Origin of the sequence: Paracoccus sanguinis, assembly GCF_012689545.1 — a bacterium.
GTDB lineage: Bacteria > Pseudomonadota > Alphaproteobacteria > Rhodobacterales > Rhodobacteraceae > Paracoccus > Paracoccus panacisoli.
This window is the reverse complement of sequence record NZ_CP051542.1, coordinates 1,233,609-1,430,000: the sequence shown is the minus strand read 5'-3', so window position 1 is coordinate 1,430,000 and position 196,392 is coordinate 1,233,609. Positions and strand designations below refer to the sequence as shown.

Annotated in this window: 168 protein-coding genes, 3 tRNA genes, 2 rRNA genes, 3 pseudogenes and 1 riboswitch (2 of these 177 running past the window's edge); of the genes and pseudogenes, 75 read left to right on the top strand and 101 right to left on the bottom strand. The window is 70.0% G+C overall.

What is annotated here, in order from left to right; translation table 11 throughout:
- From HGN31_RS06800 to HGN31_RS06790, 3 genes are all read left to right on the top strand, one after another.
- Positions 1–1,457: ribosomal RNA gene (locus tag HGN31_RS06800) — 23S ribosomal RNA — on the top strand (it extends 1,372 nt beyond the left edge of the window).
- Positions 1,458–1,563: 106 nt separating this feature from the next.
- Positions 1,564–1,678, top strand: a 5S ribosomal RNA gene (gene rrf / locus HGN31_RS06795).
- A 108-nt stretch (positions 1,679–1,786) separates the two neighbouring features.
- Positions 1,787–1,863 (top strand) — tRNA-Met (locus HGN31_RS06790).
- Positions 1,864–2,068: 205 nt separating this feature from the next.
- Here HGN31_RS06790 and HGN31_RS16770 read toward each other — a convergent pair.
- The 9 genes and pseudogenes from HGN31_RS16770 to HGN31_RS16310 all read right to left on the bottom strand — a co-directional run bounded on the left by HGN31_RS16770 (position 2,069) and on the right by HGN31_RS16310 (position 11,052).
- Positions 2,069–2,395 carry a DUF2290 domain-containing protein gene (locus HGN31_RS16770; protein WP_425325335.1) on the bottom strand — a complete coding sequence of 109 codons (327 nt, stop codon included), beginning with the start codon at positions 2,393–2,395 and terminating at the stop codon, positions 2,069–2,071.
- 385 nt (positions 2,396–2,780) lie between these two features.
- Positions 2,781–3,071: a peptidoglycan-binding domain-containing protein gene (locus HGN31_RS06780; protein WP_168782738.1), complete on the bottom strand. Its 291-nt coding sequence runs from the start codon at positions 3,069–3,071 to the stop codon at positions 2,781–2,783.
- A gap of 69 nt (positions 3,072–3,140) precedes the next feature.
- The gene (locus HGN31_RS06775; RefSeq protein ID WP_168782737.1) at positions 3,141–3,287 is read right to left on the bottom strand and encodes a hypothetical protein; all 147 of its coding nucleotides are present in this window, start codon (positions 3,285–3,287) and stop codon (positions 3,141–3,143) included.
- Between the two features lie 18 nt (positions 3,288–3,305).
- Entirely contained in the window at positions 3,306–3,671 is a 366-nt protein-coding gene (locus HGN31_RS16710) for a hypothetical protein (RefSeq protein WP_342355805.1), read from the bottom strand.
- Complete coding sequence (locus HGN31_RS06770) at positions 3,583–5,148, bottom strand: DUF2793 domain-containing protein (RefSeq protein WP_342355804.1); 1,566 nt, start codon at positions 5,146–5,148, stop codon at positions 3,583–3,585. The genes HGN31_RS16710 and HGN31_RS06770 overlap by 89 nt, the downstream gene beginning before the upstream one ends.
- A gap of 12 nt (positions 5,149–5,160) precedes the next feature.
- Positions 5,161–9,007, bottom strand: a pseudogene (locus tag HGN31_RS16765) (baseplate multidomain protein megatron); the annotation flags it as partial.
- Between the two features lie 38 nt (positions 9,008–9,045).
- Positions 9,046–10,190, bottom strand: a protein-coding gene (locus HGN31_RS06760) for an IS3 family transposase (protein ID WP_425325323.1) whose coding sequence is annotated in 2 segments (ribosomal slippage) — positions 9,046–9,929 and positions 9,929–10,190 — 1,146 coding nt in all. Because the reading frame shifts where the segments join, the coding sequence is not laid out codon by codon here.
- 229 nt (positions 10,191–10,419) lie between these two features.
- On the bottom strand, positions 10,420–10,617 hold the full coding sequence (locus HGN31_RS16315) for a hypothetical protein (RefSeq protein WP_211096350.1): 198 nt from the start codon (positions 10,615–10,617) through the stop codon (positions 10,420–10,422).
- A 51-nt stretch (positions 10,618–10,668) separates the two neighbouring features.
- A complete protein-coding gene (locus HGN31_RS16310; RefSeq protein WP_211096349.1) occupies positions 10,669–11,052 on the bottom strand; it encodes a type I restriction enzyme subunit R domain-containing protein in 384 nt (127 codons plus the stop codon).
- 331 nt (positions 11,053–11,383) lie between these two features.
- Between HGN31_RS16310 and HGN31_RS06750 the strand changes: the two genes are divergently transcribed.
- From HGN31_RS06750 to HGN31_RS06725, 6 genes are read left to right on the top strand one after another with little or no spacing between them, the layout of a single operon-like run.
- Positions 11,384–11,473, top strand: a complete 90-nt coding sequence (locus tag HGN31_RS06750; RefSeq protein WP_081962796.1) for a potassium-transporting ATPase subunit F — start codon at positions 11,384–11,386, stop codon at positions 11,471–11,473.
- 1 nt (position 11,474) lies between these two features.
- The gene (gene kdpA / locus HGN31_RS06745) at positions 11,475–13,160 is read left to right on the top strand and encodes a potassium-transporting ATPase subunit KdpA (protein ID WP_168782736.1); all 1,686 of its coding nucleotides are present in this window, start codon (positions 11,475–11,477) and stop codon (positions 13,158–13,160) included.
- A gap of 8 nt (positions 13,161–13,168) precedes the next feature.
- Entirely contained in the window at positions 13,169–15,208 is a 2,040-nt protein-coding gene (kdpB, locus tag HGN31_RS06740; protein WP_168782735.1) for a potassium-transporting ATPase subunit KdpB, read from the top strand.
- An 8-nt stretch (positions 15,209–15,216) separates the two neighbouring features.
- Positions 15,217–15,771 carry a potassium-transporting ATPase subunit KdpC gene (kdpC, locus tag HGN31_RS06735; protein WP_168782734.1) on the top strand — a complete coding sequence of 185 codons (555 nt, stop codon included), beginning with the start codon at positions 15,217–15,219 and terminating at the stop codon, positions 15,769–15,771.
- Positions 15,772–15,781: 10 nt separating this feature from the next.
- A complete protein-coding gene (locus tag HGN31_RS06730; RefSeq protein ID WP_168782733.1) occupies positions 15,782–18,541 on the top strand; it encodes a sensor histidine kinase in 2,760 nt (919 codons plus the stop codon).
- Positions 18,534–19,232 (top strand): response regulator, encoded by a 699-nt coding sequence (locus tag HGN31_RS06725; protein ID WP_168782732.1) that lies wholly within the window; start codon positions 18,534–18,536, stop codon positions 19,230–19,232. Before HGN31_RS06730 ends, HGN31_RS06725 begins: the two co-directional genes overlap by 8 nt.
- 27 nt (positions 19,233–19,259) lie before the next feature.
- Here the strand turns inward: HGN31_RS06725 and HGN31_RS06720 are convergent, their stop codons facing one another.
- The 10 genes from HGN31_RS06720 to fahA all read right to left on the bottom strand — a co-directional run bounded on the left by HGN31_RS06720 (position 19,260) and on the right by fahA (position 28,977).
- Entirely contained in the window at positions 19,260–20,705 is a 1,446-nt protein-coding gene (locus HGN31_RS06720; protein WP_168782731.1) for an aldehyde dehydrogenase, read from the bottom strand.
- A gap of 112 nt (positions 20,706–20,817) precedes the next feature.
- Positions 20,818–22,128, bottom strand: coding sequence for a TRAP transporter large permease (locus HGN31_RS06715; RefSeq protein ID WP_036710950.1), 1,311 nt, complete (start codon positions 22,126–22,128; stop codon positions 20,818–20,820).
- Positions 22,125–22,718, bottom strand: a complete 594-nt coding sequence (locus HGN31_RS06710) for a TRAP transporter small permease (RefSeq protein ID WP_081962732.1) — start codon at positions 22,716–22,718, stop codon at positions 22,125–22,127. Before HGN31_RS06710 ends, HGN31_RS06715 begins: the two co-directional genes overlap by 4 nt.
- Positions 22,715–23,719 (bottom strand): TRAP transporter substrate-binding protein, encoded by a 1,005-nt coding sequence (locus HGN31_RS06705; RefSeq protein WP_168782730.1) that lies wholly within the window; start codon positions 23,717–23,719, stop codon positions 22,715–22,717. The genes HGN31_RS06710 and HGN31_RS06705 overlap by 4 nt, the downstream gene beginning before the upstream one ends.
- A 21-nt stretch (positions 23,720–23,740) precedes the next feature.
- Entirely contained in the window at positions 23,741–24,397 is a 657-nt protein-coding gene (maiA, locus tag HGN31_RS06700) for a maleylacetoacetate isomerase (RefSeq protein ID WP_168782729.1), read from the bottom strand.
- Complete coding sequence (locus HGN31_RS06695) at positions 24,390–24,956, bottom strand: VOC family protein (RefSeq protein WP_036702738.1); 567 nt, start codon at positions 24,954–24,956, stop codon at positions 24,390–24,392. The genes maiA and HGN31_RS06695 overlap by 8 nt, the downstream gene beginning before the upstream one ends.
- 11 nt (positions 24,957–24,967) lie before the next feature.
- Positions 24,968–25,174 carry a DUF2783 domain-containing protein gene (locus HGN31_RS06690; protein ID WP_168782728.1) on the bottom strand — a complete coding sequence of 69 codons (207 nt, stop codon included), beginning with the start codon at positions 25,172–25,174 and terminating at the stop codon, positions 24,968–24,970.
- A gap of 1 nt (position 25,175) precedes the next feature.
- Positions 25,176–26,795, bottom strand: a complete 1,620-nt coding sequence (locus HGN31_RS06685; RefSeq protein ID WP_168782727.1) for an FAD-dependent oxidoreductase — start codon at positions 26,793–26,795, stop codon at positions 25,176–25,178.
- A gap of 30 nt (positions 26,796–26,825) precedes the next feature.
- Positions 26,826–27,776: an MBL fold metallo-hydrolase gene (locus HGN31_RS06680; protein WP_168782726.1), complete on the bottom strand. Its 951-nt coding sequence runs from the start codon at positions 27,774–27,776 to the stop codon at positions 26,826–26,828.
- Positions 27,777–27,780: 4 nt separating this feature from the next.
- Positions 27,781–28,977 (bottom strand): fumarylacetoacetase, encoded by a 1,197-nt coding sequence (gene fahA / locus HGN31_RS06675; protein WP_168782725.1) that lies wholly within the window; start codon positions 28,975–28,977, stop codon positions 27,781–27,783.
- Positions 28,978–29,192: 215 nt separating this feature from the next.
- Here fahA and HGN31_RS06670 point away from each other — a divergent pair, with 215 nt between their 5' ends.
- Positions 29,193–29,534: a zinc ribbon domain-containing protein YjdM gene (locus HGN31_RS06670; protein WP_168782724.1), complete on the top strand. Its 342-nt coding sequence runs from the start codon at positions 29,193–29,195 to the stop codon at positions 29,532–29,534.
- Positions 29,535–29,601: 67 nt separating this feature from the next.
- Here the strand turns inward: HGN31_RS06670 and HGN31_RS06665 are convergent, their stop codons facing one another.
- Entirely contained in the window at positions 29,602–30,663 is a 1,062-nt protein-coding gene (locus HGN31_RS06665) for an Mrp/NBP35 family ATP-binding protein (protein WP_168782723.1), read from the bottom strand.
- Between the two features lie 306 nt (positions 30,664–30,969).
- Between HGN31_RS06665 and HGN31_RS06660 the strand changes: the two genes are divergently transcribed.
- The 8 genes from HGN31_RS06660 to HGN31_RS06620 all read left to right on the top strand — a co-directional run bounded on the left by HGN31_RS06660 (position 30,970) and on the right by HGN31_RS06620 (position 40,920).
- Positions 30,970–31,368 carry a hypothetical protein gene (locus HGN31_RS06660; protein ID WP_168782722.1) on the top strand — a complete coding sequence of 133 codons (399 nt, stop codon included), beginning with the start codon at positions 30,970–30,972 and terminating at the stop codon, positions 31,366–31,368.
- 46 nt (positions 31,369–31,414) lie between these two features.
- Complete coding sequence (locus tag HGN31_RS16305) at positions 31,415–32,233, top strand: hypothetical protein (RefSeq protein ID WP_211096348.1); 819 nt, start codon at positions 31,415–31,417, stop codon at positions 32,231–32,233.
- A gap of 84 nt (positions 32,234–32,317) precedes the next feature.
- Complete coding sequence (locus HGN31_RS06645; RefSeq protein WP_168782721.1) at positions 32,318–34,414, top strand: c-type cytochrome; 2,097 nt, start codon at positions 32,318–32,320, stop codon at positions 34,412–34,414.
- 19 nt (positions 34,415–34,433) lie between these two features.
- Entirely contained in the window at positions 34,434–37,007 is a 2,574-nt protein-coding gene (locus HGN31_RS06640) for a molybdopterin-containing oxidoreductase family protein (RefSeq protein WP_197055247.1), read from the top strand.
- Between the two features lie 14 nt (positions 37,008–37,021).
- The gene (locus HGN31_RS06635) at positions 37,022–37,735 is read left to right on the top strand and encodes a 4Fe-4S dicluster domain-containing protein (RefSeq protein ID WP_081962799.1); all 714 of its coding nucleotides are present in this window, start codon (positions 37,022–37,024) and stop codon (positions 37,733–37,735) included.
- On the top strand, positions 37,728–38,558 hold the full coding sequence (locus HGN31_RS06630) for a TorD/DmsD family molecular chaperone (protein WP_168782720.1): 831 nt from the start codon (positions 37,728–37,730) through the stop codon (positions 38,556–38,558). Before HGN31_RS06635 ends, HGN31_RS06630 begins: the two co-directional genes overlap by 8 nt.
- Positions 38,552–39,610, top strand: a complete 1,059-nt coding sequence (locus HGN31_RS06625; RefSeq protein WP_168782719.1) for a 4Fe-4S binding protein — start codon at positions 38,552–38,554, stop codon at positions 39,608–39,610. The genes HGN31_RS06630 and HGN31_RS06625 overlap by 7 nt, the downstream gene beginning before the upstream one ends.
- Positions 39,607–40,920, top strand: coding sequence for a sigma-54-dependent transcriptional regulator (locus HGN31_RS06620; RefSeq protein WP_052175053.1), 1,314 nt, complete (start codon positions 39,607–39,609; stop codon positions 40,918–40,920). The genes HGN31_RS06625 and HGN31_RS06620 overlap by 4 nt, the downstream gene beginning before the upstream one ends.
- A 149-nt stretch (positions 40,921–41,069) precedes the next feature.
- On the opposite strand, the gene HGN31_RS06615 is transcribed toward HGN31_RS06620, so the two are convergent.
- The 6 genes from HGN31_RS06615 to msuE form a co-directional block, all read right to left on the bottom strand.
- Positions 41,070–41,840 carry an ABC transporter ATP-binding protein gene (locus HGN31_RS06615; RefSeq protein ID WP_168782718.1) on the bottom strand — a complete coding sequence of 257 codons (771 nt, stop codon included), beginning with the start codon at positions 41,838–41,840 and terminating at the stop codon, positions 41,070–41,072.
- Positions 41,837–42,823 (bottom strand): ABC transporter substrate-binding protein, encoded by a 987-nt coding sequence (locus HGN31_RS06610; protein ID WP_168782717.1) that lies wholly within the window; start codon positions 42,821–42,823, stop codon positions 41,837–41,839. The genes HGN31_RS06615 and HGN31_RS06610 overlap by 4 nt, the downstream gene beginning before the upstream one ends.
- 35 nt (positions 42,824–42,858) lie before the next feature.
- On the bottom strand, positions 42,859–43,701 hold the full coding sequence (locus tag HGN31_RS06605) for an ABC transporter permease (protein WP_043131866.1): 843 nt from the start codon (positions 43,699–43,701) through the stop codon (positions 42,859–42,861).
- A gap of 3 nt (positions 43,702–43,704) precedes the next feature.
- Positions 43,705–45,063, bottom strand: a complete 1,359-nt coding sequence (locus tag HGN31_RS06600) for an LLM class flavin-dependent oxidoreductase (protein ID WP_168782716.1) — start codon at positions 45,061–45,063, stop codon at positions 43,705–43,707.
- 22 nt (positions 45,064–45,085) lie between these two features.
- Positions 45,086–45,988 (bottom strand): TauD/TfdA dioxygenase family protein, encoded by a 903-nt coding sequence (locus HGN31_RS06595; protein ID WP_244961163.1) that lies wholly within the window; start codon positions 45,986–45,988, stop codon positions 45,086–45,088.
- A gap of 75 nt (positions 45,989–46,063) precedes the next feature.
- Positions 46,064–46,615: an FMN reductase gene (gene msuE, locus HGN31_RS06590; protein WP_168782715.1), complete on the bottom strand. Its 552-nt coding sequence runs from the start codon at positions 46,613–46,615 to the stop codon at positions 46,064–46,066.
- A gap of 383 nt (positions 46,616–46,998) precedes the next feature.
- Here msuE and HGN31_RS06585 point away from each other — a divergent pair, with 383 nt between their 5' ends.
- The 4 genes from HGN31_RS06585 to HGN31_RS06570 all read left to right on the top strand — a co-directional run bounded on the left by HGN31_RS06585 (position 46,999) and on the right by HGN31_RS06570 (position 49,523).
- Positions 46,999–47,151, top strand: coding sequence for a hypothetical protein (locus tag HGN31_RS06585; protein ID WP_168782714.1), 153 nt, complete (start codon positions 46,999–47,001; stop codon positions 47,149–47,151).
- Positions 47,152–47,156: 5 nt separating this feature from the next.
- Entirely contained in the window at positions 47,157–48,554 is a 1,398-nt protein-coding gene (locus HGN31_RS06580; RefSeq protein ID WP_168782713.1) for an FAD/NAD(P)-binding protein, read from the top strand.
- A 58-nt stretch (positions 48,555–48,612) separates the two neighbouring features.
- Entirely contained in the window at positions 48,613–49,128 is a 516-nt protein-coding gene (locus HGN31_RS06575) for an Lrp/AsnC family transcriptional regulator (RefSeq protein WP_168783845.1), read from the top strand.
- A gap of 137 nt (positions 49,129–49,265) precedes the next feature.
- On the top strand, positions 49,266–49,523 hold the full coding sequence (locus tag HGN31_RS06570) for a hypothetical protein (protein WP_168782712.1): 258 nt from the start codon (positions 49,266–49,268) through the stop codon (positions 49,521–49,523).
- Between the two features lie 272 nt (positions 49,524–49,795).
- On the opposite strand, the gene pqqE is transcribed toward HGN31_RS06570, so the two are convergent.
- The 12 genes from pqqE to HGN31_RS06510 all read right to left on the bottom strand — a co-directional run bounded on the left by pqqE (position 49,796) and on the right by HGN31_RS06510 (position 61,457).
- Positions 49,796–50,938: a pyrroloquinoline quinone biosynthesis protein PqqE gene (gene pqqE / locus HGN31_RS06565; protein WP_168782711.1), complete on the bottom strand. Its 1,143-nt coding sequence runs from the start codon at positions 50,936–50,938 to the stop codon at positions 49,796–49,798.
- A complete protein-coding gene (gene pqqD / locus HGN31_RS06560) occupies positions 50,935–51,309 on the bottom strand; it encodes a pyrroloquinoline quinone biosynthesis peptide chaperone PqqD (RefSeq protein WP_244961162.1) in 375 nt (124 codons plus the stop codon). Before pqqD ends, pqqE begins: the two co-directional genes overlap by 4 nt.
- On the bottom strand, positions 51,306–52,079 hold the full coding sequence (gene pqqC / locus HGN31_RS06555) for a pyrroloquinoline-quinone synthase PqqC (protein ID WP_168782710.1): 774 nt from the start codon (positions 52,077–52,079) through the stop codon (positions 51,306–51,308). Before pqqC ends, pqqD begins: the two co-directional genes overlap by 4 nt.
- On the bottom strand, positions 52,076–52,954 hold the full coding sequence (gene pqqB, locus HGN31_RS06550) for a pyrroloquinoline quinone biosynthesis protein PqqB (protein ID WP_168782709.1): 879 nt from the start codon (positions 52,952–52,954) through the stop codon (positions 52,076–52,078). The genes pqqC and pqqB overlap by 4 nt, the downstream gene beginning before the upstream one ends.
- 13 nt (positions 52,955–52,967) lie before the next feature.
- Entirely contained in the window at positions 52,968–53,069 is a 102-nt protein-coding gene (pqqA, locus tag HGN31_RS06545) for a pyrroloquinoline quinone precursor peptide PqqA (RefSeq protein WP_036701654.1), read from the bottom strand.
- Positions 53,070–53,599: 530 nt separating this feature from the next.
- Positions 53,600–55,372 (bottom strand): ABC transporter ATP-binding protein, encoded by a 1,773-nt coding sequence (locus HGN31_RS06540; RefSeq protein WP_168782708.1) that lies wholly within the window; start codon positions 55,370–55,372, stop codon positions 53,600–53,602.
- Positions 55,369–56,328 (bottom strand): acetamidase/formamidase family protein, encoded by a 960-nt coding sequence (locus tag HGN31_RS06535; protein WP_168782707.1) that lies wholly within the window; start codon positions 56,326–56,328, stop codon positions 55,369–55,371. The genes HGN31_RS06540 and HGN31_RS06535 overlap by 4 nt, the downstream gene beginning before the upstream one ends.
- A 1-nt stretch (position 56,329) precedes the next feature.
- Positions 56,330–57,958, bottom strand: coding sequence for an ABC transporter substrate-binding protein (locus HGN31_RS06530; RefSeq protein WP_168782706.1), 1,629 nt, complete (start codon positions 57,956–57,958; stop codon positions 56,330–56,332).
- Between the two features lie 28 nt (positions 57,959–57,986).
- Positions 57,987–58,907, bottom strand: coding sequence for an ABC transporter permease (locus HGN31_RS06525; RefSeq protein WP_168782705.1), 921 nt, complete (start codon positions 58,905–58,907; stop codon positions 57,987–57,989).
- Complete coding sequence (locus tag HGN31_RS06520) at positions 58,907–59,815, bottom strand: ABC transporter permease (protein ID WP_168782704.1); 909 nt, start codon at positions 59,813–59,815, stop codon at positions 58,907–58,909. Before HGN31_RS06520 ends, HGN31_RS06525 begins: the two co-directional genes overlap by 1 nt.
- Complete coding sequence (locus HGN31_RS06515; RefSeq protein ID WP_168782703.1) at positions 59,812–60,408, bottom strand: ANTAR domain-containing response regulator; 597 nt, start codon at positions 60,406–60,408, stop codon at positions 59,812–59,814. The genes HGN31_RS06520 and HGN31_RS06515 overlap by 4 nt, the downstream gene beginning before the upstream one ends.
- A complete protein-coding gene (locus tag HGN31_RS06510; RefSeq protein WP_168782702.1) occupies positions 60,405–61,457 on the bottom strand; it encodes a transporter substrate-binding protein in 1,053 nt (350 codons plus the stop codon). The genes HGN31_RS06515 and HGN31_RS06510 overlap by 4 nt, the downstream gene beginning before the upstream one ends.
- 597 nt (positions 61,458–62,054) lie before the next feature.
- Here HGN31_RS06510 and HGN31_RS06505 point away from each other — a divergent pair.
- The 4 genes from HGN31_RS06505 to HGN31_RS06490 all read left to right on the top strand — a co-directional run bounded on the left by HGN31_RS06505 (position 62,055) and on the right by HGN31_RS06490 (position 66,047).
- A complete protein-coding gene (locus tag HGN31_RS06505; RefSeq protein WP_168782701.1) occupies positions 62,055–63,242 on the top strand; it encodes a tyrosine-type recombinase/integrase in 1,188 nt (395 codons plus the stop codon).
- A gap of 197 nt (positions 63,243–63,439) precedes the next feature.
- Entirely contained in the window at positions 63,440–63,613 is a 174-nt protein-coding gene (locus HGN31_RS06500; protein ID WP_168782700.1) for a helix-turn-helix transcriptional regulator, read from the top strand.
- A 275-nt stretch (positions 63,614–63,888) separates the two neighbouring features.
- On the top strand, positions 63,889–64,773 hold the full coding sequence (locus HGN31_RS06495) for a DUF7146 domain-containing protein (protein WP_168782699.1): 885 nt from the start codon (positions 63,889–63,891) through the stop codon (positions 64,771–64,773).
- Positions 64,770–66,047, top strand: coding sequence for an AAA family ATPase (locus tag HGN31_RS06490; RefSeq protein ID WP_168782698.1), 1,278 nt, complete (start codon positions 64,770–64,772; stop codon positions 66,045–66,047). The genes HGN31_RS06495 and HGN31_RS06490 overlap by 4 nt, the downstream gene beginning before the upstream one ends.
- Before the next feature lie 402 nt (positions 66,048–66,449).
- Here HGN31_RS06490 and HGN31_RS06485 read toward each other — a convergent pair whose 3' ends face one another.
- Complete coding sequence (locus HGN31_RS06485) at positions 66,450–66,869, bottom strand: hypothetical protein (RefSeq protein ID WP_168782697.1); 420 nt, start codon at positions 66,867–66,869, stop codon at positions 66,450–66,452.
- A gap of 143 nt (positions 66,870–67,012) precedes the next feature.
- Complete coding sequence (locus HGN31_RS06480) at positions 67,013–68,710, bottom strand: RNA-binding domain-containing protein (protein WP_168782696.1); 1,698 nt, start codon at positions 68,708–68,710, stop codon at positions 67,013–67,015.
- A gap of 212 nt (positions 68,711–68,922) precedes the next feature.
- On the opposite strand from HGN31_RS06480, the gene tnpA (HGN31_RS06475) reads away from it, so the two are divergent.
- From tnpA (HGN31_RS06475) to tnpC (HGN31_RS06465), 3 genes are read left to right on the top strand one after another with little or no spacing between them, the layout of a single operon-like run.
- Positions 68,923–69,318 carry an IS66-like element accessory protein TnpA gene (gene tnpA / locus HGN31_RS06475; protein WP_036712921.1) on the top strand — a complete coding sequence of 132 codons (396 nt, stop codon included), beginning with the start codon at positions 68,923–68,925 and terminating at the stop codon, positions 69,316–69,318.
- The gene (gene tnpB, locus HGN31_RS06470; protein ID WP_168782219.1) at positions 69,315–69,662 is read left to right on the top strand and encodes an IS66 family insertion sequence element accessory protein TnpB; all 348 of its coding nucleotides are present in this window, start codon (positions 69,315–69,317) and stop codon (positions 69,660–69,662) included. The genes tnpA (HGN31_RS06475) and tnpB (HGN31_RS06470) overlap by 4 nt, the downstream gene beginning before the upstream one ends.
- 58 nt (positions 69,663–69,720) lie before the next feature.
- Entirely contained in the window at positions 69,721–71,220 is a 1,500-nt protein-coding gene (gene tnpC / locus HGN31_RS06465) for an IS66 family transposase (RefSeq protein WP_168781947.1), read from the top strand.
- Positions 71,221–71,473: 253 nt separating this feature from the next.
- Here the strand turns inward: tnpC (HGN31_RS06465) and HGN31_RS06460 are convergent, their stop codons facing one another.
- The 3 genes from HGN31_RS06460 to HGN31_RS06450 all read right to left on the bottom strand — a co-directional run bounded on the left by HGN31_RS06460 (position 71,474) and on the right by HGN31_RS06450 (position 72,532).
- Positions 71,474–71,755: a hypothetical protein gene (locus HGN31_RS06460; protein ID WP_168782695.1), complete on the bottom strand. Its 282-nt coding sequence runs from the start codon at positions 71,753–71,755 to the stop codon at positions 71,474–71,476.
- A 232-nt stretch (positions 71,756–71,987) separates the two neighbouring features.
- The gene (locus tag HGN31_RS06455; protein ID WP_168782694.1) at positions 71,988–72,284 is read right to left on the bottom strand and encodes a hypothetical protein; all 297 of its coding nucleotides are present in this window, start codon (positions 72,282–72,284) and stop codon (positions 71,988–71,990) included.
- Positions 72,285–72,456: 172 nt separating this feature from the next.
- Positions 72,457–72,532: transfer RNA gene (locus HGN31_RS06450), tRNA-Ala, on the bottom strand.
- Positions 72,533–72,826: 294 nt separating this feature from the next.
- Here HGN31_RS06450 and HGN31_RS06445 point away from each other — a divergent pair.
- The 10 genes from HGN31_RS06445 to HGN31_RS06400 all read left to right on the top strand — a co-directional run bounded on the left by HGN31_RS06445 (position 72,827) and on the right by HGN31_RS06400 (position 81,679).
- Entirely contained in the window at positions 72,827–73,552 is a 726-nt protein-coding gene (locus tag HGN31_RS06445) for a hypothetical protein (protein WP_211096347.1), read from the top strand.
- Entirely contained in the window at positions 73,549–73,881 is a 333-nt protein-coding gene (locus HGN31_RS06440) for a hypothetical protein (RefSeq protein WP_168782693.1), read from the top strand. Before HGN31_RS06445 ends, HGN31_RS06440 begins: the two co-directional genes overlap by 4 nt.
- Before the next feature lie 123 nt (positions 73,882–74,004).
- Complete coding sequence (locus HGN31_RS06435) at positions 74,005–74,787, top strand: SDR family oxidoreductase (protein ID WP_036701676.1); 783 nt, start codon at positions 74,005–74,007, stop codon at positions 74,785–74,787.
- A gap of 59 nt (positions 74,788–74,846) precedes the next feature.
- Positions 74,847–75,950, top strand: a complete 1,104-nt coding sequence (locus HGN31_RS06430) for an ABC transporter ATP-binding protein (RefSeq protein WP_231555285.1) — start codon at positions 74,847–74,849, stop codon at positions 75,948–75,950.
- Between the two features lie 59 nt (positions 75,951–76,009).
- Positions 76,010–76,243: a hypothetical protein gene (locus HGN31_RS06425; RefSeq protein ID WP_036707647.1), complete on the top strand. Its 234-nt coding sequence runs from the start codon at positions 76,010–76,012 to the stop codon at positions 76,241–76,243.
- A gap of 71 nt (positions 76,244–76,314) precedes the next feature.
- Positions 76,315–76,404: riboswitch (glycine riboswitch) on the top strand.
- A gap of 121 nt (positions 76,405–76,525) precedes the next feature.
- On the top strand, positions 76,526–77,626 hold the full coding sequence (gcvT, locus tag HGN31_RS06420; protein ID WP_168782692.1) for a glycine cleavage system aminomethyltransferase GcvT: 1,101 nt from the start codon (positions 76,526–76,528) through the stop codon (positions 77,624–77,626).
- Between the two features lie 13 nt (positions 77,627–77,639).
- Positions 77,640–77,996, top strand: coding sequence for a glycine cleavage system protein GcvH (gene gcvH, locus HGN31_RS06415; protein ID WP_036734159.1), 357 nt, complete (start codon positions 77,640–77,642; stop codon positions 77,994–77,996).
- 80 nt (positions 77,997–78,076) lie between these two features.
- Positions 78,077–78,424, top strand: coding sequence for a VOC family protein (locus HGN31_RS06410; protein ID WP_168782691.1), 348 nt, complete (start codon positions 78,077–78,079; stop codon positions 78,422–78,424).
- Between the two features lie 15 nt (positions 78,425–78,439).
- The gene (gcvP, locus tag HGN31_RS06405) at positions 78,440–81,292 is read left to right on the top strand and encodes an aminomethyl-transferring glycine dehydrogenase (protein WP_168782690.1); all 2,853 of its coding nucleotides are present in this window, start codon (positions 78,440–78,442) and stop codon (positions 81,290–81,292) included.
- Positions 81,293–81,373: 81 nt separating this feature from the next.
- The gene (locus HGN31_RS06400) at positions 81,374–81,679 is read left to right on the top strand and encodes an excalibur calcium-binding domain-containing protein (protein ID WP_052176442.1); all 306 of its coding nucleotides are present in this window, start codon (positions 81,374–81,376) and stop codon (positions 81,677–81,679) included.
- Positions 81,680–81,893: 214 nt separating this feature from the next.
- Here the strand turns inward: HGN31_RS06400 and HGN31_RS06395 are convergent, their stop codons facing one another.
- Genes HGN31_RS06395 through HGN31_RS06385 form a run of 3 tightly spaced genes read right to left on the bottom strand, consistent with a single transcriptional unit; the run spans position 81,894 to position 85,160 of the window.
- Positions 81,894–83,213, bottom strand: a complete 1,320-nt coding sequence (locus tag HGN31_RS06395; protein WP_081962528.1) for an ATP-binding response regulator — start codon at positions 83,211–83,213, stop codon at positions 81,894–81,896.
- Positions 83,213–84,376 (bottom strand): FIST N-terminal domain-containing protein, encoded by a 1,164-nt coding sequence (locus HGN31_RS06390; protein ID WP_168782689.1) that lies wholly within the window; start codon positions 84,374–84,376, stop codon positions 83,213–83,215. The genes HGN31_RS06395 and HGN31_RS06390 overlap by 1 nt, the downstream gene beginning before the upstream one ends.
- 31 nt (positions 84,377–84,407) lie before the next feature.
- Positions 84,408–85,160, bottom strand: coding sequence for a response regulator transcription factor (locus HGN31_RS06385; RefSeq protein ID WP_244961160.1), 753 nt, complete (start codon positions 85,158–85,160; stop codon positions 84,408–84,410).
- Between the two features lie 259 nt (positions 85,161–85,419).
- Between HGN31_RS06385 and HGN31_RS06380 the strand changes: the two genes are divergently transcribed.
- From HGN31_RS06380 to HGN31_RS06370, 3 genes are all read left to right on the top strand, one after another.
- Entirely contained in the window at positions 85,420–86,460 is a 1,041-nt protein-coding gene (locus HGN31_RS06380; protein ID WP_168782688.1) for an ABC transporter substrate-binding protein, read from the top strand.
- A 220-nt stretch (positions 86,461–86,680) separates the two neighbouring features.
- Positions 86,681–87,397, top strand: coding sequence for an ABC transporter permease (locus HGN31_RS06375; RefSeq protein WP_168782687.1), 717 nt, complete (start codon positions 86,681–86,683; stop codon positions 87,395–87,397).
- Positions 87,387–87,998 carry an ATP-binding cassette domain-containing protein gene (locus HGN31_RS06370; RefSeq protein WP_168782686.1) on the top strand — a complete coding sequence of 204 codons (612 nt, stop codon included), beginning with the start codon at positions 87,387–87,389 and terminating at the stop codon, positions 87,996–87,998. The genes HGN31_RS06375 and HGN31_RS06370 overlap by 11 nt, the downstream gene beginning before the upstream one ends.
- Here the strand turns inward: HGN31_RS06370 and HGN31_RS06365 are convergent.
- On the bottom strand, positions 87,979–88,224 hold the full coding sequence (locus tag HGN31_RS06365) for a hypothetical protein (RefSeq protein WP_168782685.1): 246 nt from the start codon (positions 88,222–88,224) through the stop codon (positions 87,979–87,981). The genes HGN31_RS06370 and HGN31_RS06365 overlap by 20 nt on opposite strands.
- A 101-nt stretch (positions 88,225–88,325) precedes the next feature.
- Between HGN31_RS06365 and HGN31_RS06360 the strand changes: the two genes are divergently transcribed.
- The gene (locus tag HGN31_RS06360) at positions 88,326–89,213 is read left to right on the top strand and encodes a LysR substrate-binding domain-containing protein (RefSeq protein WP_211096346.1); all 888 of its coding nucleotides are present in this window, start codon (positions 88,326–88,328) and stop codon (positions 89,211–89,213) included.
- A gap of 32 nt (positions 89,214–89,245) precedes the next feature.
- Here HGN31_RS06360 and HGN31_RS06355 read toward each other — a convergent pair whose 3' ends face one another.
- Both HGN31_RS06355 and HGN31_RS06350 read right to left on the bottom strand, forming a co-directional pair.
- Positions 89,246–90,040 (bottom strand): 3-hydroxybutyrate dehydrogenase, encoded by a 795-nt coding sequence (locus tag HGN31_RS06355; protein WP_168782684.1) that lies wholly within the window; start codon positions 90,038–90,040, stop codon positions 89,246–89,248.
- A gap of 68 nt (positions 90,041–90,108) precedes the next feature.
- The gene (locus HGN31_RS06350; protein ID WP_168782683.1) at positions 90,109–91,026 is read right to left on the bottom strand and encodes a LysR substrate-binding domain-containing protein; all 918 of its coding nucleotides are present in this window, start codon (positions 91,024–91,026) and stop codon (positions 90,109–90,111) included.
- A gap of 90 nt (positions 91,027–91,116) precedes the next feature.
- Here HGN31_RS06350 and HGN31_RS06345 point away from each other — a divergent pair, with 90 nt between their 5' ends.
- Genes HGN31_RS06345 through HGN31_RS06330 form a run of 4 tightly spaced genes read left to right on the top strand, consistent with a single transcriptional unit; the run spans position 91,117 to position 95,252 of the window.
- The gene (locus HGN31_RS06345; RefSeq protein WP_168782682.1) at positions 91,117–91,956 is read left to right on the top strand and encodes an HTD2 family dehydratase; all 840 of its coding nucleotides are present in this window, start codon (positions 91,117–91,119) and stop codon (positions 91,954–91,956) included.
- On the top strand, positions 91,953–93,119 hold the full coding sequence (locus HGN31_RS06340; protein ID WP_168782681.1) for an acyl-CoA dehydrogenase family protein: 1,167 nt from the start codon (positions 91,953–91,955) through the stop codon (positions 93,117–93,119). Before HGN31_RS06345 ends, HGN31_RS06340 begins: the two co-directional genes overlap by 4 nt.
- Positions 93,120–93,132: 13 nt before the next feature.
- The gene (locus HGN31_RS06335; protein WP_168782680.1) at positions 93,133–94,248 is read left to right on the top strand and encodes a CaiB/BaiF CoA transferase family protein; all 1,116 of its coding nucleotides are present in this window, start codon (positions 93,133–93,135) and stop codon (positions 94,246–94,248) included.
- On the top strand, positions 94,245–95,252 hold the full coding sequence (locus HGN31_RS06330) for a TRAP transporter substrate-binding protein (protein ID WP_168782679.1): 1,008 nt from the start codon (positions 94,245–94,247) through the stop codon (positions 95,250–95,252). The genes HGN31_RS06335 and HGN31_RS06330 overlap by 4 nt, the downstream gene beginning before the upstream one ends.
- A gap of 77 nt (positions 95,253–95,329) precedes the next feature.
- Here the strand turns inward: HGN31_RS06330 and HGN31_RS06325 are convergent, their stop codons facing one another.
- From HGN31_RS06325 to HGN31_RS06300, 6 genes are all read right to left on the bottom strand, one after another.
- Positions 95,330–95,638, bottom strand: coding sequence for a hypothetical protein (locus HGN31_RS06325; RefSeq protein WP_244961158.1), 309 nt, complete (start codon positions 95,636–95,638; stop codon positions 95,330–95,332).
- A gap of 40 nt (positions 95,639–95,678) precedes the next feature.
- A complete protein-coding gene (locus HGN31_RS06320) occupies positions 95,679–96,854 on the bottom strand; it encodes an OpgC domain-containing protein (RefSeq protein ID WP_168782678.1) in 1,176 nt (391 codons plus the stop codon).
- Complete coding sequence (mdoH, locus tag HGN31_RS06315; RefSeq protein ID WP_244961156.1) at positions 96,851–98,974, bottom strand: glucans biosynthesis glucosyltransferase MdoH; 2,124 nt, start codon at positions 98,972–98,974, stop codon at positions 96,851–96,853. The genes HGN31_RS06320 and mdoH overlap by 4 nt, the downstream gene beginning before the upstream one ends.
- Before the next feature lie 35 nt (positions 98,975–99,009).
- Entirely contained in the window at positions 99,010–100,560 is a 1,551-nt protein-coding gene (locus tag HGN31_RS06310) for an OpgD/OpgG family glucan biosynthesis protein (protein ID WP_244961154.1), read from the bottom strand.
- A 428-nt stretch (positions 100,561–100,988) separates the two neighbouring features.
- Positions 100,989–106,196 carry a translocation/assembly module TamB domain-containing protein gene (locus tag HGN31_RS06305; RefSeq protein ID WP_168782677.1) on the bottom strand — a complete coding sequence of 1,736 codons (5,208 nt, stop codon included), beginning with the start codon at positions 106,194–106,196 and terminating at the stop codon, positions 100,989–100,991.
- Positions 106,196–108,154: an autotransporter assembly complex protein TamA gene (locus HGN31_RS06300; protein ID WP_168782676.1), complete on the bottom strand. Its 1,959-nt coding sequence runs from the start codon at positions 108,152–108,154 to the stop codon at positions 106,196–106,198. The genes HGN31_RS06305 and HGN31_RS06300 overlap by 1 nt, the downstream gene beginning before the upstream one ends.
- A gap of 333 nt (positions 108,155–108,487) precedes the next feature.
- Here HGN31_RS06300 and HGN31_RS06295 point away from each other — a divergent pair, with 333 nt between their 5' ends.
- From HGN31_RS06295 to HGN31_RS06285, 3 genes are all read left to right on the top strand, one after another.
- Complete coding sequence (locus HGN31_RS06295) at positions 108,488–108,943, top strand: hypothetical protein (protein ID WP_036704003.1); 456 nt, start codon at positions 108,488–108,490, stop codon at positions 108,941–108,943.
- Between the two features lie 126 nt (positions 108,944–109,069).
- Positions 109,070–110,485 (top strand): adenosylhomocysteinase, encoded by a 1,416-nt coding sequence (gene ahcY, locus HGN31_RS06290; RefSeq protein ID WP_036704005.1) that lies wholly within the window; start codon positions 109,070–109,072, stop codon positions 110,483–110,485.
- A gap of 10 nt (positions 110,486–110,495) precedes the next feature.
- Positions 110,496–110,861, top strand: coding sequence for a YbaN family protein (locus HGN31_RS06285; RefSeq protein WP_211096345.1), 366 nt, complete (start codon positions 110,496–110,498; stop codon positions 110,859–110,861).
- Positions 110,862–110,909: 48 nt separating this feature from the next.
- Here the strand turns inward: HGN31_RS06285 and HGN31_RS06280 are convergent, their stop codons facing one another.
- Positions 110,910–111,536: an enoyl-CoA hydratase/isomerase family protein gene (locus tag HGN31_RS06280; RefSeq protein ID WP_168782675.1), complete on the bottom strand. Its 627-nt coding sequence runs from the start codon at positions 111,534–111,536 to the stop codon at positions 110,910–110,912.
- An 89-nt stretch (positions 111,537–111,625) separates the two neighbouring features.
- Here HGN31_RS06280 and HGN31_RS06275 point away from each other — a divergent pair, with 89 nt between their 5' ends.
- From HGN31_RS06275 to ferA, 4 genes are all read left to right on the top strand, one after another.
- A complete protein-coding gene (locus HGN31_RS06275) occupies positions 111,626–113,365 on the top strand; it encodes a DUF2125 domain-containing protein (protein ID WP_168782674.1) in 1,740 nt (579 codons plus the stop codon).
- Positions 113,366–113,438: 73 nt separating this feature from the next.
- Positions 113,439–114,803: a TldD/PmbA family protein gene (locus HGN31_RS06270; protein ID WP_168782673.1), complete on the top strand. Its 1,365-nt coding sequence runs from the start codon at positions 113,439–113,441 to the stop codon at positions 114,801–114,803.
- Entirely contained in the window at positions 114,790–115,665 is an 876-nt protein-coding gene (locus tag HGN31_RS06265) for a 3'(2'),5'-bisphosphate nucleotidase CysQ (RefSeq protein ID WP_342355798.1), read from the top strand. Before HGN31_RS06270 ends, HGN31_RS06265 begins: the two co-directional genes overlap by 14 nt.
- A complete protein-coding gene (gene ferA, locus HGN31_RS06260) occupies positions 115,662–116,222 on the top strand; it encodes a flavin reductase FerA (RefSeq protein WP_168782672.1) in 561 nt (186 codons plus the stop codon). Before HGN31_RS06265 ends, ferA begins: the two co-directional genes overlap by 4 nt.
- A gap of 1 nt (position 116,223) precedes the next feature.
- On the opposite strand, the gene HGN31_RS06255 is transcribed toward ferA, so the two are convergent.
- From HGN31_RS06255 to HGN31_RS06240, 4 genes are read right to left on the bottom strand one after another with little or no spacing between them, the layout of a single operon-like run.
- Positions 116,224–116,964 carry a PqiC family protein gene (locus tag HGN31_RS06255; protein ID WP_168782671.1) on the bottom strand — a complete coding sequence of 247 codons (741 nt, stop codon included), beginning with the start codon at positions 116,962–116,964 and terminating at the stop codon, positions 116,224–116,226.
- Between the two features lie 3 nt (positions 116,965–116,967).
- On the bottom strand, positions 116,968–119,379 hold the full coding sequence (locus HGN31_RS06250; RefSeq protein WP_168782670.1) for an MlaD family protein: 2,412 nt from the start codon (positions 119,377–119,379) through the stop codon (positions 116,968–116,970).
- Positions 119,376–120,128 (bottom strand): paraquat-inducible protein A, encoded by a 753-nt coding sequence (locus tag HGN31_RS06245; RefSeq protein WP_168782669.1) that lies wholly within the window; start codon positions 120,126–120,128, stop codon positions 119,376–119,378. The genes HGN31_RS06250 and HGN31_RS06245 overlap by 4 nt, the downstream gene beginning before the upstream one ends.
- Positions 120,128–120,943 (bottom strand): paraquat-inducible protein A, encoded by an 816-nt coding sequence (locus HGN31_RS06240; protein WP_168782668.1) that lies wholly within the window; start codon positions 120,941–120,943, stop codon positions 120,128–120,130. Before HGN31_RS06240 ends, HGN31_RS06245 begins: the two co-directional genes overlap by 1 nt.
- 258 nt (positions 120,944–121,201) lie before the next feature.
- Between HGN31_RS06240 and HGN31_RS06235 the strand changes: the two genes are divergently transcribed.
- The 6 genes from HGN31_RS06235 to HGN31_RS06210 all read left to right on the top strand — a co-directional run bounded on the left by HGN31_RS06235 (position 121,202) and on the right by HGN31_RS06210 (position 128,640).
- Complete coding sequence (locus tag HGN31_RS06235) at positions 121,202–122,794, top strand: GMC family oxidoreductase (RefSeq protein WP_168782667.1); 1,593 nt, start codon at positions 121,202–121,204, stop codon at positions 122,792–122,794.
- A gap of 66 nt (positions 122,795–122,860) precedes the next feature.
- On the top strand, positions 122,861–123,634 hold the full coding sequence (locus tag HGN31_RS06230) for a flagellar motor protein MotB (protein WP_168782666.1): 774 nt from the start codon (positions 122,861–122,863) through the stop codon (positions 123,632–123,634).
- Positions 123,635–123,718: 84 nt separating this feature from the next.
- Entirely contained in the window at positions 123,719–125,038 is a 1,320-nt protein-coding gene (locus HGN31_RS06225) for a flagellar hook protein FlgE (RefSeq protein WP_168782665.1), read from the top strand.
- A 40-nt stretch (positions 125,039–125,078) separates the two neighbouring features.
- Positions 125,079–126,536 carry a flagellar hook-associated protein FlgK gene (flgK, locus tag HGN31_RS06220; protein ID WP_168782664.1) on the top strand — a complete coding sequence of 486 codons (1,458 nt, stop codon included), beginning with the start codon at positions 125,079–125,081 and terminating at the stop codon, positions 126,534–126,536.
- Entirely contained in the window at positions 126,533–127,543 is a 1,011-nt protein-coding gene (locus tag HGN31_RS06215) for a flagellin N-terminal helical domain-containing protein (protein ID WP_168782663.1), read from the top strand. Before flgK ends, HGN31_RS06215 begins: the two co-directional genes overlap by 4 nt.
- A 17-nt stretch (positions 127,544–127,560) precedes the next feature.
- Entirely contained in the window at positions 127,561–128,640 is a 1,080-nt protein-coding gene (locus HGN31_RS06210) for a flagellar basal body P-ring protein FlgI (RefSeq protein ID WP_425325328.1), read from the top strand.
- An 892-nt stretch (positions 128,641–129,532) separates the two neighbouring features.
- Here the strand turns inward: HGN31_RS06210 and HGN31_RS06205 are convergent.
- A complete protein-coding gene (locus tag HGN31_RS06205) occupies positions 129,533–138,112 on the bottom strand; it encodes a glycoside hydrolase family 94 protein (protein WP_168782661.1) in 8,580 nt (2,859 codons plus the stop codon).
- 254 nt (positions 138,113–138,366) lie between these two features.
- Between HGN31_RS06205 and HGN31_RS06200 the strand changes: the two genes are divergently transcribed.
- Positions 138,367–140,007, top strand: coding sequence for an alpha-D-glucose phosphate-specific phosphoglucomutase (locus HGN31_RS06200; RefSeq protein ID WP_168782660.1), 1,641 nt, complete (start codon positions 138,367–138,369; stop codon positions 140,005–140,007).
- Positions 140,008–140,013: 6 nt separating this feature from the next.
- On the opposite strand, the gene HGN31_RS06195 is transcribed toward HGN31_RS06200, so the two are convergent.
- From HGN31_RS06195 to HGN31_RS06140, 12 genes are all read right to left on the bottom strand, one after another.
- A complete protein-coding gene (locus HGN31_RS06195) occupies positions 140,014–140,481 on the bottom strand; it encodes a zinc-binding dehydrogenase (RefSeq protein ID WP_168782659.1) in 468 nt (155 codons plus the stop codon).
- Positions 140,463–141,962, bottom strand: coding sequence for an IS66 family transposase (gene tnpC, locus HGN31_RS06190; RefSeq protein WP_168782658.1), 1,500 nt, complete (start codon positions 141,960–141,962; stop codon positions 140,463–140,465). The genes HGN31_RS06195 and tnpC (HGN31_RS06190) overlap by 19 nt, the downstream gene beginning before the upstream one ends.
- Positions 141,963–142,020: 58 nt before the next feature.
- Positions 142,021–142,368 carry an IS66 family insertion sequence element accessory protein TnpB gene (gene tnpB, locus HGN31_RS06185; protein ID WP_036705738.1) on the bottom strand — a complete coding sequence of 116 codons (348 nt, stop codon included), beginning with the start codon at positions 142,366–142,368 and terminating at the stop codon, positions 142,021–142,023.
- Complete coding sequence (tnpA, locus tag HGN31_RS06180) at positions 142,365–142,760, bottom strand: IS66-like element accessory protein TnpA (RefSeq protein WP_036712921.1); 396 nt, start codon at positions 142,758–142,760, stop codon at positions 142,365–142,367. Before tnpA (HGN31_RS06180) ends, tnpB (HGN31_RS06185) begins: the two co-directional genes overlap by 4 nt.
- 44 nt (positions 142,761–142,804) lie before the next feature.
- Positions 142,805–143,401: an alcohol dehydrogenase catalytic domain-containing protein gene (locus HGN31_RS06175; protein ID WP_168782657.1), complete on the bottom strand. Its 597-nt coding sequence runs from the start codon at positions 143,399–143,401 to the stop codon at positions 142,805–142,807.
- Positions 143,398–144,621, bottom strand: a complete 1,224-nt coding sequence (gene uxuA, locus HGN31_RS06170) for a mannonate dehydratase (protein WP_052176383.1) — start codon at positions 144,619–144,621, stop codon at positions 143,398–143,400. The genes HGN31_RS06175 and uxuA overlap by 4 nt, the downstream gene beginning before the upstream one ends.
- Positions 144,618–145,682 carry an L-idonate 5-dehydrogenase gene (locus HGN31_RS06165; RefSeq protein ID WP_036733624.1) on the bottom strand — a complete coding sequence of 355 codons (1,065 nt, stop codon included), beginning with the start codon at positions 145,680–145,682 and terminating at the stop codon, positions 144,618–144,620. The genes uxuA and HGN31_RS06165 overlap by 4 nt, the downstream gene beginning before the upstream one ends.
- Positions 145,679–147,085: a TRAP transporter large permease gene (locus tag HGN31_RS06160; RefSeq protein ID WP_168782656.1), complete on the bottom strand. Its 1,407-nt coding sequence runs from the start codon at positions 147,083–147,085 to the stop codon at positions 145,679–145,681. Before HGN31_RS06160 ends, HGN31_RS06165 begins: the two co-directional genes overlap by 4 nt.
- Positions 147,086–147,087: 2 nt before the next feature.
- Positions 147,088–147,711 carry a TRAP transporter small permease gene (locus HGN31_RS06155; protein WP_168782655.1) on the bottom strand — a complete coding sequence of 208 codons (624 nt, stop codon included), beginning with the start codon at positions 147,709–147,711 and terminating at the stop codon, positions 147,088–147,090.
- Between the two features lie 87 nt (positions 147,712–147,798).
- Positions 147,799–148,785 carry a sialic acid TRAP transporter substrate-binding protein SiaP gene (locus HGN31_RS06150; RefSeq protein ID WP_036734964.1) on the bottom strand — a complete coding sequence of 329 codons (987 nt, stop codon included), beginning with the start codon at positions 148,783–148,785 and terminating at the stop codon, positions 147,799–147,801.
- Positions 148,786–148,817: 32 nt separating this feature from the next.
- Entirely contained in the window at positions 148,818–149,591 is a 774-nt protein-coding gene (locus tag HGN31_RS06145; protein ID WP_168782654.1) for a FadR/GntR family transcriptional regulator, read from the bottom strand.
- Positions 149,592–149,749: 158 nt separating this feature from the next.
- Positions 149,750–150,811 carry an Ldh family oxidoreductase gene (locus HGN31_RS06140; protein ID WP_168782653.1) on the bottom strand — a complete coding sequence of 354 codons (1,062 nt, stop codon included), beginning with the start codon at positions 150,809–150,811 and terminating at the stop codon, positions 149,750–149,752.
- A gap of 169 nt (positions 150,812–150,980) precedes the next feature.
- Here HGN31_RS06140 and HGN31_RS06135 point away from each other — a divergent pair, with 169 nt between their 5' ends.
- From HGN31_RS06135 to HGN31_RS06125, 3 genes are read left to right on the top strand one after another with little or no spacing between them, the layout of a single operon-like run.
- Positions 150,981–152,195: an NAD-dependent epimerase/dehydratase family protein gene (locus tag HGN31_RS06135; RefSeq protein WP_036703662.1), complete on the top strand. Its 1,215-nt coding sequence runs from the start codon at positions 150,981–150,983 to the stop codon at positions 152,193–152,195.
- Between the two features lie 3 nt (positions 152,196–152,198).
- Positions 152,199–153,047 (top strand): glycosyltransferase, encoded by an 849-nt coding sequence (locus tag HGN31_RS06130; RefSeq protein WP_168783838.1) that lies wholly within the window; start codon positions 152,199–152,201, stop codon positions 153,045–153,047.
- Complete coding sequence (locus tag HGN31_RS06125; protein WP_168782652.1) at positions 153,044–153,868, top strand: NAD-dependent epimerase/dehydratase family protein; 825 nt, start codon at positions 153,044–153,046, stop codon at positions 153,866–153,868. The genes HGN31_RS06130 and HGN31_RS06125 overlap by 4 nt, the downstream gene beginning before the upstream one ends.
- Here HGN31_RS06125 and HGN31_RS06120 read toward each other — a convergent pair.
- From HGN31_RS06120 to HGN31_RS06090, 7 genes and pseudogenes are all read right to left on the bottom strand, one after another.
- On the bottom strand, positions 153,865–156,960 hold the full coding sequence (locus HGN31_RS06120) for an efflux RND transporter permease subunit (RefSeq protein ID WP_168782651.1): 3,096 nt from the start codon (positions 156,958–156,960) through the stop codon (positions 153,865–153,867). The genes HGN31_RS06125 and HGN31_RS06120 overlap by 4 nt on opposite strands.
- Complete coding sequence (locus tag HGN31_RS06115) at positions 156,957–158,153, bottom strand: efflux RND transporter periplasmic adaptor subunit (protein WP_168782650.1); 1,197 nt, start codon at positions 158,151–158,153, stop codon at positions 156,957–156,959. Before HGN31_RS06115 ends, HGN31_RS06120 begins: the two co-directional genes overlap by 4 nt.
- Positions 158,150–159,262: an efflux RND transporter periplasmic adaptor subunit gene (locus tag HGN31_RS06110; protein WP_074826556.1), complete on the bottom strand. Its 1,113-nt coding sequence runs from the start codon at positions 159,260–159,262 to the stop codon at positions 158,150–158,152. Before HGN31_RS06110 ends, HGN31_RS06115 begins: the two co-directional genes overlap by 4 nt.
- Positions 159,263–159,387: 125 nt before the next feature.
- Positions 159,388–160,575: a kynureninase gene (gene kynU / locus HGN31_RS06105; RefSeq protein ID WP_168782649.1), complete on the bottom strand. Its 1,188-nt coding sequence runs from the start codon at positions 160,573–160,575 to the stop codon at positions 159,388–159,390.
- Positions 160,576–160,674: 99 nt separating this feature from the next.
- Positions 160,675–162,864 carry a glycine--tRNA ligase subunit beta gene (gene glyS / locus HGN31_RS06100; RefSeq protein ID WP_168783837.1) on the bottom strand — a complete coding sequence of 730 codons (2,190 nt, stop codon included), beginning with the start codon at positions 162,862–162,864 and terminating at the stop codon, positions 160,675–160,677.
- Positions 162,861–163,343, bottom strand: a complete 483-nt coding sequence (locus tag HGN31_RS06095) for a DUF6446 family protein (protein ID WP_036708955.1) — start codon at positions 163,341–163,343, stop codon at positions 162,861–162,863. Before HGN31_RS06095 ends, glyS begins: the two co-directional genes overlap by 4 nt.
- 251 nt (positions 163,344–163,594) lie before the next feature.
- Positions 163,595–164,551, bottom strand: a pseudogene (locus HGN31_RS06090) (glycine--tRNA ligase subunit alpha); the annotation flags it as partial.
- A 95-nt stretch (positions 164,552–164,646) separates the two neighbouring features.
- Between HGN31_RS06090 and HGN31_RS06085 the strand changes: the two are divergent.
- A complete protein-coding gene (locus HGN31_RS06085) occupies positions 164,647–166,254 on the top strand; it encodes a peptidoglycan-binding domain-containing protein (RefSeq protein WP_168782648.1) in 1,608 nt (535 codons plus the stop codon).
- Here HGN31_RS06085 and HGN31_RS06080 read toward each other — a convergent pair whose 3' ends face one another.
- A complete protein-coding gene (locus HGN31_RS06080; RefSeq protein WP_036734907.1) occupies positions 166,255–167,703 on the bottom strand; it encodes a TrkH family potassium uptake protein in 1,449 nt (482 codons plus the stop codon).
- 149 nt (positions 167,704–167,852) lie between these two features.
- Here HGN31_RS06080 and HGN31_RS06075 point away from each other — a divergent pair.
- Positions 167,853–167,926: transfer RNA gene (locus HGN31_RS06075), tRNA-Gly, on the top strand.
- Between the two features lie 1,244 nt (positions 167,927–169,170).
- Here the strand turns inward: HGN31_RS06075 and HGN31_RS06070 are convergent.
- The 8 genes and pseudogenes from HGN31_RS06070 to HGN31_RS06035 form a co-directional block, all read right to left on the bottom strand.
- Positions 169,171–170,508, bottom strand: a complete 1,338-nt coding sequence (locus HGN31_RS06070) for an NAD(P)/FAD-dependent oxidoreductase (protein ID WP_244961151.1) — start codon at positions 170,506–170,508, stop codon at positions 169,171–169,173.
- A complete protein-coding gene (locus tag HGN31_RS06065; protein ID WP_168782647.1) occupies positions 170,505–172,007 on the bottom strand; it encodes an aldehyde dehydrogenase in 1,503 nt (500 codons plus the stop codon). The genes HGN31_RS06070 and HGN31_RS06065 overlap by 4 nt, the downstream gene beginning before the upstream one ends.
- Positions 172,004–174,325, bottom strand: coding sequence for a molybdopterin-dependent oxidoreductase (locus HGN31_RS06060; RefSeq protein ID WP_168782646.1), 2,322 nt, complete (start codon positions 174,323–174,325; stop codon positions 172,004–172,006). The genes HGN31_RS06065 and HGN31_RS06060 overlap by 4 nt, the downstream gene beginning before the upstream one ends.
- Positions 174,322–175,320, bottom strand: coding sequence for an ABC transporter ATP-binding protein (locus HGN31_RS06055; protein ID WP_168782645.1), 999 nt, complete (start codon positions 175,318–175,320; stop codon positions 174,322–174,324). The genes HGN31_RS06060 and HGN31_RS06055 overlap by 4 nt, the downstream gene beginning before the upstream one ends.
- Positions 175,317–176,288: an ABC transporter ATP-binding protein gene (locus HGN31_RS06050; RefSeq protein WP_168782644.1), complete on the bottom strand. Its 972-nt coding sequence runs from the start codon at positions 176,286–176,288 to the stop codon at positions 175,317–175,319. Before HGN31_RS06050 ends, HGN31_RS06055 begins: the two co-directional genes overlap by 4 nt.
- Positions 176,285–177,148 (bottom strand): ABC transporter permease, encoded by an 864-nt coding sequence (locus HGN31_RS06045; protein WP_244961150.1) that lies wholly within the window; start codon positions 177,146–177,148, stop codon positions 176,285–176,287. Before HGN31_RS06045 ends, HGN31_RS06050 begins: the two co-directional genes overlap by 4 nt.
- A complete protein-coding gene (locus HGN31_RS06040; protein ID WP_211096344.1) occupies positions 177,145–178,089 on the bottom strand; it encodes an ABC transporter permease in 945 nt (314 codons plus the stop codon). Before HGN31_RS06040 ends, HGN31_RS06045 begins: the two co-directional genes overlap by 4 nt.
- A 58-nt stretch (positions 178,090–178,147) precedes the next feature.
- A pseudogene (locus HGN31_RS06035) lies at positions 178,148–179,586 on the bottom strand (ABC transporter substrate-binding protein).
- Between the two features lie 230 nt (positions 179,587–179,816).
- Here HGN31_RS06035 and HGN31_RS06030 point away from each other — a divergent pair.
- Positions 179,817–180,740 carry a LysR substrate-binding domain-containing protein gene (locus tag HGN31_RS06030; protein ID WP_168782643.1) on the top strand — a complete coding sequence of 308 codons (924 nt, stop codon included), beginning with the start codon at positions 179,817–179,819 and terminating at the stop codon, positions 180,738–180,740.
- Positions 180,741–180,960: 220 nt separating this feature from the next.
- Here HGN31_RS06030 and gph read toward each other — a convergent pair whose 3' ends face one another.
- Entirely contained in the window at positions 180,961–181,614 is a 654-nt protein-coding gene (gene gph / locus HGN31_RS06025) for a phosphoglycolate phosphatase (protein WP_168782642.1), read from the bottom strand.
- A gap of 97 nt (positions 181,615–181,711) precedes the next feature.
- Positions 181,712–182,077 (bottom strand): winged helix-turn-helix domain-containing protein, encoded by a 366-nt coding sequence (locus HGN31_RS06020; protein ID WP_036734904.1) that lies wholly within the window; start codon positions 182,075–182,077, stop codon positions 181,712–181,714.
- 124 nt (positions 182,078–182,201) lie between these two features.
- Between HGN31_RS06020 and HGN31_RS16660 the strand changes: the two genes are divergently transcribed.
- The 3 genes from HGN31_RS16660 to truA are packed head-to-tail and all read left to right on the top strand — an operon-like array spanning position 182,202 to position 184,125.
- Positions 182,202–182,336: a hypothetical protein gene (locus HGN31_RS16660; RefSeq protein WP_269429093.1), complete on the top strand. Its 135-nt coding sequence runs from the start codon at positions 182,202–182,204 to the stop codon at positions 182,334–182,336.
- The gene (locus HGN31_RS06015) at positions 182,336–183,313 is read left to right on the top strand and encodes a 5-bromo-4-chloroindolyl phosphate hydrolysis family protein (RefSeq protein ID WP_168782641.1); all 978 of its coding nucleotides are present in this window, start codon (positions 182,336–182,338) and stop codon (positions 183,311–183,313) included. Before HGN31_RS16660 ends, HGN31_RS06015 begins: the two co-directional genes overlap by 1 nt.
- Positions 183,314–183,315: 2 nt before the next feature.
- Positions 183,316–184,125 carry a tRNA pseudouridine(38-40) synthase TruA gene (truA, locus tag HGN31_RS06010; protein ID WP_168782640.1) on the top strand — a complete coding sequence of 270 codons (810 nt, stop codon included), beginning with the start codon at positions 183,316–183,318 and terminating at the stop codon, positions 184,123–184,125.
- Here the strand turns inward: truA and HGN31_RS06005 are convergent.
- The gene (locus HGN31_RS06005) at positions 184,094–184,720 is read right to left on the bottom strand and encodes a sugar transferase (protein ID WP_168783833.1); all 627 of its coding nucleotides are present in this window, start codon (positions 184,718–184,720) and stop codon (positions 184,094–184,096) included. The two genes, truA and HGN31_RS06005, sit on opposite strands and share 32 nt — an antisense overlap.
- Before the next feature lie 295 nt (positions 184,721–185,015).
- On the opposite strand from HGN31_RS06005, the gene HGN31_RS06000 reads away from it, so the two are divergent.
- From HGN31_RS06000 to HGN31_RS05985, 4 genes are all read left to right on the top strand, one after another.
- Positions 185,016–185,471 carry a universal stress protein gene (locus tag HGN31_RS06000; RefSeq protein WP_036704707.1) on the top strand — a complete coding sequence of 152 codons (456 nt, stop codon included), beginning with the start codon at positions 185,016–185,018 and terminating at the stop codon, positions 185,469–185,471.
- 81 nt (positions 185,472–185,552) lie between these two features.
- Complete coding sequence (locus tag HGN31_RS05995; RefSeq protein WP_036734901.1) at positions 185,553–186,116, top strand: NifU family protein; 564 nt, start codon at positions 185,553–185,555, stop codon at positions 186,114–186,116.
- Positions 186,109–186,738, top strand: coding sequence for a tRNA (adenosine(37)-N6)-threonylcarbamoyltransferase complex dimerization subunit type 1 TsaB (gene tsaB / locus HGN31_RS05990; protein WP_168782639.1), 630 nt, complete (start codon positions 186,109–186,111; stop codon positions 186,736–186,738). The genes HGN31_RS05995 and tsaB overlap by 8 nt, the downstream gene beginning before the upstream one ends.
- Positions 186,739–187,020: 282 nt before the next feature.
- Positions 187,021–187,437 (top strand): GNAT family N-acetyltransferase, encoded by a 417-nt coding sequence (locus tag HGN31_RS05985; protein WP_168782638.1) that lies wholly within the window; start codon positions 187,021–187,023, stop codon positions 187,435–187,437.
- 297 nt (positions 187,438–187,734) lie between these two features.
- Here the strand turns inward: HGN31_RS05985 and HGN31_RS05980 are convergent, their stop codons facing one another.
- The 9 genes from HGN31_RS05980 to HGN31_RS05940 all read right to left on the bottom strand — a co-directional run bounded on the left by HGN31_RS05980 (position 187,735) and on the right by HGN31_RS05940 (position 195,244).
- Positions 187,735–188,058: a hypothetical protein gene (locus HGN31_RS05980; protein ID WP_168782637.1), complete on the bottom strand. Its 324-nt coding sequence runs from the start codon at positions 188,056–188,058 to the stop codon at positions 187,735–187,737.
- 364 nt (positions 188,059–188,422) lie between these two features.
- A complete protein-coding gene (gene flhB, locus HGN31_RS05975) occupies positions 188,423–189,517 on the bottom strand; it encodes a flagellar type III secretion system protein FlhB (RefSeq protein WP_168782636.1) in 1,095 nt (364 codons plus the stop codon).
- Entirely contained in the window at positions 189,514–190,254 is a 741-nt protein-coding gene (locus HGN31_RS05970) for a flagellar biosynthetic protein FliR (RefSeq protein ID WP_168782635.1), read from the bottom strand. Before HGN31_RS05970 ends, flhB begins: the two co-directional genes overlap by 4 nt.
- Positions 190,251–192,329 carry a flagellar biosynthesis protein FlhA gene (locus HGN31_RS05965; RefSeq protein ID WP_168782634.1) on the bottom strand — a complete coding sequence of 693 codons (2,079 nt, stop codon included), beginning with the start codon at positions 192,327–192,329 and terminating at the stop codon, positions 190,251–190,253. The genes HGN31_RS05970 and HGN31_RS05965 overlap by 4 nt, the downstream gene beginning before the upstream one ends.
- A complete protein-coding gene (locus HGN31_RS05960; protein WP_168782633.1) occupies positions 192,326–192,661 on the bottom strand; it encodes a hypothetical protein in 336 nt (111 codons plus the stop codon). The genes HGN31_RS05965 and HGN31_RS05960 overlap by 4 nt, the downstream gene beginning before the upstream one ends.
- A 368-nt stretch (positions 192,662–193,029) precedes the next feature.
- Entirely contained in the window at positions 193,030–193,896 is an 867-nt protein-coding gene (motA, locus tag HGN31_RS05955) for a flagellar motor stator protein MotA (protein WP_036704617.1), read from the bottom strand.
- 1 nt (position 193,897) lies between these two features.
- Complete coding sequence (locus HGN31_RS05950; protein ID WP_168782632.1) at positions 193,898–194,431, bottom strand: MotE family protein; 534 nt, start codon at positions 194,429–194,431, stop codon at positions 193,898–193,900.
- Positions 194,424–194,765 carry a hypothetical protein gene (locus HGN31_RS05945; protein ID WP_244961148.1) on the bottom strand — a complete coding sequence of 114 codons (342 nt, stop codon included), beginning with the start codon at positions 194,763–194,765 and terminating at the stop codon, positions 194,424–194,426. The genes HGN31_RS05950 and HGN31_RS05945 overlap by 8 nt, the downstream gene beginning before the upstream one ends.
- Positions 194,762–195,244 (bottom strand): flagellar basal body-associated FliL family protein, encoded by a 483-nt coding sequence (locus tag HGN31_RS05940; protein ID WP_168782631.1) that lies wholly within the window; start codon positions 195,242–195,244, stop codon positions 194,762–194,764. The genes HGN31_RS05945 and HGN31_RS05940 overlap by 4 nt, the downstream gene beginning before the upstream one ends.
- 117 nt (positions 195,245–195,361) lie before the next feature.
- On the opposite strand from HGN31_RS05940, the gene fliF reads away from it, so the two are divergent.
- Positions 195,362–196,392, top strand: partial view of a flagellar basal-body MS-ring/collar protein FliF gene (gene fliF, locus HGN31_RS05935; protein ID WP_168782630.1) — the 5' portion only. It continues 565 nt past the right edge of the window; the window shows 1,031 of its 1,596 coding nt (coding positions 1–1,031); the start codon lies at positions 195,362–195,364; the stop codon falls past the right edge of the window.

Here is a 196,392-nt window from a genome sequence, read left to right as displayed (position 1 = left end):
AAAGTCCAAGGGTTCCTGCTTAAAGCTAATCTGAGCAGGGTAAGCCGGCCCCTAAGGCGAGGCCGAAAGGCGTAGTCGATGGGAACCAGGTTAATATTCCTGGGCCAGGAGATGGTGACGGATCCTCAGGGTTGTTCGATCTTAACGGATTGATCGGGCAGCTGCGGGGTCCCTGGAAATAGCCCTCCATGAGACCGTACCCGAAACCGACACAGGTGGACTGGTAGAGAATACCAAGGCGCTTGAGAGAACCACGTTTAAGGAACTCGGCAAAATACCTCCGTAAGTTCGCGAGAAGGAGGCCCTGTTCGCAGGCAACTGTGGGCAGGGGGCACAAACCAGGGGGTGGCGACTGTTTACTTAAAACACAGGGCTGTGCGAAGCCGTAAGGCGACGTATACAGTCTGACGCCTGCCCGGTGCCGGAAGGTTAAAAGGAGGGGTGCAAGCTCCGAATTGAAGCCCCGGTAAACGGCGGCCGTAACTATAACGGTCCTAAGGTAGCGAAATTCCTTGTCGGGTAAGTTCCGACCTGCACGAATGGCGTAACGATCTCCCCGCTGTCTCAAACGTGGACTCAGCGAAATTGAATTGTCTGTGAAGATGCAGACTTCCCGCGGTTAGACGGAAAGACCCCATGCACCTTTACTATAGCTTCGCACTGGCATCAGGATTGTGATGTGCAGGATAGGTGGTAGGCGCTGAAACCGGGACGCCAGTTCCGGTGGAGCCATCCTTGAGATACCACCCTTCGCACTCTTGATGTCTAACCGCGGCCCGTTATCCGGGTCCGGGACCCTGCGTGGTGGGTAGTTTGACTGGGGCGGTCGCCTCCCAAAGAGTAACGGAGGCGCGCGAAGGTTGGCTCAGAGCGGTCGGAAATCGCTCGTTGAGTGCAATGGCAGAAGCCAGCCTGACTGCAAGACTGACACGTCGAGCAGAGTCGAAAGACGGCCATAGTGATCCGGTGGTCCCGAGTGGAAGGGCCATCGCTCAACGGATAAAAGGTACGCTGGGGATAACAGGCTGATGATGCCCAAGAGTCCATATCGACGGCATCGTTTGGCACCTCGATGTCGGCTCATCTCATCCTGGGGCTGGAGCAGGTCCCAAGGGTATGGCTGTTCGCCATTTAAAGAGGTACGTGAGCTGGGTTTAGAACGTCGTGAGACAGTTCGGTCCCTATCTGCCGTGGGTGTAGGATACTTGAGAGGAGTTGCCCCTAGTACGAGAGGACCGGGGTGAACGTTCCACTGGTGGACCAGTTGTCGTGCCAACGGCAGTGCTGGGTAGCTATGAACGGACAGGATAAACGCTGAAGGCATCTAAGCGTGAAGCCCCCCTCAAAACAAGGTATCCCTTGAGAGCCGTGGAAGACCACCACGTCGATAGGCCGGAGATGTACGCGCAGCAATGCGTTCAGTTGACCGGTACTAATGGCTCGATTGGCTTGATTTGATCCGGAAGAAGACAGACCACTGCCTTCTCCCATCAAAAGCAACTTGGACAATGCTTCGGACGCGGCCCACAGGTCGCCCCGGAACGCTGAGCGTTTCTTCCCCGGTCTGGTGGCCATAGCACGAGCGAAACACCCGATCCCATCCCGAACTCGGCCGTTAAGCGCCGTCGCGCCAATGGTACTGCGTCTCAAGACGTGGGAGAGTAGGTCACCGCCAGACCTGGAAAGAAACGCAAAACAATCTCTCAGAACGAAAACCATCCCCAATCGATCCAGCCTCACCGCAACGGATCCCACGGGGAAACCCCCGCCGCACACGCGGCACGGTCGCGGGGTAGAGCAGCCCGGTAGCTCGTCAGGCTCATAACCTGAAGGTCATAGGTTCAAATCCTATCCCCGCAACCAATTCTCCCCACAGTTCCGCACGCACAAAAGCCGCCCCAAGGGGCGGCTTTTGCGTTTGCAACGGCGGGTCAATAATAGGTCAACAAACGGACGAATTCCACGTGCGATTTCAGTGGGGTAGTGGCCACCCAGGATCAGGAACGCGCGAAAACCGCACCGGACAGAGGTCGACAGGATTTGTAGCCCATAGGGTAGCTGTGGTCGGCTAGGCAAGATGAAACTGTGCGAGTTCTTCAGCGGATATTCGATCCGCCGGAACCAGAATAGTTGATGCGCGACATGCCGAATAAATTTGATCCAAGCTGCGCTCGTCCCTACCAACAAGGCACCTAAAGTCAGGATTCCACGAGCTCCGATAGTAAAGCTTGATGACGAACATCCCAAAGGCTTCCGGGGACAATACCCTTGTAAACGCCCAGCGATTGTCTGAGTGAAAGCCGACGTGCATATGAGAAGCAGGATGCTGCAAATTGATGTAGTCATCGGGTGCCCACTCATACCGAAGGAGAGGCGCCTGAATTGCGGATCGCAGCTCCGACAGTCTATGTAGAAACTCTTCGATTGAGATTGCACCCTCTTTGACGTAATCGCGAAGTTCCGAAACTTCTGAGAGTGCGGCGTCGATGCGCCAAAAAACGGATTAGGATAATATGCTAACCGCCAACCGCTTAAGCTATGTGTGAACTGAAAGAATGAATGGTCCCGGAGCATTAGATTATAGTCGGAGTTTCTGAGAGCTGTGAGGTAGACGGCCTCGTAACTCGCCGAGCTATCGAAGATAACCGCTAAGAATTCGTCTGAGGCCTTTAGCGATGTCGGATTCGAAAATGTCTCTTCTAGCCCGATGAGAGACAGGAAGTCCCAGAAGCGCCGAATGCTTGCAATGAAATCTCTGTCATTCAAGGACGTCACCCGACTTAAGTTCTTCGTCGATCTCCTCCTCGGATAGCCCGGCTGCCCGCAGTTCGTCGATATAGCGCTTCCACGATCTCGTCCACCGGATAGCGCGCGCTGCCCTGGAAGATCATAGGCCCGGCTGGTACCGGCACCGCAGGCTTCAGGTTGCGGATCGCGCCGCCCTCGGCAGAAACGGCCTTCAAGGCGGCATCGGTGCGCGGGCCGAAGAGGCCATCGATCGCGCCGGTGTAATAGCCGAGGCGCGCCAGCGCCATTTGGAGCGCCTTCAGCGCATCGATCTGGTCGGTCATGGGTGTGGTCCTTTCGGGCAAAGAAAAACCCCGCCGGAAGGGCGGGGCGCGGAGCGGTTTTGGCGGGGTTCAACCGGCCTTGGGCGGGTCCGGTGGGGGGCTTTGCACCTCCCGAGCAGTGGCCAGTTCGGCGGCAAGAAGGGCGCAACGTTCGGAGAGGATCGCGATCTGCTGGCGCAGTTCGGCGACATAGGCGGATGAGGCGGCAGGGGACATGAGGGGCTCCTTTCAGGGTCAGAACTCGGTCTCGAGGTACAGGCCGGTGGATTCGAAGGCGACGGCCGCGGCTGTGGCGCCGTTATTCAGGAAGAGGCGCGGGGCGAGGAAGGTCGCAACTTGAGGCAGGTCGGTCGTGACTTCCTGTTCGAAGAGGGCGCACGTCAGCTCGTTCACCGCGCGTAGCCAGATCGAGCTGCCCGCGGCGGGGCACCAGATCGTCAGGGTGATCAGCCCGCCCGTCACAACCGGGAAGCCTGCACCGAGATCCACAAGTGTCGGCGCCCCGGCGGCGTCATTGCTGACCAGTTGCCAGTTCGTATGCGTGCCGCGTTGAAACCCGAGGCCGATCGCTTCCACGAGCGCGGAAAGCGCTGTGGTCACAGCGAGGGCTGCGATCGAGGATAGCAAGCCGAAGAAGCCCATTCCTGTCGCTTGCAGGGTGGTCAGGCTGATCCGGGCGACAACTGTGACGGCCGAGCGCTGATCGCAGGCGGAATCCACCACGGCGGCCGAGGTCACTCGCCAGCGCCGGGAACTGGACAGGAGCGACCCGACCGCCAAGGCGGGGGTGGCTGACGGTGCCGACGCTGGTCAGGGCGATGCCCTGGGCGGCGATCGTTGTCGCGGAGACCGGCGCCCAGGCCCCGATCCGGTTCAGGCCCATATGCGGCTGCAAGGGGAAGTCGCGCCCCGAAGGCCTGACGACTTCCAGCCAGGGCGCACCCGCGCGCTGACGGCCGTAGAGGGCAAGCCTGCCTGCCGAGGGCGATGCAGGCACGGCGGAGAGGCCCGGGATCACGATTGGCGCCGGGAACTCCGCCCGCCCGGTTGCCCGATCGATCACGAAGGCATCGAAGAACGTGGACCCATTGGGCGACACCTTGAGCGTTACGTCATCCGTGCCAAGCAGCCCAAAAAGCGCCCGCGCCGAAAACCCCGTCTTCAGGGCAAGGCTCGCGTCATTCCCAGCGGCGGCCTTGTTGATCGTCGCCTCATGCGACCCGCCCGCATTGTTCAGCAGCGTGGCGGCGGCATTGACGCTCAACCGGTTCGAAGCATCGGGCGAGGCGCCACCGAGGCCCAAGCCCAGAGCGGTGACATTCGCCGCGGCCGCGCCGATCGCGGTGACGCTGGAGGCAAAGGTTACCGTGGGCGTGTTGATGATCGTGCTGCCCAGCGCCCCAGCCGTGGTTGAACCGAGGTTGATCACGGTCGTCGATCCGGCCGCGCCGCCAGTGCCGAGGTTTATGGTCTTCGTGACCGCGGTCGTCGTGCCGCCAGTGCCGATGCCATAGGTTGCAGTGGTTGTGGCCGTGCCTATCGTCACTGCCGCATTCGAAAACGTCGTCGCCCCCGAGAAGGTCTGCGCCGCATTGCCGAGATGGGCGAGGGTCGCCGAGAGGTTCGGCAGGGTGAAGGTGCGGGTCGTGCCCGCCGATAGGCCCGAGAGATCGAAGGCCGCGAGCCGCGTCGGATCGGCATCATCGGCGAGGCGGAAGAGGTTGCCGGGAAACGGCAGCGCGGCCTGCCGCACCCATGCGCCGGTGAGAAAGGTCAGGGCGGCATCGGTCGCGCGATCCCAAACCGACCAGCCTTCCGCGGGCGGGTAGAATGCCCAGGCCCCATCCTGCCAGGCAGCAATCGCGAAGGCCTGACCCGCCCAGACACCCGTAGGGCTGGGGCTGACGACATAGCGGGCACCATCCAGCGGCGATCCGGGCGGAGTGTTCAGGCCGATGCTTTCGACGGCGGGCTGCACGAGGGCATCGAGGGCACGGAAGGCCTCGTTGACGGTGATGTGCTTCTGCGCCTGGTTCGCCTCGAGGAAGGTGAGGCGGATGTTCGGGGTGTCGGCCATGGGGCCTCCGGATCAAAGGGTGATGTCGAGGATGGCGCCCCGGCCCAGCGCGCCGGTCTGCGCGATGCGAAGCGCGAGAGGTCCGGTGATCGGGGCACCGAAATCGGCGGTTTGCATGGCGGCGGTGTAGGTGAAGGCGGGGGTGGCAAGACCCAAGGCGGTTCGAACGACAACCGCTCGATTCAGGATATCAATCTCGTAACCCTCGGCCGCCTCGCCGATTGGCACCTCCGTCAGGGCCCAGTTGTCGCCTGCAAAGGCCCGGGTGCGGCGGGTCCAGCTGAGGGCGATATCGCCGCCGGGCAGGTTCACCCTCCGGGCATGACAAGGCCGCCAGGGGCGTAAGCCGCGGGCAGAGGGCGCGAATGTGACCGCGAGGTTCGCTGGATCGCCTGCGGGTTTGCTCGAAGCCCCGATCCGCCAGTTCCAGGCCGCGCCATAATCGGCGCTGCCGATCGGCAGGGGTTTGACCCCGCCGTCCAGCACCACCACCCGCGCTCCAGCCGGGGCGGGATTGGCGATGGCGTCCTCGGTGCCGAGGAGCCCGCGCAGAAGCCGGGTCAGCTGCCAGCGCCCTGGCGATTGCAGGCTGGCAGTAGCGAAGCCGACGATTTCCCAGAGATCAGACGCGGTCTCGGTCGCCAGCCAGTTCGTGCCAGAAAACACCGCCGTATCGCTGACGCTGGCGAACTGGCCCGCGATCATGTCGACCCAAAGCTCGTTGCCGCGGTCGAAGCGGTTGGTCGGCCCTGCATAGAACGGGAAGGCCAAGGTGCCGAACCAGCCCGGCCGCGAAATGGTGGTCAGGACCGAGAAGCCGTCGGTCGCGGCCGATCGCCACACCGCCGCCGTGCCATACCACGGGGCAGCATGGGCGGCGGCATAAGGCTGCCAGTCTGGGAAATCCTCCGAGAGCTGCGGTAGGTTCATGAGGGCAACGAGGGGGGGGGGCCATAGACGGCCTTCGCGCCTGAAGTCGCGCCCCGATCGCTGCCAGGCGCCAGATCATAGATCGCGCGATCTGACCGGCGCGCTTCAACCCGTCGCCCAGCGCCGTCGGTGATCGAGGTCAGGGCGAATTCGATCAAGCGGTTGTCGTGATCCAGCAGGATCACATCGGCCGGGTCCAGCGCCAGGCGCGATGGTGGCAAGGTGAAACTCGCCTTCTCGCGGCCGAGCCAAGCCTCGAAGAGGGCGCGGCGCACCCCGCGTTCGGCCGCGCCACTGGTCGAGGCAATGGGCAGTTGCTCGGCCGAGACGCGGGCCGTGTCGACGGTGATCCGGCGCGCCTCGACCGTGATGCCTGCGAACTCCTCGTCGCGGGCCATCAGCCGCCATTTGAGGGCGAGGGGCAGTTCGGTCTCTTGCGCCCGGGTCAGTTCCAGATCCGCGGCCTCGCGGCTGGTAGCAACCAGCGTGTCGAGAGTGATGGTGGCGACGGGCCGCTGCCCCCGCATCCGAAACCTGATTTTGCCCTCTGCCTCGAAGGCGTCGAAGCCGAAGAGGCGGGTCAGGGTCTCGATCGAGGCGCGGGGGCTTTCGATCGCGTTCACGGCGAAACCTGGCACCGATCCCGCAAGGTCTGTGGCGTCGAGGTCAGCCGCGGCAAGCCCAGCGCGGGCGCAAAGTTCGGCCACGAGTTCGGCGAGGCCTGTCGCCCCGGCCCGGCCTGTGAGCCAGTGCCCCAGCCGCCAGTTCTCGGCATCGGACCAGACATCGCTTCGCGCGGGGAAGGCCGGAAGGGGCGGGCGTCCCATGTCCAAAGGGCGATCTCCGCCGTCTCGATCATCCGGCCGGAATAAAGGGACGCTGCCGGGTTGTTGGCCGGGTTGGCCCAGTAGCCGATCAAAGCCTCGGCATAGCGGCGCTGGATGAACTCGTCGGGCCAGCCCCGCGAGAAATACGGCAGCAGGGATTCGGAGGATTTTGGGTCGACAAAGACATTCGGCTGGTTCGTACCGCGATCGACGCAGGGCGCACCGGCCTCGGTGAAGCGGATCGGCTTTGATCCGGGCACCCAGGCCGTCGGCCCGCCGCTTTCCACGCCGCTCGGGCGGTTGATGTGTGGTTGGCCCCACCAGTTCCGCAGGTCCTTCGGGCGGAGCACCCAGGGCTTTCCGGCACCATCGGTGATCGGGGTGCGGATTTGCGCGAGGCGATCGGCCGAAGAGGCATAGAACCAGTCGAAGCCTTCGCCGCCCTCGATATTGGCTTGCAGGTAGGCCGTCTGCTGCGGCCCCTGCCATCCGGCCAGGGCGTCGAGGTGATCATCGCCATCGCGCCAGTCGGAGAGCGGCAGGTAGTTGTCGATGGCCACGAAATCCACATTCGGCGAAGCCCAGAGCGGATCGAGGTGGAAAAACACATCGCCCGAACCGTCGGCCGGTTGATGGCCGAAATACTCTGACCAGTCGGCGGCATAGCTGACCTTGGTGCCCGGCCCGAGGATGGCGCTGACATCGGCGGCCAGTTGCACGAAGGCGGTGACAGCCGGATAGGAGGAAGCGCCCGAGCGGATTTGCGTGAGGCCGCGCATCTCGGTGCCGATCAGGAAGGCATCGACGCCCCCGGCCGCGGCGCAGAGATGGGCATAGTGCAGGATCATCCGGCGCAGGCCCCAATCGCCGGGGCTCCCGGTGAAACTCACCGTCGTGCCTGACACCGCGAACTGCCCCAGGGCGGCCGAGCCGAAGAAGGCTGCAACCTGCGTCCCCGCCGCCGCCGTCTTGTCGACCGTACCCGCAAAGCCAGCCGCCGGGGCGCAGGTGATGCGGCCACGCCAGGGATAGACCGGCTGGCCCGGGGTGGTGCCGTTCGGCGAGTACGGGTTCGGCAGCGTATTGGCGGCCGCGATGTCCATCAGGATGAAAGGGTAAAAGGTGACGCGTTTGCCCCGCGCATTCAGTTCTTGGATGGCCTGCACCACGGCCGCATCAGTGGGCGTGCCGCCATAAGCCGGGCCGCCGCCGACGGTGGAGACCACATGCGCCGCGGCGCGGGTGACGCCATTGACACGCCAGACCATCGGCGTGGTGGTCTTGGTGGCGGATTCGACGCCCGGCTTGATCTGGCAGGTGCCTGCCCGAAGGTCTGTGCCGAACCAGGACACCACCAGCGACACCGTCTCGCATTCGGGCAGCGCGGCATCCAGCCGGTTCAGGGAGGCCACCAGATCGGGCAGGCCTTCGACGCTGTTCTCGTTCTCCGGGGTGGAGGTGCCATTGCCGCCTGAAGACCCCCAGAGGCCCGGGGCTGCCGTGGTGCGGGTGACAGTCTCGGTCGCATAGACGAACTCACCCGCGGAAGGGATCAGGTTCACGGCGCGGACAAGGCGTTCCATGGCGGCGGGATCGGGCGAGGGCCGGATCACCTCGAAGGACAGTTGGGGCAGACGGTTGCCGAAGGTCTCGAGCGCCAGATCCTCGAAGACAACATAGGCGACTCCGCGATAGGCCGGGGCCTGCCCAGCGCCCTCTTTGGCTTCGATGAACGGGTCGGGCATTTGGGTCTCGGACCCGAGATGCACCCGGATCACGGCGCCTGGCACATCGAAGGGCTTACCATCGGCCCAGACACGGCAGACCCCGCCGATCGGGCCCTCGCAAAGCGCCACGGCGAAAGAGGCGTAGTAGCGATAGCCTTCGGTGACGACTTTGGGCCCGCCGCCCTTGCCGCCACCTTGGGTCTGGCGGAACTGTTCCTCGCGAAAATCCGTCGCCCAGATGATGTTCCCGCCAAGCCGCATCGTGCCGTAGAGCCGCGGGATCACCGCGCCTTCGGTGGCCGAGGTCAGCCGCAGATCGTCAAGCTTCGCCCCTTCGATCCGCTGGTCCGGCGCAAGCGAGCCAATGATCAGGCTGAGCTACTCCCCATCGGTTGGACAGTTTAGGGAATGATTTAAGCTACTCTCTGCCCCTGCTGGTCGGTTTCGATCTGGTTGAAGTAGACCACGGCGGGCGGCTGTCCGCCATGGGCTGCATGGGGCCGCTGGTGATTGTAGAAGGTGATCCATCGGCCAACGCCGGCCTTGGCCTGCGAGCCGGTTTCCCATGCATGCAGGTAGACGCATTCATACTTCAGCGACCGCCAGAAGCGTTCGATGAAGATGTTGTCGAGGCAGCGCCCTTTCCCGTCCATCGATATCCGCGTGCCGATCCGCTTCAGCCGGTCCGTCCAGGCGAAGGACGTGAACTGCGAGCCCTGGTCGGTGTTCATGATCTCGGGCGGGCCGAAGCAGTGGACCGCCTCGTTCAGTGCCTCGACGCAGAAGTCCGCCTCAAGTGTGTTCGAGATGCGCCAGGCCAGCACCTTGCGGGTGAACCAGTCCATGATGGCCACCAGGTAGAGGAAGCCTCGTCGCATCGGCAGGTAGGTGATGTCGGCGCACCAGACCTGGTTGGGCCGATCGACCCGCAGCCCGCCCAGCAGGTAGGGATAGGTCTTGTGCCCCTTCGCGGGCTTGCTGGTGTTGGGCTTCTGGTAGATCGGCATCAGGCACATGAGCCGCATCAGCCGCCGGATGCGCTTCTGGTTCACAGGATGGCCCTCGTTCTGCAGGTGCCAGGTCATCTGCCGAACACCATAGAACGGGGTTTCCAGGAACCGCCGGTCGATCAGCCGCATCAGCGCGAGGTTCACCACGCTCTCGCCCCGCGGCGCGTAGTAGAACGACGACCGCGAGATCGACAGCAGGCGGCATTGCGCCCCGACCGACAGCTGGGGGTGATGGCGTTCGATCATCCCGCGCCTCACTTGCCGGTCCAGGGCTTGAGCTTTCGTGACAAAAAATCGTTGGCAACGGCCAGCTCTCCGATCTTGGCATGCAGCGACCGCACCGTATCTTCGTCGACCTCGGCCTTCTTCTTGCTGCCACGCTCGAAGATGTCAGGCGCCCCCTCGAGAAGGGCGCGCTTCCACTGGTTGATCATCGTCGGATGCACGCCATGTTCCGAGGCCAGTTCCGACACGGTGCGCTCGCCTTTCACGGCCTCGAGCGCCACACGGGCCTTGAAGCCCGCATCATGGTTCCTGCGCTTCGACATCTCTGGTCTCCTCGTTCTTGAAGACCAGCAGATGGCAGATCGTAGCTTACGTCACTGTCCGATTTTCGGGGGGTAGCTCATTCCGTTTGGCCCGATAGTCGCGGATGGTTTCCTCCAGCAGTTCCGAGAAACTGCGGTAGAAGGTCGGGTCCTCGTCCATCTTTTCGGTGATGGTCCGGCGCGTCGCACTGGCGATCCGGTCCGCCCTCGACGCCTCGGAGACGCCCGTCTACTCCACCACCGCTTTCAGCGCGTCCGGGTCGTTGATGTTGACCATCGCGATGATCGTCTCGGCCGGCATGGCAACCAAATGGTCGTCCAGCAGCTTCTGGATCTTTGGCTCGAACTCCTTGACGTCGACGGTCTCCTGGTAGCGAAGCTGGACCGAGCGCCGCAGCTCGGAGAACTGCTTCCAGTCCTTCTTCATGGCGTCGATCTTCGCCTCGTCGAAGACGTCGAAGAGCTTGTCCGACGACAGCTAGATATGGAGGCAGCGGCTGAACGCCTTCAGTCGTTCATAGAACTCCTGCCGGATCGCCTCATCGGCCAGGAACTGTTCGAACTGCTCCATGTCCTTCTTGTTCTTGACCGGCTTGAACAGGTCCCAGAGCTGATCGTAAGGCTGGGGCAACTTCCGGATTTCCTCGCGCACATGGTGGACCGTGCCGGCGAGATCGGCGGCGTCGAAGCCCTCGAAGGCGCTGTAGGTCGTCAGCGCAGTGTCGAGTTCTCCGAGCAGCCCCTCGTAGTCGATGATGAAGCCGAACTGCTTCTCGGTCGCGCCGTCTTCGTAGAGCCGGTTCACGCGGGCGATCGCCTGCAGCAGGTTATGTTCGCGCAGCGACTTGCACACATAGAGCACGGTATTGCGCGGGGTATCGGACCCGGTCAGCCGGTGGCTTCAGCCATCACCACAACTGTCAGCAAGCTGGCAACAGCAATCCAGTCTCGCGGGTGGCTAGCCAACGGTCACCCGCCACTCGCCCCCCCCAATCCCCGCCGATTTTACACCCCCGTTACGCCCACACCCCGATCCCATATCGCGGCGTTACGCCCCCCCAACCCATGTTCCCCGCCAGATAAACTGAGGGAGCATCGGATGCTGTCCGACATCATCTTCATCTGCGGCGGGCTCGCGGTCTTTGCGCTGGGCGGCCTCGCCGTGCGCGGCGCCGACCGGTTGTGAGGGCGCCATGACCATCGAACTCATGCTCGGCGGAGGCCTCGCGGCCGCGCTGCTGGTCTATTTCCTGATCGCGCTTCTCGCGCCCGAGAGGTTCTGAGATGAGCGCCGATCTTTCGTACTTCGCCCTGTTCCTGGCCGGCCTGACGGTCCTCGGGCTGGCGCTCGCGCCGTGGATGGCGCGGGTCTTCGACGGCCGGGTGACGGTGCTGGCGCCGGTCGAGCGCGTGCTCTACCGCGCCGCAGGCGTCACCGGCGCGGGCCAGCGCTGGACAGGCTATGCCACCGCCGTTCTGGCCTTCAACGCGGCGGGCTTTGTCCTGCTCTACCTGATCCTGCGGCTGCAGGGCTGGCTGCCGCTCAACCCGCAGGGCTTCGGCGCGATGAGCGCCGATCAGGCCTTCAACACCGCCGTCAGCTTCATGACCAACACCAACTGGCAGAGCTACGGCGGCGAGACGGCGCTGAGCCACTTCAGCCAGATGGCCGGGCTGACGGTGCAGAACTTCGTCTCGGCCGCGACCGGCATCGCCGTGGCGGTCGCGGTGATCCGCGGGCTCGCCGCCCGGTCGGCCGCCGATCTCGGGAACTTCTGGGTCGATCTGACGCGCGCCACGCTCTACCTGCTGCTGCCCGGCGCGATCCTCGTCGCCCTGCTGCTGCTGTGGCAGGGCGTACCGCAAAACCTCGCCGCGTCGGTCAACGTGACCACGCTCGAGGGCGCGCAGCAGGTCATCGCCCAGGGCCCGGTCGCGAGCCAGGAAGCGATCAAGCTGCTCGGCACCAACGGGGGCGGGTTCTTCAACGTGAACTCGGCGCATCCCTATGAGAACCCCACCGCGCTCTCGAACCTGATCGAGTGCCTGTCGATCCTCGCCATCCCGGCGGCCTTCCCGTTCCTTTTCGGCCGGATGGTCGGCGACCGCCGGCAGGGCTGGGCGATCTACGCCGCGATGGCCGCGCTGTTCGTGGGCGTGCTGCTCTGGGCGTACTTCGCCGAGGCCGCCGGCAACCCGCTGCACGCCGGGATCACCCAAGCCGGGGTCAGCATGGAGGGGAAGGAGACCCGCTTCGGCCTCGCCGGGACGGTGCTGTTCGAGGTCGTGACCACCGTCGCCTCGTGCGGGGCGGTCAACGCCATGCACGACAGCCTGATGGCGCTCGGCGGCATGATCCCGCTCTTCAACATGCTGCTGGGCGAGATCATCTTCGGCGGCGTCGGGGCAGGCTTTTACGGCATGGTCCTCTATGTCGTGCTGACGGTGTTCCTTGCCGGGTTGATGGTCGGGCGCACGCCCGAATGGCTTGGCAAGAAGATCGAGGCGCGCGAGATGAAGCTCGCGGCGCTGACGCTGCTGGTGATGCCGCTGGGCGTGCTGGTGCTGTCGGCGGCCTCGATCCTGACCGGCAACGCCCACAGCGCGGTGCAGGACGCCGGCCCCCACGGGCTCACCGAGCTGATCTACGCCTACACATCGGGGACGGCCAACAACGGCTCGGCCTTCGCGGGCTTCGGCGCCAACACCGTCTGGCACAACACGCTGATCGGGCTGGCGATGCTGCTCGGCCGCTGGGGCTACATAATCCCGGTGCTGGCCATCGCCGGCAGCCTGGCCGGCAAGACGCGCGCCGAGGCGACCGCCGGGACGTTCCCGACCCATGGCGTGGCCTTCACCGTGCTGCTGGTCGTGACGATCCTGATCGTCGGCGCCCTGACCTTCCTTCCCGTCCTCGCCCTGGGGCCGATCGCCGAGCACGTCTCGATCGCCGCCGGCCAGAGCTTCTGAGGTTCCTCATGTCGAAACACCCGAAATCCGAGATCGGCCTGTTCGCGCCCGAGATCCTGCGCCCGGCGGTCGGTGCGGCACTCCGCAAGCTCGACCCGCGCAAGCTGGCCCGCAACCCGGTGATCTTCGCCACCGCCCTGGTGGCACTGGTCACGACCATCCTCGTCCTGCTGCGCTGGGGCGAGGCGGGCAGCGCGGTCTCGTTGCAGATCGCGCTGTGGCTCTGGGCCACGGTCCTCTTCGCCAACTTCGCCGAGGCGATCGCCGAGGGCCGCGGCAAGGCCCGCGCCGACGCGTTCCGCGCCACCAAGTCCACCGCCCGCGCCAAGCTGCTGCTGAACGAGGGCAACCGCGAGCTCTACGAGCTCGAGGACGTGGAGAGCCTCGAGATCGGCGCGGTGATCCTTGTCGAGGCGGGCGACATCGTGCCGACCGATAGCGAGGTGATCGAGGGCGTGGCCTCGGTCGACGAAAGCGCCATCACCGGCGAATCCGCCCCGGTGATCCGCGAATCCGGCGGCGACCGCTCGTCGCTGACCGGCGGCACGCGGCTGGTGTCGGACTGGCTGGTGGTGCGCGTCACCGCGAAGCCCGGCGAGACCTTCCTCGACCGCATGATCGGGCTGGTTGAGGGCGCCAAACGCGCCAAGACCCCGAACGAGATCGCGCTCGACATCCTGCTGGCCGGGCTGTCGCTCGTGTTCCTGCTGGTGGTCGCCACGCTGCCGGTGTTCGCCGGCTGGTCGGGGACCGAGATCCCGGTCGTCTGGCTGGCGGCGCTGTTCGTGACGCTGATCCCGACGACCATCGGGGGCCTGCTGTCGGCCATCGGCATCGCCGGCATGGACCGGCTGGTCAAGGCCAACGTCATCGCCAAGTCGGGCCGCGCGGTCGAGGCCGCGGGCGACATCGACGTGCTGCTTCTGGACAAGACCGGCACCATCACCTTCGGCAACCGCATGGCCGACGCCTTCCTGCCGGTCCCCGGCGTGACCGAGGCCGAGGTGGCCGAGGCGGCCTTTGTCAGCAGCCTCGCCGACGACACGCCCGAGGGGAAATCGACCGTCGAGCTCGCCGCCCGCCGGCACGGCTTTGCCGAGGGCGCGCTGCGGCAGGGGGCCGATGTCGTCCCCTTCACCGCCCAGACCCGGATGAGCGGCATCGACCTCGCCGACGGCACCCAGATCCGCAAGGGCGCGTCCGACGCCATGGCACGCGCCTTTCCGCAGGGCGCCGCCGCGGCGGCCGAGCCGCTGGTGCGCGGGGTCGCCATGTCGGGCGGCACGCCGCTGGTCGTGGCGAAGGACGGTCGCGTGCTGGGCGTCATCCACCTCAAGGACGTGGTGAAGCCCGGCATCCGCGAGCGGTTTGCCGAGCTGCGCCGGATGGGAATCCGCACGGTGATGATCACCGGCGACAACCCCCTGACTGCCGCCGCCATCGCCGCCGAGGCCGGGGTCGACGACTTCCTGGCCGAGGCGACGCCGGAACGGAAGCTCGCCTATATCCGCGCCGAGCAGGCGGCCGGCAAGCTGGTCGCCATGTGCGGCGACGGCTCGAACGACGCCCCGGCGCTGGCGCAGGCGGATGTGGGCGTGGCGATGAACTCGGGCACTCCGGCCGCCAAGGAGGCCGGCAACCTCGTCGATCTGGACAGCGACCCGACGAAGCTGATCGAGATCGTGATGGTCGGCAAGCAGCTGCTGATCTCGCGCGGGGCGCTGACGACCTTCAGCATCGCCAACGACGTGGCCAAGTACTTCGCCATCCTGCCGGCGCTGTTCGTGGCCGCCTATCCGGGCCTCGCCGCGCTGGACGTGATGGGGCTCGGCTCGCCGCAGTCGGCGATCGTGTCGGCGATCATCTTCAACGCGCTGGTCATCGTGGCGCTGATCCCGCTGGCGCTGAAGGGGGTGAAGTACCGCCCCGCCTCGGCCGGGGCGCTGCTGTCGCGCAATCTTCTGGTCTACGGGCTGGGCGGCCTCGTCGCCCCGTTCATCGGCATCAAGCTGATCGACATGATCGTCGATCTGGCCCGTCTGGCATGAGGTCCGCCATGATTTCGCAACTCCGCCCCGCACTGGTGATGATCGGCGCCTTCACCGCCCTGCTGGGCCTCGCCTATCCGCTGGCCATGACCGGGCTCGCGCAGGTGGTCATGCCGGTGCAGGCCGGCGGCTCGCTCGTGTCCCGCGATGGCGTCGTGGTCGGCTCGAGCCTGATCGGGCAGGACTTCACCCGGCCCGAGTACCTGCACCCCCGCCCCTCGGCGACCGAGCCCGCCTATAACGCCGCCGCCTCCACCGGCTCGAACCTCGGGCCGTCGTCGGCGGCGCTGCGGGCGCAGGTCAGGGACCGGGCCGCGGCCTTCGGGCCCCTGCCGGTCCCGTCCGAGATGGCGACCGCCTCGGCCTCGGGGCTCGACCCGCACATCACGCTCGACGCCGCGCTGCGGCAGGTGGATCGCATCGCCGCGGCGCGGGGGCTGCCCGCCGACAGGGTGACGGCGGCGATCCGCAGCGCCACCACGCGGCCGGCCTTCGGCCTCGTCGGCGCGCCCATCGTGAACGTGCTGGGCGCCAACCTCGCGCTGGACGGCGCGGCGCGCTAGGGTCCGGGTCATGACCGACGCGCCCCGCCCCGACCCCGAGCGCTTCCTGGCCGAGGCCAACGCCGAGGCCGGGGTGACGACCGCGGCGGGGCGCGGCCGGCTCAAGATCTTTCTCGGCGCCTCGCCCGGGGTCGGCAAGACCTACGCGATGCTCGAGGAGGCCGGCGCCCGCGCCCGCGCCGGCACCGACGTGACCGTGGCCCTGGCCGAGACGCACGGCCGGGCCGAGACCGCGGCGTTGCTGGCGCGGCTCGACCAGATGCCGCGCCGGGTGGTCACCTACCGCGACCGCCAGCTGACCGAGATGGACCTGGACGCGCTCCTGGCCCGGCGCCCCGGCCTCGCGCTGATCGACGAGCTGGCCCATTCGAACGTCCCCGGCTCGCGCCACCCCAAGCGCTGGCAGGATGTCGAGGAGGTGCTGGCCGCCGGCATCGACGTCTACACCACGCTGAACATCCAGCACATCGAGAGCCTGAACGACCTCGTGGCCCGGATCACCGGGGTGCGGGTGCAGGAAACCGTGCCCGACGCGGTCCTGCAGATGGCCGACGAGATCAAGCTCATCGACCTGCCGCCCGAGGACCTGATCCAGCGGATGCGCGAGGGCAAAGTCTATATGCCGGCCGAGGCAGGGCGGGCGCTCGGCAACTTCTTCTCGAAACCCAACCTGACGGCGCTGCGCGAGCTGGCGCTGCGGACGGCGGCCAGCCGGGTCGATGCCGAGATGCTGGCCCTGACCCGCGGCACCGGCCGGGCCGCGCCGCAGGACCGGCTGATGGTCTGTCTCGACGATCCGGCGACGGCCAAGGGGCTGGTCCGCGCCGGGCGGCGGATGACCGACCGCGCCCGCATCCCGTGGGTGGTGGCGACCGTCGTGACCCCGGCGGTCGAGGCGCAGGGGCCGCAGGCCGCAGGCGCCATGACCGACGCGCTGCAACTGGCCGAGCGGCTGGGCGCGCAGGCCCGCACCCTGCGGTCCGAGGGCGACGTGGCGGCGGCCTTTCTGGACGCCGCGCGGCAGCTCAACGTCACCCGTCTGATCGTCGGCCGGGCCACCCGCGCGGGCTGGCGCGACCGCATCGCCGCGCTGATCCACCCGCCCCTGGCGCAGACGCTGCTGGCGCAGGCCGAGGGGTTCGAGGTCACGGTGCTGGACCCGGCGCCGGACCGCCCCGCCGCCTCCCAAGCCGCGCCCGGCCCCGCACTGGCCTCGGGGTCCGCCCCCCGCTGGCGCGAGACCGACTGGCGCGCCGGTCCCGGCCGGGACTGGGGCCGGATCGCCCTCGCGGCTGTGGGCGCGGCGGTGGCGGGGACGCTTGCCGCATGGCCGTTCTGGTCGATCCTGCCGGTCGCCTCGCTGGCGGTGATCTACCTCGTCGGCGTCCTCGCCGTCGGGATGCGGCTCGGCACCGCGGGCGCGGTCGCCGCGGCGGTGCTGAGCTTTCTCGCCTACAACTACTTCTTCACCGAGCCCTATTACTCGCTGCAGGTCTCGGCCGAGGAATCCGTGGTGGCGCTGCTCGTCTTCACCATCTCGGCGCTCTTTACCGGCACTCTCGCCGGTCGCCTGAAGCGGCAGGTCGAGTTCATGCGCGTCACCCAGTCCCGCACCGAGACGCTGTATGATTTCGCCCGCAAGATCGCCTCGGCCACGACCACCGACGACGTGTTGTGGGCCGCCGCGGCCCACATCGCCCGCACGCTCGAGTGTCACTCGCTGATCCTGATGCCCGACGCGACCGGCGCCCTGCAGCAGGTGCAGGGGTTCCCCTCGATCGAAGAGGGGCTGGACGCCCACGCCCTCGCCGCCGCGCGTTGGGCCTATGAGAAGGACCAGCCCGCCGGGCGCGACACCGACACCCTGCCCACGGCGGGGTGGATGTTCATTCCGCTCGCGACGCAAGGCGCGCCGCTGGGGGTGATCGGCCTGCGCTTCACCGATCCCGCCCGGCGCATGGACCCGGAAACCCGGCGCCTCCTGGTCGCCGTCGAGGATCAGGTCGCCGTCGCGGTCGAGCGGATGGCGGTCGAGGACGACCTCGAGCGCGCCCGCCTGACCTCGGAGACCGAAAAGCTGCGGGCGGCGCTGCTCAACAGCGTGAGCCATGACCTGCGCACCCCGCTGGTCACGGTGATCGGGGCGCTGTCGGCGGTCGAGGCCGGCGGCCTCTCCCCGGCGCAAGAGCGCGGGCTGGTGGTCGAGGCGCTGGACGAGGCGCGAAGGCTCGACCGATTCGTGGGCAACCTCTTGGGCATGACGCGGCTGGGGCACGGCGCGCTCGTCCCGCGGCGCGCGGCGGTGGCGGTGGCCGAGGTGATCGGCCGCGCCCGCGCCGACCTGTCCCGGGTGCTCGCGCGCTTCCGCGTCGCGGTCGAGATCGACCCGGCCACCCCGCCACTCGCCGTCGATCCGGTGCTGATCGGGCAGGCGCTGGTCAACCTGCTCGAGAACGCCTCGAAATACGCGCCCGAGGGCAGCACCATCCGGCTGATCGCCGCGCCGGTGCCCGAGGGCGTGGCGCTGACGGTCATCGACGAGGGGCCGGGCATCCCCGTGGCCGAGCGCGGCCGGGTCTTCGACCTCTTCCACCGGGCGGTGCAGGGGGACGGCCAGCCCGCCGGCACCGGGCTCGGGCTTGCCATCGTCAAGGGGATGGTCGAAGCCAACGGCGGCACGGTCGCCGTGATCGCGCCCCCCGACGGCCGCGGCGCCGCGATCCGCCTGCTGCTGCCCGCCGCGGCTGTTGCCGAGGACGCCGATGCCTGACGCCCCATCCGCCCCGCTGCGCCTGCTCGTCATCGAGGACGAGGCCCCGATCCGCCGCTTCCTGCGCATCGTGCTCGAAGGGGCGGGCCACGTCATGGACGAGGCCGCGCGCGGCCGCGAGGGGATCGAGCGCGCCGCCACCGGGGCGCCCTCTGCGGTGGTGCTGGACCTCGGGCTGCCGGACATGGACGGCAAGGCGGTGATCGCGGCCATCCGCGAATGGTCCGACGTGCCCATCGTGGTCGTCTCGGTGCGCTCGAACGAGGCCGAGATCATCGCCGCACTCGACGCGGGCGCCGACGACTACGTGACCAAGCCCTTCGCTCCGGCCGAGCTGCTGGCGCGGCTGCGGGCGCTGGTGCGGCGGCGGGGGACGCCCGACGAAGGCGCCGTCCTGACCGCGGGCGATCTGGTCGTCGACCTCGCCGCGCGCACGGTCACGCTGGCCGGGGCCCCGGTGCGCCTGACCCGCAAGGAGTTCGACGTGCTCGCGCTGCTGGCGCGCAACGCCGGCCGCCTGCTGACGCACGAGGCGCTGCTGCGCACCGTCTGGGGCCCGGCGCACGTCGGCGACAGCCACTACCTGCGGATCGCCATCGGCCGGTTGCGCGAGAAGCTGGGCGACGATGCCGCCGCGCCGCGCTGGATCTTCACCGAGCCGGGGATCGGCTACCGGCTCGGCAGCGGATAGGCGCAGGCGCCAGACCGGCGGGCGGCGTCAGAACGGGTAATGCTGTCCTGGGTCCTCGATCGTCACCCAGCGGGTGATGGTGAACTCGGCGATCGCCTCGGTGCCGCCGAAGCGGCCGTAGCCCGAGGCCTTCATCCCGCCGAACGGCATCTGCGGCTCGTCCGCGACCGTCGGGCCGTTGATGTGGCAGATCCCCGTCTCGAGCCGTTCGGCCACCCGCATCGCCCGCATCACGTCGCGCGAGAACACCGCCGAGGACAGCCCGTATTCCGTGTCGTTGGCGATCCGCACCGCGTCGTCGTCGTCCTTCGCGCGGATCACCGGCTTGACCGGGCCGAAGCTTTCCTCGCCGTAAAGCCGCATCTCGGGCGTCACGCCCTCGATCAGCGTCGCCTCGACCACCGCGCCGTCGCGGCCGCCGCCGGCGAGCTTGCGGCCCCCCTCGGCGAGCGCATCTTCGATCAGCGCCTCCATCTTCTCGGCCGACTCGGGCGAGACGAGGCTGCCCAGCACCACCTCGCCGGTCGGATCGCCGGCGGGCAGCGCCTTGGCGCGCGCGGCGAGCTTCTCGATGAAGGCGTCGGCGATGCTGTCGGCGACGATGATGCGCTCGGTCGACATGCAGATCTGGCCCTGGTTCATGAAGGCGCCAAAGATCGCCGCGTTCACCGCCCCGTCCAGATCGGCGTCGTCCAGCACGATCAGCGGCGCCTTGCCGCCGAGTTCGAGCAGCACCGGGATCAGTCGCTCGGCCGCCAGCCGGGCGATGATCCGCCCCACCTTGGTCGAGCCGGTGAAGTTGACGTGCCGCACGGCAGGTTCGGCGATCAGCGTCTCGACGATCTCGGCGGCGTCCGCGGGGTCGTTGGTGATGACGTTGACGACCCCCGGGGGGAAGCCCGCCTCGACGAAGACCTCGCCGATCAGCCGGTGGGTGGCGGGGCATTGCTCGGACGCCTTCAGCACCACCGTGTTGCCGCAGGCGAGCGGCATCGCCCCCGCCCGCGTCCCGAGGATCACCGGCGCGTTCCACGGCGCGATCCCCAGGCAGACGCCGTGCGGGCGCAGCATGGCCATGCTCGTGGTTTCCGGCTTGTTGGCCGGGATGATCCGGCCCGCGACCATCGTGACCATCGCGGCGGCCTCGCGCAGGCCGTCGGCGGCGACCTTGGCGTTGAAGCCGCCCCATTTCGCCGTGGCCCCGGTCTCGGCGGTCATCAGCGCGATGAACTCGTCGCGCCTGGCGTCCATGATCTCGGCCGCCTTGTTCAGAAGCGCCCGCCGCTCGCCGGGCGGGGTCGCGGCCCAGCCGGGAAACGCCGCGGCGGCAGCGGCCACCGCGGCGCGGGCGTCCTCGGGCGAGGCTGCGGCGGCGGTCGTCGCCACGCTGCCGTCGAAGGGATTCCTGCGGTCGTAGCTGCGCCCGCCCTCGGCCGGGCGAGTCGTGTCACCGATGAGAAGATCGAGGGTCATGCGCTGTCCTTTCGCGGTCGTGTCGAGAGACGATGACGGCCCAACGTCCCGACACCCCGATCCGTGCCCGGAAACCGGCCCGGGGCTTCGCGCCGGGCCGGCCCGAGGGGCGCTAGCGCAGCAGCGCCAGCGACAGCCACGGCACCGCGACGATCAGCGCCAGCCGGATGATGTCGGACGCCCAGAACACGTAGACCCCCCGGAAGATCGTCTTGAGCGGCACGTCCGGCAGGACCGAGCGCAGCACGAACACGTTCATCCCGATCGGCGGGGTGATCAGGCTGATCTCGGTCACCACCACGACGATGATCCCGAACCAGATCAGCACCGCGTCCGGGTCCGCGAGGATGTCGAGGCCGAAGTCGAGCCCCGAGATCACCGGATAGAACACCGGCACCGTCAGCAGGATCATCGACAGGCTTTCCAGAAAGCAGCCGAGGATCATGTAGATCACCACGATCACCAGCATCACCATCCACGGCGAGAGGCCCAGGTGCTCGACCAGGTCCGACAGCGTGTCGGGCAGCCCGGCGAAGGTGACGAAGTTGCCGAAGATCTCGGCCCCGATGATGATCGCGAAGATCATGGCCGAGGCCGTGGCGCTGTCCACCAGCGCCGTCCACAGGGTCGCGCGCGACAGGCCACCGGTCAGGGCGGCGATCACCAGCGACGCGGCGGCGCCCATGCCGGCGGCCTCGATCGGGGTGAAGAAGCCGCCGTAGATCCCGATCATGATGAAGGCGAAAAGCGCCAGCACCGCCACGACGCTGATCAGGTCGCGGCGGGTCAGCGGGTACGGCTCGCCGACCTCGGGGGCAAGCGACGGGTTCAGCCGGACCGCGACCATCACCGCCGCCAGATAGCCGAGGATGCCGACGATGCCCGGAATGATCCCGGCGAGGAACAGCTTGCCGATGTCGGCCTCGGTCAAGAGCCCGAAGATGATCATCACCACCGAGGGCGGGATCAGGATGCCCAGCGTCCCGCCTGCGGCGATGGCGCCGGTGGACAGGCTGTCGGCGTAGCCGAAGCGGCGCATCGAGGGCATGGCGACCTTGGACATGGTGGCCGCCGTGGCGAGCGACGAACCGCAGACCGCCGAGAAGCCGCCGCAGGACAGCACGGTCGCCATCGCCAGCCCGCCCCGCATCCGCCCGAAGATGCGGTCGGCGGCCGCGAACAGCCCCTGCGCGATGCCCGAGCCGGCCAGCACGTTGCCCATGAAGATGAACAGCGGCACCACCGACAGCGAATAGTTCAGCCCCGTCTCGAACACGGCGTTGCCGACCATGGCGCCCGCCGGCTCCCACCCGCGCATGAGGGCGAAGCCGACGCCGCCCACGATGGCCATGGCGAAGGCGATCGGCACCCGGACGAACACCATCGCAAGCAGGATGGCGAGGGCGATGAGCGAGATGGTCATTCCGGGGTCCTCAGTGCCATGACGACGGCAGAGACGGCGCAGCTTGCCGCGCCGAGGAAGGCCAGCGGGGCCATCGACAGCGCCAGCGAGGCGCTGCGCGTGCCCTCGGCCAGCTGCGCCATGCCGATGCGCGCGAGCCGCCAGGCGAAATAGGCAAGCGCGACGGCCGAGACGATGCCGGCAAGGCGCGCCATCCCGCGCTGCACCGGCGGCGGGAAGAGGTGCAGCGCCAGGTCCACCTCGACGTGGCCGCCATCGGTCGAGGTCAGGGGCAGCGCCGCAAAGACCAGCGCGGCGAGCAGCATCTGGGTCAGCTCATAGGCGCCGCCGAAGGGGCGGTTCATGAGGTAGCGCCCGAAGACGTCGATGCAGGTGACGGCGATCAGCGCGAGGATCAGCGCCCCCGCCGCCGCGGCGAGGGCGCGGTAGGGGCGCGAGTCCCGGTGCGGCACCCGCCCGGGGATGTGGTCGGGCACGTCCGCGGGCTGGTTCAGCGCCGCCGGGCCGTGGCCGCCGTGCGACCAGTGGTCGTCGGGCGTGACGCCGGGGGGCGCCGTCCGCCCCCCCCGGCTTTCAGGGCCGCCGCTCATTGCTGGGCGACACCGGTCATCTGCCGGAACTCGGCCAGCGCGGCGGCGCCGTCGCGGCCCTGCGGCAGGCTCGCGGCCCATTTCGCCTCAAGCTCGGTCGCCGCCTTGCGTAGCGCGTCCACGACCGCGGCGGGGGCCTCGTAGAAGTCCACCTTGTCGCCCACCACGTCGCGCGCGGCCGTGTCGGCGTCGTTCCAGGCCTTGCCGACGCGGTCCGCGAAGGCCATCCCCGAGATGCCGTCGATGGCCTTGCGATCCTCTTCGGACAGCGCGTTCCACTTGGCCTCGTTCATCACCAGGAACCAGGTGGTGTTGTAGATGCCGCCCGGCACGGTCATCGAATACTTGATGTGGTCGGTCAGGTTGAACGCGGTCATCGCCTCATAGGTGAAGGCCACCCCGTCGATCACCCCGCGCGACAGCTTCTCGTAGACCTCGGGCGAGGACATGAAGAGCGGCGAGGCCCCGAGCGCCGACACCAGGTCGCCCACATAGCCGCCCGGCACGCGGATCTTCAGCCCGGCCATGTCCTCGGGCTTCTCGATCTTGCGCTTGTTGTTGTGCAGAAGGCCCGGCCCATGCATGAAGAGCCCAAGCAGGTGGGTGCCCGCGTGCTCCTCCTCGGCGCCCAGCTTGTCGCGGTAGATGGTCCAGAACGCTTCCGAGTTCTTCACCGCGTCATCGCCCATGAAGCTGAACTGCCCCAGCCGCGCGCCGTTGAAGCGGTCGTCCTCGGTGAACGAGTGCAGCCCATAGGTGATGTCGGCGATGCCGTCGCGGGCCATGTCGAAATGCGCGGGCGGGCTGCCCAGCGGCTTGCCCATGATCCGCACGGTCACGCGGCCGTCGGTCACCTTGGCGACCTCGGCGGCCCACGGCTCCATCGCGTTGACCACGATCGGATGCTTGGGCGGCAGCCACGAGGACATGATCAGCTCTTCCGCGGCCAGCGGGGTGGCGGCGAGGATCAGGGCGGCGGCGGCGTAGTTGAGAGTCTGCATCGGGTCTCCTCCCAGAGAATGTCAGGCGGTTTTGGCTGAGGCGGGCTTGAAGTTGTCGGGGTGGGCGCTGGCGATCACGCCCAAGGTCGCGCAGGCCTGCGAGACCGCGGCGATGCGAGGCAGGTGGTCGAAGCGCACCTCCCACCGGCGGGCGTTGTAGAGCTGCGGGACCAGCACGCAGTCGGCGTAGCCCGGCGCGTCGCCGTGGCAGAAGCGGCCGGTCGCGGGGTGGTCGAGCAGCTTCTCGACCGCCGCCAGCCCGCGGCTGATGTTGTCGCGGTTCCAGGCGGCGCGCGCTTCGGGCGACGAGATCGCCTCGATGCGTTCGAGCACGGCGAGGTTCGACAGCGGGTGGATGTCGCAGGCGATGGCCAGCGCGATGGCCCGCACCCGCGCCCGCCCCGCCGCGTCGCGGGGCAGCAGCGGCACGGCGGCGCGGGTCTCGTCCAGATAGTCCAGCATCGCCAGCGACTGGGTCAGCATCAGCCCGTCGATGGCCAGCGCCGGGACGACCCCTTGCGGGTTCCGCGCCAGATGTTCGGGCGCGCGCTGCTCGCCCGCGACCAGATCGACCGGCACGCGGTCATAGGCGATGTCCTTGAGCTCCAGCGCCAGCCGGACGCGATAGGCCGCCGACGAGCGCCAGTAGTCATAGAGGATCGGGCGCCGGTCAGGCATGGATGCCGGTCGGCTTGACGTCCTTGCCACGCTCCTTGGCGTGCAGCCAGTCGGCGTGCCGCGGCGCGCGCTTGGTCCGGGACCACTCCTCCAGCATCTCCCATTTCACCGCGTCGAGGCGGGCGAGCATCGCCTCTTCCTCGGGGTCGGGGCAGGCGAGTTCGATCCGGTGCCCGTTCGGGTCGAAGAAATAGATCGAATGGAAAATGGCGTGATCCGTCACCCCCAGCACCTCGACCCCGTTCGCCTCGAGCCGCTCCTTGAAGGCCAAGAGCGTGTCGCGGTCGGCGACCTTGAAGGCGATGTGCTGGACCCATTTCGGGGTGTTCGGGTCGCGCCCCATCTCGGGCTTGGTGGGCAGCTCGAAGAACGCCAGCACGTTGCCGTTCCCGGCATCGAGGAACAGGTGCATGTAGGGGTCCGGCTCGTGGGTCGAGGGCACCTCGTCCTCGGCGATGGCGAGGATGAAGTCCATGTTCAGGTTCTTGACGTACCAGTCCACGGTCTCCTTCGCGTCCTTGCAGCGATAGGCGACGTGGTGGATCTGCTCGATCTTCAGCGTGGGCGCGGTCATGGCGTCTGCTCCGGTTTGAGGGCGGCGGCGGCGAGGGCCTGGCGCAGCACCTGCGGGTCACCGATGTGGTTGGCGAGGATCAGGATGAGCCGGGCGTTGAGCGCGTCCGACTGCGGCTTCGTCAGCCCCTCGTGGGCGGCGAGCAGGTCGGCATAGAGGTTGTCGCCGTCCGGCAGGTTGCGCGACAGGTTGAGGGCGGCCATCTCACGCCTCCTCGGGTTGGCCGGTCGCGCGCGACAGCGCGGCGGCGACGGCGGCGGGGTCGAAGGACGGCCAGCGGGCCGCGACGTGCTGGTCGGGGCGGATCAGATAGACCCCCTGCGGCGCGTCCCCGAGATAGCGCTCGGCCAGCGCGCCGGTGGCCGTCAGGTTCAGCGCGCGCGCCGGGATGCCGGCCGCCAGCACGTCCTGCGCCTCGGTGTTCAGCGCCAGCACAACGAACGCGCCGCAGCGCAGCTGGTCGAGCAGGAACCCGTCCCCCAGCGGCGCGTCGCTGCACGGGCTGCCAGGGCGCGACCGCGCCGGCGCCTCGGGCAGCGCGTCGGGGGTGTTCAGCGCCGGGCCGTCATAGGTGCAGGGCACCGACAGCCGGCCCGAGTTCACCAGCGGTCGCGGGAAGTCATAATGCTCGGCGAGATCCAGCACCGCGTCGCGGAACACCCGGCTGATCTCGGACTTCGGCGTGATGAAGTCGGTCGAGCGCGACGAGTTGAGGATGTTCTCGTCCGCGCCATGCGCCCGCTCGGCATCATAGCTGTCCAGCAGTGTCTCGGGCGCCTTGCCGTCGATCACCAGCGCCAGCTTCCAGCCGAGGTTGTCGGTGTCCTGCAGCCCGCTGTTGGCGCCGCGCGCGCCGAAGGGGCTGACCTGATGGGCCGCGTCGCCGGCGAAGATCACCCGCCCGTGCCGGAACTTCTGCATCCGGCGGCACTGGAAGGTGTAGATGCTCACCCACTCCAGCTCGAAATTGACGTCCTCGCCCAGCATTGCCCTGAGCCGGGGGATGACGTTCTCGGGTCGCTTCTCGGCCTCACGGTCGATGTCCCAGCCGAGTTGCAGGTCGATGCGCCACACGTCGTCGGGCTGCTTGTGAAGCAGCGCCGACTGGCCGCGGTTGAAGGGCGGGTCGAACCAGAACCAGCGCTCGGTCGGGAACTGGGCGTCCATCACCACGTCGGCGATCAGGAAGTTGTCCTGAAACACCCGGCCCACGAAATCGAGCCCCAGCATCCCGCGCACCGGGCTCGACGCCCCGTCGCAGGCGATGAGCCAGTCGGCCTCAAGCTGGTAGGGGCCGTCCGGCGTCTCGACCGTGACCCGCACCCCGTCCTCGCGCGGGGCCACCGCCGTCACCCGGCTGCCGCCGCGCAACTCGATGGGCGCGCCCTCGGCGCGGGCTGCCTGCACGCGGTTCAGCAGGTATTCCTCGAAGTAATACTGCTGCAGGTTGATGAACGCCGGTCGCCGGTGCCCGTCCTCGGGCAACAGGTTGAAATCATAGACCTTGCGCTCGTCGAAGAAGACCTTGCCGAGGTTCCAGACGATGCCCTTGTCCACCATCGGCTGACCGCAGCCGAGCCGGTCGAGGATTTCGAGCGGGCGCTTGGCAAAGCAGATCGCCCGGCTGCCGAAGCTGACCTTGTCATTGTCGTCGAGGATCAGCACCTCGACGCCCTTCAGCCCCAGTTCGAGCGCCGCGGCCATGCCGATGGGGCCGGCCCCGACCACGATGACCTTGTGGCGCGCCGGCTCGGCCGCGTCCTGATCGGCGGTGCGGGCATAGGGGTAAAGCGGCGTCTCGAAGATCTTCTGATGTTGCGTCATGGCTCCTCCCCAGGCAGCGACGCGGATGGCTCAGCCTTGCAGCGCGTCCCACATCTCGCGGTCGCGCTGGGCGGTCCAGACGCGCGGTGTGTCGATGCCGCGGGCCTCGTCATAGGCGCGCGCCACGTTGAACGGCAGGCAGTGCTCGTAGATGGCGAAGTCCTTGAACTTCGGGTCGCATTCCGCCCGCACCGCGTCCCACGCCTGCTTCAGCGAGCCGCCGCGGGCGACGATCCGGCGCACCGGGCGATAGGTCGACTGGACGAAATCGCGGGTGCTTTCGATGGCCGCCGTGACCGCTGCGCGGCCCACCAGCGCGTCGCCACGGCCCGGCGCGATCGCCTCGGGCTCGAAGCTCGCGATCATGTCGAGCGTGTCGCCCCAGTCCTCGAAATGCCCGTCGCCGCAGTAGCAGGCCGAGTGCTGCTCGACGATGTCGCCGGTGAACATCACGCCGGCGTCGGGCACCCAGACCACGATGTCGCCCGCGGTGTGGGCGCGGCCAAGCTGCATCAGCTCGACCCGGCGGTTGCCCAGGTCCACCGTCATCCGCCCGTCGAAGGTGATCGTGGGCCAGGTCAGCCCGGGGATCTCCTCATGCCCCTGGAAGAGGCGCGGGAAACGCGCGAACTCGCTGTCCCAGTCCTCCTGCCCGCGCTCGGCGACCATGGCGCGGGCGGTGTCGGACATGATGATGTTCTCGGCGCCATAGGCCGAGGCACCCAGCACCCGGACGGCGTGGTAATGGGTCAGCGCAAGGAACTTGATCGGCTTGTCGGTGACCTCGCGCACCCGCTCGATCACCATGCGGGCGAGGCGCGGGGTGGCCTGCGCCTCGACGATCATCACCGCGTCGTCGCCGATGATGACGCCGGTGTTGGGGTCGCCCTCGGCGGTGAAGGCCCAGAGGCCGGGGCCGATCTCGGTGAAGCTGATCCGCTTTTCGGCCATGTCGCCGGCGGATGCGAATTGCTTGCTCATGGGGTCACTCCTTCGCGGGCAGGATGGTGCCGGTGCAGGGGCCGAAGCCGATGCGGTAGCCGTCCCCCTGGGCGTGGGCGTAAAGCCCGATCTCGTCGCCGTCATCGATGAAGGTCCGCTCGGCGCCGTTCACCGTGACCGGGCGCTTGCCGCCCTCGGTCATTTCGAGCAGCGCTCCGGTCTGGTCGCGCGTCGGGCCCGAGATCGTCCCCGACCCCAGCAGGTCGCCGACCCGCATCGGGCAGCCGCTCTCGGTGTGATGGGCGAGCTGCTGGGCCGACGAGTAGTACATCTCGCGGTAGTTGGTCTCGGACATCCGCTGGCCGTTCATCGTCCAGCCGACGGTCAGGTCGTAGAACCCCGGCCGGCTTTCGCGCAGATAGGGCAGCAGCGGGTTGACCCGCGCGGCGCCCTCGGCGCGGAAGGGTTCCAGCGCCGCCTGCGTGACCACCCACGGGCTGATCGTGGTGCCGAGCGCCTTGGACTGGAACGGCCCGAGCGGCTGGTATTCCCACGCCTGCACGTCGCGGGCCGACCAGTCGTTGAGCAGCACATAGCCGAAGATCATCGCCTCGGCGTCCTCGACCGACACCCGCTCGCCCATGGTGCTGTCGGCGCCGACGATGGCGCCGAGTTCCAACTCGAGGTCCAGCCGCTGGCACGGCCCCCAGACCGGCCCGTCCTCGCCCTTGAGCTGCCCCATCGGGCGGCGGATCGGGGTGCCCGACACGACCACCGACGAGGCCCGGCCGTTGTAGCCGATGGGCATATGCGTCCATTGCGCGGGCAGCGCGTTCTCGGGCCCGCGGAACAGCACGCCGACGTTGAAGGCGTGGTTCTTCGAGGCGTAGAAGTCGGTGTATTCCGCCACCCGGATCGGCAGGTGCAGCGTGGCGTCGGCCATCGGCACCAGCGGCAGCGGGTCGGTCGCGCCTTCCGCGAGCAGCTCTGTCAGCCGCGCCCGCGTCGCGGCCCAGGCGTCGCGGCCGAGCGCCATGAAGTCGTTCAGCTGCGGCGCGGCGAACGTCCCCTGCGCGTCGATCAGCCCCTCCGCCTCGGCGGCGGCGAGGTCGAGGATCTGGTCCCCGATCGCGACCCCGCAGCGCGGCGCATCGCCGTTCACCGAGAACACGCCGTAGGGCAGGTTCTGAAGCGGGAAGTCGCAGCCCGGGGCGTTGGCGGTCTCGATCCGGCTTTTCATGGGGCGCTCGTCGTCCGTTGGCTCAGGGACAGGGGATCACGCGCAGCACCAGCACGCCGGAGGCCACGCAGCGGGGCAGGGTCGGGGGATGGGGTAAAGGTTGCATCGCCCCTCTCCCCCAAGGTCGTTGCATTTGAAACCATATACGGGGCCCGGATCGTGGCTGTCAAGCGGGGCTCTGGCCTCGCCCGGCCGCGGGGGCTATAGGCGCAGGCATGACCGACGCCCTGCCTCCGTGCCCCGAATGTGGATCGAGCTTCACCTACGCGCTCGACGCGGGGCTTGCCTGTCCTGAGTGCGGGCATGAGTGGCAGCCCGGGGCGGGCGACGCCGAGGCCCCCGAGGTGCGCGACAGCGTCGGCAACATGCTGCGCGACGGGGACACGGTGACGGTCATCAAGGACCTGAAGGTCAAGGGCTCGTCGGCGGTCGTCAAGGTCGGCACCAAGGTCAAGGGCATCCGGCTGGTCGAGGGCGACCACGACATCGACTGCCGCATCCCGGGGATCGGGCAGATGGGGCTCAAGTCCCAGTTCGTCCGCAAGGTGGCCGAGTAAGGTCCGGCGCTGCGGCGGTTGGCCACGCGCCGCCCGCTGAGCCGCGCCGCGGCCCGATACGCCCCGCTCAGACCGCGCCCAGCAGCACCGCGATCCGGTCCACGACCCGGCCCATCGCCCGCCCCGCCGGCCCGTCCTCGAGCACGAAGGGCGCGCCCGCGTCGCCGCCCTCGCACACCGCGCCGTCGAGCGGCAGCGCGCCGAGGAACTCGATCCCCGTCGCCTCGGCCAGCGCCGCCCCGCCGCCGGTCTTGAAGATCGCCTCTTCATGGCCGCAGGCGCTGCAAACATGGGTGCTCATGTTCTCGACCACGCCCAGCACCGGCACCTCGAGCCGGTCGAAGAGGTCGAGCGCCCGGCGCGTGTCGATCAGCGAGATGTCCTGCGGCGTGGTGACCACGATCGCCCCGGTCAGGTCGACCTGCTGGGCGAGCGTCAGCGCCACGTCGCCGGTCCCCGGCGGCAGGTCCACCACCAGCACGTCGAGCGCCGGCCAGGCCACGTCGAACAGCATCTGCCGCAGGGTGTTGACGAGGATCGGCCCGCGCCAGATCAGCGCCGAGTCCGGCGGGAAGAGCGAGCCGGCCGAGACCAGCGCCACCCCGTGCGCGCTGAGCGGGATCAGCGCGTCCTCGCGCGCCACGTTGCGGCCCGTCGCGCCCAGCATCCGGTGCGCCGAGGGGCCGAAGATGTCGGCGTCGAGCAGCCCCACCCGCAACCCGCGCTGGCCCAGCCCGACGGCAAGGTTGACCGCGACGCTCGACTTGCCGACCCCGCCCTTGCCGGCGCCGACGGCGATGACGTGACCGACGCCCGCCAGCTCGCGCGGGGCCGGGCGGGCCGCGCCGCCGAGGTCGGGCACGGCGGTCGCATGGGCGATCTCGACCGAGGCGAGGCCGGGCAGGGTGCCCGGCAGCGCCTGCAGCGCGGCCTCGAGCGTCGGGCGCTCGGCCTCGGGCAGGGTCGGCTCGACCACCAGCCGGGCGGTGGCGCCGGGGATCTCGGCCCCCCCGGCCGAGGCCCCGCCCGAGAGGCTGACGACGCGGATCAGGCCGCGGGCGACCCAGCGGCCCGGAGAGCCCGCCGCGTCCGGCAGCGCGTCGATGGCGGTTTCGATCTGGTCGCGCATGGGGCCTCCGATTCGGGGTCTGGGCGGTGAAACGCGGCCGAGGGTGCGGCCCGGCGGGGGCGCCGGCAAGCCGCGGCCGAGTGTGGCGTTATGTCGCAGACTGCCCGATCTGACACGGCCTGACAAACTGTCAGCGGGCGAGAAGTTACGGGTTTTGATGCGCTTCGGCCCGACCTGACAGAATGGCAGTCCGGTCGCGCCCGGCGCACGATTTTTCCTTTATCAACCCGATCACGAGACTGTTTACCCGAGCGCATCGTGTCGGGCAGGGTAACGTCAAGCCAACCACAGCGAAGGGTTGTCGTCATGCGCCAGCAGGCTCGCGCCGCCAGCACCACGATCCGAATTCTGTTTTTCGCGGCCACGCTGGCCGCCGGGGCGGCCGGGGTCGCCGCGGCGCAGACCGTGCCCGCGCCCGCCGCCGTGGCGCCACCGCCCGAGGTCGGGGCCGTCCAGCCGCTGCGCTACATCGCCGGGCTGGCGCCGGATCGCCGGCCGGCGGCGGTGCCCCACATCGTCGCGGTGCGCAAGTCCTCGGCCTGGTACGAGCGGGCGCTGCACGGGATCTCGAAGCCCTATCCGCCCTCGCTTCAATTCCTCGACGATGTCGGGATGTGGCATTTCTTCTTTGGCAATCCCGGCATGCCGGGGCCTTACGACATCCGCGGCTGGCACAGCGCGGACACGGATCGCCTCGCGCGATGACTGTCCCGGAGAACGGGACGACACTTAACCTCAAGGGAGACTGGAAATGAGCCTGGTGAAGAAGATCGCGATCGTGGCCCTGTGCACCGCCGCGTCGGCGGCGTCGGCGCAGTCGATGTCCGGCATGGGTGGCATGAGCGGCATGTCCGGCATGGGCGGCATGTCGGGGATGTCCGGCATGGGTGGCATGTCCGGGATGTCCGGGATGTCGGGCATGGCTGGCCACGACGGCTGGGCCTGTACCCAGTGGACCCTGCTGCCGACCGCTGCTGCCGCGATGGTCGGCATGGGTGGCATGGCCGGGATGTCGGGCATGGGCGGCATGTCCGGTATGGGCGGCATGTCGGGCATGGGTGGCATGTCGGGCATGGGTGGCATGAGCGGTATGTCGGGCATGGGCGGCATGGGTGGCATGTCGGGTATGGACGGCATGGGCGGCATGGGTGGCATGTCGGGTATGGACGGCATGGGCGGCATGGGTGGCATGTCCGGTATGGGCGGTATGAGCGGCATGTCCGGTATGGGCGGCATGAGCGGCGTGTCGGGCATGGGCGGCATGGGTGGCATGTCGGGCATGGACGGCATGGGCGGCATGTCCGGTATGGGTGGCATGAGCGGCATGTCGGGCATGGGCGGCATGGGTGGCATGTCGGGCATGGACGGCATGGGCGGCATGTCCGGCATGAGCGGCATGGGCGGCATGAGCGGCATGTCGGGCATGGGTGGCATGTCCGGGATGTCGGGCATGGGCGGCATGTCGGGGATGAGCGGCATGGGTGGCATGTCGGGCATGTCCGGCATGGCCGGCGAAGCTCCGGCCGGCATGACCTGGGCCTGCACCCAGTACACCACCGCCAAGAACTGACCCCAGCACGCATCGACCGGGCGGCGCACGCCGCCCGGTCACAGCACGAGGCAGGGCTGCGCCTGCCCAGCCAGGGACACCACGATGACACGCCAGCAGATCACGGCCAGCCGCATCTTTCCTATTCCCACCCGCCCCTCGACGGGCGCGGGGTTGCTGTTTCTGGGTGCGGCGGCGTTGCTGGCCCACCCCGCGCCGCTGGCCGCGCAGGACGGCGAGAAGCTGTTCAAGCTCTGCGCGACCTGCCACACCGTGACCAAGGACGGCGCCAAGAAGGTCGGCCCCAACCTCTGGGGCGTGGTCAACCGCCCTGCCGCCTCGGTCGAGGGCTTCAAGTATTCCAAGTCGATGCAGGAGCGGGCGGGCCAGCCGTGGACGCCGGAACTGCTCGAGGAGTATCTCGCCGCGCCCAAGACCATCGTGCCCGGCACGACGATGAGCTTTACCGGGATCAAGAAACCCGAAGAGCGCAAGGCGCTCGTGGCGTGGCTCGGCCAGCAGTCCGACAATCCGGTCGTGCCTGCCGCCGCCGACCCGCCCGCCGCCGCTGACGCCGCAGCGCCCGCTGCTGCCCCTGCTGCTGCCCCTGCGGCGACCGCAGCCACCGCGCCAGCCCCCGAGTCCGCGCCCGCAGCCGCAGCCGAGGCCGCACCTGCCGCGCCCGCCGTGGCCGACGCCGCGACCAATCCGGCCCCGGCCGCCGCCGTCGATCCGGCGCAGACCACGCCCGCCCCCGCGGATGCCGAGACCACCACCCCCGCGGCCAGCGTCGCGCCGGGCACCGCCCGGGCCGAGGTCGCCGTCGAGACCGCGCCGGGCACCGCCCCGCCGCTGGCCGAGAACCCGGCGCCCGAGACGCTCTCGCCCGGCGGCGAGACCCCGAACGCCGGCGTCGCCCGCCCCGAGGGTGCCCCCGAAGTCTCGGCGCTGCCGCAGGGCGAGATCGTGCAGGTCGAACACCGCGACCCGCCCGGCGAGACCGACGCCGAGATCGCCGCCATCGGCGAGAAGCTCGCCGCGCTCAAGGCGTCGCTGCCGGGCATGGACTATCAGCGCGCCCGCTATCACCCGATCCATTTCCAGCCCGCGATCGCCACGGCGACGGACTCGGAATGCCTCGCCTGTCACAAGGAAATCCTGAACCACAAGGTCGCCGTCGCCAGCCCCGCCGGGCTGCGGGCCGACAGCACCATCGCGTGGTACCAGACGCTCGACACCTACATGCAGGACCAGCAGGACTTCCACTGGCGCCACATGGAGAGCGACTTCGCCAAGGCGACGATGAAGCTCACCTGCAACTTCTGCCACAAGGGCAACGACCCGCGCGAGGAAAGCCCGGACATGATGCCCGGCCGGCACGCCTTCAGCTCGCCCGTGCAGCCCGAGTTCACCAACCGCAAGATGGTCAACCCGTCCGAGACCTGCCTGCGCTGCCACGGCCAGATGCCCGACCCGGTGAACATCATGGGCCTGGGCGGTCCCTGGCCCGAGGTCCGCGCGGACATGGAGGACCCCACCTCGGACGACCCGACGCTGGCCAACGGCTGCCTGTCCTGCCACGCCGAGACCTTCCGCACCAACCGCCACAACGTGACCTATCTCAACGCGGCGAGCATCGAGGATCTGGCGCAGGCCGGGTCGGACACCTGCTATGGCTGCCACGGCGGGCGGGCGTGGTTCCGCACCTCGTATCCCTATCCGCGGACCGCGTGGCCGGGGATGGACACCGAGACGGTACCCGACTGGGCGCTGGGCCGGCAAACCCGCAGCGACGTCGCCTGGCGGATGCCCGACTCGGACCCGACGCCCGGCTGGGACGAGGACGAGGGGCCGGCGGTCAACCCCGCCACCCTGCCGACCGACCCGATGGGCGAACAGGCCGCCGCCGCGCCGAGCGCCTCGGGCGTGCCGTCGGGCGGCCCGGCCGAGCCCGCGCCGGTGATGGGCGCGCAGCCGCCGACCGATCCGACGCTGCCCACCGCGCCCGATGCCGGCGTGGCGCCGCTCGACCCGCAGGCGGACGGCAGCCCGGTGACCGATGAGGCGCGGCTGCCGCCGAACAACCCGGGCACCTCGACGGGGGCGACCCCGCCCGACGCGCCGCCGGCGATGCCCGGTGCCGGCGCGCCGGCGCCCGCCTCGCCCGATGCGGCGGCGCCTGCCGCTGCCCCCGCCAACTGAGCCGAAAGGGGACCAACCCATGACCCGACCGATGCTGACCGCGCTGCTCGACCCCGCCGCCTGGGCGCGCGCGCTGACCCCGACCCGGCGCCAGTTCCTGCAGACCGCGACCGCCACCGCCGCCACCGCCCTCGTGCTGCCGTCCGTGCCGCGCCGGGCCGAGGCCTTCGCCTACGAGCCCTATCCCAAGGACGACGAGCTCGAGACGGTGGTGACGTCCTGCGCGCACAACTGCGGCAGCCGCCACATGCTCGTCGCGCACAAGAAGGGCGACGTGATCGTCCGCCTCTCGACCGACAACGGCACCTACCAGGGCGACGCCTACGGCACCGACACCGAGGAAAAGCCGCAGGTCCGTGCCTGCCTGCGCGGCCGCAGCTACCGCGCGCGCCTCTATTCGCCCGAGCGGTTGCTCTACCCGATGAAGCGCGTGGGCGCGCGGGGCGAGGCCAAGTTCAAGCGCATCTCGTGGGACCAGGCGCTGAGCGAGATCGCCGAGCGGATGGTGCACCTCAAGACCACCTACGGCCCGACCGCGCTGCTCGACCAGTCCTACGCGGGTGCGTCCTACGGGGTGCTGCACAAGTCCGACCAGATCGAGGGGCTGCTGGGCCGCTTCCTCGGGATGTTCGGCTGCCGCACCAACTCGTGGTCGGTGCCGTCCTACCAGGGGACGACGTTCTCGAGCCGGATGACCTTCGGCACCATCGAGGACGGCAACGAGGACGACGCCTACGCCCACTGCAAGCTGATCATCATGTGGGGGTGGAACCCGGCCTACACGTTCCACGGCGGCAACACGTTCTACTATATGCGGATGGCCAAGCAGCGCGGCTGCAAGTTCGTGCTGGTCGATCCGCAGTACACCGACTCGGCCGCCGCCTATGATGCGTGGTGGATCCCGATCAAGCCGAACACCGATGCGGCGATGATGGCGGGCATGGCCTACCACATCTTCGACATGGGCCTGCACGATCAGGAGTTCATCAACCGCTTCGTGCAGGGGATGGACGCAGGCACCATGCCGGTCTGGGCGCAGGGGCACGAGAACTTCCGCGACTATCTGCGCGGCGACTATGACGGCACGCCCAAGACGCCCGAATGGGCCGCCGAAATCTGCGGCGTCAGCGCCGACGACATCCGCAAGCTGGCCGAGATGTACGCCACGACCAAGCCCGCCGCGCTGAAGGCGAGCTGGGCACCGGGCCGCAACGCCTATGGCGAGCAATACAACCGCATGGCCGCCGCCCTTCAGGCGATGACCGGCAACATCGGCATCCTCGGCGGCTGTGCCGAGGGCGTGGGCAAGGCCTGGCACCCCGAGGCGGTGGCCTATCCCTATGACCAGAACGCCAACCTCTGGTGGGCCTCGATCAAGTCCGACCGCTGGGCGCATATCGTGCTCAACTATCCCAACGTGCGGCGCGAAGAGGCGGGGCTATGGCCGCGCAGCGACGAGCTGGACGGGGTGGTGCCGAACATCCGCGGCATCTTCTGGCAGGGTTCGGACTGGCTGAACCAGCTCACCAACATCAACAAGGAGATCGAGGCGATCCGCCGCCTCGACAGCTACGGCGAGGGCGAGAGCCTGCTCGTCTGCATGGACTCGACCATCACGCCGACCGGGATCTGGGCCGACTACCTGCTGCCCATCGCCACCCACTTCGAGCGGCACGACGTCGCCCTGCCGTGGTACAAGGGGCACTATTACATCCACCGCCCGGTGGTCATCCAGCCGATGGGCGAAAGCCGCACCGACTTTCAGGTGTTCACCGAGCTGGCCTATCGGCTGGGCTTCGGCGAGGCCTACAACCCCAAGGCCAACCGCAACTACTTCAACGACCCCGACGAGGTGGACGAAGCCTATCTGGTCGACTGGTGGCACAAGGTGCAGGAACACCAGCACGTCGACTGGAGCTGGGAGACGTTCAAGAAGCGCGGCGTCTACAAGTTCATCCTGCCCGAGCCGCATGTCGCCTTCCGCGCGCAGATCGAGCAGGGGGTGCCGTTCCAGACCGCCTCCGGCAAGATCGAGATCTTCTCGGGTCAGCTCGCGCAGATCACCGACTGGACGCGGACCCAGTACGGCTATCACATCCCGGCGATCCCGAAGTGGATCGAGCCGTGGGAAAGCCTGAACAGCCCCAAGACGGCCAAGTATCCGTTCCACCTCATCAGCCCGCACCCGCGCTGGCGCACGCACTCGATCTTCAACAACATCCCCTGGCTGCGCGAGACCTTCAGCCAGGAGACGACGATGAATGCCGCGGACGCCAAGCGCCTGGGCATCCAGACCGGCGACACGATCGAGGTCTGGAACGAGCGCGGAAAGGTGGTCACGCCGGTCTACGTCACCGAGCGCTGCATGCCCGGCGTCGCGGTGCTGCATGAGGGCGCGTGGATGGACCTCGATTCGAACGGCGTGGACCGGTCGGGCAACCCCGACTTCCTCACGCTCGACGAGCCGTCGCCCGCCGGAGCCTTTGCCTACAACACGGTTCTCGTGGATATTGCCAAGAGCGACCTGATCCACCGGCCGGGCTGGGACCAGCTGTCCACCGCCCGCAGCCACGTCTTCCGCCGCGATCTCTGAGGGGGGCTCGACCGATGGCAACGAACAGCGACGTCCGGGTTCACACCCCGCCCACCCCCGAAGAGCGCGCCGCCATCAAGGCGCGCATCAAGGAGAACGCCGCCCGGCGCAAGCGCGAGCGCTATGTGCCGGTCGTGCCCGAGATGCAGATGGGCTTCATCCACAACAACGTGGACTGCATCGGCTGCCGGGCGTGCGAGATCGCCTGCAAGGACAAGAACGGGCTGGACGCCGGGCCGCGCTTCCGCCGGGTGCAGTATGTGGAAGGCGGGATCTTCCCCAACGTCTTCGCCTTCAAGATCAACATGTCCTGCAACCATTGCGCCGAGCCCGCGTGCCTGCCGGCCTGCCCCACCGGGGCGATCTGGAAGCGCGCCGACAACGGCGTGGTGGACATCGACTCGACCCTCTGCATCGGCTGCCGGAAATGCGAGGCCGCCTGTCCCTTCGGCGCGCCACAGTACGACCCGCACCGCAACGTGGTCGCCAAGTGCAACATGTGCATCGACGAGCTCGAGGCCGGGCGGAAGCCCTATTGCGTCAGCGCCTGCATGATGCGGGTGCTGGACGTCGGCCCGATCGACCAACTCAGGGACGGCACCTATCAGACCAAGGCGCGCGGCCCGAACGATCAGGTGGTGAGCCAGGTCCGCGGGATGGCCGACCCCGACCTGACGAAGCCCTCGATCGTCTTCATCCCCCATTCCAAGGGCCGTGTGGATGGCTGAGACGACCAAGGCTGCGACCCACGACTGCGGCTGCGGGGCCGACCACCACCATCACGGCCCCGCCGACGAGAGCGCGCGCCCCGAACCCGCGAAGCTCTCGGCCGAGGGGCAGGCGGCGCTGACCGCGGCGGCCGAGGCGCTGGGCCTCATCATCCGCCTGCATGACCGCGAGCCGGACGCCGCGCTGGTCCGCGGCCTCAAGGAGGCCGAGGCCCCCGCGCTCTTCGCCGCGATCCTCGCCGGCGAGGACGGCCAGACCGCCGCCGCCGCGCTGGCCGAGGCGCTCGACGCGCTGCCCGACGACTCGACCGAGGCCGACATGGACCTCGTGGCCGCCGCCTGGGCCGAGGTGCACATCACCCACGGGCTGCGCGCCTCGCCCAACGGCTCGGTCTGGATGACCGTCGAAAGCCTCGAGCGGCAGGAACCGATGTTCGCGGTCCGCGACTGGTACGAGCACTACGGCCTCTCGACCCCCGACTGGCGGCGGCGCAGCGACGACAACATCGTCCACGAGTTGCAGTTCGTGCAGCATCTGCTGGGTCAGGGGACGCAGGTGGCGGCCGTCGATGCGGGCCGGTTCATGGACCTGCACGTGCTGCCCTGGGTGCCCGAGTGGGGCCGCCGCGTCGCCGCCCGCGCGGCCGAGCCGCTGGTCGCGGCCAGCGGGCTGCTGACCGCGACCTACCTCGAAGGGCTGCGCGAGCTGATCGCGCAGGTTTCGGGCGTGCGCCGCGGGCCGGTCGCGCCGCTGCCGCAGGCCCAGGCCGTGACCCCCGACGAGCCCGAGCGCTTCATCCCCGGGGTCGCCGAAAGTTGGTAGCCCCCCCGCGCGAGGCCGAACCGGGCGGGCCGGCGCCCGCCGGCTCTGCATCCGCCGCGGGGTCGGTTCCCGCGGTGCGCGAGGGGCGCTGCACCCATGCGAGGCTCGAGGAATCCTCGTGCCAGGCCTGCGAGGATGCCTGCCGCGAGGACGCCATCTTCCCCGCCGGCACCGAGATCTTCATCTTCGCCGAGGCCTGCACCGGCTGCGGGGCCTGCGTCGCCGCCTGCCCGCAGGAGGCGCTGGCGCTGGCGCCCCCGCCGCCCGAGGTGCTCATCCCTCTGGGCGGCACCGGCCCTGCGGTGGCGATGTGCCGCGAATGGCCGGGCGCCGCCCGCGCCGCGGTGGCGCGCTGCATCCACGGGCTGTCCGACGCGGTCCTCGCCGCCGGTCCGCACCGGATCGCGGTCGCCACGCCCGACTGCGCCGCCTGTCCGCTCTGCCCGCCCGAGACGCTGTTCGACCGGGTCGCGCGGCTGAATGCTCTGGCCGCCGACCGCGGCCGCGCGGGGATCGAGCTGCGCCCCGCCACCCCCGCCGAGGCCCGCGCCGCACTGGATGACCGCGCCGCCGTGGACCCCGCGCGGCGCCGGCTCTTTGCCCGCTTCGCCACCGCGGGCGAGGCCGCCGCCCCCGCCGACCCCGCCGCCGCGCTGCGCGAGCTGCAGGCACTGCCGGGCGCGGCGCCGCGGTTCCGGCACGTCCCCCGCATCGACCCCGCGCTCTGCATCGGCTGCGACGCCTGCCTGAGGATCTGCCCCGACGAGGTCTTGGCGCTTGACAGCGAGGGCGGAGTCTTGCGCTACACTGTGGCCGCAGAGCGGTGCACCGGCTGCGCGTTATGCGTGGACATGTGTGCCCCCGCCGCGATGAGAGTCGAGCCGATGGCCCAGGCAGCCGCACCGATCCCGCTTCACGATTTCCGCTGCCGGATGTGCGGCGTCTCGGTCCACGAGCCGGTGACGGCGGCGACCGAGGCGGCGGCGCCTGACCTCTGCCGCATCTGCCGCGCGGCCCCGCACGGCAAGCGCCTGCACCAGGTGATTGCGTGACCCCTGCGGCCCCCGATCTCGTGGTCGTCGGTGGTGCGCGCCTCGACGCGGCCGCCGCGACCCTGGCCGAGGCGGGCTATCCCGTGCGCCGCGGCGCCGACGGCCCCGCGCTCGAGCGGCTGATCGACGAGGCGATCCCGGCCGCGATCCTGCTCGACGCCGGGCTGCCCGACCTGCCGGCGCTGCTGGCCGAGCTGTCGCCCGGCTGCGGGGTGATCGTGCTGACCGCCGAGCCGTCGGTGGACGAGGCGCTTGAGGCGATCCGCGCCGGGGCGGCCGACTATCTGCCGGCCGGCGCGCCGCTGCCGATCCTCGCCCGCGCGCTCGACCGCATCTGCACCGTGCGCCGGCTGCAGGACGATGTGGAGTTCTGGCGCAGCCGCGCCGCGCCCGGACAGAACGCGATGCTGGGCCAGAGCCCGGTGATGGGCGCGCTGCGCCGCACCATCGAGCTGGTGGCCCACGCCGCCGCCCCGATCCTGATCACCGGCGAGGGCGGCACCGGCAAATCCGCCATCGCCCAGGTGATCCACGCGACCAGCGGCCGCGCCAGTCGCCAGCTCGTCGCGGTGGACTGCGATTCGACCCTGACGCCCGCCGACCTCTTCGGCAGCGAGGGGCAGGGCCATGTCGGCCGCGGCATCCTCGCCCAGGCGCAGGGCGGCACGCTGCTGCTGAACGACATCGAGCGCCTGCCCGAGACGATCTATGCGCCGCTGCTGCGGCTGCTCGAACAGGGGCGGGTGCGCCGGATCGGCGGGACGCAGTTCATCGGCCAGGACATCCGGGTGATCGCCACGACCTCGGCCGACCTCAAGGCGCGGGTGGCCGAGGGCACGTTCCGCGACGAGCTGTTCTACCGGCTCTCGACGCTCGAGGTCCACGCGCCGGCGCTGCGCGACCGCCCCGAGGACATCCCCGCGGTCGCCCACCACCTGCTCGAGACGCGCAGCTTCCAGCGCGACGTGGACAAGCGCTTCGCCCCCGAGGCGATCGACGCGCTGGTGCGCCACCACTGGCCGGGGAACCTGCGCGAGCTGCACAATGCGGTGGACCGCGGCGTGATCATGTCCGCCGACGCGCCCGAGATCACCTCGGCCGACCTCGGCCTGCGCCCCGCACCGGGCGCGCGACCGGCCCCGGGCGGCGTGGTGCTGAGCTTCGACCACCTGCCCACCGCCGAGGAGCTGCGCGCCCGCTACATCGACCTGCTGCTCGATCGCTACGGCGGCAACCGCCAGAAGGTGGCGCAGGTGCTGGGCATCAGCGAGCGGACGACCTACCGGATCATCCGCAAGGCGGCTGAATAAGGGCGGAGTCGACCTTCGCGTCGATCCCAACTTCCGAGCATCGTGATCCCCGGCGGGCGGCGCACGCTCGTCCCGGCAGCGTGGCGCTCGTCTCACCGGCAGGGGGCCGGGACGGGCGCTGGTCACTCGCACGATCCCGGCCTGACCCGTCAATGCAGCCCGAACTCGGCCATCAGGCGGCGGCGCATCTCGACGAAGCGGGGTTCGCTGCGGTCGCGTGGGCGTGCGAGGTCGACGTCGATCAACCGCGGCACCGCGCCCTTCCCTTTCGGCAGGACCAGCACCCGGTCGGCGAGATAGATCGCCTCCTCGAGGTCATGGGTGACGAGGATCAGGGTCACGCCTTCCTCGCGCCAGATGCGGGCAAGCTCTTCCTGCATGGTCAGCTTGGTCATCGCATCGAGCGCGCCAAGCGGTTCGTCCAGCAGCAGGATTTCCGGCTGCACGGTAAGCGCGCGGGCGATGCCCACCCGCTGCGCCATGCCGCCCGACAGCTGGCGGGGATAGGCGTCCGCGAACTCGGCCAGGCCCACGAGCTGGATGTAACGGCGGGCGCGCGCTTCGGCCTCGGCCCGGGGCACGCCGCGGACCGTCAGGCCGAAGGAGACGTTGCCCAGAACCGTCAGCCAGGGCAGCAGGCGCGGCTCTTGGAAGATGATCGACCGTTCGGTGCCGACACCCCTGACCTCTTGCCCGTCGATCAGCACCCCGCCGCTGTCGGGCGTCTCCAGCCCCGCCAGCACGCGCAGCAGCGTGGTCTTGCCGCAGCCCGAGGGGCCGACGATGGCCAGCGCCTCTCCCCCCCGGATGTCGAGCGAGAGGTTGCGCAGCACGTTCAGGCGCTGGCCGTTCAGCGCGAAGGATTTGGAGAGGGCACGAACCTTGACCTCTCCGCGGCGGATGGATGCGTCCACAGTCATGACTTTGCCTCAGTTTGGGGTCGGGCGTCGCCCGTCACGTAAAGGATGTCCTTGGCCTTGAGCTGGCCGGGCTTCACGGCGCCCTCGCGTTCCAGCACGTCGATCCAGAACTGGATGTCGTGGTCGACCGCCAACCCGCCCTTGCGCACGCCGTAGCCGGCAAAGTACTGCGCCACGTCGGCATTCTCGCCGCGTTCGGCCAGGACGCGGGCGAAGATCTGGCGCGTTTCCGCGATGTGGTCGCGGGCGTAGTCCAGCGCCCGGGCGGATTGCTCGACGAAGATCCGGGCCTCTTCGGGATGCGCCGCGATCCAGTCGCGCCGCAGGACGACGAAGCCGCCCGCGATCTCGCCCAGGATGTCGGTATCGTCGAACACCGCGCGCAGGCCGCCGTTCCGCAGGGCCGCCCCGGTGAACGTCGTCTGCCAGTAGCCGAAGGCCGAGACATCGACCTGGCCAGAGCGCAGGACCTGTTCCAGTTGCGGTCCCGGCACGACGATCAGGTTGGCGCTGTCTTCGGGCAGCCCCTTCTGGTGCAGCGCCTCGCGCACGACATAGTCGAGATGCGCGCCGAGCGTGTTGACCGCGATGGTCTTGCCGACGATGTCCGCGACGCTTTTGATCGGGCTGTCATCGCGCACGTAGAACACCGACTGCGCCTCGTCGTTGATCCCGTTCGAGGGATAGGCGGCGACGAAATCGTTGCCTGCGGCGATGGAGTTCAGGACGGCCGCCGTCGCGGCCGAGCCGATTTCCACGCTGCCCCCGGCCAGCGCCACCAGCGATGCCGGGCCGCCCTGGGCGTAGCCGACATTCTCGAAGGTGATGCCGGTGCCGTCGAAGTAGCCAAGCTCGTCGGCCAGCTCGAAGGCCGACAGGCCGCCCTGGCTGGAGAGGTAGCGGAGGTTCACATCGGCCCAGGCGGGCGAGAGGGTGAGGGCCAGCGCGGTCGAAGCCGCGAGGATGCGGAGGGTGGTGATCATGGAGGTGGTCCTTTCGTCGAGAGGGGAGGAGGGGGTCAGTTCGTCACGTCGGCCCAGCGGCAGAGCCGCCGTTGCAGCGCGACGAGGGCCGCGTTGGCCGACAGGCCGAGCAGCGCGAGCAGCAGGATCGCCGCGAACATCTGCGGGATCTGGAAGTTGTACTGGGCATTCATCACCTGGAACCCGAGGCCCTTGTTCGCGCCGATCATCTCGGCCGCGATGAGCAGCAGCAGCGCCGTCGTCGCCGACAGGCGCAGCCCGACGAAGATCGCCGGCACGGCGGCGGGCAGGACGACCCGGCGGAACGTCGTCAGGCGCGAGGCGCCGAAGGTGGCCGCCATCTCGATCAGCTTGCGGTCCACCTCCTTGACCCCGCCGATGGTCGCCAGGAGCAGCGGGAACAGCGTCGCCCAGAAGATCACGAAGATCTTGGACGTCTCGCCCAGCCCCAGAAGCAGGATGAACACCGGATAGAGCGCGAGCGCCGAGGTCTGGCGGAAGAACTGCAGGATCGGGTCCAGCGCCTCTTCGAGGGCGCGGATCTGGCCCATGAACAGGCCAAGCGGGACGGCGACGGCGACGGCGGCGGCAAAGGCGATGCCCGACCGCTGCACGCTGATCGCGATGTCGTCGAGAAGCGCCCCGCCGACCACGCCGGTCCAGGTGGCGGCGATGATCCTGTCGAGCGGCGGGAAGATCGTCGGATTGATCCAGCCGTGGGTCGAGCCGACCTGCCAGAGGGCGAGAAAGGCGGCGACCAGCCCGAACCGGCGAACCGCGACGGCGGCACCGGCCGCCCCGCGGCGCAGCAAGGCCGCGCCGGGGGTGGCCGACCCAGAGGCCGGGAGGGCGGAGTCATCGAGGCTTTGGTAGGTCATGGCTTACTCCGCGGCATGGGTGGTGCGGCGCAGGGCCGCCCAGCGGGTTTCGGGGAACGGCAGGCCGAGGTTCTCGCGCAGGGTCCGCCCTTCGTAGGCGGTGCGGAACAGGCCGCGGCGCTGCAACTCGGGGATCACGAGGTCCACGAAATCGGTCAGCCCGGTCGGCAGCCACGGCGGCAGGATGTTGAAGCCGTCGGCGCCTTCGTTCGTGAACCACGTCTCCAGCGTATCGACGATCTGCGTCGGCGTGCCGACCACGGTGAAATGCCCCCGGGCGCTCGCAACCCACTGATAGAGCTGGCGGATGGAGAAGTCGTTCTCGTCCGCGATCTGCCGGATCAGGGCCTGGCGCGACTTCATGCCCTCGGTCGGAGGCACCGGCGGCAGGGGCCCGTCGAGGTCCACCCCCGTCAGGTCGAGCGTGCCGCCCGTCAGCCCCCTGATCAACGCGATGCCGTCCTCTTCCAGGATCAGGCTGGTGAGGCGCTCGTATTTCTCGCGCGCCTCGGCTTCCGTCCGGCCGACGAAGGGCGAGACGCCGGGCATGATCAGGATGTGGTCGGGGTTGCGCCCGAGGCCCCGGGCCCGGGCCTTGATGTCGCGATAGAACTCCTGCGCGGTCTCGAGCTTCTGGTGGGCGGTGAAGATCACCTCGGCCGTCGCCGCCGCGAGCCCGCGGCCGTCCTCGGACTGCCCGGCCTGCACGATGACCGGATGGCCCTGGGGCGACCGGCTGACGTTCAGCGGCCCCTTCACCTTGAAATGCGTGCCCTTGTGGTCGGTCGCGTGCACCTTGTCGGGGTCGAAGAACCGGCCCGACGCCTTGTTGCGGATGAAGGCGTCATCCTCGAAACTGTCCCACAGTTTCTTGACGACATCGACATGCTCGGCTGCGCGGGCATAGCGGAAGGCGTGCGGGTGCTGCTGGTCGAGGTTGAAGTTATGCGCAGCCCCCTCCGTCGCAGTCGTCACCACGTTCCATCCGGCGCGGCCATCGCTGATCAGGTCCAGCGAGGCGAACTTGCGCGCGAGGTTGTAGGGCTCTTCGTAGGTGGTCGATGCGGTGGCGATGAAGCCGAGGTTCTTGGTCAGGGGGGCCAGCGCCGAGAACAGCGTCACCGGCTCGAACCCGGCGATCTTGGCATTGCCGCCCTCGACCCCGGCGCCGAACGCGATGGCGAGCCCGTCGGCCAGGAAATAGGCGTCGAACAGGCCGCGTTCGGCCTCTTGCGCCAGCTTGACGTGGAAGTCGAAGCTGGTCGCCCCGTCGACGGGGCTGTCAGGGTGGCGCCAGGCGGCGATGTGCTGGCCGCCACCGGGAAGGAAGGCGCCAAGGCGGATCTTGCGGGTCTGGGTCATGGTAGGGGTCCTTTCGGGAGGATCAGTTGGTGGTTCGGGGGGTGCTGGCGCGGCCATCGGGGCCGACCGGCACATCGCCGGCCAGCGTCACCCGCCGCACGACGCGGTGTGCGTCGCCGTAATCGTTGACCGCGACATGCTGGGTCGCGCGGTTGTCCCAGATCACCACGTCGCCCGCCTGCCAGCGCCAGCGGACGGTGTTTTCGGGGGCGGTGACGCGGGCCTGCAGCAGGTCGTAGACCCTGGCCGAATCCTCGCGCGACAGGCCGGTGAAGCGCTGCAGGAAGCTGCCCAGCAGCAGGCTGCGCTCGCCGGTTTCGGGGTGGACGCGGACCACCGGATGCTCGGTCTCGAACACCGCCGAGGCAAAGACCTCGGCATGGTATGTCACGTCGATCGCGCGCGCCGCGGGCCTGTCGGCGGCATAGTCGTAGGCGTTGGAATGGATCGCGCGAAGGCTGTCAGCCAGGGCCTTGAGCGGCGCGGGCAGGTCCGCATAGGCGCTCACCGTATTGGCCCAGATCGTGTCGCCGCCATGGTCGGGGATGACGACGCCCCGCAGGACCGACGCCTTGGGATAGGCCGCGACGAAGGTGACATCGGTGTGCCACCGGTCCGCCCGCCCGCCGCCCCGGCTCGAGTCGAGTTCGAGGATCGACGTCGAGCCCTCCACGACGGGCTGGGTGGGATGGGGGTCAAGCTCGCCGAGACGCAGGGCGAAAGCCTCTTGCGCGGCGTCGTCCAGATGAGACTGGCCGCGAAAGAACAGCACCTTGTGGCGCAGAAGCGCCTGCCACAGGGCATCGATCACCGGCTGCGGCAGGTCGGCCGACAGGCGGAGGTCGCGGATTTCGGCCCCGATACGGGGGGTCACGGGCAGGATGTTTCCCGCGCGCAGCGCGTCGAACGTCTGATGCAGGGTCACGGTCGGGGTCCTTTCGGGCAAGCCGATGCCGGTCACGCCAAGGGCGTGCTGGCAACATCGGGAATGTGAGGGATGTCAGGCGGCGTTGGCGGTGACGGGTCGCCTCAGCCAAGGGGTGAACTGCGCCACGGCCCGGTCGATCCGGGCGAGCAGCGGCAGCGCGGCAGGCTGGCCCTCGGTGAAATCGGCGGTCGAGGCATAGACGCCGGTGGGCAGCGTCACCGCCTCGAAGAAGCCGAAGAGGGGACGCAACTGATGCTCGATCACCAGCGCGTGCTTGTCCCCGCCCCCGGTCGCCGTCAGCAGCACAGGCTTTCCGGCGAGTGCGGCAGGTTCGAGCAGGTCGAAGAGATGCTTGAACAGGCCGGTATAACTGCCCTTGTAGACCGGGCTGCCGACGATCAGGGCATCGGCGGCGATCACCCGATCGACCAGCGCCCGCGCCTCGGGCGCCAGATCGGCCAGGCTGCGGGCCTGACCGAGCGAGGGCCCGAAAGCGTCAAGGTCATGCAGGGTGGTCGCGGTGCCGAACTGGGCCGAGACCCGTGCCGCGACCGCCCCCACCAGGGCGTGGGTCTTGGAGGGGCGCCCAAGACTTCCCGAGATTCCAATGAGTTGTTGCGGCATCGTGGTGTCCTAAATATCGATCTATGTTGTCGTGTATAATGTTGGATGAGGCCCCGTCTGACCATTCCAAAGATGCGGCCGAAAAGAGGTTGAAACTTCTGCCGCGGGTGGCGCGGACAGCGGAGGTTTGCCGAAACGGCACCTCGGGGGCTGCCTGCGGGCGTGGCCTGCCAGGGGGCGCAATCTTCCCGTCATGGTCGATTCCACGGCATCCGGACCGAGGATGCGGCAGGGTTGGCGAGGGCGGCGCGAAGAACACGCTTTCTCTGCGAGGCCCCAAAAGAGAATTGTTTACACGACCAAGTTGGTCGATATTTAAAGGTAAGGAGCGGTCCGAATCCTGACCACGTCTGCCGGACGCCGATCCTCAGAAGGAGAACACCATGCTTGACGGACGTTTCCCTTCGGAAATCTACCGCACGCGTGCCGCGGGACAGGTCTCGGCCAGCGAGCGGACCGACGATCAGGTCGCTCCGCGGATCTGGATGTCGGTCGCGGGCTTGGTCGGGATGATCTGCCTCGTGTCGCTGGCATGACGGAGATGCGCCCCTTTCCTGATCAGGATGCCGGTGCGTGCCACTCGCGCGGGCCGCATGTGCTGATCATCGGCGGCGGTGCGAGCGGGGTGATGATGGCCGCGCATCTCTTGTCGCGGCCGGACACGGGGTTTCGCGTCACCATCGTCGAGGGGCGCCACATGCTGGGCTGCGGGGTCGCCTATTCGACCACCGACCCCGACCACCTGCTGAACACCCGCGTCCACAACATGAGCGGGTTTGCCGACCGCCCGCACCATTTCCTCGACTGGCTGCGCGGCCGACCCGAGGGGGCGGGCGTGACCGAGCAATGCTTCGTCGGTCGGACCACCTATGGCGCCTACATGGCAAGCCTGCTCGAGCCCTGGTCGGGTGACGGCCCGGACGGCCGCCTGCGCTGCGTGCGCAAGACCTGCGTGCGCCTGCACGAAGTGGCGGGCGGCGTCGCCGCGACGCTGGACGATGGTCAGGTGCTGAGCGGCGACATGGCGGTGCTGGCCACCGGTCATGTCCAGCCCGCCCCGGATCCCCAAGGCGCGCTCAGCGGCCCCTGGTCAGACCCCCGGCCGGTGGACCCCGACGACCGCATCGTCATCGTCGGCAGCGGGCTGACCATGGTCGACTGCGTCCTGTCGATGCTGAAGTCAGGGCATCGGGGCCTGATCCTGTCGATCTCGCGCCGGGGCCTTCTGCCCCGCGACCATGCCCCGACGCGACCGCTGCCCGTCGATCCGGCCGACCTGCCGCTGGGTGCGCCGATGTCCGCCCTGACGCAGTGGCTGCGCCGTCGTGCGCGGGCGGCGGAACGCATGGGAGGAACCTGGCGCGATGCCGTCGATGGCGTGCGGCCGCATGTCCGCCACCTCTGGCGCGCCTTGCCGCCCGCCGAGCGTGCACGCTTCCTGCGCCATGCGGCCACCTGGTGGGACGTCCACCGCCACCGCATTCCCCCCGCCTCGGCCGCCGTGGTGGACGGCGCGCTGCAGTCGGGCCAGCTGGTTCTGCAACGCGGGCATTTCCTGACGGCCGAGGTCGACGCCGAGGGCCGTCGCTGCGTCACCTTTCGCCCGCGTGGGGGCGACGGCACAACCCGGATCTCGGCCGCCCGCATCATCGACTGCCGCGGCATCAGGCGCGACCCGGAACGGAACGCGACGCCGCTGCTCGCCGATCTGCTGGCCTCGGGTCAGGGGCGGATCGATCCCTTGCGGATCAGCCTGGACGTCACCGCAGAGTGCGAGGTGATTGCCCGGAACGGCGCCCCCTCGCGCCGGATCTACGCTATCGGCCCCGCCTCGCGCGCGGCATTCTGGGAAATCACCGCCATTCCCGACATCCGCGACCAGGTTGCGAGGCTGGCCGACGCGATGGCGGCCGGAACGACGAGCACGGTGCCCGGATGATATGTTCTTCAAACCGGATGCGGGGCGTCGCCCCGGCCCCCGAACGCCGCATGTCCGGATGCCTGTCGAAGAATCGGAGCCGCAAGTGAATACTGGCAAGTCCTCGGCGCTCGACCGGATCGACCGCAAGATCCTGCATGAACTGATGATGGACGCGACACTGCCCGTCGCGCAACTCGCCGACCGTGTCGGCCTATCCCAGACCCCCTGCTGGAAGCGCGTCCAGAAGCTCGAGGCTGCAGGCGTGATCGACCGCCGGGTCGCCATCGTGCCACCGGAACGGATCGGCCTTGGTCTGACGGTGTTCGTCGAGATCGTCGCAGCGGATCACAGCCAGGACTGGCGCGACGCCTTCGCGGCGCTCGTGGCCGAGTATCGCGAGATCGTCGAGGTCCACCGGATGGCGGGGGAGGTCGACTACCTGCTGAAGGTCGTGGTCGAGGACACCGCGGCGTACGACAGTTTCTATCTGGACTTCACGCGCCGCTTGCCGTGCCGGAATGTGACGTCGAAGTTTTCGATGGAGCGGATCAAGGCGACGACGGCACTTCCCATTGATACTACGGAGCCGTGAGATATGAGGCTGGGCGGAGGCGGGTGAGGCGGGCACTAGCGTCAGTTGCGCAGATTACGTTGGGCCGGACGGCTTAACCTCCTGCAACGTAGCGCCAGGCGCGGCACCCATTTTTGCTTCACCGGAATGGGATAACGGTGGATCAGGGCGATTACCGTTCCGGAGACAGATGGTTCGGCCACGGTTCGGCGCTGGTGATCGTCCGAAATCATGTAGGAAGCCCTGCGAAGTTAGAACCGCTCTTTGGCCGTATCACAGCCGCCCGCGTGGCAGAACGCCAGCTGTTCGGTCCGCCCGACACGGTTGGGTTCAACGAGGGCATCGCCTTTGATGCGTTCGGCAATTTTTGGGGCACCCATGTTATGTCCGACCCGATCTTCGCTCTGACGCCCTAGGGCGAAGTCTAAGTCGAGGGTCATGACCCGGACACTTCGGCCGCGTTCAACGCCCCGCTTGCCCGCGACGCGGTGACCGCTGCGCTGATGCTGGCCTGCAGGGGGACGCTGGCGCCGTGGTTTGCCTAGGTAACAGTCGCCAGGCCAAATTTGCGGCGGGTCCATAGCGGGCCGCTGCGGGGGACGACGATCCCCTTTTTGAGGCGCCGGTGGCCGGGCTGCCGATGGCCCATTGGGCCTAGCGCCCTCCGTACCCCGCCCCCCACCCCGCCCTAGCTGCGGCCCATGCGGCGATAGACGAAATCGGGGACGGGGGAGGCGGCGTCTTGGGCGATGATCCGGTCCAGCGTGGCGCGGTGGGGCGAATGGCGGCAGACCGGGTCGATCGCGCGGGGATCGCCGGCGATCGCCATCGCCTGGCAGCGGCAGCCGCCGAAATCGACGTCTTTCCGCGGGCAGCTTTGGCAGGTCTCGGGCAGCCAGTCGGTGCCACGAAACGCCTGAAACGAAGAGCCGTTGAACCAGATCTCGGCCAACCGCGCCTCGCGGATGGTCTGGAATTGCAGCTCGGGGATGGTTTCGGCGGCGTGGCAGGGCAGCACCTTGCCCTCGGGCGTGACGTTGAACCCGGTCGACCCCCAGCCATTCATGCACGGCTTTGGAAAATCCGAGAAATAATCGGGCGGCACAAAGTCGATCACCATGCGCCCGGCATAATGCGCCCGCGCCTCGGCCACGACGCGCTTGGCGGTCTCGACCTGGGCGCGGGAGGGTTGCAGTGCGGCGCGGTTTTGCAGCGCCCAGCCCTGGAACTGCACACAGGCGACCTCGACCCGCCGCGCGCCCAGCCGGTCGGCCAGCGCGATCGTCTCGGCCAGATCGGGCAGGTTCAGCCGGTGCATGACCGCGTTGACGGTCAGCGGAAAGCCGATCCGGGCGATCTCGGCCGCGACCTGCATCTTGCGGTCGAACCCGCCGCGATAGCCGCCGACATGATCGGCAATCTCGGCCCGGACGCCCTGGATCGACAGTTGCACATGGTCCAGACCGGCCGCGTCCAGCTCGTCCAGCCGCCGTGCGGTCAGCCCGATCCCGGAGGTGATGAGGTTGGTGTAAAGGCCCGCCGCCCGCGCGGCCGCGACGATCTGGACGAGGTCGGTACGCGCGGCCGGCTCGCCGCCCGACAGATGCAGTTGCAGCACCCCCAGCGCGGCGGCCTGGGCAAACAGATCGGCCCACTCCACGGTGGTCAGCTCGTCCGCCCGGTCGGTCAGCGCGAGCGGGTTCGAGCAATAGGGGCAGGCCAGCGGGCAGCGATGGGTCAGCTCAGCCAACATCGCCAGAGGCGGGGGCACGGCGTTGGCGCGACGCGCCGGATGGGGGTCGGGTTGCGGCGGGGGGGCGGGGGCGTTCATGCGCGGTCCACCAGCCGGCGCCCGGCCATGTCGGCCACAAACTCGACGATGTCGGGCAAGACCTCTTCCAGCGGGGCGCCGTAGCGGACGGCCAGGGCGGCGCCGATCTCGGCCACGTCACGCCGGCCGTCGATTTCGGCGATGATCGCGGCGCCGATCTCGTCCAGCATCAGCGCGGTTTCGGGGCCCAGCAGCACCTTGGTGCCGCGAACCCGGTCGTCATGGAGCCGCACCCTGCGCGGCAGAACCGGTCGGTCGGTGACCCCCATGCCCGGCCCCGCGGCGGGCGGCTGGGCCTGGGCGGGGCTGGCCGTGCGGGGGTCGGCCCGCCCTGCCGCCGCGCGCCGGTCATCGGTCAGGACGGCGGTCATACCAGCCCCTCGCCGGGCTGCCAGGCGCCGGGCGGGATGCGGCCGGGGGCGACATAGGCGCTGTGCAGCGCGTCAAGCTGCGCCCAGAGCACGTCGGTCTTGTACACCAGCGCGGCGGCGGCCACGTCCTGGTCCTGTGCGGTGCGGGCGTGGTCCAGAACCCAGCCGAGGCCAAAGGCCACATCCTTGGGCGCCTCGGTCAGGCGGTGCTGGAAATAGGCGATGGTCTGAGGGTTGGCGAAATCATAATGCGCCAAAAGCCCGGCGATCCGCTGCTGGTGGATGGCGGGCGCGAACAGTTCCGTCAACGACGAGGCGACCGCGGCCAGCAGCGGCTCGTCGCGCACAAAGCGGACATAGGCGTCGACCGCAAACCGCGTCGCCGGCAGCACGCCCCGGGCTGAGGCGACATAATCGGGGTCCAGCCCCACCCCTTCGGCTAGCCGAAGCCAGCGCCAGATGCCGCCGGGCTGGTCGTCGGTACCGTCGTGATCCTCGATCCGCGAGCGCCAGGCGCGGCGCAGATCCGGGTCCGTGACGCGCGACATGAAGGCTGCGTCCTTCATCGGGATGCGCGACTGGTAGTAATAGCGGTTGATGACCCAGGCGCGCACTTGGTCGATGGTGCAGCCGCCCGAATGCAAATGCTCGTGGAACGGGTGCTTGTCGTGATAGCGCTCGGCGCCGATCTGGCGCAGCCGGGCCTCGAATTCGGCCGGGCTGGCAGGCTGGGGCGGGGCCGCGGTGGGGGTCGGGGACTGCGCGTTCATGGGGTGATCTCCATCCCGTCAAAGCCGATCTCCCAACCGGCGGCGGCCGCCTCGGCACGCTCGGCGCTGTCGGGTTGCAGGACGGGGTTGGTGTTGTTGATGTGGACAAAGACGCGGCGGGCGGTCATCCCCTTCAGCCGGGCCATGCTGCCCTCGGGACCGGCCATCGCCATGTGACCCATCCGCGCGCCGGTCTTGGTGCCGGTGCCGGTGCGGTCCATCTCGTCATCCTGCCAGACCGTGCCGTCGAACAGGATCAGGTCAGCCGCCGCCATTTCGGCCAACAGCCCATCCGGGACCGTCGCGCAGCCGGGGATATACAGCAGCCGCCGCCCGCCCGATTCAAGCCGCAGCCCGACGGTCTGTTCGCCCATCAGCTGCGTATCCGGCTCGCCGTCCTCGAGGTACAGCGCCACCTTGCCGGGCACCGCAAAGGCGGTGACGCGCAGGCCGGGCACGGGCTCAAAGGGCTGATCCAGTGCGATCGGCACGCGGGTGACGTAGTCGGGGTTCAGGACCCGAAAGATCGGCTGATCGAGGATCGCCAGCGTGGCCCGGGTCGCGTGGATCGCAAAGGCCGAGGATTCCCGCAGGCTGAGAAGACCGGCCAGGTGATCGACATCGCCATTGGTCAGCACCACCGCCGCGAACGGGCTGCCGCGCAGCCCCTCGGGCGCCATGCCGCAGGCGGAAAGCTGGGCGCGAATGTCGGGCGAGGCATTCAGTACGACGGTGTGCCCGTCAACGGTGACCGCCACCGAGGATTGGGTCATCCCTGCAATCCTGCCCGCGCGGGCGTCGCAGCAGTTCCGGCAGCCGCAGTTCCATTGGGGCAGCCCACCTCCGGCAGCTGCCCCAAGAATCGTCACTTTCATCCAATGGGCCGGATCAGATCACGTCGCGGGCGTCGCGATCATCCTCGGCGGGACCGTACATGTTGATTTCCATCCCGCAGCGGATCTCGCGGGCTTTCGGCTTCGACCAGCGCATACAATACCTCCGCTTTTGTATGTCGGTTCGAGTGTTCGCGTCCCGCGGGCAGCTGTCAACTGCGCCGCCCGGCATCTGCGATGAAAGGTGCAGACGGAGGCCGGGCGAGTCAGTGAAAATCTCACGAAGGCGGGCTGATGCGGACATCGCAGGGAAGAGCCTAGCCCTGGCGGGCATCGGGTGGGAGATCCCGTCGGCGCGCGACATGGGCGGGGCCAGCCCCTCGTCGCAAAGCCACAGCACCGCGCTACGGTCGGCCTGATGCGTGGCGACTAGGTGGATCATCCTTTCGCCGCACTTGATCTGGCCGTTGACCTCGATCAGTCGGGCGGTGTTGGTGACCTTGCGGAAAGCCTCGAACACCATGGGCCAGATGACCAGTTTGGCGTTCCCCGTCGCGTCCTCGACCGTAATAAAGCACATACCCTTGATGCCAAACATACGGGGACGGGTGCAATTTGGTTTTGAGTGCCGCCCTTCGTTGTTCTGGCTTCATCTTGCTCCACAAGCGTAACGTTATTCGTTATCCGTTATCCGTTATCCGTTATCCTGTATCCGTTATCCGCGCCCGACGCGACGAGATGCCCGCCCCCGACATTGGCCAGCCGGACCGTGACTGGTCCCTGACCCACGGGCCAGACCGGGCTGGGAACCTCGGTGGCCATGCGCGGCATAGGCGGGCGGACGTGGGCCGGATCGGGCACGGGGACCGCCTCGATCAGGCGTCGCGTATAGGCATGGCGCGGGTTGCCGAAGATCTGGGCACGGCTGCCGGTCTCGACGATCTGCCCCATGTACATGACGGCGATCCGGTCGCTGATGTTCTCGACCACCGCCATGTCGTGGCTGATGAACAGATAGCTGACGCCCAGCTCGGCCTTCAGCTCTGCCAGCAGGGTGAGCACCCGTGCCTGGACCGAGACGTCCAGCGCGCTGACGCTTTCATCCGCGATGATCAGCTTCGGCCGCAGCGCGAGCGCGCGGGCGATGCAGATGCGCTGCCTCTGCCCGCCCGAGAATTCATGGGGATAGCGGTTGATCTGATCTCTGGACAGGCCGACGCGCTCGAACAGTTCGGCCACGCGGGCGCGCCGCTCGGCGGCATCGCCGATGCCGTGGATCACCAGCGGCTCGGCCACCAGGTCGCCGACGCGCTTGCGCGGGTTCAGCGCCGCGGCCGGGTCCTGGAACACCATCTGGACATCGCGGCGCAGCGCCCGACCCATGCTGGCGCCGTCCTGCGGCACGACGCGGCCGGCGATCTCGATCCGGCCCTTGTGCGGGACAAGCCCCGTCAGCGCGCGCGCGATGGTGGACTTGCCGCAGCCGGACTCGCCGACCAGCGAGAAGGTTTCGCCGATGGCGATCTCGAAGCTGACACGCTCGACGGCGTGCACGCGGTGGGTGACGCGGCCCAGCATCCCGCCGCCTATGTCGTAACCGACCGAGACATCGGTCAGCCGGACCAGGGGCTGGGAGCGATCGGCGGGCGGGGGCCCGAGGTCGGACGGGCCGCCGTCGCCCATACGCGGAACCGCCGCCAGCAGCGCCTGCGTATAGGCCTCGGCCGGGCGGTCGAAGATGCGGGCGACGGGTCCGGTCTCGACCATCCGCCCGGCCTGCATGACGATCACGCGGTCGGCCATTTCGGCGACCACGCCCATGTCATGTGTGATGAGGATGATCGCCGTCCGGGTTTCCCGTTGCAGGTCGCGCAGCAGGTCCAGCACCTCGCGCTGCACCGTCACGTCCAGCGCGGTCGTCGGCTCGTCCGCGATCAGCACCGCGGGGCGCAGGGCCAGCGCCATCGCGATCATCACCCGCTGGCGCATCCCGCCGGACAGCTCATGGGGATATTGCCGCACCCGCCGTTCGGGCTGGGACAGCCGGACCGACCGCAGCGCCTGCAGCGCGACAGTCTCTGCATCGGCGGACGGATCGTGGCTGCGGATCGCCTCGGCCAGTTGCGTGCCGATGGTCAGGACCGGGTTCAGCGAGGTCATCGGCTCCTGGAAGATCATTGCGATCCGGTCGCCGCGCAGACGCCGCATCCGGCGCTCGGGCAGGGTCGTCAGCTCCTGTCCCTCGAGGCTGATCCGTCCCGCCACGTGACGAACCCCGGGCGGCAGCAGCCCCATCGCCGCCAGCGAGGTCAGCGACTTGCCCGACCCGCTTTCCCCGGCGATGCACAGCGTCTCGCCGGGGAAGAGGTCGAACGACAGGTCGTCCACCAGCGGCCGGCCCCCGGCCGACAGGGTCAGGCCGCTGACCGACAGGACCGGGGTACGACCGGGTTCGCTCATTCGAAAACCGCCCGCGGGAAGTAGAAGCTGACCACCCAGTTCGGCATGTCCACGATTTCCGAGATCCTCAGGTCGCCGCAGGTCGAGACCAGCATATAGGCGTCGACGGCTGCCATCCCGCGCTGGGCGCACAGCAGGTCGATCATCCCCGCCACCGCTTCGCGCGACGCCTGCATCAGGTCCGGCCCGATCCCGGTCGTCACCTCGTACCCCTTGGCGTCCAGATGCCGGGTCACCGGGCCGGGCGTGGTGAAGCGCGGGGTCTTCAGCCGCGCGTCCTTGACCAGTTCGAACCGCAGCGAGACGTCCATCGGGCTTTCGATGGCCGTGCCGCAGACCTCGCCATCGCCCTGCGCGGCGTGGGTGTCGCCGACGCTGAACAGCGCGCCCTCGACCTCGACCGGCAGATAGAGCACCGTTCCGGCCGCGAGGTCGCGGATGTCGAGGTTGCCGCCCACCCGCCGGGGCGGGACGACCGTGTGACTGCCGGGTTCGGCCAGCGCGCAGCCGATGGTGCCGGCGAAGGGTTTCAGCGGCACCTTGCCCTCGGACCCGAACAGCGCCGCCTGCGGGTTGGCGGCGTCGTATTTCCAGATTGTGAGCGCGGGGTCGGTGAACTGGTCGGCCAGCAGCCCGAAGCCGGGGATGTTCGCCGTCCAGCCCCAGGCGGTGCCCTCGGCCACCTGCGGGGTGAAGCCGTCGATGGTGATCTTCAGCGCGTCGCCGGGCATCGCGCCCTCGACCCAAACCGGGCCGGTGACGGGGTTGATCTTGCCGAAATCCAGCGCCGCCACGTCGGCGACGGTGGACGACGGGCCAAGCTGGCCCGCCGAGGAATCGAGGCATTCGAAATGGACCGACTGGCCCGGCTCGATGCGCAAGGCGGGCGGCAGACTGTTGTCCCAGCCATAGTGGTGCCGCGCGCGGTGAATGGTGTGGTCGCAGTTGATGCACATTTTACGGGTTCACATACACGTAGTCATAGTTGACGGGGATCGAGACGGGATCGACATAGAGCGCATCCGCGCCGCCCATGCGGGGCGACTTCATGGTGAACCGCTGCTCGTTGAACACCGGCGCCCAGGGCGCGTCCTCCATCACCTTCATGTAGATGTCGGACCAGGCCTTCAGCCGGGCATCCGCTTCGCCCTCGCCGACCATGCTGTCGGCCTTGGCCGCGGCGGCATCGAGATCGGCGTTGCAGTATTTGGACCAGTTCCAGCCGCCGGCCTCGGCCCCGCCACAACCGAGGATCGGGCCGTAGAAGTTCGAGGGGTCGGGGAAGTCGGCGATCCACGCCATGCCGCCCGACCAGATCATCGGCGCGCTGCCGTTGCCGCCGGCCTCGATCACGTTGGCCTGCGCCAGCGCCTTGATCTCGGCCCGGATCCCGATCGCCGCCAGATCCTGCTGGATGGCCTGCGCGATGCGCGGGTTCGGGTCGGTGTTCATCACGAACAGCTCGGTGTCGACGCCGTCAGCCAGCCCGGCATCCGCCATCAGCTTCTTGGCCCCCTCGACGTCGAACGCATAGCCCTTGTAGTCGGCGGTATACCCCGGCATCGACGGCGGCAGCGGCTGGTTGGCCGGCACCGCGCGATTGTTGATCATCTGCACGATCCGGTCCTTGTTCAGCGCCATGTTCACGGCGCGCCGCACCTCGGGCTTGTCGAAGGGCGGCTTGGTCACGTTCATCGTGACATAGCCGGTCTGCAACTGGCCGCCTTCGACGACACGCGCCTTCTGCCCGGGATCGGCCATCACCTCCTGGAACTTGGCCGGCGGGATGCCGTCGCCGGGCACGTCGACCTCGCCCTTCTGCAGGCGCAGCAGGGCCACAACGGGTTCCTGCCCGATCTCGAAGGTGATGCGGTCCAGATAGGGGATGCCGGGGGTCCAGAAATCGGGGTTCTTCTCAAGCACCAGACGCTGACCGATGGTCCATTCCGCCATGCGGAACGCGCCTGTGCCGACCGGGTGCTTGCCGAAGTCGGCGCCATGCTCCTCGACGGCCTCTTTCGGCACGACGGAGCTGAAGTTCAGCGCCATGACGTGCAGGAAGGTCGCGTCGGGGCGCGACAGCTCGATCTTGACCGTCTTCGGATCGACGACCGTGACGCCGGCCAGGCCCTTCGCCGCGCCCGAGGTCGTCTCGTCATACCCCTTGATCGAGGCGAAGAAGCCCGCGCCGGGCGACTGGGTGGCCGGGTCGGTCACCCGGTCCAGCGAGTATTTCACGTCGTCCGCGGTCATCTCGCGGCCGTTGTGGAACTTGACGCCCGACCGCAGATGGAAGGTGTAGGTCAGCCCGTCATCCGACATCTCGTAGCTTTCGGCGAGGCCGGGGCGCAGTTCGGTGGTGCCGGGGACGTAGTCCATCAGCCCGTCGAAGATCGACTTGATCATCGACCAGTTCTGCCAGTCGTAACCGATCGCGGGGTCGAGGGTCGCCACGTCGTCCTTGTAGGTGATGACGATGTCGCCGCCGGGCTTGGCGTTCGGGTCGGGCGCGTACTCGGCGGTGGCCGGCAGGGCGGTCGCGGCCAGCGACAGCGCCAGGGCGGTGGACATGAGCCAGGTTTTCATCGTCGTTTGCTCCTCTGTTGGTGTTCTGTCAGCGCAGCTTGATGCGGGGGTCGATGAACGGGGCGATCAGGTCGGCCAGCAGGTTGCCCAGCACGATGGCCACGGCCGAGGTGAGGGTGACCCCCATGATGATCGGGATGTCCACGCGCTGGATCGCTTGCCATGCCAGCTGACCGATGCCCGGCCAGCCGAAGACGCTTTCGACGACGACCACGCCGCCCATGAAGATGCCGATGTCCATGCCGATCATGGCGACGATCGGCAGGATCGCGTTGGGCAAGGCATGGCGCAGGATCACGCGCGGCCGCGACAGGCCCTTGGCGCGCGCCGTGCGGATATAGTCGGCGCGCATCACATCCAGCATCGAGGATCGCATCATCCGCGAATACCAGCCCGCCCCCATGATCCCCAGCGTGACCGAAGGGAGGACAAGGTGCGCCAAGGTGCCGTAGCCGCCGATCGGGAACCACCCCAGCTTGACCGCAAAGACGTACAGGAGCAGCAAAGCTACGACGAACTGCGGCGCCGACACGGCGACGAACGACGTCACCATAAGCCCGGTGTCCAGCGGCCGGCCCCGATTCAGCGCCGCAACGATGCCGAGCGTCAGGCCGATTACCAGCTCGGCCAGGATCGCGCCGACCATCAGCTGCAGTGTCGCGGGCAGGCGCGCGGCGATCAGCGAGGCGACGTCGGTCCGCTGCAGGTAGCTGCGGCCCATGTCGCCATGCAGCAGCCCCCAGAGATAGCGGCCGTACTGCACCCATATCGGCTGGTCGAGGCCAAGCTGGCGGCGGATGTTCTCGACCACCTCGGGCGTTGCGGACCTTCCGGCGATCTGGCGCACCGGGTCTGCGGGCAGGATATACAGCAGCCAGAAGGTGATGAGGCTGACCCCCAGCAGGATGAGCGCTGCCTGCACCAGGCGCCGCAGCAGATAGACGGCCATCAGCGGATCCCCCTCTGCGTCGGGTCCAGCACCTCGCGCAGCGCGTCGCCGACCAGGTTGAAGGCGAGCGCGAGGATCAGGATCGCGGCGCCGGGGATGAAGACCAGCCAGGGGGCGGACTGGAAATAGGTCTGGTTCTCGAAGATGATGTTGCCCCAGCTTGGCGTGGGCGGCTGCACGCCGACGCCAAGATAGGACAGCGTCGCCTCGAGCAGCACGGTGGTCGAGATGCCCAGCGTCGCCCAGACGATGATCGTGGGCACCAGATGCGGCAGGATGTGGTGCCACAGGATGCGCGCACCGGAAGCGCCCAGGGTGCGCTCGGCAGCAACGAAGTCGCGTTCGGCCAGGGCGGTCGTCTCGGTATAGATCACGCGGGCGGTCTGCACCCAGTTCACCAGCGCGATGACCAGGGCGACGATCCACAGCGAGGGGCGGAAGATCGCGGCAAGGCAGATCGCCAGCAGCAGGGCCGGGAACGCCATCATCAGGTCGGTCAGCCGCATCAGGATCGTGCCGACCCATCCGCGCATCCAGCCCGCGGTCAGCCCGACCGCGGTGCCCAGTGCGACCGCGATCCCGTTGGCGATGACCCCGATCAGCAACGAGGTCCGCGCCCCGTAAAGCAGGCGCGACCACAGGTCCCGCCCCAGCAGGTCGGTGCCCATCAGCCACGGCCCGCCGGGCGGCATTGGCGCGCCTTCCAACGTCAGGCCGTCGAAGTTCTGCTGGTCGGGCGGATAGGTGGTCAGCCAGGGCGCGAAAATCGCCGCGGCGACCACCAGCACGATCAGCAGGATGCCCAGCAACGCCAGCGGCCGGCGCAGCAGCCGCGCCAGCGCACCGCGCTCGGCGCGAAGACCGGCAGCGTCGTTAGGTGCCGCAGCAGGTGTGACGGACGCAGTCATGAACGGCCCCTTTGCACGGGCGGAGGCGAGACACGGGCCAGCACCCGTTCCGCTGCGGCCTCGAAACTCTCGCGGCGGTCGGTGGCGAGCCGGCGCAGCCGCGCGAACGCTTCCTCGTCGGTCAGTCCCTGCGCGACCAGCGCCATCACTGCGCGCACGACCGTTTCGCGCCCGGCCAGTCGATCCCGCAGTCCGCCGATTTCAGCCGACAACCGCTCCTGGGCGGCGAAGGTCGCCCTTGCGATCAGCAGGGCGGAATACACCCCGTTGTCGCCAACCGGCTTCAGGAGCTGCGCGTGCGCCCCACGGGCCAAAGACCATTCGATCCGTCCCGGCGCCTCCGAGCCGATCAGGGCGATCAGGGGCATCGGGCTTTGCCCTGCGGGCCAGGGAAACTGCGCGTCGAACCCCATGTCGACGTCGAAAAAGAGGAAATGAGGGGTCTCGCCTGCAGTGAGGTCAGGCCAGCAGGCGCGGGCGGACAGGCCGATGGCGGCTAACTGCCGTTCAAGGGCCGCGACCGTGGGGTGCGGCCGGTGCAGGATCACCGCATGGGCGCCGACCAGATCGAGAATGTTAATTGCGCGGTTCATGGCACAAGCCGCAGTTGCGGACGCGCGGCCGCCCGGCTGTCGCGCCGCGCAAGATAGGGGTCGCCCGGTACGGGGGGCAGTCGGCGCAATACGTGAAAGGCGCCACCTCGAACCTCGGCAATCAACACCGGCAGGGCGGTGTGGTGGGTTTCCGGATCGATCGGACCCGCCCTCCGATCCAGAGCTAGTAACTGCGATAGCGGAAGGTCTTCGCCGCCGGTGTGACGATGGAAAAGACGGGCCATCTCGGTCACGGCGGCATAAGACGCGGCTGCGTGCGCGTTGGCGAATCTGGTGCCGTCTTCTGCAAAATAAGGCCCGGCAGCGATGAGGCCGTCTGCGGCCTCGCCCATCAGCGGAAGCTCACATTCCGTGAGGTTGCAGGACAAAACGGGCAGACGCGGCATGACAGCACGCAGCGCCGTCACGAAGGCGTACTGGGTCGTCCCCACAAGCGAGTTGAGCACGAAATCGGGGCGAAGATCGGCGATCTCCTCCACCATGTGCGCGACATCTGTTTCTCCCATCGCGAGGTGGCGCTCGGCCGTGATCGACCCGCCCCCGCGGGCGACGACCTCGCGCGCCAGCCGGTTGATTTCCCACCCCCAGATGTAGTTTGAGCCGAGCAGATGTACCCGAGAGCCGAACCGTGGGAGCGCCCAGTCCAGCAGCGGCAACAGATGCTGGTTAGGGCAGGCGTGCATGTAGACGACGTGATCTGACGCCTCGAAGCCCTCGTATGGCAGCGCATACCACAGCGTGGCGCCCTGCCGTTCGATCACCGGCAGCACCTCCTTGCGGCTGGACGAGGTGACACAGCCGATGATGTGCCGGGCACGGCTGGTGGTCAGGATGTCGCGGCAAAGCGGCGCATAGAGGTCAACATGACCTTGGGGATCGCGCAGCACTGGCACAAATTCCATCGAATAACCGGTGGATGCGTTGACGTTAGAGATCCCGGCCAGCGCGCCTGCGCGGCTCGCAGCCGCTATTGCGCTGTAGTCGCCCGATGTGGATTGCAGGATTCCGATCTCGACCCGCCGTCTCACTCTGACCTCTTCAATGAAAAAGCCCCACCCCTGCAGACAGGTGTGGGGCGTTCATGCCATGCGCGGTGCGCTATTTGTGAACACACTGCGGGTGCGCAGGTCGGTGGGTCAAGGTAGAATTTCTGATCCTGACTATGGACGGTATCAGGCTTGGGAACCTGCAAACGAAGGAGGCACCATGGACTGTTGCCGCGCAGAGTTAACAGGTCGCCAAAGGCAGCGGCTGCGACGAGCATCCACCGAGACCCTGTTGCTGCTTTTCAGGTTGCAGGCAGGCAATCCTACGGTGCCGCCACCCTGCCCGATGTCCAGGAACTGTCCGCTGTTGTCCGTGGAAACCCGCGGGAAGGTGGGTGACAAGATGGAGGGCCACACCAGCAGCGCAGCATGCAAATTTCAGAGATAACTCGATATTTTTGTTATCTGGTGGAGCCGAGGTCTACCGAACTCCCGCTCCTCACCATATCGATCTGTCCCATAACCTCTCGGAATCCTTGATAGACCGCGGCCTCTCTCGTATCAATCTGTTTCATGCGGTTTCGATCTATCCCGCCAATAGTGGTGGGAAGATTGGCGGGAAGGAAGCGGGGCGCAGGGATGAAGCTGACAGCAAAGGGTGTGGCCAACCTTCGAGAGCCGGGGATGCACTCGGACGACGACACGCCGGGGCTTTACCTCTGCATCAGTAAGATCGGCGGGAAGTCGTGGATCTTGCGCACGCTTGTCCGCGGCAAGCGCACGGAGATTGGCTTGGGGTCCGCGCAGGTGGTCAGCCTCGCTGAGGCGCGGGAGCTCGCACGTGAGCAGCGCAAGCTGGCGCGGCAGGGTGGCGACCCATTGGCCGAGAGGCGGCGCGCGAAGGCAGTCCCGACCTTCAGGGAGGCCGCCCAGACCGTTCACGCCGCCCTGCTGCCGACTTGGCGCAACCGGAAGCATGCCGAGACTTGGCTTGCGACGGTCGAGGCCTATGCGTTCCCGCACATTGGCCCGCGGCCGATCAAGACCATCACCAGCGGAGACATCCTCGATGTCCTCTCCCCGATCTGGACCGACAAGCCCGAGACGGCGAAGCGCCTCAAGCAGCGCCTCGGAGTGATCTTCGATTGGGCGAAGGGCAAGGGACACCTGCCGGCCGGGAACCCTGTCACCGGCATCGAGCGCGCCTTACCGCAGGTGAAGCGCTCCAAGGTTCACATGGCCGCGCTGCCGTGGCCCGACCTTCCCGCCTTCATGGAGGATCTGGAGGAGCGGGAGGGCATCTCTGCCCGCTGCCTCGAGTTCATCATCCTGACGGCGGCCCGATCCGGCGAGGCGCGAGGCGCCCGCTGGGACGAGATCGACATGAAGGCGAAGGTCTGGACCGTTCCGGCCGAGCGGATGAAGCGCGGCAAGGAGCATCGCGTCCCGCTGTCAGAGGCGGCGCTGGGCGCGCTTGAGCGCGTTCGGGGGCTGGACCCCGTGCTATGCTTCCCCTCGCCCCAGCGCAGCAAGGCAGCGACCGGGAAGCCAATGTCCGACATGGTGTTCAAGGCGCTGTTCGCCCGCATGGAGCGCGAGGGCTTCACGACCCATGGCTTCCGCTCCACCTTCCGCGATTGGGCCAGCGAGAGCGCCCACGCCCAGCGCGAGGTCGCCGAGGCTTGCCTGAGCCATGCCACCGGGAACGAGGTCGAGCGTTCCTATGCCCGGAGCGACCTGCTCGAGCGCCGCCGCAGCCTGATGGAGGCATGGGGCCGTTACGCTTCCAGCGCGTCGGGTGATGTGGTGGAGTTGGTGCGGGCGTAGTCCCACCTCTTACTAATTGAAGTGGCGCAACTCATGACCGCTATTCGACCGAGGTCGTGGCGCGATCAATGACGTTGATTTTAAACATTTTTTCACCTGATCCCGACGACACCAACTCGCTCAGACATTGGCGTGCATACGGCTAATCGAGCGGAAGCGGTAGCATTCTAGGCAATCTGATCGCTTGGAGTGACCCAATGGCCGAACCGCAACTCTTAACCGCTCGCGACGTCTCCGCCCTTCTGAACATCGGCGTGTCGTCGGTCTGGCGCAAAGTGAAAGAGGGCAACCTGCCCCAGCCCGTCAAGATCGGTGGCTCGACCCGCTGGCGGCGTGCGGACATTGAAGCCCTTTACGCCACAACCGAATGAAAAACCCCGCCGGTTAGGGCGGGGCGCATCTCGGTGCTGACAATGCGAGAGATAGCGCGAACGCTGCCGGCCCACAAGTCCGAGGCCGCATATGGGCATTCACAACACATTCGCGCGAAAGGCGCACCCTTGGGTGAGCCTCAGCGCACGACCTTATGCCGACTGCCGCGATAAAGGCGGCATGATGGTTCTTCGCATATCCATCCTCTGCCACCGCTTGGGCATCGACGCCGACCGCGCCGCAATGCTAGCCGCTTTCGTATGGGGAGGGGGGCATGAGTGACGCCCGCACCCTGACCTCCGCCCTGTGCGGCAAATGGCATGGCCGCTACGGGCTCGCCTGCTGCCCCGCGCATGGCGACCGGCGGCCCAGCCTGACCCTAGCCGATGCCTCGGACGGGCGGCTGCTTCTCGACTGCAAGGCCGGATGCAGCTTCCTGGACGTGCTGACGGCCCTGCGCCTCCGGGGGCTGGTGGATCGGCAGGCCCGACCCCAGCCGCCGGACCTGTGCGAGATGGCCCGCCGCCGGGCCGAGGATGAAGCCGAGGCCGTGAAACGGGAAAAGCAGGCGCTGTCCGTCTGGCGCGAGTCCATTCCCGTTCACGGCACCATAGCGGAAACCTACCTGCGAGGGCGGGGCATCACCTGTCCACTGCCGGACGCCCTGCGCTTTCATCCCGTCTGCTGGCACGCATCCGCCCAGCGCCTGCCCGCGCTGGTGGCGCGGGTGGACGGCTTGCCGCGTCTCGCCGTGCATCGGACCTATCTGCGCACGGACGGGACGGGCAAGGCGGACGTGGACCCGCCCAAGGCAATGCTGGGCGCGGCCATGGGCGGTGCGGTGCGCCTCTCCGAAGCCGATGGACCGCTCGTCGTGGCCGAGGGCATAGAGACCGCCCTGAGCCTGGCCAGTGGCCTCTTGCGCGGTCCTGCCACGGTGTGGGCGGCCCTCTCTGCGCCTGGTGTCGTCGGGCTACGCCTTCCTGCGGGATCTCGAGGCCGACTAACCATTGCGCCCGATGGCGACCAGGCGGGCCGCGAGGCTGCGCAGAAGCTGGCCGGACGGGCGTATGCGCTGGGCTGGGCCGTCAGCCTTCTGCCTGCCCCTCAGGGACGCGATTGGAATGACATCCTCACGATGAAGGAGGGCGCCACGTGAACGTGCCAGAGCCCATCCCTTTCACCCCGGCAGCACCGGAGCGCACGTCTCGGTTCTACAATGCCACTGAACTCGACGGCCGTCCTGTGCCTGCCCGGCAGTGGCTGGTGAACGGCTTGGTGCCGATGAAAACCGTGACCCTCTTCGGGGGCGACGGGGGCACCGGCAAGTCGCTGCTGGCGCTGCAGCTGGCAGTGAGCGCGGCCACGGGGCGGGCATGGCTGAACGTGCCAGTGTCGAAGGGGCGGGCGCTCTTCCTCTCCGCCGAGGACGACGATGACGAGTTGCACATGCGGCTCGCCGACATCTGCCGGGCCACGCGGCTAAGGCTGTCTGATCTGGACGGGCTCACCTTGCGCTCTCTCGCGGGCGAGGATGCGCTGCTGGCGACGGAGATGAAATCCGGCTCCGTGCAGACCGGCCTAAGGCAGACGGCACTGTTCGATGAGATCGAGGCGCTGGCCGAGGAGGAGCAGCCCTCGGTAATCGTGCTGGACACGCTGGCTGACATGTTCCCCGCCAACGAGAATGACCGCGCAGCGGTGCGGCAGTTCATCAGCATTCTGCGCGGACTGGCGCTGCGTCAGAAATGCGCTGTGATTCTGCTGTCGCATCCCTCACTGTCCGGCCTCAACAGCGGCAGCGGCACCAGCGGCAGCACTGCCTGGAACAACAGCGTTCGATCGAGGCTCTACCTGGAGCGCATCATCGAGAAGGGCAGCAACTACGAGGCAGACCCCGACAAGCGCATCCTGACGACGATGAAGGCCAACTATGGCCGCATCGGTGGCGAGATCGGCATGACCTGGAAAGAGGGCGTGTTCGTCCGCGATGAGCAGCCGCAAGGGCTTGATGCGCTGGCGATCGGGGCGAAGGCGGAGCGGGTGTTCTTGTCGTTGTTGGACACGTTCACCAGCGAGGGGCGGTTCGTATCTGCGAGCCCCGGTCCGACCTATGCGCCTTCCATGTTCGCGGCCCATCCCAAGGCCGAGATGGTTACCAAGCGGGCGTTCAAGGCCGCCATGGATAACCTCTTCGGCCGCGAGATGATCGAGATCGGCACTCACGGCAGCGGTGCGAAAGCCCGAAATCACCTGCAGAGGAGAGGGTGCAACCCCCGGTGCAACGATGGGTGCAACGAGAGCGCAACCCCCGTTCAACCCCCCGTTCAACCCCCGTTCAACGAAGGTGCGACATATACCCCTTATACCCCATGCGTTGCACCCGCCCTGAGCGGCGGGTCGCACGCCTTCCAAGAGGATGACGAGCAGTGACTTGCGAGCATTCTAAAGGCGAGAGGCCGGGGCCTTTCGCTGAACTGCCACCTTCACGATGCGGAGAAGCTGCAGTAATGTGCTGCCGCCCTCGAGCAACACCACTTTTCCTCTCTCCTCTGCGCTGGGCAACGGGGGCTTTCCCTAGCTGATGCAGGGCCGCTGGAGGGTCGAGGGGAGGGGCTGACCGGTTAGGAGGTGGCCCACTCCTGGCGCGCTGGTGGCCCTTCTTCCCCCGCTGCGCGGGCAGTGCTTCCCCTTCTACACTCTTAGGTGCTTCTCCCAATGCCTCAGTGGAGACTCTGAGCGAGGCACAGAGCGGCGGTAGCTTGGTTCGGCAGTCAGGCACCGGAAAAGGCGCCAGGGGCGCTGGGCGCCCATTCTGGCAGCGCGTCGGCCGCCTCAACCGTCGATGGTCACGACACGGGCGCCAGGCCGCACATACTCATAGCCAGGAGAGCCGGTGCGGGCATCCACGTTGACGGCAACCGTGGGGCCCTTCCCATCGGACATGAGCAGCTCGATTAGCTTGAGCTTCACCCGCTCATCCTTGGTGGTGGCGAGCATCTCCCCTGCGACCTCGCACGCGCGCGCGCGCAGGAAGGCTCGCTGACTGGCCACCTCCGCCACGAACCGCTCCTGTGTCTCGGCAAGGAGGGCAGCGACCTCGGGGCGCTTGAGCGCCTTGGCGAAGCCGTTGCGCGACATGCCGGCCGCCTGCGCGGCAGCGTCGATGGATGAGCCCTTGCGCACGCGATGGTCGATCGCGGCACGGACCTTGGACGAAATGCGCGCAGGGCGCGGGTCGGGGATGCTGTTCATAGGCTCTTTGTGCACGAACCTTGATCACCGACGAAGGCACGGCCTCTCAGCACACCTACGAACCTGACAGGCCCCGCCCAGTGCGGGGCCTTCGTAATCCTATCCCTTCCGGCTAAATGCAACGCAGCAGGCCTCATCTTATATTATTTCTTTTTCCGCTTAGACGGGAATTTTGGGCCGGGCCCCCACTCCACCCTCGGCCCTCGCTGCTGACTTGACGTTCGCTGCAAAATTTTTCGCGCCGACAGGTCAGCGATAATGTCACGGGCCTTAAAAACACCTACGTCGAAGAAGTTCTGAAGGGTTCTATTAGTGATTTTCCCATACTCATTTATGTGCTCGATAACCTTTCGGTCAATATCATCAGTAGTGCGACGCTGGTAGCTGACCGCACTACCTAAAGCCTTCAATGGTCCACTTCTAAATCGATAGGCAGCATTCGACCTTGAAGCGGTCGATCGAGTGCGTTCGATTATTCCCACGTCTTCACCCGCAAGGCGCTTTAGAACCTGCTCAGCTTCGTCAACTGATTTCTGAAGAAGGTTTGCTGCAGTTTCAAGTTTCAGCGTCTTAGATGCGCACAGCGCATGGATAACCAACATAGTGTCGGTATCGTCTCTCTCTTGGTCGGGCAAAGTGGCGATGAATCGAGCAACTTGGGTGTTCGGCGCTCCTCCGACGAACCTCACTATTACCCTATCATAATGGTTTTCGATTCTCGGAGCATCTCTGCCAGCGCGGATCAACTCGCGATACATCCTATCAACACCTCGTCCAAGCTCCTCAGCCAAGCCCAGATGACGTGCCATCTTCGCAAGTGTAGGATTGCGGGGACGCGATGCAGTCGTAATGATATTTTCTGGGGTAACTCCGGACACAAGAGGTCCTGGAGAAAGGACGCTAAAGACGTTGGGCGAGTGCTCGATATGCACGGCACCCGCGAGATGATAATCTCGATGGCAGATTGCATTCGCAACAGCTTCCCTGATTGCAAGGGAAGGAAAGTCCTCAATCATTATCTGCTGCCCAGTTGGAAGAGTGATTTGCGTTCCACTCTGCCGCGCCGACGCCGTCTCGATGACTTTGGTCATCGCCACAAGGAGAGGCGCCTCCAGCCGAAGAACAAGCTTTGGCTCTCCGCCTGGGGTTTCCCTATGAATATAGACGACTTCAAACGATTCCCCCTCATCAGGAGGGCAGAACATAAGTGCCCCCGCTCTGTTAAGAAATCCGCTTGAAGTGAGGGCGCCCAAGCCGCGCAGCAAATCTGCTGTCGATGCCGTTCCTAGTGCTCTACGTTCATCACTGAAGGCGCGAAGCAAAGTTTTGGCCGTTGCAACGGCATCTTCACTTACGTCTGAAATGCCTCGAGTGCTGGGTGAATATGACCAGTCAACTCCGCCCTTTTCTTCTCGCACCCTAACTTGATCGCTCGGCGACATGGGCAGGCAGTCTTTGTTGATCCTCAGAGTTGCGCGTCCTTGCGGATCTGCATGAATAGCAGCGCTTTGAGGGACCTGAATCAACAGAACATTGCTGAATTTTTGGTGTCGCCTGACCTCGACATTTAGGGGTGGCGTAGTGAGCTGATAGATCCGCTCTTTGACTTCGGCAGGCTCCAAGCTAGTTCCCAGAATGGCTTCTTCGCCTCGAACCTTGTCGGCAACTCCCAGAACGATGCTGCCTCCAGACGAGTTCGCGAAGCAGATAGCCGCCTCACTGAGCATCTTAAACGTCTCTTTTGGCGTCGACTTGTCTTGCTTGAAGTCTAGTGTTTCGCCCTCTAGGTCGTCGGCGCATAGACCACCAACTATTTGATTTATAGCATAATCTGGGTTCATGGACACGGTGCCTGATGCCTGAGTTTGATGCGCAGTTTGATGTTTCGTGCAAACTGTAGGTGAACATCAAACTAAGATCAAACTCTTGATGCAGGGACATCCGCGGCAAGCCTCACGATCCGAGGGCTGACGGCAGATAGATGTGAGCAGACGGCCCGCGGGCTGTAAGCGTCCGTCCTGGCCGCCCTGCCGCGGGGTGAGAGGGGCGGATAGTGTCCACCATCGATAGTGGACACTATGGTGATGTCGTGGCGCGTCGGACGAAGCGGCTCTGGACGGACGAGGAGAAGCGGTCGATCTGCTTCCAGACGGCTGCGCCGGGTGTTTCCGTGGCCCAGGTTGCCCGGCGCTACGCGGTAAACGCGAACCTGATCTTCAAGTGGCTGCGCGATCCCCGTTATGCGCCGGACCCCGCCTCGGCTCCGCCCCTGCCAGAACAGGCGCGCTTTCTGCCGGTAGAGATTGTCGCGGAGCCCAGGTCTGCCCCGGCAGGACCTGCCGCCGACAGTTGCATCGAGATCGAGCTCGCGGGCGGGCATCGGATGCGCATCAGTGGCAACTACGATCCTGGGGCGCTCGCGCGGCTGATCCGGGGGCTCACGGTATGATCCCGGTTCCGGCGAACACGCGGGTCTGGTTGGCCGCCGGGGTGACGGACATGCGCAAGGGCTTTGCAGCCTTGGCGGCGCAGGCCGAGGCTGTGCTGAAGCAGAACCCATTCGGCGGGCATCTTTTTGTCTTCCGGGGCCGCCGGGGTGATCTGGTCAAGGTCATCTGGTGGGACGGCCAAGGGGCCTGCATGTTCATGAAGCGGCTGGAGAAGGGCCGGTTCGTCTGGCCCTCGGCCAAGGAGGGGAAGGTGGCACTGACGCCTGCGCAGTTGTCGATGCTGCTGGAGGGGATTGACTGGCGGGCCCCGGAACGGACGTGGCGGCCTCTGGCGGCGGGATAGTCCACAGGACCTGTAATCAATGATTCCCACAAGGAATCCCGTGGGATAAACTTCCCGCATGCTCGATCAGACCCTGGCCCTGCCGGAAGACCCAGAGGAGCTGCGCAGCTTCACCGCGCGGCTCTTGGCCGAGGTGAAGGCCCAGGCGATCCTGATCGAGAAGCTGCGGCACCAGTTGGCAGGGCACCGCGCCCACCGGTTCGGGGCATCGTCGGAGACGGCAGAACAGCTTCAACTGGCGCTGGAGAGCAGCGAGATCGCTGCTGCCGCGATGACCGCCCGGATGCGACTGCCGGACATCGAGGAGAAGGACAAACCCAAGCGCCGCCCGATCCCGGATCATATCCCACGGATGGAGGTCGAACTCGGCCCCGGTGCCGAGGCTTGCGCCGATTGCGGAGGCCGTCTGCGCCGGATCGGGGAGGATGTCACCGAGGAGTTGGAGTATGTTCCCAGCCGGTTTATCGTGAACCGGATCGTCCGGCCGCGCCTGACCTGCACCTGCTGCGAACGGTTCGTCCAGGCCCCGCTGCCCTCTCGCCCCATCGAGCGTGGCCGCCCGGGGCCGGGTCTGCTGGCCCATGTGCTGGTCAGCAAGTATGCAGATCACTTGCCGCTCTATCGCCAGAGCCAGATCTTCGATCGTGAGGGGCTCGATCTGGATCGCTCGACGCTGGCCGACTGGGTCGGCAAATCCACTGCCTTGCTTGAACCCCTCGCTGACGCCATCGGTCGCCATGTCCTGTCGGCCGAGGCGATCTTCGCCGACGACACGCCGGTCAGCATGCTCGCCCCGGGCACCGGCAAGACCCGCACCGCCCGGCTCTGGACTTATGCCCGTGACGAACGCCCTTGGGGCGGCTCCGCGCCGCCCGCTGCCTGGTATCGCTTCTCGGGCGACCGCAAAGGCCAGCACCCCAAGGATCACCTCGCCCGCTATCGCGGCTGGATGCACGCCGACGGCTATGCCGGGTTTGAAGACCTCTACCGCTCAGGCGCCATCCGCGAGGTCGCCTGCATGGCCCATGTCCGGCGCAAGTTCGTCGACATCCACCGATCCCAGGGCTCTCCGATAGCCCAAGAGGCCATAACTCGGATCGCCCGGCTCTATGCCGTGGAGAAGGAGGCCCGTGGCGCTCCGCCTGATCGCCGTGCCGAACTGCGACAGGCCCATGCCGCCCCCGTCTTCGACGAGCTGGAGGCGTGGCTGGCGATGCAACTCACCACGATCTCAGGCAAATCCCCGCTAGCCGCCGCCATCCGCTACGCCCTGACCCGCATGCAGCGTCTGCGCCCCTACCTCGACCACGGCATTCTCGAACTCGACAACAACGCCGCCGAACGCGGCATGCGCGCCGTTGCCCTCGGCCGCAAGAACTACCTCTTCGTCGGCTCGGAAGCAGGCGGAAAGGCCGCCGCCATCGCCTACACCCTCATCGGGACAGCCAAGCTCAACGCCGTCGATCCACTCGCCTGGCTCGCTGATACCCTGGCCCGCATCCCCGACTACAAGATCACAAAGGTCGACGATCTGCTCCCATGGCGATGGAACGGGTAGCGGTCAGGCCGGACGCTTACCGCGGGCTCGATGACACCTCGGAAGAGCCGATCCGGTGTTGGCAGCAAACGCGGGGGTTGAGGCGGTGATGCAGTAGGCGGCAAGGCAGGTCAGCATGGCAGGCTCCGAGAGGTTTCGTCAGGGACGACGGCCAAATCCACGCCTGTCCGGCGCACGTCCCCGCCCAGCGAGTGCTTGGCCGAGCGAAACCCTGTCGGGCGAGGGCAGGTTCAGGGTCAGAGTGGTCACGCGGCTACAGAAGGCGGCCAAAGGGGGCGTCTCGCCTCATGAGTTGCTCGACCTCGTGGCGCATGCTCTCGTTCATCTGCTTGGTGTGCAACCAGACGCCGCCAAAGACTGCCACACCGGCCAACACAATGCCCCACCAGGCAATGGTAGCGATCCCCCAGACTTGGAGCGCGGAGAAGCCTGTCATCGCAAAGAACGTCGGGGCAACAGCAGCATGGACCGGATCGACGTGGCACTTCCGACTGCGCTGTCGTTCAACCACCGCTTGGGCTTCATCCTCTCGCATCGAATTCTCCCTGCATGAGCAGCATTTGCCCGAAATCACGGTACTGGCCCGGTGTCGACTGTGCATCGGTTTCCCTCGCTATGAGAAAAAATTTGCAGGGTGCCGCGCGGGCAGGAGACGAGTAGAGGATCTGGCGCGCGGGATTTTCCCCCCACCCCCCTCGATCGAGACCCCACCCCCTACGGTGTGCACCCCCCCTCTGGGGGAGGGGAGGGCACGGCAGTTGATTGCCTCAGGCAGCGAGCGCGGTCGGCCAGGTCGGGATGCCGAGGACAGCATGAGCCATGCGGGCGAGCTTCACATCGTGCGGGTTGTCGGCCGGCGGCAGGCCGGACGTTCCCGGCAGTGTCCGGTCGGAGCAGATCAGGACCAAGGCGGCCATCTCCTCTGCCGTCTCGGGCTTCATCCGGAGTGCCCTTCCTTCGATCTCAACGAGGCGAGCGAACTTCGGATTGCCCTCGGCGCCTTCGGCGTCCAGCTCCTCGGTTAAAGCGCGCCACTCGGCGAAGATTTCCATGATGGTTGCCATGATCTTTTCCTTTGCGTTCCTTGGAATGCCTGCAGCCCGCGTTGGTGCGAGGCAGGGAGGGGCACGGGAAAAGATCGACCGGCTTCTGAAAACCTGCTGGCGGGATTTCTGGCGGGAAGGCGAAAAGCCTCGCCAAATTTCCTAGCAAGTTCAATCACGTAGTCGGGAGATTTGGTGGAGCCGAGGGGAATCGAACCCCTGGCCTCATCATTGCGAACGATGCGCTCTACCAACTGAGCTACGGCCCCACAGGCGGGCTATCTCGCGCAGGCGCGGGCGGTTGTCAAGCGCGTCTCGTTGGCCGCGTATACCGCGTCCGGAATCGGCATCGGGCCGGCGTGTGAACTGTCCTCCGGCTCCCGCGCCGACGCTGCCAACCGCGCCGCCGCCCCCGCTGGGTGGCGGCGCATCGCCGGAGGAGCACAGCATAGAGCCCGAGCCCAATCCCCCGACATGGTCCCTTGGGACGAGCCGCGCGGGCAGGGGGTTGGCAAGCGGGCGCGGCCCCGGCACCTTCGCTCGGGTCGAGCGAGGAGTCCGAGATGTCAGCCCTTCCCCCCCTCTCCCCCCGCCATCGGCGCCACGGGCCGTTGCGGCGGGTTGCCGCGGCGCTGGCGCTCGGGCTGGTGCTGGCCGCGCCGATCGGTGGGGCGGCCGGGGCGTCCGAGGCGGGCGATCTGGTCTTTGCCGAGCGCGGCCCCTGGTCGCTGGGCGACAAGGTGCTCAGCTGGGCGGTGACGCGCGAGGGGCCGGCGCGGCCCGACCTGCCGCCCATGGGGGCGGGAACGCTCAGCCTCTCGCAGACCGTCGATGCCTCGGACGGCAAGCCGGTCCTGCAACTGACCCAGACCTGGGCGGGTGGGGCAGCGCCCGAGCGGCGGATCGGGCCGTTCCCGGTCTCGGGCGGCGACCCGGCGGTGATCTATTTCCTCGAAAGCACCACCCGCGACATGGCGACGCTCAGCGGCGGCAGCCCGGATTACATCCGCAACCGCCTGAAGGACGCGCTGTGCCGCGGCGGGCACGTCAGCCGCGCGGACGGGCGCACGACCGTCGAACTCGCGCCGTTCGCCGATGACCCGAACCGGGCGCGGATGCACGGGTTCGACACGCTGACGCTGCGCTTCGTGCTGGGCGACGACCCCAAGGCCCCGATCCGCGAGATGGTCGCCGCGACCGCCGGCCCCGTCGCCGCCGAGCTGCCGCGCGAGATGGCCGGACAGACGGCCGCGCCCACGGCCTATCGCCACGCGCTGGTGCTGCAATGAGGGCGCTGGCGGTCCTCGCCCTGCTGTTGCCTGCCGCGGCGTTGGCGCAGACGGTGAACGACTACCCCACCACCGCGCGGGTGGAATACGTCATGGCCTGCATGGCCACGAACGGCGAGACGCCGACCGCGCTGCAACGCTGCTCCTGCGCCATCGACGCCATCGCCGGAATCCTGCCCTACGAGGCCTATGTCGATGCCGAGACGGTGCTGCGGATGCGCCAGACCTCGGGCGAGCGGTCGGCGATGTTCCGCTCGGGCGCGGCGGTGGACGGGCCGATGGCCGACCTGCGTCGGGCCGAGGCCGAGGCCGAGATCCTCTGCTTCTGACGCGGCTTCTGACGCAGCGCGGGCGGCGCCGGCGGACGGGTATTCGGGCCGGCAAGAACCCGGGTTGACCCGGCGGCCCGCGCGGCGTTCCCTGCGGGCGAACGCAGGGGAAGGAGCGGTGGCATGGATCTGGGCATCAAGGGCAAGACGGCGCTCGTCTGCGCGGCCTCGAAGGGGCTGGGGCGGGGTTGTGCCGAGGCGCTGGCGGCCGAGGGCGTGAACCTCGTCATCAACGCGCGCGGCGAGGCGGCGCTGATCCAGACGGCCTACGCCATCGCCGAGCGCCACCAGGTCACGGTCGAGCCGGTCGCCGCCGACATCACCACCGCGGACGGGCGTGCCCGGGTGCTGGACGCGCTAGGGGGCAAGGCCGACATCCTGGTGACCAACGCCGGCGGCCCGCCGCCCGGGCACTGGACCGACTGGGACCGCGACGACTTCATCCGCGCCATCGACGGCAACATGCTGTCGGCCATCGCGCTGATGCAGGCGCTGGTGCCGGGGATGATGGAGCGGGGCTGGGGCCGGGTGGTCAACATCACCTCGGCCGCGGTGCGCGCGCCCATTGCGCAGCTCGGGCTGTCGAACACGGCGCGCACGGGGCTGACCGGCTTCGTCGCCGGCATGGCCCGGCAGGTCGCGGACAAGGGCGTCTGCGTCAACAACCTGCTGCCCGGCATCCACGACACCGATCGGGCGACGGCGCTGGATGCGGGTGTCTCGGCCGCACAGGGGATCTCGGCCGACGAGGCGCGCGCGCGGCGCGAGGCGACGATCCCGACCCGCAGCTACGGCCGGGCCGAGGACTTCGGCGCCGCCTGCGCGTTCCTGTGTTCCCAGCAGGCGCGGTTCATCGTCGGCCAGAACCTCATGCTGGACGGCGGTGCGCTGAACGTGACCGTGTGAAACTTTACCCTCGCGCCCCGGACTGGTAACGGCTTCCCGACAGGAACCCTCGGATTGCCGTGCCCCATACCCTGACACCCGAGACCCAGGCCCCTCCGCGGCTCGAGGTCGAGCATCTGGTCCGCAGCTTCGGGGGCCGACCGGTGGTGGACGACGTGTCGTTCTCGGTCCCCGCGGGACAGGTCGCCTGCCTGCTCGGCCCGTCGGGCTGCGGCAAGTCCACGACGCTGCGGATCGTGGCGGGCGTGGACATGCAGGACAGCGGCCGGATCCTCGTGGACGGCAAGCTCGTCTGCGACACGGTCTTCCGCATCCCGCCCGAGCGCCGGGCAATCGGCATGATGTTCCAGGACTTCGCGCTGTTCCCGCATCTGTCGGTGGCCGAGAACGTGGCCTTCGGCCTAAAGGGCGGGGCAGGGGCGAACCGGGCGCGGGTGGGCGAGCTGCTCGAACGGGTGCAGATGAGCCGCCATGCCGACAGCTATCCGCACGCGCTGTCGGGGGGAGAGCAGCAGCGCGTGGCGCTGGCCCGGGCGCTGGCGCCGAACCCGCGCATCCTGCTGATGGACGAGCCGTTCTCGGGCCTCGACGAGCGGCTGCGCGACGGCATCCGCGACGAAACCCTCGCGCTGCTGAAGGAAGAGGGCACGGCCGTCCTGCTGGTCACCCACGAGCCGCATGAGGCGATGCGGATGGCCGACCAGATCCTGCTGATGCGCAACGGCAAGGTCGTGCAGCGCGGGGCGCCCTACAACCTCTACAACGCGCCGGTGGACCGGGCGGCGGCGGCGTTCTTTTCCGACGTCAACGTGCTGGAAGGGGTGGTGCAGGGGGCGCTGACCGACACGCCCTTCGGCGATTTCCTCACCCCCGGCGTGCCGGACGGGACGGCGGTGGACATCGTGATCCGGCCCCAGCACCTCAGGATCGACTTCGACCGCGCCGGCCGCCCCCCGGCGCCGACGCCCGAGAACGGCACCGCCGCGCATGGGGTTGTGCAGCGGGCCCGCTTCCTCGGGCGCGAATCGCTGGTCGAGTTCCGCATGGACCACGACGGCTCGATCCTGCGCGCCACGGTGCCCGCGGTGTTCCTGCCCGACCCGGGCACGCCCATGTGGTTGATGCTGCGCCGCGACCGCGCCTTCGTCTTTCCCCGCCGCTGACGGCCGGAACCCCGGCTCCGACCCGCGGTTGACCCCGAGGATCAGCACAGGAGGTCGCCATGCCGCGCGGGGACAAGGACGCCTACACCGACAAGCAGAAACGCAAGGCCGCCCATATCGCCGAGGGCTACGAAGAGCGCGGCATGAGCGAGTCCCGCGCCGAGGAGATCGCCTGGGCCACCGTCAACAAGCAGGACGGCGGCGGCAACGAATCCGGCTCGGGGCGCGAAACCAGCCGGTCCGAGGCCGCCCGCAAGGGGTGGGAGACGCGGCGCAAGAACGGCAACGCCTGACGGCGCAGCGCCCGCGTCACCCAGCGCCCAACAAAGCTCTTGCCAGCCCGCCCCCCGCCCCGCTACCAAAGTCGTGGATACCGGGAGACGCTGGCGCTTTCCCAGGGCCGAAGGAGCAGCCGCCCCGGCAAACTCTCAGGCAAAAGGACCGGGTCCCGCATCGAACTCTGAAGAGTGGCCGCGACCCGGCCCGCCGAAGGATCACGATCTCAGGCGCCCGTTCGCGGGCAGGGACAGAGGGGGCATCGTTGACCAGCGGCCTGCGGGCCGGGGAGGATGCCTATGGATGCGCTGAAACGCACCCCGCTTTACGATCTGCACGTGGCGCTCGGCGCGCGCATGGTGCCCTTTGCCGGATGGGAGATGCCGGTCCAGTATCCGCTCGGCGTGCTGGGCGAGCATCTGCACACCCGCAAGGCGGCGGGGCTTTTCGACGTGAGCCACATGGGGCAGGTGATCCTCGGCGCCCGTGACGCGGCCGCGCGGCTTGAGGCGCTGGTGCCGGCCGATCTCGTGGGGCTGCCCGAGGGGCGGCAGCGCTACGGGCTGTTCACCGCCGAGAGCGGCGGGATCCTCGACGACCTGATGATCGCCAACAAGGGTGACCACCTGCTGCTGGTCGTGAACGCCGCGCGGGCGGCCGAGGACATCGCCCATCTCGAGGCAGCGGGCCTTGCGCCCGAGGTCGTGACCGACCGCGCCCTGCTGGCGTTGCAGGGCCCGGCGGCCGAGGCGGCGCTGGCGCGGCTGATGCCCGAGGTGGCGGCGATGCGCTTCATGGACGTCCGCGACCTCGGGTGGGAGGGCGAGACCCTGTGGGTCAGCCGCTCGGGCTATACCGGCGAGGACGGGTTCGAGATTTCGGTCCCCGCAGCCCGCGCCGAGGCTTTCGCGCGCGCCCTGCTGGACCAGCCCGAGGTCGAGGCCATCGGCCTTGGGGCGCGCGATTCGCTGCGGCTCGAGGCCGGGCTGCCGCTTTACGGGCACGACATGGATGAAGGCGTGACCCCGGCCCGCGCCGGCTTGGGCTGGTCGATCCCCAAGGTCCGCCGCGCGGGCGGCGAGCGCGCGGGCGGCTTCCCCGGCGCCGAGGCGGTGCTGGCCGAACTCGGCCGCGCCCCCACCACCCGCCGCGGGCTGCGCCCCGAGGGCCGCGCCCCGATCCGCGAGGGGGTGGAGCTTTACGCCGACGCCGAGGGCGGCGCGCCGATCGGGCGCGTGACCTCGGGCGGGTTCGGCCCCTCGCTCGGCGCGCCGGTGGCGATGGCGAGCCTGCCCGCGGACCTGCCTGAGGGCGCGACGGTCTTTGCCGAGTTGCGCGGGCGTCGCATCCCGGCCACCCTCGTGCCGATGCCCTTCGTTTCCCCCACCTACAAGCGCTGAAAGGCCGCCCATGCTGAAATATACCGAAGACCACGAATGGCTGCGCGCCGAGGGCGAGCAGATCGTCGTCGGCATCACCCGCCACGCCAGCGAGCAGCTGGGCGACGTGGTGTTCATCGAACTGCCCGAGGTCGGCCGCGAGGTCGAGGCGGGCGAGGAGGTCGTGGTGATCGAGTCGGTCAAGGCCGCGTCCGACATCGTGGCCCCGGTCGCGGGCACCATCACCGCGGTGAACGCGCCGCTGGCCGATGCGCCCGGCGATGTGAACGCCGACCCGATGATGGCGTGGTTCTTCGCCATCACGCCGAAGGACGGCATCGACCTCGACGGGTTCATGGACGAGGATGCCTACAAGGCGTTGATCGGCTGACCGCCGCCGCAGGGGGGCTTTGCGCCCCCCATGACCCTGCCGGGTCATGCCCCCCGCAGGATATTTGGGTCAAAGAGAAGATGACGGTCATGCGGATCATCCCGAACCTGACGGCGCCCGACCCGGCGGCGCTGGCGCGGTTCTGGGCCGAGGTGCTGGGCTTGGCGCCGGTCATGGATCACGGCTGGATCGTGACCCTCGCCGGCGGGACGCAAAGCGCGCAGCTCAGCCTCGCCGCCGAGGGCGGGGCGGGGACGCCGGTCCCGGCGGTGTCGATCGAGGTCGATGACCTCGACGCCTGCCATGCCCGGGCGCTCGCCGCCGGCGGCACCGTCACCCACGGCCCCGTCGCCGAGGACTGGGGCGTGCGCCGGTTCTTCCTGCGCGATCCCGCCGGCAATCTCGTCAATCTTCTCAGCCACCGCTGACGTGAGGCACTTCCGATGACCCGCTGGACCCCGACCGACTACAACCCCGACGATTTCGCCAACCGCCGCCACATCGGCCCCTCGCCCGCCGAGATGGAGGAGATGCTGGCCACGCTGGGCTGCGGCAGCCTTGACGAGCTGATCGACCAGACCGTGCCGCGCTCGATCCGGCAGGAGGGGGCGCTGGACTGGCCGGCGCTGTCCGAGCGCGAGCTGCTGGCGAAGATGCGCGAGGTGGCGGGGCGGAACCGGGTGATGACCTCGCTGATCGGGCAGGGCTATCACGGCACCGTCACGCCGCCGGCGATCCAGCGGAACATCCTTGAAAATCCCGCCTGGTACACCGCCTACACCCCCTATCAGCCCGAGATCGCGCAGGGGCGGCTCGAGGCGCTGTTGAACTATCAGACCATGGTCGCGGACCTGACCGGGCTGCCGGTGGCGAACGCCTCGCTGCTGGACGAGGCGACGGCGGCGGCCGAGGCGATGGCGATGGCCCAGCGGGTGGCGAAGTCGAAGGCCGGGGCGTTCTTCGTCAGCGAGAACCTGCACCCCCAGACCATCGCGGTGATCGAGACGCGCGCCGCGCCGCTGGGGATCGAGATCATCCGCGGCGCCCCCGAGGACTGCGACCCGACCCGCGTGTTCGGCGCGATCTTCCAGTATCCGGGCACCTTCGGCCACATCCGCGACCTGACCGCCGAGTGTGCCGCGCTGCAAAAGGCGGGCGCGGTGGCGGTGGTGGCGACCGACCTGCTGGCCCTGACGCTGCTGAAAGAGCCGGGCGCGATGGGGGCCGACATCTGCGTGGGGTCGAGCCAGCGCTTCGGGGTGCCGATGGGCTACGGCGGGCCGCACGCCGCCTTCATGTCCTGCCGTGACGAGATGAAGCGGGCGATGCCGGGACGGATCGTCGGCGTGTCGGTGGATGCCGCGGGCCGGCCGGCCTATCGGCTCGCGCTGCAGACGCGCGAGCAGCATATTCGCCGCGAAAAGGCCACCAGCAACGTCTGCACCGCGCAGGCGCTGCTGGCGGTGATGGCCTCGTTCTACGGCGTGTTCCACGGTCCGGTGGGCCTCAAGGCCATCGCCCAGCGGGTGCACCTGCACGCCGTTACCCTGGCCAATGCCCTGCGCGCCGCGGGGGCCGAGGTCGAGCCCGAGGCGTTCTTCGACACGCTGACCGTGCGGGTGGGCGTGGGGCAGGCGGGCATCGTCGCCGCGGCCGAGCAGCGCGGGATCAACCTGCGCCGCGTGGGGCGCGACCGGGTCGGCATCTCGCTGGACGAGACGACCGACGCGGGCGTCATCGCGCGGGTGCTGGATGCCTTCGGCCTCACCGATCCGGCCGAGCCCGCGACGGCGCCGGCCATCCCCGAGGCGCTCCTGCGCGAGAGCGACTTCATGACCCACCCGGTCTTCCACATGAACCGGGCGGAATCCGAGATGATGCGCTACATGCGCCGCCTCTCGGACCGCGACCTCGCGCTCGACCGGGCGATGATCCCGCTCGGGTCCTGCACGATGAAGCTGAATGCCGCGGCCGAGATGATGCCGCTGACCTGGCCCGAGTTCGGCGCCCTGCACCCCTTCGCCCCCGAGGCGCAGGCGGCGGGGTATCACGAGATGTTCGCGGACCTTACCGAGAAGCTCTGCGAGATCACCGGCTATGACGCGTTCTCACTGCAGCCCAACTCGGGCGCGCAGGGGGAATATGCGGGGCTGTTGACCATCGCCGCCTATCACCGGGCCAATGGTGACGATCAGCGCGACGTCTGCCTGATCCCGACCAGCGCGCATGGTACCAACCCGGCCAGCGCGCAGATGGCGGGGATGCGCGTCGTGGTGGTCAAGTCGGCGCCGAACGGCGACATCGACCTTGAGGATTTCGCCGACAAGGCGACCGCGGCGGGCGACCGTCTGGCGGCGGTGATGATCACTTATCCCTCGACCCACGGCGTCTTCGAGGACACGGTGCGCGAGGTCTGCCGCATCACCCATGAGCACGGCGGGCAGGTCTATATCGACGGCGCGAACATGAACGCGCTCGTCGGCCTCGTGAAGCCCGGCGAGATCGGCGGCGACGTGAGCCACCTCAACCTGCACAAGACCTTTGCCATCCCGCATGGCGGCGGCGGGCCGGGGATGGGTCCGATCGGGGTCAAGGCGCATCTGGCGCCGCATCTGCCGGACGACCCGCGCTCGGGCGCGGGCGACATCGGCGGCGCGGTGTCGGCCGCGCCCTGGGGGTCGGCGTCGATCCTGCTGATTTCCTGGGCCTATATCCTCATGATGGGCGGCGCCGGGCTGACCCAGGCGACGCGGGTGGCGATTCTCAACGCCAACTATATCGCCGCCCGGTTAAGCGGCGGTTACCCGATCCTGTTCATGGGCAACCGCGGCCGCGTGGCGCATGAGTGCATCGTCGACACCCGCGTCTTCGCGGCCCACGGCGTGACCGTGGACGACATCGCCAAGCGCCTGATCGACAACGGTTTCCACGCCCCCACCATGAGCTGGCCGGTGGCCGGCACGCTGATGGTGGAACCGACGGAATCCGAGACCAAGGCCGAACTCGACCGCTTCATCACCGCGATGATGGCGATCCGCGACGAGATCACCGAGGTCGCCGAGGGCCGGATCGAGGCCGCGCAGAGCCCCCTGCGCCACGCCCCGCACACGGTCGAGGATCTGGTCGTGGACGACTGGGACCGGCCCTATTCCCGCCAGCAGGGGTGCTTCCCGCCCGGCGCCTTCCGGGTGGACAAGTACTGGCCGCCGGTCGGCCGGGTCGACAACGTGCACGGAGACCGCAACCTGATCTGCACCTGCCCGCCGGTCGAGAGCTACGCCGAGGCTGCCGAATAGGACAACTCGCCCCACGCCCTCCCCTCGCGTTAAGCTTCGTTAACGGTTTGTTAACGATTCGCTGGTGCAGGGAGGGCGGGGATGCTGCGCTCTGCGGTTTTACTGCTGCTTCTGGGCCTGCCGGGGCCTGTGTTCGCGCATGGCGGCGGGCTTGATGCCGACGGCTGCCACACCAACCGGAAGACCGGGGACTATCACTGTCATCGTGGCGGAAAGTCGCGCCGGGCGGCGCCGGCCGCGCCGCTGATGCTGATCGATGCCCCGTCGGGCGGCGCCTATCGCAACTGCACCGCGGCGCGCCGGGCCGGGGCTGCGCCGGTGCGCCGGGGCGAGCCGGGCTATGGGCCGCATCTCGACCGCGACAACGACGGGGTGGGGTGCGAGTAGCCGCGCCCGGCGCGCTCTCCCGATCCTTTCGCATCGGCGGGAACCGGCCGCCGTGCCATACGTTGCCGGTTCAGCTTCAACAGAAAGGATAGTCATATGAAGGGCATCGTCGCCTGGCTGCTCGGGGTTCCGGTCATCGTCATCATCGGCCTCTACCTGACCGGGATCTTCTGATCCCCGCTGCCGTGCGGTCCGCCGCACGGCACACCCCCGCTCACCCGGCCACCCGCGTGAGCACCGCGGCGAGTTCATCCGCCCGCACCGGCTTTTCGATCAGCGGCACCCCCTCGGACGCGCAGGCGCGGGCAATCCCCGGATCGCGCTGCGCCGTGACCATGACCGCCGGCACGACCTGCCCCGCCGCCGCCCGCAAGGCCCGGATCGCCGCGATCCCCGTATCCCCGTTGTCGAGATTGTAGTCCGCCAGGATCACGTCCGGCGGATCGTCCTGCCCCATCTCGGCCAGCGCCTCGGCGGTGCCGCCCGTCGCCCGCACCACCATCCCGAGCGTCCGGCCGAGCATCAGCTCATAGGCGCGCCGCATCGCCGGGTCGTTCTCGACCACCAGCGCCACGCGCGACCTCAGCCCCCGCCCCGCGGGGGCAAAGGCCACCGCCGCCTCGGCCGGGCCGACCGGCGGCAGGCCCACCCGGAACACCGTCCCACGGCCCGGCGTGCTCAGCACCTCGAGCGGATGGCCGAGCTTGGTGCAGGCCCGCCGCACGATCGAGAGGCCGAGCCCCATGCCCTGCGGGCCGCCCTCGCGCACCGCGCGCTGGAACTCGTCGAAGATGCGGGCCCGGTCGGCCTCGCTGATCCCCGGGCCGGAGTCGTGGACCTCGAGCCAGACCCGCTTGCCGCGCCGCCGGACGCCCACGACCACCCCCCCGGCCTCAGTGTATTTCAGCGCGTTCGAGACGAGGTTCTGCGCGATGCGGCGCAGGAAGGTCGGGTCGCTGTCCACCACCGCCGAGGTCGGCACGAAGCTGAGCCGCAGCCCCGCCGCCTCGGCCACCGGCGCGTATTCGATCGCCAGCCGCTGGAACAGCTCGTCCAGCGCCACCGGGCGGCGGTGAAACTCGATCCGTTGGCTGTCCAGCCGGCTGATGTCGAGGACGGCGTGCATCAGCTCCTCGACCGACTCGAAGGCGCCGGCGAGGCGCGTCGTCAGCTCGCGCTGCACGGGGTCGAGGTCGCTGTCGGCCAGCGCCGACAGATACAGCCGCGCGGCCGCCAGCGGTTGCAGCAGGTCATGGCTCGCCGCGCGCAGGAACCGGGTCTTCGAGCGGTTCGCCTCATCCGCCGCCGCGCGCGCCACGGCGAGGTCGCGGTTGCGCTGCGACAGGTCCGCAAGCGCCGCCTCGAGGTCGCGGGTGCGGGCCAGCGCCTCCTGCTCCAGCGCGACGGCGGCCTGAAAGGTGGACCAGGCCGAGCCGCGCGTCTCCTCCAGCCGGTCCACGCGGTGGATCAGCGCCTCGACGATGCGAGCGAGCTTGTCGGCGCGGCGCGCGGGGTCGGGGTCGTCGGGCAGCATCACGGCACCTCGGCGGGTGGCATCAGCGCCAGGCCGACGAAGGTCTGGTTGACGTGCATCCCGCCGTGCTGCTCGCCGTAGGTGTTGAACCCGGCGACGCGGTAGCGCGCGAACAGCGCCGCCATCTGCCCGGTCATGCCCGCCCGCTCGACCGCGAGGCGGCGCAGGATGCAGTCGAAGCCCAGCACCATCAGCGGCTGCCGCGGCAGCGCCTCGAGCGCCTCGGCGAAGCCCTGCGTCACGTCGCCCGCCTGGCCGAGCGTCAGCACCGTGCCCGGCTCGATCGCCGACATGAGCCGCAGGGCGCCGCCCTCGCCCACGCCCGAGATGGCGCGGACATGGTGGCGCCGCCCGGTGCGCCAGAGCAGCGGGTGGCGGGCGAAGTCGGTGCGGTCCATCCGCGCCGCATCGAGCCCCGCGAGGCGGGCGTATTCCTGCGCCGCGGGCTCGGCGTTCAGCTCGAAGATCTCGCGCGCGGCGGGGTCGGCGCGGGTCACCACGGCGCGCTGGGCGGTGGGGGTGAAATGGGCAAAGCTCACCTCGGACACGGCGAGCGTCGTCTCGACCAGCACGAACACCGCCGCGCCGGGCACCGGCCGCCCGCCCGCGATCTGCACGCTGGCGCCGAAGTCGAGCCCGTCGCCCGCCGAGCCCCCCACCACCGGCACCCCCGGCAGGGCGGCGTCGAGCGCGGCCACGAGCACATCCTCGTGCCGGGCCATGCCGTCGGCCAGCAGGATGCCGAAAAGCTGCGCCCCGGCCCGGTCGGGGAACCCGGCCCTGAGCCGCCGCAGCCGGGCGAGCCACGCCGAGACCGGGATCGACGCCTGATCCTCGAGCGCCACGACCTCGGCGCGGAAGGCGGCGCGCGGAAAGCCGATCGCCACGATGGTGCCGCGCTGATAGCCCGCGGCACCGATCTCGCCCGCCGACGAGCAGCCGGCGATCTCGGCCCCGGGCAGCGCCGCGGCCAGCGCCTCGGCTACCGGCGCCAGCGTCTCGCGCGGCGAGCCGAAAAGCAGCACCAGCGCCGGGTCGGCAGGCTCGAGCCCCGCCGCCAGCCGCGCCGCGGCATCCGCCGCGTCGGCCGCCACGCTGAGGCTGACCGGCGCGCCCGGTGGGGCGCCTGCGCCGCTGTCCAAGGCCGCTTCCGCGCTGGTCATCGCCTGTTGTCCGCCCGCGCCGGTCCCGCGCTCAGCCCGGCTCGAACAGCCGCGCGCTGTTGGCGAGCAGCACCGCCTGGGTGCGGCGGCGGGCGTTGATCTTGGACATGATCGCGGTGATGTGGGTCTTGACCGTCGCCTCGGCGATCGACAGCTCGTAGCTGATCTCCTTGTTGGCCTTGCCGAGGCAGATCAGCCGCAGGATCTTCATCTGCTGCGGGGTCAGGGTGGCAAAGCGGCGCGCCAGCTCGGCACGCGCCTCGTCCTCGGTCCCCGCCGCCTCGGGCTCGTAGCCGTCGGGGGTGACGCGCTCGCCCTCCCACATCCGGCGCAGGCTGTCGACCAGTGCCTCGCGGCCAAGGGATTTCGAGATGTAGCCCTGCGCCCCCGCGGCCATCGCCGCCGAGATCATCGCGTTCTCGAGGTCGGCCGAGATCATCGTGATCGGCACGTCCGGCAGCTGTCGGCGCAGGGTCACGATCCCCTCGGCCCCGCGGGCGTCGGGCAGGTTGAGGTCCAGGATCACCGCGTCCGGCGCCCCGTGGCTGCGGATCTGTTCCACCGCGGCGGCCAGGCTGCGGGCGGTCCGCACGGTCTTGCGCCCGAAGCTGATCTTGAGCGTCAGGGCGAGCGCGTCGCACATCAGCGGGTGGTCGTCGACGATCAGGATGTCGTTCACCCGGTCGGCCGAGCGCCGGCCGGCGGGCGCGGGAACCGCGGGCGAGTCGGGGTCGGTGGCCGGTCGGCCGTCAGCCAGCGGACCGGGCGTGGTGGACATGGGCATGGTGTCTGTTCTCCCTGCACCGGACGGATTCTCGTGGGGCGCAGCGATCCTCCGACGCCGCGCCGGTCCGTGCCGGCTGCCCTCAGTCTAGAACCCGCGGGCCGCAGCGCAAGGCTTTGCCGCGCCCCCGACTGCCGAACCTTCCCGGCCCGGCCGGGTGCTTTCGCCGGCGCGCGGCGGCTTTGGTCGGATTGCCTGTCCCTGCGGCGCGTGCCAGCCTTCCGCCGACATCTGCACCCACCCGCGCGAGGTTTCGCCCATGATCCCGATCCGCCATCCCATCCGCCACCTCGCCCGGGCGGCGCTGGCCTCGCTGGCGCTGGCCCTGCCCGCCGGGGCCCAGACGGCCGCCCCGGCTGCGGCCCCCACCGCCGCCCCTTCCGCCGAGCAGCCGGTGCTGAAGGTCGGCACGCTCGAGAACGGGACCGTCAGCTGGGAGCTCGAGACGATCAAGGCGCGCGGGCTCGACACCGCCAACGGCTTCAAGCTGGAAACCCTGCCGCTGGCCGGCAACCCCGCGACGCAGGTGGCGATGCAGGGGGGCGAGGTGGACAGCATCGTCTCGGACCTGCTGTGGGTCGCCCAGCAGCGCGGTGCGGGGTCGGATTTCGTGTTCCTGCCCTACTCGACCTCGGTCGGCGGGCTGATGGTCGCCAAGGACAGCCCGGTCCAGACGCTCGCCGATCTCAAGGGCAAGCAGGTCGGGATCGCCGGCGGGCCGGTGGACAAGAGCTGGCTGATCCTGCGCGCCTGGTCGATGCGGCCGGACAGCCCGACGGGCGGCGAGGACATCGGCAAGGCCACCACCCAGGTGTTCGGCGCCCCGCCGATGATCATGAACGCGCTCGAGACCGGAGAGGTCGCGGCGGCGCTGAACTTCTGGCATTTTCAGGCCAAGATGATGGCGGGCGGGGCGCGCCAGATCCTCGACGTGAACGACGCGGCGAAGGATCTCGGGCTCGACCCGGCGACCCCGCTGCTCGGCTACGTGCTGCGCGAAAGCTGGATCAAGGACCACCCCGACGCGGCGAAGGGGCTGGCCAAGGCGTCGGCCGAGGCCAAACGCATCCTCACCACCGACGATGCGGCGTGGGAGGCGCTGCGCCCGATCATGAACGCCAAGGACGACGCCCAGTTCGCGGCGCTGCGCGACGGCTGGCGGGCGGGGATCCCCAAGTCGCAGAAGGTGGATGCGGCGGCCGCGCAGAAGATGTTCGGCGTCATGGCCGAGCTGGGCGGCGACGAGCTGACCGGCGGCCTCAAGGAGTTGCCGGCGGGTCTGTTCTGGTCGGGTGAGTAAACCCGCCGCCGCCCTGACGCCCCCGCCCGGCGGGGGCCCTGTGCCTCAGGATGCCCCGCCCCCCGGCGGGGCTGTCGCGGTTGATGCGACCGGTCCGGCCGTTGCAGCTCCGGCCGTTGCAGCGGTTGTTCCAACCACCGCTCCGCATGGGGGCGGGCGATCCGCCACCCCCCGCACGCGACGCTGGCCCGGCTTCGTCCCCGGCCTCGTCTCGCTCGCCTTGCTGCTCGCCGTCTGGGGCATCGCCGCGGCGCTGGGCGACGATCCGCAACGGCTGCCGTCCCCGGCGCTGGTGCTGACCCGGCTGGTCGAGCTGGCCGCCTCGGGCGAGCTGTGGCTGCATCTCGGCATGACGCTGGGCCGCGTCGGCGCCGCCTTCGCCGCGGCGATGCTGATCGGCGGGGCGCTCGGGCTGTGGATGGGGCGGGTGCCGGCGGCGGACCGCTGGCTCAACCCCTCGCTTCTGGTGCTGCTCAACATCCCGGCGCTGGTAGTGATCGTGCTCTGCTACATCTGGATCGGGCTGAACGAGACCGCCGCGGTCCTCGCCGTCGCCCTGAACAAGATCCCGGTCGTCGCGGTGCTGCTGCGCGAGCAGGCGCGGGCGCTGCGCCCGGACCTCGACGACATGGGGCGGGTGTTCGGCATGGGGCCGGTGGCCCGGCTGCGCCACATCGTCCTGCCGCAGCTCGCGCCCGCGATCGCCGCCGCCGCCCGTTCGGGTGTCGCGCTGATCTGGAAGATCGTGCTGGTGGTCGAGTTCCTCGGCCGCTCGAACGGCGTCGGCTTCAAGATCCACCTCGCGTTTTCCAACTTCGACGTGCCGCGGCTGCTGGCCTGGTCGCTCGCCTTCGTCGCGGTGATGCTGGCGCTCGACCTCATGGTGCTGCGCCCGTGGCAGGCCCGCGCCAACCGGTGGAGGGACGATGCGGCTTGAGATCGACGGCCGCGCCTTCGGCGAACGGCAGGTGCTGGGGCGGGTCTCGCTCAGCCTCGCGCGGGGCGAGCGGGTGGCGCTGCTCGGCCCATCGGGGATCGGCAAGACCACGCTGATGCGGATCGTCGCCGGGCTCGACCGGGGCTTTCAGGGCCGCCGCGAGGTGCCCGAGCGGCTGGCGATGGTGTTTCAGGAGCCGACCCTGCTGCCTTGGCGCAGCGCCGCCGCCAACCTGACCCTGCCGACGGGGGCGAGCGCGGCCGAGGCCGCGCGCCTCATGGCCGCGGTGGGGCTCGCCGGGCGCGAGGCCGCCTATCCGCGGCAGCTCTCGCTCGGCCAGCAGCGGCGGCTGGCGCTGGCGCGGGCCTTTGCCGCGCGGCCGGACATTCTGCTGATGGACGAGCCCTTCGCCTCGCTGGATGCCGAGACCGCGGGGCGGATGCTCGACCTGACCGACCGGCTGCTCGGCGACAGCGGGGCGGGGCTGATCCTCGTCACCCACGATCCAGCACATGCCGCGCGGCTGGGCGCGCGGGCGCTGACCCTCTCGGGCGCGCCCGCGACGCTCGCCGCGGCGCCCGTCACCAGTGCCAGCCGCTGAGGGTGCTGTCGGGGCGGCCGTAGCTGACGAACACCCGCCCGCCGTTCTCATGCCGGGCGAGCGGCAGACCGCCGTCCACCCCCACATCCGCGCGCAGGTCCGCAGGCAGTTCGGCCAGCGTCTCGCGGCAGGCGGTCCGGGCCTGCCAGTGGCTCACGCGCGCCGCCCAGTCGGACAGCCGCCATCCGCGCACGGCCGGGGCCGCGGCGCAATCGATCGTGCTCATGGTGTTGATCCTTCAAGCAAGGCTTGATGCCTGTACCGAAGATGCTAGCTTTCACCGCGCAATACCAACGAAACGCCGGGATGGGGGCATAAGCCGGGCTGATGGACGAACTGCCGCCTCTCGCCGCCATCCGGGTCTTCGACGCGGTCGCGCGGCGGATGTCGTTCACCGCCGCCGCGGGCGATCTGGGGATGACCCAGGCCGGGGTCAGCTACCAGATCCGCCTGCTCGAGGATCGGCTCGGGGCCGCGCTCTTCCTGCGCAAGCCGCGCGGGATCGAGCTGACGGCGCTGGGCGCGCGGCTGGCGCGGCCCACGCACGAGGCGTTCGACACCCTGCGCGGCGCCTTCGGCCCGCAGAGCGAGACCGAGACGCTGTCGATCTCGGCCCTGCCGACGATGGCGGGGAACTGGCTCTCGCAGCGGCTGGGGCGGTTCCAGATCGAGAACCCGGGGCTGGCCGTCCGGCTCGACAGCTCGGCCCACTTGGTCGATTTCGCGCGCGAGGACATGGACGTGGCGATCCGCTGCGGGGCGGGCGACTGGCCCGGCCTGATCGCGCACCGCCTGTTCGAGGTGGACTTCGCCCCCATGCTGTCGCCGGCGATGGCCGCGGCCCACGGACCCTTCACCGATCCCGCCCAGATCATGCCGCTGCCCTGGGTCAGCCCGCGCGATCCGACCTGGGACCTTTGGCTCGCCGCCGCGGGGATCGAGCGAAACTGCGAGCCCTGTGCCGCGCGCACCGCGCTCGAGCTGAACGTGCAGCTGCACGAGGCCCGCGCGGCGATGGCGGGCGAGGGGGTGGCGCTGCTCACCCCGCGGTTCTTCCGCTTCGAGCTGGCGACCGGGGCGCTGGTCCAGCCCTTCGAGACGCTGGGCACCAACGGCCGGGCGTATTTTCTCGTCTATCCTCCGGCGCGGCGGAACCGCCCGGCGATCCGCGCCCTGCGCCGGTTCCTGATGGCCGAGGTCGCCGCGGACGCCTGACGCCCGGGCCACGGACGCGTGAGCGGGGAGGCTTACATCGCCGTCCAGCCGCCATCGACCGAGATCGTCGTCCCGGTGATCTGCGCCGCCGCGTTCGAGCACAGGAACACCGCCGTGCCGCCCATCTGCTCCACGGTGGCGAACTCGCCCGAGGGCTGGCGCGACAGCATGACCTTGGCGATCACGTCCTCGCGGCTCATCTTGTGGGTCTTCATCTGGTCGGGGATCTGCGCCTCGACGATCGGGGTCAGCACGTAGCCCGGGCAGATGGCGTTGCAGGTGATGCCCTCGCCCGCGGTCTCGAGCGCGGTGACCTTGGTCAGCCCGACGATCCCGTGCTTGGCCGCGACATAGGCGGATTTGTAGGGCGAGGCGGTCAGCCCGTGCGCCGAGGCGATGTTGACGACCCGCCCCCAGCCCTTGTCCCGCATCAGCGGCAGCGCCGCGGCGGTGGTGTGGAACGCCGACGAGAGGTTGATCGCCAGGATCGCGTCCCATTTCTCGGTCGGGAACTCGGGGATCGGGGCGACATGCTGGATGCCCGCGTTGTTCACGACGATGTCGCAGCCGCCGAGCTTTTCGGCCGCCTGCGTCACCAGCGCCCGGCAGTCGTCGGGCTTGCTCATGTCGCCGGCCAGATAGATCACCTCGACCCCGTGCTTCCGGGCGAGGTCGCGGGCCATCGCGTGATCCTCGTCCCGGTCGGTGAAGCTGTTGATGGCGAGCTTCGCGCCCGCCGCGGCCAGCGCCTCGGCCACACCCAGACCGATGCCGCTGTTCGACCCGGTGACGACGGCGACCTTGCCCGCCAGACTCTTCTCGACCATGACCCGCGCTCCCTGATGCTGCGGGTGCAGAATATGCCGATGTGGGGCAGAGTAAAGCGCGGGGCCGGTCAGGCGCCTGCGGCGCGTTCGACGCCGCCCGCGCGCATCGCCATCAGCGCCTCGACCAGCGCGCGGGCCGGGCGGGGCAGGGGGCTGCCCGCGCGCCAGACCACGCAGCGGTCGCGCAGGGCCCAGTCCTCGGTCAGCCCGACCAGCGCGATCCGCATCGTCTGCGCGTGCCGGCGCCCGGCCGACTCGGGGACCACGCCGATCCCGACCCCGCCCTCGACCATCCGGCACATCGCCTCGAAGCTGCGGACCTTGACGCGCAGCGCCCGGTCATAGCCGTGCCGCGCCATCAGCCCGCGCAGGAACGCGAGCAGCGTCGAGCCTTCGTGCAGGCCGATATGGGCAAAGCCCAGCGTCTCGGCAAAGCCGATCGGTCCCCCGGCGGCGAGCGGGTGCCCCAGCGGCGCCGCCAGCACCAGCCGGTCGGTCGAGAACACCGCCCGCTCGAGCCCCGACCAGTCGAGGTCGCCCGAGACGATCCCGAGGTCCGCGGCCCCGTCGCGCACCCCGCCCAGGATGTCGTCGGTCAGCCGCTCTTGCAGGTCCACCGTGACCCGTGGGCGGGTGACGAGGAAGCGCGCCAGCACCTCGGGCATGAACTCGGTCACCGCGGTGGTGTTGGCCAGCACCCGCAGGTGCCCCGCCTCGGCCGCGCCCTCGCCGGCCAACTCGTCGCGCATCGCCTCGACCTGGCGCAGCACGATCCGGGCGTGGCGCAGCATCACCGTCCCCGCCTCGGTCAGGGTGACGCCGCGGTTGCCGCGCACCAGCAGCGGCTGCGGCAGCCCCGCCTCGAGCGCCCGGATGCGGGCCGAGGCGGCGGGCGGCGACAGGAACGCGGCGCGCGCGCCCTGGGTGAGGTTGCCGGCCTCGGCCACCGCCACGAACAGCCGCAGGTCGTCCAGATCGACGCGCATCCCGTATTCCACCCAGCCGAACGCGAGCTTAGTGAAATGCGAATTGGCCGAACGCGCAACCCCTGCCATAACCGGGGGCGGAGGCACCTGATGACCCGACTGACCGACTGGATCGGCCGCACCGAGACGGCGACCGAGACCCTGCGCCCGTTCCCCGCCGACGCGCTGGCCGCGACGCTCGACCGCGACGAGCGCTACCCCGAGGGCGCGGCGCTGCCCGATCTGTGGCATTGGCTCTATTTCCTGCCGCTGCACAAGCTGTCCGAGAGCGGCCGTGACGGCCACGCCGCGCGGGGCGGGTTCCTGCCCCCGGTGCCCCTGCCGCGGCGGATGTGGGCCGGCTCGCGCTTCCGTTTTCACGCCCCGCTCAGGGTGGGGGCGCAGGCGTTGAGGCGCTCGACCATCCTCAAGGTCGAGGAAAAGCAGGGGCGCAGCGGGCCGTTGTGCTTCGTGACCGTGGGCCATGAGCTGATCGACGGCGACAGGCTGTGCATCGCCGAGGAACACGACATCGTCTACCGCGAGGACCCCGCCCCCGGCGCCCCCGTCCCGACGCCGCAGCCCGCGCCCGAGGGGTCGGCGTTCCACCGCGTCATCACCCCCGACCCGGTGCTGCTGTTCCGCTATTCGGCGCTGACCTTCAACGTCCACCGCATCCACTATGACCAGCCCTACGCCACGGGCGTCGAGGGCTACCCCGGTCTCGTCGTCCACGGCCCGCTGCTGGCGACGCTGCTCATGGACCTGTTGCGGCGTCAGGACCTGGGCCGCGTGACGGGCTTTGCCTTCCGGGCGCTCGCCACCATCACCGACACCGCCGATTTCGCGGTCCAGGGCGCGCCCCAGCCGGACGGATCGGTGCGCCTCTGGGCGCGCCGGGCCGACGGGGCGCTGGCCATGGACGCCACCGCCACGCTGGAGACCTCATGACCGCCCCCTCGCCGCACGACCCCTATCAGGACATCCGCGACGGCGTCCGCGCGCTCTGCGCCGAGTTCCCGGCCGAATATCATCGCCGCATCGACGCCGAACGCGGCTACCCCGAGGCGTTCGTCGACGCCCTCACCCGCGCCGGCTGGATGGCGGCGCTGATCCCCGAGGCCTACGGCGGCGCCGGGCTGGGTCTCGCCGAGGCCAGCGTCATCATGGAGGAGATCAACCGCGCCGGCGGCAACTCGGGTGCCTGCCACGGGCAGATGTACAACATGACCACGCTGGTCCGGCACGGGTCCGAGGAGCAGCGCCAGCGCTATCTGCCGCGCATCGCGTCGGGCGAGCTGCGGTTGCAGTCGATGGGGGTGACCGAACCCACCACCGGTACCGACACGACCAAGATCCGCACCACCGCCGTCCGCCGCGGCGACCGCTACGTGATCAACGGCCAGAAGGTCTGGATCAGCCGGGTCCAGCACTCGGACCTGATGATCCTGCTGGCGCGGACGACTCCGCTGGCCGAGGTGACGAAGAAATCCGAGGGGATGTCGATCTTCCTCGTCGACATCGCGGACGCGATGGCCGGCGGGATGGAGGTCAAGCCGATCGCCAACATGGTCAACCACGAGACCAACGAGCTGTTCTTCGACAACCTCGAAATCCCGGTCGAGAACCTGATCGGCGAGGAGGGCAAGGGCTTCAAGTACATCCTCACCGGGCTCAACGCCGAGCGCACGCTGATCGCGGCCGAAGGCATCGGCGACGGCTACTGGTTCACCGACAAGGTGGTGGCCTACGCCAAGGAGCGGACGGTCTTCGGCCGCCCCATCGGCCAGAACCAGGGCGTCCAGTTCCCCATCGCCGAGGCCTATATCGAGATCGAGGCCGCCAACCTCATGCGGTGGGAGGCCTGCCGGCTCTACGACGCGGGCCAGCCCTGCGGGGCGCAGGCGAACATGGCCAAGTATCTCGCCGCCAAGGCGAGTTGGGAGGCCGCGAACGCCTGCATCCAGTTCCACGGCGGCTTCGGCTTCGCCGACGAATACGACGTCGAGCGCAAGTTCCGCGAGACGCGGCTTTACCAAGTGGCGCCGATTTCGACCAACCTGATCCTCAGCCACATCGCCGAGCACGTGCTCGGCCTGCCCCGGTCTTTTTGATGGGGGCGGTCTGATGCGGGTGCTCGAGGGGCTGACGGTCGTGGCGGTCGAGCAGGCGGTGGCGGCGCCCTTCGCCACCGCGCGGCTCGCCGACGCAGGCGCCCGGGTCATCAAGATCGAGCGCCCCGAGGGCGACTTTGCCCGCGGCTACGACGACGCGGCGAATGGCCTGTCGAGCTATTTCGTCTGGCTCAACCGCGGCAAGGAATCGGTGGCGCTGGACCTGACCTCGGACGCGGGCAAGGCGGCGCTGACGCAGCTCATCGACGGCGCGGACGTGCTGGTCCAGAACCTCAAGCCCGGCGCGCTGGCGCGGCTGGGGTTTCCGCCCGAGCGGCTGGCGCGCGACTGGCCGCGGCTCATCACCTGCTCGATCTCGGGCTATGGCGAGGACGGGCCGATGGCCGCGCGCAAGGCCTATGACCTGCTCATTCAGGCGGAATCGGGGCTCTCGTCGATCACCGGCGGGCCGGACGGCCCGGCGCGGGTGGGCGTTTCGATCGTCGACATCGCCACCGGTGCCACGGCCCACGCGGCCATCCTCGAGGCGCTGATCGGGCGCGGGATCACCGGGCGCGGGACGGCGATCTCGGTCTCGATGTTCGACGTCATGGCCGACTGGCTGACCGTGCCGCTGATGAACCACGAGGCCGGGCGCAGCCCGCAGCGGCTGGGCCTCGCCCACCCCTCCATCGCGCCCTACGGGGTGTTCACCACCGCCGACGGGGTGGCGATCCTCATGTCGATCCAGTCCGACCGCGAGTTCGCGAGCCTCGCCCGCGGGTTCCTGGACGACCCCGGCCTGGCCGCCGACCCGCGCTTTGCCACCAACGTCGCCCGCGTCCGCCACCGCGCCGAGACGGACGCCGCCGTCGCCGCCGCCTTCGCCCGCCGCACGGGGGCCGAGGCGGTCGCGGCGCTCACCGCCGCCGACGTGGCCTTTGCCGCGGTGAACGACATGGCGGCGCTTGCGGCCCACCCGCAGCTGCGCCGCATCACCGTCGAGACGCCCGTGGGCCCGGTCCGCTATCCGGCCCCCGCGGCCCGCTTCGCCGGCGCGGACCGCCGCTATGGCCCGGTCCCCGGACTGCCCCAAACATCCGAAAAATCAGGGAGGATGAACGGATGACACTGACCACACTGACCCGCCGCGCGCTGATCGCCGCCGGCGCCGCCGCGCTGGCGCTGACCGGCCTGCCGGCGCTCGCGCAAGAGCCGATCGTCATCAAGTTCAGCCATGTCGTCGCCCCGAACACCCCCAAGGGCAAGGGCGCCGAAAAGTTCAAGGAGCTGGCCGAGCAATACACCAACGGCCGGGTGAAGGTCGAAATCTACCCCAACAGCCAGCTCTACAAGGACAAGGAAGAGCTTGAGGCGCTGCAGCTCGGCTCGGTCCAGATGCTCGCGCCGTCGCTGGCCAAGTTCGGGCCGCTCGGCGTCAGCGCCTTCGAGGTCTTCGACCTGCCCTACATCTTCAAGGACACCGCCGCGCTGCGGAAGGTGACCGAGGGCGAGGTGGGCGAGAAGATGCTGGCGCTGCTCGAGCCCAAGGGGATCAAGGGCCTCGCCTACTGGGACAACGGCTTCAAGATCATGACCGCGAACCGGCCGATGATCATGCCCGACGACTTCCTGGGGCTGAAGATGCGGATCCAGTCGTCCAAGGTGCTCGAGGCGCAGTTCGCCGCACTCGGCGCGGTGCCGCAGGTGATGGCGTTCTCGGAGGTCTATCAGGCCATGCAGACGGGCGTGGTGGACGGGTCCGAGAACACGCCCTCGAACGTCTATACGCAGAAGATGCACGAGGTGCAGAAGCACGCCACGCACTCGAACCACGGCTACATCGGCTACGCGGTGATCGTGAACAAGGCGTTCTGGGACGGGCTGCCCGAGGATATCCGGGCCGAGCTGGACAAGGCGATGGACGAGGCCACGACCTACGCCAACGGCGTGTCCGAGGCCGACAACGCCGCCGCCCTGCAGGCGATCCGCGACGCCGGGACGACCGAGATCCACGAGCAGACCGAGGCAGAGCGCGCGGCCTGGGTCGAGGCGCTGCAGCCGGTCTATCAGCAGATGGAAAGCCGGATCGGCAAGGACACCATCGACATGGTCCGCGCCGCCGCGCAGTGACGGCGGCATCGCGTAAAAAATCGCCCGCCGCGGGTTCCGCGGCGGGCGTTGTCGTCAGGCGCCGGTGAGGGCGGAGGTCAGAGCTTGGCGGGGACGACCACGGTGGTCCCGGCGGGCACGGTCGTGGCCGCGGTGCCGGTGCCCTCGCCGCGCATCACGCGGTAGCCTTCCTGCCGGCAGATCGCGTCGGCATTGGCGACGCTCATGCTGTTCGGACGCCCGATCGAGCGGTCCCAGGTCACCTGGCTGTGGGTGTAGAGCTGGCAGGTGACGGGGCCCGCGGCCGAGGCGACCACGACCGGCGTGGTCTCGTAATCCTTGGGAGAGACCGAGCAGCCGGCCAGCAGGACGGTGCCGAGGGCGGCAGTCAGAGACAGAAACTTCATGGGGTCACCTGGGCGAAAGAGCTACACGGCTCGCTCTTAATCACTTCAAGCCATTTTGGAAGCTGTGTTTTCGGACAGTGCCCACCGCCGCCTGCGGCAGCCGGTCGCAGGCCCGCGCGACGGGTCCGCGCCGCCGGTTCAGCCACACCTCGGCCACCAGCCACAGCGCCGCGATCACCCACAGGTCGACGGCCGCGCGGTGGGCGGTGCCGGCGCCGCTCAGGTTGCTGCCGAGCGCGTCGCCCACCACCGACAGCAGCACGCAGGCGATGAAGGACACGAGCCCACCGCGCCCGATCGTCGCCAGCGCCCGCCCCGGGGCGCTCGCCGCGATCCACGCCATCAGCGGGGCGAGCGGCACGGCGACCAGCCAGCTCGCCGCCATGATCGCGGTGTAGCGCACGAGGTCCAGCGACCATTTGTCCACCACCCCCACCGCGTGCCACATCGCGTCGGCCAGCCGCTTGCCATCGGCGCCGAAGCGCCACAGTACCGCCATCCCGAGGCTGTAGAGCGTGACCGCCGCGGCGAGCGCCGTCAGAACCCCCGCGTGGCGGCGCAGGATCGGCATGAAGCGGTGGCGGAACGCCCCCATCGCCACGCCGCTGAAGAACAGCATCTGCCAGGCGAAGGGGTTGAAGAGCAGGCCGTTCCCCTCGCGCTGGTTCGGCAGCAGGGCGTTGAGCGGCCCGGCCACCATCCACAGCGCCACCGACCCCGCCGCAAAGGCCAGCGGCCAGCGCAACAGCAGCGGCACGACCACCGGCGCGGCGGCGAGCAGCACGACATACAGCGCCAGCACGTCGAGCAGGTTGGGCTGCATCCACATCACCGCCAGCGCGGTGACATAGGCGAGCGGCAGTTCGACGATCCAGCGGGCATACTCGGACCAGATCGCCGTGTGCCCGAGGTCCAGCGCAAAGAGCCCGCGCGAGGTGAGCGCCAGCGCCACGCCCCCCGTGACCAGCGCCAGCCAGACCTGCCCGGCGCGGCGCAGGAACCGCCACTGCGCGGCGCGGCGGCCCGACTGCGCCTCGACCTTGATCCACACCAGCCCGACCAGGAACCCCGAAAGCAGCACGAACAGCTCGGCCGCGTCGTAGATGGCGAAATTGGTCAGCGTGAACTGCCGCGCCCATCCGGCGGGGATGTGGTTCAGCATGATGCACACCAGCGCGTAGCCGCGCAGGGCGTCGAGCGTCGCGTTGCGTCTCATCGCGGCAGCGCGGCCCAGCGTTCGAGCAGGGCGGGGTCCGACAGCAGCGCCGCACGCTCGGCCCGGTCAAGGAACGACAGCGCCTCGGACTGGCTGGCGGCGGCGTCGATCTTGGCGGCGGCGGCGATGGCGGGCAGGCGCTCGGCCGCGGGGCGCGCGGGCAGCAGCGGCAGCAGCGCGGCGTGGCGGGCGCGCAGCCCGGCGTCGGCGCCCAGCGCGGCGGTGGGGTCGTCGTCGCGGCGCAGGCGCCGGGCCTCGGCGGTGGCGGCGGCGATGATCGGGGGGACCCGCCGCTCTTCCGGCGTGACCAGCAGCCCCGCCATCCGCGCCCAGCGCCCGAACACCGGCGAAGCCGTCCAGCGCGAGATCGCCGGCGCGAGGATCAGCCCGGCAAGGATCGGCGACAGCCAGATGAGCTGGCCGGGCGACAGCATCGCCACCACGATCAGGATCGCCAGCCCCGAGGCGACGTGGATGCCGTGCCGCCTGAGCACCAGCCGCCACGGCGGCATCGACCCCTTGCGGACCTGGCTTTCCCAGCCCGAGTTGCGGCCCGAGAGGATCTCGGCGATCTGGCGGGTCTGGATCAGCATCTGGACCGGGGCGATCAGCGCCGAGAGCAGGATCTCGAACAGCGCCGAGGCGAGGGTCCGCGACCGCCCCCCCGCGTTGGCGGCCAGCGGCCGCCGCCAGGCCCGGCCGACGGCCACGAACTTGGGCAGCAGCAGCAGCGCCATCGCGGCCGCGAAGAGCCACGTCATGCGGACGGAATCGAAGGTCGGCCAGTCGGGGAAAAGCTGGTAGGTGCGCGGGAAATACTCGGGCCGCGACAGGATCACCTTGGCGGTCAGCGCCAGTCCGACGAGGATCATGGCAAGCCAGATCGGGCTCATCAGGAACCCGAGGATGCCGACGGTGAAATGCACCCGGCTGATGGCCGAGAACCCCCGCGCCCCGATCAACCGCAGGTGCTGAAGGTTGCCCTGCGCCCAGCGCCGCTCGCGCACCGCCATGTCGAGCAGCGTCGGCGGGCTGCCCTCGTAGCTCGCGCGCAGGTCCCAGTCGAGCCGCACCTTCCAGCCCGCGCGCCGCAAGAGCGCGGCCTCGACGAAGTCGTGCGAGAGGATGGTGCCGCCGAACGGCGGCTCGCCCGGCAGCTCGGGCAGGCCGCAGCAGGCGGCGAAGGCGGGGACGCGGATCATCGCGTTGTGGCCCCAGAAATTGCCGTTGTCGCCCGACCAGGCGGCGACGCCGCGGGCGATGGGAGGGCCGTAGACCCGGCCGGCGAACTGGATCACCCGGGCGAAGAGCGTCTGCCCGCCGACCAGCATCGGGATCGTCTGGATCAGCGCCAGCGCCGGATCGGCGGCCATCCGGGCGCTCATCTCGGCCACCACCCCGCCCGACACCACGCTGTCGGCGTCCAACACCACCATCTGGTCGTAGCGCCCGCCCCAGCGGCGGACGAACTCGGCGATGTTGCCGGCCTTGCGCCCGGTGTTGTCGGTGCGGCGGCGGTACCAGACCGGCAGCGGGCAGGTCTCGCGCAGGGTGGCGACGGCAAGCGTCTCGGCGGCGAAGAACGCGGGGTCGCGGCTGTCCGAGAGGATGAAGATCTCGGCCCGCCCGGCGAGGCCCGCGGCGGCCATTTCCTCGGCCAGCGCGCCGAGCAGGCCGAGGCTTTCGGCGGGGTCCTCGTGATAGACCGGCATCACCACGGCGACACGGGCGGTGCCGGGGTCGGCGGGGGTGGCGGGGGCGCGGGCGACGAGGCCCGCGAGCATCGAGCAGAAGCTGAACCCGACCCAGCCGAAGGTCAGGGTGAAGAACCCGAGCAGCGCCCATTGCAGCGGCTGGATGCGGTCGCCGAAGACGAGCAGCATCTGCCAGAACCCCAGCGCCACGATCAGCGCCGCGCCGCCGAAGGCGATGACGCGCGCCAGCACCACCTCGGGGGCGGGGGGCAGGCGCGGCGGGCCGGGGGGCGGGGCGGCGCGGAAGTCCTGCGCCGGCATCGCCAGCGGTGCTTCGGGCGGAGTGGCGGGCGACCGCCCGGACGGCTGCCCGGACAGGCGCGCGGCCGCATCCGCCGGGGCGGGCGCGGCAGGGGGCTGGGGCACGCCGGCCGCCGGGGCGCCGGTTTCCAGCACCCCGGTCAGCCCCGCGTCCAGCGGTAAAGCCAGGTCTCGCTCATCCGCAGCTGGGCGCTGTCGAGCCGCGCGGAGAGCTCGGCCAGGTCGGCGCCACCGGGCACGAACTCGAACGAGAGCCGCAGCACCCCCTCGGCCGGCAGGCGGACGACATAGGGGTGGCGGACCTCGCCGGCCGAGGTGGTGACCACCGGCTCGGGGTCGGGCTGGCCCTCGAACGGGGCGAGGTCGAAGTCGATGACGAAGCTACGCGCGCCCTTGCCGTTGATCGAGGCCCCCGACCGCGACTGGCGCACCTGCGCCGCCGGGTCGTTGTCGCCGGGCGCGAAGCCGAGGCTCAGCTCATAGGCGAAGTCGTGGCGCACGCCGGGGGCGAGCGGCTGGCCGGGCTGCCAGAACGCGACGATATTGTCGTGGAACTCGCTCTCGACCGGGATCTCGACCAGCACCACGCGGCCCTCGCCCCAGCCGCCCTGCGGGGCGACCCAGGCCGAGGGACGGCGCTCATAGGCGGCCTCGGCATCCTGGAAGGCGGTGAAGTCGCGGGCGCGCTGCATCAGCCCGAAGCCCTGCGGGTCGCGGTCGGCGAAGGCCGAGATCTGCAGCGCGGCCGGGTTGGCCAGAGCCCGCCACAGCCGCTCGCCGTTGCCGGTCACCATCTGCAGCCCGTCGCTGTCGTGGACCGCGGGGCGGTAGTCGTCGAAGCTGCCAAGATCGGCGGGCCCGAACCAGAACATCGAGGTGAGCGGCGCGATGCCGACGTCGGTCAGCTCGCGCCGCGGGAACAGTGCGGCGCGGGTGGCGACGGCGGTGTCGGCACCGGGGGTCAGGACGAACTCATAGGCGCCCGCGACCGACGGGCTGTCGAGCAGCGCGAGCACGGTGACCGAGGCTGCCCCCGGCTCGGGCGTGCGGATCCAGAATTCGCGGAAGGCCGGGAACTCCTCACCCGCGGCGCTGCCGGTGCCGAGCGCGAGGCCGCGCGCCGAGAGCCCGTAGACGTTGCCGCGGCCGATGGCGCGGAAGTAGCTCGCGCCCTGGAAGACCGCCATCTCGTCCAGCACGCCGGGCCGGTTCAGCACCGTCCGCAGGCGGAAGCCGGACCAGCCCATGTCGCCGGGCGGGGCCGAGGCCGCGTCGGGCGGAAAGCCCTCGGGCGAGAACTCGAACACCGTCGGGTCGAAGGGGAGGTTCCGCGCCACCCCGTTCTCGATCAGGTTGATCCGCACCGGGTCGGTGAACAGCATCCCCGGCGGCAGCAGGTCCAGCCCGAACCCGCCGAGGTCGCGCCACGGGTCGGCCTCGCGCCGGAATCGGATGCCGCGATAGGCGTCATAGCCGAGGTCAGCGAAGGGTGGGGTCAGCTTGGCCTGCGGGCGAACGTAATCGGCGCGCACGAGGTCGGCGGCGATTCGGGCCACATCCTCGAACCCGAAGGGGGCGGGGGGCGCTGCGACGGCCTCGGCCTCGGGCGGAGCGGCCATCTGCGCCCGCACGCCGGTCGCTGCGACCGACAGGGCGGCGGTCATCGCCCCCAGAAAAACCCGGCGTTCCACTGACGATGCCCCGCAAATCCGACTAGGGTCGCTGCTTAGTGAAACTCGCGCGGCCCCGCAAGGATCGCCGCTGCGGCGCAGCGGAGCCCCGCGTATCCGGTTCGGTCGGCGGATGGGGAAAACTTCCCGGGGAGTTTACGGGATAAAACGTCACCGCAGACAAATTGGACGTTCATCCGGGCCGGTTTTGGTGTATGATGTCAGATGCAGCCGGAACGATCGCGCCGCGCCTTGCCAGAGTCGGGTTTGAAGGTCCGCGGTTAGCGAGTTGCCCTTGCAACGCGACGAGCCATCGTTCGTCTGCCGGATTGTTCTTGAGGTGGAGGCGGCAGCGATGCCCCCGAGGCCTCAGGGACAATCCGTCAGTCGCCCGCCTCTCTGTTCCCGGCCTTCTGTCCCCCGGGACGCGGCGGCATCCCGGGCAACGCTCAGTAATCCCGCTCGTAGAACACCCCGATGGTGCTTTCCCCGTCGCTCGCCACCGAGCCGCGGGCGGTGACCGCATCGTTCACGTCGAGGTTGAGGTTGATCCGCGAGCGCCCGTCCGCATCCACCGCCACGTCGGTATAGACGTTGCGGGTCAGGTACTTGCCGGCGCGGACCGTCACATTCCCCTCGTCGTCGGTGGCCAGATCGAGGTCGTCCAGCCCGACCGAGTCGCGCAGGTTCGACACGATCCCCTCGCTGCCCCGCCCGGCCAGCACCGCGACCGCGTTGGCGAGCTGCGCGGCCTGCAGGGGCGAGATGGTGTCCAGCCCGCGGCCGAAGAGCAGATGCGAGAGCACCTCCTCCTCGGGCAGTTCGGGGACCGATTCGAAGGTGATCTCGGGCTCGCGGATGTCGCCGTCGACGACGATGCGGGTCAGGATCTCGTCCTGCTGGGTCTCGGCGACCAGCCGCAGGACGGGGATCATGCTGCCCTGCAGCTCGATCAGCCCCTCGGTCATGTCGAAGCGCTTGCCCAGCAGGTCGATGCGGCCGCGGATCAGCTCGAGCTGACCGACCGGGATCATGTTCCGTGCGGTGCCGGTCAGCCGCAGGCTGCCGCCGAGTTCGGCGTCGATGCCGCGACCGCGCACGAACACCTGATTCGGCGCGTTGATGGTCAGGTCCAACCGCGCCGGGTTGGCGGGCGGCGTGGCCGGCGGCGCGGTCATCCCCGCGATCCGGCTGTCGGCCGAGGGGAAGGGCAGGAGCCCGGCCTTGGCCCGCGTGCCGCGCACCGGGGGCCGGTCGCGCAGGTGGACGATCTCGGGGATCGCGCGGGCCCCGCCGAGCCCGGTCGAGGGGATGCGGATCTCGGTCTCGCCCAGGTTCACGGTCCCGGTCACCAGCGGCCCGTCCGCCGGGTTGCCCGAGATGCGGACGGTCCCGTCCACCCTAGTCTCGTAGAGGTTCGGGTCGCGCAGCACCACGCCGTCGAGCTGCGCCGTCAAGTCCAGCGCGGTGCCGCCGCGCAGGTCCACGGGGCCGCTCACCGTCACCTGCCCGCCGGCCGAGACGTTGCCGGTGGCGTTGACCTGGATCAGCCCGCCGTTCAGGTCGGCCGTGCCGCTGAGGTTGTCCACCCGCAGCCCCAGCTTCGGGTCCGACAGCCGCGCGTTCGGCAGGCTCACCCGCCCGCTCAGGTTCTCGAGCGCGGGGCGCCCGGCCAGCCGCAGGTCGAAGTCCACCGGCCCCTCGATCGAGCGCACCCGCAGAAGCGGGTTCACCAGCGCCGCATCGCTGACCCCCGACGCCCGGATGTCGGCGGTCGAGAAATCCTGCGCCGCGGTGCCCGCGATGGTGGCGCGGGTGCCGCCCGGCGCGGTGGCGTTGAGGTTGATGTCATAGCGCCCCGCGGTCTGGCGGACCGTCCCCGCGACCGTCGCCGGTCCCGGCAGCCCCGGCACCACAAGCGCCAGGTCCGAGAGCGCCGCATCGACGTTCAGCCCCGCCTGCGGGCTGCCGTCGGCGCTGAGCCGCAGCTGGCCGTTGCGGGCGTTCAGCCGCTCGATGCTCAGCGCGCCGCCCGGCGACTGGGTCGCGGCGAGGTCGAAGGTCGTCTGCCCACCGAGCAGCGGATCGACCCGCGCGTTGCCGATCCGCAGGCCGCTTGCCGTGCCCTCGGCGGTGACGCGCCGGCCGCGGCCCTGGTCCACCAGCCGCGCGGTGGCGTTCAGCGCCCCGTCGATGCCGCCGCCGAGAAAGGCGAGGCTCGCCGCGCGCACGTCCGCGCTCACGTCGGTGCGTCCGGCGCCGATGGTGCCGCGGGCGGTGGCGTTCAGCCGGGCGCTGGCCACCACGGCCTCCTCGAGCGTCAGGACGCCGTCGCGCTCGGCCCCGCGGACGGTCAGGCGGGTCGGCCCGGCCAGCGCCGCGTCGGCCTGGGCCTGGCCCAGCGACAGGTTGTTGCCGGTGCCGTCCACGACCAGCCGGCGCACGCCGCTGCCATCGTCGGCAAAGCTGCCGGTGGCCGCAAAGCTGCCCCGCCAGCCAAGGCCCAGCGCCGAGAGATCGGCGAGGTTCACGCGCCCCTGCACGTTGGTCTGCCCGCCGCCGATGGTGCCCGAGATGTCGGCATTGGTGCGCGGGTTGTCGATCACCGCCTGCTCGATGGTGAGCACGCCGTCTGCTTCCGTCCCGCGCAGGGTCACGCGCGTCTCGCCGCCCAGCACGCCGTCGGCCTGCGCCTGCCCCAGCGACAGGTCGTGGCCGGTGCCGTCGAGCACCATCCGGCGCAGCCCGCCCGGCTCTTCGTTCACGCGCCCCGTGGCGGCGAAGCTGCCGCGCCAGCCGAGGCCCAGCGCCGACAGATCGGCGAGGTTCACCCGCCCCGACAGGTCGGTCTGCCCGCCGCCCACGGTGCCCTTTACATCCGCCTGTGCGCGGGGGTTGTCGATCACCGCCTGCGTGAGGGTCAGCACCCCGTCGCGCTCGGTCCCGCGCACGGTCAGCCGCGTTTCGCCCGCGAGCACCCCGTCGACAGACTTCTGCCCCAGCGCGAGGTCGGTGCCGGTGCCGTCCACCGCCAGCACCCGCGCGCCGGTCCCGTCATCCTTCAGCGACCCGTCGAGCCGCAGCGCCCCGCGCCAGCCGCGGCCGAAGGCTGCGAGCGAGCGGATGTCGGCGGTCGCGGTCAGGTCGGTGCCGGTCTCGGCCAGCACGCCCTCGACATTCGCGGTCATCTGGTCGTTGGTCAGTTGCAGGTCGCGCACCGTGACCGTCTGCCCCGCCTGTTCGGCCGACAGGCGGAACCGGGTCGTGCCCGACAGCGCGCCGTCGACGTCCTGCTGGCCCAGCCGCAGGTCCTGCCCGGTGCCCGTGGCCTCGATGCTGCGTACGCCGTTCGCCTCGCGGGCGGTGGCGGTGGCCTTGATCGACCCGGCGAAGCCCGGTTGCAGCGCGCCGAGGTCCGGCACGTCCAGATCCAGAGCCGCGTCGAGCGCGCCCTGGGCAAAGCTGCCGCGCCCGTCGGCGGTGAGCTGCGGGTTGGCGAGGCGCAGCGTCTCGACCTCGAAGCGGCCGTCCTTCTCCTGCGCGATGGCCGTGAGGTTGGTGCGGCCCCTGAGCGCCGAGTCCAGTTCGTTGATGCCGAGTTCGAGGTCGGTCGCCTCGCCCGTGACGGTCACGCGCCGCGCGCCGGGGGCGCCGGTGACGGCGGCCTGCGCGGTCAGCGCGCCGGCCATCGCCGGGTCGGCGGCGGTCAGGCTCGACAGCCGCAGGTCGGCTTTGAGGTCGGTCGAGGTGCTGGTGATCAGCCCCTGCGCCGCCGCGGTCAGGCGCTGCCCGTCCACCCGCAGGTCGCGGATCTCGATCCCCTGCTCGTCGCGCCGGGCGCTGGCAAAGATCGACGCCTCGCCCGCCATCAGCCGGTCGAGCTGCGGCTGGTTCACCGTAATGTCGGTGCCGGTGATCTCGGCCTCGGCGTCGAAGCCGCGGGTCAGCACGGTGTAGAGCCCGCGGATGTTGGCGTTGGCCTGCCCGGTCAGCGGCCGGCCGGCCAGCGTCGAGAGGTGCTCGAGCCGCTCATAGGCCGCGTCGAGGTCGCCCGAGACGGTGATCCCCGAGCGCAGGCCGTCGGCGAGGATGGTGCCCGCGATGCCGAAATCCTGTCCGCTGAGCGTAAAGTCCGACAGTTCGAGCGCGTTGCCCGGCGTCAGGTCGAAGCCCGATTCCCCGGTGATCGACGTGCCGAGCGCCTGCTGCAGCCCGGCGTCGGCCAGCGCCAGCCCCTCGACCCCGAAGGCGAGCTTGCCAAGAACCTGCTGCAGGTCGCCGTTCTCGAGCGCCACGGTGCCGTCCCCGTTCAGCGTCAGCGCCCCGATCCGGTTGCCGTTCTGGGTGATGTCGCCGATCCGCCCGACGACGCGCCACGCATCCGACTGGGTGGCGTCATAGCTGATCTGCAGGCTGCCCGAGCGCACGTCGGTCGGCTCTCCGCCGAAGGGCAGGCGGACGGGCAGGGTGGTGGCGCCGGCATCCTCGCCCAGCGTCATCAGCAGCACGAGCGACTGCGGCGCGCCCTTGTCGTTGGTGGTGACCGAGCCGGTGAGGTTCAGCGCCTCGGTGTCCACCATCAGCACCGGCAGCGCCATGCGCCCGTTCTCGCCCCGCCAGCCCTCGGCCAGCAGGCGCGAGCTGGTGCCGAAGAACGGCCGGTCGTCGGGCGGCAAGAGGCTGGCGACGTCGCCGGTCAGCTCGGCCCGGAAGCCGGTGCCGGGGGTGCCGTCCTCGCCCGCCTGGGCGTGGGCCGAGACGCGCCCGGTGACGCGGTCGGTGCCGTCGGTGGCCAGGCGGATGTCGGCGGCGAATTCCTTGAGCGGCCCCTCGCCCTTGATCTCGGCGGTGACGGCAGGCTTGTCGTAGAGACCGACGAGGTTGGCGAACAGCCCCTCGCGGTCCTCGTCCAGCGTGACGTCCAGCTTGAGGTTCGTGGTGACGTTGGAATAGGCGGCGTCGACGGCAAAGACGCCGCGCTTGCCGTCCACCCGGTTGATCGCCAGCTTGGCCGCGCCCTCGCCGCCCGCAAGGTTCATCGAGCCGTCGAGCGAGACGACCGCCGCCTCGCCGATCACCGGCTCGCCGATCTCGACCCGGCCCGCGGCGATGCGGGCGATGTTGACCGACACCGGGAGGGTCGGCAGGGCGAAGTCGCGGACCTCGGCCTTGCGCCCGCCCTCGCCGCCGCCCGGCAGGCGGGGCAGCAGGATTTCCTGGGCGGAAAGCTCGTTGATCTCGATCCGCCGGCCGAACAGCGCCGAGCGGTCCCACTGGATGGCCCCGTTTTTGAGCGTGATCCAGACGCCCTCGGCGTCGGCGATGGTCATCTCGGTGAAGGTCGCGCGCGACGAGAGCGCGCCCTGGAAACCGCGGATGACCACCTGCCGGCCGGCGCCCGACAGGTTGCGTTCGAGGAAGCGGGTGATGAAGCCGCGGTCGTCCTCGACCTCGGCGGAGATCTCGGCGGCGCTGGCGGCCATGTCCTGATCGGCGGCGCCGGGGGCGGGGGCGGGCGCCTCGGCCGGCGGGGGGGCTGCGTCCTGCGCGGCCGCGGGCGGCAGCGGCGCGGCCAGCAGCACCAGCGCGGACAGCGCCGGCGTCAGGCGGCGCAGGGGCCGGGTCAGGCGGGCGGGAAGGGTCGAGAGATACCGCATCAGAACGCCTGCCCCAGACCCAGATAGAACTGCACCCCTTCGCCGGTGTCGCCGCCGACGGGCCCGGCCACGTCAAGGCGGATCGGCCCGATCGGCGTCGTGTAGCGGATGCCGACGCCCGCGCCCGCGTGCCAGTCGCTCGCGCCGCCGAAGCTGCTCTCCTCCCACACCTGGCCGGCGTCGGCGAAGGCCACGAGGCCGATGCGCTCGCGCACCAGCATCCGCATCTCGCCGGTGATGTTCAGCACGCTGAGGCCGCCGGTCTTGACCGGCCCCTCCGGCCCCTGGATGACCTCGACGCCCAGCGACTCGAACGGCTGGCCGCGCACCGAGCCGCCGCCGCCCGAGTAGAACAGATAGTCGCGCGGCGTCTCGGCCAGGTCCGAACCGAAGATCGTCCCGGCCCGCGCCCGGCCGGCGAGGGTGAAGCGGTCCTCGGCGCCGAAGCTGCGGTAGGCGCGGCCCTCGCCCACCAGCCGCAGGCCCGAGCCGGTGTCCTGCATCCCGTAGAAGGGCGTCGCGGTGGTGGACAGCCAGTAGCCTCGCCGTGCGTCGTTCGGCTCATCCTCGCGGCGGTCGAGCGTGACTGTGGTCGGCAGCGCCAGCACCCGGAAATCGGTCGTGCCGCTGGCGTCGGTGACGCGCGAGCGGCGGTACTCGAGCCGCGTCTCGCCGGTCAGCCGGTCCGAGGGCAGCCAGACGAGGCCCATGCCGAGGACGCCGAGATCGAGGTCGTAGTCCTCTTCCCGCAGCCGCTCGGCCCGGGCCTCGACGAAGGCGGTGATGTCGGGGCGGATCGTCGCCGGGTGGTCGAGCCGCAGCCCCAGCTTGTAGTCACGCCCCGAGGTGCCCGAGCCGATGTCCTTGATCTCGCCGTCGACGCGCAGCCGCTCGCCCCCGCCCAGCAGGTTGCGGTGCAGCCAGTAGCCGGTGACCTTGGCCCCGTCGATGCTTGAGATCTCGAAGCCGCCGCCGATCCGGCGCAGCTTCTGCTCGATCACCGTCAGCCCCACGTCGAGCGTGTTGCCGGGGCCGAGCGCCTCGGCTTCCTCGAGCGTGATGGCCGAGAAGATGCCCGAGCGGCGCAGGCGCTTGCGCACCTGCTCGAGCTTCTCGGGGTCGAAGCGCTCGCCCTCGGGGAAGCCCGCGATCTTGAGCAGGCGCCGGGTCGAGAGCCGCTCGTTGCCCGAGGGCAGCAGCCGGCCGAAGCGGACCAGCGGGCCGGGGGCGAGGACGATGCGGCTGTCCACGGCGTGCAGCTCGTGGTCGGCGACGATGTCGGTCGAGGTCACGTCGGCCTTGGCGTGGCCATAGTCGCGCCAGCCGGTCACCCCGGCGCGGGCGGCGGATTTCATGTCCGAGGTGCGGGCGACCGCGCCGGTGCGGTAGTCGCGCGGCAGGTCGGTGCCGGGCGCGACCGGGGCGATCTCGGCCCGGCTGTAGCGGAAGCGGCTGCCCGGATCGACCGAGACCACCACCTGCCGGACGAACTGCGGCGCGTCGAGCGGCGCGATCCCCGCCGCCTCGACCCCGTCCAGCCGGATGTCGATGACCGCGTCATAAAGCCCCTCGTCATAGAGGGTGCCGAGGAAGCGCGCGTAATCGGCGCGGGCGGCGGCGAGCACGTCCTGCCCCGAGGTGCGGCCCTCGGCCAGCGCCCCGGTGATGAGCGAGCTTTGCCGCAGCTTGCGTTCCAGCGCCGGGTCGCTGCCCTCGACGCGGACGATGAACTCGACGGGCGAGTTGGCGACCCGGTCGCCGCCCCCGAACCAGCGCGCGAAGGGCGAGGAGGCCGACGACGGCGAGGACGAGGCCGAGCCGGTGCCCGCGGGCTTGGTTTCGGCCGGCGCGGGTGCAGGGGCGGGGGCGGGTGCCGCGCCCTGGGGCCAGGCCGGGCCCGCGATCAGGCACCCTGCCGCGGCCGCTGCTGCGACCCTTCTCGCCCACGCTGTCGCCATGTCGCTGCCCGCCTCGTTGCGCCGCCGTTGTCCGCGTCGTCGTTATGGTCCCGATCCCGACCATTCTTGACGCAGTCGGGTCAGGAAATCCATCCGCCGAGGCCGCAGGCGGGCAGATTTGTGCCGGGCGTGTCCTCTCGCGGCCTGCGTGGCAAGCCCTTGAAGGTGCAGCATTGCAAACCCGCTGGGGGGCCGGGTCCGGGCCGGGTCACGGGAATGTCAAGCCCGGCGTGAACGCGCCCGATGGAACCCGCAGGCAGCCCCGCCGTTGTCCCGTCGTGCAGCAATTGCTGCGCCGTCGCCTGTCAACCCCTTTTTTTTCCCAAGGTCCAGATGTCCCGCCGTATCGCCACCGCCCGCCCGTCCGTCGCCCGCCTCTCCGTCGCTGCGGCGCTGATCGCCGCGTTCTCGGTGACGGCCGCGCAGTCGGCGGTCGAACCCGCCCCGCACGACGCCGGGCCGGTCAAGGGCTGGACCGCGGTCGCGGGCCTGTCGGGGCCGGCGGTGCTGGAACTGGCCCGCACCCTGCCCGTGGCGAGCGAGGCCGACGGCGACCAGCCGTGGTGCGACCGTTCGGCCACCGTCCGCGACGCGCTGCGCACCGAGTTCGAAGAGCAGATGGTCACCCGCCACTCGGACGGCACCCAGCTTTGGGGGTCGGACGTGATGGGGACGTGGACCGTGGTGCTCTCGCGCCCCGATGACACCCAGTGCGTGATCGCATCGGGGATCGGCTACGCGGCGGGCGAGAACCCGGCGACATATCTTGCCAAGGTCGGCCTCGGCTGAGGCCGCAGGCCGGATCTCGGCCCTCACGCCCCGTCTCTCGTTGCGTTCCAGCGCCGTCTGTGAGAAGGCCGCGCGGGAACGCCGGTCGATTCCGGCACCGCCATCACACGCAAGCAAGGGGCCTCCATGACCCTCTCCTCCGACAGCCGCCCGGGCGACTATCTTGTCCGTGACCTCGCGCTCGCCGATTATGGCCGCAAGGAACTCGACATCGCCGAGACCGAGATGCCGGGCCTGATGGCGCTGCGCGCCGAATACGGCGAGGCCCAGCCGCTGAAGGGCGCCCGGATCGCCGGGTCGCTGCATATGACCATCCAGACCGCGGTGCTGATCGAGACGCTGGTGGCACTGGGCGCCGAGGTCCGCTGGGCGTCGTGCAACATCTACTCGACCCAGGACCACGCCGCCGCGGCCATCGCCGCCGCCGGCATCCCGGTCTTCGCCGTCAAGGGCGAGACGCTGCCGGATTACTGGGCCTACACCGACCGGATCTTCCAGTTCCCGGAAGGCACGGCGAACATGATCCTCGACGACGGCGGGGACGCCACGCTCTACATCCTGATGGGCGCGCGGGTCGAGGCGGGCGAGACCGACCTCATCGCCACCCCGCAGTCGGAAGAGGAAGAGGCGCTCTTCGCCCAGATCCGCAAGCGCATCGCCGAAACCCCCGGCTGGTTCGCCCGCCAGCGCGACGCCATCCGCGGTGTCAGCGAAGAGACGACGACCGGCGTCCACCGGCTCTATGACCTGCACAAGCAGGGTCAGCTGCCGTTCCCGGCGATCAACGTCAACGACAGCGTCACCAAGTCGAAGTTCGACAACAAATACGGCTGCAAGGAATCGCTCGTGGACGGCATCCGCCGCGCCACCGACACGATGATGGCCGGCAAGGTCGCCGTCGTCTGCGGCTACGGCGACGTGGGCAAGGGCTCGGCCGCTTCGCTGCGCGGCGCGGGCGCACGGGTGAAGGTGACCGAGATCGACCCGATCTGCGCGCTGCAGGCCGCGATGGACGGGTTCGAGGTCGTCACGCTCGAGGATGTGGCGGGCACCGCCGACATCTTCGTGACCACCACCGGCAACAAGGACGTGATCCGGCTCGAGCACATGCGCGAGATGAAGGACATGGCCATCGTCGGCAACATCGGCCACTTCGACAACGAGATCCAGGTCGCCGCGCTGCGCAACCACAAGTGGACCAACATCAAGGACCAGGTGGACATGATCGAGATGCCCTCGGGCAACCGGATCATCCTGCTGTCCCAGGGCCGGCTGCTGAACCTCGGCAACGCCACAGGGCACCCGTCCTTCGTCATGTCGGCCAGCTTCACCAACCAGGTGCTGGCGCAGATCGAACTGTGGACCAAGGGCGACGAATATCAGCCCGGCGTCTACATCCTGCCCAAGGCGCTGGATGAGAAGGTCGCGCGGCTGCATCTCGAGAAGATCGGCGTCAGGCTGACCGAGCTGCGCAAGGACCAGGCCGACTACATCGGCGTCCCGGTCGAGGGGCCCTTCAAGTCGGAGCACTACCGCTACTGACATGCGGGAAATGCGGGCATGGTTCTGGTGGGTGGTCGGCTTTGCCGGACTGGGGCTGGCGCTCGTCGGCACCGTCCTGCCGATCATGCCCACCGTGCCGTTCCTGCTGGTCGCGGCCTACGGCTTCAACCGCTCGTCGCCGCGGTTCCACGCGATGATCGTGAACCACAAGGTGTTCGGCCCGCAGATCCGCGAATGGCACGAGCACCGGGCCATCGCGCCGGCGGTCAAGATCTTCGTCGTGGTGTCGATGGCCGTGGGGCTCGCGGTCAGTTTTCACCTGCTGCCGCTGGCGTGGTGGGCCGCGCAGTTCGCGGTGCTCGCGGCGGTGGCGATCTACATCGTCACCCGCGCCAACCCGCCCAAGAAGCACTGAGCCGGCGGTCCCGCCCGCTCGGCGCGCATCGTCCCGTCCAAGTCGCCGTCAGCGCGCCCCGGCGATCAGCCGCTTGATCCCCGCGACATGGGCGACGTCGGCCGCCAGTGCGTCGGCGGCGAGCGCCGCGGCCGTCTCGGCCAGCGCATCTGGTTCCACGATCCGGTCGATCAGCCCCCAGGCCAGCGCCTCGTCGGCGGTGATCTTCTGCCCCGCCATCAGGATCATCGCCGCGCGCGACGGCCCCGCCAGCGCCGCGAGCCGGCGCGGGTCCGACGGCTGCGGCAGGAACCCCAGCTGCATCACCGGATAGAAGATTTTCGCCGCCGGCACCGCGATCCGCAGGTCGCAGGCCAGCACCATCCCCAGCGCGCCCCCCGCCGCGGTGCCGTTCAGCGCCGCGATCGTCAGCGCGGGCGCAGCGGCGATGGCGCCCGACAGCGCCTCCCACAGGGGCGAGACGGCAAGCCCCGCGCGGGCCGCGTCAAGGTCGGCGCCGGCGGAGAAGACCTTGCCCGTGCCGGTCAGCACCAGCGCCCGTGCGCCCGCGCTGGAGGCCGCCTCGACCGCCGCGATCAGCGCCTCAAGCATCCCGGGCGTCAGCGCGTTCGCCTTGTCCGGGCGGTCCAACGAAATCGTGACCAGCCCCTCGGACGAAGTTTCCGACCGAACCATCTTGCCTCCTTGGCCGTTGCGTCGCGGTATGGCACGACACGTCGCGTCTGAACCGAATGTGATCCGTCAGCAGCGGAAAGGTATCGTCAATGTTTCTCAGGACCACAAGCTCGGCCCTCGCCGTCATCGCCCTGACGGCCCCGGCCTTCGCCGAGGTCACGCCCGCGCAGGTGTGGCAGAACTGGGTCGATTACTACAAGGCCAACGGCTACACCGTCACCGAGGGTTCGCGTGAAGAGGCCGGCGAGACCCTGACCCTCAAGAATGTGGTCATGGCGGCGTCGGCGCCCGACAACGAGGGCGGGGTCGAGTTCACCATGCCCGAGGTCACGCTGACCGGCACCGGCGACGGCAAGGTGCGCACGGTCGTGGCCGAGACCTCGCCCCTCAAGCTGATGTTCAAGAACGAGGAGGACGAGCCCGTCACCCTCGACGGGAACGTGACCCTGAAGGACGCCGAGATCGTCTCGAGCGGCGCGCCCGAGGACATGACCCACGAGAGCCGCGCGGCGCAGATGGTGTTCGCGCTGAACACGATCACCACGCCCGACGGCCAGAAGCCGATGCCGATCAGCGTCACGATGGTGAACGCCACCTCGTCGCAGCGGGTCGTGGACGGCCCGGTCCAGACCGTCGACGCCCGCATGGGCGCCGACCGCGCCGACTTCACGGGCACGGTCGAGGGGATGGACAAGGAAGATCCGACCGCCAAGGCCTCGTTCACCGGCAGCATCGACGCGCTGGCCGGCGAGGGCCGCTTCGTGATGCCCAAGGGCGTTGACGTGACCAAGGACCTGAACGCCGCCCTCAAGGCCGGCATGGACATGAGCGCCAGCTTCTCGATCGGCGCCGGCAAGGTCGAGGGGCAGTTCAGCGGCAAGGGCGAAGAGGACAAGGACGTCAGCGGCCAGATGGCCACCGACGTGAAGGGGGTCGAGCTGACCGTCGGGATGTCGACCGCCGGCCTCAAGTACCAGGGCAGCGCCGACGCCTCGAACGTCAGCCTGACCTCGTCGGACCTGCCGTTCCCGATCAACTACGCGGTCGGCGGCTCGACCGTCGACGTGCAGATCCCGGTGATGAAGTCCGACGCCCCGGTGCCGTTCAAGATCGCCTATTCGCTGACCGGCCTCACGGTCGGGGACGAGCTGTGGAACCTGTTCGACCAGGGCAAGGTGCTGCCGCGCGAGCCGGCGAGCCTTGACGTGGACGTGACGGGCCTGGCCAGGATCGCCATGGACCTGTTCGACCCGGCCAACGTCAAGGCGATGGAGGATGCGGCCGAAGGCACCGACGCCGCGGCGCCCGACGCCGCCGGCCCGGACGCCACGGCCACCGAGCCGAGCGCGACGGACGCTCCCGCGACTGACGCGCCCGCCGCCGACGCGCCAGCGACCGACGCGCCCGCCACCGATGCCGCGACCGACACCACGACCTCGGCGGATGCCGGTGCGGCCGACGGCGCGCCCGAGGCCGCCGATGACGCGGCCGACACGCCCGAGCCGTTCGTGCTGACCGAGCTGAACGTGAACAAGCTCGCGCTCGATGCGATCGGCACCAAGGTGGACGTGACCGGGGCGCTGACCGTGCCCGAGGGCGGCTCGATCGACGCGCCGGTCGGCACGATGCACGCCCGGCTCGAGGGGGTGAACGCGCTGATCGACAACCTCGTGAAGCTCGGCATCCTCAGCCAGGACGAGGTCAGCGGCTACCGCATGATGCTGGCCATGTTCGCCAAGCCCGCGCCCGAGGGCGGGGACGCTCTGGTGGGCGAGTACGAGTTCAAGGAAGGCGGGCAGGTCTTTGCCAACGGCCAGCAGGTGAAGTAACACCCTTGCTGACGACACCCGCGGAAAGGGCCGGCCCGTCCGGCCCTTTTTGCATCGTGAGGAACCGCAGCCGATGACCCGAGGCGACCACGCGCCCCCCGATCTGGCCGGGCTGACCGACGCGCTGCTGGCCGCCGCCCGGGCCGCCGGCGCGACCGAGGCGGACGCCGTCGCGGTGTCGGGCGATTCGATCTCGGTCGACGTGCGCGCCGGCGCGCTGGAACAGGCGACCCGCGCGCAGGGGGTCGAGATCGGCCTTCGGGTGCTGATCGGCGGCCGGCAGGCCTGCGTCTCGGCCAGCGACCTCACCCCCCGCACCATTGCCGAGATGGCCGAGCGCGCGGTGGCGATGGCCCGCGAGGCGCCGGTCGACGACATGATCGGCCTCGCCGATCCGGGCGCGCTGTCGGCGGTCCGGGACGGCGGCGGGCTGGCGCTCGACGACGGCCAGCCGCAGCCCGCGCCCGAGGCGCTGCTCGATCTGGCGCTCAGGGCCGAGGCGGCGGCGCTGGCCGTCCCCGGCGTGCGGATGGCCGAGCAGGCCAGCGCCTCGTCGCTGCACCGGCAGTTCTGGCTCGCCGGCACCAACGGCTTTTCCGGCAGCTACGCGCGCTCGAGCCACGGCATCTCGGCGGTGGCGATCACCGGCGAGGGCACGGGGATGGAGCGTGACTGGGCCTCGGAATCCCGCGTCTGGGCCGAGGACCTGCCCGACCCCGAAGAGATCGGCCGCCGCGCGGGCGAGCGCACGGTGGCCCGCAAGGGCGCCCGCAAGCCGCCCACCGGCGCCTTTCCGATCCTCTATGACGAGCGCGTGGCCGCCACGTTGATCGGGCACCTGCTCTCGGCGGTGAACGGCAGCGCCGTCGCCCGCGGCGCCAGCTGGCTCAGGACCGCGCTGGGCGAGCCGGTGCTGCCCCCCGGCTTCGATCTGGTCGAGGACCCGCGCCTGCCCCGCAGCGGCGCCTCGCGCCCCTTCGACGGCGAGGGGCTGCCCACCGCCGCCCGCAACATCGTCGCGGGCGGGGTGCTGGGCGGCTGGACGCTCGACCTCGCCACCGGGCGCAAGCTCGGGATGCCGTCCACCGCCAGCGCGGTGCGCGGCACCTCGGCGCCGCCGTCGCCCGGCGTCTCGAACGTGACGCTGACCCCGGGGACGGTGCCGCCCGCGGCGCTGATCCGCGACATGGGGCGGGGGCTCGTCGTGACCTCGATGCTCGGCGCCTCGGTGAACCCGACGACCGGCGACTATTCCCGCGGCGCCGCGGGGTTCTGGGTCGAGGGGGGCGAGATCGCCTTTCCGGTCAACGAATGCACCATCGCCGGCAACCTGCGCGAGATGCTGATGCGGATCACCGCCGCCGACGACCTGCCCGACTGGCGCAGCCACCGGGTGCCGAGCCTCATGGTCGAGGGGATGACCGTTGCCGGCGCCTGAGCCTCTGCGGGACGACGCCCGGCGCGACCCGGCGTCGGCGGCCGCGGACCCGGCGCTGACCGACCTCGCGCTCATCGAGGCGGCGGCGGTCGAGGCGGGGCGCATCGCCCTCGACTACTGGCGCGGCAGCTTTCGCTCGTGGGACAAGGATGCGGGCGCCGGGCCGGTCAGCGAGGCCGACCTGGCCGTGAACAGCGCGCTCGAGACGCGGCTCAGGGCAGCGCGCCCCGGCTACGGCTGGCTGAGTGAGGAAAGCCCCGACGATCCGGCGCGGCTTGCGGCCGCCCGGACCTTCATCGTCGATCCCATCGACGGCACCCGCGCCTTCATCGACGGGCAGGAGGGGTTTTCGGTCTGCGTCGCCGTGGTCGAGGACGGCCGCCCGGTCGCGGGCGTCGTCCACCTGCCGGCCCGCGGAGCGACCTATGCGGCCGACCTGGACGGCCCCGCCACGCTGAACGGCGCCCCGATCCGTCCCGTCGCGCGGACCTCGGCCGAGGGGGCGACCATGCTGGGCGCGCGGACCGTGCTCGACCCCCAGCACTGGCGCGGGGGGCGGGTACCGGGGCTCACGCGGAAGTTCCGCAGCTCGCTCGCCTGGCGGCTCTGCCTCGTGGCCGAGGGGCGGTTCGACGCGGCGCTGTCGGTGCGGCCGGTCTGGGACTGGGACATCGCGGCGGCGAGCGTGATCGCCGCGCAGGCGGGCTGCGCCGTCACCGACCGGCAGGGGCGGGCCTTCCGCTTCAACGGCGCGGTGCCGCAGTCGGATGGGCTGATCGTGGCGGGGCCGGCGCTGCACGGGCTGCTGGCCGAGGGGCTGGCAACGGGTGCCAACCTGCGCGCGGCGGGGCAGGGGCGATGACCCGGCTGCCGCCCGAGACGCTCGACCGGCTGGCCGACGCGATCAGCTTTCACCCCGAGAGCGAGCCGGGACGGGTGTTCCGCGACGCCCTCGGCCGGTTCGCCACCGGCGTCACCATCGTGACCGCCGAGGGGCCCGCGGGCCCGGTGGGAATGACGGTCAACAGCTTCGCCAGCGTGTCGCTCGACCCGCCGCTGGTGCTGTGGTGCCCGGCCCGCGCGTCGAGCCGCCACGCCATCTTCGCCGCCGCACCGGCCTGGTCGGTCCATGTGCTCGGCGCCGAGCAGCTCGACGTCTGCCTGCGGTTTGCCCGCGGCGGGGCGGGGTTCGCGGGGCTGCCGCCCAGCGTCTCGGACCTCGGCACCCCGGTGATCCCCGGCGTCGCGGCCCGCTTCGACTGCCGGGCCGAGGCCTGCCATGTGGCGGGTGACCACAGCGTTCTGCTGGGCCGGGTGGCGCAGGTGACGATCGGCGGTCCCGACGATCACCCGCTGGTCTTTGCCGCCGGCCGCTTCGGCCGCTTCCTGCCGGATGACGGCACGGGCGGCGCGGGCTAGCTCAGCTCAAGGGCTCGACGCTGATCTCGGGCAGCGGCTCGAGCGGCGGCAGCGGTTCCAGCGGGGTCGAGAAGATCGGGTCGAGCCGCGGGGTCTGCGTCTTGACCGTCCGGCCCGGCCCGCCCAGCACCGCGATCTGCGCCGCAAGCTGCGAGATCGCCGCGTTCTGCGCCGCCGCGATGGCCGAGGGCGAGGCGACCGACTGGCCGCCGCCGCCCAGCAGCCCGCCCAGCCCGCCGCCGCCCGATGCCGCCGCCTGCGGCAACCGCACCGCGATGTCGAACCCGCGCGCGTGGTTGGTGCCCCCCGAGCTGTCGTTCGAGACGTAATACTGCCCCTTGAGCCGGTAGACGCCATCCAGCTGCGCCAGCGCCTTTTCCACCCGCACCTCGATCCGGCGCCGCGGCGGCTCGGCCAGCGGCCAGGGCTCGGCGATCACCGTCGCGCCCGACATATCGGAAATCGCCCGCGCCAGCGTCAGGGTGAACGCCCGCTGCGGCTTGTCGGCCCACAGGTTCTTCGGGTTCGACCGCACCGCGCCGTCCGGGGTCTGCCACGAGACCTCGCCCGCCGCCGCGTACTCCGGCAGCGTCACGTCGCGCAGCTCGGCGGTGCCGAGCGCGTTGCCGACCCGCGCCGCGGGCGTCGGCGGGTCGATCAGGTAGCGGCCGGTCTTTTCCGGGTTGGAACAGCCCGCCAGCGCCACGGCGGCGGTCAGGGCAAGAAGTGCAGGGCGCAGCATGATCTATCGTCCCAGGATGAAGGCGCGGGGGTTGCGCTCGATGGTGGCGGCAAGGCTGCCGAAGTTCTCGGCCGCACGGCGAAGCGCGCGCATGGTGTTGATCGACTCGGTGTTGAAGGCGCCGCGGTCGCCGTAGGCCGCGATCACCGCCTCGGCCCGGCTGGCGAGCTGCTGGAAGCGGGTCGAGAGCTGCGGCAGCGTGTTGGCCGCCTGCGCGACCTCGTCCATCGCCCGGCGGGCCGAGGCGAGGGCGGCGTTGAGGCTGCCGGCCGCGTTCCCGTCGCGCAGGTCGGTCAAGAGGCCCGAGGCGGCCTTGAGCGTGTCCGACAGGTTCCGCGGCAGCTGCGCGGCATCCTCGGTCCCGAGCATCGCGCGCAGGTCATCGACCAGCCCCTTGCCCGAGGCGCTGATCCCCGACCAGTCGAACTCGTCGACCGAGGTGGCGGCGGCGTCGATCTTCTCCACCATACCCGGAATATCCACCGCCGCCTCGCGGATCGAGGCTGCGGTGGCGCTCGCGTCGTCCACGAACTTGCCGATCTTCGGCCCGATCTGGTTGGCCTTGAGGTCGCTGGCGATGGCGCCGATGTCGCCGGCGGCGGTCCCCACGCGGTCCATGGCCGCCGAGAGGTTGCCGGGCAGGGCGCGGGCGCCCTCGGTGCCGACCACGGCGCGGATGTCGGCGACCGCGCCGCGCGCCTCGGTGGCGAGGCCCGCGAAGTCCACGTCACGGACCGAGGCCGCGGCCTTGTCGAGGCTGTCGACGATCCCCGGCACCTTGTCGGCCGCGCCGTTGAGCTTGGTGGCCAGCTCGCTCGCCTGCGTGGCCGCGCCCGAGATGTTGGCGACGACGCCCGCGCCGCGCAGCTCCTCGACGGCGGCGCGCAGCTCGGCGGCGGTCGCCTGGGCCTCGTCGATGGTCTTGCGCAGCCCGGCGGGGATGGCGCGGGTGTCCTGCGACGAGGCGATGGCCGTCACGCTGTTCATCATGTCGGTGGCGGACTTCAGCAGCTCCTCGATCTTGAGATTGCCGATGCGGGTCATGAACCCCTGCGCGGTGGCCGCGATGTCCGAGCTGTCGGTCGGGGCCGAGGGGACGACCGGGAAGGGCTGGGCGTCCACCGCGATCCGCGCCGGGGGCTGGTCGGGCAGCTCGACCAGCTCGACCATCAGCGAGGTGCCGAGGAACCCGGCCCCGGTCACCCGAGCCCGCAGCCCCTTTTCGACCCGGCCCGAGAGAAAGGCCAGCGCATCCGCCGGCGTCGCGGTGTCGGGCAGGCCGAGCCGCTGGGGCGAGAGCACGATGGTGATGTCCTGCAGCACCTGCCCCGGTTGGCCGTCCGCCGGCGGCGCGACGCGCACCGAAAGCGCCGTGACCCGGCCCACGGTCAGGCCCTGGAACTGCACGTCGGCCCCTTCCGAGAGGCCGCGCACCGCCTCGGGCAGCAGCACGGTCAGGCGCAGCTCGTCCTCGGGCGAGGCGGCGAACAGGCTGTTCTGCGCCGCCTGCTGGTCGGGTTGCAGGGTGAAGACGTGGCCCGGTTGGACCGGCTGGCCGCCCGAGCTGAGCGTGGCGAACTCGGCCCCGCCCTGCAGCAGCGACGAGACGGAGCTCACGTTGAGCTGCACCCCCTGCGGGCCCAGCGAGACGTTGAACCCCGAGGTGTCCCAGAACACCGTCGCCGTGGTCAGGCGCTGGTCGTGCGGGGCGGCCACGAACACGTCGGCCATCACCGTCTCGTCGCGTTCGGCCAGCCGCAGGTTCTGCATCCGCCCCACCTGCAGCCCGCGGAAGAAGATCGGCGCCCCCTCGGCCATGCCCTTGGCGCTGGTCGAGGCGAGCGTCACCCACGTCCCGCGCTCGTTCGAGCGGGTGAGCGGGGCCTTGTCGAGCCCCTCGTGGACGTCGAGGTCGGCGGCCCCGGGCTTGTCGTCCCAGTAGCCCTCGATGAAGGCGCCGGTCAGCACCGTGTCGAGGCGCGAGATGCCCTGCGCCGAAACCTGCGGCCGGACGATCCAGAACTCGGCATCGTCGTCGATGAAGCTGGCGATGTCCTTGTCCACGCGGATGTCCACGACCACCCGCTGCAGGTCGCGGGTGAAGCGCACCGCCTCGACCTTGCCGACGGTGATCTCGCGGAACTTGAGCGCGGTTTCGCCCGGGGTGATGCCGGTTGCGTCGCTGAAGGCGACCGAGACCAGCGTGCCGCGGCCGGTGTAGGCGTTCCAGGCCAGCGCCATGGTGACGAGAAGGGCGATGATCGGCACCGCCCAGATCACCGAGACGCCGGCCCGCGCGGCCCGGGCGGCGGTGCGGCGCACCGGGCTGGCCGGGCGCATGGCGGACGGCTCGGCGGGGCCGGCGGGGGCCGAAGGGGCCGTCGGGCGCCGGTCGGGCGGGGGAATGTCGGTCATGCGCTGGTCCTGTCCCGGCGGCTTCGCAACGGCAGGCCGCGCCAGATCAGCCGCGGGTCGAAGCTTTGCGCCGAAAGCATGGTGAACGCAACCGACAGCGCAAAGCTGACCGCGGCCGGTCCCGGGTGGATGGTGGCGACGAAGCCGAGCTGCACGAGCGCCGAGAGGATCGCCACCACGAACACGTCGATCATCGACCAGCGGCCGATGAACTCGACCGCCTCGAGCGCGCGCAGGCGGGTGTGCGCGGATTCAGTCGTGGCCGGGCGCCCGGCCACGCGGGCCAGCCAGGCGATCACCGCGAACTTGCCGATCGGCACGATCACCGAGGCCACGAACACGATCGCCGCGACCCCGTAGTTGCCATAGTGCATGAGTTCGATCACCCCGCCGATGATCGTCGCCTCGCTGTTGCCTGCGAGGCCCGCGAAGGTCTGGGTCTTGAGCATCGGCAGCAGGTTCGCGGGGATGTAGAAGATCAGCCCGGCCAGCCACCAGGCCCAGACGGCGGCGAGGCTCGACCGGTCGGGGCTGTGCAGCGGCGCGCCGCAGCGGCCGCAGACCGCGCTGCCCTCGGGCCAGACCCGGCCGCAGCCGCGGCAGCCGACGAGGTGCGCGCGGTGCGCGGTCAGGATCGGCGCGTCCTCGCGCGGGGCGGTGACCGGACCGGGACGCCGCGGCGGTCGGCTGGCCCCCACGGCGGCGCCGGTGGCGACGGGCGGCGCGGAGGGCGCGGGCGGCGCGGCCATCAGGCGGCGCCCGGGTTGCCGGCGGGCGGGCCGGGCGGTGGGGCGGCGGGGCCGGGCATGGGATGGGCGTGTGGGTCGGGCTCGACCTGCACCACGCGCACGGCGGTGCCCTCGACCGCGGCGCGGTCGGCGGCGGTCTCGACCGGGTCGGCCACCACCTCGCGCCCGTCGGTGAAGGCGCCGCGGTCTTCGAGGGTGTCCCAGATCGTCGTCGAGCAGGTGAACACGTCGCTGGCCGCGCCGACGATGATCAGCGCACAGAAGGCCCAGAAGGCCGGGCCGAGGTTCACCGTCGCCAGCCCCGCCACCTTGACGAGCGCCACCGAGGTGCCGATCACGAAGATCTCGGCCATCGACCACGGCCTGAGCAGTTCCGACAGCCGGAACGCCGTCCCCGCCTGCGGCGCCGGCCGCCCCTCGCCCCGCATCGGCAGCAGCACATAGACGAGCAGCGCTGCCCGCAGCACCGGCAGCCCGACGATGAACCCCAGCACCGCGACGGTCAGCGGCATCAGCCAGCCTTGCGAGAACGCCAGCGCCACCCCGAAGAGAGAGGTGGCGTTGCCGATCCCCATGCGCGAGATCTCGAGGAACGGAAAGAACACCGCCGCGAACATCAGCACCATCGAGGTGAAGGACAGCGCGACGATCTGGGTGAAGGCCCCCTCGCGCGGGCGGGCGAGGATCGAGTGGCAGCGGATGCAGCGCGCGGTCTCGCCCGGCGCCAGCTCGGCTTCGACGTGCAGCGCATCGCAGCGCGGGCAGGCGATCAGCCCCGCCCCGGTGGTGATGTCGTACTGGCCTGCCTCGATCATGGGGCGAAGATAAGCCGCCCGCACCGCGGCGCAAGCGCGCCGTGGGGGAAGGGCGGCGATGGCGGCGCGGGCGGGGGGCGCCGCAGGGGGGCGCTGCCCCCGCCGCTGGCGCGGCGTCCCCCGGGATATTTGGCCAAGGGAGAGGGAGGGGCGGGCGCGGCGGGGCCCCCGGGGCCGGGAGGTCGAAGCCCGGCGCGGCGCCCACTTGCCCCCGCCCGCCCCGATGCTAACGTCCCCGTCCCGGGGGGAGGGACCCGCATGGACTACGACATCGTCATCGCCGGGGCCGGCAGCGCCGGCTGCGTTCTGGCCGCGCGGCTGTCCGAGGACCCGCGGCTGCGCGTCGCGCTGATCGAGGCCGGCGGGCGCGACGACTATCCCTGGATCCACATCCCGATCGGCTATCTCTACTGCATCGACAATCCCCGCACCGACTGGATGTACAAGACCGCCCCCGACCCGGGGCTGCACGGGCGCAGCCTGCTCTATCCCCGCGGGCGGGTGCTCGGCGGGTGCAGCTCGATCAACGGGATGCTGTATCTGCGCGGCCAGGCCGAGGATTACGACCAGTGGCGGCAGGCGGGCTGCACCGGCTGGGGCTGGGACGACGTGCTGCCGCTGTTTCGCAAGTCCGAGGACTATTTCGCGGGCCCCTCGGACCATCACGGCGCCGGCGGCCCCTGGCGGATCGAGCGCCAGCGGCTGCGCTGGGACATCCTCGACGACTGGTCGCGCGCCGCCGAGGCCGAGGGCATTCCCTGCGTCGACGACTTCAACACCGGCGACAACGAGGGGGTGGGCTACTTCAAGGTCAGCCAGAAGAACGGCTGGCGCGTCTCGGCCGCCCGCGCCTTCCTGCGCCCGGCGATGCGGCGCCCGAACCTGACCGTGCTCACCCACCGCCAGGTGCGGCGGGTGATCTTCGAGGGCACGCGTGCCGCGGGCGTCGAGGTGGCGCTCGACGGCGGGATCGAGGTGATCCGCGGCCGCGAGATCGTGCTCAGCGCGGGCGCCATCAACACCCCGCAGATCCTGCAGCTTTCCGGCATCGGTCCCGGCGCGCTTCTGCAGCAGATGGGGATCGAGGTCCGGCGCGAGGCCGGCGTGGGCGAGAACCTGCAGGACCACCTGCAACTGCGCTGCGCGTGGAAGGTCTCGGGCGGGCGGACGCTCAACCAGCTCGCCCGGCGCTGGTGGGGCAAAGGGATGATCGGGGCCGAATATCTGCTGCGCCGCACCGGCCCGATGAGCATGGCGCCCAGCCAGCTCGGCGCCTTCGCGCGGTCCTCGGGCGAGGTCGAGACGCCGGACCTCGAATGGCACGTCCAGCCGCTGAGCCTCGAGGCGTTCGGACAGCCGCTGCATGATTTCCCGGCGATCACGGCGAGCGTCTGCCACCTGCGCCCGGAAAGCCGCGGCACGGTGCGGATCGGCTCGCCCGACCCGATGCAGGCGCCGGTGATCGCGCCGAACTACCTCTCGACCCCCGGCGACCGGCTGGTCGCGGCCCGCGCGATCCGGCGCACCCGGGCGATCATGGCCAACCCGGCGATGGCGAAGTACCGCCCCGAAGAGTTCAAGCCCGGGCCCGCCTTCCAGACCGACGCCGAGCTGGCCGATGCGGCGGGGATGGTCGGCTCGACCATCTTCCACCCGGTCGGGACGGCGCGGATGGGGGCTGATCCCAGCGCGGTGGTCGATCCGCGCCTGCGGGTGCGGGGCGTCGAGGGGCTGCGCGTGGTCGATGCCTCGGTGATGCCGACGATCACCTCGGGGAACACCAACGCCCCCACGATCATGATCGCCGAGAAGGCCGCCGTGATGATGGCCGAGGATCTGCGCGGCATTTGAGCGGTTAACCGCGCCGTAACCGGGCCTCTGCTAAAGCTGACCCTCGACGTGGTGACGGGGGCGATCATGGCAGGCAAGTCGGGCAAGGGCGCATCCCCGATCATCATCAAGCGGATCGAGGGCGGGGGTGAGGCCGGCCACCACGGCGGCGCGTGGAAGGTCGCCTACGCCGACTTCGTGACCGCGATGATGGCGTTCTTCCTGCTGATGTGGCTGCTCAATGCGACCACGGAAAAGCAGCGCCAGGGGCTCGCGGACTATTTCGACCCGACGATCGTGCAGTCCGATTCGGGCGGCTCGCAGGGGCTCGAGGGCGGCGACGCCGCAAGCCCGGCCTCGGATCAGGGCGCCGCGCCCGAGCGCAGCAGCGATGCGGAACTCGAGAAGCTGGCGCAGCATCTGCAGGACCAGCTCACCGGCAGCGGCGCCGAATCGATGCAGCGGGTGAACCTGCTGCGTCATGTGGTGACCCGGATGACCGATGAGGGGCTGGTGATCGAGCTTGGCGACATCGTGGACGAGCCGCTGTTCGTGGACGACAGCGCCGAGCCGTCGCCAGTGATGCGCGAGCTGACGGGGATCCTCGCGACGGTGCTGGGGCGGACCCGCAACCGGCTGGCCATCGCCGGCCATGTGCGGGGCTTTCCCGAGATGATGATCGAGAATCCCGTCTGGCCGCTTTCGGACCAGCGCGCCCACGCCACCCGCAAGCTGCTGGCCGAGGGCGGGCTCGATGAGCGCCGGGTCCAGCGGGTGACCGCCTTTGGCGACAAGAAGCCTCGCAATTCCAATGCGATGGACCCGGCCAACAACCGGATCGAGGTCATTTTACTCAGATAATGTTGGCGCGCGGGCCGGCGTTAGCCGGAAATTAAGGTCTCGCGTGGACAGTGACGGCAACAGCGCAACAACCAGGGTGATCCCATGTCGATTTCCTCGTCCCTCAATGCCGGTGTCGCCGGTCTGGCGGCCAACGCCACGCGGCTGGCCACCATCTCGGACAACATCGCGAACTCGGGGACCTACGGCTACAAGCGGGTGAACACCGAGTTTGAGAGCATGGTGATCAACCAGGCCCGCGGCGCGGGGGTGTATTCCGCCGGCGGCGTGCGCGCGACCACCTCGCGGATCATCGACGAAAAGGGGGCGCTGGTGTCCTCGAAGAACCCGCTCGACCTCGCGATCTCGGGGCGGGGATTCCTGCCGGTGATCCAGTCGGTGGATCTCGCCAATCGCGGCGGCGGGGACAAGCCGATGACGATGACCTCGACCGGGGCCTTCCGCCCGGATGCCGAGGGGGTGCTGCGGACCGATTCGGGGCTGGTGCTGATGGGCTGGCCGGCCAACCAGGACGGCAACATCCCGGTCATGTCGCGCGATTCGGTGGCCGGTCTCCAGCCGGTGGTGCTGAACGCCAACCAGACCTCGGCCGATCCGACCACGGCCATGACGATCGGCATCAACCTGCCCGCGCTCGAGACCAAGGCGGGCGCCAGCGGCGATCCATGGACCCGCAGCATCGAGTATTTCGGCAACCTCGGCACCTCTGAATCGCTCAACGTGACCTTCACCCCCACGGTGGCGGCCGGCTCGGGCCTCTCGAACACCTGGACGATGGAGATTCGGGATTCCGCCAGCGACCCCGCCTCGAACCTGATCGGCAGCTACGAGCTGGTCTTCGACGACAGCCAGACGATGGGCGGGACGCTCGCCTCGGTCACCACGCTGTCCGGCGGCGCCTACGATCCGGCGACCGGGCAGCTGGCGCTGACCGTGGCCGGCGGGCCGATGACGGTCTCGATCGGGCGGCTCGGCGACCCGAACGGGCTGACCCAGCTCGACGACGACTTCGCCACCACCAACATCACCAAGGACGGCTCTCCGGTTGGCAACCTCACGGCGGTCGAGGTGGACGAGAACGGGATGATGCGGGCGACCTACGACACCGGCTTCATCCGCACGCTCTACCAGATCCCGCTGGTCGATGTGCCGAACCCGAACGGGCTGATCGCGCTGAACAACCAAACCTATCAGGTGTCGCCGAACTCGGGCTCGTTCTTCCTGTGGGATGCGGGCGACGGGCCCACCGGCGCGGTCGTGGGCTATGCCCGCGAAGGCTCGACCACCGACGTCGCGGCCGAGCTGACCGACCTCATCCAGACCCAGCGCGCCTATTCGTCCAACGCCAAGGTCATCCAGACCGTGGACGAGATGCTGCAGGAAACCACCAACATCAAGCGCTGACGCGCGCGGAGGCCGCGGCCATGAGGCCGCGGGTCGAGCCATGAGCCTGTCGAACGCCCTCTCGAATGCCGTCTCGGGGATCGTCGCGGCGTCGCGCGGCACCGAGGTGGTGGCCTCGAACCTCGCCAACGCGATGACCCCCGGCTTTGCCCGGCGCGAAGTCCAGCTGTCGGCACGGCCGTGGATCGGCGGGGGCGGCGGCGTCCATATCGAGGGGGTCGAGCGTGTCGTGCGCACCGCCATCCTCGGCCAGAGCCGCACCGCCGGGGCCGAGACCACGCGCGCCCAGACGCTCGCCACCTTTCACAAGGGCATGGCCGAGGCGATCGGCGTCCCCGGCGAGGCGGGTGCGCTGGGCACGCTGCTCGCCAGCTTCGACGCCGCGCTGATCAGCGCCGCCGCGCGGCCGGAGAGTGAGACGGCGCTCAACCGCGTCCTTACGACCGCTCAGGCGCTTGCGGGTGGCTACGGCACGCTCGGCGACCGCATCCAGGATGCGCGGACCGAGGCTGACCGGGCCATCGCCGACGATGTGCGCAACCTCAACGAGGGGCTGGGACGGGTCGTCGCGCTCAACCGCCAGATCGTCCAGCAAACTGCCTCGGGCGGTGACGTGGCCTCGCTCGAGGACGAGCGGCAGAAGGTGGTCGACGGTCTCTCGAAGATCATGCCGATCCAGGAACTTCCCCGCGAGAACGGCCGCGTGGCGCTGTTCACCTCCGGGGGGGGCGTGCTGCTCGACGGCTTCACCCCTGTGACATTTGGCTTCACCCCTGCCGGGGCCTTCCGACCCGACATGGCTGCGGGCGCGCCGCCCGTCAGCGGCCTGACGGTGGATGGGCTGGCCCTCTCGCCGGGGCAGATGCGCAGCTTCTCGGGCGGCCGGCTGGGCGCGAATTTCCAGATCCGCGATGTCGACGCCCCGGCCGCCCAAGCCCGCGTCGATGCCGCGGCGCGCGACCTGATCGAACGCTTCGCCGACCCCGCGATCGACCCGACGGCCCCCCCGGGCGGCGGTCTCTTCACCGATGGCGGGGCGCCCTTCACTGCCGCCAACGAGCGGGGGATCGCCCAACGGGTGGCCGTGACCGACGCAATCGTCCCTGCAGCCGGCGGCGGCCTCTGGCGCTTGCGCGACGGTCTCGGGTCCGCCGCGCCGGGACCGGTCGGTCAGTCCGCGCTGCTCGACCGGATGCGTGGCGCGCTGGCGGCATCCCGGCCGACCGCCTCGCCCGCGGTGGCGGCGATGAGTCGGTCGGCCACGACGCTGGCCGCCGAGATCAGCTCGACCGCCGCGGTGGGACGGCTGGATGCCGAGGGTGTTCTGGCTGGCGCGGCCGCCCAGTCGAACAGCTACGAGACGATGCTGCGCCAGGACGGCGTGGACAGCGACCGCGAGATGGAGGCGCTGCTCGCGCTCGAGCGCGCTTACGCCGCCAACGCCAAGGTTCTGCAAACGGTGGATGACATGCTCCAGACCATTCTGAGGCTGACATGACGGGGTTCACATCGGTCGGCGACCTGTCCCGGTTTGTCCTGCTGCGGCAGGCAAACGCACAACTCAAGACCCGGCTGAGCGTGCTCTCGCAAGAGATGACCACCGGCCTCAAGGCCGATGTGCCCGCCGCGACCGGGGGCAATCTGGGCCGGCTCGCCCAGGTGCAGGGCCGCCTTGCCGCGCTCGAGAGCTTCAATCGCAACGCGAGCCTCGCGCAGTCCGAGACGAGCGCTCTGCAGGCGGCTCTCGAAGGGATTGCCGGGTTGGCCAATCGCGGCCCTGAGTTGCAGGCGGCCGCAGCGATGGAGGATGAGGCGGCGCTCGACATGCGCGCGGCCCAGGCGGCGCAGGATTTCCGCACGGCGGTCCGGCTGATCAACACCGAGGCGGGGGGCCGGTTTGCCCTGTCCGGCACCGAGGTCGGCACGGCGCCGCTTGCGCCCGCAGAAGATATTCTTGCGCTGGCGCGTACGCAGGTTGCGGGGATGACGGACCCCGTCGCGATCTCGGGCGCGCTGGATGCGTGGTTCAGTTCGGACGTGGCCGGCGGGTTCGTGGATCAGGCCTTCCGGGGAAATACCGAGGCGACCTCGACAGGTGTCTCGCCCGACACCACGATCCAGCGTGACCTGAATGCCAGCGCACCCGAGTTCCGCACTTTGCTCAAGGGACTAGCGATGGCCGCCCTGGCTGGAGAGCCTGCCGCGACCCTGTCGCATGGCGCCAAGTCGGTGCTGATCCGCGCCGCCGGCCGCGAACTTTCAGAGGCCAGCCTCGGCATCGTCCGGGCCCGGGCCACCCTCGGGATGCAACAGGAGTCGATCGATCAGGCCCTTGCCCGCAATGCGGCGGAAGGCAGCGCGCTGTCCATCGCGCGCTCGGACATCCTCGCCGCCGACCCGTATCAGACCGCGTCCGAGTTGACCCAGACCGAGGCAAACCTGCAGAATCTGTACGCGCTCACCGCGCGGATGACGAAGCTGAGCCTGACGGATTACATCCGATGAGGTGGTGGCGGCTCGTGATGACCCTGGTCCTGCTTCCCGCAATGGCGTGGGCGGCCCCGGTACGCATCAAGGATCTGGCCACCGTCGATGGGGTCAGGGGCAACGATCTCGTGGGTTACGGGCTCGTGGTCGGGCTGAACGGCACGGGCGACAGCCTGCGCAACGCCCCCTACACGGAAGAGATGCTGGGCGGGCTGCTCGAGCGGTTGGGTGTGAACGTGACGGGTGAGAGCTTCCGGCCCAAGAACGTCGCAGCCGTGCTGGTGACCGCGACCCTGCCGCCCTTTGCGCGGGCGGGCAGCCAGGCGGACGTGAGCGTGGCCGCGATCGGCGACGCCAAGAGCCTGCTGGGCGGGACGCTGGTCATGACTCCGCTCAACGCGGCGGACGGCGAGGTCTACGCCGTCGCGCAGGGGTCAATCATCGCCGGTGGCGTGTCCGCCGAGGGCGAGGGCGCTTCGGTCGTCCAGGGTGTCCCCACCTCCGGCACCATCCCGTCCGGCGCCAGGGTCGAGCGCGAGGTCGACTTCGACTTCTCGCAGATGAGCAGCTTCCGGCTGGCGCTGCGCACGGCAGATTTCACCACCGCGGCGCGGATCGAGAAGGCGATCAACGACGATCTGGGCGACGGGGTGGCGACGCTGATGGACGCGGCGACGATCTCGATCGACTCAACGCCGATGGGACGGGTGAACCCGGCGCGGCTGGTCGGCCGGATCGAGAACATTGCCGTTGAGCCCGAGAGCCGCGCCCGCGTGGTGGTCGATCACCGGTCAGGCACGATCGTGATGGGTGAGGACGTGCGGATCTCGCGGGTGGCCGTATCACAGGGCAACCTGACGTTGCGGGTGCGGGAGACCCCGGTCGTATCGCAGCCGAACCCCTTTGCGCCGGGCCAGACGGTCGTCGTCCCGCGGACGGATGCGCAGATCACGCAAGAACCGGGGATCGGCTTTGCCGAGGTGAGCGGCGAGTCCTCGCTGTCGGACGTCGTTGCCGGGTTGAACGCGCTCGGGGTCCGGCCGCGCGAATTGATCGACATCCTCAAGGCAGTCCACGCGGCGGGGGCGCTTCATGCCGAGTTCATCGTGAACTGAGGAGGTCGGGGCTCGATCGCTAATCTCGAAAGTTGATCTGCGCACAAAGCTTGAGGGTATGGGACACCGGGAAGGGCGGAGACGGTGCCGGTCAATTGTTCAGGTCCCCGTGCGAGATAGTCTCTAAATGTGCGCCGCCTGCCGTGTTTGTTCCAAGGTGCGCTACCTGCCGGGCTTGTTGAGGCCAGCGGAGGGTATCATTCGGCATCGCTCAGATCACTGGAGAGTATTTGGGCCGAGATTGTGGGCCCTTTACTAAGAAATGCGTCGAGCATACGCGGAGAACGCGGGAGGCCCTCCGCGAGGTTGGCATGGCCTCGACTTTGCCCGCCCGGCGAGCACCCTCCCGCTCAGCGCAGTCTTGCGAACCGCTTTAACGCACCGCCGTTCCGGTCCCGCGGCCCCGGTGCGCATGAGTCGCCGCTCTGGCGATGAGCCGCTGGGCCGCCGCGGTCGGCCGTCACTTAGGGCGGGTGATCCGACCCAAAATCGATGCGCGCCGTTCCTGAACGACGGGGTCTATGGCGGGCTGAACGAGCTGCCGGTGATCGGCAACCTCGACCGGCTCGACACCAACCGCAATACCTCGCCTCAACCGCAACACTTTGTCCCGGTAGAAGAGCTAACCGTTGACCCACACCAAGCGCCGCCCCAACGAGGCGGACCAACAACACCGGCTACCCTACCGGGCGCACAGTCGCGGCGAGGACTCCCGTTGTCGGCAGCCTGGAGCTCCGCGCCAAACCCCGATGGCGGACTATGCGCCGCGCCGCACCACGACCGGCTCTCCCGAACCGCAACACCTCGTCCGCTGCGACGATGTGGCCGTTCGCCGTCACCTCGAGCCCCGAGGCGTCGCGGCGGACCATGCGCCGCGCCGCACCCAGCCTGCTCACCCGAACCGCAACACCTCATCCGGCCCGACGGTCTCGCCGTTCGCCGTGACCTCAAGGCCCGAGGCCGCGCGGCGGACCTCGATGCGGATGGGCTCACCGCCCTCCCGGCGCAGGGTGGCCGAGAGGCCGGCCCAGCTGTCGGGCAGGCCGGGGCTCAGCGTCACGCCCTCGGGGTGGCGGGCGATGCCGAGCAGCCCCTCGACCGCGGCGCGGTAGACCCAGCCGGCCGAGCCCGTGTACCACGTCCAGCCGCCGCGCCCGATCTTGTCGCGCCCGGCGTAGACGTCGGCGGCGACGACATAGGGCTCGACGCGGTAGATCTCGGCCGAGCGCGCGTCGAGCGCGTGGTTGATCGGGTTCAGCGCCGTCAGCAGCCAGTGCGCCCGCGTCCGGTCGCCGCTCCGGGCCAGCGCATAGACCATCCACGCCGCGGCATGGGTGTACTGGCCACCGTTTTCGCGCACGCCCGGCGGGTAGGACTTGATGTAGCCCGGCTCGGCGTCGGTGTTCTGGAACGCCGGCGTGAACAGCCGCAAGAGCTGCCCGTCCCGGTCGAAGAGCTGCCCCAGCGCCGCGTTCACGGCGTCGAGCGCCCGGTCGGCGCGGCCGGCGCCCGAGATCAGCGCCCAGCTTTGCGCGATCGAGTCGATTCGGCACTCGGCGCTCGCTGCCGACCCCAGCGGGGTGCCGTCGTCGAAATAGCCGCGCCGGTACCACGCGCCGTCCCAGCCGGCATCGTCCAGTGCGGCGGCGACGCGGGTGGCGTGCGCCTCCCACGCGGCGGCGCGGGCGGCGTCGCCACGGGCGCGGGCGAGCGGCGCGAAGCTCGCGATGGTGTCGCAGAGGAACCAGCCGAGCCACACGCTCTCGCCGCGCCCCGCCTCGCCCACGCGGTTCATCCCGTCGTTCCAGTCGCCGCCGAGGATGAGCGGCAGCCCGTGCGGGCCGGTCCGCTCGACCGCGAGGTCCAGCGCCCGGGCGCAGTGGTCGTAGAGCGGCGCTTCGCCCGCCGGCTGGGGCACGAAGAACCGGTCGTGCTCGCCCGGCTCGAGCGCAGGCCCGGCGACGAACGGCACCGGCTCGTCGAGGATCGCCGCGTCCCCGGTCGCCGCGACGTAGAGCGCGGTGATATGGCCCAGCCACACCACGTCGTCCGAGATCATCGTCCGCACCCCCGCGCCGGTCCGCGGCAGCCACCAGTGCTGGACGTCCCCCTCGGGGAACTGCCGGGCCGCGGCGTTGAGGATCTGGCGGCGGCAGAGCGAGGGGTCCTGCAGCAGCAGCGCGCTCGTATCCTGCAACTGGTCGCGGAAGCCGAAGGCGCCCGAGGCCTGATAGAAGGCGGTGCGCGCCCGCACCCGGCAGGTGATCGCCTGATAGGGCAGCCAGGTGTTGACCATCAGGTTCAGCTGCTCGTCCGGCGTCTCGATCTGCAGCGTGCCGAGCACCCGGTCCCACTCGTCGCGCTGGGCGGCGAGGGCGCGGTCCACGGCGCCCTCGGCGCGGGTCTCGGCCAGCACCTGGGGCAGCGCGTCGGCCGGCGCGTTGGTCAGCACCAGCGTGGCGGTCTCGGACTGCCCCGGCGCCAGCGTGATCCCCCAGCGCAGCGCAAGGCACGGGTCGCCCGCGGCCTCGGTCTCGGTCCAGCGCGCCAGCGCCTGGGGGCGCCGCAGCCCGCCGCCGCGGCCGAGGAACGCGGTGCGGTCGCCGCAGAACCCGTCCACCGGCCGGTCGAGCGCCAGCGCGGTCAGCCGCTCGGCGAAGTCGGTCGAGAAGTTGTTGCGCGCCACATGGGCGCCGGTTTCGGGATCGAACCCGGTCTGCACCATCGGCGCGGTCCGGGCGCGGTCGGTCCCGAGCACAAGCTCGGCATAGGCCACCCCGTGCAGGCTCAGCGGGCGGTCGGTGCGGTTCGTCACCGTCAGCCGGGTCAGCCGGGCCGGGTGGCGCGGGTCGAGCGTCATCGTCGCCTCGACCCGGACCCAGCCGTAATCGCCTGAGAAGCGCGAGTAACCCAGGCCGTGCGCGGTCTCGTGCACCGCGTCCCGGTCGTCGGAGAGGCCGAGGAACGGGGTCGCCGTGCGCCCGGTCTCGGGGTCGTGGATCAGGATCGCCTCGCCCGGGCGGTTGGTCACCGGGTCGTTCGACCACGGCGTGATCTGGTAGTCGCGGGAGTTGACCGCCCAGGTGTAGGGCGCCCCTTCGGCCGAGACGTGGAAGCCGAAATCCTCGCGCGCGATGACGTTGATCCACGGATGCGGGGTGTGCCGGTCATGGGCCAGCCGCAGCACGTATTCCCGCCCGTCGGGCGAGAAGCCCCCGAAGCCGTTCCAGAACTTGAGCGGCGAGGTCGGGGGATCGTCGGGCCGGGGCCCGGGGCCACGGATCTCGTCCAGCAGCGCGAGGCGGCGGCGGGTGGGCACCCGCTCGGGCGCAGGCGCGCCTTCGCGCAGCCGGTCGAGCTGCTCGGCCAGCTTGCCGTTGCGGGTGTGCAGCATGATCCGCGCCGCCGAGACCAGCGTGTCGAAGCTCGCCTTGCTGATCTGGTCGCGCCGGACCGCGTGGACCCGCCGCGGGGCCGAGGGGCCGGCCGCCTGCCACGCCGCATCGACGAGCTGCTGGATCGCGTGCTGCAGGTCCTGCACATAGCTCGAGGCGCGCTCGTTCAGGATCACCACGTCGTGGGCGACCCCGCGGTGGCGCAGGAACTCGTGCATCCGCAGCGCCTCGCGGATCATCGGCAGGTCGGCCTCGTCGTCGGTCCTGAGCAGCAGGATCGGGTCGTCGCCCGAGATGCCCATCGGCCAGAGGTCGGCCTGCGGCCCCAGTTCGGTCCGCCGTTTGGGCGTCGCCGCCAGCCGCAGGTCGGGCCAGATCAGCAGGCTGGCGTAGCTGCGGAACAGCTTGGCCTCGTCCAGCGTGACGTTGAGGTGGCGCAGCTGGACCTGCGAATAGGTCCAGGCAAGCCGCAGCTCATGCTCGAACACGGCCGGGCGGGCGTAGTGGGCGGCCATGCGGTCGCGGTCGGCCTCGTTCTCGGCGATCAGGGTCCAGAAGGTCAGCGAGACGGTCTTGCCCGCCGGCACCCGGACCCGGCGGCGGATGGCGAAGATCGGGTCGAGGGTGTGGCCCTGCGACCCGCCGAGCGACGCGCCCGCGTCGAAGGCCGCGGCGTCGGCCAGCGTCCGGCCGCGGCCGATGAAGGCGCGCCGGTCGGTCTCGGCCTCGGCCGAGGGGGTGATCGCCCCGTCCGGCCCGGCGACGAGATGGGCGAGGTGCACCGCCGCGCCGCGCGGGTCGCGCGGCCGACGGGTCGCCACGATCAGCGCCCCGCCGTCGCGGATCTCGGTCTTGACGAACATCTTCGAGAACGCCGGGTGCGCCCGGTCCGAGGCGGGGTCGTCCAGCACGATCTCGCCGTATGAAGTGACCTCGATGGTCTTGTCGGACCCCGAGCGGTTGCGCAGCGTCAGGCGGCGGCCGTCGGCGTTGCCCTCGGTGGCGGCGATGACCTCCATCCGGCTTTCGATGGCGTTGGCGGTCTTGAAGAACTCGGCCTTGTGGTCCGAGAACACGACCGAGGACCGCTCGTCGCGCCCCGAGCAGGGGGCGTGGCTGGCCGACCACCACTCGCCCGACTGCACGTCGCGCATGAAGAGGAAGATGCCGCCGTCATCCAGCGTCGGGTCGGGCGACCAGCGGTTCAGCGCCCGCTTGCCCAGCATGGCGCGCCCGGCGCCGGTCGAGCTGATGATGGTCGAGAACTGCCCGTTGGTGATCAGCGCCACCTCGCGCTCGGCCCGGCCGGGCTCGGTCACGGCGGTCTGGGTGTCGCCCGCGGCCAGCATCGAGCCGCGCCCCAGCCCCTCGGCCGAGGGCGCGCGGGTGACCGGGGTGATGTCGCGCGGCGATTTCTCCTGCAGCAGCAGCTCGGAGGCGCGCACGACGGGGTCGGCGTGGAAACGCTCGCGGTGGATGCCGTCCATCACCGTGTTGGCGATGGCCATGATCGACATCCCGTGGTGGTGGGCCATGACGTTGCGCACGACCGCATGGCGCTGCCGGTCGCGCAGCCGGGTCGGGGCAAAGTCCACCGCGTCGTAGAAGCCGTAAGGCCCCTCGGCCCCCAGCGCCTGCAGGGCGCGCAGGTTCTTGACCGCCGCCTCGGGCTGGACCTGCGCCGCCATCAGCGAGGCATAGGGCGCCACCACGTAGTCGCCCCCCGACCGCTTCAGCGCCAGCGTCGGCACGCCGAAGGCGTAGTACTGGTAGTTCATGTCCCGGTCGCGGGCGTTGAACGCGCTTTCCGAGATCCCCCAGGGCAGCCCGTGCGAGCGCCCCCACTCCATCTGCACCTCGACCGCCATGCGGCTCGAGTGGTTGAGGATGCCGCCCTGGCGTTCCTTGAGCAGCAGGGGCGGCATCAGGTATTCGAACATGCAGCCCGACCACGAGAGCAGCACCCCCTGGTGCCCGACCGTGGCGAAGGGGCGGCCGAGCCGCGCCCAGTGCTCCTTGCGGATGTCGCCCTTGGCGATGGCGAGGAAGCTGGTCAGCCGCGCCTCCGAGGCGAGCAGGTCGTAGGAGCTTTCGTCAAGCTGGTCGTCCTGCGGACGGTAGCCGATCGAGAGCAGCATCTTGTCGCGCTGCACGAAGAGGCCGAAGTCCATCTGGAACGCCAGCAGCCGCGCCCGCTCGGCCAGAAGCCGGGTGCGCAGCACGAAGCTGTCGATGGACTCGCGCCCTTCCGAGGCGGGCACCATCACGTCGCCTGCGTCGCGGGCCAGCGCCCGCGCCCAGGCCAGCACCTCGGCCCCGGCCTCGTCGGCCATCGCCGCGTCGAGATCGGCGGCCAGCCGGGCGATCTCGGTCGCGCGGGTCGTCAGCTGCGCCGCGGCGAGCGGGTCGGCGAGCGGCCCGCCGGCGGTCTGCGCCAGCACCCCCTCGAACCCCGCGATGGCGCCGTCGAGCGCGGCGCGCAGGTCGTGCAGGCTCTTGCGGTCGTCGGGCAGGGCGTCGAGTTCCATCCGCAGGTTGGCGAGCGTGTCGGCCAGCCCGACGGTCCGCCGGCGGCGCACCGAGGGGGCGTTGTCGGCCCAGCCGCGCAGGCCCGCGGCCAGCGCGATCAGCAGCCCCGACAGGTTGCCGCTGTCCACCGCCGAGACATAGGGCGCGGGCAGCACCGCGAGGCTGCGGGTGTCGTACCAGTTGAAGAAATGCCCGCGGAAGCGGGGCATCCGCTCCATCGTGGCCAGTGTCGCGTCGATCCGGGCCAGCGCGTTGTCGAGCCCGATCCAGCCGAAGTCATGTGCCGACATGACCGACATGAGATACAGGCCCATGTTGGTAGGCGAGGTGCGCTCGGCCAGCTTCGGGCTCGGCGTCGCCTGCCAGTTGTCGGGCGGCAGGTGGTTCGTCTCGGCGCTGACGAAGGTCTCGAAATAGCGCCAGGTGCGGCGGGCGATGCGGCGCAGCTCGGCCTCGTCGCCGGGGGCGAGGGCCAGGCGGTCCTCGGTCCCGAGCGGGCGCGAGGCCCGCTCCATGATCCAGGGCGCGGCGATCCAGACCCCGCCGACGAAGAGCGCCACGGGCAGGGCGGTCGGGTTCAGCACCGCGGTGGCCAGGATCGCCGCCGTGCCGATCACGGGCGAGGCGATCATCCGCCGGTATTCGGCCCGCGGCCCGCCGCCGGCCCGGCCCGCGTCGCGGGCGGTCGTCCACTCCAGCAGGTGCTGGCGGCTGACGGTCATCCGCCACAGCGTCCGGGTGATGGCGTCGAGCGAGGCCCAGGCCCGATGCGCCGCCGTCGCCAGCCGCAGCCCGAGCTGGGTGACATAGGCGGCCGCGTCGCGCAGGACGTGGCGCAGGTGATAGTCCCACGAGACGCCGTACTGCGGGCTGAAGATCCGCAGATCGACCTGCAGGATATGGACGAGCGCCGCCAGCCCGATCAGCGCCGCCTGCCAGCCGAGCGCCCATTCGCCGGGCAGAAGCAGCCAGCCCGCGATGGACGCCGCGACCCAGGCGGGCGTCACCAGCGCGCGGCGCAGGTTGTCGATCATCTTGAACCGCGCCAGCCCCGAGAGGCCGTTGCCCGGTGCCACGATCATCGGCAGCAGCTGCCAGTCGCCGCGGGTCCAGCGGTGCTGGCGGCTCGCCTCGGTCGCGTAGCGGATCGGGAAATCCTCGACCACCTCGACGTCAGTCACCAGCGCCGCGCGGGCGAGGCTGCCCTCGAGCAGGTCGTGCGACAGGATCGCGTTCTCGGCCAGGCGGTCGTCGATGGCGGCCTCGAAGGCGTCCACGTCGTAGATGCCCTTGCCGGTGAAGCTGCCCTCGCCCAGCAGGTCCTGATAGAGGTCCGAGACGGTGAAGACGTAGGGATCGAGCCCGCGGTTGGCCGAGAAGATGCGCTGGAACACCGACGCCTCGGCGCCCGTGGTCAGCGAGGGCGTGACCCGCGGCTGCATGATCGCGTGGCCGCGGATCACCACCCCGTCGGCGCGCGCCACCGGCCGGTTGACCGGGTGCGCCATCTTGCCCGCCAAACCCGAGACGGTGTCGCGCGGCAGGCGGGTGTCGCTGTCCAGCGTCACCACGTAGCGGATGCCCTCGGGCGGGGTCGGGCCGGTCGGCACGAAGCTGGTGCCGGCGTGGCCGCGCAAGAGCTTGTTCAGCTCGGTCAGCTTGCCGCGCTTGCGCTCCCACCCCATCCAGGCGCCTTCGGAGGGGTTCCACAGCCGCCGCCGATGCAGCAGGAAGAAGCGCCGCACGCCGCCGTGGTCATACTGCTCGGCCAGCGCGTCGATGCGCGCCTGCGCGTGGTCCAGCAGGCGCTGGTCCTCGGGCAGGGTCTCGGTCGGGGCATCCTTCCAGTCGGTGAGCAGCGCGAAGGTCACGTCGCCCAGCGGGTTGGCGAGGTAGTGCGACTCGAGCATCTCGGCCAGCTCGTCGATGGCGTCGATCGAGGTGATCATGCCGGGGATGACGACCAGCGTGCGCGCCTCGGGCGGGACGCCGGCGCGGAAATCGTAGCTTGGCAGGCGCTGCGGCGTCAGCACCTTGGCGGCCAGCCAGCCGATCGCCTGCATCGCCGTGTCCGAGGCCGGCAGCACCGCGAGCGTCATGAGCAGCGCCAGTTGCCACCGCGGAAGCCCGGCCGGCAGCGCGCCCGAGAGTGCCGCGACCAGCACCGCGGTCAGCGCCGCGAGGGTCAGGACCAGCGTCCACCAGCCGACCATCCGCCGGGGCAGGGCGATGCGCTCGCGCCAGCCGGGGCGATAGCCGCAGCTCTTGCGGAAGGCCGTCTGCGCCTCGCCCACCAGCAGGTGCCCGACCTCGGTGCGGCCCGGCGCGGGGGCGCGGGCAGGGTCCAGCGCGGGCGACAGCGGCGCCAGCGCGGCGCCCCCGTCGGCGCGGTCCTGCGCGGCATCGGCGCGGCCCTGGTCGATGGCGCGCTGCGCCACCTGCGTCTCGGTCAGGTCGCAGCGGCGGGCGATGCGCTCGATCGCGGCGCGGTAGCTGGCGCGGGTGCCCTGGTCCACGCGGTCGAACTCGGTCGCCTGGGTCAGCAGTGCGTCGACGTGGCTCACCCCCTCGAACCAGTCGAGCCAGTCGATCTCGCCGGTGCGCCGCAGGCTGCGGATGATGTTGCCGACCGTCACGTTGCCCGAGGACTGGCGCGCATATTCGGTCTGCACCGCCCGCTCGCCCGCCTGCGGCCCGCCGAGCCGGCGTTCCAGCGCCATCAGCGCCGCCTGGCTGTCCGGCCCCCCGTCCCGCAGCCGATAGAGGAGCTGCGCGGCCACCGTGTCGTCCACGACGAGCGCGGCATTGCGGTCGATCACCGCGGCGCAGGCGGCCGAGCCCTCGGCATCGGCCAGCGCATCGGCGATGCGGTTCGCGGCGCTGCGCCGCTCGCGCGCCAGCGACACCCGGTCGGACAGGCGGCGCAGGTTCTCGACCAGCACATAGCGCAGGAAGGTCGGCACCGCCCACAGCTCGGCGATGGTCAGGGTCTGCACCGACTGGTAGCCGCGCAGAAAGCTGGTCAGGTCGTCGGCGGTGATTTCCGAGTTGGTCAGCGCGACGAAATACCACGCCAGCAGCAGCGCCCGCGGCGCCGTGCCGCCGCCCGACAGCGGCACCCGCGGCAGCCGGTCGAGGAAGTTCGGCCCGAAGGCCTGGCGCAGCTGGCGCAGGTTTTCCTCGACCATGTGGTGGTTGTCGATGAGCCACTCGGCCGCCGGGGTGATCGCCTGCCCGTCATCCTCGGCCGCCACCCCGTCAAGGTAGTTGCGCCGGATCGCGTCCTGGTTCTCGCGCAGCCGCCGCACCGGGCGCGCGGGCGCGTCGGGCAGGTCGGGGCGCGGCGTCGCTGCCAGCTCGCGCCCCGCGTCATAGAGCGAGCGCCCGGTCCAGACGTCGAAGCGGATCGGGTTCGGCGCGTCCTGCCAGTCGCGGGGCAGATCGCTGCGCCCCCGTCCCGCGCGCCGGTGCAGGCGCAGCGCCTCGGCAAGGCTCGAGCGGGCGGACCGGCGGCGGCTGCTGCGCGCGGGGGGGCTGGGCATCGTCATGGCGGATCCTGCTGGCTTGAGCGGCAAACCTGTGCCGGTGCTGCGGAAAGCACAAGCCCGCACCGGGACCGGGCGGGCGTTCCGCTGGGTTCCGGGGCCGGGCGGCGGCGGCCCGTGCCGGGTGGCTGGGCAAACTGTCGCACCCGCCGTCGCCTTCCGCCTCAACCCGCCCGCAGGCCCGCGCGGCCGCCCCTGTCGCGCCCCGCCCGACTGCGCTATGGCGACCCCGACATGACCGACAGGAGCTGCCCGCCATGACCGCCCCCTCTGCCCGGACCGTGCCCACCCGTCCCATCGCGGGGCAGAAGCCCGGCACCTCGGGCCTGCGCAAGAAGACGCGCGAGTTCATGCAGCCCGGCTATCTCGAGAACTTCACCCAGTCGCTGTTCGACTCGCTCGGCGGGGTGGCGGGGCTGACGCTGGTCCTGGGCGGCGACGGCCGCTTCGGTAACGCCGCGGCCGTGCAGACCATCCTGCGGATGGCGGCGGCCAATGGCGTCGCGCGGATGATCGTCGGGCAGGGCGGGCTGCTCTCGACCCCCGCGGCCTCGCATCTGATCCGCCTCAACGGCGCGGACGGCGGGATCATCCTGTCCGCAAGCCACAACCCCGGCGGCCCGGACGAGGACTTCGGGATGAAGTTCAACGGCCCGAACGGCGGCCCCGCGCCCGAGTCGGTCACCGACGCGATTTTCGCCCGCACCGCGACCATCGACGCCTATCACACGCTCGACACCCCCGACCTCGATCTGGGCGCGGTGGGCGAGGCGCGGCTGGGCGAGATGGTGGTCGAGATCGTCGATCCCGTCGCCGACTACGCCGCGCTGATGGAGCGGCTGTTCGACTTTCCCGCCATCCGCGCGCTCTTCGCGGGCGGCTTCACCATGCGCTTCGACGCGATGCACGCTGTCACCGGCCCCTACGCGACCGAGATCCTCGAGCGCCGGCTGGGCGCGGCCCCGGGCACCGTGGTCAACGCCGTCCCGCAGCCCGATTTCGGCGGCGGCCACCCGGACCCGAACCCGGTCTGGGCCCGGGATCTGGTCGAGCTGATGCTCGGCGCCGACGCCCCCGATTTCGCCGCCGCCTCGGACGGGGACGGGGACCGCAACATGATCCTCGGCCGCGGGGTCTATGTCACGCCGTCGGACAGCCTTGCCGTGCTGGCCGCCAACGCGACCGCCGCCCCGGCCTGCGCCGGCGGGCTCAAGGGCATCGCCCGGTCGATGCCGACCAGCCGCGCCGCCGACCGGGTGGCCGAGGCGCTGGGGATCGCGCTCTACGAGACGCCGACCGGGTGGAAGTTCTTCGGCAACCTGCTCGACGCGGGCCGGGTGACGATCTGCGGCGAGGAGAGCGCGGGCACCGGCTCGGACCACGTGCGCGAGAAGGACGGGCTTTGGGCGGTGCTCTTGTGGCTGAACATCCTCGCCGCGCGGCAGCAGCCGGTCGCGGCGGTGATGGCCGACCACTGGGCGCGCTACGGGCGCGACTACTACAGCCGCCACGACTACGAGGGCGTGGACGCCGCCCGCGCGAGCGCGCTGATCGAGCGGTTGCGCGGGATGGTGACCGCGCTGCCCGGGCAGTCCTTCGCCGGGCTCACGGTGACCGAGGCGGATGATTTCGCCTATGCCGACCCGGTGGACGGCTCGACCTCGGCCCGGCAGGGCATCCGGGTGCTCTTCGCGGACGGCAGCCGGGCGGTGTTCCGCCTGTCCGGCACCGGCACCGAGGGCGCCACCCTGCGCGTCTACCTCGAGCGGCACGAGGGCCCGTGCGGCCGCCACGACCTCGACCCCGCCGAGGCGCTCGCCCCCGTGATCGCCGCCGCCGAGGCACTGGCGCTGATCCGCGAACACACCGGCCGCGACGCGCCCGACGTGACGACCTGAGGGGGCTCAGAGGTCGAGGATCGCCTTGATCACCCCCGCCTCGGGGCGTGACCAGGCCTGAAACAACCCCACCGCGTCGTCGAGCGGCCCGCGGTGGGTGTTCAGCGCCGCCGTCGGGATGCGGCCTGCCCGCATCTGCCGCCCCACCTCGGCGAAATCCTCGGGCAGGGCGTTGCGGCTGGCCAGAAGCGTTGCCTCGCGCTTGTGGAACTCGGGGTCGGAAAAGCTGATCCGGTCGCGCACCACCGACAGCAGGACATAGCGTCCCCCGTGGGCGAGAAAGCCGAACCCCCGCTCGATGGGCGGAGCGGCGCCGGTTGCGTCCACCACCACGTCGAACCCGTCGCCGCCGGTCAGCCCGGCCAGCGCCGCCTCGGCCCCGGGGCTCGCAGCGTCCACCGTCGCCGATGCGCCGAGCGTGTCGGCGGCAAAGGCGTAAGCGTCCGGCCTGACCGCTACCCGTTCCATCGCCATGGGAGCAGATCGTCGACCTTTGTGATCTTGTAGTCGGGGATGCGGGCCAGGGTATCAGCGAGCCAGGCGAGTGGATCGACGGCGTTGAGCTTGGCTGTCCCGATGAGGGTGTAGGCGATGGCGGCGGTCTTTCCGCCTGCTTCCGAGCCGACGAAGAGGTAGTTCTTGCGGCCGAGGGCAACGGCGCGCATGCCGCGTTCGGCGGCGTTGTTGTCGAGTTCGAGAATGCCGTGGTCGAGGTAGGGGCGCAGACGCTGCATGCGGGTCAGGGCGTAGCGGATGGCGGCGGCTAGCGGGGATTTGCCTGAGATCGTGGTGAGTTGCATCGCCAGCCACGCCTCCAGCTCGTCGAAGACGGGGGCGGCATGGGCCTGTCGCAGTTCGGCACGGCGATCAGGCGGAGCGCCACGGGCCTCCTTCTCCACGGCATAGAGCCGGGCGATCCGAGTTATGGCCTCTTGGGCTATCGGAGAGCCCTGGGATCGGTGGATGTCGACGAACTTGCGCCGGACATGGGCCATGCAGGCGACCTCGCGGATGGCGCCTGAGCGGTAGAGGTCTTCAAACCCGGCATAGCCGTCGGCGTGCATCCAGCCGCGATAGCGGGCGAGGTGATCCTTGGGGTGCTGGCCTTTGCGGTCGCCCGAGAAGCGATACCAGGCAGCGGGCGGCGCGGAGCCGCCCCAAGGGCGTTCGTCACGGGCATAAGTCCAGAGCCGGGCGGTGCGGGTCTTGCCGGTGCCCGGGGCGAGCATGCTGACCGGCGTGTCGTCGGCGAAGATCGCCTCGGCCGACAGGACATGGCGACCGATGGCGTCAGCGAGGGGTTCAAGCAAGGCAGTGGATTTGCCGACCCAGTCGGCCAGCGTCGAGCGATCCAGATCGAGCCCCTCACGATCGAAGATCTGGCTCTGGCGATAGAGCGGCAAGTGATCTGCATACTTGCTGACCAGCACATGGGCCAGCAGACCCGGCCCCGGGCGGCCACGCTCGATGGGGCGAGAGGGCAGCGGGGCCTGGACGAACCGTTCGCAGCAGGTGCAGGTCAGGCGCGGCCGGACGATCCGGTTCACGATAAACCGGCTGGGAACATACTCCAACTCCTCGGTGACATCCTCCCCGATCCGGCGCAGACGGCCTCCGCAATCGGCGCAAGCCTCGGCACCGGGGCCGAGTTCGACCTCCATCCGTGGGATATGATCCGGGATCGGGCGGCGCTTGGGTTTGTCCTTCTCCTCGATGTCCGGCAGTCGCATCCGGGCGGTCATCGCGGCAGCAGCGATCTCGCTGCTCTCCAGCGCCAGTTGAAGCTGTTCTGCCGTCTCCGACGATGCCCCGAACCGGTGGGCGCGGTGCCCTGCCAACTGGTGCCGCAGCTTCTCGATCAGGATCGCCTGGGCCTTCACCTCGGCCAAGAGCCGCGCGGTGAAGCTGCGCAGCTCCTCTGGGTCTTCCGGCAGGGCCAGGGTCTGATCGAGCATGCGGGAAGTTTATCCCACGGGATTCCTTGTGGGAATCATTGATTACAGGTCCTGTGGACTATCCCGCCGCCAGAGGCCGCCACGTCCGTTCCGGGGCCCGCCAGTCGATGCCCTCCAGCAGCATCGACAACTGCGCAGGCGACAAAGCCACCTTGCCCTCCTTGGCCGAGGGCCAGACGAAGCGGCCCTTCTCCAGCCGCTTCATGAACATGCAGGCCCCTTGGCCGTCCCACCAGATGACCTTGACCAGATCACCCCGGCGGCCCCGGAAGACAAAAAGATGCCCGCCGAATGGGTTCTGCTTCAGCACAGCCTCGGCCTGCGCCGCCAAGGCTGCAAAGCCCTTGCGCATGTCCGTCACCCCGGCGGCCAACCAGACCCGCGTGTTCGCCGGAACCGGGATCATACCGTGAGCCCCCGGATCAGCCGCGCGAGCGCCCCAGGATCGTAGTTGCCACTGATGCGCATCCGATGCCCGCCCGCGAGCTCGATCTCGATGCAACTGTCGGCGGCAGGTCCTGCCGGGGCAGACCTGGGCTCCGCGACAATCTCTACCGGCAGAAAGCGCGCCTGTTCTGGCAGGGGCGGAGCCGAGGCGGGGTCCGGCGCATAACGGGGATCGCGCAGCCACTTGAAGATCAGGTTCGCGTTTACCGCGTAGCGCCGGGCAACCTGGGCCACGGAAACACCCGGCGCAGCCGTCTGGAAGCAGATCGACCGCTTCTCCTCGTCCGTCCAGAGCCGCTTCGTCCGACGCGCCACGACATCACCATAGTGTCCACTATCGATGGTGGACACTATCCGCCCCTCTCACCCCGCGGCAGGGCGGCCAGGACGGACGCTTACGCAAAGGCCAGCCGGTCGGCGCGGGTGTCCATCACCGTGACCTCGGCCCCGCGGGCGCGGGCAAAGAGCACCGCGGCAATCCCGATCGGCCCGGCGCCGGTGACGAGCACCCGGTCCCCAGCCGTCACCGCGCCGCGCCGGATGCCATGGGCCCCGATGGCGAGGAACTCGATCATCGCGGCGTCGATCAGCGGGATGTCCCCGGTCGGGACGACATTTGCGGCCGGCACCGCGACCAGATCGGCCATCCCGCCGTCGGTGTGCACCCCCAGCACCGCGATGGCCATGCAGGCGTTGCTTAGGCCCCGGCGACAGGCCGCGCATCGCCCGCAGGCGAGATAGGGGACGACATAGACGGAATCGCCCGGCGCAAGGCCACTGCCGGGCGGGGCGGTCTCGACCATGCCCGACAGCTCGTGCCCCATGACCCGCGGATACTCGAGGAACGGGTGCTTGCCCGCGAAGATGTGGAAATCGGTTCCACAGATGCCGACGTGGCGGATGCGGACCAGCACCTCGCCCGGCCCCGCGACCGGATCGGGGCGGGTGGCCAAGCGCAACTGCCCCGGTGCGCCGCAGACGAGCGCCCTCATGCCGCCCCCTCGGCCGGGACGGCACCCGCGCGGCGCAGCGCCGGGTGGGTCAGGGCCCGCTCGACCCCGCGCAGCTCGGCGAGGCCCTTGAGGCGGCCGATGGCCGGATAGCCCGGCTGCGCGCCGCGGGTCAGGTCGTCGAGGATCTCTTGCCCGTGGTCGGGGCGCATGGGGATCCGGGCATCGGCACGGCCCTCGGCGCGGCGGCGCGCCTCTTCGTCCAGCAGCGCGGCGATCACGGCGACCATGTCGGTACCACCCTCGAGATGCTCGTCCTCGAAAAAGGAACAGGGCGTCGCCTCGGCCTCGCGCGTGACGTTGCGCAGGTGGACGAAATGGATGTGCGGCCCGAGCCGCGCCGCCATCCCCGGCAGGTCGTTGTCCGGGCGGGCCCCGAGCGAGCCGGTGCAGAACGTCACCCCGTTCGCGGCCGAGGGCACCGCGTCAAGCATCGCGCGGTAGTCGCCCTCGGTCGAGAGGATGCGGGGCAGGCCCAGCAGGGGCCACGGCGGATCGTCGGGGTGGGCGCAGAGGTTGACGCCCAGGTTCTCGGCCACAGGCACCACCTCGGCCAGGAAGTCGACGAGGTGACCGTGCAGCCGGTCGGCGCCGATGCCGTCATAGGCGGCCAGTCGCTCGCGCAGCTCGTCCAGCGTATAGCCGTCCGCCGACCCGGGCAGCCCCGCGCCGATGTTGCGCCCGAGCTCGGCGATCCGCGCCGCCGAAAAGCCCGCGTGGCGGCGCCCGGCCTCCTCGACCAGCGCCGGGGGATAGTCCTCGGCGGCGCCCGGTCGGCGCAGGATATGCAGGTCGAACGCCGCAAAGTCGGGCAGATCGAAGCGCATCGCCCGGGCACCGGCTCGCGTTTCCCGGCGCAGGTCGGTGCGGGTCCAGTCGAGCACCGGCATGAAGTTGTAGCAGACCGTGCGGATGCCGCTTGCGGCCAGCCGGCGCAGGGTCTCGGACCAGGCGGCGACGTGCCCGCGCCATGGTCCGCTCTGGGTCTTGATTGCCTCGCTCACGGGGATGCTTTCGACCACGTCCCAGACGAGGCCCGCGGCGCGGATCTCGGCGTGGCGGCGGGCAATCTCGTCCTCGGGCCAGACGGTGCCGGTGGGGATGTGGTGCAGCGCACTGACGATCCCGACTGCCCCCGCCTGCGCCGCGTCGCTCAGGCTCACGCGGTCGACCGGACCGAACCAGCGCCAGGTCGGCCTCATGTCTCGGCCCCGAAGGTCAGATGCACCTTGCAGGCCGTCGTGCGGTCCGAGGCGAGGCGGAACGCCTCGTCCGCGCGGGCCAGCGGCAGGGCGTGGCTGATGATCGGCCGCACGTCGATCTCGCGCCGCCCGATCAGCCCCGCGGCCACGGCGAATTCGTCGTGGAAGCGCTGCGAGCCGCGCCACGTGATCTCCTTGCCGACGAGGGTGTTGAGCGGGATGGTCATGTCGCCGGTCACGCCGACCTGGATCAGCACGCCGCGCGGGCGCAGGACGGCAAGGGCATCGCGCAGCGCCGGTCCCGCGGCCGAGCATTCGAACGCCAGATCGACCTGCCCCTTGCCCTCGGACAGCGGCGCGAGCGCGCCGTGGTCCGATCCGACGTTGATCGTCTGCCCGGCGCCCATCTCGCGCGCCCGCGCCAGCCCGGCGTCGCTCAGGTCCGTGACGATCACCCCCTCGGCCCCGGCGTGGCGGGCGGCGGCGAGGACGAGCAGCCCGATCGGACCGGCGCCGGTGATCATCACCCTGAGCCCGGCCAGATCGCCGACGAGGTCCCGCGCCTGCCCGACCGCGTGCAGGCAGACCGCCAGCGGCTCGGTGCAGGCCGCCTCGGCGGCGCTCACGCCTTCGGGGAAGGCATGGACCTGCGAGGCGGCAACCACGAGCCGGTCGCGGAACATTCCCTGGGCATGGGGCAGGCGCATGGCGCTGCCCATGAACTGCATCTCGAGGCAGTGGATCGGCAGCCCCGTGCGGCAGTATTCGCAGGCGCCGCAGGGCTGCGAGGGGTTGACCGCGACCAGGGTGCCGGGGGCGGGGCCACCGACCCCCGCGCCGAGCGCCAGCACCCGGCCCGACGCCTCGTGGCCCGAGATGATCGGCTCGCGCACCCGGACCGGGCCGAAGCCGCCGTCGTGGTAGTAGTGCAGGTCCGAGCCGCAGATGCCCCCGGCCTCCATCGCCAGCAGCACCTCGCCCGGTCCGGGGGCGGCGACGGGCGCGGTCTCGACCCGCAGGTCGTGGGGGGCGTAAAGCCGCGCAACGCGGGTCGTGGTCATCGGATCAGCCCCAGTTGGGTCGGCAGCCACAGCGTCAGCGCCGGAATGAAGGTGATGAGGGTCAGCGCCGCGAACAGCGGGATCATCCACGGCAGGATGGCCAGCGCGGTCCGCTCGACCGACAGCTTCGAGATGCGCGACAGGACGAACAGCACCATGCCTACCGGCGGGGTCAGCAGCCCGATCATCAGGTTCAGCGTCAGCACCACGCCCAGGTGCACCGGGTCGATGCCGTAGCGCGCGGCGACCGGCATCAGGATCGGCACGAGGATCGAGATCGCGGCAATGGTGTCGAGGAACGCCCCCACGACCAGCAGCAGGATGTTGACGACGATGAGGAACGTCCACCAGTTCTCGGTCAGCGCGAACATGGCGTCCGAGAACAGCTGCGCTGCCTGGCTGACGGTGAGCAGCCAGGCAAAGATCGACGCCGCGGTGACGATGAAGAGGACCGAGGCGGTGGTCTCGATGGTGTCAAACGAGGCCTTGGCCAGCGTGCGGAAGGTCATCGAGCGGTAGCGCACGAGCCCGAGGAACAGCGACCAGAGGACGGCGGCCACGGCGGCCTCGGTGGGTGTGAACCAACCCATCGTCATGCCGCCGATCAGCAGCACCGGCGCCATCAGCGCCATCACCGCGTGCCAGTCGAAATACCAGTCGAGCGCGATCAGCGCCGCCAGCGCCACGATCACGGCCACGTTGACCGAGACCCCCGCAAGGATCAGCAGCCACACCGCGAGCGGGAAGCACATGACTACCAGCACCTCGATGCCCGCACGCGCGAGTTCGCCCAGGTCGAAGGGCGTGTCCGACCCCCAGCCGTAGCGGCGGGCGAAGAACCAGACGGTCAGCATCATCAGCCCTGTCATCACCAGCCCGGGCAGGATCCCCGCCATGAACAGCGCACCGATCGAGGCGTTCGCCATCATGCCGTAGATCACGAAGGGCAGGGACGGCGGAAAGATCGGCCCCAGCGTGGCCGAGGCGGCGGTGACCCCCACGGCGGCCTCGGTGGGATAGCCGTGGTCCTTCATCGCCTTGATCTCGATGGTGCCGATCCCGGCCGCGTCGGCCAGCGCCGTGCCCGACATCCCCGAGAAGATGACCGAGCCGATGATGTTGACCTGCGCCAGCCCGCCCTTCATCCAGCCGACGAGGGACAGGGCGAAGTGATAGATGCGCCCGGTCACGCCCGCGATGTTCATCAGGTTTCCGGCCAGGATGAAGAAGGGCACCGCGATCAGCGGGAAACTCTCGACGCCCGCGATCATGCGCTGGGCGGCGACGATGTCGGGGGCGACGCCCGTGACGAGGATGTAGGTCAGCGAGGCGACCGCCATCGCCACCGCGACAGGGGCGCCGACGATCATCAGCAGCAGGAACGAACCGATCAGCAGCAGCATGGTCAGACTCCGGTCGGGCCGAGGTCGTCAGCGGCCTCGCGCACGCTGCGCCCGGCGCGCAGGTCGTGGACGAAGCGCTGGACCGCGCGCAGGAACATCAGCACGAAGGCGGCGAAGACGGTGTAGAAGACGATCCCACGCGGCAGCTTGACGGTCACCATGCGCTCGGACCCGACGATGGCGATGTAGCGCCACATGAGCCAGCTCATGTAGGCGTAGAAGGCGATCGAGAGCACGTCGACCGCGATCTCGAGCACCCGGCGCGTCCGCGGCGACACGTAGCGGTAGAGCAGGTCCACGGCGATGTGCCGGCCCAGCCGCACGCACATGACCGAGCCCAGGAACACGATCACCACGAGGCAGTTGGCGGCGATCTCCTCAGTCCAGGCGAGGCTGTTGTTCAGCGCGTAGCGAGTGAAGAACTGCAGGAAGACGCACAGCCCCATCAGCCAGAACAGCGCCATGGTGACCCAGTCCTCGACGGCATAGATCGACAGGTCGACGGCATGGGCGTCGTCGTCCTCGAACGCATGGGCCATCTCCTCGACGCTGATCGGCGCGTGGGGGGCGGCGTGCAGGTCGGTGGGGACGTGGCGATGGGCGGGGTCGTGCGGCGCGTGGGGCATCGGGCCGGTCCTCGGGTTGCACTCGGGCGGGGAAGGCGGCGGCGGCGCGGGGGCGGGCGGGATCGCACCGCCCCCTGGCCCTTGGGGTCACTGGACGGCGCGGATCGCCTCCCAGTCGGCCTGCTCGTAGCCGAACTCGGCGAACGGCACCTTCTCGAGCACCGTCTTCTCGAAGTCGGCCTTGTCCACCTCGGTCACGTTCAGCCCGCGGCCGCGGAAATCCTCGACCAGCTTGCCCTCGCGCTCTTCGACGATCTTGGTCGCCCGCTCGGCGGCCTCCATCATCACCTCGGTGAACACCTGCTTGTCGGCGTCCGAGAGGCTGGTCCACAGCGTCTTGCTGACCACCGTGTTCAGGTGGTCCACGATGTGGCCGGTCAGCGCGATGTTCTTCTGCACCTCGTAGAACTTCTTGGCGTCGATGGTGGTGAGCGGGTTCTCCTGCGCCTCGACCGTGCCGTTCTGGAGTGCGAGATAGACCTCGGCAAAGGCGATGGGCGTGGTATTGGCGCCGCAGGCGCGTGGCATCGCCAGATAGGCGGGCACGTCGGGGACGCGGATCTTCAGCCCGGCCATGTCGGCGCATTTGGCGATGACGCGGTCCGACGTGGTGGTGTGGCGGGTGCCGTAATAGGTCGTGGCGGCGATGTGGTTGCCGGTCGCCTCTTCATAGCCGCCCGTCAGCGTCTTGTAGATGTCGCTCTTGGTGTAGGCGAGCAGGTGGTCGGGGCTGCGGAAGATGTAGGGGTAGTAGGTCACCCCGATGCGGGGGAACTCGCGGGCCTGAAAGCTCGACCCCGAGATGATGATGTCCACGGTCCCGAGCTTGAGCCCCTGGTTCAGGTCGGCCTCCTTGCCGAGCTGCGAGGCGGGGAACACCTCGATCTTGTAGCGCCCGTCGGTGCGCTTGCCGATCTCTTCGGCTGCCCACACGGATTCGGTGTGGAACGGTTCGGACGTCTCGTAGACATGGCCCCATTTGAGCGTCGTCTGGGCGTGGGCGAGGGTGGTGCCGGCCAGAAGCATGGCGCCGGTCAGCAGGGGGGCCATCAGGGCCTTGAGGGTCGTCTTCATGCGGTTCCTCCCAGTTGGCATGAGTGTCGTGGTCAGGTGGCGGTGGTGTCGGCGTCCTCTCGGGCGGTGGGCCCGGCGACGGGCTGCGACGCGGGGCGAGCCTCGGCGAAGGTCTGGATGAAGCGCTGTTGCGACCGCTCGAGGTGCCGGCGCATCGCGGCGCGGGCCGCGTCGGGGTCGCCCGCGGCGATGGCATCGCGGATGGCCCGATGCTCGGCCAGGGCCACGCGCCAGGTGCCGGGGCCCTCGAAATGCCCGGCGAGCCGGTCGAACAGCGGCGTCAGCCGCTTGTCGAAGACGTCGCTGGTCAGGTTGACGAGCACCGGGTTGCCGGTCGCGCCGGCGATGGCGCGGTGAAAGGCCGCGTCGAGGCGGATCGCCGCCGGGCGGTCGGTCGTCGCCGCCTCCATCCGCGACAGGATCGCGTCGAGCGCGGCGACGAGTTCCGGCGTGGTGCGCCGCGCGGCTTCGTCCGCGACCGCGCTTTCGATGATCGCCCGCGCCTCGAGGATCTCGAACGGCCCGTCGTCGTCGCTGCGCAGCGCGATGGCGCCCGCGCGCCAGGTCCCGGCCGCGGGGGCGGCGGCGAGATATACGCCCGACCCCATGCGGATGTCGATCCGCCCCTCGACCTCGAGCGCGATCAGCGCCTCGCGCAGCGACGGGCGCGAGACGCCCAGCCGTTCGGCCAGATCACGCTCGCCCGGCAGCCGGTCGCCGGGCGCAAGCCGGTGGGCCTCGACCAGGGCCAGGATCAGGTCGGCGGTCTGGCGCCAGGCGCGATGGCTGCGCGTGTCGGTGGGCATCGGGCGTCCTCCCCAGGGCTCCGATCGGATCGGGTCGGACGGCGCTGCCCGGCTACCTTCTCGCAACGACGGGCGGTCAACTGGTCAGACCACTTCCGTCACATGGCGGTCGAATCATCCCCACGTCAAGAAAAATCTGGTATACCGTTTTGCCGATGTCAGGCGGGCGGGTCGATCCCGAGGTCCCTCGCGATCTCGGCGAACGCCGCCGCGGTCGCCGGGTCGAGCGTCACGCCCGCAATCCGCCGCTCGGCCGCCACCGCCCATTCACGGTCGCCCGGGGCCATCACTCGCCCGCCCGTGCGCGCCGCCGATCCGCGAAGGCGGTCGAGATAGCGCGCCATGCCGGCGTCGAACTGCGCGCGGTCCAGGAACGCCTCGGGGTTCAGCGCCAGCAGAAAGGCCCCGAGGCGCCGCGGTGTGGCGAAATCGGGCCCCTCCATCAGCGGGATGTCGAAGCTGAGCTGCATCCCCGTCAGCACTGCCGCGAGAATCTCGGCCACCCCGGCCAGCCCCGCACCCTTGAACCCGAACGCGGCCCCCAGCGGGGCCAGCATCTCGGCCGCCTCGGCGTCGCGTGTGTCCGCGCCCCCGGCGTCCGAGGCGACCTGTTCGGGCAGCGCCGTCCCGAGGCTGCGGTAGAGCAGCACCCGGTTATAGGGGATCGCGCTCGTCGCCATGTCGAGCAGCCACGGGTCCGACCCGGCCACCGGCACACCCACGGCGATGGGGTTGGTGCCGTGGAACCGCTCGGCGCCGTCGTGCAACCGCACGAAGCTGTCCGAGTTGCAGAGCGCCAGCCCGATGTACCCCCTCTCGGCCGCCGCCATCGCATAGGCCCCGGCCGCGCCGAAATGCGACGTGTTGCGCACCGCGACCGCCCCCACCCCGAAGTCGGCGGCGAGGTCACAGGCGCGCTCCATCCCACGGTAGGCGCCGAGCGCGCCCTGCGCGTGATCCGCGTCGAGCACCTCGACCGCGCCCAGCCCGCCCGCGCGGGTCAGCCGCGGCGCCTTGTTCAGCCGCCCGCCCTCGAGCGCCTTGAGGTAGTGCGGCAGAAGTCGGACCCCGTGGCTGTCCACCCCCAGCGTGGTGGCGTGCAGCATGGCGCGGGTCGCGGCCTCACCCGTCGGCTCATCGGCACCGATGGCGGCGAACGCGGCGTGGCAGAACCGCTCGAGCGCGGCGAGGGGAATGGTGGAAGCTGGGGGTGCGGTCATGGCTCTCTCTCCGGGGGGTCGGAGCAGCATCGGCTGCACGCCGCCGGGTGGCAACCGGCGCGCCCTTGCCGCGTTGTCGTGAAACCGTCACGCTGTCGCCATAAGTGGGGCGGCAGCGCGCACCCGGCCTGGGGCCGCCCTGCGCACCCGATGAAGAAGGATGACCTCAATGCGGATCGCGGTTCTCGGTGGCGATGGGTTCGTGGGCTGGCCCACCTCGCTGCACCTCTCCAACCTCGGGCACGAGGTCCACATCGTCGACAACCTCAGCCGCCGCTGGATCGACACCGAACTCGGCGTGCAGTCGCTGACGCCGATGGATTCGATCCAGGAACGCTGCCGGATCTGGAAGCAGGAGAGCGGCAACACGATCCACTTCCACCTGCTGAACCTCGCCACCGAATACGAGCGGCTCAAGGCGTGGCTCGCGGATCACAAGCCCGACGCGCTGATCCATTTCGCCGAACAGCGCGCCGCGCCCTATTCGATGAAGACCGACCGCCACAAGGTCTATACCGTCGACAACAACGTCAACGCGACGCACAACGTGCTGGCGGCGCTGGTCGAAACCGGCATCGACGCGCATCTCGTGCATCTTGGGACGATGGGGGTCTATGGCTATTCCTCGGTCGGCGCGCCGATCCCCGAGGGCTATCTCGACATCGAGATCGACACGCCGACCGGCAAGAAACCCCAGCAGATCCTGTATCCGACGCGCCCCGGCTCGGTCTATCACATGACCAAGAGCCTCGATCAGATCCTGTTCCAGTTCTACGCCCAGAACGACGGGCTCAGGATCACCGACCTACATCAGGGCATCGTCTGGGGCACCCACACCGACCAGACCCGGCGCCACGAGCAGCTGATCAACCGCTTCGACTATGACGGCGACTACGGCACGGTGCTCAACCGCTTCCTGATCCAGGCGGCGATCGGCTATCCGCTGACGGTGCACGGCACCGGCGGGCAGACCCGCGCCTTCATCCACCTGCAGGACTGCGTGCGCTGCATCGAGCTGGCGCTGTCGGACGCCCCCAAGGCGGGCGAGCGGGTGCGCATCTTCAACCAGATGACCGAGACCCACCGGGTCCGCGACCTCGCGCAGCTCGTGGCGCGGCTGACCGGCGCCGAGGTGAAGTTCCTGCCCAACCCCCGCAAGGAGGCGGACGAGAACGACCTGCTGGTCAAGAACGACCAGTTCCTGTCGCTCGGCCTCAACCCGATCACCCTGCAGGAGGGGCTGCTGGCCGAGGTGGTGGACGTGGCACGCAAATACGCCCACCGCATCGACCGCACCCGGGTGCCCGCGGTCAGCGCCTGGACGCGCGACATCGCCCAGCGGGTCGACCACGACCCCGAGGGCAAGCGGCTCAAGGCGGTCTGAGTGCTGCCCGAGGGGCTCGACGCGGCGCGCGACCGGGGCGCGCGCAACGCCTATGTGACGCTCGTCACCAACGACGACTTCGCGTTGGGCGCGCGGGCGCTGCTGCGCTCGCTGCGCCTGACCGGAACGCGCGCCGATCTGTGCGTCATGCACACCGGCGGCGTGTCCGAGGCGGCGCTGGCGCCGCTCAGGGCCTTCGATCCGCGGCTGGTCCGGGTTGAGCTGCTGCCGACCTCGGACGCCTTCAACGCCGCGCACGCGCGAGACCGCATCCACGGCCTCGCGCCCTTCACCAGGGGCGAGAAGCCCGCCTTCCACACCCCGCTCGACAATTTCGCCAAGCTGCGGCTGTGGCAGCTGGACTACGAGCGGGTGGTGTTCCTCGACGCCGACACGCTGGTGCTGCAACCAATCGACCGGCTGTTCGATTACCCCGAGCTCTGCGCTGCCCCCAACGTCTACGAAGGGTTGGGGGATTTCCACCGGATGAACTCGGGCGTGTTCACCGCCCGGCCCGATCCGGCCACGTTCGAGCGGCTGATGGCGCAGCTCGACGTGCCCGGCGCGTTCTGGCGGCGCACTGACCAGACCTTCCTGCAGGCGGCCTTCCCCGACTGGCACGGGCTGCCGGTGTTCGACAACATGCTGCAATATGTGTGGTTCAACCTGCCCGCGCTGTGGTCGTGGGCGGACATCCGGGTGCTGCATTTCCAGTATGAGAAGCCGTGGCAGGACCACGCCAAGGCCGACCGGCTGGCGCCGCTGATCGACCTCTGGCGCGCCTATGCCGGCGATGGGCCGGTGCCCGACAGCCGGAGCCTGCCCAACCCCGCCGTGCCCGACCCCGCATGAAGGTCGCGCTGACGGGCGCGAGCGGCCTCGTCGGGCGCTTCCTCGCCCGCGGGCTGGCGGCGGCGGGACACGAGGTGGACCCGCTGCCCGGCTGGCGGCTCGGCCAGCCGGCCCCGCTCGAAGGCTGCGCAGCGCTGGTCCACACTGCCTTCGCCCATGTCCCGGGGAAATACCGGGGCGGCGAGGGCGACGACCCCGACCGTTTCGTGGCGCTGAACCGCGACGCCACGCTGCGGCTCTTTGCCGAGGCCAAGGCGGCGGGGGTGGGGCAGGTGGTGTTCCTCTCGTCCCGCGCCGTCCATGACGGCCGACCCGAGGGCACCCCGCTGCCCGACGGCACCCCGCCCCTGCCCGCGAGCCTCTACGGACGCGTCAAGGCCGAGGCCGAGGCCGGCCTCGCCGCCCTCGACGCCCCCGGCTTCGCCACCGCCAGCCTGCGCGCCACCGGCATCTATGGCCCCGGCGCGGGGCATAAATGGGAAGGCCTGTTCGCCGACTACCGCGCCGGCCGCCCCGTCGCCCCCCGCCGGGGCACCGAGGTGCACGGCGACGACCTCGCCGCCGCGCTGGCGCTGGTGCTCGACCGGCAGGGCCGGGGCAGCTTCCACGTCTCGGACCTGCTGGTCGACCGCCACGACCTGCTCTCCGAGGTGCAGCGCCTCACCGGCTGCCCCCACGCCCCCCCGCCGCGGGCAGAGACGCCCGTCTCGCAGATGGGCTGCGCGCGGCTCGACGCCCTGGGCTGGCGCCCGCGCGGCTGGCCCGGCCTCGTCGCGGCGCTGCCGGGGATGCTCGCCCCGCCCTCCTCGGGCTGGACCTAAATATCCCGGGGGTCCGGGGGCAGCGCCCCCGGCCCGCCTGTCTCCATTTGCGGCCGCTGCACGCCGAACACGACACAGTAAAGCGCCGGCACGAACAGCAGCGTGATCAGCGTCCCGGCGATGATCCCGCCCATCATCGCGAACGCCATCGGCCCCCAGAACACCTGCCGCGAGATCGGGATCAGCGCGAGGCTCGCCGCCGCCGCAGTCAGCAGGATCGGGCGGGCGCGGCTGTCCGAGGCCTCGAACACCGCGTCCCACTTGGACCGCCCGCGCGCGAGCAGCGCCTGGATCTCGTGCACGAGGATGATCGAGTTGCGGATCAGGATGCCGATCAGCGCGAGGATGCCGAGGATCGCCACGAACCCCATCGGCACCCGGAACGGCACCAGCGCCGCGACCACACCGATCAGCCCCAGCGGGGCGGCCGCGAAGACGATCAGCGACAGCCGGAAGCTCTGCATCTGGATCATCACCAGCGTCGCCATGATCAGCAGCATCACCGGCACCACCGCCGCGATCGGCGCCTGGCTCTGGCCCGAGCTTTCCACCGTCCCGCCGATCACGATCTGGACCGAGGGTGGCAGGGTTGCGGCATAGGCCTCGACCGCCGGCGTCAGGGCCGTGACCAGCGTCGCGGGCTGGTCCTTGGTCGCCACCGCCGCCTTGACGGTCACGGTCGGGCGGCCGTCGCGCTGCATGATCAGCGGCTGCTCGGTCTCATAGCTCAACCGCGCCAGCGCGGCGAGCGGGATGGGCGTGCCGGTCGTCGTCGCCAGTTCTAGGTTCTGGATCGAATCGAGCGACTGCCGGTCGGTCTCGGCCCCGCGCGCCACCACGTCGATCAGGAAGATCCCGTCGCGCAGCTGCGTCACCCCCTTGCCGGAATAAAGCGCCGCCAGCGCCCCCGCGATGTCGGTCGAGGAGAGGCCGAGCTGCCTGGCGCGGTCCTGATCGACCTCGACCCGCACCACGCGCGCCGGCTCGTTCCAGTCGAGCGAGATGTCGCGCAGCCGGGGCTCGGCCGCCATCACCGCGGCAAGGCCGCGGGCCGCGTCGCGTGCCTCGTTCAGGTCGTTCGAGCTGACCCGGTACTGCACCGGCTTGCCGACCGGCGGGCCGATCTCGAGGTTCTTCACATAGACATCCGTGCCGACCATCTCGGTCGCGGCCCAGGCGTTCAGCCGCGCCTTGAGCGCGTCGCGGTCCACGAGGTTCGCGGTCTGGATCACCACCTGCCCCATGAAAGGCCCCGGGGTGGGCACGTCCATCGCCAGCACGAAGCGTGGCGCCCCGCGGCCGACGTAGCTGGTCCAGAACTTCGCCTCGCGCTGTGCTTTCAGGAAGGCGTCGATCCGGGCGATCGAGGCGTCGGTGCGGGCGATCGAGGCGTTGTGGCGCTCGGTCACGTCGATGATGATCTCGGTGCGGTCCGAGGTCGGGAAGAACTGCTGCTCGACGAAGCGCATCCCCCAGACCGAGCCCACGAAGATCAGCGCCGTGGCGATCACGGTCGCCCAGCGGAACCGCATCGCGGCGCGCAGCATGACGTGGAACGCCCGCCGCAGCGGCCCGGCGCGGCCGGCGTGATGGGCCATCTTCGCCGGCAGCAGCGTCACCCCCAGAAGCGGCGCGAAGAGCACCGCGACGATCCACGACACCAGCAGCGACACGGCGATGACGACGAAGAGCGAAAAGGTGAACTCGCCCGCCGCCGAGCTGTTCAGCCCGATGGGGATGAAGCCCGCGACCGTCACCAGCGTCCCCGACAGCATCGGGAAAGCGATCGAGGTCCACGCATAGCTCGCCGCCTCGCTGCGGCTTTCGCCCAGTTCGAGCCGCGAGATCATCGTCTCGATGGCGATCATCGCGTCGTCGACCAGCAGCCCCAGCGCGATGATCAGCGCGCCGAGCGAGATGCGCTGCAGCGTGATGCCCCAGATGTCGAGGATCACGAAGGTGATCGCCAGCACCAGCGGGATGGTCAGCGTCACGACGAACCCGGCCCGGAACCCGAGGCTCACGAAGCTGACCAGCAGCACGATCCCCACCGCCTCGGCCAGCGCCTTGACGAAATGGCCGACCGCCTCGGTCACCACATGGGGCTGGTCGGCGAACTTGTGCATCTCGATGCCGATGGGCAGGTCGGCGGCGATGGTCTGCATCATCGCGTCCAGCTGGGCGCCGTAGGTCTGGATGTTCTCGCCCTGCCGCATGGCGACCTCGAGGCCGATGGCCTCCTGCCCGTTGTAGCGGAAGAGCGCCGCGGGCGGGTCGGCCGTGCCGCGGGTGACGGTCGCCACGTCGCCCACGTTGAAGAACCGGTCGCCGATCCGCAGGTTCACGGCGGCAATGGACTCGGCGGTGTCGAACTGGCCGCCGACGCGGACCAGCACCCGCTCGGGCCCCGCCTGCACGATCCCCGACTGGGCGATGGCGTTCTGCGCGGCGAGCGTCTGGACCACCTGCTCCTGCCGCAGCCCCAGCGCGGCGAGGCGGGTCGAGGAGAACTCGAGGTAGATCTGCTCCTCGCGCACGCCCAGAAGGCTGGTCTTGCCGGCGGCGGGCAGGCCCTGCACCTGCTTGCGGATCGCCTCGACCCGGTCGCGCAGCTCGCGCTGGGTGAAGCCGTCGGCGGTGAAGGCGTAGATGTTGCCGAACACGTCGCCGAAGTTGTCGTTGAACTGGAAGCCCGCGAACTCGGCCGGAAACTCGGGGCGCAGGTCGCCCATCATGTTGCGGACCCGCTGCCACGTCCGCGCGACGTCGCCGCCGCGCACGGTGTCGAGCAGCTCGACATAGACGACCGCCTGCCCGGGCATGGTGACCGAGCGGGTGAACTTGAGCTCGTCCAGTTCTTCGAGCTTGGTCTCGATCCGGTCGGTGACCTGGTCCAGCGTCTCGCCGATGGTGGCGCCGGGCATGGCGGCCGAGATCACCATGACCTTGATGGTGAAGTTGGGGTCTTCCTCGCGGCCGAGGCTGCGATACGAGATGATCCCCGCGACCATCGACACGATGAGCAGGAACCACACCAGCGAGCGGTGGTGCAGCGCCCAGTCCGAGAGGTTGAAGCTGCGGCGGCGGATCATGGCGCGACCCTCGGCCCGACGGCCTGTCCTTGGGTGAGCGAGTGGACCCCGCGCACCACGACCTCGGCCCCGGGGGTAAGGCCGCCGGTCACCTCGGTCCGGCCGCCCTCGGTCGCGCCGAGCGTCACCGGCGTCAGCGCCACGGTTCCGCCCTCGCCCTGCCGCGTCACGGTCCAGACACCCGCGCCGCCCTCCGGCCCCACGACCACGGCGGCGGCGGGGACGGTCAGCCGCAGCGCGTCGGCGCCGGCGCGCCGGGCGCGGATCAGGCTGCCGATCCTGAGCCCCGAGGTCTCGCCCACCGCCATCGGCAGGGCGAGGTGCACCCGCCGCAGCCGGGTCTGGGCGTCGGCGACCGGGGCGATGCGGCTGACGATGCCCTCGACCGGGGGGCTGGTCTGGGCGGTCGCGGCCGAGGCGGCCTGCGCCGGGTCGGCCACTTCGGCGCCCTCGGCCTCGGCGCGCCCCGCCTCGGTCGCCGGGTCGCGCCAGATGGTGAAGGGGTCGCCGGGCGCGAGGCCGCGCAGCTGCGTCTCGGTCAGGTCGATCCGCGCCTCGAGCCGGTCTTCGGATGAAAGTGTCATGATCGGGTCCCCTGCCGCGACCACCGCCCCCGGTGCCGCCTGCACATCCGAGATCACCCCGGCGATGGGCGCGGTCATCACCGCGAACCCCTCGGCATTGCGGGCGCTCTCGAGCTGGGCGCGGGTCTGGGCCACCGCGGATTGCGCGGCGGCGAGCCCCTGCTCGGCCTGCTCGAGCTGCGCGGTCGAGGCGACGTTGCGGCTGGCCAGCGCGCGGGCGCGCTCGGCGGTGTTCTCGGCGGTCGTCAGGTTCACCTCGGCGGCGGCGACGGCGGCCTCGGCCGCGCGGACGCCGCCCTCGAGATCCTCGGGCGCGAGCCGCGCCAGCAGGTCGCCCTGCGCCACCCGGTCGCCCACGTCGACGGGCCGGGCGGTCATCCGCCCGAGGGTCTGAAACGCCATGCGCACCTCGGTCACGGCCGCCACCACCCCCGGGATCGAGCGGTTGAAGGCGGCGGTATCGGCCGCGAACTCGGTCACCACCGGGCGCGGCGGGGCGGGCGGCGGCGCCTCGGCCTCGCCGCGGCCGAAAAACGGCAGCTCGAGCGCGCCCGCCGGCCCCGCGGCGGCTGCAAGCAGCGCCGCGCAGAGAACCCACGCCGCCCTCATGGCCGGGGTGTCCCGCGGCGGACCTGGCGGCCCGGATACATGAGCTGCGAGCCCTCGCCGACGACGACCTCGCCCGAGGTCACGCCGGCGCGGACCACGACCACGCCGGTCTCGTAGCGCTCGACCTCGACCGGGGCGATGGCCACGCGGTCGTCGGCGCCGATCCGCCACACGGCGGGCAAGGTGCCGCTGACGGTCAGCACCGTCCAGGGCAGCTCGATCCCCTCGCCGGCCGGCACCTCGGCGGTGCCCACCACCGCCGCGCCGAGCAGCGCGGGGTCAAGCGGGCCGTCGATCGCAACCCGCACCGCGACCGATCCGGTGGCCGGATCGACCAGCGGCGCGATCTCGCTGACCGTGCCGTTGAGGCGCCGGTCGGGGTGGTCGATGGGGCTGAGACTCACCTGCGCCCCTTTCCACGCGTCCAGCCGGGGCGAATCGGGCAGCCGGAACACCGCCTCGAGCCCGGTCAGCGCGGCGAGCGACAGGATCGGCTGCGCGGCGCCGACGACCTGCCCGGGCTCGGCGGTGCGGGCGGTGACCACGGCCTCCTCGGGCGCCTTGAGCACCGCGTCGTCCAGCGCCCGGCGCGCCTGATCGGCACGGGTGCGGGCGCTTTCAAGCTGGCCCTCGGCCGCCGACAGCGCCTGCTGGGCGGCGTCGCGGGCGGCGCGGGTGCCCACCCCCCGGCGCAGCATCTCGTCGGCGCGCTCGGCCGCCTGCCCGGCCTGGCGCGCGGCGGCCTCGGCGGCGGTGACCCCGGCCTCGGCCTGGTTCAGCGCCTGCTGCTGCTGGACCGCGTCGGTGCGCGCCAGCGGCATCCCGGCGCTGACCCGGTTCCCGGCCTCGACCAGGATCTCGGTGATCCGGCCGCCGTTCGGGAAGGACAAATCGATGCTGTCCTGCGCGCCGATGGTGCCGGTGAGCTGCACCCCGAGGGTCAGCGGCCGGGTCTCGACCGGGACGTATTCGACGGCGAGCAGCGGTCCCCCGGCGGGCGCCTGCGGCGCAGCCTCGGCGACCGGCGGGGAGGGGGCGGAGGGGGTCTCGGCCGCAAGCGGCACCCCGGCCGCGAGCAACAGCGGCAGCAGCAAAAATCCGGATCGCATGAAATGCGCCTTTCAATCTCCGCATTCCTATGCCACGCCCGCGGCTCAAAGGGAACCCGTCAATTGGGAAGAGAATGAACCGAGCGTGAACGTCGCGCGCCCGTCGCGGGGCGGGCGCGCCCCGGTCAGGTGACGGCGGCCCGGCGGTTAAATTCCGGGCGGTCCCAACTGCCGGTGCGCAGGATGTCGGACAGGGTGGCCACGGCGCGCGCCACATCCTCCATCCCGTTGTAGAGCGGGGCAAATCCGAAGCGCAGCACGTCGGGGGCGCGGAAGTCGCCGATCACGTCTTGGGCGATCAGCGCCTGCATCACCGCATAGGCCTGGGGGTGGCGGAACCCGACCTGGCTGCCCCGCGCCGCGGGGTCGCGCGGGGAGTGCAGGGTGACGCCCGGACACTCGGCCTCGACCCCCGCGATGAACGCCTCGGTCAGCGCGACCGAGCGGGCGCGCAGGTCGGCCATGTCGACCCCGTCCCAGACCTCGAGCGCCGTCTCGAGCGCGGCGAGCGCGATGACCGGCGGCGTGCCGACCCGCATCCGCTCGATCCCCGGCGCGGGGGTGTAGTCGGGGTCGAAGGCAAAGGGCGCGGCGTGGCCCATCCAGCCTTGCAGGCAGGGCCGCGCGGCCTCGGCATGGCGCGGGTGGACCCAGATGAAGGCCGGCGCACCCGGCCCGCCGTTGAGGTACTTGTAGGTGCAGCCGACGGCGAAATCCGCGTCCGCGCCGCGCAGGTCCACGTCGATGGCCCCGGCCGAGTGCGCGAGATCCCAGACCGTCAGCGCGCCCGCCGCGTGTGCCTGCGCGGTCAGCGCCGCCATGTCGTGCCGCCGCCCGGTGCGGTAGTCCACCTCGGTCAGCATCAGCACCGCCAGATCGGCGTCGATCGCCCCCGCCACCGCCTCGGGCGCCACCACCCGCAGCTCGGCCCCCACGGTCCGCGCCAGCCCCTCGGCCACGTAGAGGTCCGAGGGGAAGTTACCGCTGTCCGACAGGATCACCCGCCGGCCGGGGGTCAGCGTCAGCGCCGCGCTGAGCGCCTGGAAGACCTTGATCGACAGCGTGTCGCCCATGACGACCTCGCCCGCGCCGGCCCCGATCAGCCGGGCGATGCGGTCGCCGACCCGGCGCGGCTGCACGTACCAGCCGGCGCGGTTCCAGCCGGTGATCAGCATCTCGGCCCATTCGTCGCGCATCATCGCCGCGACCCGCTCGGCCGCGCGCACCGGCATCGGGCCCAGCGAGTTGCCGTCGAGGTAGGTGACGCCCTCGGGCAGGTGGAACGCGGCGCGGGTGGCGGCAAAGTCGGTCATGGCGGCTCCTGTCGTGCCCGGGGACGGGGGCAGGGCGCCCCCGGTCCCTGCTGGGCCTCGCCCGAGGATAGGTGAGAACCGCCGCAGGGGAAGCCGCGATCAGCCCTCGATTCGGCCGAAATCGGCGATCCGGCGGCCGGTCTCGCGGATCCGGTGCAGCAGGTTCAGGCGGTTGCGGCGCAGCACCGCGTTGTCGGCGTTGACCTGCACTGCCTCAAAGAACCCGTCGATGGGCGCGCGCAGCGCCGCGATGGCGGCCATCGCGGCCGGGTAGTCCTCGGCCCGGACGGCGGCGGCGATCTGCGGCTCGGCGGCGTCGAGGGCGGCGAAGAGCGCGCGCTCGGCGTCCGTCTCGGCGAACTTGGGGTCGGCGCCGAAGCTGTATTCCACGCCGTCCTGCGCCTCGGCCTGGGCGAGGATGTTGGCGGCGCGTTTGAGCCCCTGCAGGAGGTTGGTGCCATCCTCGGTCGCCAGCATCGCGTTGAGCGCCGTGGCCCGGGCGACCACGAGGGTCAGGTCGTCGTTCCCCGGCATGGCCAGCACCGCGTCGATCACGTCATGGCGGATGCCCTGGTCGCGCAGGTGAACCTTGAGGCGGTCGTGGAGAAAGGACAGGAGGTCGTGGTGACGGTTCGTCAAGGATTGGGCGCTAGGCTCGGCGGCATGAGCCTGATTCTGCGCCTCATCGCCCTGCTGCTGCGCCGCATCGCCGGCGGCGATCCACGCCGTGAGTGGGGCGCGCACCCCGTTCCCCAGCACCAGCCGGATCACCCCCAGCGCCGCGCGGCGCAGCGCAAAGGGGTCCTTGGAGCCGGTGGGCTTCTCGTCGATGGCCCAGAACCCGGTCAGCGTGTCGAGCTTGTCAGCCAGCGCCACCGCCACCGACACCGGCGCCGAGGGCACTGCGTCCGACGGCCCGAGCGGGGCGTAGTGGTCGCGGGCGGCGTCGGCCACGGCCTCGCCCAGCCCCGCGGCCTGCGCGTAATAGCGGCCCATCGTGCCCTGCAACTCGGGGAACTCGCCCACCATCGCCGAGCGCAGGTCGAGCTTGGCGATCTCGGCAGCCCGCGCCGCCTGATCGGGGTCGGCCCCCACCGCGGGCGCGATCTCGCGGGCCAGCGCGGCGATGCGCGCCACCCGGTCGGCCTGGCTGCCGAGCTTCGCGTGGAACGTCACGGCCTTCAGCCCCTCGGCCCAGCCCGCCATCCCGCCCTTCGCCTCGCGCAGGTCGTTGCTCCAGAAGAACGCCGCATCCGACAGCCGCGCGGCCAGCACCCGCTGGTTGCCGGCGAGGATCGTCGCGCCGTGGTCGGGGGTCTCGATGTTGGCGACGGTGACATAGCCCTCGATCCGCCCGGTGGCGGGGTTGCGGGCCGACAGGAACTTCTGGTGTTCCATCATCGAGGTCTGCAGCACCTCGGGCGGCAGGTCGAGGAAGCGCGCCTCGATCACCCCCATCAGCGGCACCGGCCACTCGACCAGCCCGGCGAGCTCGGTCATCAGCCCGTCGTCGGGCACGATCTCCCACCCGCGGGCAAAGGCGAGGTTCGCGGCCTCCTGCCGGATCGCGGCCTCGCGCTCGGCGGGGTCGAGCATGACGCGCGCGCGGCGCAGCTTGGCGGCGTAGTCGTCGAAGCCGGTCACCGCAAAGGCGTCAGGCGCCATGAAGCGGTGGCCGCGGGTGGTGTTGCCGGCGGCGATCCCGTCCACCTCCACCGGCACGACCTGCGCCCCCGCCTCGTCGCTGAGCAGGCAGAGGATCGAGTGCAGCGGTCGCACCCAGCGCAGGTTGCCCGAGCCCCAGCGCATCGACTTGGGCCAGGGAAAGTCGCGGATCACGCGCTCCAGCACCTCGGCCACGATCTCGGCGGCAGAGCGCGAAGGATAATGAAGGGTGGCGATAAGAACCCGTTTTCCTTTAACCTCTCCAGCCCTTACGAGCGTATTGCCGGAATCGAGAACATGGCCTTCACGAAGTTCTTTTATCGTCTGCTCATACCACGCTTTCGGAGCTTCAAATCCTAGACCTCGAAGGAAGCCTACAATGGCTTCGTCCCTACCCTCTAAGGGGGGACCTTTCCTTTCATCGCGGACCGGGGCGCTCGCACTACTTAGCCCCTCGACCGCCAGCGCGAGGCGGCGCGGCGTGGAAAAGGCCCCAGCCGAGGCATAGGTCAGGCCCGCGTCCATCAGCCCGTCGGTGACGAGCCGTTTCAGGTCCTCGCGCGCCTTCGGCTGCATCCGGGCCGGGATTTCTTCCGAGAACAGCTCGATCAGCAGGTCCATCAGTCCATCACTCCGCGGGCGGGCGTCTTGTCGTTCAGCTGGTGCCAGGCAAAGGCGCGGCCGTCGGGATAGACGATCAGCACCCGGTCCACGTCGGGGCGGACCTCGGATTGGCCGAGGATGGCGCGGGCGTGGCCGGCCTCGAGGTCGAGGGTCAGGGCCTTGGCCGAATAGCACTGGAACCACCCCGGCCCGTTCAGGGGCGTCGCGGCGGGGTAGGGGGCGGCGTCGGCGACCTCGGCCGGGTCGAGCGTCATGCAGGCGCGGTAGCGGATGGGCGAGCTGGTCGCGTCGATGGCGCGGAAGCCTGCGACCGCGACCGGGTGGGTCGTGCCATCGGGTCGGGTCACCACGATGTCGGCGGCGCCGGTGATCTCGTCCACCTCGTCGTAGAAGCCGTAGACTTGCAGATACCACGCCGCAACGCCGGCGAGCAGCGCGACGAGCACCAGCATCGAGGCCATGATCTTGCCGGAGGTCATGGGGTCGTCCCGCGTGGGGCGGGGTCGGCGTTGCCCGTGCCGGGGGCCGCGGGGGTGTGCCCGGCGGCCGGGGCGCCGGTGGACGGGGCGCCGGTGGCCGGGGCGGTGGTGGCCGGGGCGGTTGTGGCCGGCTCTTGGGCCGCCACAGCCGCGGGCGTCGCGGCATCCGGCCCGGCGTCGGCTGCCGACGTCGCCACCGTGGCCGCGCCGTCCGCCCCGGCGGTGCGGGCGTCACCGGTCACGCCGGTCGCCGCCTCGGTCGTCACGAACAGGTCGGCGCAGCGCTTGGCCAGCGCCCGGACCCGGCCGAGATAGGCCTGCCGCTCGGTGACCGAGATCACCCCGCGGGCGTCGAGCAGGTTGAAGAGGTGGCTCGCCTTGATCGCCTGGTCATAAGCCGGGTGGGCCATCGGGATGCGGCGGCCGGCGGCGTCTTCCTCGGGGGCGGTCAGGATACGGTCGCACTCGGCCTCGGCATCCTTGAAGTGCTGGAACAGCATCGCCGTGTCGGCCTGCTCGAAGTTCCAGCGCGAATACTCGCGCTCGGTCTGGCGGAAGATGTCGCCGTAGGTCAGCGGAATCGGCGCATCGGGGTCGTTGAACGGCATCTCCATGACGTGCTGCACGCCCAGCACATACATAGCCAGCCGCTCGAGCCCGTAGGTCAGCTCACCCGACACCGGGCGGCAGTCGTGGCCGCCGACCTGCTGGAAATAAGTGAACTGCGACACCTCCATCCCGTCGCACCACACCTCCCACCCGAGGCCCCAGGCGCCGAGCGTCGGGCTTTCCCAGTCGTCCTCGACGAAGCGCACGTCATGGACCAGCGGGTCGAGCCCGATGGCGCGCAGGCTGCCGAGGTAGAGGTCCTGCAGGTCCGGCGGCGACGGTTTGATGATGACCTGATACTGGTAATAGTGCTGCAGCCGGTTCGGGTTCTCGCCGTAGCGCCCGTCGGTGGGGCGGCGCGAGGGCTGGACATAGGCCGCGGCCCAGCGGCGCGACCCGAGGCTGCGCAGGGTGGTCGCGGGGTGGAAGGTGCCGGCGCCGACCTCGATGTCGTAGGGCTGCAGGATCGCGCAGCCGGTGGCCGCCCAATAGCTCTGCAGCCGCAGGATCACGTCTTGGAAGCAGCGTGGCCGGTTCGCGTCGGCGGGCGAGGGGGGACGCGGTTGTGAAGCGGCCGCAGCGGGCTGGGGGCTGGTCATGGCGGCGTCCTTTCGCATAACTGGCGCGAATGCAGGCCGCTCATAGGATGCGGCCGGGGGCGGGTCAATCTGCCCGCACCTGATGGGGACGCCCGATGCGCACGCTTGCCAGACTGATGACCGCCACCCTGCCCGTCGTCGTGGCGCTGTCGGTCGCGGCACCCGCGCTGGCCGAGCCGGTGGTGCTCAGGATCGAGGCCAAGCGCGGCGTCGAGAGCGAGGCGGCGATCGCCGCCTGGGCGGGCCGGTTCCCAAATGTCGTGGCGTTTCAACTGCCTGGCGGCTGGACCGGCATCGGCCTCGGCCCGATGGAGCGTGCCGCCGCCGAGGCCGAGATGGCGCGGCTGAAGGCGGCGGGCGAGATCCCTGGCGACAGCTTCATCGCCCCCGCCCCGGCCGAGATCGTGGCTGCGGCGGCGCCCGACGCGGGTGCGGCGCCGGCTGAAGGGATGGCGGCGGACGGGATGGCAGCGGGGAACCCGGCGGCGGGTGCCTCGACCTTCGTGGCGCCCGGTGCGGACGCGACGGCGAGCCCGGAGGCCGCCGCCGACAGTCCGGCCCAGCCGCCCGCGAGCGAGGCCGCCGCGCCCGACGCGGCGGACCCTCCCGAGGCGACCGATCCGACCACGGACACGCCGCCTGCGGACACGGTGGCGGCCACTCCGGCCGATGGCGCGGGAACGTCGACCGCCCCCACCGCCCCCACCGCCCCGGCCCCGGGCGAGTACCTCCGCCTCCAGCGCTTCGACACGCGCGAGGCCGCCGACACCGCCTTGCAGACCTGGCGCAGCGACTTCCCCGAGGCCGGGCTCTACCAGCAGCCGGACGGCGGCTATGCGATCACCCTCGGCCCGCTGGCGCCCGAGGCGGCGGCGGCATGGCTGACCGCGTTCCGCAATGCGGAACGGGTGGGCCGCCCCGGCGCGGTGCTGCCGGCGTCCGAGCTGGGCACCGCGATCGACGCCGGCCAGCCCATCGACCTGCCCGGGCCCGGCACGGCCGAGATGCCGGCGCTGATCGACATCCAGCGCGCGCTGCGCTGGGCGGGGCACTATGAGGGCCGCATCGACGGCAAGGACGGCCCGCAGACCCAGGCCGCCATCGCCGCCGAGGTCCTCGGCCTGCGCGCCGCCCCCGATGCCGCCAGCGCCATGCAGGCGCTGATCGACCGGCGCGTGGCGTGGAACGCGCAGATGGGGCTGACGCGGCTGGACGATCCGCAGACCGGGCTGTCGGTCATGGCGCCGATGGACCGGCTGCAGTTCGACCGCAACGAGCAGGGGATGTCGATCTATGGGCCGAAGGACGGCTCGGGCGCGGCGCTGATCCTCTATGCCGCGCCGGGCGGGCAGCAGGAGATGCTGGACTTCACCGGCCTCGTCACCGCGCTGGGCTGGGTGCCCGCGCCCGAGCGCAAGATCGATCCCGGCCACGCCCGCCTCAAGGGCGAGAACGAGACCCACATCGGCCAGGCCGAGGCGCGGGTCGAAAACGGCCGGGTCGAGGGCGTGGTGCTGATCTGGCCCAAGATGGATGCCGCCGACCAGCCGCGGGTGGCGGGCGAGATGCTCGACAGCCTCGCCCCCACCGCGGTCCCCGAAGCGGCCGAGCCGGCTGCGGCAGAGGCCTCGGGCGCGGCGACGGACGCCGCCGCCGCGGGCGAGGCCCATGCGGAAGACACCCCGCCGGCCCCGGCGAACTGACTACTGCCGCCAGAACCGCGGCATGAGCACCACGAAGACGGTGATCAGCTCGAGCCGGCCGAGATACATCCCCACGATCATCAGCCACTTGGCGGTCGTGGGAAAGTTCGCCACGCTGCCGTTGCCGCTGACCTCGGGGCCCCAGGCCGGGCCAACGTTGGCGATGGCGGTCCAGGCCGCGGTCAGCGCCGTGCGCGGGTGCAGGCCGGTCAGCGCCAGCCCGACGATCAGCACCCCGAAGGTCAGCACGAACAGCGTGAACAGCGCCATGACCGAGTTGACCACCTCGGGGTCGAGCCGCCGCCCCTGCAGACTCAAGAGCCGCACCCGGTTCGGCGACTGCATCTGCGCGAGCTGCGCCCTGAGCGCCTGGAACAGCACCTGATAGCGGAACACCTTGACCGAGCAGCAGGTGGACCCGGTGCAGCCGCCGATCAGCCCCACGGTGATCAGCAGCACGAAGGGCAGGTGCCCCCACTGGGTCACGTCGACCGAGGCATAGCCGGTCCCGGTCATGATCGTGACCACGTTGAAGGCCACCTCCCGCAGCAGGCCCGGCGACGGCGGCACGTCCAGCCACAGCGACTGGTAGATCACGATCAGCGTGCAGACCACGGCGATGATGGCGAGGAAGGTCCAGATCTGGCTGTCCCGCCACAGCGGGGCGAAATCGCCGTGCATCGCCTGCACCATCCGCACGAAAGGCAGCGAGGCGAGGATCATGAAGACCGTCGCGGCGACCTCGGGCGCGCCGATGAAGGCGCCGAAGCTTGCGTCGAGGTTGCTGAACCCGCCGGTCGAGCAGGTGGTGAGCGCGTGCATCACCGCGTCGAACCCGCTCATCCCCAGCCCGGCGTAGATCATCGCGCAGAGGATGGTGATGCCGAGGTAGAGCTCGGTCATCTCGGCCGCGATCGAGCCCGCGCGCGGCATGACCTTGCCCATCGTGTCGAACCCTTCCGAGCGGAAGAACTGCATCCCCCCGACCCGCATGACCGGCAGGAACACCATCGCCACCACGACGATCCCGAGCCCGCCCGACCATTGCAGCAGCCCGCGCCAGAGATGCACCCCGTCGCTCAGCGCCCCGAGTTCGGGGAAGGCGGTGGCGCCGGTGGTGCTGAGGCCGGACATCGCCTCGAACATGGCGTCGGTGAAGCCGGCGCCGGCGACCGCGGCGCGGATCGGCATGGCCCCGATGACCGGCAGCACCAGCCACAGGCCCGAGGTCAGCAGGAACGCCTGCTCGAGCGTCAGCGTGCGGCCCTCATGCCGTGTGGCGAGCATCACCATCCAGGCGACGAGCGCCGTGCCCGCGCCGGTCGCGGCGAAGATCCGCCAGCTCGCGGCGCCCGCCGACCAGTCCACCGCCGCCGGCGCGGCCATCATCACGCCCATGACGATGGCGAGCTTGGAAATCGCGTGGATCACGGGGCGGACGTCGATCATGGCGCCCTGACTGCCCGCAGCCATGCGAGCGGTCAAGCGCGCCGACCTCGGTTGCGCCGGTGAGAGCCTGCGCGACGCGCCGCACGCCGCCCGGGTTGCGCCGCAGGCCGGGTTGCGCCGCAGGCGGGGCTGCGCTAGTCCGGGCGGGCGCGGGTGTAGCTCAATGGTAGAGCAGCAGCCTTCCAAGCTGAATACGTGGGTTCGATTCCCATCACCCGCTCCAAAATCCATCCGTGACTGAGCTTAAAGCTATTGTGCAGTATGAGTTTTATCTAGTCATCACGCGGTTCGAATTGCTACGGAACCCTCTACAAATCTTGCTGCATATCATGGCGATGAGCGGCGGAGTTTTACCAAGGATCAATCCATTCCCAAGGCAAGAAGGGCAGCCCTTACCTTCGCCGCCGCGCGCCTGCGAGATGCCGAGACATCGAATCCCGTGAGACCTTGCGGGTCGCGCTGAAGATCGACAGCCTCAGCGTAGCCAAGGGCAGTTCGGATGCAGACTGGGCTGAGCCGGTCACGGCGTGGGAGACAAGGCTTCAGGGTTGGAACGCCGAAGCGCAACAGCGTCTCGGCGTGGATCGGGCCTCGCGGTAGCACGCGGTGTGCGTAACTGCCCGCCGTGGGGGTGGCCAATCTGCCGGTCCGCGGACTCCTCGACCGCGTTACGGCCATCAACAGCGCTGCGCGCGCGCCGGATGAGATCGAGGCGCGGGCGTTGCTGCCCGGGGCGGGTGAGCCCCCGCTCACAGTTGCCGGCGCGCTTAACCTGTTATGGGCGTCGGAAGCTGACCGGACTGTGGGTATGTCTGACGATCAGCGACGCATTCGGCCCAATCCGCGGCGCAAGGCGGTGCGTAATTTCGTCACCATCTTACCTACAAACCCTGCGTGAGATCACGCGTGCAGACCTGTTGGCCTTTCGGTGCTGGGCGGGCCGCGCTCGAAGGCAAGACCCGCGCGACCAGCGCCGGCCAGGAAATCGGCTATCTCACAAACATTATGGAGACGATTGATGAGCGCGAGCAATTCGGGTTGACAGTTCCGCTGTGAAAGCTCTCGTTGAAGGAGGGCCATCGGAATACCGGTCCGCCTTCCAGCGAGGACTGGATCACGACCCGTCTGCTGGCGGAGGGGGCGTTGAATGGTCTAACCGGGAAGCGCGGATTATCATTCTGGCAATGGTCTACACCGGTGCGGGGCCTTCCGAAGTCGCGGCGCTTCCGACCGAACACATTTTGCTTACGGCAAAGTTGGCATACACCGATATCCTGTTCGATGGGGCCAACTCGAGTCGGTCGATTCCGCGCTCGCGAAGGACATAGCAGTCTTGAGATAGTGAAACGGGGCGCGAGTTGGGTCATGCCGAGAATGTAGGGAACGACGCTTGGGAGAGACGCACGTTCTGACACTCCCCGTCGCGCAGTTCCCGCATAGCTGTGTCCCACCAGTGTTAGATTGCCATCAATCAACCGCCGATCCTGAAAAGCGTGAAAATCGATACGGGTACGGATCGATACGCGGGGTTTGGCCAGTAATCAGGTCGGCCATCAGCTCGCCCGCCCCGGGCCCGATGCCGAAGCCGTGGCCCGAAAAGCCGGATGCAACGTACGCTCCGTCCAGCGCCTCCAGTCGGTCGATTACCGGCACGGCATCGGGGGTGACGTCAATCGCCCCCGCCCAGGCGGCCGTCATGCGCGCCTTGGCAAACGTCGGAAAGACCCGACTGGCGTTTGCCATCGCCTGCCGCAGGAACGCCGGCGACGGCTTAGGGTCCAGGATGCGCTCTGTCTCGAACACTGTCGGGCCATCCAAATCCCATCGTCGCGGGATGCGGAGGTCGTCCAAGAACGGCCGGCCAAAGCGTAGCTTGAACTCGCGCCAGTTGAGCCGCAACTGCGGCAGGAACTGCGCCATCAGGCGAAAGTTGTCGGGAAGGATGTCGGCGATGTTCGCGTTACGTAGGGTTAGGGTGTATTGCCCGTCGCGGCGGCGCCTGAACGAAAAATCTTCTGTCCCCAGAGGATGATCGGGCAAGCCACTGACGCCTTCAACCCGAGCGACGGTGCCGACCACCCTCAACGCCGGGAAGTCGATACCCATGTTTCCAGCAAAGAGGCGCGTCCACGCCCCGCCGCAGATCACCACCTGCGCGCAGTCGATGCGGCCGCGTTCGGTCACGACCCCGCTGACCCGACCGCCCGCCGTCTCGACCCCGCGCACGGCGCAGCCCGTCAGGATGCGCGCGCCCGCGCGGCGCGCTGCCTCGGCCATGGCCGGAACGGCGAGCCAAGGCTCAGCGCAGCCGTCGGAGGGCGACCATAGCGCCACGCGCGGCGCGCGCGCCAGCTGCGGAAGCCGCGCCGCGACCTCGGCGGGCGAGAGGAGCTGCGTCTCGACACCGGCACGCTGGCCGACCGCGTGCCAGTTCGTCCAGGTCGCCTCGTCGCGGCGGGTGAAGGCCATGTACATGATGCCGCTGCGCCGATAGCCGACCTCGGCGCCGATCCGTTCGGCCATGCCGCGCCACAGTTCGATGCTGCGAATGGCGAGCGGGATTTCTGCTTCGGCGCGGCCCATCTGGCGCACCCAGCCCCAGTTGCGGCTGGACTGTTCGCCTGCGATCATCCCCTTTTCGCACAGCGCCACGCTCACCCCGCGCGAGGCCAGTTCCAGCGCAGTCGAGACGCCGATGATGCCGCCGCCGATAACGGCAACCTCCACCTGCGCCGGCAGAGCGGCGTCACCAATGAACGGGGCGACCGGGACGCTGGTCGTGAGCGGCATATCGAGCGGGCTCATTGCAGCGCAATCCAGATGGTCTTGACCTGCTGGTACTGTTCCAGCGCTTCGGTGCCGTTGTCGCGGGCGAGTGAGCCGGATTTGCGATAACCCCCGAAGGGGGTAGCGATCGAGCCTTCGCTGAAGGTGTTGACCGACACCGTCCCGGCAGGTAGGCGCCGCGCGAGGGTCAGGGCACGGGTCACGTCGCGGGTGAACAGCGAGGCGTGCAACCCGTAGTCGGTGTCGCAGGCGATTCCCAGCGCCTCGTCGTCCGAGTCAGCGCGGATCACTCCGAGGACCGGGCCGAAGATCTCCTCGCGCGCTATGGTCATCGACGGGGCAAGGTTGCCGAATAGCGCCGGGGGGACGAAGAAGCCCTCGCCCGGCGGCGTGTCGGACTGGCCCATCAGCAGCTTCGCACCCTCGCGCACGCCGGTGCGGATGTAGCCCATGACGCGGTCGCGGTGCTCGGCCGTGACCATCGGCCCCATGCGCGTCGCCGGGTCGAGCGGGTCGCCCGGCACGATCTCTCGCGCACGGGCCAGCAGCGCCGCGAGGTATTCGTCATGGCGCGCGCCGTGCACGATCTGGCGCATGTTGGCCGAACAGTTCTGCCCACCGTTCCAAAACGCCGCGCTGATCGCCGCATCCAGCAGCCCGTCGCCGATCTCGGCGTCCTCGAGGACGAGGAGCGGGCTCTTGCCGCCGAGCTCAAGCCCGACCGGTTTCAGGTTGCTGTCGGCGGCATAGCGAAGCAGGTGCGCGCCGACCTCGGTCGAACCGGTGAAGGAGACCACGTCGATGTCCGAATGCAGGCCGATCGCGCGGCCGGTGACTTCGCCCGGCCCCGGCAGCACGTTCAGCACACCGTCCGGGATGCCGGCCTCGGCCGCCAGCGCGCCGAGGCGCAGCGAGGTCAATGGCGTCTGCTCGGCCGGCTTCAAGATGACGGAGCATCCGGCCGCCAGCGCCGGCGCGAGCTTCCAAGCAGCCATCAGCAGCGGAAAGTTCCACGGCACGATTAACCCGGCGACGCCGATCGGCTCGCGCACGATGACCGAGAACGCGGTCTCGCCGGTGGGGACGACCTTGCCGAAACTCTTGTCTACCAGCTGGCCGTACCACGCGAAGAAGCGCGGCACCTCATGCACTACCTCGTTTAGGCAGTCGGTGATGGTCTTGCCGCTGTCGAGGCTCTCAAGCACGGCGAGTTCCTCGCCGTGCTGGCGCAGCAGCGCAGCGAAGCGCTGCAGAACCTCGCCGCGATGCGCGGGATCGCAGCGCGACCAGCTGCCGCCGTCGAAGGCAGCGCGGGCGGCCTGTACGGCGACTTCGACCTCGGTCTGGCCGCAGACCGGAATCTCGGCCAGCACTGCGCCTGTGGCAGGGTTGAGCGTCGCCAGCGTCTCGCCGGACGCGGGCAGGACGTGCCGGCCGCCGATGAATGGGCGGGTCTCGATCGACACCCGGGTGGCGATGTCGCGGTAGTGGGCGGCGGTCGCTGCGGCGGCGGTCATACTGGCTCGTGCTCCGATGGCGGGATCAGGGTGGGCGGCTCGAATGCACGCACCGGCGGCGGCGGCGCTGACAGGCGGCGGATGGCGGCGACGGTGATCTGCCCGGTGCACCCCTGCGCGAGTCGCGAGGTGCCGGCGTCTACCGTCAACACGTTGGCGTTGCCGTGCGCGCAGAAGGCAAGGGCGCGTCCCTCGGGGTCGGGCTGAGGATCGAACCAGGCGCCCGTCTGTAGCTGCACCACCCCAGGCAACAACCCGTCGAACAGCGCGACGCCGGCGAGGCAGGCGCCCTGGGTGTTCTCGAGCCGGACCACGTCGCCGTCCATCACGCCCAACAGTGCCGCATCGTCTGGGTGGATGCGCACCCGCTCGCGCCCCGCGACCTTGTCCGCCACGCTGACCGGCCCGAAGTCGAGCTGGCTGTGCAGCCGCCCGGCGGGGGCGTTGGCGATGACTATGAACGGCGCCTCGGCCGTGGGCGGGCGGCGGTGCGGGCGCCAGGCCGGGTAGCCGGGGCAATCGTCGAGCCCGTGCGCCATGATCGTGGGCGAGGCGATCTCGATGCGGCCCGAAGGGGTGCGCAGCGGGTACGCCTTCGGGTCCGCGCGGTAGCGGGCGATAAAGCCGCCGTCGTCGGGCAGCAGCGGCAGCGTCAGCTCCCCCTTCGCCCAGAAGGCGTCGAAATCCGGCGCCTCGTGTCCTTGCGCCGCAAGGTCGTCCTGCGTCGCACGCCACAGCCGGCGCAGCCAGCCGTCGACGTTGAGCCCCTCGGTGAACGCATCCCGCCGGCCCATGACGTCGGCGATGTCGGCGAGGATCTCATGATCCGAGCGTGCCTCGCCGACCGGCGTCGCGACCTGCTTCATAGCGATCAGCCGCGGGTCGCTGCGGGTGGCGCCGAAGTCGTTGCGCTCGAGCGTCATCGAGGCCGGCAGGACGATGTCCGCCGCTCGCGCACTCGCGGTCCAGACGTTGTCGAGGACCACGATCGTATCGGGCTGCGCGAAGGCGCGAGCGAGGCGGGCGAGGTCCTGGTGGTGGTGGAATGGATTTCCGCCGGCCCAGACCACCATCGAGACGTCGGGGTAGGTCAGCGTCCGGCCGTCATAGTCGAACGGCTCACCTGGGTGCAGCAGCATGTCAGAGATGCGCGCAACCGGGATGAAGGCCGGGCAGGGGTTGCGACCCTGCGGCATGGTCGGGATTTCGACGGCCACGCGACGGCGGGCAGTGTGCCCCATGTTGCCGACCGCGTAGCCGTAGCCGCCTCCGGGCAGGCCAATATGCCCCGCAATCGCCGCCAGCGCGAGGGCCGCCCATAGCGGCTGCTCGCCAAACTCGGACCGCTGCATCGAGTGCGACAGCACGATCAGACTGCGGTGCGCGGCAAGGCGGGGCGCCAACTCGGCGATCAACGTGGCGGGCACGCCGGATATCGCCTCGGCCCACTCCGGCGTTTTGGGCGGGCCGTCGCGGTGGCCCAGCACCTCCTCCCGAAAGACTTCGAAGCCGGTTGTGAAGCGCTCGACAAAACAAGTGTCCACCAGCCCGCGGGTAATGAGAACGTGGGCCATCGCCAGCATGACGGCGGTGTCGGTTCCGGGCCGGGTCGGGTGCCAGACGGCGCCACAGTCGGCGGGCAGATCGTCGCGGATCGGGCCGAACAGGTGGAACTGCCCGCCGCGGCCGGCGAAGGCGCGCATCGAATCGTGTTCGACGTGCGCGCTAACGCCGCCGTTCCCGACGGCACTGTTTCGTAGCGCCATGCCGCCGAAGGACAGGATCAGCTCGCTGTCGTCGCGGATTTGGTCCCAGGTGACAGTATGGCGCGAGATCTGGTCGAACGGACCGATGATCTGCGGCAGCAGCATGGACGCTGCGCCGGCGCTATAGCTGTTGACCGACCGCACATAGCCACCCATCGCCACGTTCAGGAAGCGGTGCACTTGGCTCTGCGCGTGGTGGAAACGCCCGGCGCTGGCCCAGCCGTACGAGCCGCCATAGACGCCCTCGGGGCCGCGTGTCTCCCTCACGCGGGTGAACTCGGCCCCCGCCAGCGCGGCGGCGCGGTCCCATGCGACCTCAACGAAGGGCTCGTCCAGGGGACGCGGGCGCGGGCCGGGGCCGTCCGTCAGCCAAGACCGGCGCACGGCCGGGCGACGGATGCGCAGCGGGTGGTCGAGTGCCCCAATGAGGTTCTGGATTTGCGGCGACGGGTCGGGGTCGGCCGGATGCGGGGTGATGCGCAAGCCCCCGCTCGCGTCGCGGGCGACTTGGAAGGCGCCCCAGTGGGCGCTGTGCGGCAGAGCGTCGCTCATGCCGGGGGACCCTCGAGAAAGCGCTCCGCGTAGTGGCAGGCGGCGGTGCGGCCGAGCGCGACGCTGCGCAGCGCCGGCACCTCGGCGCGGCAGCGCTGGGTCGCGAACGGGCAGCGCGGGTGGAAGTGGCAGCCGGGTGGCGGGTCGACGGGCGAGGGTGGCTCGCCATCGGCCAGCATCGGTGGCTCCTCGCGTCCCGGGTCGGGGACGGGCGAGACCTGTCGCAGCAGCTGCGTGTAGGGGTGCAGCGGCTGGTCGAACAACGCGCGCGAGGCCGCGACCTCGATCACCCGGCCGAGATACATAACCGCCGTACGCTCGCAGAAATGGCGCACGACGCCGAGGTCGTGGCTGATGAACACGAACGAGATGCCGCGGCGCAGCTTGATGTCCTGCAGCAGGTTCAGGATCTGGGCCTGCACCGACACGTCGAGGGCCGAGACGGGCTCGTCGGCGACGATCAGCGCGGGTTCGAGCATCAACGCGCGGGCGATGCCGATGCGCTGCCGCTGGCCGCCTGAAAACTCATGCGGGAAGCGGCGGGCGAGGTCGGGGGCGAGGCCCACATCCTCGAGTGCCTGTGCGACGCGCGCGCCGACACCGTTGCCCGACGCGATGCCGTGCACGCGCAGCGGCTCGGCCAGCGCGTCGACAATGCGTTTGCGCGGCGACAGCGAGGCGCCGGAGTCTTGGAACACCATCTGCAGCCGCCGGCGCGTCTGCCGGAGCGCACGGGCGCCGAACTCGAGCAGCGGCCTGCCTTCGAACTCGACCCTGCCGGCGTCGGGCGGGGTCAGGCGCATGATGACTCGCGCCAGCGTGGACTTGCCGCAACCGGACTCGCCCACGATGCCGAGCGCCTCGCCGGCGCCGACGGTGAACGACACGCCGTCGAGCGCCACTAGCGTGCGCGAGCGCGGCACTGGCCAGCCCTCGCGCACCTGAAAGGTCTTGCGCAGGCCCTCGACCCGCAACACGTCGGGGACAGCGCTCATTCCCCGCCCTCCACGTGCAGCCAGCAGCGCACGGCATGGCCGCCCGAGGCGACGAGCGGCGGCTTGCGGTCGCAGACCGGCATCCGGTGCGGGCAGCGGTTTGCGAAGCGGCAGCCCTCGGCCAGTTCTGTCAGCGGCGGCACCCGGCCGGCGATCGCTTCTAGAGGGCCACTGTCGAAATCGACTCGCGGCAGCGACGCCAGCAGCGCCTGCGTGTAGGGGTGCAGGGGGGCGGCGAAGAGTTCGGCCACCGGCGCGCATTCCACGAGATCGCCGCCGTAGAGGACCACCACCCTCCGCGCCGTCGAGGCGACGATGCCGAGATTGTGGGTGATGAGCATGATTCCCATGCCACGCTCAGCCTGCACTGAGGCGAGCAGGTCGAGGATCTGGCGCTGCACGGTGACGTCGAGTGCCGTGGTCGGCTCGTCCGCGATCAGCACCTGCGGGTTGCAGGCGATGGCCATGGCGATCATCACCCGCTGGCGCATTCCGCCCGAGAACTGGTGCGGATAGGCGCCGAGGCGGGCCGCAGCCGAGGGGATGCGCACCCGCTCCATCAGCGCCAGGGCGCGGACCATCGCGTCGCGCGCCGACAAGCCGAGATGGTCGCGGATCGGCTCGGCGATCTGCTCGCCCACGGTCAAGACCGGGTTCAGCGACGACATCGGGTCCTGGAAAATCATCCCGATGCGGGCGCCGCGCACTGCCTCCCACTCGGCGTCGGACAGCGCTTCCACACGCTTGCCGTCGATGGCAATGCTTCCCTCGGCCCGGCGCGCGACAGGCGGCAGCAGTCCGAGGATGGTCATCGCCAGCAGGCTCTTTCCGCAGCCGCTCTCGCCGACAACCGCAAGTGTCTCGTCTGGGAAAATGGTTAGGTCGATGTCGCGCAGCGCATCGTGCCAGCGGCCCGTGATGCGCAGCGCCGTACGAAGGCCGCGCACCTGGAGTGCAGGGGCAGTCACGAGGCGCTCCGCGGGTCGGCCGCGTCCCGCAGGCCGTCGCCGAGGATGTTTAGGCCGATCATCAGCACGAAGATGGCGAGCGAGGGCCACAGCGTCAGGCCGGGCAACTGCAGCAGGTTGTCGAAGCCGGCGCGCACGAGGCCGCCTAGCGTCGCGGTGGGTGGCGGGGCACCGAGGCCGATGAACGACAGCGACGCCTCGGTCCGCACCGCAGTCGCCATCCATAGCGTCGCGACCACCAGCAACTCGCTCTGCGTTTCGGGCAGCAGGTGGCGGAACATGATGCGCGCGTTGCTGTAGCCAAGGACGCGGCACGCATCGACGTATTCGCGCTCGCGCAGCGACAGCGCCTCGGCGCGGGCCATGCGGTAAAACGCAGGGAACGCGGTTACCGCCAGCGCGATGATGAGGTTGACGACCCCCGGCCCCAGCAGCGCGACGATGATGATGCCGGCGACCAGTTGCGGGATACTCATCAGCACGTCGTTAAGCGCGCTGAGGCCGCGGTCGATCCAGCCGCCCTGGAACCCCGACAGGATCCCGACGGCGACACCGAGCACTGCTGCCAGCGCCGTCGACGCGACCGCCACGATCATCGACAGCCGCAGCCCGTAGAGGATGCGCGAGAATGTGTCGCGGCCGAAGTTGTCGGTACCCAGCCAGTGTTCTGCGCTTGGCCCCTTGAGGCGCGCCAACATGTCCTGGGCGATCGGGTCGTGCGTGGCAAGCAGCGGCGCCGCGGCGGCAGCGCCGACCAGCAGCGCCATCAGGGCGAGGCCCAGGACGATTTCGGGGCTGCGCCACTTCCGCGCCGGGCGGGCGAGCGGCATGGCGGGGGTCGGGGCGGTAATGTGGCTCATGCGGTCTTCACCCGCGGGTCGATGAGGCCATAGGTGAGGTCGGTGGCGGCGTTGATAACCACAACGAGCACAGCATAGGCGATAGTCAGCCCCTGCAGCAGGGTGTAGTCGCGCCGCTCGATGGCGCTGACCACCAGCTTGCCGAGGCCGGGGCGGTTGAACACGATCTCTGTCAGGACCGAGTTGCCGATCAGGACGCTGAAATAGAGGCCGGTGAAGGTGACAATCCCCAGCAGCACGTTCCTCAGCGCGTGCTTCCAGACGACGCGGCGGGCGGGCACGCCCTTGGCGCGGGCGGTGCGGATGTAATCCTCGCCCAAAGAGCGCAACATGCCGTTGCGGGTCACGCGAGCGACGTAGGCCATCATCACCAGCCCGAGGTTGATCGCCGGCAGCGCGACTGACTGGAAGTGCCCCGGCACGTCGGTCCACGGCTTGCCGGCCGAGATGACCGGAAACCACTTCAGGTGCAGCGCGAACACCAGCAGCATCAGCACCGCCGACACGAAGGCCGGGATCGACAGGCCGACCAGCGTCAGGGTGCGGATCGCCCAGTCCACCCAGCCGCCCGGGCGCCGCGCTGCGACAACGCCAAGAGGCACACCCAGCACCAGTCCGACCGCGACGCCGCAGATCGTTAGCTCGAGCGTGTAGGGCAAAACCTGTAGGATGCTGGTCAGAACTGGTTGGCCCGTGATCATCGACACGCCGAGCCGCCCGCGCACCGCGTCCGTCATGAATTGGACGAACTGTACTAGGACCGGCTGGTCGAGACCGTTGTCGGCGCGGAACTTAGCCAACGCTTCTGCGGTGGCCTGGTCTCCGAGGATGACGATGGCTGGGTCGCCCGGCACAATACGCACGAGCACGAAAACCAGCGCCAGCGCCGCGAGAATCGTGGGTAGTGCTGTCAGCAGGCGTGAGACGATGAGACGCGTCAAGGCATGGTCCATCAATGAGCGGGCGCAGCGCTGCACGCGGCCGCGCCCGGATAGGGGGTCAGTTCCCGGTGACTGTCGTCTGCTCGGTGATGATCGGCCCGAGGTGCATCGCCGCCTCCAACGTGTAGCCATAATTGACAGTGTCGCGGTGGGCGTAGGTGATCAGCTGCTGGAACAGCGGCACAGCACAGACCTCGTCGATGATCTTCTTCTGCGCATCCGACCACAGCTGCAGCTGCTTTTGCGGGTCACGCTCGGCACGCGCCGCCTCGATGTCGGCGTCCGCCACCCTGCAATGCGAGAAGTTGACCACTGCCTTCGGCGTCGTCACGGTTGAGGGGCTGTAGAAGAACTGCGTAAGGAACACATCCGCGATTGGGAAGCGTGCGGCAGAGTAGTAGACCAGCTGCGACAGGTCCTTGCGAATGTTGGCGTGGAAGGTCTGGTGATCGACCACGTCCAGTTCGACCTTGATGTTTGCCTTGGCTAACTGCGACTGGAGCAACTGTGCGACCGACAGCATCGAGGGGAGCGATGTCTGGACCATCTTCAGTGTGACGCCGTCCGGGAAGCCCGCCTCGGCCAGCTTTGCCTTGGCGCCCTCGACATCGCCCGTGCCGTACAGGATGTGCGAGCCGTCCCAACCAAGGTTGCCTTCCGGGATCACTGAGGTTGCCGGCCGCGCTAGCGTCTCGCCGACCAACAGCGGGTATTCATCCCGGTTGACCGCCATCGCCACCGCCTGCCGCACCGCAAGGTTGTCGAGCGGCGGTGAACTCTCGTTCAGATGCAGCTGCTGCAGCTCGGCTGGGCGCATGACGTCGACGACAGCGTGCTCGACGCCTCGGGTGGACTTGATCCACTCCTCGTCCTGGCGACCATACATGATCTCGAGTTCGCCCGACTGGAAGGCGAGATCGCGTGCGCTGTCCGAGGGGATGTAGCGTACAACCACTTTGTCAACCTTGGGCGCGCCTCGGAAGTAGTCGGGGTTGGCGACGAAAGTGACGTTGTCCTGAGCGGTGTAGCTGTCGAACATGAACGGCCCGGTACCGACCGGGTTCGACTTGAAGCCCTCGCCCAACTCCTCGACCGCCTTGCGACTGAGTATGTTGCCTCCGTGGTAGTTTGCGACGAGGCCCAGCAGCGAGGGCACCGGGTTCTTCAGCGTGATCTTTACCGTCAGGGGGTCCACTGCCTCAACCTTCTCGATGGCCGCGTAGTCCGATGAGAACGCCGAAGTGTCGGCGTTTCCGGCACGCTGCAGCGAGAACACGACGTCGTCGGCGGTCAGCTCTCCGTAGCCCTTGTGGAATTGACCCCCTTGCGCAGATGAAAGGTCCAGACCAGCCCGTCCTCGCTGTTTTCCCACGATTCGGCCAAGTCCGGCTCGAGCTTCGAGATGTCGTCCGAACCGGGAGGGAAGCGTACGAGGCCATTGTAAAGCCACCCTGTCAGCGGTTTGTCGGGCGTCGCAGTGGCCCGGTAGGGATCCATAGTCGACAGATCCGGGGCGGCGACACCGTAGTGGATCGTGCCCGCGGCCAGCCCGGGCGCCGCATGCAGCATGAAGCCTGCGGCGACGAGGGCGATGAGGGAGGTCGTGCGCTGCATCCTGGAGCTCCTGCGAGGAATTAACAGGCTAGGTGATAATCTGTCACAGCAGGCTTGTTCGGATTATAGCTTCAGTCAATTATCAATAAATGCATCCAGTTTGCAGGAAAGTCATGCTGAGACAGCGCTCGCTAGAAGTATTTGAGAAAGTCATGCGCTATGCCTCGGCGTCGGACGCCGCGCGCGAGATGAACATCTCGGCCTCCGCGGTGAGCCGGCACCTGCGCGAGCTTGAACTAACGACCGGGCTGCAGCTGTTCGCCCGTACCGGCAATAGCTTGACCCCGACCGCGCAGGCGTTTCATCTTCTGGCGGAGGTCGAGCGCGCGTTCGTCGGCCTGCGCGACATCGAGGGGCGCCTTGGCCAGATAGCCCGGGGCGTCCGGCAGCGCATGATCATCGGTGCCATGCCGGTTCTTTCCACCGGGATCATGCCCGACGTGATGGCAGGTCTTGCCCGTCGGGATGACGAATTCACGGTCGAACTGCAGACCGCTCGGACCTCAAACATCGTTCCTCGGGTGATGGGCGGGGTCTACGATGCGGGCGCTATTGCTCTGTTCCACGTCACCACCGACCTGCAAGTAGTCTGGAAGCACGCCTTTCCCTACTATTGCATCCTGCCTGCCGATGACTCGTTACTCGCGCGGCGAGACGAGATCGTTCCCGCCGATCTGGCCGGGCAGACTTTGATCAGCTTTGCGGCCAACACCACAACGGGGTCCCAACTGGACCGGCTGTTCGCCGACCTCCCGCGACCCCCTCTCATCCGGTTCTGGGTTCACATGTCGGCCGCCGCGTCGGAAATGGTGCTGCGGGGGCTTGGCGTCTCAATCGTCGACCCGTTTGCCGCGCTGCATCACGCCCGCCGGGGTGGCGTGGTCCGGCGGTTCATGTCGCCGGCCGCCTTCACGGTCGGCATGGTGACCCGCTCTGGCGCGGAGCATTCCATTTATCAGCGGGCTCTCGTGGCGGAGCTGAACGAGCTGTCATCGCGCCTTGAAAGCACGGAGAACGGATTGAAAAGTGTCTTGTAGCCGGCCGCTCCGGTCAACGACGTCCCACATCGGGATTACCAAGTAAGACAGCGGACGCTTCCCTCGGGATCTTCACAGAGTCCCATGATGAAATAGTGAGGTCGGTGACTTGGCCGCAGAGTGAAGGCGGCTTCGCTGGTAACATAGACCTGCCTGGTCGGCGTAGTTTGCGAGCCCATGATCAAAGAATGCGGCCAGAAATGCGCGTTCGTCCCCCCGTTCACCCACCCAGCGCATCCCGCACCAGACCCGGCAACTCCGACCAGTCGTCGAAGGTGGCGTCGGGCGCGATCTCCTCGACGCTGTGGCTGCGGTAGCCGCCGGTGTAGAGCAGCACCGGCAGCCCGGCGGCGCGCGCCGCCTGCGCATCGGCGCGGCTGTCCCCGACCATCACGGCGGGCCCGCCGCCCAGGCGACGGACGACCTCGCGCAGCCCCTCGGGCGCGGGCTTGCGGCCGAAGCGCGTGTCGCCGCCCACCAGCGCATCGAAGCGCCCCGAGAGGCCGAGCGCCGCAACGAGCGCTTCGGCCAGGCGCTGCGGCTTGTTGGTGCAGATGCCCAGCCGCGATCCCGCGCCGGACACGGCGTCGAGCGCGTCGAGAACGCGGGGGTAGGGTCGGGTGAGCCGGCAGACCTCGGCCCCGTAGCGGGTCAGATAGTCCCGGTGCCAGTCGTCGAAGCCCGCGTCGTCGGCGCCCACCGCCGCCATCGTGCGCCGCACCAGCATCGGCACCCCGTCGCCGACGAAGCCCCGCACTTGGTCCAGCGACAGCGGCGCCTGACCGCGCGCCGCCAGCACCCGGTTCATCGCCGCGTGCATGTCGGGTGCGCTGTCCACCAGCGTCCCGTCGAGATCGAAGACCACGGCGCTCATGTCGGCCGAACGCGCCTACCGAGAGCGAGCGCGGGGCTCTGCACGGGGCCGGCGTTTGCATGGGTGCTGCGCCCAGCGGCCGGGGAGACGCGTTCCATTACGCCTCCTGCCCTCGCAGCAGCGCCTTGAGCGCCGCGACCGAGGGGGCGGCGGCGGCGGACGCGTCCGCCTCGATCCGGCGGTAGAGGGCGAGGACGCGCTGCCCGGTTTCGGTCAGTGTCGCCCCGCCGCCGCCCGGCCCGCCGCGGGCGCTGTCCACGAGCGGGGCCTCGAACATCGCGTTCATCGTCTCGACCAACGACCAGGCGCGCTTGTAGCTCATCCCCATCGCGCGCCCGGCCGCCGAGATCGAGCCGGTGCGGTCGATCCCCGCCAGCAGCGCGGCCTTGCCCGGCCCCAGCATCGCGTCGGGGGCAAGGTAGAGGCGCAGGAAGAGTTCGGGGCGCAGATGCGGGTCGGCCATGCCCGATCATCGCCCGCCCGGCGCGGCGCGGCAACCGGGGCCGGCACCGCAATCCAGACCTGCCGCGGGGTCGGTGCCCTTTTCCCCACCCCGCCGATCCCCCATATTCGCAGCGCACCGGCCGATGGCCGGAGGGTTGCCCGGCCGGGCGGCCCGAGCCGCAAGGAAAGGTCCGCCGATGTCCCGTCGCGCCATGCAGCGCCTGTCGTTCTTCCTGCTGATGGGCGTCACGCTCTACGCCTCGCTGGGGCTGGGCTGATGGCGCGTCGGTTCGGCGGCCCGCACTCGCCCGTCCCGGGGCAGACCGGCGGCGCTTTGCCTCGCCCGCCCGAGCGGTTGCGCCACCCCTACGAGTCGCGCACCTCGTGGGTGACGGCGATGGCCACGCCCTTCCTGCTCGCCGCGCCGTTCCACGACCCGGTCGGCATGGCCGCGAACCTCGCCGCCTTCGGGATCACCGCGGGGGCGATGTGGCTCACGCGAGAAGGGCTGCAGGCCGAGGCCGCCTATGACGCCCGCCGCGTGGCGCGGCGGCCGGCGATCCCGCGCAAGCTCTTCGGCGGCATCCTGACCGGGCTCGGCCTTGCCGTGGGCGTCGCCGAGCCGGGCAGCTTCGCGCCGGCGGCGGTGACGGGGGTGACGGGGGCGATCCTGCACTGGCTCGCCTTCGGCCCCGATCCGATGACCGACAAGGGGATGGAGGGGGTGGACGCCTTCCAGCAGGACCGCGCCGCGCGCATGGTCGAGGCGGCCGAGGCGAACCTGCGCGCCATGTCGCAGGCGATCCTGCGGACCGGCGACCGGCGGCTCGAGGCGCGGGTGGGGCTCTTCGCGGCCACCGCCCGGCAGCTCTTCGAGCAGGTCGAGCAGAACCCCGGCGGGCTCGCGCCGGCGCGGCGCTATCTCGGCGTCTATCTCGAGGGGGCGCGCGACGCGACGATCAAGTTCGCCGACCTCTATGCCCAGACCCGCGACCCGCGGGCGCTGGCGGATTACGAGGCGCTGCTGGCCGATCTCGAGGCGAGCTTCTCGGCCTTGGCCCAGCGGCTGCACGAGGGCGGGCGCACCGACATGGACATCGAGATCGAGGTGCTGCGCGACCGGCTGGCCCGCGAGGGCGTCCGCCCCGCGCCCGACGCCCCCGACCGCCCCGCGCTTGAGGCGCGGTCCGAGCCCACCGCCGCCGAGACCTTCGGCCAGAAGCTGCGCGAGAGCCTGCGCGACCGCTCGCGCTGACCATGCCGCGGTTCGCGCTGTGGATCGAATATGACGGCGGGCCGTTCGCGGGCTGGCAGGCGCAGGCCGACCAGCCCTCGGTGCAGGGCGCGCTCGAGGCGGCGCTGGCGAGGCTCGACCCTGGCTTCGCGGCCGGGGCGCGGGTGGCGGCGGCCGGGCGCACCGATGCGGGCGTCCACGCCACGGCGCAGGTCGCCCACGCGGACCTGCGGCGCGACTGGGACCCGTTCCGGCTTTCCGAGGCGCTGAACTGGCACCTGAAGCCCGCCCCGGTCGCAGTGCTGGCGGCGGCGCGGGTGTCGGACGAGTTTCACGCGCGGTTCTCCGCCACCGGGCGGCGCTATCTCTTCCGCCTGCTTTCGCGGCGCGCGCCGGCCACCCATGACCGCGGGCGGGTCTGGCAGGTGACGCATCCGCTGGACCTTGCGGCGATGCAGGCGGGGGCGGCGCATCTGCTCGGGCGGCACGATTTCACCACCTTCCGCTCGACCATGTGCCAGGCGGCTAGCCCCATCAAGACGCTCGACCGGATCGAGATCACCGCCCATCCCGTGCCGCGCGGGACCGAATACCGCTTCCACCTCGCCGCGCGGTCCTTCCTGCACAACCAGGTGCGGTCGATCGTCGGCACGCTCGAACGGGTGGGGCAGGGGGCGTGGGCGCCCGCGCGAGTGGCCGCGGCGCTCGCCGCGCGCGACCGGGCGGCCTGCGGGCCGGTCTGCCCGCCCTCGGGACTGTATCTGAGCGGGGTGGACTACCCCGACGACCCTTTCGCCGGGATCAGCGACGCCGGACCCAGCCCGGGCGGATGACGGTCATCACCGTGTTGGCGATGATCCAGAGATCCAGCCCCAGCGTCCGCCGCCGCTGGTAGATGCGGTCGAGCCGCAGCTTGGTCGGGATGCAGCGGCGGTAATAGGCGGCCTCGGTCGCCTCGGCCGTGTGGCACTTGGCGAGGATGCGGTCCTCGTGGGCGTGATAGATCAGCGTCGCGAGGCCGGTGACGCCGGGCCGCGTCCGCAGCACCTCGGAATAGCGGCGCGGGAAGCGCTCGACATATTCGCGCAGCGGCGGGCGCGGGCCGACGAAGCTCATGTCGCCGCGCAGGATGTTGAAGAGCTGCGGCAGTTCGTCGATCCGGGTGCGCCGCAGGAACTTGCCCAGCCGGGTGATCCGCCACGCCTTGTGGGCGCCGGTCGCCCCCGCGTCCTCGTCCACCTGCGCCATGGTGCGGAACTTGATGAGGTTGAAGGCCTCGCCCGGGGCGCGCATCCGCTCGGACACGTAGAAGATCGGCCGCCCCTCGTAGATGGCGAGGATCGTGGCCACGGCCAGCATCACCACCGACAGCGGGATCAGCAGCAGCAGCGCCAAGACGATGTCGAACAACCGCTTCGACCAGGTCATGCCGGCGCGGTGATCGGCGACCCAGTCCTCTGGGCACACGCCGGGGCGGACGGGACGCATCCCGACCGCTTCGGTCGCATTCCAGTCATGATGGATCGTCACGCGTCCAGACTCCCGGCCGGTTAACGGGCGATTAACACAGAGGCACGCCAATGAAAACGCGACGCGCACCGAATTGTTCGTGACCCTTGCGCGGCTGGGGCGCATTTGTCACGCTGTCGGGCCGGCCTGTCGCCCGGCGCGCCACCGCGCGCCCCCGGCAGGCAGGCGGATAACGGCGGGGAGTGGTCGGGCGATGCGCAAGTTTCTGGTGGTGCTGGACGACAGCAAGGAATGCCTGAACGCGATCCGCTATGCGGCCCTTCGTGCGGCCTCGACCGCGGGCGGGGTGCAGGTCCTGTCGGTGATCCCGGCCGCCGAGATCCAGCACGGCTTCGGCGTGGCCGAGGTCATGCGCGCCGAGGCCCGCGACCGGATCGAGGCGCAGTTCGAGGTCTACGCCAAGTGGATGCGCGACCGCCCCGGGATCGAGCCCGAGCTGGTGGTGCGCGAGGGCGACCCGGGGGGCGAGCTGCTGGCCCAGATCGCTGACGACGCCGACATCGGGGTGGTGGTGCTGGCCGCCGCCTCGGGCAGCGGCGGGCCGGGGCCGCTGATCACCCGGCTGATGCGCGACCTTGCCCTTCTGCCCTGTCCGCTGACCATCGTGCCCGGCGACATCACCCGCGAGCGGCTGGAAGAGATCACCTGACGGCAACCCGGCCTGCCGCTGCTGCGGGCTTGACGAAGCCGGGTGCGGGCAACCATATCGGTCAGGCATGAGGAGCCGCCGATGTTCATCCAGACCGAGACCACGCCGAACCCCGCGACGCTGAAGTTCCTGCCCGGCGAGACGGTGCTGGCCTCCGGCACCGCCGACTTTCCCGCGGCCACCGCGGCGGGCACCAGCCCGCTGGCGCGCCGCATCTTTGCCGTGCCCGGTGTGACCGGCGTGTTCCTCGGGTCCGACTTCGTGACCGTGACCAAGGGTGACGCGGCGATCTGGGACCAGATCAAGCCGTCGATCCTCGGCGCGATCATGGACCATTTCCAGTCCGGTGAGCCGGCGCTCGAGACCGGCGCCGCCCCGGCCGCCGGCGGCCACGCGACCCACGACGGGCCGGACGCCGAGATCGTGAGCCAGATCAAGGAATTGCTCGACACCCGGGTGCGGCCTGCGGTCGCCCAGGACGGCGGTGACATCACCTTCCACGGCTTCGACCGGGGGGTGGTCTATCTGCACATGCAGGGCGCCTGCGCCGGCTGCCCGTCCTCGACCCTGACGCTGAAGATGGGGATCGAGAACCTGCTGCGTCACTATATCCCCGAGGTGACCGAGGTCCGTCCGGTTGCCTGACGCCGGCCCTCTCGTCCTGGGGTTCGACACATCGGCCGCGCATTGCGCGGCCGCCGTCGTCTCGGGCGGGGGCGTTCTGGGCGACGGCGCCGGGGTGCAGGTCCTCGCTTCCCGCACCCTGCCGATGACCCGCGGCCAGGCCGAGGCGCTGATGCCGCTGCTCGAGGCGGTGCTGCGCGAGGCCGGCGTCGACTGGTCCGCCCTCTCCGCGATCGGCGTGGGGGTGGGGCCGGGCAACTTCACCGGCATCCGCATCTCGGTCGCGGCCGCGAGGGGGCTGGCGCTGGCGCTGAAGGTGCCCGCCATCGGCGTCACCGCCACCGAGGCCGCCGCCGCCGGTCATCCCCGCCCCTGCCGCGCGGTCGTCCCGCTGCGCGGCGACGAGATGGTGTGGGAGGATTTCGGCACAACGCCGGGCGCCGGCGCTGCGCTGGCCCAGCCCGGGACGCTTCCGCCGGGGCCGGCGGCGCTGACGCCGCCCTGGTCGCTGCCCGTGGGCATCGCCCTCATCGCCGCCGGGCGCCTGGCCCAGGGTGCGCCGCTGCCCCGGCCGGCGCCGCTGTATCTGCGCCCCGCAGACGCCGCCCCACCGCGCGACGCGCCGCCGGTGTTGCTCGCGTGACCGGGAGGGTGGTTTGGGGGGCCAAGCGCGGTCGGTGGAGCGTGTGCAGGCCGCTGCGCTGGGGGCGGCTGCCTTGTTGGGATTTGCGCGGGGCGCAGCGACTGCCTCGGTATCAGCGGGCCCGGGCTTCGGCGGGGACCGTGCAGACGGCGAGTTGTGCGCCGTGATCGGTCGTGTGCGCAGCCCCGTGGGGGCGCTGCGTCCAGTTAGCGACTGCTCGACGCGAATTGTCGGCGCTCAGCAATGGGTTTCCCCAGCGTGCTCTCAGCGATCAATCCTCGCATGACCCCTGAAGACCTTACCCGGCTGCACGCCCAATGTTTCACGCGCCCCCGGCCATGGAGCGCGACCGAGTTCCGCAACCTGTCCGCTGCGCCGGGGTCACTGCTCCTGACGGACCGCGCCGCCTTCCTCCTCGGACGGGTGATCGGGCCCGAGGCGGAACTCCTCACCCTCGCCGTGGACCCCGCCATGCGCCGGCGAGGTCAGGGCCGCGCCCTCGTCACCCGCTTCCTCGCCGCCGCCCGCGCGCAAGGGGCGGAAACGGCCTTCCTCGAGGTCGCCGCCGACAACACCGCCGCAATTGCTCTCTATGCAGCGACGGGCTGGACCGAGGCGGGCCGCCGCCGCGGCTATTATGGCGACGGGATCGATGCGCTGGTCCTGCAGCACCGCCTGACACGGTGCGGTTCAAGCTGAGGAAATGTGCGTTGCTGCGCCTGCGGCCCGCAAGTCTCGAGCGACCGGTAAGGCGGTAAGGCGTTCACCAAAACGTCGTGCGAGGTTTCGCAGCGCCGCCAACCGCGTCGCCATGACTGCTGGACTGCGCGCCGGCATGACTGCAGGTGACCGCGACTCGCCAAGATGGCCAGAAAATAAAAGGCGTCGCCGCCTGAACGACCGCTGATCACCCCACTTTCAGGCTCGAGCCCTTTGCCGCGGAGCACTGCTCAATGCACTGGCTCCTGCCTCCCTCGCTATACCCGTAACACTTTGTCATTCCATTCGCCTCGCCCGCGACTGGGCGTCTGCGCTGCGCTGCAGGGAGCGAAGCTCGCTGATCGCCTCCGCTCGGCCAAAGGCCTGCGCAGCGGCCGCCCGGGCCGCGTCGACTGCAGGCTGCATCCGGGCCAGCGCGCCCTCTGCGCGGTGAACCTCATCGGCCCTGTAGGCGACGAGGGCCGTGGTCAGCCGCCACTGGTCCACCGAGTCCGCGACGGGCGCCCCGATCGCGGCGGCGAGTTCCGCGCGGATCGCTTCGACGTGAACGCGCAACGCGTCGGACTGCGCCCGGCAGGCGGCATAGCGGCGCAGTTCCATGTCAGCCCGCGCCCGCGCGATCCGCGCGAGCTGCCCCAGCTGCTCTGCTTTCGCTCTCATGCGCGGGCCCCGGTTCCGCCAGAGGGCCCCGTCACAGATTGGCGTTCTCGCGAACCGCTTGCATCCGCGGGACCGCGCAACGGGCGGTCCGGCACGGAAACCCTCGCGCGTGTCGCCCCACCCGACACAGACCACCCGATCGCTCCGCAGCGGCTGTCCCTGCCGCTCCCGGGCCACCCGCCTTCCCCGCCCGGGTCCTGCCTTCCGGCACCCCACCCGCTGTGGCCCTTCGTGCCCGCGTTGGAAACAACGCGCCGCCTACCAGCACCACCCCGCCCAATCACGCCACCGCCTCCCGTCCCGATCACGGCACACCTCCCTCGAGCACCCCGCCGTACCCCCGCCGCGCCTTGAGCCGCATGGCCTCGGCAAAGCGGATCGCCGCTGCCACCGGGCCGAACTGTTCCCGCGGCACCTCCTCGCCGATCTTCGTCGTGGCGTGCAGCGCGCGGGCGCAGGGGGGATCGGACCAGATCGGCACCTGATGGCTGCGGGCGCGCTCACGGATGCGGGCGGCCACCTCGTCCACTCCCTTGGCCAGGCATACCGGCGCCTTGCCGCTGCCCCGCTTCCATTCCAGCGCCACGGCGTAGTGCGTCGGGTTCACGATCACCACGTCGGCGCGCTCGACATCCGCCAGCATCGAGCCAAGCGCGAGGTCCACCGCCTTCTGTCGCCGCGCCGCCTTGAGATGCGGGTCGCCCTCGCTCTCCTTGTGCTCGTCCTCCATCTCCTTCCGGGTCATCCGGTTGCGCTGGCGGAAGTCGAGATGCTTCCAGACGATATCGATGGCGGCAAAGACGATCGCCACCGCCAGCGCCAGCATGAGCACCTGCCGGATCAGGACCGGCAGCGCGGCGATCCACGCCGCAGCGGTCGTCGCCGCCGCAGCGGCGATCAGCGATCCAAGCGTGACGAACAGCACCACCCCGCCTGCCGACACGGCCGCAAGCTTGCCCAGCGAGATCGCAAAGCCGACCAGCCCCGTGCGGCCGAATTTCTGGCCCGCATTGTGGAGGGGGTTTATCCGCTTGAGGTCGGGCGCCAGCCGCGACGGCGTGAACAGAAGTGCGCGCTGCAGCACCAGCCCCAGCACCACCAGCATCGCCGGCAGCAGGGCCGCCCCCAGGACGGCCCCCATCGACAGAAGCGCCGCCCCCCGGACGGCCGCCGCGGAGGTCTCGGGGCTCGCCGCGGCGGCGATCAGCTGCGACGCGCTGGCCATCCACGACGGCAGCAGCGCCGGGACGCCAACCACGAAGACCCCGAAAAAGCCAAGCCAGACGAGCGCCGTCGTGGCCTCGGTCGAGCGCGGCACGTCCCCCTTCTCACGCGCGCGGCGCAGCTTCTGCTCGCTCGGCTCATACTGCTTGTCGTCCTTGTCCGGGGTCTCGCTCATTGCGGCACCGGCAGCTGGATCGACAGCACGTCGCGGGCCCAGATCGCGAGGATGCCGGGGACCAGCAGCGCCATCGCCGCGAGCGCCAGCAGCACCGCGCCGGGCGCGGCCACGAAGACCACCGGCATCGCCGGCATGACCCGCGCGACGACGCCCGAGAGCATCTGGAACAGCAGCCCGCCGAGGATGAACGGAGACGCCAGAAGCATCGCCAGCACGAAGCCGTGGGTCACGAGGCCGAGAAAGCCGGGCCAGAGCGACCCGATCGCGGGCGGCGTGCCGGGGGGGAGAAGCGCGAAACTGTCGGCCAGCAGCTGGCAGATCAGCACCGGCAACCCCATCGCCATCAACACCGCAAGGCCCGCGAGATGCATGAGGTGTCCCATCGGGTGCGGCGGCATGTCCTCGGACACCCCCAGCATCGCCGACAGCGAGGCGCTCTGCGCGAGCGTGGTCGAGGCGATGTCGAGCGCCATGGCCACCACCCGGACCATGAGCCCCAGGGCCAGCCCGGTGACGATCTCGGCTGCCATGAGGGCCGCAAGCTCGGTTGGGGAGGCCGCCACCGGCGCCGGAACCGCGGCGAACAGCGGCGTGATGGCCATGGCGAGCGCCGCCCGCACCCTGACCGGAAGCAGTCTCTCACCGGTGCCGGGCATGGCCAGCAGAAAGGCTTGGACCCGCCCGTAGATCAGCAGGATCGGCAGAGCCCAGGCGGACAGGTCGATGCCGCTCATGTCTCGACCGTGCCGACCAGTCTCACCCGCGCCTGCGGGTCCACCTCGTCGAAGCCCAGCACCGGCCAGCCGAGGCCTGCCGCGGCCACCATCGCCCGCACCATCCGTCGCCTGTGGTCGGGCACGACCAGCGCCGGCTGACCGTCGGGCGTGAGACCGCCGGCCGTCAGGCGCAGCTTTTCGGTCATGCGCTGCATGAGCGGCGCCGTCAGCAGCCCGGCCCCGCGGCCGGTTTCGGCCTCGGCGCGCAGGAACTCGGCCTCCCACCCCGGCTGAAGCTGGACCACGTCGAGCCGCCCGTCGGGGTCGCAGAGCGCCTCGGTGATCTGCCCGCGCAGGCGGCGGCGGACGAACTCGGCGGCGACCTCGGGGTCGGGGCTGCGGGATTCGTGAATGGCCTCGATGATCAGACCGAGGTTGCGGATCGAGACGCGGTCCTCGAGCAGGATCCGCAGCACCGCCAGCAACTGCTCGGGCGCGACCTTGTCGGGCACGAGATTGTCGAACACGCGCTGGTAGGACTGGGCGCGGCCTTCGTCGCTGAGGCCGCGCAACTCCTGCATCAGCCGCTGCAGCGAGCCGAGCGTCAGCAGCGCGGGCAGCTGCGACTTCACCGTCTCCATCAGATGGGTCGAGAGCACCTCCATCGGGGTCACGACGCTCGCCCCGGCGATCGAGGCCTCGTCCTGGTGCGCGGGCGTGATCCAGCGGGCCGGGCTGTCGTAGACCGGCTCGCGCGTCGGCTCTCCGGGGATGTCGGCGAGGATGTCCTCGCCGCCGAGCGCGAGGACGAGATTGGCGTTGAGCCGCCCGCGCGCCCGGATGACCCCGTGGACGCGGATGACGTAGTCGCCGCCCGGCAGCCCGACCGCGTCGGTGATCCGGACCTCGGGCAGGATCACGCCGTAGCTGCGGGCGATGTGGATGCGCAGGTTGTTGATGCGCCCGCCGAGGCCCCGGGTCGGATCGAGCGCCGCGGCGATCAGGTCGGCCCCGATCTCGACGCAGATCTCGTCGGTGTCGATGACATCCCCGATCCGCGGCCGGGTATCGGCGGGCAGGGCAGGGGCCGCGGCAGCCTCGGGCGGGGGCGGCGGGCGGGTGGCGTTGCGCCAGGCGAACCAGCCCGAGATGCCCGCGATGGCCAGGAAGACCAGCGTCGGCATCCCCGGCACGAAACCCAGCACCCCCATGCCCATCGCCACCAACGCCGGCGCGTGCCAGCCTTGGGTGAACTGGTGCGACAGCAGGTCGGCGGTGGAATCGGTCGAGCCGCCGCGCGACAGGAGCAGCGCCGCCGCCATCGAGGTGATCAGCGCCGGCACCTGGCTGACCAGCCCGTCGCCGATGGTGAGCTGGGAGTAGGTCGCCAGCGCTTCGGAAATCGGCACCCCGTGCGAGACGACCCCCACCGCCAGCCCGACGAAGAAGTTGACCGCCGTGATCACCAGGCCCGCGACCGCGTCGCCCTTGACGAACTTGGAGGCGCCGTCGAGCGAGCCGTAGAAGCTGATCTCGCGCTGGTCCTGCAGCCGGCGGCGCTTGGCCTCGTCATGGGTGATGGCGCCCGAGTTCAGGTCGCCGTCGATGGCCAGCTGCTTGCCGGGCAGTGAATCGAGTGCAAAGCGCGCCGACACCTCGGCCATCCGCCCCGAGCCCTTGGTGATGACCATGAAGTTGACGATCGAGATCACCGCAAAGACGGTGATGCCGACCATCAGCGAGCCGCCGGCGACGAATTCGGAGAAGCCGCTGATGACATCGCCCGCGGCATCCGGGCCGGTGTGGCCTTCGGTCAGGATGAGGCGCGTCGACGAGACGTTCAGCGACAGGCGGATCAGCAGCGAGATGAGCAGCATCACCGGGAAGGCCTGGAAGTCGGTGGGCCGGGTCACCACGCTGGCCATGACGAGGATCAGCGTGGCCGTGGCGATCGACAGCGCGATGCCCACGTCGAGCAGCGCGGCCGGGATCGGAATGACCATCGACATGACGACGAGGACCAGCGCGCCGGTGATGACGAGCGGCTTTCCGGAGGCGCCGATCCGGCCGCTTACGGCGGAAACGGCGCTCATCGTGTCGCCTCGGAGGTGACGGCCGTCGCCTGGGGCACCGGTGCCGGTTCGGCGGCCGCGGGGATGGCGGGGTCCATCACCCAGTCGATCGGCATCTCGACCGTAGTGAGGAAACCCATGCGGCGGAGATGCACGATGACCAGTAGCCGGTCGGCGGGTGGTAGGCTCTTGAGGGTGACAGGATAGTCGCGCGGCAGCTCGTTGCCGGCGATCAGCCGGTTGGTGGCGTCGTCGATGAAGCGCTGGGCCTCGGCGGACAGCAGCCTCTCGGTTGGCGCGGGGCTCTGGAGCGGGGAAAGCTGCTCGGCGGGGGTTGAGACCGAGGCACCCACGGCGGGCGGCGAGGTTGTCGCAGACTCGGCGTGAGCGGCGCCCGATGCGACTGCAGTCAGGGCGACGATTGCAGGCAAGAGAGCCGCAGCAGCCCTTGGGATCAGCGAAACCCCATGCGGGAGATGACCAGCAGCTAGGCGGAACCCGGCGCAGTTCGCGACGATCCTAGCAGGGAAGCTGACGACGACCAGAAGAGTTGGCCTGCCCAACAGCGCGGCGCGAAGATCGTGCAAGCTTAGCCCGCCCAACCGGACAGGGTGCCGCCGATCCGTGTCCATCGCCACCATCCCCGCCAGATGCCGAACACCCCGGCCCGTCCAGGCCCGCCGCCCGACCCTCCGCGCGCCGGATCGCACCTGCCCGCCCATCACGCCGCCTTCTTCATGTCGCGCAGCGCCGTCTCGACGTCGACGAAGCTCGGGCGAAGATGCTCGGGCGCCGCCTGTCGGCCGACCTCGACGCAGAGGTTGGTGGCGTGGTGGTGCAGCCCCGCGATCAGCACCGACTTGATGACGTCGTAGAACGCGAGGTCCTGCTTCATCACTGCGCCGAGCCGCTGGGCCAGCGGCGCGACGAGGCCATAGGCGAGGAACACCCCGAGGAACGTCCCGACCAGCGCCCCGCCGATCATCCCGCCCAGCACCTCGGGCGGCTGGTCGATCGAGGCCATCGTCTTGATCACCCCCAGCACCGCCGCCACGATCCCCAGCGCCGGCAGCGCGTCGGCCATGTTCTGCAGCGCGTGGGGGACGTGCATCGCCTCTTCCTTCATCAGGTTGATGCGCCGCGTCAGCATGTCCTCGACCTGGTAGGGGTCGTCGTAGTTCAGGCTGGCCGAGCGCAGCGTGTCGGTGATGAGCGTCACGGCGTTCTCGTCGTTCAGCACCGCCGGGTAGGCCTGGAAGATCGACGAACTGTGCGGGTTCTCGACGTGCTCCTCGAGCTCGACCGGGTTGGCGCGGGCGAGCTTGAGCAGCTGGAACAGCAGGCAGAGGACCTGGGTGTTGTCGCTCTCGTGCCAGCGCGGCCCCTTGAAGGCGCGCAGGATGCCCGGAACCGTGTGCTTGAGCACCGCGCCGTCGTTCGACAGCAGATAGGACCCGATCGCCGCCCCGCCGATCATCATCATCTCGTAGGGCAGCGAGTGGGTGATGACGGCCATCTTGCCGCCGGCCATGACATAGCCGCCGAAGACCATGGCGAAGGTGAGGACGATCCCGATGATGGCGAACACGTCAGCCTCCTGTCGGGCGGCGGGCGCCCATGTGGGCGGTCAGCACGGCGGCCTGACCGGGGTCGATGCGGGCGATGATGCGGGCGCCGGTCTCGGGCTGGACGCGCATCAGGATCTCGGCGGCGAAATCGGGGGGCAGGGCCGCAAGGATGGTCGCGGCCTCGGCCGGCTTCATCGCGTCATAGACCGCGATCAGCCGCTCGATCCCCGCCGCGGTGCCATCGGCGCGGGCGCCGCGCGCGTCGGTCAGCGCCGCCTTGGCGGCCTTGAGCGCATCGAGCCGGGTCTTGATCCGCGCCTCGGCGGCGGCAAGCTCCTGCTTGCGGCGGTCGAGGTCGGCGAGCGCGCGGTCCACGGCGATGCCGCGCTGGCGCAGCCGGTCGGCCAGCGCCATCGCCTCGGGGACGTCGGTGCACCCGTCGAGCAGCGCCGCCGGCGCCGCCTGCGCGGTCAGGGGCCCGAGCCAGGACTGACCGGCCAGGGCCGCGAGCCCGGCGAGCGAGAGGCCCGCGGCCCAGAGGACGGGGCTAGACATCCTTCACCTCGACCGGACGGCGGCGGCGCAGGGTGCGGCGCGGCTCGGCCCCCGGGGGCAGGAACTGGCGCTGCAGCGCCCAGTAGGCGCGCTCGGACCGCGCCTTCTCGATCTCGCGCGCGAGCCCGTCGCTGGCGGTCGTGGCGCCCGAGCGGGCGGCGGCGAGCGCCGCCTCGAGCCGGGCGATCTCGGCCGCCATCACGGCGATGGCCCCGCCGAGCCCGGTCTCGAGGTCGTTGAGCTTGCGCAGCCGGCGCGACAGCTCCCAGCAGAAGCCGGCGAGCACCAGCCCGGCGGCCACCAGCGCCGCCTGCAGGGCAAGAGCGAGTGTCATTGGATCCTGAACTCCGTGATCAGAAGGTCGCGGACGGCGGCATCGCCCAGCACGAAGCGGGTGCGGGTCGCCAGCTCGGCGCGGATGATTTCGAGGATGCCGCGGCGGCTAAAGGCGGCGGCGTCGATGCGCGACAGGAACTCGTTAAAACTGTCGGTGATCCGCGGCATCAGCGCCTCGGCCTGGGCGCGGCCTTCGGGCGGCACCTCGATCATGACCGTGAGCGCTAGGGTCTGGGTGCGTTCCCCCGGCACGGTAAGGATGATTCGCGGCACGTCGACGAAGGTGACCGCAGGCGTCACCGCCACCGCCTCGGGGGGCGGGTCGCCCTCGCCAATCAGCCCCATCGGCGACCACAACCCCATGTAGGTGCTGGCAAAACCCGCCCCCAGCGCCAGCAGCGGCACGGCCAGCGGCAGCATCCGGCGCAACCGCGACCGCGGCGGATCGACTGGGGTGGGCAGGGCGATGTCGGTCATCTGATTCTCCGTCCTTGCCGGATCGGTCTAACAGCAGCCCACTAACCGAATCTTAATCCGCGCCGTGCCATCACCCTCCCTGTCGAGCCGAGAACGATTCGAGACACCGGGGGACGGATGCAGAAGCTGGCCGAATACTGGAGCGAGCGGTCCATCAGCCAGAAGGCGCTGATCGCGGCCGCCTTTGTGCTGACCTTTCTGGCCGTCGCGGGCTTCGCCTGGGTAGCGAACCGCCCGTCGATGGCGCTGCTCTATGCCGGGCTCGACCCGGCGCGGGCGGGCGAGGTCATGGCCGAGCTCGACAAGACCGGCGTCCCCTCCGAGATCCGCGGCGACGCGATCTGGGTTGAATCAGGCGAGCGCGACCGGCTGCGGATGGTCATGGCGGGCCTCGGGCTGCCCTCGGCGGGGGGCGCGGGCTACGAGATCCTGGACGGGATGTCGGGCTTCGGCACCACCTCGCAGATGTTCGACGCCGCCTACTGGCGCGCGAAAGAGGGTGAGCTGGCCCGCACCATCCTCGCCGTGCCCGGGGTCAAGGCCGCGCGCGTCCACATCGCTGTGCCCGCCACCCGCGGCTACCGGCGCGAATCGGGCGGCGCGGCTTCGGTCACCGTGACGATGGCCAGCGGCACGCTCGACAGCCGGCAGGCGCGGTCGCTGCAATACCTCGTGGCCTCGGGCGTGCCGGGCCTCGACCCCGAGAAGGTCAAGGTGATCGACAGCGCCCGCGGCATCGTCTCGACCGGCGAGGAGACCGTGGCCGCCGACCGCGCCGCCGAGATGAAGCGCAACGTCGAGCGCATCCTCGAGCCGCATGTCGGCCCCGGCAACGCCATCGTCGAGTTGAACCTCGACCTGGTGACCGAGACCGAGCAGCTCTCCGAGCAGAAATTCGATCCGAACGCCCGGGCGCTGGTTTCGCAGGAGAACGAAGAGACGACGGATCAGTCGTCGAACGCCGACAAAGGGGCGGTGACGGCGTCCTCGAACCTGCCCGAGGGCACCGGCAGCCAGGGCGAGCAGAGCAAGTCCGCGAGCTCCGAGACCCGGCAGCGGCAGAACTACGAGGTGAGCAAACTGACCCGCGAGGTGGTGCGCCAGCCGGGCGCGACGCGGCGGATGACGGTGGCAGTGCTGGTGAACGG

Coding starts and splice junctions, on each gene's coding strand:
- HGN31_RS06780 (WP_168782738.1), bottom strand. CDS start 3,071: ATGACCGACCAGATCGATGCGCTGAAGGCGCTCCAAATGGCGCTGGCG.
- HGN31_RS06775 (WP_168782737.1), bottom strand. CDS start 3,287: ATGTCCCCTGCCGCCTCATCCGCCTATGTCGCCGAACTGCGCCAGCAG.
- HGN31_RS06770 (WP_342355804.1), bottom strand. CDS start 5,148: ATGGCCGACACCCCGAACATCCGCCTCACCTTCCTCGAGGCGAACCAG.
- HGN31_RS16315 (WP_211096350.1), bottom strand. CDS start 10,617: ATGAAGAAGGACTGGAAGCAGTTCTCCGAGCTGCGGCGCTCGGTCCAG.
- HGN31_RS06750 (WP_081962796.1), top strand. CDS start 11,384: ATGACCATCGAACTCATGCTCGGCGGAGGCCTCGCGGCCGCGCTGCTG.
- kdpA (WP_168782736.1), top strand. CDS start 11,475: ATGAGCGCCGATCTTTCGTACTTCGCCCTGTTCCTGGCCGGCCTGACG.
- kdpB (WP_168782735.1), top strand. CDS start 13,169: ATGTCGAAACACCCGAAATCCGAGATCGGCCTGTTCGCGCCCGAGATC.
- kdpC (WP_168782734.1), top strand. CDS start 15,217: ATGATTTCGCAACTCCGCCCCGCACTGGTGATGATCGGCGCCTTCACC.
- HGN31_RS06730 (WP_168782733.1), top strand. CDS start 15,782: ATGACCGACGCGCCCCGCCCCGACCCCGAGCGCTTCCTGGCCGAGGCC.
- HGN31_RS06725 (WP_168782732.1), top strand. CDS start 18,534: ATGCCTGACGCCCCATCCGCCCCGCTGCGCCTGCTCGTCATCGAGGAC.
- HGN31_RS06720 (WP_168782731.1), bottom strand. CDS start 20,705: ATGACCCTCGATCTTCTCATCGGTGACACGACTCGCCCGGCCGAGGGC.
- HGN31_RS06715 (WP_036710950.1), bottom strand. CDS start 22,128: ATGACCATCTCGCTCATCGCCCTCGCCATCCTGCTTGCGATGGTGTTC.
- HGN31_RS06710 (WP_081962732.1), bottom strand. CDS start 22,718: ATGAGCGGCGGCCCTGAAAGCCGGGGGGGGCGGACGGCGCCCCCCGGC.
- HGN31_RS06705 (WP_168782730.1), bottom strand. CDS start 23,719: ATGCAGACTCTCAACTACGCCGCCGCCGCCCTGATCCTCGCCGCCACC.
- maiA (WP_168782729.1), bottom strand. CDS start 24,397: ATGCCTGACCGGCGCCCGATCCTCTATGACTACTGGCGCTCGTCGGCG.
- HGN31_RS06690 (WP_168782728.1), bottom strand. CDS start 25,174: ATGGCCGCCCTCAACCTGTCGCGCAACCTGCCGGACGGCGACAACCTC.
- HGN31_RS06685 (WP_168782727.1), bottom strand. CDS start 26,795: ATGACGCAACATCAGAAGATCTTCGAGACGCCGCTTTACCCCTATGCC.
- HGN31_RS06680 (WP_168782726.1), bottom strand. CDS start 27,776: ATGAGCAAGCAATTCGCATCCGCCGGCGACATGGCCGAAAAGCGGATC.
- fahA (WP_168782725.1), bottom strand. CDS start 28,977: ATGAAAAGCCGGATCGAGACCGCCAACGCCCCGGGCTGCGACTTCCCG.
- HGN31_RS06670 (WP_168782724.1), top strand. CDS start 29,193: ATGACCGACGCCCTGCCTCCGTGCCCCGAATGTGGATCGAGCTTCACC.
- HGN31_RS06665 (WP_168782723.1), bottom strand. CDS start 30,663: ATGCGCGACCAGATCGAAACCGCCATCGACGCGCTGCCGGACGCGGCG.
- HGN31_RS06660 (WP_168782722.1), top strand. CDS start 30,970: ATGCGCCAGCAGGCTCGCGCCGCCAGCACCACGATCCGAATTCTGTTT.
- HGN31_RS16305 (WP_211096348.1), top strand. CDS start 31,415: ATGAGCCTGGTGAAGAAGATCGCGATCGTGGCCCTGTGCACCGCCGCG.
- HGN31_RS06645 (WP_168782721.1), top strand. CDS start 32,318: ATGACACGCCAGCAGATCACGGCCAGCCGCATCTTTCCTATTCCCACC.
- HGN31_RS06640 (WP_197055247.1), top strand. CDS start 34,434: ATGACCCGACCGATGCTGACCGCGCTGCTCGACCCCGCCGCCTGGGCG.
- HGN31_RS06635 (WP_081962799.1), top strand. CDS start 37,022: ATGGCAACGAACAGCGACGTCCGGGTTCACACCCCGCCCACCCCCGAA.
- HGN31_RS06630 (WP_168782720.1), top strand. CDS start 37,728: ATGGCTGAGACGACCAAGGCTGCGACCCACGACTGCGGCTGCGGGGCC.
- HGN31_RS06615 (WP_168782718.1), bottom strand. CDS start 41,840: ATGACTGTGGACGCATCCATCCGCCGCGGAGAGGTCAAGGTTCGTGCC.
- HGN31_RS06610 (WP_168782717.1), bottom strand. CDS start 42,823: ATGATCACCACCCTCCGCATCCTCGCGGCTTCGACCGCGCTGGCCCTC.
- HGN31_RS06605 (WP_043131866.1), bottom strand. CDS start 43,701: ATGACCTACCAAAGCCTCGATGACTCCGCCCTCCCGGCCTCTGGGTCG.
- HGN31_RS06600 (WP_168782716.1), bottom strand. CDS start 45,063: ATGACCCAGACCCGCAAGATCCGCCTTGGCGCCTTCCTTCCCGGTGGC.
- msuE (WP_168782715.1), bottom strand. CDS start 46,615: ATGCCGCAACAACTCATTGGAATCTCGGGAAGTCTTGGGCGCCCCTCC.
- HGN31_RS06585 (WP_168782714.1), top strand. CDS start 46,999: ATGCTTGACGGACGTTTCCCTTCGGAAATCTACCGCACGCGTGCCGCG.
- HGN31_RS06580 (WP_168782713.1), top strand. CDS start 47,157: ATGCGCCCCTTTCCTGATCAGGATGCCGGTGCGTGCCACTCGCGCGGG.
- HGN31_RS06575 (WP_168783845.1), top strand. CDS start 48,613: ATGCCTGTCGAAGAATCGGAGCCGCAAGTGAATACTGGCAAGTCCTCG.
- pqqE (WP_168782711.1), bottom strand. CDS start 50,938: ATGAACGCCCCCGCCCCCCCGCCGCAACCCGACCCCCATCCGGCGCGT.
- pqqD (WP_244961162.1), bottom strand. CDS start 51,309: ATGACCGCCGTCCTGACCGATGACCGGCGCGCGGCGGCAGGGCGGGCC.
- pqqC (WP_168782710.1), bottom strand. CDS start 52,079: ATGAACGCGCAGTCCCCGACCCCCACCGCGGCCCCGCCCCAGCCTGCC.
- pqqB (WP_168782709.1), bottom strand. CDS start 52,954: ATGAAAGTGACGATTCTTGGGGCAGCTGCCGGAGGTGGGCTGCCCCAA.
- pqqA (WP_036701654.1), bottom strand. CDS start 53,069: ATGCGCTGGTCGAAGCCGAAAGCCCGCGAGATCCGCTGCGGGATGGAA.
- HGN31_RS06540 (WP_168782708.1), bottom strand. CDS start 55,372: ATGAGCGAACCCGGTCGTACCCCGGTCCTGTCGGTCAGCGGCCTGACC.
- HGN31_RS06535 (WP_168782707.1), bottom strand. CDS start 56,328: ATGTGCATCAACTGCGACCACACCATTCACCGCGCGCGGCACCACTAT.
- HGN31_RS06530 (WP_168782706.1), bottom strand. CDS start 57,958: ATGAAAACCTGGCTCATGTCCACCGCCCTGGCGCTGTCGCTGGCCGCG.
- HGN31_RS06525 (WP_168782705.1), bottom strand. CDS start 58,907: ATGGCCGTCTATCTGCTGCGGCGCCTGGTGCAGGCAGCGCTCATCCTG.
- HGN31_RS06520 (WP_168782704.1), bottom strand. CDS start 59,815: ATGACTGCGTCCGTCACACCTGCTGCGGCACCTAACGACGCTGCCGGT.
- HGN31_RS06515 (WP_168782703.1), bottom strand. CDS start 60,408: ATGAACCGCGCAATTAACATTCTCGATCTGGTCGGCGCCCATGCGGTG.
- HGN31_RS06505 (WP_168782701.1), top strand. CDS start 62,055: ATGAAGCTGACAGCAAAGGGTGTGGCCAACCTTCGAGAGCCGGGGATG.
- HGN31_RS06500 (WP_168782700.1), top strand. CDS start 63,440: ATGGCCGAACCGCAACTCTTAACCGCTCGCGACGTCTCCGCCCTTCTG.
- HGN31_RS06495 (WP_168782699.1), top strand. CDS start 63,889: ATGAGTGACGCCCGCACCCTGACCTCCGCCCTGTGCGGCAAATGGCAT.
- HGN31_RS06485 (WP_168782697.1), bottom strand. CDS start 66,869: ATGAACAGCATCCCCGACCCGCGCCCTGCGCGCATTTCGTCCAAGGTC.
- HGN31_RS06480 (WP_168782696.1), bottom strand. CDS start 68,710: ATGAACCCAGATTATGCTATAAATCAAATAGTTGGTGGTCTATGCGCC.
- tnpB (WP_168782219.1), top strand. CDS start 69,315: ATGATCCCGGTTCCGGCGAACACGCGGGTCTGGTTGGCCGCCGGGGTG.
- tnpC (WP_168781947.1), top strand. CDS start 69,721: ATGCTCGATCAGACCCTGGCCCTGCCGGAAGACCCAGAGGAGCTGCGC.
- HGN31_RS06460 (WP_168782695.1), bottom strand. CDS start 71,755: ATGCGAGAGGATGAAGCCCAAGCGGTGGTTGAACGACAGCGCAGTCGG.
- HGN31_RS06455 (WP_168782694.1), bottom strand. CDS start 72,284: ATGGCAACCATCATGGAAATCTTCGCCGAGTGGCGCGCTTTAACCGAG.
- HGN31_RS06445 (WP_211096347.1), top strand. CDS start 72,827: ATGTCAGCCCTTCCCCCCCTCTCCCCCCGCCATCGGCGCCACGGGCCG.
- HGN31_RS06440 (WP_168782693.1), top strand. CDS start 73,549: ATGAGGGCGCTGGCGGTCCTCGCCCTGCTGTTGCCTGCCGCGGCGTTG.
- HGN31_RS06435 (WP_036701676.1), top strand. CDS start 74,005: ATGGATCTGGGCATCAAGGGCAAGACGGCGCTCGTCTGCGCGGCCTCG.
- HGN31_RS06425 (WP_036707647.1), top strand. CDS start 76,010: ATGCCGCGCGGGGACAAGGACGCCTACACCGACAAGCAGAAACGCAAG.
- gcvT (WP_168782692.1), top strand. CDS start 76,526: ATGGATGCGCTGAAACGCACCCCGCTTTACGATCTGCACGTGGCGCTC.
- HGN31_RS06410 (WP_168782691.1), top strand. CDS start 78,077: ATGACGGTCATGCGGATCATCCCGAACCTGACGGCGCCCGACCCGGCG.
- gcvP (WP_168782690.1), top strand. CDS start 78,440: ATGACCCGCTGGACCCCGACCGACTACAACCCCGACGATTTCGCCAAC.
- HGN31_RS06400 (WP_052176442.1), top strand. CDS start 81,374: ATGCTGCGCTCTGCGGTTTTACTGCTGCTTCTGGGCCTGCCGGGGCCT.
- HGN31_RS06395 (WP_081962528.1), bottom strand. CDS start 83,213: ATGCTGCCCGACGACCCCGACCCCGCGCGCCGCGCCGACAAGCTCGCT.
- HGN31_RS06390 (WP_168782689.1), bottom strand. CDS start 84,376: ATGACCAGCGCGGAAGCGGCCTTGGACAGCGGCGCAGGCGCCCCACCG.
- HGN31_RS06385 (WP_244961160.1), bottom strand. CDS start 85,160: ATGCCCATGTCCACCACGCCCGGTCCGCTGGCTGACGGCCGACCGGCC.
- HGN31_RS06380 (WP_168782688.1), top strand. CDS start 85,420: ATGATCCCGATCCGCCATCCCATCCGCCACCTCGCCCGGGCGGCGCTG.
- HGN31_RS06370 (WP_168782686.1), top strand. CDS start 87,387: ATGCGGCTTGAGATCGACGGCCGCGCCTTCGGCGAACGGCAGGTGCTG.
- HGN31_RS06365 (WP_168782685.1), bottom strand. CDS start 88,224: ATGAGCACGATCGATTGCGCCGCGGCCCCGGCCGTGCGCGGATGGCGG.
- HGN31_RS06360 (WP_211096346.1), top strand. CDS start 88,326: ATGGACGAACTGCCGCCTCTCGCCGCCATCCGGGTCTTCGACGCGGTC.
- HGN31_RS06355 (WP_168782684.1), bottom strand. CDS start 90,040: ATGGTCGAGAAGAGTCTGGCGGGCAAGGTCGCCGTCGTCACCGGGTCG.
- HGN31_RS06350 (WP_168782683.1), bottom strand. CDS start 91,026: ATGCGCGTCGATCTGGACGACCTGCGGCTGTTCGTGGCGGTGGCCGAG.
- HGN31_RS06345 (WP_168782682.1), top strand. CDS start 91,117: ATGACCCGACTGACCGACTGGATCGGCCGCACCGAGACGGCGACCGAG.
- HGN31_RS06340 (WP_168782681.1), top strand. CDS start 91,953: ATGACCGCCCCCTCGCCGCACGACCCCTATCAGGACATCCGCGACGGC.
- HGN31_RS06335 (WP_168782680.1), top strand. CDS start 93,133: ATGCGGGTGCTCGAGGGGCTGACGGTCGTGGCGGTCGAGCAGGCGGTG.
- HGN31_RS06330 (WP_168782679.1), top strand. CDS start 94,245: ATGACACTGACCACACTGACCCGCCGCGCGCTGATCGCCGCCGGCGCC.
- HGN31_RS06325 (WP_244961158.1), bottom strand. CDS start 95,638: ATGAAGTTTCTGTCTCTGACTGCCGCCCTCGGCACCGTCCTGCTGGCC.
- HGN31_RS06320 (WP_168782678.1), bottom strand. CDS start 96,854: ATGAGACGCAACGCGACGCTCGACGCCCTGCGCGGCTACGCGCTGGTG.
- HGN31_RS06305 (WP_168782677.1), bottom strand. CDS start 106,196: ATGCGGTATCTCTCGACCCTTCCCGCCCGCCTGACCCGGCCCCTGCGC.
- HGN31_RS06300 (WP_168782676.1), bottom strand. CDS start 108,154: ATGGCGACAGCGTGGGCGAGAAGGGTCGCAGCAGCGGCCGCGGCAGGG.
- HGN31_RS06295 (WP_036704003.1), top strand. CDS start 108,488: ATGTCCCGCCGTATCGCCACCGCCCGCCCGTCCGTCGCCCGCCTCTCC.
- ahcY (WP_036704005.1), top strand. CDS start 109,070: ATGACCCTCTCCTCCGACAGCCGCCCGGGCGACTATCTTGTCCGTGAC.
- HGN31_RS06285 (WP_211096345.1), top strand. CDS start 110,496: ATGCGGGCATGGTTCTGGTGGGTGGTCGGCTTTGCCGGACTGGGGCTG.
- HGN31_RS06280 (WP_168782675.1), bottom strand. CDS start 111,536: ATGGTTCGGTCGGAAACTTCGTCCGAGGGGCTGGTCACGATTTCGTTG.
- HGN31_RS06275 (WP_168782674.1), top strand. CDS start 111,626: ATGTTTCTCAGGACCACAAGCTCGGCCCTCGCCGTCATCGCCCTGACG.
- HGN31_RS06270 (WP_168782673.1), top strand. CDS start 113,439: ATGACCCGAGGCGACCACGCGCCCCCCGATCTGGCCGGGCTGACCGAC.
- ferA (WP_168782672.1), top strand. CDS start 115,662: ATGACCCGGCTGCCGCCCGAGACGCTCGACCGGCTGGCCGACGCGATC.
- HGN31_RS06255 (WP_168782671.1), bottom strand. CDS start 116,964: ATGCTGCGCCCTGCACTTCTTGCCCTGACCGCCGCCGTGGCGCTGGCG.
- HGN31_RS06250 (WP_168782670.1), bottom strand. CDS start 119,379: ATGACCGACATTCCCCCGCCCGACCGGCGCCCGACGGCCCCTTCGGCC.
- HGN31_RS06245 (WP_168782669.1), bottom strand. CDS start 120,128: ATGGCCGCGCCGCCCGCGCCCTCCGCGCCGCCCGTCGCCACCGGCGCC.
- HGN31_RS06240 (WP_168782668.1), bottom strand. CDS start 120,943: ATGATCGAGGCAGGCCAGTACGACATCACCACCGGGGCGGGGCTGATC.
- HGN31_RS06235 (WP_168782667.1), top strand. CDS start 121,202: ATGGACTACGACATCGTCATCGCCGGGGCCGGCAGCGCCGGCTGCGTT.
- HGN31_RS06230 (WP_168782666.1), top strand. CDS start 122,861: ATGGCAGGCAAGTCGGGCAAGGGCGCATCCCCGATCATCATCAAGCGG.
- HGN31_RS06225 (WP_168782665.1), top strand. CDS start 123,719: ATGTCGATTTCCTCGTCCCTCAATGCCGGTGTCGCCGGTCTGGCGGCC.
- flgK (WP_168782664.1), top strand. CDS start 125,079: ATGAGCCTGTCGAACGCCCTCTCGAATGCCGTCTCGGGGATCGTCGCG.
- HGN31_RS06215 (WP_168782663.1), top strand. CDS start 126,533: ATGACGGGGTTCACATCGGTCGGCGACCTGTCCCGGTTTGTCCTGCTG.
- HGN31_RS06210 (WP_425325328.1), top strand. CDS start 127,561: ATGACCCTGGTCCTGCTTCCCGCAATGGCGTGGGCGGCCCCGGTACGC.
- HGN31_RS06205 (WP_168782661.1), bottom strand. CDS start 138,112: ATGACGATGCCCAGCCCCCCCGCGCGCAGCAGCCGCCGCCGGTCCGCC.
- HGN31_RS06200 (WP_168782660.1), top strand. CDS start 138,367: ATGACCGCCCCCTCTGCCCGGACCGTGCCCACCCGTCCCATCGCGGGG.
- HGN31_RS06195 (WP_168782659.1), bottom strand. CDS start 140,481: ATGGCGATGGAACGGGTAGCGGTCAGGCCGGACGCTTACGCCTTTGCC.
- tnpC (WP_168782658.1), bottom strand. CDS start 141,962: ATGCTCGATCAGACCCTGGCCCTGCCGGAAGACCCAGAGGAGCTGCGC.
- tnpB (WP_036705738.1), bottom strand. CDS start 142,368: ATGATCCCGGTTCCGGCGAACACGCGGGTCTGGTTGGCCGCCGGGGTG.
- HGN31_RS06175 (WP_168782657.1), bottom strand. CDS start 143,401: ATGAGGGCGCTCGTCTGCGGCGCACCGGGGCAGTTGCGCTTGGCCACC.
- uxuA (WP_052176383.1), bottom strand. CDS start 144,621: ATGAGGCCGACCTGGCGCTGGTTCGGTCCGGTCGACCGCGTGAGCCTG.
- HGN31_RS06165 (WP_036733624.1), bottom strand. CDS start 145,682: ATGACCACGACCCGCGTTGCGCGGCTTTACGCCCCCCACGACCTGCGG.
- HGN31_RS06160 (WP_168782656.1), bottom strand. CDS start 147,085: ATGCTGCTGCTGATCGGTTCGTTCCTGCTGCTGATGATCGTCGGCGCC.
- HGN31_RS06155 (WP_168782655.1), bottom strand. CDS start 147,711: ATGCCCCACGCGCCGCACGACCCCGCCCATCGCCACGTCCCCACCGAC.
- HGN31_RS06150 (WP_036734964.1), bottom strand. CDS start 148,785: ATGAAGACGACCCTCAAGGCCCTGATGGCCCCCCTGCTGACCGGCGCC.
- HGN31_RS06145 (WP_168782654.1), bottom strand. CDS start 149,591: ATGCCCACCGACACGCGCAGCCATCGCGCCTGGCGCCAGACCGCCGAC.
- HGN31_RS06140 (WP_168782653.1), bottom strand. CDS start 150,811: ATGACCGCACCCCCAGCTTCCACCATTCCCCTCGCCGCGCTCGAGCGG.
- HGN31_RS06135 (WP_036703662.1), top strand. CDS start 150,981: ATGCGGATCGCGGTTCTCGGTGGCGATGGGTTCGTGGGCTGGCCCACC.
- HGN31_RS06125 (WP_168782652.1), top strand. CDS start 153,044: ATGAAGGTCGCGCTGACGGGCGCGAGCGGCCTCGTCGGGCGCTTCCTC.
- HGN31_RS06120 (WP_168782651.1), bottom strand. CDS start 156,960: ATGATCCGCCGCCGCAGCTTCAACCTCTCGGACTGGGCGCTGCACCAC.
- HGN31_RS06115 (WP_168782650.1), bottom strand. CDS start 158,153: ATGAGGGCGGCGTGGGTTCTCTGCGCGGCGCTGCTTGCAGCCGCCGCG.
- HGN31_RS06110 (WP_074826556.1), bottom strand. CDS start 159,262: ATGCGATCCGGATTTTTGCTGCTGCCGCTGTTGCTCGCGGCCGGGGTG.
- kynU (WP_168782649.1), bottom strand. CDS start 160,575: ATGACCGACTTTGCCGCCACCCGCGCCGCGTTCCACCTGCCCGAGGGC.
- HGN31_RS06095 (WP_036708955.1), bottom strand. CDS start 163,343: ATGACCTCCGGCAAGATCATGGCCTCGATGCTGGTGCTCGTCGCGCTG.
- HGN31_RS06085 (WP_168782648.1), top strand. CDS start 164,647: ATGCGCACGCTTGCCAGACTGATGACCGCCACCCTGCCCGTCGTCGTG.
- HGN31_RS06080 (WP_036734907.1), bottom strand. CDS start 167,703: ATGATCGACGTCCGCCCCGTGATCCACGCGATTTCCAAGCTCGCCATC.
- HGN31_RS06070 (WP_244961151.1), bottom strand. CDS start 170,508: ATGAGCCCGCTCGATATGCCGCTCACGACCAGCGTCCCGGTCGCCCCG.
- HGN31_RS06065 (WP_168782647.1), bottom strand. CDS start 172,007: ATGACCGCCGCCGCAGCGACCGCCGCCCACTACCGCGACATCGCCACC.
- HGN31_RS06060 (WP_168782646.1), bottom strand. CDS start 174,325: ATGAGCGACGCTCTGCCGCACAGCGCCCACTGGGGCGCCTTCCAAGTC.
- HGN31_RS06055 (WP_168782645.1), bottom strand. CDS start 175,320: ATGAGCGCTGTCCCCGACGTGTTGCGGGTCGAGGGCCTGCGCAAGACC.
- HGN31_RS06045 (WP_244961150.1), bottom strand. CDS start 177,148: ATGAGCCACATTACCGCCCCGACCCCCGCCATGCCGCTCGCCCGCCCG.
- HGN31_RS06030 (WP_168782643.1), top strand. CDS start 179,817: ATGCTGAGACAGCGCTCGCTAGAAGTATTTGAGAAAGTCATGCGCTAT.
- gph (WP_168782642.1), bottom strand. CDS start 181,614: ATGAGCGCCGTGGTCTTCGATCTCGACGGGACGCTGGTGGACAGCGCA.
- HGN31_RS06020 (WP_036734904.1), bottom strand. CDS start 182,077: ATGGCCGACCCGCATCTGCGCCCCGAACTCTTCCTGCGCCTCTACCTT.
- HGN31_RS16660 (WP_269429093.1), top strand. CDS start 182,202: ATGGCCGGAGGGTTGCCCGGCCGGGCGGCCCGAGCCGCAAGGAAAGGT.
- HGN31_RS06015 (WP_168782641.1), top strand. CDS start 182,336: ATGGCGCGTCGGTTCGGCGGCCCGCACTCGCCCGTCCCGGGGCAGACC.
- truA (WP_168782640.1), top strand. CDS start 183,316: ATGCCGCGGTTCGCGCTGTGGATCGAATATGACGGCGGGCCGTTCGCG.
- HGN31_RS06005 (WP_168783833.1), bottom strand. CDS start 184,720: ATGACCTGGTCGAAGCGGTTGTTCGACATCGTCTTGGCGCTGCTGCTG.
- HGN31_RS06000 (WP_036704707.1), top strand. CDS start 185,016: ATGCGCAAGTTTCTGGTGGTGCTGGACGACAGCAAGGAATGCCTGAAC.
- HGN31_RS05995 (WP_036734901.1), top strand. CDS start 185,553: ATGTTCATCCAGACCGAGACCACGCCGAACCCCGCGACGCTGAAGTTC.
- HGN31_RS05985 (WP_168782638.1), top strand. CDS start 187,021: ATGACCCCTGAAGACCTTACCCGGCTGCACGCCCAATGTTTCACGCGC.
- HGN31_RS05980 (WP_168782637.1), bottom strand. CDS start 188,058: ATGGAACTGCGCCGCTATGCCGCCTGCCGGGCGCAGTCCGACGCGTTG.
- flhB (WP_168782636.1), bottom strand. CDS start 189,517: ATGAGCGAGACCCCGGACAAGGACGACAAGCAGTATGAGCCGAGCGAG.
- HGN31_RS05970 (WP_168782635.1), bottom strand. CDS start 190,254: ATGAGCGGCATCGACCTGTCCGCCTGGGCTCTGCCGATCCTGCTGATC.
- HGN31_RS05965 (WP_168782634.1), bottom strand. CDS start 192,329: ATGAGCGCCGTTTCCGCCGTAAGCGGCCGGATCGGCGCCTCCGGAAAG.
- HGN31_RS05950 (WP_168782632.1), bottom strand. CDS start 194,431: ATGTCTAGCCCCGTCCTCTGGGCCGCGGGCCTCTCGCTCGCCGGGCTC.
- HGN31_RS05945 (WP_244961148.1), bottom strand. CDS start 194,765: ATGACACTCGCTCTTGCCCTGCAGGCGGCGCTGGTGGCCGCCGGGCTG.
- HGN31_RS05940 (WP_168782631.1), bottom strand. CDS start 195,244: ATGACCGACATCGCCCTGCCCACCCCAGTCGATCCGCCGCGGTCGCGG.